Source organism: uncultured Fibrobacter sp. (assembly GCF_947166265.1).
In the GTDB taxonomy this organism is placed as follows: Bacteria; Fibrobacterota; Fibrobacteria; order Fibrobacterales; family Fibrobacteraceae; genus Fibrobacter.
In genome coordinates this window covers 1-168,418 of the sequence record NZ_CAMVDO010000004.1, presented here as the reverse complement: position 1 = coordinate 168,418, position 168,418 = coordinate 1, and the positions used below count along the sequence as shown (strand labels likewise).

General features: G+C 50.1%; 123 protein-coding genes, 2 tRNA genes and 2 pseudogenes. 84 read left to right on the top strand and 43 right to left on the bottom strand.

The genetic code is table 11. The features are described from left to right. Positions 1–193 precede the first annotated feature (193 nt). Positions 194–634 (bottom strand): hypothetical protein, encoded by a 441-nt coding sequence (locus tag Q0W37_RS03925; protein WP_072976950.1) that lies wholly within the window; start codon positions 632–634, stop codon positions 194–196. Between the two features lie 211 nt (positions 635–845). On the opposite strand from Q0W37_RS03925, the gene Q0W37_RS03920 reads away from it, so the two are divergent. Beyond that, the gene (locus tag Q0W37_RS03920; protein ID WP_297698966.1) at positions 846–1,691 is read left to right on the top strand and encodes a hypothetical protein; all 846 of its coding nucleotides are present in this window, start codon (positions 846–848) and stop codon (positions 1,689–1,691) included. On the opposite strand, the gene Q0W37_RS03915 is transcribed toward Q0W37_RS03920, so the two are convergent. Then, entirely contained in the window at positions 1,611–2,282 is a 672-nt protein-coding gene (locus tag Q0W37_RS03915) for a hypothetical protein (RefSeq protein ID WP_297698964.1), read from the bottom strand. The genes Q0W37_RS03920 and Q0W37_RS03915 overlap by 81 nt on opposite strands. 197 nt (positions 2,283–2,479) lie before the next feature. Between Q0W37_RS03915 and Q0W37_RS03910 the strand changes: the two genes are divergently transcribed. Further along, positions 2,480–4,840 (top strand): FISUMP domain-containing protein, encoded by a 2,361-nt coding sequence (locus Q0W37_RS03910; RefSeq protein WP_297698962.1) that lies wholly within the window; start codon positions 2,480–2,482, stop codon positions 4,838–4,840. A 530-nt stretch (positions 4,841–5,370) separates the two neighbouring features. Continuing rightward, entirely contained in the window at positions 5,371–8,421 is a 3,051-nt protein-coding gene (locus Q0W37_RS03905) for an FISUMP domain-containing protein (protein ID WP_297698961.1), read from the top strand. 372 nt (positions 8,422–8,793) lie between these two features. Here Q0W37_RS03905 and Q0W37_RS03900 read toward each other — a convergent pair whose 3' ends face one another. Next, positions 8,794–9,708: a PD-(D/E)XK nuclease family transposase gene (locus Q0W37_RS03900; RefSeq protein WP_297698959.1), complete on the bottom strand. Its 915-nt coding sequence runs from the start codon at positions 9,706–9,708 to the stop codon at positions 8,794–8,796. Between the two features lie 172 nt (positions 9,709–9,880). Here Q0W37_RS03900 and Q0W37_RS03895 point away from each other — a divergent pair, with 172 nt between their 5' ends. From Q0W37_RS03895 to Q0W37_RS03860, 8 genes are all read left to right on the top strand, one after another. Next, complete coding sequence (locus Q0W37_RS03895) at positions 9,881–12,487, top strand: fibrobacter succinogenes major paralogous domain-containing protein (protein WP_297698958.1); 2,607 nt, start codon at positions 9,881–9,883, stop codon at positions 12,485–12,487. Between the two features lie 57 nt (positions 12,488–12,544). Then, positions 12,545–14,062: a hypothetical protein gene (locus tag Q0W37_RS03890; RefSeq protein WP_297698956.1), complete on the top strand. Its 1,518-nt coding sequence runs from the start codon at positions 12,545–12,547 to the stop codon at positions 14,060–14,062. Positions 14,063–14,072: 10 nt separating this feature from the next. After that, positions 14,073–15,053 (top strand): FISUMP domain-containing protein, encoded by a 981-nt coding sequence (locus tag Q0W37_RS03885; RefSeq protein WP_297698954.1) that lies wholly within the window; start codon positions 14,073–14,075, stop codon positions 15,051–15,053. Positions 15,054–15,099: 46 nt separating this feature from the next. After that, the gene (locus tag Q0W37_RS03880) at positions 15,100–17,742 is read left to right on the top strand and encodes an FISUMP domain-containing protein (protein ID WP_297698952.1); all 2,643 of its coding nucleotides are present in this window, start codon (positions 15,100–15,102) and stop codon (positions 17,740–17,742) included. A 9-nt stretch (positions 17,743–17,751) separates the two neighbouring features. Beyond that, entirely contained in the window at positions 17,752–19,275 is a 1,524-nt protein-coding gene (locus tag Q0W37_RS03875; RefSeq protein ID WP_297698950.1) for a FecR family protein, read from the top strand. 36 nt (positions 19,276–19,311) lie between these two features. Continuing rightward, on the top strand, positions 19,312–20,277 hold the full coding sequence (locus tag Q0W37_RS03870) for a DUF6175 family protein (protein WP_297698948.1): 966 nt from the start codon (positions 19,312–19,314) through the stop codon (positions 20,275–20,277). A gap of 71 nt (positions 20,278–20,348) precedes the next feature. Then, complete coding sequence (locus Q0W37_RS03865) at positions 20,349–21,515, top strand: hypothetical protein (RefSeq protein WP_297698946.1); 1,167 nt, start codon at positions 20,349–20,351, stop codon at positions 21,513–21,515. A 49-nt stretch (positions 21,516–21,564) separates the two neighbouring features. Continuing rightward, positions 21,565–24,333, top strand: coding sequence for an FISUMP domain-containing protein (locus Q0W37_RS03860; protein WP_297698945.1), 2,769 nt, complete (start codon positions 21,565–21,567; stop codon positions 24,331–24,333). A gap of 210 nt (positions 24,334–24,543) precedes the next feature. Here Q0W37_RS03860 and recA read toward each other — a convergent pair whose 3' ends face one another. Then, the gene (gene recA / locus Q0W37_RS03855; RefSeq protein WP_297698943.1) at positions 24,544–25,641 is read right to left on the bottom strand and encodes a recombinase RecA; all 1,098 of its coding nucleotides are present in this window, start codon (positions 25,639–25,641) and stop codon (positions 24,544–24,546) included. A 40-nt stretch (positions 25,642–25,681) separates the two neighbouring features. Then, positions 25,682–26,266, bottom strand: coding sequence for a CinA family protein (locus Q0W37_RS03850; RefSeq protein ID WP_297698941.1), 585 nt, complete (start codon positions 26,264–26,266; stop codon positions 25,682–25,684). Between the two features lie 244 nt (positions 26,267–26,510). Between Q0W37_RS03850 and coaD the strand changes: the two genes are divergently transcribed. The 6 genes from coaD to Q0W37_RS03820 all read left to right on the top strand — a co-directional run bounded on the left by coaD (position 26,511) and on the right by Q0W37_RS03820 (position 32,107). After that, positions 26,511–27,017, top strand: coding sequence for a pantetheine-phosphate adenylyltransferase (gene coaD, locus Q0W37_RS03845; protein WP_297698939.1), 507 nt, complete (start codon positions 26,511–26,513; stop codon positions 27,015–27,017). Positions 27,018–27,173: 156 nt separating this feature from the next. After that, positions 27,174–28,073, top strand: coding sequence for a rhomboid family intramembrane serine protease (locus tag Q0W37_RS03840; protein ID WP_297698937.1), 900 nt, complete (start codon positions 27,174–27,176; stop codon positions 28,071–28,073). Continuing rightward, positions 28,073–29,035: an adenosine kinase gene (locus Q0W37_RS03835; protein WP_297698935.1), complete on the top strand. Its 963-nt coding sequence runs from the start codon at positions 28,073–28,075 to the stop codon at positions 29,033–29,035. The genes Q0W37_RS03840 and Q0W37_RS03835 overlap by 1 nt, the downstream gene beginning before the upstream one ends. Positions 29,036–29,054: 19 nt before the next feature. Beyond that, positions 29,055–29,996 carry a hypothetical protein gene (locus tag Q0W37_RS03830; protein ID WP_297698933.1) on the top strand — a complete coding sequence of 314 codons (942 nt, stop codon included), beginning with the start codon at positions 29,055–29,057 and terminating at the stop codon, positions 29,994–29,996. 121 nt (positions 29,997–30,117) lie between these two features. After that, positions 30,118–30,537, top strand: coding sequence for a hypothetical protein (locus Q0W37_RS03825; RefSeq protein ID WP_297698931.1), 420 nt, complete (start codon positions 30,118–30,120; stop codon positions 30,535–30,537). 19 nt (positions 30,538–30,556) lie between these two features. Continuing rightward, positions 30,557–32,107 (top strand): choice-of-anchor I family protein, encoded by a 1,551-nt coding sequence (locus tag Q0W37_RS03820; RefSeq protein ID WP_297698929.1) that lies wholly within the window; start codon positions 30,557–30,559, stop codon positions 32,105–32,107. Positions 32,108–32,210: 103 nt separating this feature from the next. Here the strand turns inward: Q0W37_RS03820 and Q0W37_RS03815 are convergent, their stop codons facing one another. The 4 genes from Q0W37_RS03815 to greA all read right to left on the bottom strand — a co-directional run bounded on the left by Q0W37_RS03815 (position 32,211) and on the right by greA (position 37,104). After that, positions 32,211–34,991 (bottom strand): ATP-dependent helicase C-terminal domain-containing protein, encoded by a 2,781-nt coding sequence (locus tag Q0W37_RS03815; RefSeq protein ID WP_297698928.1) that lies wholly within the window; start codon positions 34,989–34,991, stop codon positions 32,211–32,213. Positions 34,992–35,153: 162 nt separating this feature from the next. Next, positions 35,154–35,618 (bottom strand): hypothetical protein, encoded by a 465-nt coding sequence (locus tag Q0W37_RS03810; protein ID WP_297698926.1) that lies wholly within the window; start codon positions 35,616–35,618, stop codon positions 35,154–35,156. A 42-nt stretch (positions 35,619–35,660) separates the two neighbouring features. Continuing rightward, positions 35,661–36,464: a TatD family hydrolase gene (locus Q0W37_RS03805; protein ID WP_297698924.1), complete on the bottom strand. Its 804-nt coding sequence runs from the start codon at positions 36,462–36,464 to the stop codon at positions 35,661–35,663. A gap of 172 nt (positions 36,465–36,636) precedes the next feature. Further along, the gene (gene greA / locus Q0W37_RS03800; RefSeq protein ID WP_297698922.1) at positions 36,637–37,104 is read right to left on the bottom strand and encodes a transcription elongation factor GreA; all 468 of its coding nucleotides are present in this window, start codon (positions 37,102–37,104) and stop codon (positions 36,637–36,639) included. Between the two features lie 46 nt (positions 37,105–37,150). Between greA and Q0W37_RS03795 the strand changes: the two genes are divergently transcribed. From Q0W37_RS03795 to Q0W37_RS03790, 3 genes and pseudogenes are all read left to right on the top strand, one after another. Continuing rightward, on the top strand, positions 37,151–39,820 hold the full coding sequence (locus Q0W37_RS03795; protein WP_297698920.1) for an FISUMP domain-containing protein: 2,670 nt from the start codon (positions 37,151–37,153) through the stop codon (positions 39,818–39,820). A gap of 59 nt (positions 39,821–39,879) precedes the next feature. Continuing rightward, positions 39,880–40,380, top strand: a pseudogene (locus tag Q0W37_RS15385) (DUF2062 domain-containing protein); the annotation flags it as partial. Positions 40,381–40,476: 96 nt separating this feature from the next. Next, entirely contained in the window at positions 40,477–41,721 is a 1,245-nt protein-coding gene (locus Q0W37_RS03790; RefSeq protein ID WP_367186234.1) for a DUF1015 domain-containing protein, read from the top strand. A gap of 332 nt (positions 41,722–42,053) precedes the next feature. On the opposite strand, the gene Q0W37_RS03785 is transcribed toward Q0W37_RS03790, so the two are convergent. Together Q0W37_RS03785 and lepA are read right to left on the bottom strand one after the other, a co-directional pair. Further along, positions 42,054–43,124 (bottom strand): S26 family signal peptidase, encoded by a 1,071-nt coding sequence (locus Q0W37_RS03785; RefSeq protein ID WP_297698916.1) that lies wholly within the window; start codon positions 43,122–43,124, stop codon positions 42,054–42,056. 80 nt (positions 43,125–43,204) lie between these two features. Next, entirely contained in the window at positions 43,205–45,025 is a 1,821-nt protein-coding gene (lepA, locus tag Q0W37_RS03780) for a translation elongation factor 4 (protein WP_297698914.1), read from the bottom strand. A 249-nt stretch (positions 45,026–45,274) separates the two neighbouring features. On the opposite strand from lepA, the gene Q0W37_RS03775 reads away from it, so the two are divergent. Both Q0W37_RS03775 and Q0W37_RS03770 read left to right on the top strand, forming a co-directional pair. Further along, on the top strand, positions 45,275–45,709 hold the full coding sequence (locus tag Q0W37_RS03775) for a peptidylprolyl isomerase (protein ID WP_367186233.1): 435 nt from the start codon (positions 45,275–45,277) through the stop codon (positions 45,707–45,709). A gap of 3 nt (positions 45,710–45,712) precedes the next feature. After that, the gene (locus Q0W37_RS03770) at positions 45,713–46,798 is read left to right on the top strand and encodes a hypothetical protein (protein WP_297698910.1); all 1,086 of its coding nucleotides are present in this window, start codon (positions 45,713–45,715) and stop codon (positions 46,796–46,798) included. A 156-nt stretch (positions 46,799–46,954) separates the two neighbouring features. Here Q0W37_RS03770 and lexA read toward each other — a convergent pair whose 3' ends face one another. Then, a complete protein-coding gene (gene lexA, locus Q0W37_RS03765) occupies positions 46,955–47,635 on the bottom strand; it encodes a transcriptional repressor LexA (RefSeq protein WP_297698908.1) in 681 nt (226 codons plus the stop codon). A gap of 103 nt (positions 47,636–47,738) precedes the next feature. On the opposite strand from lexA, the gene mfd reads away from it, so the two are divergent. Both mfd and Q0W37_RS03755 read left to right on the top strand, forming a co-directional pair. Continuing rightward, positions 47,739–51,110 (top strand): transcription-repair coupling factor, encoded by a 3,372-nt coding sequence (mfd, locus tag Q0W37_RS03760; RefSeq protein WP_297698906.1) that lies wholly within the window; start codon positions 47,739–47,741, stop codon positions 51,108–51,110. Positions 51,111–51,251: 141 nt separating this feature from the next. After that, positions 51,252–53,618 (top strand): FISUMP domain-containing protein, encoded by a 2,367-nt coding sequence (locus Q0W37_RS03755; protein WP_297698904.1) that lies wholly within the window; start codon positions 51,252–51,254, stop codon positions 53,616–53,618. A gap of 79 nt (positions 53,619–53,697) precedes the next feature. Here Q0W37_RS03755 and Q0W37_RS03750 read toward each other — a convergent pair whose 3' ends face one another. Continuing rightward, positions 53,698–54,450, bottom strand: a complete 753-nt coding sequence (locus tag Q0W37_RS03750; protein ID WP_297698903.1) for a TatD family hydrolase — start codon at positions 54,448–54,450, stop codon at positions 53,698–53,700. A 123-nt stretch (positions 54,451–54,573) separates the two neighbouring features. Here Q0W37_RS03750 and Q0W37_RS03745 point away from each other — a divergent pair, with 123 nt between their 5' ends. Next, on the top strand, positions 54,574–54,771 hold the full coding sequence (locus Q0W37_RS03745; protein ID WP_297698900.1) for a hypothetical protein: 198 nt from the start codon (positions 54,574–54,576) through the stop codon (positions 54,769–54,771). A gap of 112 nt (positions 54,772–54,883) precedes the next feature. Here the strand turns inward: Q0W37_RS03745 and Q0W37_RS03740 are convergent, their stop codons facing one another. Continuing rightward, on the bottom strand, positions 54,884–56,302 hold the full coding sequence (locus Q0W37_RS03740) for a hypothetical protein (RefSeq protein WP_297698899.1): 1,419 nt from the start codon (positions 56,300–56,302) through the stop codon (positions 54,884–54,886). A 119-nt stretch (positions 56,303–56,421) separates the two neighbouring features. Between Q0W37_RS03740 and Q0W37_RS03735 the strand changes: the two genes are divergently transcribed. Together Q0W37_RS03735 and Q0W37_RS03730 are read left to right on the top strand one after the other, a co-directional pair. Further along, positions 56,422–57,504, top strand: coding sequence for a hypothetical protein (locus Q0W37_RS03735; protein WP_297698897.1), 1,083 nt, complete (start codon positions 56,422–56,424; stop codon positions 57,502–57,504). Continuing rightward, positions 57,497–57,937, top strand: a complete 441-nt coding sequence (locus Q0W37_RS03730) for a type II toxin-antitoxin system VapC family toxin (protein WP_297698895.1) — start codon at positions 57,497–57,499, stop codon at positions 57,935–57,937. The genes Q0W37_RS03735 and Q0W37_RS03730 overlap by 8 nt, the downstream gene beginning before the upstream one ends. Before the next feature lie 100 nt (positions 57,938–58,037). Here the strand turns inward: Q0W37_RS03730 and Q0W37_RS03725 are convergent, their stop codons facing one another. From Q0W37_RS03725 to Q0W37_RS03705, 5 genes are read right to left on the bottom strand one after another with little or no spacing between them, the layout of a single operon-like run. After that, the gene (locus Q0W37_RS03725; RefSeq protein WP_297698893.1) at positions 58,038–58,439 is read right to left on the bottom strand and encodes a YraN family protein; all 402 of its coding nucleotides are present in this window, start codon (positions 58,437–58,439) and stop codon (positions 58,038–58,040) included. Positions 58,440–58,449: 10 nt separating this feature from the next. Next, a complete protein-coding gene (locus Q0W37_RS03720; RefSeq protein WP_297698891.1) occupies positions 58,450–59,955 on the bottom strand; it encodes a serine/threonine-protein kinase in 1,506 nt (501 codons plus the stop codon). A 5-nt stretch (positions 59,956–59,960) separates the two neighbouring features. Beyond that, on the bottom strand, positions 59,961–62,105 hold the full coding sequence (locus Q0W37_RS03715; RefSeq protein ID WP_297698889.1) for an ATP-binding cassette domain-containing protein: 2,145 nt from the start codon (positions 62,103–62,105) through the stop codon (positions 59,961–59,963). After that, positions 62,105–63,298 (bottom strand): pyridoxal phosphate-dependent aminotransferase, encoded by a 1,194-nt coding sequence (locus Q0W37_RS03710; RefSeq protein ID WP_297698887.1) that lies wholly within the window; start codon positions 63,296–63,298, stop codon positions 62,105–62,107. Before Q0W37_RS03710 ends, Q0W37_RS03715 begins: the two co-directional genes overlap by 1 nt. Further along, entirely contained in the window at positions 63,279–65,705 is a 2,427-nt protein-coding gene (locus tag Q0W37_RS03705) for an MMPL family transporter (RefSeq protein WP_297698885.1), read from the bottom strand. The genes Q0W37_RS03710 and Q0W37_RS03705 overlap by 20 nt, the downstream gene beginning before the upstream one ends. 28 nt (positions 65,706–65,733) lie before the next feature. Here Q0W37_RS03705 and Q0W37_RS03700 point away from each other — a divergent pair, with 28 nt between their 5' ends. The 4 genes from Q0W37_RS03700 (at position 65,734) to Q0W37_RS03685 (ending at position 71,083) form a co-directional block, all read left to right on the top strand. Further along, entirely contained in the window at positions 65,734–67,224 is a 1,491-nt protein-coding gene (locus Q0W37_RS03700; RefSeq protein ID WP_297698883.1) for a BamA/TamA family outer membrane protein, read from the top strand. Positions 67,225–67,389: 165 nt separating this feature from the next. Continuing rightward, on the top strand, positions 67,390–68,832 hold the full coding sequence (gene purB, locus Q0W37_RS03695; RefSeq protein WP_073321971.1) for an adenylosuccinate lyase: 1,443 nt from the start codon (positions 67,390–67,392) through the stop codon (positions 68,830–68,832). Positions 68,833–69,206: 374 nt separating this feature from the next. After that, positions 69,207–69,956: a hypothetical protein gene (locus Q0W37_RS03690; RefSeq protein WP_297698881.1), complete on the top strand. Its 750-nt coding sequence runs from the start codon at positions 69,207–69,209 to the stop codon at positions 69,954–69,956. Then, on the top strand, positions 69,956–71,083 hold the full coding sequence (locus Q0W37_RS03685; RefSeq protein WP_297698879.1) for a radical SAM protein: 1,128 nt from the start codon (positions 69,956–69,958) through the stop codon (positions 71,081–71,083). Before Q0W37_RS03690 ends, Q0W37_RS03685 begins: the two co-directional genes overlap by 1 nt. Before the next feature lie 22 nt (positions 71,084–71,105). Here Q0W37_RS03685 and Q0W37_RS03680 read toward each other — a convergent pair whose 3' ends face one another. From Q0W37_RS03680 to guaA, 5 genes are all read right to left on the bottom strand, one after another. After that, positions 71,106–71,702 carry a phosphatidylglycerophosphatase A gene (locus tag Q0W37_RS03680; protein ID WP_297698878.1) on the bottom strand — a complete coding sequence of 199 codons (597 nt, stop codon included), beginning with the start codon at positions 71,700–71,702 and terminating at the stop codon, positions 71,106–71,108. 59 nt (positions 71,703–71,761) lie between these two features. Beyond that, positions 71,762–71,968 carry a hypothetical protein gene (locus Q0W37_RS03675; protein ID WP_297698876.1) on the bottom strand — a complete coding sequence of 69 codons (207 nt, stop codon included), beginning with the start codon at positions 71,966–71,968 and terminating at the stop codon, positions 71,762–71,764. A 186-nt stretch (positions 71,969–72,154) separates the two neighbouring features. Further along, the gene (locus Q0W37_RS03670) at positions 72,155–73,951 is read right to left on the bottom strand and encodes an EAL domain-containing protein (RefSeq protein ID WP_297698874.1); all 1,797 of its coding nucleotides are present in this window, start codon (positions 73,949–73,951) and stop codon (positions 72,155–72,157) included. A 149-nt stretch (positions 73,952–74,100) separates the two neighbouring features. Then, positions 74,101–74,637, bottom strand: coding sequence for a TIGR01440 family protein (locus Q0W37_RS03665; RefSeq protein ID WP_367186232.1), 537 nt, complete (start codon positions 74,635–74,637; stop codon positions 74,101–74,103). 162 nt (positions 74,638–74,799) lie between these two features. After that, positions 74,800–76,635 carry a glutamine-hydrolyzing GMP synthase gene (gene guaA / locus Q0W37_RS03660; protein ID WP_297698870.1) on the bottom strand — a complete coding sequence of 612 codons (1,836 nt, stop codon included), beginning with the start codon at positions 76,633–76,635 and terminating at the stop codon, positions 74,800–74,802. A gap of 334 nt (positions 76,636–76,969) precedes the next feature. Between guaA and Q0W37_RS03655 the strand changes: the two genes are divergently transcribed. Continuing rightward, positions 76,970–77,638 (top strand): hypothetical protein, encoded by a 669-nt coding sequence (locus Q0W37_RS03655; RefSeq protein ID WP_297698868.1) that lies wholly within the window; start codon positions 76,970–76,972, stop codon positions 77,636–77,638. Positions 77,639–77,644: 6 nt separating this feature from the next. Continuing rightward, a complete protein-coding gene (locus Q0W37_RS03650) occupies positions 77,645–78,415 on the top strand; it encodes a hypothetical protein (protein ID WP_297698866.1) in 771 nt (256 codons plus the stop codon). A gap of 99 nt (positions 78,416–78,514) precedes the next feature. Here Q0W37_RS03650 and Q0W37_RS03645 read toward each other — a convergent pair whose 3' ends face one another. Beyond that, positions 78,515–79,987, bottom strand: a complete 1,473-nt coding sequence (locus Q0W37_RS03645; RefSeq protein WP_297698864.1) for a M17 family metallopeptidase — start codon at positions 79,985–79,987, stop codon at positions 78,515–78,517. A gap of 265 nt (positions 79,988–80,252) precedes the next feature. On the opposite strand from Q0W37_RS03645, the gene Q0W37_RS03640 reads away from it, so the two are divergent. Then, complete coding sequence (locus tag Q0W37_RS03640) at positions 80,253–81,329, top strand: porin family protein (RefSeq protein WP_297698862.1); 1,077 nt, start codon at positions 80,253–80,255, stop codon at positions 81,327–81,329. A gap of 3 nt (positions 81,330–81,332) precedes the next feature. Beyond that, positions 81,333–82,331, top strand: coding sequence for a calcium/sodium antiporter (locus Q0W37_RS03635; RefSeq protein WP_297698860.1), 999 nt, complete (start codon positions 81,333–81,335; stop codon positions 82,329–82,331). A 1-nt stretch (position 82,332) separates the two neighbouring features. Here the strand turns inward: Q0W37_RS03635 and Q0W37_RS03630 are convergent, their stop codons facing one another. The 7 genes from Q0W37_RS03630 to hisC all read right to left on the bottom strand — a co-directional run bounded on the left by Q0W37_RS03630 (position 82,333) and on the right by hisC (position 89,450). Further along, complete coding sequence (locus Q0W37_RS03630; protein WP_297698858.1) at positions 82,333–83,157, bottom strand: pseudouridine synthase; 825 nt, start codon at positions 83,155–83,157, stop codon at positions 82,333–82,335. Next, positions 83,144–84,013 carry an arginase family protein gene (locus Q0W37_RS03625; protein WP_297698856.1) on the bottom strand — a complete coding sequence of 290 codons (870 nt, stop codon included), beginning with the start codon at positions 84,011–84,013 and terminating at the stop codon, positions 83,144–83,146. Before Q0W37_RS03625 ends, Q0W37_RS03630 begins: the two co-directional genes overlap by 14 nt. Further along, positions 84,000–85,067, bottom strand: coding sequence for an FISUMP domain-containing protein (locus Q0W37_RS03620; RefSeq protein WP_297698854.1), 1,068 nt, complete (start codon positions 85,065–85,067; stop codon positions 84,000–84,002). The genes Q0W37_RS03625 and Q0W37_RS03620 overlap by 14 nt, the downstream gene beginning before the upstream one ends. A 90-nt stretch (positions 85,068–85,157) precedes the next feature. Then, positions 85,158–86,114 (bottom strand): radical SAM/SPASM domain-containing protein, encoded by a 957-nt coding sequence (locus tag Q0W37_RS03615; RefSeq protein ID WP_297698852.1) that lies wholly within the window; start codon positions 86,112–86,114, stop codon positions 85,158–85,160. 27 nt (positions 86,115–86,141) lie between these two features. After that, positions 86,142–87,503 (bottom strand): chloride channel protein, encoded by a 1,362-nt coding sequence (locus Q0W37_RS03610; RefSeq protein WP_297698850.1) that lies wholly within the window; start codon positions 87,501–87,503, stop codon positions 86,142–86,144. Positions 87,504–87,525: 22 nt separating this feature from the next. Further along, complete coding sequence (gene hisN, locus Q0W37_RS03605) at positions 87,526–88,344, bottom strand: histidinol-phosphatase (RefSeq protein WP_297698848.1); 819 nt, start codon at positions 88,342–88,344, stop codon at positions 87,526–87,528. A gap of 14 nt (positions 88,345–88,358) precedes the next feature. Further along, positions 88,359–89,450 carry a histidinol-phosphate transaminase gene (gene hisC / locus Q0W37_RS03600; protein WP_297698846.1) on the bottom strand — a complete coding sequence of 364 codons (1,092 nt, stop codon included), beginning with the start codon at positions 89,448–89,450 and terminating at the stop codon, positions 88,359–88,361. Between the two features lie 126 nt (positions 89,451–89,576). Here hisC and Q0W37_RS03595 point away from each other — a divergent pair, with 126 nt between their 5' ends. Then, entirely contained in the window at positions 89,577–90,203 is a 627-nt protein-coding gene (locus Q0W37_RS03595) for a hypothetical protein (RefSeq protein WP_297698844.1), read from the top strand. Positions 90,204–90,302: 99 nt separating this feature from the next. On the opposite strand, the gene Q0W37_RS03590 is transcribed toward Q0W37_RS03595, so the two are convergent. Beyond that, entirely contained in the window at positions 90,303–92,648 is a 2,346-nt protein-coding gene (locus tag Q0W37_RS03590; RefSeq protein ID WP_297698843.1) for a DNA internalization-related competence protein ComEC/Rec2, read from the bottom strand. A 144-nt stretch (positions 92,649–92,792) separates the two neighbouring features. Between Q0W37_RS03590 and Q0W37_RS03585 the strand changes: the two genes are divergently transcribed. The 4 genes from Q0W37_RS03585 to Q0W37_RS03570 all read left to right on the top strand — a co-directional run bounded on the left by Q0W37_RS03585 (position 92,793) and on the right by Q0W37_RS03570 (position 96,628). Beyond that, positions 92,793–94,010, top strand: a complete 1,218-nt coding sequence (locus Q0W37_RS03585) for a hypothetical protein (RefSeq protein ID WP_297698841.1) — start codon at positions 92,793–92,795, stop codon at positions 94,008–94,010. Between the two features lie 18 nt (positions 94,011–94,028). Beyond that, entirely contained in the window at positions 94,029–94,559 is a 531-nt protein-coding gene (locus tag Q0W37_RS03580; protein ID WP_297698839.1) for a DUF4416 family protein, read from the top strand. Positions 94,560–94,629: 70 nt separating this feature from the next. Beyond that, complete coding sequence (locus Q0W37_RS03575) at positions 94,630–95,616, top strand: hypothetical protein (protein WP_297698837.1); 987 nt, start codon at positions 94,630–94,632, stop codon at positions 95,614–95,616. 61 nt (positions 95,617–95,677) lie between these two features. Further along, positions 95,678–96,628: an asparaginase gene (locus Q0W37_RS03570; RefSeq protein WP_297698835.1), complete on the top strand. Its 951-nt coding sequence runs from the start codon at positions 95,678–95,680 to the stop codon at positions 96,626–96,628. Between the two features lie 3 nt (positions 96,629–96,631). On the opposite strand, the gene Q0W37_RS03565 is transcribed toward Q0W37_RS03570, so the two are convergent. Then, complete coding sequence (locus tag Q0W37_RS03565; protein ID WP_297698833.1) at positions 96,632–97,492, bottom strand: geranylgeranylglycerol-phosphate geranylgeranyltransferase; 861 nt, start codon at positions 97,490–97,492, stop codon at positions 96,632–96,634. A 284-nt stretch (positions 97,493–97,776) separates the two neighbouring features. Here Q0W37_RS03565 and Q0W37_RS03560 point away from each other — a divergent pair, with 284 nt between their 5' ends. From Q0W37_RS03560 to Q0W37_RS03510, 11 genes are all read left to right on the top strand, one after another. Beyond that, positions 97,777–100,068, top strand: coding sequence for a fibrobacter succinogenes major paralogous domain-containing protein (locus tag Q0W37_RS03560; RefSeq protein WP_297698831.1), 2,292 nt, complete (start codon positions 97,777–97,779; stop codon positions 100,066–100,068). Positions 100,069–100,166: 98 nt separating this feature from the next. Continuing rightward, complete coding sequence (locus tag Q0W37_RS03555) at positions 100,167–102,875, top strand: FISUMP domain-containing protein (RefSeq protein ID WP_297698829.1); 2,709 nt, start codon at positions 100,167–100,169, stop codon at positions 102,873–102,875. Positions 102,876–102,878: 3 nt separating this feature from the next. After that, positions 102,879–103,172 (top strand): hypothetical protein, encoded by a 294-nt coding sequence (locus Q0W37_RS03550; RefSeq protein ID WP_297698827.1) that lies wholly within the window; start codon positions 102,879–102,881, stop codon positions 103,170–103,172. Further along, entirely contained in the window at positions 103,165–104,400 is a 1,236-nt protein-coding gene (gene rsgA / locus Q0W37_RS03545) for a ribosome small subunit-dependent GTPase A (protein WP_297698826.1), read from the top strand. The genes Q0W37_RS03550 and rsgA overlap by 8 nt, the downstream gene beginning before the upstream one ends. Positions 104,401–104,411: 11 nt before the next feature. Further along, a complete protein-coding gene (locus Q0W37_RS03540; RefSeq protein ID WP_297698824.1) occupies positions 104,412–104,819 on the top strand; it encodes a hypothetical protein in 408 nt (135 codons plus the stop codon). A gap of 7 nt (positions 104,820–104,826) precedes the next feature. After that, on the top strand, positions 104,827–105,393 hold the full coding sequence (locus tag Q0W37_RS03535; RefSeq protein WP_297698822.1) for a hypothetical protein: 567 nt from the start codon (positions 104,827–104,829) through the stop codon (positions 105,391–105,393). A 15-nt stretch (positions 105,394–105,408) separates the two neighbouring features. Then, positions 105,409–106,044: a nicotinate-nicotinamide nucleotide adenylyltransferase gene (locus tag Q0W37_RS03530; RefSeq protein WP_297698820.1), complete on the top strand. Its 636-nt coding sequence runs from the start codon at positions 105,409–105,411 to the stop codon at positions 106,042–106,044. Beyond that, positions 106,044–107,129: a pseudouridine synthase gene (locus Q0W37_RS03525; RefSeq protein WP_297698818.1), complete on the top strand. Its 1,086-nt coding sequence runs from the start codon at positions 106,044–106,046 to the stop codon at positions 107,127–107,129. The genes Q0W37_RS03530 and Q0W37_RS03525 overlap by 1 nt, the downstream gene beginning before the upstream one ends. Before the next feature lie 128 nt (positions 107,130–107,257). After that, positions 107,258–107,330, top strand: a tRNA-Asn gene (locus tag Q0W37_RS03520). Positions 107,331–107,419: 89 nt separating this feature from the next. Next, positions 107,420–107,818, top strand: coding sequence for a hypothetical protein (locus tag Q0W37_RS03515; RefSeq protein ID WP_297698817.1), 399 nt, complete (start codon positions 107,420–107,422; stop codon positions 107,816–107,818). A gap of 145 nt (positions 107,819–107,963) precedes the next feature. Continuing rightward, entirely contained in the window at positions 107,964–109,382 is a 1,419-nt protein-coding gene (locus tag Q0W37_RS03510) for an MBOAT family O-acyltransferase (protein WP_297698815.1), read from the top strand. A gap of 103 nt (positions 109,383–109,485) precedes the next feature. On the opposite strand, the gene metK is transcribed toward Q0W37_RS03510, so the two are convergent. Then, entirely contained in the window at positions 109,486–110,676 is a 1,191-nt protein-coding gene (metK, locus tag Q0W37_RS03505; protein WP_297698813.1) for a methionine adenosyltransferase, read from the bottom strand. 244 nt (positions 110,677–110,920) lie between these two features. On the opposite strand from metK, the gene Q0W37_RS03500 reads away from it, so the two are divergent. The 4 genes from Q0W37_RS03500 to Q0W37_RS03485 all read left to right on the top strand — a co-directional run bounded on the left by Q0W37_RS03500 (position 110,921) and on the right by Q0W37_RS03485 (position 119,318). Beyond that, a complete protein-coding gene (locus Q0W37_RS03500; RefSeq protein WP_297698811.1) occupies positions 110,921–113,212 on the top strand; it encodes a hypothetical protein in 2,292 nt (763 codons plus the stop codon). 69 nt (positions 113,213–113,281) lie between these two features. Then, positions 113,282–114,070 (top strand): inositol monophosphatase family protein, encoded by a 789-nt coding sequence (locus Q0W37_RS03495; protein ID WP_297698809.1) that lies wholly within the window; start codon positions 113,282–113,284, stop codon positions 114,068–114,070. A 409-nt stretch (positions 114,071–114,479) separates the two neighbouring features. Beyond that, positions 114,480–115,829: an NADP-specific glutamate dehydrogenase gene (gene gdhA, locus Q0W37_RS03490; RefSeq protein WP_297698807.1), complete on the top strand. Its 1,350-nt coding sequence runs from the start codon at positions 114,480–114,482 to the stop codon at positions 115,827–115,829. Positions 115,830–116,177: 348 nt separating this feature from the next. After that, positions 116,178–119,318 carry an FISUMP domain-containing protein gene (locus Q0W37_RS03485; protein WP_297698805.1) on the top strand — a complete coding sequence of 1,047 codons (3,141 nt, stop codon included), beginning with the start codon at positions 116,178–116,180 and terminating at the stop codon, positions 119,316–119,318. 106 nt (positions 119,319–119,424) lie between these two features. Here the strand turns inward: Q0W37_RS03485 and Q0W37_RS03480 are convergent, their stop codons facing one another. Genes Q0W37_RS03480 through rho form a run of 3 tightly spaced genes read right to left on the bottom strand, consistent with a single transcriptional unit; the run spans position 119,425 to position 123,577 of the window. Continuing rightward, the gene (locus tag Q0W37_RS03480; RefSeq protein WP_297698804.1) at positions 119,425–120,753 is read right to left on the bottom strand and encodes a sigma-54-dependent Fis family transcriptional regulator; all 1,329 of its coding nucleotides are present in this window, start codon (positions 120,751–120,753) and stop codon (positions 119,425–119,427) included. Between the two features lie 8 nt (positions 120,754–120,761). Next, complete coding sequence (gene proC, locus Q0W37_RS03475; RefSeq protein ID WP_297698802.1) at positions 120,762–121,568, bottom strand: pyrroline-5-carboxylate reductase; 807 nt, start codon at positions 121,566–121,568, stop codon at positions 120,762–120,764. Positions 121,569–121,591: 23 nt separating this feature from the next. Further along, positions 121,592–123,577: a transcription termination factor Rho gene (gene rho, locus Q0W37_RS03470; RefSeq protein WP_297698800.1), complete on the bottom strand. Its 1,986-nt coding sequence runs from the start codon at positions 123,575–123,577 to the stop codon at positions 121,592–121,594. Between the two features lie 290 nt (positions 123,578–123,867). Between rho and folK the strand changes: the two genes are divergently transcribed. From folK to panC, 3 genes are read left to right on the top strand one after another with little or no spacing between them, the layout of a single operon-like run. Beyond that, complete coding sequence (folK, locus tag Q0W37_RS03465; RefSeq protein ID WP_297698971.1) at positions 123,868–124,377, top strand: 2-amino-4-hydroxy-6-hydroxymethyldihydropteridine diphosphokinase; 510 nt, start codon at positions 123,868–123,870, stop codon at positions 124,375–124,377. A gap of 1 nt (position 124,378) precedes the next feature. Further along, positions 124,379–125,029: a deoxynucleoside kinase gene (locus Q0W37_RS03460; RefSeq protein ID WP_297698798.1), complete on the top strand. Its 651-nt coding sequence runs from the start codon at positions 124,379–124,381 to the stop codon at positions 125,027–125,029. Then, the gene (gene panC, locus Q0W37_RS03455; RefSeq protein WP_297698796.1) at positions 125,029–125,880 is read left to right on the top strand and encodes a pantoate--beta-alanine ligase; all 852 of its coding nucleotides are present in this window, start codon (positions 125,029–125,031) and stop codon (positions 125,878–125,880) included. Before Q0W37_RS03460 ends, panC begins: the two co-directional genes overlap by 1 nt. Before the next feature lie 373 nt (positions 125,881–126,253). On the opposite strand, the gene Q0W37_RS03450 is transcribed toward panC, so the two are convergent. Continuing rightward, entirely contained in the window at positions 126,254–129,337 is a 3,084-nt protein-coding gene (locus Q0W37_RS03450; RefSeq protein ID WP_297698794.1) for a CHASE2 domain-containing protein, read from the bottom strand. A 197-nt stretch (positions 129,338–129,534) separates the two neighbouring features. Here Q0W37_RS03450 and Q0W37_RS03445 point away from each other — a divergent pair, with 197 nt between their 5' ends. From Q0W37_RS03445 to Q0W37_RS03400, 11 genes are all read left to right on the top strand, one after another. After that, on the top strand, positions 129,535–132,636 hold the full coding sequence (locus Q0W37_RS03445; protein WP_297698792.1) for a DNA translocase FtsK 4TM domain-containing protein: 3,102 nt from the start codon (positions 129,535–129,537) through the stop codon (positions 132,634–132,636). A gap of 113 nt (positions 132,637–132,749) precedes the next feature. Further along, positions 132,750–133,109 (top strand): PP2C family protein-serine/threonine phosphatase, encoded by a 360-nt coding sequence (locus Q0W37_RS03440; protein WP_297698969.1) that lies wholly within the window; start codon positions 132,750–132,752, stop codon positions 133,107–133,109. 26 nt (positions 133,110–133,135) lie between these two features. Continuing rightward, positions 133,136–134,002, top strand: a complete 867-nt coding sequence (gene ispE / locus Q0W37_RS03435; protein ID WP_297698790.1) for a 4-(cytidine 5'-diphospho)-2-C-methyl-D-erythritol kinase — start codon at positions 133,136–133,138, stop codon at positions 134,000–134,002. Between the two features lie 48 nt (positions 134,003–134,050). Next, positions 134,051–134,122, top strand: a tRNA-Gln gene (locus Q0W37_RS03430). 39 nt (positions 134,123–134,161) lie between these two features. After that, positions 134,162–134,770: a 50S ribosomal protein L25 gene (locus tag Q0W37_RS03425; protein WP_297698788.1), complete on the top strand. Its 609-nt coding sequence runs from the start codon at positions 134,162–134,164 to the stop codon at positions 134,768–134,770. A 170-nt stretch (positions 134,771–134,940) separates the two neighbouring features. After that, entirely contained in the window at positions 134,941–135,072 is a 132-nt protein-coding gene (locus Q0W37_RS03420; RefSeq protein ID WP_297698786.1) for a hypothetical protein, read from the top strand. A 176-nt stretch (positions 135,073–135,248) separates the two neighbouring features. Beyond that, positions 135,249–136,946 (top strand): type II secretion system protein GspD, encoded by a 1,698-nt coding sequence (locus Q0W37_RS03415; protein WP_297698785.1) that lies wholly within the window; start codon positions 135,249–135,251, stop codon positions 136,944–136,946. Next, a complete protein-coding gene (locus Q0W37_RS03410) occupies positions 136,933–138,015 on the top strand; it encodes a hypothetical protein (protein ID WP_297698783.1) in 1,083 nt (360 codons plus the stop codon). The genes Q0W37_RS03415 and Q0W37_RS03410 overlap by 14 nt, the downstream gene beginning before the upstream one ends. Next, complete coding sequence (locus Q0W37_RS03405; protein ID WP_297698781.1) at positions 138,002–138,910, top strand: hypothetical protein; 909 nt, start codon at positions 138,002–138,004, stop codon at positions 138,908–138,910. The genes Q0W37_RS03410 and Q0W37_RS03405 overlap by 14 nt, the downstream gene beginning before the upstream one ends. Next, positions 138,907–139,248, top strand: a complete 342-nt coding sequence (locus tag Q0W37_RS15380; RefSeq protein WP_367186228.1) for a type II secretion system protein J — start codon at positions 138,907–138,909, stop codon at positions 139,246–139,248. The genes Q0W37_RS03405 and Q0W37_RS15380 overlap by 4 nt, the downstream gene beginning before the upstream one ends. Continuing rightward, a complete protein-coding gene (locus Q0W37_RS03400; protein WP_297698779.1) occupies positions 139,233–139,454 on the top strand; it encodes a PilW family protein in 222 nt (73 codons plus the stop codon). The genes Q0W37_RS15380 and Q0W37_RS03400 overlap by 16 nt, the downstream gene beginning before the upstream one ends. On the opposite strand, the gene Q0W37_RS03395 is transcribed toward Q0W37_RS03400, so the two are convergent. Next, positions 139,451–141,004, bottom strand: coding sequence for a glycosyltransferase (locus Q0W37_RS03395; protein ID WP_297698777.1), 1,554 nt, complete (start codon positions 141,002–141,004; stop codon positions 139,451–139,453). The genes Q0W37_RS03400 and Q0W37_RS03395 overlap by 4 nt on opposite strands. Positions 141,005–141,134: 130 nt before the next feature. Here Q0W37_RS03395 and Q0W37_RS03390 point away from each other — a divergent pair, with 130 nt between their 5' ends. The 3 genes from Q0W37_RS03390 to Q0W37_RS03380 are packed head-to-tail and all read left to right on the top strand — an operon-like array spanning position 141,135 to position 142,612. Beyond that, positions 141,135–141,665, top strand: a complete 531-nt coding sequence (locus Q0W37_RS03390; protein WP_297698775.1) for a sulfurtransferase TusA family protein — start codon at positions 141,135–141,137, stop codon at positions 141,663–141,665. A gap of 12 nt (positions 141,666–141,677) precedes the next feature. After that, a complete protein-coding gene (locus Q0W37_RS03385) occupies positions 141,678–142,262 on the top strand; it encodes a hypothetical protein (protein WP_297698774.1) in 585 nt (194 codons plus the stop codon). 14 nt (positions 142,263–142,276) lie between these two features. Further along, the gene (locus Q0W37_RS03380; RefSeq protein WP_297698772.1) at positions 142,277–142,612 is read left to right on the top strand and encodes a hypothetical protein; all 336 of its coding nucleotides are present in this window, start codon (positions 142,277–142,279) and stop codon (positions 142,610–142,612) included. Positions 142,613–142,722: 110 nt separating this feature from the next. Here Q0W37_RS03380 and Q0W37_RS03375 read toward each other — a convergent pair whose 3' ends face one another. Continuing rightward, the gene (locus Q0W37_RS03375; RefSeq protein ID WP_297698770.1) at positions 142,723–144,972 is read right to left on the bottom strand and encodes a carbohydrate-binding domain-containing protein; all 2,250 of its coding nucleotides are present in this window, start codon (positions 144,970–144,972) and stop codon (positions 142,723–142,725) included. Between the two features lie 243 nt (positions 144,973–145,215). Between Q0W37_RS03375 and Q0W37_RS03370 the strand changes: the two genes are divergently transcribed. The 5 genes from Q0W37_RS03370 (at position 145,216) to Q0W37_RS03350 (ending at position 151,276) form a co-directional block, all read left to right on the top strand. Further along, positions 145,216–146,787 carry a hypothetical protein gene (locus Q0W37_RS03370; protein ID WP_297698768.1) on the top strand — a complete coding sequence of 524 codons (1,572 nt, stop codon included), beginning with the start codon at positions 145,216–145,218 and terminating at the stop codon, positions 146,785–146,787. Positions 146,788–146,790: 3 nt separating this feature from the next. Next, positions 146,791–148,098 (top strand): U32 family peptidase C-terminal domain-containing protein, encoded by a 1,308-nt coding sequence (locus Q0W37_RS03365; RefSeq protein ID WP_297698766.1) that lies wholly within the window; start codon positions 146,791–146,793, stop codon positions 148,096–148,098. 30 nt (positions 148,099–148,128) lie between these two features. Further along, positions 148,129–148,563, top strand: a complete 435-nt coding sequence (locus tag Q0W37_RS03360) for a hypothetical protein (RefSeq protein WP_297698764.1) — start codon at positions 148,129–148,131, stop codon at positions 148,561–148,563. Positions 148,564–148,931: 368 nt separating this feature from the next. Continuing rightward, on the top strand, positions 148,932–150,407 hold the full coding sequence (locus tag Q0W37_RS03355; RefSeq protein ID WP_297698762.1) for a DnaA/Hda family protein: 1,476 nt from the start codon (positions 148,932–148,934) through the stop codon (positions 150,405–150,407). 2 nt (positions 150,408–150,409) lie between these two features. Beyond that, on the top strand, positions 150,410–151,276 hold the full coding sequence (locus Q0W37_RS03350; RefSeq protein ID WP_297698760.1) for an NAD-dependent epimerase/dehydratase family protein: 867 nt from the start codon (positions 150,410–150,412) through the stop codon (positions 151,274–151,276). 6 nt (positions 151,277–151,282) lie between these two features. Here Q0W37_RS03350 and Q0W37_RS03345 read toward each other — a convergent pair whose 3' ends face one another. Then, a complete protein-coding gene (locus tag Q0W37_RS03345) occupies positions 151,283–155,041 on the bottom strand; it encodes a DUF3857 domain-containing protein (protein WP_297698758.1) in 3,759 nt (1,252 codons plus the stop codon). A 235-nt stretch (positions 155,042–155,276) separates the two neighbouring features. Between Q0W37_RS03345 and Q0W37_RS03340 the strand changes: the two are divergent. Continuing rightward, a pseudogene (locus tag Q0W37_RS03340) lies at positions 155,277–156,371 on the top strand (amino acid ABC transporter ATP-binding protein). Between the two features lie 8 nt (positions 156,372–156,379). Then, positions 156,380–158,695, top strand: coding sequence for an ABC transporter permease subunit (locus Q0W37_RS03335; protein WP_297698757.1), 2,316 nt, complete (start codon positions 156,380–156,382; stop codon positions 158,693–158,695). Positions 158,696–158,796: 101 nt separating this feature from the next. Here the strand turns inward: Q0W37_RS03335 and Q0W37_RS03330 are convergent, their stop codons facing one another. Continuing rightward, positions 158,797–159,711: a PD-(D/E)XK nuclease family transposase gene (locus Q0W37_RS03330; RefSeq protein WP_297698755.1), complete on the bottom strand. Its 915-nt coding sequence runs from the start codon at positions 159,709–159,711 to the stop codon at positions 158,797–158,799. Positions 159,712–160,126: 415 nt separating this feature from the next. Here Q0W37_RS03330 and Q0W37_RS03325 point away from each other — a divergent pair, with 415 nt between their 5' ends. The 5 genes from Q0W37_RS03325 to Q0W37_RS03305 are packed head-to-tail and all read left to right on the top strand — an operon-like array spanning position 160,127 to position 168,086. Next, positions 160,127–160,966: a BspA family leucine-rich repeat surface protein gene (locus tag Q0W37_RS03325; RefSeq protein ID WP_297698753.1), complete on the top strand. Its 840-nt coding sequence runs from the start codon at positions 160,127–160,129 to the stop codon at positions 160,964–160,966. Positions 160,967–160,987: 21 nt separating this feature from the next. Further along, a complete protein-coding gene (locus Q0W37_RS03320) occupies positions 160,988–162,409 on the top strand; it encodes a BspA family leucine-rich repeat surface protein (protein WP_297698751.1) in 1,422 nt (473 codons plus the stop codon). A gap of 44 nt (positions 162,410–162,453) precedes the next feature. Then, entirely contained in the window at positions 162,454–164,502 is a 2,049-nt protein-coding gene (locus tag Q0W37_RS03315; protein ID WP_297698749.1) for a DUF2779 domain-containing protein, read from the top strand. 6 nt (positions 164,503–164,508) lie between these two features. Beyond that, the gene (locus tag Q0W37_RS03310; RefSeq protein WP_297698747.1) at positions 164,509–166,560 is read left to right on the top strand and encodes an AAA family ATPase; all 2,052 of its coding nucleotides are present in this window, start codon (positions 164,509–164,511) and stop codon (positions 166,558–166,560) included. Between the two features lie 20 nt (positions 166,561–166,580). Beyond that, entirely contained in the window at positions 166,581–168,086 is a 1,506-nt protein-coding gene (locus Q0W37_RS03305) for a hypothetical protein (RefSeq protein WP_297698745.1), read from the top strand. Positions 168,087–168,418 lie beyond the last annotated feature (332 nt).

Below are 168,418 nucleotides of genomic sequence, written 5' to 3'. Positions count from 1 at the left end.
CGCATAATTAACTCCTTGAGAGGTTTAAAATTTAACGCGCCTAAATTTAGTAAAATTCGACCTAAGGCGGTAGTCGGTCTTTGTTTTTTTGCTAAAAAAGGAGATGCCCGCTCGATGGCGGGCATGACATCTTCCTGTCATCCCCGTCCCGGACTAAATCTGGGATAAACTCCGGCGGGGATCTCTACTTATATTAGTAGTTGGAGGAATGCTTGGAGGTCGGAGCCGGGGATCCGCCGTAGCGGTCGCCTTCGATCTTTTCTAGAATCCACTCTTCTTCGTAGCCCTTCAGGCGAGCCTGGTCGGGGTGCTTCCAGATAAGGCGGGTGATGAGCTTGCCTTCGCGGGTGTAGTATTCCCAGATGCTCGTCTTGTCGTTCGTCTTTTCGTGGTCAGGAGGACCCCAAAGGAGGTTCACCATATCGTTGGTCATGCCTTCTTCGATATAGCCCTGCTTGAACACGTCTTTCAGGCGCTTGTCGATACCCATGCTTTCCTTCACGGCGAAGTATTCGCGTTCGTATTCCTTGCGGCCTTCGCCACGTTCAATCAGAATGGGGGAGGAATAGCGGCTGGCACATGCCCAGAACATCAGGGCGCTCACGCCAAGCACGCATAAGTGAGACAGCTTCATAGAGACTCCTATAATTTAATGCCTACAAAATAAGAATTTATGGCGCAATTGGGGAAATTATTTTAAATTTTATCCTGAAATGACGGATTTTAAGAAATTATTGGGCTTTCTTGTAGTTTTTTTTACTTGCACGGTCTCCTCGTTTGCAGACGGTTTCAATGAGTTTGCGAATTACGGTTTCCGTTACGGCCCGAATCTTTCGTGGAGTCTCATGGGGAACACCCCCTTTGTATGGGGCCAGTGGCTTCCGCAGGCAACGGGAATGCTCCACTATTCCTGGCTTGAACCGCTTGAGGACTTGGCCTACGGCGAACGACTCGATGTCAATCCGACCTACCTGCGTATGGATGCCGCCCTGGAAGTGTCTCCTTTTTATGGGGGCTACCTTGCCGGGTTGGGCTTGCGCCCCTTCAAGACGAATCCGCAACTGGAAGTGAACGCGGTTTACGAAAGCTACGTCTATTTCCATTCCAATCTTGAAATGGTTACCGCCGAAGTCGAAGGCGAAGGCCGCATTGCAGAAAGCTGGAATGCCGACTACATTACGGAAAACCTGTACGAAGATGACGGCGCGTTCGATTATATGCAGTTGATCGATCTTGCGGCAAGCCTCAGCTATTCCTTTCCGAGGGGTTCCATTCTCGGGATGAAGTTCCATTACGTTCTTTCGGACATTAGCACCGACTTCGAAGGCAAGAGCTACGACTATCGCAGGAATATTCCCGTGTTCAGCCGCGACTTTATTATCGTACTCGATGGTTATGGACGAATCCCGTTGAACCAAAATTTTGCCCTGCTTTTTGAATCCAGTTTTTACAAGACGGGCCTTTTGCGCGAAAAGAATACGGTTCAGAAAGAATCGCTCAGCTACGGCAAGGCGATGCTAGGTGTTCACTATTTCTGGGATGACGGCTTGCAGAATATTATTCTGGAAGTGGGTGGCTGGAGCCGTACCGAAAAACGGTTCTACAACGGATCATTCGCGCAACAGTTCCTGGTTCAGCTGGAGTATCAGGGGTATTTTTCTTTCCCCTTTCACAGGAATTTTTCTAAATAAGTCGGGAATTTCGGGCTTCGTCTTGCCCTTGACGTTGGTGACGATCGGATCGGCCTGCAACGTCTGCATGGGGTAGGCGGAACGGATCCAAAGTTCGCCACTGTATTTTTCGCTTTCAAGCTTTACAAGTGTCGGGAGCATTTCGCCCGCATAGTTACGCCATTGGCGGATAGTGAAATAACGCTTTTCCTTGCGGGCACCGTTCATGACGACCCTGGAGGGGCGCGGAAGGGAATCGGCCACGAGGCTCCACCACGCCATCGAAAACGCCGTAGAGAAAATATTCGGCTTTTGTACCGTGGAATCTTTACACAGGAACTGCCCGTTCGCCAGGAGTTCCATGTCGTCGAGCTTTAGGGGTGTCTCGCCGATGTTTTCTTTTAAGTGGTGCGTTCCCAGCTGGCGCCTGATGTTTTGCTCGGAAAATTCCATAAAGCGGTATGCCCCCGCCGTGATGAACTTGAAATGGGGGCTGTCCGGCGGACGCACAAAGAAGGTGTCCAGGGATTCAGGATGGTGCCGCCATTCCACGTCGAGGCTAGTCCGGGAGAGTTTCTGGTTTACGAAAAAGCCTTCGATGTTTACGACCATGGGGCTTTCTAACAGAAAATGGGGGCACGATGACTGGGCGTTGGCGGAACCGGCAAAGGTGGTAATCGCAAGGAAAAACGCTGCCGAGAACCTGTGGCTCAATACGTTTTTTGCCCGAATCCTTTCTTTTGTAAAACCCACCTTCATATCGCGGAATATAGAAATTTTCGACGAATTCTTTTTTTATTTTATAGAATATGAAAAAACTTACGCTTATTTCCACACTCGCTCTTTCGTCTCTACTCTTTTTCGCTGCTTGCGGTGAGCAGGGAACGACCGAAAATGTCACGAACATTAACCAGATTGGCATGGAGGTTGTGTCGTCGGTGAAGGATTTGCCGAAATGCACCAAGGACAACGAAGGTGAACAGGCGTTGGTGAAGGGCGAAACGTCAGTGCGCGTGTGCGTGGACGGCAAGTGGTTTGCGACGGTTCCGAAAAGTGACACAGTGTATGTGCAGGGTGGCGTTGATACGTTAGTTGTCGCTGGTGATACTGTTTACTTGGATGGAGGCGATTTTAGTTGCACGACCAAGGAACTCATGGACAAAAGCGGACTCAAAATTATTTGCAATGGGGATAGCATCGGTGTGGTGCTGAACGGTGCCAAGGGCGAAACTGGTGCAAAAGGCGATAAGGGGGATGCTGGCGAACAGGGAATACAGGGTAAAACCGGTGAGCAGGGTATTCAGGGTGATAAAGGTGACGATGGTGCTAGTTGCTCCATCGTTGGGCAGACCGATTCCACGGTGACTATCAAGTGCGGTGAAAAGTCCGTTGTCTTGAATTTGGGTGGCAAGGGTGGCTCCGATATCGTTGACACCTTGGAACTCGATTCTGAAAAGATTGCTGTTTCGCTGGACACATTGTCTGGTTTTTCGCAGAAGGGCCCCTTCCTCAAAGGTTCTACGGTTTACCTCTACGAGCTTTCTGACGGGCGTACTCTCAAGCAGACGAACGGCAACTTTACAAGTGAAATCACAAGCGATGACGGTCGCTACACGTTCCAGTCGAGAGACCTCGTCAGTCAATACGCCTTGATTGTGGTGGACGGAAAATATAGGAACGAGGTGACAGGCAAGCCGACTTCGACTGCTATAAAGTTGCAGGCGTACACCAATATGCTGATGCATAAGTCTGCAAACGTGAACCTGCTCACGCACCTGGAAAAGAACCGCGTGTTCTACCTGGTGACGCAGAAGAATATGACGGTCCGTGCGGCAAAGAAACAGGCGCAGGCGGAAATCTTTAGTCAGTTCCATATCGACACCACGGGCTTCAAGAGCGAATCCGAGGACCTTGACGTGTTCGGCAAGACGGATGCGGATGCCGCCCTCCTCGCAATATCTATTCTTTTGCAGGGGGATTCCAGCGAAACAGCGCTTTCTGTGTTGTTGACGGAAATTTCGAATGACATGGAAAAGGACGGCAAATGGGACGGAGAAAATGCCGCCGCGACCAAGGCGAAAATTGCCGACTGGGCGATGGTCGCGGACTCTGCAAATAAGCTGGCGACATTTAGCACCAATGTGACGAACTGGGGCCTGGGCGATGCCCCCGACTTTGCGAAGTTTGTGCGCGACTTCTGGTACAAGGAATATGGGATAGACAGTTGCACAGGTAAGCGCGATGGCGAAGTCATTGCGACGAAGAACGAAAAGAGTGACTATTACAATACGAAGTTGCGCTTTATCTGCAGGGATGGTGCATGGAAACCGGCAAACGAGTTTGAAAAGGATACCTATGGAAACAAGTGCACTGCCGACAGTGTGGGTAAGGTGATAAGTGGGGTGGTGAACAGCACCAATAAGTACTACTGCTTTGCCAGTGGCTGGGTGAGCGTGATGGGCTGGAGCTGGAGCATCCCCAAGGAAGTTCGCCTGAACCCGGAAATTGAATACGATACCTATAAAGACCCGCGCGATCAGAAGGTCTACAATATTGTGACGATTGCTCCGAAAGGTAGCGGATATTCCAGGACTTGGTTTGCCGAAAACCTGAATTATGCTGATAGTTCCAAGACCTCTAGCCTGAAGGGTAGGAGCTGGTGCTACAACAATGTTGCAAAGAACTGCGACGTGGGTGGACGCATGTACACTTGGGCGGCGGCAATAGACTCGGTAAAGCTTGCGACCGATGCGGATAACCCGCAGGATTGCGGCTACGGCAAGACCTGTGATCTCGCTTCGGCAAGCTCAGCGACCTTGGTGCAGGGAATCTGCCCCGCGGGCTGGCACTTGCCGAGCAAGTCCGAGTGGGAAGCCCTGTTTACGGCGGTGGGTGGCCAGTCGAAGGCTGGCAAGATTCTCAAGTCGCAGACGGGCTGGATCATCAACGGCAATGGTACGGATGCCTTTGGGTTTGCCGCGCTCCCCGCTGGCGGCAGGAACTACAATGGCAATTTCTTCTACGAAGGCTACGACGCGTTCTTCTGGAGTTCCGCTGAGGACGGTACCAGCCTCGCGTACGTCGTGTACCTGTACTACAACCTCGAGAATGCGCCCCTGAACGACCACAATAAGAACAACGCCTTCTCTGTTCGTTGCGTCAAGGACTAAAACAGAAGTTTGACAAACAAACTAACAAAAAGGCTGTTTCCGATTCTGGAGACAGCCTTTTTTGTTATTCGAAAGACGAACTATTGAGTCTAGCAATCACTTCACGAACTTCTCGATGACGCACTTGTGTTCCTTGGTTTGTTCGTCGTAGTTTACGCCGACAAACAAGAAATCGCTGCTGTATTTTTCATTTCGAGTGTGTTCTGAATTAGTTCTACAGTTTCTTTGAACTTGAAAAAATCTGAGAGGACTTTTATCCACTGGTTGCGCATCTTGCGGTTAGGTATGTAGCATTGTTGCTCTTTACGATCGTATGCTAGATAACTGAGATGAACCAAATAGGTGAACACGTCATCTTTGCTGTGGAAATGTCCGCATAGATGGGCGAGTTCAAGGCTTCTTCAAAATTCGCTGTATTCGGATTGACGTAGATTTCCATACTCTTAATATAACAATTTGACGGATAAAGGGGTAGTGTGTTGTCTGTTTTGAAATGTGACGGTGTAAACCTTTTTATTATATTTCGAAGTATGGAACAATTCATTAACAACGTCATTGCGAGCCACAAAGGGGCGTGGCAATCCATCGTAGCTATTCTCGCTGCAGTCCTTCTTTCTGCTTGCGGCGAAAATACCACCACCGAAAAAATTGTGGAAGTGGCAACTGGCGGCACCGAAATCGTTTCTTCGGTGAAAGACCTTCCCAAATGCACCAAGAACAACGAAGGTGAACAGGCTCTAGTGAAGGGCGAATCTTCGATTCGCGTTTGTGTAGATGGCAAGTGGTTTGCCACGAAGGAATCCTCGAAAGATACGGTGTTCATGGCGGGCGATACCGTTTACCTGGATAATAGCAATTACAGCTGCACCACCAAGGAACTTAAAGACAAGAGCGGCCTCAAGATTATCTGTAACGGTGATTCCATCGGCGTTGTGCTGAACGGTGTAAATGGAAAGGACGGCGAAAAAGGTGACCCTGGTGTTGCGGGAAAGGACGGGGAAAAGGGCGAACAGGGAATTCAGGGTGAAAAAGGGGATCCTGGTGCCGCCGGCAAAGATGGTAAAAATGGAACCGATGGCAAGAACGGAACTAACGGTACGAATGGAACCAACGGCAAAGACGGTGCTGGCTGTACAATTGTCAAGCAGACGGATACTTCTGCCACTATCAAGTGTGGTGATTCTACGATGACGCTGAATTTTAGGGGTGGGGGAGCTTCGGCGGATACGACCTCTAGTGACACATTGGAACTGGATTCTGAAAAGGTTGCAATTTCGCTGGATTCGCTCTCGGGCTATTCGCAGAAGGGACCGTTCCTGAAGGGTTCGACCGTTTATTTGTACGAACTTTCCGATGGCCGCACCTTGAAGCAGACGAATGGTAACTTTACGAGCACTATCAACAGTAACGATGGCCGCTATAAGTTCCAGTCGCGTGATTTGGTGAGCCAGTATGCATTGCTAGTGGTGGACGGCAAGTACCGAAACGAGGTGACCGGCAGGAATACGACCACGGATATCAAATTGCAAGCTTACACCAATATGCTAATGCGTAAGTCTGCGAACGTGAACTTGCTGACGCACCTTGAAAAGGACCGCGTGTTTTACCTGGTAACGAAGGAAAAAATGACGGTGAGGGCTGCTAAAAAGCAGGCTCAGGCTGAAATCTTGAAGGCATTCCATATTGACGCGAGCCAATTCAAGACGGAGTCCGAAGACCTCGATGTGTTCGGTAAAACGGACGCTGATGCCGCCCTCCTTGCTATTTCGATTCTTTTGCAACGTGATTCTAGTGAAACGGAACTCTCGGTGCTGTTGACGGATATGGCGAACGACTTGGCTGAAGATGGCTCCTGGGACGATGCCGAGAGAAAGGCTGAGATTGCCGATTGGGTTGTTTCTATAGATTCTTATGCATCTACATCGAATAGCAAACTGGCGACTTATCGAACCAATGTTATGAATTGGGGGCTCGGTGATGTTCCCGACTTCGAAAAGTTTGTTCGTAGTTTTTGGAGTGAAGAGCTTGGCCTTGGCGTATGTGGTAGCGATAGCGTTCCTGAGGGGACGGTGAAGAATGTACCGAATTCGAAATCAACAATGTACTATACCAAAAATTATAACGATATTACAAGTATTGGCGAAAAAATCCGCTTTATCTGTGATGACGCCAGCCTGTTCCGGTGGCGTGTGGCAACGGACATCGAAAAGGATACTATGGGCTGGGGCCATAAGTTCAACGAGGGCGCCGTCCGCAATGGTCGCTTGAATTCGACACTGACGTATGTCTATGAAAATAAGAACTGGCGCCATGGAACGAATGTTGATAGTTTGGTTGGAAAAGGTTGTGTGGCGTGGCGCAAGGATACGGTAGCGTTAGGTTCTGACAAAAACTGGTACAAGTGCGTGAATCAAGCTTGGCGTATTGCAACAGACATTGAGAAGGATACTGCAACTTGGGGGGCTGGCGAGTTTAATGGCGAAGTTCGCAATGGACAAATTAATACAACTACAACTTATGTCTATCAGGATGACAATTGGCGACTTGGAACTGCTTTGGATAGTTTGCTTGTAAAAGAGGCGGAAGGCACGGCTTGCCTTACGGTTGGAGACACCTCTACCGTCAAGTATAAAGATGTGTATTATGTATGTACGGCGAATACGGATGGTGCCGTGCGAGGATGGAAAGTCGCTCCCGATATCTACAACGATACCTACGAAGCGCGTGGTGAATGCAATAAAATGGGCACGTATGGTGACGGAACATTGCTGAAGGGCCGTGTGAATACGGACAAGACATACGCTTGCGACGGCGGAGAGTTCAGGGTGGCGAAACCCAAGGAAATAGAATTTGCTTTGGGTTGTACATCTTATAATCAGGGCTTCTTCAAAAAAACTGCAGAATCGGATTATGCAGAATATGGATTTGTTTGCAAGGAAAATAGTGAATGGGATTCGTATGTAACGATTCAAAGGATTGAATCGAAATTTGGAAGGCTAAACGATGAAAGGGATGGCAAGTCTTATTACACGATAAAGATTGGCGAACAGACCTGGATGGCCGAAAACCTAAACCTTGATTATAAGGTGGATGGCTCCACATACGGCACCTATACCAATACGGATAACGGCGAAACTTATGGGCGCTACTACACCTGGGCTGCCGTCATGGATTCGGCGGGCCTCTATTCCGATAACAGCAAGGGCTGCGGTTATGGCAATCCCAAGACCAAGACCTGCACGGTAGCAACTTCAGCAAGGGGCATCTGCCCCGAAGGCTGGCATATCCCGACTTGGGCAGAATGGAACACCTTGTATTCCGCAATCGGTAGTTCGCCTTACGCCATGCAGGCCAAGGGCTTTGACGGCTGGTCCAGCGCTACTGACACTTACGGGTTCTCCGCGCTTCCTGCTGGCTACTACTACAATGGCAATTTCTACTACGTCGGCTCGGACGCCTACTTCTGGAGTGCCACTGAGTACAGTGGCAATTTCGCCTGCCGCTGGTACTTGGGTGCGAGTAATGCGGACCACTGCAGCACCAAGGTCGACGGCTACTCGGTTCGTTGCCTCAAGGATTAAAACATTAACAAAAAGGATTATGACAATGAATTTGGTTACAAAAGCCACTTTAAATAGTTCGAAATTAGAACCATTCCCATTTGAAAAAGAATTGGCGATGGAAAGTTTCTTAATTGAATGAAATGGTTGGCTTGCCTATAGATAATCAACAGGTTGTAGGAATCCTTGCCGCACAGAATATTGCGATTCCAATAAAAGAAAAGATGTTAGAAAAGTTACCTATGTCAAATAGTTCTCTTATAAATACATGACTTAACGAGAATTCTGATGCCGGTTGCAGCTTTGAAAACGAAAGACAGGCTAACGATCCCTTGCAAGTTCCGCTTGCAATTTGAGGTTGTTTCCTGTCATTCCGTCAACCTCGTTAGCTCTTTATTTTTCGCTAGATTGAAGGTCTCTTTTATTAATGTGCAGAAGGAAAATTGCCTTTTCTGGAGTAAGGATGCCGGCATCAATCAAAATTTTGGCAACCTCCTTACGGTCGTCTTCTTTCCCTTGCAGGTAAGCGCCCTGTTTTTCGTAAAGCATGTCCGTCATTCCGTCAACCTCGTTCAAAAGCGTTTCGTCGGTGAACCCTTGCAAAGATACATCTTTCGCAAACTCCTTGTCAAGGAGCCGCTGCAACTTTTCGGCAGGAATCTCCTTTTCTTCGAGGACATCGCGAAAAATACGTAGCATTTCGGCACGGTCGGTCATTTCACGACTTTCTAGGGGAGTGCGGTCATCAATGGCGAAGAACTTCTCGACTTCGACAAGATAGACATCCAACTTGTCGTAGAACATGCGGCGGTTGCGCACGAGCTGTGCATGATGCAGGTAGGTATCCCGTTCCAGTGGGAACTGGTTCTCGGTGAGCAGCGAAAGTACGTAAATGTGGGGCAGGTTGTAGTCCTGCGACTTCTTGACTGTGCGCGAAACGACGCGGGAAGTGTAGTAAATAAGCCTGTCGACAAAAAGCGTGTTGAAGGTCTGCTGAACTTCGATAAGAACGGGGCTACCGCCTTGAGTAACGCCATAAATATCGAAAATGGCGGACTTGTCGTCCAGAACACCTGGGTTCTCGGGAACTCCCAGCGTAAAAGACTTGATTGCATTCCCGCCGGAGAGCATAAGCATCGCATTCAGAAACTTCACTGTGCGCTCGGGCTTGGCCTCGTTCGCCATGAGCATCTTGAAAATGCCGTCACTGAACGGGTAAATGTTCTTGTAAGTCTTGCGGTATTCGGCGAGGCGTTCGGGATGCTGGTGGACATCCTTCACCATGGCAAAAAAGTCACTTCGGTTCATAATAAGGTTCCATTTGCAGGTCTTGGGTTGTCAAATCTATCAAATAAAACAGTCGAAATCGCAATATCGCTAAATTTTGCAAACAACTGTTTGCAGCAACTAACAGCTTGTTCACGGAAAAATTTTTTACAATCGAAAAAGACTCATTTTTGGCTTTTTTATATTTGGAAACATGAAAACTCACGCCCTTATTTTTACACTCGCTCTTTCGTCTCTTTTCTTCGCCGCTTGCGGTGAGCAGGGAACGACCGAAAATGTCACGAACATTAACCAGATTGGCATGGAGGTTGTGTCGTCGGTGAAGGATTTGCCGAAATGCACCAAGGACAACGAAGGTGAACAGGCTCTTGTAAAGGGGGAATCCTCGATTCGCGTTTGTGTAGATGGCAAGTGGTTTGCCACGAAGGAATCCGCGAAAGATACGGTGTTCGTGGCGGGCGATACCGTTTACCTGGATAATGGCAATTACAGTTGCACCACGAAGGAACTCAAGGACAAGAGCGGCTTAAAGATTATCTGCAACGGCGATAGCATTGGCGTGGTATTGAACGGTGTAAATGGAAAGGACGGCGAGAAAGGTGATGTTGGTAAGGAAGGCAAAAACGGTGCTGGCTGTACGTTAGCCGCTCAGACGGATTCCTCGGTCACTATCAAGTGCGGCGATTCTACGATGACGCTGAATTTTAGGGGTGGGGCGGATACGACCTCTAGTGACACATTGGAATTGGATTCGGAAAAGGTTGCAATTTCGCTGGATTCGCTCTCGGGCTATTCGCAGAAAGGCCCGTTCTTGAAAGGATCTTCAGTTTTGTTGTATGAACTTTCGGATGGCCGAACCCTCAAGCAGATGGGTAATTCTTTTTCTAGTGTCATTACGAGTAATGATGGCCGCTACAAGTTTAGCTCACGTAATCTAGTTAGCCAATATGCCCTGATTGAAGTGGAAGGTAAGTATCGTAACGAGGTGACAGGCAATAATACGAGCTCGGCTATCAAATTGCAGGCCTACACCAATATGCTTATGCGTAGGTCTGCCAATGTGAATCTGCTGACGCACCTTGAAAAAGACCGTGTGTATCATCTGGTAACGAAGGAAAATAAAACGGTAAGGGCGGCAAAAAAGCAGGCTCAGGCTGAAATTTTTGAAGCGTTCCACATTGATGCGAGCAAATTCAAGACGGAATCTGAAGACTTAGATGTGTTTGGCAAGACGGATGCAGATGCCGCACTCCTCGCCATCTCGGTTCTGTTGCAGGGCGATGGTGATGAAACGGATCTTTCGGTGCTCTTGACGGAAATGGCTGACGATTTGGCGGAAGATGGTGCATGGGACAATCCTGCGAAGAGGACTGAACTCGCAGATTGGGCTATTACTGCTGATTCAGCTCTAAATGTTACAAGAAGTAAGTTTGTCGAGATTCGCAAGCATGTCAGTGATTGGAAACTTTCAGACTCTGTGCCGCATTTTGAGTGGTTCGCACGCCCCTTTTATGGGACTGAGCTAGGCCTAGGTGTTTGTGGAAAGGATGTCCCGATGGAAACTGTAAAGCATGTTTCGAACAGGAATTCAATGTATTATGCTGAAAGCTATGTTGATACGGCACGGAATGTTCGCTTTAAGTGTAGTTTCCAAGGCGGAAGCCCAAACGCCAGATGGGTAATGGCGAAGGATATCGAGAAGGACACCATGGGTTGGGGAAAAGACTTCTCTACAGGAAATGTAAGAAATGGCCAGGTGAATCAGTATATTACGTATGTTTTTGAAAACGGCTACTGGCGGCAGGGAACGGATCTTGATAGCATATTTGAAAAACACTATGGTGGATCGGCGTGCATTAAGGATGATACGACTTCGTTCAGGTATAATAAAAAGTTTTACGAATGCAGGAAACAGTTATACGGCGGTATTTCGCGTAAGTGGGTCCCAATTGAATCTGAAAAGTACAACGATACGCAGGATTCACTTGTAGAATGTCAAAAGGGAAAGAATGGCCGCTATGGCTATGGCGCGATTCTTAAGGGTTATTTGAAATCAACCAATAAGTATGTGTGTGATGCGGATACGTTTAGGCTTGTGACCCCTACGGAATTAGAATGGAATAGGGGATGCGTCAGCTACATTCATGGCACAAGTGTGATGTTTGATGGACAATACTCCTATTACAAATGTACCGAAGACGGTTGGAAATTCGATGTCGAAAAAAATTCGGGAACGATAAAGGATGATGCCGGAACAGAGTATAGAACGATAATGATTGAAAATCAGGTGTGGATGGCTGAAAATCTGAATTATGAAGTAGAAGGTCAGAGCTACTGCTACAACGATTCTCTCGATAGCTGCGCAAAGTATGGTAGACTCTATACTTGGGCTGCAGCGGTAGGAAAAACCGAAGAAGAATGCGGCTACGGCAAGGATTGCGAACTGACTGAACCGGTTCGAGGCGTATGCCCCGAAGGTTGGCACCTTCCCAGTGGCAGCGAATGGAAAACGCTTGATTCTGCTGTGGGTAGCATTCCCTATGCGATGCAGGCGAAAGGCTTTGTGAATTGGTCTGGCGCGACGGATACTTACGGATTATCAGTTTTCCCTGCTGGTGGCTATTGCGATGGCAGCTACAGTAATGTCGGCTCTGGGGCTATATTCTGGAGCTCGACTGAGCATATTTACAGTGGTGCCAGCGCTTACTACTGGTATGTCATGACGGACCGTTCAGGCCTCAACTACAATTACTGTAAGGTCAACGCCTATTCCGTCCGTTGCGTAAAGGATGCTCCATAGGCGTTTATGTAAAGTCTTTTTTGTAGAACAACCTAAAAAAATGTTATATTCTCGTATATGAAAAGTAATTTTGTATTGCCCTTATTCTCTTTGGCGCTCCTGATGCCCGCTGCCGTGGCTTTAGGGGAAGATGCCCCTTCGCCGCAGTCGGCCTCCATCTTTGTGCAGGACCCGGCAATTTTCCACCAGCGGCAGGCTGAACTCGAAAAGTTGAAGCAGTCGGTCGGTAACAAGAACGAGGCTCTGGATTCCCTTTTGTCTGACGCAAGCCACATTGCCAAGATGAACGACCAGTGCGCTACGGTTTCGATTAACGATGTGATGGGGGACGAATGTTGGACGTTCTATCGCGTCGAGCTCCCCGCATTCGAAGAAAAGTACATGAAGGTCACGGGCGAGGTTCGACTGGGGCACATGGAAACGGCTCGCGGACTTGAAGACCGCAAGCTGCAAATCGATGCCTGTGTCGACGCCCTTTACAGTTTTGCGCAGAGTAAGGACCAGTTCCTGAATTTGGAAGGTGGTGTGTACCTGGAACCCTTGAGCAAGGGCTTTCAGGCAAATTACGACTTTACGCTTCAGTACGAACCTAACCACCGTAAGCACGCTTTTGAAATCGCCCAGAAATGGGGCGAAACCTGCCGCGAAATGGTGGTGCGTAAAGATGGCGAAGGCTTTGCCCCGTTCTTCTTAGAAAGGCTTGCCAAATTGAACGCAGACCTTTCTGGTAACGGCTCCCTCGCGGTTTACAAGACCGATACGACAGGTTCTCCGACGCTTTACATGGATATCAGCAAGCCGGTACGCAGTGCCTACTACCTGAATGGCGTCAAGCTCTTCCATAGCCGCATCAGTGCGGGCCCCGTGAACGAAAGCCCCGTCCGTATCAAGTTCGACGGTTCTTCGGTGAAAGTTGACGGCGAACCCGTGGTCATGAAACGCGGAAAGCAGCAGAAGTTCAAGGGTTCGGTAAATTACCCGCAGAAAGAAACTTCTTTGAACGGTCGATGGGTTTGGGAAAATCAGGGCAATACCGCAGGCGTGGACTTTGGCCCCGAAGAAGACGAGGCTGTGCAGGATAGTCTTTATGCGCTCGAACAGGCGAAACTTGCCGAAGCGGCTGAAAAGCGTCGCGGCGTTCACGTTTCACCTTGGGTAGGCGTTACGGGGGCGTTTGCTCCGTTCAACGACAAGAACTACAAAGCCTTTGATCTCGATAAAGGTCAGCTGATGATTTTGCCGGATTTGACGCTGGCAGCCCGTATTAAGGTGGGCTTTGGCGACAATGCGGAATACTTTGCCGCTTTCGGTGCAGGCGTGTTTGTTGGCGCGGGCCTTGGTGGTGGATTACAGCGTGTGTACGTTGCTCCGGTGGGCCAGGTTGAACTGGGTTACAATAGCTTTGGCTTCCGCGAGACAGCCGTTATTGCCATTCCGAAAGAAGATTCCAAGGAATGGATGCAGTTCCGTTCGGGCCTGTTCTATGATTTCGGCATGGTCGGTGTCGAAGCGGGCTTTGACCTAATCACGAACCTTGGACAGGGCGGCTATTTGACGCTCTTCTTGAGCTTGTAAGGAGGGACGAATGATGAATTCGAAATTTGAAATGAAAACGATTCGTTGCGGGGCCCTTTGGGCCGTAGCAATCGCCCTGTTGCTCCTTGCAGGTTGCACCATTTATGACAACTATGACATTGACTTGATGGAAGACGCTGTGGCAGTCCTCGAAAGCAGCTCCAGCGAAGAACCGTGCAAGGATGGCGACAAGAACTGCGAAGCCGAATCTTCTAGCAGCGAAAAGGAAAAAGTTTCGAGCTCCGAAACAAAGGAGTCTTCTTCTTCGGAAAAAGAGTCCGTGCGTTCGAGCAGCTCCAAGGGAAAGGACACGACCTACGTGGTGATCGTAAACCCCAGTAGCGGAAACGAAAAGTCCAGCTCGTCGACCAAGGCGGAACCGACTTCTTCGGAAAACACGAAGCCGAAGTCTTCTTCTTCGGAAGGTGATGATGGCTGGGTTTGCGGTGATTCTACGCTTACGCATAATGGCTTTGAGTACAAGACTGTCCTTGTTAAGGACAAGTGCTGGACGAAGGAAAATATGCGTCATGCCCCGTCTGCGGGAAAGACGATCTGTTATGACTTAGATGATGCCAATTGTGAAGAGTATGGAAGAATGTATAATTATGAAGCCGCAGAACACGCATGCCCGAAAGGCTGGCGCCTTCCGACGGAAGAAGATTTTAATGCTGCCGTCTATTACGCTACGGGAGATTACAACTATGACGAAGCGGGTGAAAACTTTAAGTCTAAATCTGGCTGGAGCGTTTATAATGGCGATGACTTGCTAGGATTGTCTGTTCTTCCGTCTGGTTATTGTCAATTCGATGAATTTGATGAAGAACCTATGTGCGAAATGTTGACGGAGCAGGCTCTTTTGTGGACTTCTGACGAAGCTACCAAAAATAAGTCTCATACCGCTTGGAAGCTTTTTACGGATGATAATACAATCACAAAAGCTGCTTTAGACAATCCCGATTTTGCTGTGGTACGTTGCATCAAAAAATAAGACGGAGTCATAATTAGTCGCCAACCATCTGCTTAGAGGAAACGCCATGAAACTGAGTCCGAACCTTCTGTTTAGTCTTTGCGGTGCGCTTAGTCTTGTCGTTTTCTTTGCAGCGTGTGGCGATGACTCCTCCGAAAAAATTGCAAAGGTCGATGAAGCCTCTTCTGTAGCGTTCTCTTGCGCTGCAGAAGAACTTGCTAATAAAAGCGGTGTTAAAATCGTTTGCAACGGCGATTCCGTTGGTGTCGTCTTAAACGGAACTGCGGGTGCTGATGGCAAGGACGGCGCTGACGGTAAAGATGGAAAATCTGGAACCAATGGCAAAAACGGAACGAATGGAAAGCCGGGTGCTGGCTGCACGGTTTCTCAGACTGCTGTAGATACGGTGCTTGTCACTTGTGGTGCGGATTCCGTTGTCTTGCCGATTTATGTTCCAGAGAATAGTTCCTCAAGTCAGGACGTTCTTGATTCCGAGCAAATAGCGGTTTCTTTGGATTCGATTTCGGGCGTGACGCAGAAGGGACCGTTCCTTTCGGGCTCCAAGGTGACTCTTTACGAACTCGAAGATGGTCGCTCCTTGAACCAGACGGGGAATACCTTTAACGGAAAAATCCTGAATGACGAGGGGCTATTCCGTTTCAACTCTCGTTCGCTCCCAAGTCAATACGTAATGCTAGAGGCTAAGGGCTTTTACCGCAACGAGGTGACGGGTGAAAATTCCAACGCCGAACTGAAACTTTACGCCGTGACAAACGTGCTGCTTCGCCGTATGGCCAATATTAACTTGTTGACGCACCTGGAATATGAACGTGTCATTCATTTGGTGAAAAAAGAAAAATATACGGTACGCAGGGCTAAGATTCAGGCGCAAAAGGAAATTTTTGCTCTCTTGGATATCGATGCGTCGAACTTCAGCAGTTCCGAAGATTTGAATATCGCGGGGTCTAGCGATGAAGACGGTGCCCTGCTTGCATTCTCAGTCCTATTGCAAGGGGACCGCACCGTGGCGGAACTTTCAGAGCTTCTAACGAAAATTGCAAGTGACATGGAAAAAGACGGAAAGTGGAACGATTCCGTTACGCGAATGCAGATTGCCGATTGGGCTGCCGATGCCGATGTTCGCGGGCGACTCGATTCTGTCCGCAAGCATGTGGAAGGCTGGCACTTGTCCTTGGTTGTGCCCAGGTTTGAGCCCTATGTTAGGCATTTCTGGTACAAGATGTATGGGCTCGACTCCTGTAACGCAAATAATGTAGGCGAAATCGTCAAGGCCGCAGCCGGGGCCAATAAGGACAATGATGTCCGCTACATTTGCCGTGAAAACGGTTTGTGGGGCTTGGCGAGCGATCTTGAAAAGGATACCTACAAATGGGAGGCTGGCACAGATGGCGAAGTGAAAAAGGGAATTTTCTCGGATAGTGCTTATTATGTCTACGATGCCATGGAAAATGGCTGGCGCGTTGCAAGTGTTGATGAAAAAGCCCTGTTGTTAGGGTGCACGTCCAGGATTCGAGATACCGTTGTTGCAGGCGTTGAGAATTACTATGTCTGTGTGCGTAAAGCGGGTTTCTCGTACAGGGAGGACTGTTCCTCTAAAAAGAATTGCCCGGATGTTGGTTATACCTGGTCTAGTCCGTTTGCAAACAGAGTGTTGGAAAGTGTGTATCCAGGTTGTCTTGACGATAATCATGGAAAAATTCAGCTGCCGGAATTGCCTGACGATACGCGATGTGTGGTTAAGTATGTTTGGAATTCGGTAGTCTCCAATTATGTTGCCGAAAATACGCATAATAAGATTTGTACGGAAAAAAGAGATGCACAAATGCGGGTGGGGTTAATAGACAAGAATTCCTACTTTGTGTGCGATAGCTTTAGATGGCGTGATGCTACCACTATTGAAGAAAAATTGAAGGAAGCATGTTCTGTTTCTAGGCGGGATTCCTTGGCTAAGGATACGGCTTTGGTATGCGATGAATATGGCTGGCGAGAGGCGAGTTTCTACGATTATCCGAAGGCCTATTTCTTTGAACCTGAAGACTCCTATGATTCCCTGTTGACGGATACCCGCGATGGGCGCAAGTACAGGGTCATTACAATAGGCAACCAGCAATGGATGGCGGAAAACCTGAACTTTAATGATAGCAGTAACAATTTGATGTATAACACGCTTTGTTATGGGCATGAAACGCATACCGGTGGCGAACACGAAGAAAATTGCGAAAAGGGCGGACGCCTTTATTCCTGGACCGCTGCGATGAATATCAATGATAAGTGGTATAAAGCCTCTGCGACTGCAGCGGGTAAAATTAAATCGCCGCATCAGGGAATTTGCCCGGAAGGCTGGCATATACCGGATTCTAGGGAATGGATTGAGCTGTTCCAATGTGAAGATGGATTAAACTGTGATGCAGACTGGAATGCTTTCAAGGCGAAAAATCTCCCCGAATGGAAAGGGGGTACGAATGTTACCAAGTTCACCGCCTATCCGACTTGGACGGGGAGCATTGGTTATGGAATGGGGTCTGCGAGTGAAAAGGAAACGGCCTGTTGGTGGACTACGGATGAAGATGACGGATATGAAACTAAAGCGTATAACGCTTATATTGGAACCAACAGGGGCGGGGTAGATTCTGCCAAGGAAAAAACGGATGGATGTGCTGTCCGTTGCGTGAGAAATTTAGCTGAATAGGGTGGGTATATGAAAAATGTCTTTTCAAAAATGGTGTGCTCGGCGCTTTGGGGTGCCGTAGTGCTTTCGTCTGTTGTCGCTCTTTCGGGCTGTAAGGAAAGTGATGAGCCGAAACCCGTTCCCAAGGGAATGGCGGACGCTCCGGCAAGTGAAACAACCGAAGAAGAAGTCCCTGTCAAGTCTTCTTTGAATGCGAAGACCCGTTATGTTGCAGGAACTGTTGATTTGCAGAAAAAGCTGAAAGACTGGAAAAAGCTGCAGGTCGGCAACAAGGTGGTTGAAAACGACAAGATTCGCACGGGGCAGGAATCCGAAGCCGATTTGGGTATGCCCGATGGATCTATTCTGAAAATTTCCGAAAAGACAGAGGCGATGTTCACTGTCGAAGAACGTGACGGCAAGAAAAAGATGATATTGGTCGATATCACGAAGGGCCGCATCCACTTTGATATTCAGAAACAGAAAGATCGTGAATTCAAGTTCAAGACGGGAACTGCAACGGCTGCGATTCGCGGAACGTCTGGCTTTGTGGGTAACGTGAACGGAAAGACGGTTGCCTCGTTGAAAGAAGGTAAAATTGAGGTGACCGGGGCGAGCGGAAAAACAAGCGCTATCGCCAAGAACCAGACGGTACTTGTGGATGACAAGGGCAATGCAACGGTCTTGAAACTGGCCTCTTCTGGAACGGAGGCTCTTTCGAAGGTGGTCGATTCCGTTGCTGCGGCCGATGCTCCGGCAAAGACTCTTGAAAATACGCTCAAGACTTTCGATGCGGCCTACGCGACGGCACTTAAGGCGTTTGAATCGAAACTGCAGTTCCGCGCCACTCCGGTGGGCGATACGCTGTTTGTTCCGTCGGTGACGCTGACGGCGAGAGCGACTCCCGGCATTTGGGTGACGGTATGGGGCGAACGTGATTCTATCGGTGCAAACGGCATTTACCAACGGACGTTTACATGGGCTGATTCCGCATACGGAACCAAGCGCTTCTTGGCTAGCTGCGGCGACGGACATATTGAAATGCCTTGCTATATGTGGGTGGCCGAATATGCTGCGGTGTCTGCAAATGGTGAAGAATCTGCGGAACCCTCCGATAATGCTAGTGCTTCGGGTTCCATTGAAAAGTTGACGGTGAAGGTTTCTGGGCCTCGCAGCGAACGCGTTCACCTGGATTTGCCCGCAACGGAATGGAAATCGAACTTGAAATTTAGCTTGAACGGAATTTCGAAGGGTGACCTGCGACAGGTGGCGTCTATTTCTGTTCTTCGTAACGGAAAGCCCTTCAAGACGATTGATGCTAACGATTTGACGTCGCTCGCCTATGAGGTTCCCGTGTCGATTGCCCGCAATAAAATCGCCGATTTTGAAGTGGTGGCGACGCTTAAGAATGGTAAGAGGTATCGTGCGAAAAAGACGTTCGAGGTCTATTGCCTTGTGAGTAATCACCCCGGTGGAAAGGCTAGAAATTCCGTTGTGCCCCCCGATCAGGAGTACACTCGCCTGAAACAGAGCGGCGGCCTTTCGCACGAATAACCGGACGCGAAGAATTTTAACAGAAGGAATATGAATATGAAAAAGCTGATTTACGGTGCTATGACTGCGGCTTTCCTTGCTGCCTGCGCAAGCAGCCCGCCTGCCAATAACAATGACGAGGTTCGCGCTAGGGCAAATGATGCGTATGCAGAGGTTCCGGGCGACGATCCCGTGGCTTCCAAGTCGGCCACAGGTGCTTCTGCAGGTGCCGCTGATGCTCCTTCGATGCAACTTTCGAATGCGACTTTCCGCAGCGCCCCTACGGTTTTGGTAAGCCCGGCGCTTTCGGGTAAGATGACGGGATCTATCGATGTCATTCGTCGTAATCCGCTGGCAAAGACGGCTATGGAAGTCATTAACGCCTATTTGACTTCCCGTGGCTATACGGTGGTGGGGCTCGAAAGCCAGGCGCAGCTCGATGAGGTTGTGCAGCTGCAGTCCGATATTGCGGGTAATGATGAAGATCTTTCGTATGTGGCGGGCCTTTCTGTGGGCGCCGATATCAATATTACCTATGCGGGCAGCATTCAGGAAGGCGACATCGTGGTGGACCTGAACGCAAGCGAAGCTTCGACGGCGAATCTTTTGGCGAGCGAATCGGTCCGCATGAAAAACGAAGGCGACGAATCGCAGCGTGTACTAGTGCAACGTGCGATGGAATCGGCTATCGTGAAACTTGAAAACAAGGTCCGCGATCGCCTGGCCGCGCAACAGGAACTTGGCGTTCAGTACAAGGTGGTGGCTCACTTGACGGGCGAATTCACCGATGACCAGGCCGAAGAGATTTCGAACATCGTGTCTTTACAGATTCGCAAGAAGTTTAACAAGATGCAGGTGATTTCGATGAGCCGTAACACCTACGACTTGTTGATTTATGCGGATCCGGACAAGTTCGAAGACGCCCAGATGGTGTATGGCGAATTTGTCGAGGGCCTTGCTGGCCTTGCCAAGGTCCATAAGCAGAATATCACCAAGAAACTGATTATTCTGGAAATCAAGTAAAGTTGAATAAGGCCCCTGAGCTTGCCGAAGGGCCGAAGTAAACTTGAAGGGGGTATGCCTCAGAGGTAAATATGAAAATGTTGAAATCAATCTTTTGTGTGCTGGCTTCGGCGAGTTTTGCGCTTGCCGCAAACATCGTTACCTACACGGCGACATCCAAGGTGTCGCAGAAAGATGCTGACAAGAAAGCGCTTGAGGGCGTTGCCCTGCAGGTGGGTGCGCAGGTGAAGTCCTCGTTTGAAACTCATACGGTTGAAAACGCCGATGGTTCAATCGAATCGACTGCAGATAGCAAAAAATCCGTTTCGACCAACGTTCTTTTGAAAGGCGCGAAGGTTCAAGTCGGCCCCAAGAAGAACGGAATGTTTCAATCTACGGTTTCCGTTGATTTGGATCAGCTTGCATCCAAGATCCTCTTGGACCTGGAGCAGGCTCGGTCGCAGATGAAGTCGAAGGATTCCCTGATTCGCCTGGATATGCTTGACCGCGACTATCGCAAGATGGAAGGCGACATGATTGTCCTTGAAAAACTTGCTCGCACCTACGACGAACTGCTTGAAAATCTTTCGTATGTGCAGAAAGTTCCGAAGGAATTTCGATTGGAATCGACGCTCGGCGAGTTGACGGAATTCTTGATTTCGTCGATGCAGACGGTGAATCTTGAAGTTTCCGAGGCAGATGGAATGTTGCGTGTTACGGTTTCTGACTTTGCGGGGCCGATTGCGAATTTTCCGCTGGTGCTCTCCCAAGACAAGAAAGACGTCTTGAATGCAAAAACCGGAGCCGATGGCGTTGCTACATTCAAGCTGAAGGGAACGAAAAAGCTGAAGCCGGCGGGTGAGGTGACGGTCCATGCCGATATGAACTTTAAGTTTGTTCGCCAGTCCGCTTTGCAGAACAAGACGGTTAGCTACGGCGCTCAGAAAACGGGCAAGTCGTTCCGCCTCGTGTGTAGCGGTGCCCCGGCCGAATGTGGGGCGCTTCAGAAGTTCTTGACCGATGCAGGGCTTTCCATTGTGGACCGTGCTGGTCTTCCTGAAATTTCTGCTTCGCTGGAGTTCAGCGACAAGATGAATTCTTCCCGTAGTCTTTGCACTTCGCGTGCGACGATTAAATTAAGGTATGGCGAAAATGAGCTGGTGGAACAGCCCCAAGGTGTGGGTCGTGATGCGGAAGCGGCCCATGTAAAGGCGGTTTCAAAGCTTTCGGCTTCGCAAATAGTGGATCTTGTTAAATAAAAAATTCCCGTTCAAAGAAAAATTCCCTCCTTAGGGATAAAGGTGAATTATGAAAAGCCTCCCTTCTCTCGTCTGGATTATTCCGTCACTTATATTTTTCGCTGCTTGCGGTGAGCAGGGGACAACCGAAAAAATTGTCGAAGTAGCCTCGTCTGGTTTGGATGTGGTGTCGTCGGTGAAGGATTTGCCGAAGTGCACCAAGGACAACGAGGGCGAACAGGCGCTCGTGAAGGGTGAAACGTCGGTGCGCGTGTGCGTGGACGGCAAGTGGTTTGCGACGGTTGTCAAAGATACCTCTGACAATGAATTTTCCTGCAAGACCAAGGAACTCAAGGACAAGAGTGGTTTAAAGATTATCTGTAACGGGGATTCCATCGGCGTTGTGTACAACGGCAAGGAAGGCGCTCAAGGCATTCAAGGTGAGAAAGGCGACAAGGGCGATGCCGGCGAGCAAGGTGTTCAAGGTGAAAAGGGAGAACCGGGAATCCAGGGGGAGCAAGGGATTCCGGGCGAACAAGGAAAACAGGGAAAAACGGGTAAGCAGGGTGAACAGGGAATTCAAGGTGAAAAAGGCGACCCGGGCGAGCAGGGCGAAAAAGGTGAAACTGGAGATAAGGGTGATACCGGAACAGGCTGCTCTATTGTCGAACAGACCGATTCCACGGTGACCATCAAGTGCGGTGAAAAGTCCGTTGTTTTGAACTTGGGTACAAAGGGTGGCTCTGATATTGTTGATACCTTGGAACTCGACTCCGAAAAAATTGCGATTTCGCTGGATACTTTGACGGGCTTTTCGCAGAAGGGACCTTTCCTCAAGGGTTCTTCGGTCTATCTTTATGAACTTTCCGACGGGCATACCCTCAAACAGACGAACGGTAACTTTACGAGCGTCATCACGAGCGACAGCGGACGTTACCGGTTCCAGTCGCGTGACCTTGTGAGCCAATATGCCCTAATTGTGGTGGATGGCAAGTACAGGAACGAGGTGACGGGAAAGCCTACCGCGACAAATATCAAGTTGCAGGCCTACACCAATATGCTTATGCGTAAGTCCGCAAACGTTAACCTGCTGACACACCTTGAAAAGGACCGCGTATATAACTTGGTGACGCAGAAGAATATGACGGTCCGTGCAGCAAAGAAACAGGCTCAGGGGGAAATCTTCAAGCAGTTCCATTTCGATACGGCGGGACTCAAGGGCGAATCCGAAGATTTGGATGTGTTTGGCAAGACCGATGCCGATGCGGCGCTCCTCGCCATTTCCATCTTGCTGCAGAGGGACTCGAGCGAAACGGACCTTTCGGTGCTCTTGACAGACGTCTCGGGGGATATGGAAACGGATGGAAAATGGAATGGAAACGGTGCCGCCGCAGTCAAGGCGACGATTGCCGACTGGGTGACCACGGGGGATGATGCAGGGAAACTGGCTCTGTACCGTAGCAATGTGGAGGGCTGGGGACTTACGAAAGAGGTTCCGCACTTTGAAAAGTTTATGCGCCGGTTCGCGAGTGTCGAAAATGGTCTTGGCGTGTGCGGCTCTGATTCGACCCCGGTGGGGTATGTGAAACAGGTGACGAATGCAAAGTCCAACTACAATGCGCCTGATTATGCGGCTATTAACGGCAAGGGTGGTTCAATCCGCTTTATCTGCGTGGATGCCGACAGCGCAAAATGGCGTGTGGCTACAGATATTGAAAAAGATACGATGGGCTGGGGACACGATTTTGACGACGGCGATGTGCGTAATGGCATCATAAATACCGCGACTACGTATGTCTATCAAAATGACAATTGGCGTCTTGGGACATACCTGGATTCTGTTTTTGTGCACGAAGTGGATGGCGGGTACGCATGCCTAGAAAACGGCTACTCAACCTTTAAATATAAGGGTGATTACTACTATTGCAGGGGAAGCTGGGAAAAAGCCTCCGAACTCTATAACGACACCTTTGAATCCCGCGATTCTTGTAAGACGGGCGGCTATTATAGCAACAGTGCCCTTAAAACGGGTCGTGTTTCAGGGAAAATGTATGTTTGCGACAACGGTGCATTCAGATATGCCGACGTGGACGAGATTGATTTACATAAGGGGTGTGCTTCTTACAATGAGGGGGAATCCTATTCTCCAGAGGATCAGCTTTCTTATTATACCTGCACAACTGATGGCTGGGTGTTCGATATCGAGAAGAACTCCGGAACGCTTGTGGATGAACGAGACGGTAAGACGTACAGAATTGAAACCATAGGTAACCAAGTCGTCATGGCGGAGAATTTGAATTATGAATATCCGCATGTGGTGTATTCTGATAGCTATGCTAATGGATGTGGTTCGGATAGCTGCGAAATATATGGACGTTTTTACAAATGGTATGCCGCTGTAGACGCTGGTTTAGAATATTCAGAAGGCGTGGATTGTCTGCTGTCGAGTGGAACTGAATGCCGTGTTACGGCAAAACCGGCCCGCGGCGTTTGCCCTGAGGGGTGGCATATTCCTGATGAAAATGAATGGAAAACTCTGTATGGTTATATGGGCGATTCCCCTTATGCGATGCAGGCGAAAGGCTTTGCGGGTTCTGACAGCGCTTTGGACACGTATGGCTTTAGTGCGCTTGCTTCGGGATGGGGTACTGAACATTGTTCTTATTTTGATAAAACATGTCCATACTCTTTCCATGATCCTGATATAACTGGATTTTGGTCCACTGACCATAATGAATCTAGTGGCTATGTGATGATGTTCCTTTTGTACAGGGATAGTGCTATTATAGGAGGAAATCCCGAAGATTATATGTTCCCGGTCCGCTGTTTCAAGGATTAATAAGAAAACCCCGACCAATCCCAATGGCTAAAGGACAGGTCGGGGTTTATTTTTTCAGGAAGAAAGGTTTGGTGTGTTATCCTGAGCGAAGACACGAAGTGTCTAAGTCGAAGGATCTTAAGCTTCGCAAGTTCGCTGGTCGGAGTGTAGCACCGAGCTTGTCGAAGTGTCGGATGAGTTGCTTAAAGCCTAGTCGCTAGAGGATTCGCCTTAAGCATCTTCTTCGACGCTCACAGTCTCGCTGTCGTCAGCTTCGATGGAATCACCTTCGTTCAGCTTGAACAGTTCCACGTCCTTCATGCTTTCGCGGATCTTCTGTTCGATTTCGTTGCAGAGTTCCGTGTTGTCCTTCAGGAACAGGCGGGTGTTTTCACGACCCTGGCCGATGCGTTCGTTGTTGTAGCTGAACCAGGAACCGCTCTTCTGAATAATGTCGAGTTCGGTAGCGAGGTCGAGGATAGAAGCTTCGCGGGAAATGCCGCAACCGTAAAGGATGTCGAATTCGCACTGGGTAAACGGTGCTGCAACCTTGTTCTTGACCACCTTGACGCGGGTGCGGTTACCGATGACTTCTTCGCCGTCCTTGATGGCGGCAATGCGGCGGATGTCGATACGCTGCGTGGCGTAGAACTTCAGGGCGTTACCGCCGGTAGTCGTTTCGGGGTTGCCGAACATGACGCCGATCTTCATACGCAGCTGGTTGATGAACAGCATGCAGGTGTTGGACTTCGAGAGAATGCCGGTGAGCTTACGCAGGGCCTGGCTCATGAGGCGGGCCTGCAGACCGACGTGATTGTCGCCCATTTCGCCGTTGATTTCTGCCTGCGGAACGAGGGCTGCCACGGAGTCGATGACGATGATGTCGATGGCGCCGGAACGTACGAGGGTTTCGGCGATGTCGAGGGCCTGTTCACCGGTGTCCGGCTGGGAAACGAGCAAGGATTCGATATCGACTCCGAGCTTGCGGGCGTAGACGGCGTCAAAAGCGTGTTCTGCGTCGATAAAGGCTGCGACACCTCCGAGCTTCTGGGCTTCGGCAATGGCGTGCAGGGTAAGGGTCGTCTTACCGGAAGATTCGGGTCCGTAGATTTCGATGATACGGCCGCGGGGGAAACCTCCCACGCCGAGAGCCATGTCGAGCTGGATGCATCCGGTCGGAATCACGGGGATATCTTCGACAGGCTGCTGGCCGAGTGCCATAATGGAACCTTTACCATAATTCTTTTCAATCTGGGCGATGGCGGCTTCTACTGCCTTGGCCTTGTCTGCGGAAAGGTTGCTAGTCGGGGTTGTTGTTTTTTTAGCCATATTGGACTCCATTTTGTTTTTTCGTTTTTAAATATAACAATTAGTGTTCACTTGTGCAAGTGCTTTTTTGGTTATTCAGCAAAAAAAGTAGCTTGCTCAATACACTATACACGCTTTTTTCGCGCACTTCAGTGCGATTTCCTGCGAAAATTTTACAAAAAACTTCATTTTGCAAACTATTGGTGACAGCTATCCACACTGTACCCACAGGTTTGCCGGGTTCGGCGCCGCCGGGGCCTGCAATTCCGGAGGTGGCGATTGCCCACTCGCAACCGAACTTTTGGCGAGCACCTTCGGCCATGTTCAGGACGGTTTCGGCGGAAACGGCGCCTTTTTCTTCGAGAATGGCATGGGGAACGCCAAGAACGTGTTCCTTGATTTCGTTCTGGTAGGCGACAACGCCTCCGGCGAATACGGCGGAACTGCCTGCGATATCGACAATGTGGCTTGCCACGAGGCCGCCCGTCAAGGATTCGGCGGTGGAAAGCATCTCGCCGCGATCCAAAAGAGCCTTCTGAATGGCGATTGCCAATTCGTGGGTCTTTTCACGGATGGTTTCGATGCTTGCGCAGCGTTCGATTTCATCGAGTTCGGTTTTGGAGTTGATTGTCGTTTTGCGTACCATGTTTTTCCCTTTGACATTACCAAATATACATAAAAAATGTGTCATAAAATGACATAGAATCCAATTTGCTGAAAAAAATATAAAAAATCCTGTTCCATGAAGGTGCTTTACTCCGACCTCATACCTAATCCCTAACCACCAAACACTAACCACTTCAGCTAGAGATCCTTCGACTACACTTTGTTCCGCTCAGGATGACATACTCCTAACCACCGTCAACTTCCTCTTTTTCTATATTTATAGTATGAAAAGAATCGCCGTGTTTGCCGGGTCGTTCGATCCGTTTACCTTGGGACATCTGGATGTCGTGGAACGTGCCTGCGCGCTGTTTGACGAAGTTTATGTCCTGCTGGCGGTGAATGCATCCAAAAAATATTTGCTTTCGGAATCGGCTAAGGTCGAAATTGTAAAGAAGGCCGTTGAAAAAATTCCGAACGTAAAGGTTGAATCTTTTGGCGGGTTGACCGTAGATTTTATGAAACGTGTCGGGGCGAAATATCTGGTGCGTGGAATCCGTAATGGCGCCGATGTGGAATACGAACAGACGGTTGCCTGGAATAACAAGGTGCTTTACCCGGAATGTGAAACGGTTTTCCTGTCGAGCTCCCCTGAACACTTGATGGTGTCGAGCACCGTGGTGCGTGAACTTTTGAAAGTCGGCGTTGCGAAAAATGCGGAAGGAAAGGAAATCCTCGCTAAATACGTCCCTGCCGATGTAATCCCCTTACTAATTGCCTATGACTTTAACTAGAGATAATTTCGACTTCGTTCACGTCGGCCCTTCGGCAGGCTCAGGGACCTTACAGCTCATCCCACCCTGGATCCCGTCGGTCGCTGTGCTCCCTCCAGGACGACAGCTGAAAAAACTGATTCCTGAAACCTAACTACTAACCACTGTCTACTTCCTATGAGACCCTTCCGTTTTTTACCTAAAGTCCTTCGGGTGCTGCTGATTAGCAACGCGGTCGTTTTCGGCCTTGCGTTTATTGGTGGCAAGATTCTCGGGCTGCACCTGAATTTGCCTGGCCTCGGTTATGGCAGCATTGCCGAATACATTGCCTACTTTGGTGCCTTCTGGCCGTTTGCCCCGGAGCAGGCGTGGCGCTTTGTCACCTATATGTTCGTGCATGTGGATTTCTGGCATTTCCTCTTTAACATGCTGATGCTCTGGATGTTCGGTAGCGAAGTTGCCGATATGATGGGGCCGAAACATTTTACGGGAATGTATTTCTTCTGCGGAATTTTTGCCGCAGTGTTCAGCCTAGTCATGTTCTGGCTTGGCATGACGAATAGCCCGATTATTGGTGCGTCCGGTGCGCTCATGGGAATTTTCGTGGCGTACTACAAGTTCTTTCCGAACCGGATGCTTCTGATGTTCTTCTTTTTCCCGATGAAAATCAAGTACGCGATGTGGTTCATGGTCGCGGTCGATGTGTTCATGGCTCATTCCGGGGACGGCGTGGCGCACCTCGCTCATTTGGGCGGTGTCGTGGGCGGGTTCCTCTATATGCATTTCTATGAACGCGGCTTTGGTAACATTGGCAAGGCTTTCGAAAAATTCCGCGGCCCCAAGTTTACGGTGCATCCGGGTGGAAAGTCTGCCGATGAAACTCGCGAACGTTCGGCGGAATCGAATTCCGATACGAATGCTATCGAAGGTGAAGTTTTTTATGTGGATGAAAACAAGCGGATGGATGAAATCCTGAAAAAAGTCAACCGCGATGGAATCAATTCGCTGAACGAGTCCGAACGTCAATTTCTATTACAGGCGAGCGAAAAGTTGCGCCGCCGCAGAGGAGGCTTCTAATGAAGAAAGTTTTAGGTATGGGCGCAGCCCTTGTTGATATTTTGGCTAACGTAGATGATGCCTGGATTGCAGCTCAGGGCGTGCAGAAGGGTGGCATGAACATGGTGGACTGGCCGCAGATGGAAAAGTTCCTGGGGGCGCTCGATAAGCCCCTTCGCGTGCCGGGTGGTTCTACCTGCAATACCATGGTGGGCCTTTCTCGCCTCGGTGGCAAGGCCGCCTTTATTTCGAAGATTGGCGATGACGAACTCGGTAAGCTTTTCCAGGAACACCTGAAGAATAACGGCGTGGAATCGAAGCTCGGTCTTTCGGATGCCGCTACGGGTTGTGTTTTTTCTGCCGTGACTCCCGATGCACAGCGTTCCATGTGGACCTACCTCGGTGCTTCTGATTTCCTTTCGAGCGAAGACTTTGTGCCGGCCCTTTACGATGGCGTGGGTCTGTTGTATGCTGAAGGCTACCGTGCCTTCAACGCCGATTGCTTCAAGAAGTCGTTCACCTTGGCCCGTAGCCTCGGTGTAGAAACCGCTCTCGATTTTAGCAGCTTTGGCGTGGTTGATGCTTGCCGCAAGACTTTCGACGAACTCTTTGAGGGCAAGATGATCGACATCATTATCGCAAACGAAGACGAAGCTTTTGCCTATGCCGGTGTCAAGGAAGATGCCGCTCTCGATGTGCTTGCGAAGAAGGCGAAGGTCGCTGTTGTGAAAATCGGCAAGCGCGGTGCCCTGATTGCAAAGGATGGCAAGGTGGTGCATGTGCAGGCGGGCCCTGCCAAGGCAATCGATACGACGGGTGCTGGTGACCTGTGGGCATCGGGTTTCCTGTATGGCTATATGAATGGCTGGGATATGGAACGTTCGGGTAACCTCGGTAGTGCTGTCTCGAACGAGGTGGTGCAGGTGATGGGTGCCCAGATTCCTGAAGACGGCTGGAAGCGCATTCTTGCCGTAAGAGGATAAAATAAAAAGGAGAATCAAAATGTTCAAAAAAATCTCTTTAGTCGTTTTGGCTGCAATGGCTTTTTCCTTTGCAGACGAAACGTACATCCGCAATATCTGCGATTCTTTGCCGACATCGAAAACACCGCAGGTGAATCTGAAGCTTGCCTATATTGAAGAAACGCTTTGGTATGGTTCGAAGGATTTCAAGGAGGCGGATTCGGTAAAGACGGTTCGCCATAAGGATTTCAATTCGGTAAAGCCCCTGTTTGCGGGCGCGAATCTGAAAATTCAGGATTCCATTACGGCAACCTGCAGCGCTTTGAGCGGTCTTGATTATCGTTTTGGCGAATGGAGTTCTTCTAAAAAAGCCTGGGGCTCGGTTTTGGAAACGGGTTACAGTTCGCTGATTATGGATGTGAACATCAACCAGCTTCCCGGTCTTGATCCGTCTAATTCGTACAACGTCTTGGCGATCAGGAAGGGTGAATTCCCGGATGAACTTTCGTTCTCGTCGAAAGAGCTGATGGTGTCCAGAACGTTCGAATTCAATTTTGAAACCTGGAACGCTCTTGCCTTGTATAAGGAGAACGTGCCCGACGGAGATAACGTTATCATCAACACTTACACGGCGATGTCTAATCGCCTTGATTCCGCTGAAGTGGTTGCGGCGGTGATCAAGGCTTTGGGTATTCCTGATACGGTGTCCAAGGTGCAGGTTCAGGTTCTCCGTAGCGTCTTGATGGATGTCAATAAGATTGAAATTGAATCGAGTTCTTCGGAAGCCGAAGAAAGCAGCAGTTCTGAGGAATCTACGGCTATCGGCAGGGTAGAAATGGCTCCGCGTATTTTTGGGGAGTCTCGCGAGATTCGCAGACTTGACGGTTCCAGGGTGAAAGCCGGTGAACCCCTTGTGCCCGGAGTTTACTACGTGAAGGGGCTAGATGGCCGCTGGAAAAAGCAGGTCGAATTACCGAGGTAAATTAAAAGTTCGGAATTCGGATTTCGAAATTCGAAAATAACAATTAAGAATGAATAATGTTTTTAACGGCATTATTCATTTTTTATTTTTCATTATTCATTGTGTTTTGTATATTTGAATTATGATGCGTTTGTTTAGGATTCTTGTACTTTCTCTTGCATTCTGTGGTTCGGTCGCTTTGGCCGAAGATGTTGTAGAGCCTTCTCAGACTTCGACTGCGGAAACGGAGTTGAAACAGGAAATCGCCCTACGCGATAGTGTAATGCAGGTGCAAAATGACGCCTGTACTCTTGAAAAGGATTCCTTGCGCGCCGTTATTGATTCCGAAAAGGCGAAAAGCGAAAACTGGGAAAAAAGCTACAATACGGTCAAGAAAGATAACGAAATGTGCGCTCAGGCCCTGAGTGTCTCGATTGGCGTAAACGAAAAGAAAAAAGAAAATGACGATAAAGACCGCAGGGCCGCTGCGATGATGACGTCGTCTTCTTTTTTGGGGGGCATTGGAATCGGCCTCCTGATTATGTGGCTTATCATGAAGTAACCGACACGTTGAGGTGTAGATGAATAAATTTGCGCTGTGTGGAAGCCTGCTTTTGTTTGCGGGCTTTTGTTTTGCTAAAAATGCCGTGCAGGCAGGGCCTTTCCAGTGGGGGAGTGTGCTTGCGCCCCTTTCGAGTATCTCTATAAAAACGGCTGAAATTTCGGCGTTCATGCCCGAAAAAAATATGCTGTTTGTGGTCGGAGATGAAAAAGTTGTAGAAATTATAGACTTGAAAAACCCGGGCCTCCCGAAAAAAATTGCAGAAAAGGCGATTCCGGGGAACGCCTCTAGCGTGACGGTTTACGGTGATTTGGTAGCGGTCTCGATGCTCGAAGATGAGGAATGGAAGGATGGGCAGGTGCAGGTGATGCGCTATGCCGATAGCCTTGAGGTTCTTGGGCTCTACAAGGTGTGTAGCCAGCCGGATATGATTAAGTTTACGCCTGACGGAAAAAATTTGCTGGTGGCCTGCGAAGGGTCGCCGAGTAAGGACTTTTCCGAAGATCCCGAAGGCGGTGTCGCGATTTTGTCGGTGCCTAAAACGGATGCCGAATTGTGGAAAAACGCCGAACTCACGGTCGCTCGATTCAATCATCTTGATTCTGCAAAATTGATGGCCGCTGGAGTTCGCGCTCCTGGAACGCAGGGCTTTGTGAAGTCGCTGGAACCGGAATACATCACGGTATCCGACGATTCTAAATTGGCGTGGGTGAGCTTGCAAGAAAACAACGCCATTGCGGTATTGGATGTTGCCGCAAAGAAAGTGACGAAGGTGTTCCCGCTCGGATTTGTGGACCACTCCAGGGCCGGTTTTGCGATTGACGCGGTGAGCGATGGAAAGATTGATATCAAGAATTATTACCCGTTGCGAGGCTTAAGGCAGCCCGATGGTATAGCGTCGTTTACGGCGGGGGATAGGCATTTCGTGTTGACGGCAAATGAAGGTGCCCCTGTGAATGATTACGAGGGTTGGACTGACGCTGTGGCGTTGCCGGAACTCGTGAAACAGGGCCGTTTAGACGAAGCCGTTTTTACGGAATCGATGACGGCTCAGTTGAAGGATCTTACGGTTAGCTCGCTGGAACGTTGCGATGTAGGAAAGTACAGAACCCATAATGGCAAATGCCCTTATGCCTATACGTTCGGCACCCGTTCGATAAGCGTTTTCGATGGCGAAACGGGTAAACTCCTCTGGGATTCCGGTGAAATGTTTGAACGTGCCTTGGCAAAAATTGCCCCGGATTATTTCAATTGGAATTCCAAGAAAGGCAAAGTCAAGATGGACAAGCGCAGTTCCGATAAAGGGTGCGAACCGGAAAATGTGACGGTGGGTGAAGTGGGCGCGCGTCGCTATGCGTTTGCGGGCCTCGAACGTTCGAGCGGTGTCGCCGTTTTCGATATTACGGAACCTAAAGCACCTAAGTTAATTGATTTCTATTTGGATCCGCTAGATAGGGGCCCCGAAGGAATCCTGTTTATTCCGGCCGATAAAAGCCCGCTTGCCGACCAGGCGCTCCTTGTTGTTGGCTACGAGTACAGCAAAACCCTGACGATCTATACGGTAAAGTGACGTCATCCTGAACCCTCGAAGAGGGGGCTGGTATAAGGTCCCTGAGCCTGCCGAAGGGCTGAAACAAAGGGGTGAGGTGAACGGAGTCGATGGATCTCTAGGCTCAAATAACTTGCTCTGGCCACGGATGTTTCGGATAGCGGCCTCGGAGTTCCTTTCGCACTTCGGCGTAGGTATTCTGCCAGAATCCCGTTAAATCCCATGTCTTTTGAATGGTGCGGAAGTTCGGTGCCAGAATATCGTAGCGCACCTTGAGCTTGCCGTCTGCAATCTTGTGTTCGCCGCGGAGCTGCATCAAGTCTTCGATGCGGGCAGAAATTTCGACGAGAACACCTTCGATGCTTTGTACGGATTTTCCGTCGTCGGTTACGGCAACTTCTTGGTAGCTGTAACGGGCGCGTTTGCCGTTCGGGAGCATGTAATGGTCGGGGAATGTTTTCCCGAGCCACTGCAGCATGGACTTGCCAAAGTAATCTTCGACGATGTTTCTGTAACGGTCTTCGTTAATGTCGCGGAGCAGGAATTTTCCGCTAGCGAATTCGTCGAAGATGAGTTCCATATCTTCTTCGTTGAATTCGGGGAGCCCGTATTCGGGGTAGAGCTTGGCGGCAAGGCGCATCTTGATAAGCTGCGTCTGTACCGATTCGGTCAGAAATTTTCCGCTCCAGTTTTCTTTCTCGATTTTTTCGCGCCAGGCATCGACGGTGAGTTTCTTGAGTTCTTCGAGAATCTTTGGGGATGCTTCTTGCGTGAGGATTTCTTTGCGAGAAAGTTCCGTGGTGGTACCATCGGCGTTTTCGGATTCGTTGATTTCTACACCGATGAATCGTTCTTGTCCACTGCGCCACAGGAGCTCGTAGCGGGTCTTGGCTTCTTCATCGCCGAGCATCTCTTGTGAAATGGGGGCGTAAAGGTTGACCTTGAGTTCCGACTTGGTGGTGCCGGTGCGTAGCATGCTGAGGGCAAGAATGGCGTAAGGCTGCTCCGTAACCTGCAGGCGAATCACATTTTGGTTTGCGAGCTTGTATGCGTTGCCGCTCGGTGTGGCGAGCCTGTCGGGGAATGCCTTGAGCAACTGTTTGCAGGTGAATGATTGCGCTCCCTGCGCGTCGCTTGTCGCTCCCGTGCCTGCGGATAGCGCGTCCCTGTAATCACGCAGCTGCCTTAGCGTGAAAGAGACTTCTCTAGGTGCATTTACGGCTTTCGATAACGTGTCGCTTGCTAACGTCAGAATGTCGTAGGCGACTTTTGACTTTTGCAGGAATTCGGTGCCGGAGTGAATCCAGGCGAGTGCGGCAAGGAGCATGTCGGGGAGGTCAGTCTTGCTTTGGGCCGATGCGAGGAGCAGCGCGAGGGGAATGTTCGAAATCGGTGTGCGGATAGCCTTGAGTCCGAGTGTGGTGATGGAACCATCTTGGAGCATTCCGAATTTTTCGAGGAGAGCTGTCGCCGTCTTTTCGCGTACTTCCGGAATCGCCGTGGGGAGTGTTATTCGATCCCTCGACTTCGGTCCCTTCGTCCCTTCGGCAGGCTCAGGGACCTTGCACGGTTGGTGAGCTTGTCGAACCACAGTGCTGGCAGGGATAGGGTCCATGGATTCTAGCGCCGCTTTTTGCAGCAACAGTTCCGACGGTTCTATCTGCAGTACCTCGGGTACGATTCCCGTAGGCATGCGTTTTTCGCTTTCTTCGCTCCATAGGCGAATGGCACAGCCATTCTGCGTACGTCCGCTACGTCCGCTGCGCTGAATGGCGTTCTGCATCGAAATCGGGAGTGTGCGCAGTACATTCACCTTTTCGCTGTCGTCATACAAACTCACGCGTTCTATGCCGCTGTCTACGACGCCTGTCACGTTCGGCACGGTGATGGAGGTCTCGGCGATGTTCGTGGTGAAAATGACGCGGGGGCGTTCGGTAACTTCGAAGATGCGGTCTTGTGTTTCGCGGTCTTGCCCGCCGTAGAGTTCCAGGAATTCGGCACAGTTGTTGCCTAAGGCTTCGGCGGCGGCGGTGTGGCAACGTGCGATTTCTGCTTTGCCCGGTAGGAACACCAGCGTCGTCTGCCAGATGTTGTTGCGGTACAGTGTGCGGAGCGCCCGCACCACTTCGACATCAAGTCCGACGCCCGAAACAAGCGATGTTCCCGTGGCCGGAGTCTGGTTGATAATCTGGACGGGGTAGAGCGGGTGGCCGAGGCTTAAACATTTGACGCCGAGAACCGTTTCGAGTTCTTCGCGGTTCAGCGCCGCTGACATCACTGCGATACGTGGCCGTTCGGCTCTATTGTTACTAAAGCAATGTGATGTCGCCTCACTCTCGCCTCCACGACCAGCTTCCGCTTGGTCGCTCTGGCTCACACGTGGGCTTTGATACCCAGATCCTTCGCCTTTCGGCCCTTCGGCAGGCTCAGGGACCTTACTCGGTTGGTGAGCTTGTCTCTCGTCTGTAGCGAGCTTGCGAGCGTCCTCTCGTCTAAAGAACGCAAACAGCAGGTCCATGTCGGCCTTGCGTTCGTGGTATTCGTCGAACACAATCCAGTCGGCATCAAGCTTGCCATGCAGCAGTTCTTGCAGAAAGTTTCCGTAGGTTTGGAAAAGAATTCGCGTGTCTGCGCTTTTGCAACTGTCTTGCCTAAACTGGTAGCCGACGGTCTTGCCACAGCTTTCTCCGTGGAGCTTTGCCGAAAATTGCGCAAGCGCGAGTGCCGCAATGCGGCGGGGCTGCAGTACGACGACGCGGCCCTTGCTGTGCTTGCTTAAAAAGTAGGGGATAAATAGCGACTTGCCCGAGCCGGTCGGTGCTTCTATCAATAAATTGCGAGAAGCCGCGATTGCGGCTTCCAGTTTACCTTCTTCTTCTGCGAGGGCTAAATCTTTGTAATTCATATTGAGGCGTGAGGTCGCTCCCCTAATGGGTCGCTTTGAGGTGTGAGTCCGGTTTCTTGAAAGAAACCTTTGGGTTTAATAATTGCACCTTCGGTGCTTTTGCTCAGAGCGAATGAAATGAGCGGCCTCATAGCTCAGAGGCGCTTTGCGCCGTGCTCGCTACTACCTTGGGAATTTCAGCTTTTCGCCGGTGGCAATGTCGTTGTAGGGTTTCTTGCCTTCGTGGAACTTCTGGTTGATGACCAGGTTGTCGATACGGCGGCGGAGTCCCTGTTCGGTCTTGCAGAAGAAATAGGCGACCTTGTTGGTGCCGGGCACCAGGAACATGGCAAGCTTGTACTTCTGAGAAACGGCGCGGCGGAAGAACTTGAGGTCTTCTTTTTTCGGAACCACGAGGTGCGAACCTTCCTTGACTTCGCAAATCATGTCGGCATCGGCCAAAAGGGCACGGGACTTTTGCTTGAGGGCGGCAAAGTTGGGTTCGGTGTTTTTCTTGATGGTTTCAAGGCTGAATGCACCACCGCCTTCCTTGAGTGCTTTGCGGACGCCGCGGAATGCGAATACGCCGAGCACGATCAGGACAAGGGCTACAATGAAAGGCCAATAGTTGGCGAGAAAATCTAACATAAATACCTCGGGGTGTTTTAGACGGTCGCAAATATAGAAAAATTAGATTCCGTAGCAGCGATTCGTGTTTGCGCGGCAGACCTTGTAAAGTTCCTCAACGGAGGTTTGCTTTGTTTGGGCGAGTGCTTTTACAATATATGGAATGTAGCCGGAATGGCAGGGCTTTCCGCGGTAAGGAATCGGGGACATGTAGGGGGAGTCTGTTTCAAGCAGAATCTGGTCTAGGGGTACCAGGGCGGCTGCATCGCGAACATTCTGGGCGTTCTTGAAGGTTATGATTCCCGTAAAACCTACAAAAATGTTTGCCCCGCGGTTCCCGAGTTCGAGAATTTGTTCGCAAAATTCAGGTGAACCCGTAAAGCAGTGGACATGGACGTTTTTCCTGTTCAGGTCTGCGTTGCGAAGGACGGCGAGGGCGTCTTCGTCGGCTTCGCGCAGGTGCAAGACCAAAGGCTTGTTGGATTCGATTCCGATTTTGAGGTGACGCTCGAATAAGACAAGTTGCTGCTCCCGGTGCTCCCTGTCGTAGTGGTAGTCCAGCCCGAATTCCCCACAGGCGATACATTTGGGGTGCTTGAGGTATTCGACAAGGCGCGCCTCGTCTTCAGCGGTTTCTGTAAGGACGTATTCTGGGTGGATTCCGTAAGCGGTGTAGACGTTTGGGTATTTTTCGGAAAGTTCCTTGCCGCGTTCAAAATCAGCCGGGTCGCATGCCACGTGAATAAAGGCCTCGGGCAATGTAACGTTTTCGTCGGGGTCGTGGGCAAGGCGGGCTAAAAGCGAATCAAAAGATTCGTTCGCGTGATGCTCGTAGGAATCAATATGGCAATGAGTATCGATGAACATGGGGTCTTGAGGTCGTGCCTACGGCACTTTGGGGTATGAGCATGGCTCTTCGAGCCTTTGAGGTGCATGGCATTGTATAAAAAATAACAAGCTTTTCATGATTAGTTATTCTCAAAGCGAGTGGAACGAACGACCTCATTCCTCAAAGCGACCGTAGGGAGCGCGCTCATACCTAGTACTTGACTTCTACAATTTCGTAAGTGATCAACCCTTTCGGAGCCTGTACTTGCACCTGGTCGCCGGTCTTTTTTCCCATCAGGGCTTCCCCGACGGGGGATTTCATGCTGATGCGTCCTTGCAACGGGTCGATTTCTTTTTCACCGACGATACTGTAGGTGCGTTCGCGCTTGGTCTTTACATCTTTCATTTTGATGGTGGCGCCGAAGCGGATGGTGCCATCGTCGCTTGCCTGCGATTCCACGACCTGCGCTCCGTCAAGGATGCGGTCTAGTTCACGGAGCCTTCGGTCAATTTCGCGGACGCGCATGCGCCCGTAGGTGTATGCGGCGTTTTCGCTGCGGTCACCTTCGGCGGCAGCGGCTTGCACTTGGTTAATCATGGCGGGGCGTTCCACGTATTTAAGGTGTTCCCATTCCGCCTTGAATTTTTCGAAGCCTTCTTTGGAAATCAGATGTTTCATGGAATTAAATTTAGAAAAAATAGTGTTTTTTGCTAAATTTTTTATTATGAAAATATCTAAGACATCCTTTGCCGTAAAGTCTTTGGGCTTTGCTTCCGTCCTTGTTGGAATCCTCCTTGCCGCTTGCGGTGAGCAGGGGACAACTGAAAACATTACCCAGATTAACCAGATAGGTATGGAGGTGGTTTCCTCGGTGAAGGATTTGCCGAAGTGCACCAAGGACAACGAAGGTGAACTAGCGCTGGTGAAGGGTGAAACGTCGGTTCGCGTGTGCGTTGATGGCAAGTGGTTTGCGACGGTTGCGAAGGATTCCTCCGACAACGAATTCTCCTGCACGACCAAGGAACTCAAGGACAAGAGCGGCTTAAAGATCATCTGCAACGGCGATTCTATCGGTGTGGTCCTGAACGGAGCCAAGGGTGATAAGGGCGATGCTGGTGAACAAGGTGTTCAAGGCGAGCGGGGCATTCAAGGCGAACAGGGTGTCCAAGGTGAAAAAGGAGACAAGGGCGATGCTGGCGAGCAGGGGCTACAGGGCGAAAAGGGAGAACAAGGTATTCAGGGTAAAACCGGTAAGCAAGGTGAAAAAGGGGATACTGGTGATAAAGGAGAACCTGGGGATAAGGGTGATTCTGGTAAGGATGGCGCCAGCTGTTCTATTGCAGGGCAGACTGATTCCACAGTGACTATCAAGTGCGGTGAAAAGTCCGTTGTTTTGAATTTGGGCGGTAAGGGTAGTTCTGGTATTGTTGATACATTGGAACTTGATTCCGAAAAGATTGCGATTTCTCTCGACACATTGACTGGTTTCTCGCAGAAGGGACCTTTCCTCAAGGGGTCTTCGGTTTACCTTTATGAACTTTCCGACGGTCGTACGCTTAAGCAGACGAACGGCAACTTTACGAGTGTCATTACAAGCGATGATGGCCGCTACACGTTCCAGTCGCGCGATCTCGTCAGCCAATATGCTTTAATTGTGGTAGATGGTAAGTACAGGAACGAGGTGACGGGAAAACCGACCTCGACGAATATCAAGTTGCAGGCGTACACGAATATGCTAATGCACAAGTCCGCAAACGTGAACCTGCTTACGCATCTGGAAAAGGACCGCGTGTTCTACCTGGTGACAAAGAAGGGGATGACTGTCCGTGCGGCAAAGAAACAGGCGCAGGCGGAAATCTTCAAGCAGTTCCATATCGACGCGTCGGGCTTCAAGAGTGAATCCGAGGACTTGGACGTGTTCGGCAAGACCGATGCGGATGCCGCGCTACTTGCGATATCGATTCTTTTGCAGGGGGCTGACGACGAGACCGCGCTTTCAGTGCTATTGACGGAAATTTCGAGCGACATGGAGAAGGATGGCCTGTGGAATGAAGACTCTGCTGCTGCAACCAAGGCGGCAATTGCCGACTGGAATATTTCGGCGGATGGAATGCTGGCGCGAATCCGTAGCTATGTGACCGGTTGGGGACTTGGCGGTGGCAATGTCCCTGCTTTTGAAAAGTATGTTAGACAATTCTATGGCATTGAATTGGGGCTCGGTGTGTGTGGCAGCGACAGTGTCCCCGTTGGAATGGTCAAGCATGTGACGAATGCAAATTCGAGATATTACGCAAAGAGTTATACCGATACGACACGTGTTGGTGGTAAAAGTGTTGATGGTAAAATCCGTTTTATCTGCGTGGATGCCGACAGTGCCAGGTGGCGTTTTGCAACTAATATTGAAAAAGATAGATACGGCTGGAAACCGAAAAATACAAAGGATGGTTCTTTGTTGAACGGACCTGTTACGGGAGAGAAAATGGTCTGGGACGCTGATACTTTAAGGTATGCAAATAGTACTGAAATTGAATTTGGTTTGGGATGTACGTCATACAACAAGGGGAAGTTTGTAACAAAAGTGGCTGAGTCGGAGTTTGGGGAATATGGGTACCTGTGTGAATCTGAAGGCGTGATTTCGCCGGAAGTTTCTATTCAAAGAGATGAATCAAAATTTGGGACTTTGACCGATGACCGCGATGGGAAAAAGTATTATACCATCAAAATTGGGACCCAAACCTGGATGGCCGAAAACTTGAATTTTGATTATAAGGTGGATGGTGTTTCTTATGGTAATGTTTGTAATTTTGAAAAAGATGATGATATAGCTGATTTAAGAACATATAGTCTTCAAAATAACGAAGATTGCTCGAGGTACGGTCGTTTTTACCAATGGGGTGCGGCAATGGATAGCGCCGGCATATATTCAACAAATGGAGAAGGATGTGGAAATGGTAAAACTTGCACACCGGTTTACCCTGTTCGTGGGGTTTGTCCGAAGGGTTGGCATTTGCCGGATTCGCTGGAATGGCAGGCATTGTACGATGCTGTAGGCGGTTCTGCCATATCCCTAGAGCTAAAGGGCAACCTCCACTGGACTGGTTCAACGGATGATTACGGCTTTTCTGCGATTCCTAATAATGTCGAAGAATATTTGAAGAATCATCCTGCTTATAATCAAGGAGAAAATCAATTTTTTTCTATTGTTTTTTGGGCTGCTTCGGAATTGACAAAAAAATATTCTGATTTTGATTATAGTTCTAGTTTCGATTTCACATGCTCACCGGAATACTACGCTAGCTATGTGATAATGGATACAGACTGGTTTGGAATTAATCCGTATGCTGTTTATAAAACAAATAATAATTCCGTCCGATGCGTCAAGGACTCTGATTGACCGTTTTTATCTCGTCACCCATCATTTGCTTTGTAAACTTTGCTACATTTGGGCGCGAAATGATTCGATTCAAACATAAACCTATTGACCGCTCGGAGTCTAAGTACAAGAGACTCAGTCGTATATATTATAACCGCATGTTCCCCAAGCGTCAGGATGCGCTCAAGGTGGCATGGTCCGTGGCGGCGGGCGTGTTTATTGGCATTTGGCCGACTATTGGTGTAGCTATTATTCTGACGGTTGCGTTCTGCGCCTTGTTCAGACTCCCGAAGGTGCCGGGGATTGTGGCCTCTTTCGTGGCGAACCCGCTCACTCAGTTCGGTTTCTTTTACCCGTCAGGATATGCCATCGGTTGCTGGCTGTTGAATCCCGAAAAAATCAATTTTGATTTTCTTGAGGAATTTGAGGGGCTTTCTTTTAAGAACTGCTTCTCCTTGGTTTCGCACTTGTGGCACGATGCCGCTGGGCACTTGGCGGCTTTTATGGTGGGAATTACGATTGTGGCTGCCATTGGCGGTGCAATCTTTTTTTTCCTGGCCTATTTTATTGTAAATTATCGCAAGAAAAAGTGGATGGAGGCGAAAACCGGCTACATCCAGAGCTTGATTGCTGAAGACGAAGCTTTAATTAAAGAAGCACACAAAGGAAAACACCCTATGATGCACATCTATCCGTTCAAGGCCTTGCGCCCGGTGAACCCGGCCGAAGCCGAAACGATTTCTGCCCTCCCGTACGACGTGATGAACCGCGCCGAAGCTAAGGCCATGGCCGAAGGGCTTCCTCATTCCTATCTGCGCGTGACCCGCGCCGAGCTGGAATTGCCCGATGAACTCGATGCATACGACCCGAAGGTGTACGCTCATGCCCGCGAAAACCTCGACAAGATGATTGCCGACGGCGTGATCGCTTACGACAAGAAGCCTTGCCTCTACGTTTATCGCCAGACCATGAACGGTCGCGAACAGTACGGTCTCGTTTGCTGCGTGCCCGCTGCCGACTACTTCAACGGCATTATCAAGAAGCACGAACTGACCCGCGCCGACAAGGAAGAAGACAGACTCCGCCATGTGCTTGCCACCAACGCTAACACCGGTCCGGTGTTCCTGACCTACCGCGATCAGGGTCAGTTTGACGTGTTTGGTGCCGTTACCAAGCGTAAGCCCGTCTATGACTTTGTAAGCAAGGGCGACGGCTTTGGCCACACGGTTTGGGTGATTGACGATGACGCTGAAATCGAAGCCATCCGCAAGTCTTTCGAAGCCGTTCCGGTGAGCTACATCGCCGACGGTCACCACCGCAGTGCTGCCGGTGCTCGCGCCGCAAGCTTCCGCGCTGAACAGAACCCGAACAACACCGGTGACGAAGAATACAACCGTTACCTCGCCATCCTTTTCCCGAGCACCCAGCTCAAGATTCTTGACTACAACCGCGTACTCAAGGACCTGAATGGCCGTACTCCGGAACAGCTCATGGACGAAATGAAGAAGGTGTTCGACATCGTGGCTCTCGACAAGATGCAGAGCCCCGCTAAGCAGAACCAGGTGAATTTCTACATGGGCGGCAAGTGGTACGCTTGCACGTTCAAGGCAGAATATCTCCAGAACTTGGGCCCGGTGGATAGCCTCGATGTGGCTCTCCTCCAGAAGCTTATCTTGAAGCCGCTCTTCGACATCGACGACCCGCGTACTTCCAAGCGTATCGACTTCGTCGGTGGCATTCGCGGTCTCGGCGAACTCGTGAAGCGCGTTGACAGCGGTGAATGCGCCTGCGCCTTTGCCATGTACCCGACGACTCTCGATCAGCTGATGAACATCGCCGATGCTGGCGAAATCATGCCGCCGAAGAGCACCTGGTTTGAACCCAAGCTCCGCGACGGTCTGCTGGTTCACTCGCTGGACTAAGTTCCTGGTATCAGATTATAGGTATATAATCACGGCTTCGCCGCCGATTTGTGCGACGAGGCCTGTACAAAAAAAGAGCTGTAAGATGAAACTTACAGCTCTTTTTTTACTAGAGTCGTCCTCGACCGAAGGGAGGTCGGACAGCACTTGGCAAGTGGACGCCTTTGGCGTCCGCAATTTCGGCTCAACCATGCCAGAATGTAAACATTCTGTCGCGGCGTTCGCCTTATATGCTTTTGTTGCCTTAGTGCGCATGATCCCCGAATGGGGAAGATCCATTATAGAATGCCCTTCTGGATCCCGTCGCTGTGCTCCAGGAGACAGCCTCATTTTTAATTAGCTTCAGGGCTTTCTTCTTCCGTTGCAAGGAGCGAAAGGGCGAAGTCGACGGCCTTGTCGAGGAATTTCTTTGCGGGAACTACAACCTTGTCCTTAATGCGGTCCGGCCATTCCAAGTAACGCCCGATGAAATCGTCCTGCGTAAAGTATCCGAATTCGCGGGAATCGGGGCAGTTCGAACCCTTGAGGCAGATAACGTAGAAACAGTCCTTGTCAATCACAATCTTGTTGAGCGGTTCTTCGAGGAATTTTTCGGGTTTCGGTTCGGTAACCTTTTTGGCTACGTTTGCTGCTGTATCCTTGGCGGCAACAGTATCCTTGACGGTTGAGTCTTTAGGGACTTTAACAGTTTTGGCAGGCGCTTTAGTTGCAGAATCGGAGGCCGCCGTTTCTGCCTCGTTTGTATCTAAGGGTGGCGGCGGAGTAAGCTCGATTTGATCGGGCTTAAGGCGGAACAGTTCCCTTTTGATTGTGATGGGGGCGTTGCCGGGTTCGCTTTGACGAATCTGCAGTTCAATCAGGTAGCGGTCCTGCCACGGCAAAAAGTCGACTTCCTTGAGGCTTACCTGACGGTTAGCGATCTTGGTGGCACCCACGCGGTCGATGTTGATTTCGCGGTCCCCTTGCCACAGGCTCGACTTTACTGCAATCTTGTGACCGTGCGTATGCAGGTAGGCGATAGCGTAATCTTGTTCGATGTCATTTAATTTGTCAAAATAAAGGGTGTCTCCCGCTTTGGGAATGTAGATTTTTTTGCTTTGGATAAAGGCGTCCTCGTCTTTCCACTTGAAATTGCGGTAGGGGGTACGGACGATTCCCTTGTCCGAAATTTCGATAGAATCGCCCGGCATGGCGAGTACCTTGCGGACCATGGTTTCGCCGCTTTTGAGCGTGAGCCAGACGATTTCTTGTTCCTTGATTCCAGATTGGCACTGGGGCAGTTTGCACATCCAGTGAATAGAATGTTCCTTGAACTTTGGCGTCATGGAAGCATCCATAATCTTCACCGGAGCGATGGCGTACAGGCGAGTGGCGAGCGCAATGCCTGCCGCAAACAGAAGCATCAGGGACAACAGAAAGATATGGCTCTGCGAATTTTTCCGCTGAAGCCTTTTTACCTTTCTTGAAAGTCCTGACATTCGCCTTAGTCTCCGTTGCTCGTGGAATTGTCCGAAAGCGAAAGCACGGCGAGGAACGCCTTCTGCGGCACTTCCACGGAGCCGATGCTCTTCATGCGCTTCTTACCTTCTTTCTGCTTTTCAAGGAGCTTGCGCTTACGGGTAATATCGCCGCCGTAGCACTTGGCAAGCACATCCTTACGCACGGCCTTCACCGTAGAACGGCTGATAATCTTTCCGCCAATGGCACCCTGGATAGCCACGTCGAACTGCTGGCGCGGAATCAGATCCTTGAGCTTTACGCAGATGGCGTTCGCGTAGGTGTGCGCCTTGTCCTTGTGGATAATCACCGAGAAGGCGTCCACCGGGTCGCCGTTCAGTAGGATGTCGAGCTTCACCAAGTTGTTGCGCCTGTATTCGCTCGGGGCGTAGTCGAGGCCAGCGTAGCCGCGGCTGACCGACTTCAGACGGTCGTAGAAGTCGAACATGATTTCGGCGAGCGGCAGGTTGTACTTGAGAATCACCTTTTCTTCGTCGAGGTATTCCATGGTCTCGAATTCGCCGCGCTTTTCTTCGCAGAGCGTCATGAGCGCACCCACGTATTCCTTGGGCGTAAAGATCTGCGCCTTCACGTAAGGTTCTTCGATGTGGTCGTAACGGCTTGCGTCCGGGAGCTTCGAGGGGCTTTCGATTTTCACCATCGTGCCGTCGCTCATGTACACGTGGTATTCCACGTTCGGTACGGTTGTGATGATGTCGACGTTGAATTCGCGGTCGAGGCGTTCCTGCACGATTTCCATGTGCAAGAGTCCGAGGAACCCTGTGCGGAATCCAAAGCCGAGCGCTTCGGAGGTTTCCGGTTCCCAGCTCAAGGCGGAATCGTTCAGGCGGAGCTTTTCCAAGGCCTCGCGCAAGTCCTTGTAGTCTTCCGGGTTGATGGGGTAGATGCCGGAATAGATCATCGGCAAAATATCCTTGTAGCCCGGGAGCGGCTCGGTGGCGGGGTTCGCTGAATCGGTGAGTGTATCGCCGATTTTCACGTCGCTAATCGTCTTCACGTTTGCAAGTACATAGCCCACCATGCCTTCGGTGAGTTCGTTGCGCGGGTCGCGGCGCATGCTGAAGGTGCCGACTTCGGTCACCATGTATTCGGCGCCGGTCTTCATCATCTTGATTTTCATGCCGGCGCGGATAGAGCCTTCTACTACGCGGATATAGTTGATCACGCCGCGGTAGGAATCGTACACGGAGTCAAAAATCAACGCCTTGAGCGGATTTCCGCTGTCGCCCTTGGGGGCGGGGATTTCGTCGACAATCTTGTCGAGCACCTGGTCTACGTTCAGGCCGGTCTTTGCCGAAATGCGCGGAATCTTTTCCGGGTCGTAACCGAGCAGGTCGCCTACGAGCTGTGCCACATGGTCGGGCTGTGCACCCGGCAGGTCCACCTTGTTGAGCACCGGAATAATTTCCAAGTCGTTTTCGAGCGCGAGGTAGAGGTTCGAAAGCGTCTGGGCTTCGATGCCCTGGCTGGCATCCACCACCAGAATCGCGCCTTCGCAAGCGGCCAATGAACGGCTGACTTCGTAGGTGAAGTCCACGTGCCCCGGCGTGTCGATCATATTCAGGATATATTCCTTGCCGTCCTTTTCGTAAACCATGCGGATGGCGTGCGCCTTGATGGTGATACCGCGTTCGCGTTCAAGGTCCATGTCGTCCAGGAGCTGGTTTGTCATTTCGTTCTTGGCGACGGTTTTGGTCAGTTCAATCATGCGGTCGGCAAGAGTCGATTTACCGTGGTCAATGTGGGCGATAATGCTGAAATTTCTGATATTGTCGTTTTGCGGCATAGGTGCGATAGAATTATCGGGTGAATACTGCTATTTTTCGGGCTAAATATAGAAAATGCGCGAATAGGCTTTGACAAAAAAAGCTATATTAACGATATAAAACAAAGATGTGCACCATCAGTTATGGTTGTTATGAAAAATTTCCGTTTTCGTCCATTGTTCTTTATTGCCATTGTTGTCGCTCTCGCATCCGGTTTCTTCTGCTTCGGTTTTGCCGAGGGCAAGGTCTTCGAAAAGGACTATTCCGAAATCAAGGAAATCCAGGCTATCATCGAAACGCACGAAGGTAAAATCGTCGTTGACCTGGATTTCAAGGCCGCACCCAATACGGTCGCCAATTTTGTGGACCTTGCAAATAAGGGCTTCTATAATGGCCTTTTGTTCCATCGCGTGATTCCTGGTTTCATGATCCAGGGCGGCGATCCCGAAGGGACTGGCAGGGGCGGGCCCGGCTACACGATTGACGACGAAATTTCGAAACTTACGCATGAGGCCGGTGTGATTTCGATGGCCAACCGTGGCCCGAATACGAACGGTTCGCAGTTCTTTATTACGCAGACGCCCCAGCATCACCTGGACGGCAAGCATACTGTGTTCGGTAAAGTTATCGAAGGGCAAGACGTTGTGTGCCGTGTTGAACCGAACGATCCTATTATCAACATCTCTATTGTGGAAAAGAAGTAACCTATGAGTTCTAAGAAAGTCGCATCTAAGGAAACGAAGTCTACCGCCAAAAAGACGGCTGCAAAACCGGCAGAGGCTAAGGCTTCGGCCAAGAAAACCGCAGCAACCGCTGCGGCTGCAAAGGCTTCCTCCCCCAAAACGGCAGCAAAGCCTACTGCATCCAAGACAACCAAGTCTGCTGCAAAGCCTGCTGCAGAAACTAAGGCTGCTTCTAAATCTACGAAGGATTCAAAGTCCGTTAAGGAAACGAAGGCCGTAAAGTCCGAACCGAAGTCGAACAAGACTGAAACGAAGGTTTCTGCAAAGCCGACGACGGGAAAGGGCGAAACGAAGTCCGCCAAGAACGACACGAAAAAGCCGACCGTGGACAAGGCCTCTTCGGATACGAAAAAGGTGACGAAGGATGATCCGAAAAAGACTTCGGTAAAGAACACGACGAAGTCTCCGGTGAAAGAAGACAAGGAAGAAAAGAAGCCGGTAAAGGAACCTGTTAAGGAACCGGTGAAGCAGGAACCTGTAAAGGCTGCTCCGGAACCGCAGCCGGAACCTCCTGTCGAAAAGCCTAGTCCCGAAAAGAGGGGCAAGGGCGCAGACTACGATTATGCCGTATTGCTCCAGGGCGTGAAGAGGCTTTCGAAAACCATCATGTTCACCAAGGTGGACGAAGCCGAAGACCGTTCCAACAAGAAGAAAATGTCGAGCGACGTCAAGGTTGATGTCAAGCCGACGTCTTCTATTCGCCACAAGGCTTCCTTGGCCGAAGAAACGCAGGAAGAATTGACCGAGCGTATCCTTAAGGAACTCGAAGAACAGAACCGCATTTTCGAACGCGAAGCTGCAACGCAGATGTGCACCCGCTGCAACCGCAATCTGGTCTCTCCGGAATTCTGGGTCGATAAGCACCTTGGTTTCTGCGAAGAATGTGCCACGATCCTGAAGCTCGGCCAGTCCAAGGAAGCTCGTAAGGTGGAATACCAGCTGGGTTCCATGGACGGTGACTCCCTGGACGAAGAAGATGAAGACTTTATCGGACCGGACGCCGACGACCTGAAGGAAGCCGAAGAAGATCTCGCCGAAATGGGCGAATAAATCTCGGCAAGAAATTGCCGCGTCGCACGTAAATAGCTCGACTGCGCGTACAAGGCGTGAATCGCGGAAAAAATTAAAAATCCGCTCCAGGCTCAAAACCTGGGGCGGTTTTCTTTTTAAGATCGATGTCCCGCGCAGAGCTGGGAACGAGTGAACTTAGTTCACCTTGCGCATCACGCCGATGAGCTTTCCGGCAATGGTGAAGTCCTTGTCTTTCTTGACGATAATCGGACGGTAGCGCGGGTTTGCCGGACGCAGTTCTACGTGGTCGGCAAGCGGATGGTAATACTTGACGGTTGCCTCGTTGTCGACCTGGGCCACGATGATTTCTCCGCGTTCGGCGGTCTTTTGCTGGCGTGCGAAGATGAGGTCGCCGTCGAAAATGCCGGCGTTAATCATGGAGTCGCCCTTGACGCGGAGCGCAAATACGTCGGAGCGGCAGGCGAGGAAATCGCGGTCGATGGTGACCGTACCTTCGAGGTTCTGGACAGCGAGGATCGGGGTACCTGCAGCGACGCGGCCAACGATGGGCACTTCAATGGTGTTGCTCGGTTGTTCGGCCTGGTTGTCTTCTTGACCGTTGCTGATGACTTCGATACCGCGGCTAAGTCTCGGGGAACGGTTGATGTAGCCTTTCTTGATGAGGGCGGCGAGAATCGAACGGACTCCGTTGGTCGAAGAAATCTCGAAATGGTTGCCGATTTCGCGAACGGTGGGCGGCATACGGTTTTCCTTGGAATACTTCTTGATGTATTCCAGGATTTCTTCTTGGCGTGTGGTGAGTTCCTTGCGCTTGATGTTGTTGTCCATAATGAACCTCGCTTTTGTAAATTCCATATACAAATATAATGCTCAATTGGGCAATTGTCAATAGGTTCACTGCACAAAAATTCATTATTTTACAAAAACACTCTATTTTTTTTCTATCTTTTACTTAGAGATGGAATCCCTATCAGAATTTATCACTTTTGCCCGTAGCGAAACGCTCAACCTCTTCAGCAAGGCCGAGGGGGGCGCGATTCATGTAAACGGGGCGACGGTTCCGGCGGCTGCCATGATGGTGGCCTCCCGATTCCTTAAAAAGCCGAATCCGATTCTGGTGGTGGCTAAGGATTACAAGAGCGCTGAGAACTGGGTCGAAAATCTGGAAGGATTCCTGGGCGAAGAGTTTGTCCGCTTTTTCCCGTCGATTGGCTTGAAACCTTACGAAAAGAAGGTGCCTTTCGAAGGCGTTGTCGAAGAGCGCCTCAAGTTTTTCCGCGATATAGAGAGTGAAAGTCCTTTTGTAACGGTTTGTCCGCTCGATTCTTTCTTGATGCGGCTTCCGGCTCCGCATACGGTGATGAAGGATTGCCTTGAACTCAAGGTGGGCGGCGTTGCGGAACCGTCTTCGTTACGCCCCTGGTTTTTGGATCACGGATTCGTAGAACAGCCCGTGGTTTCGGGCGTGGGGGAGTTTTCCATTCGCGGTTGCATCGTAGATGTGAACTGCCTGCTGTATCCGCATCCGATTCGTATCGAATTCTTTGGCGATGAGATTGAATCGATCCGTAGCTTCGACATTTTCTCGCAGCGTTCCGTAGAGACCATGAAGTCGGTGAAGCTTTTCCCGATGGGCGAGTTTACGGTCAAGGAACACGAGGCTGCATGTTACAACGGTGACCTTTCGGGGCTCTGGTGGCATCGTGGGCATTACCAGTCGCTGAATTCTAGCCTGCTCGATTACTTGCCGAATGCCTCGCTGGTGTTTGAGGAACTTTCGCTGTTGTCGGAGAATGCGGCGAAGTATTATTTGAACTGTGAAAATACCTTCAGGGAAGTTCGCGAAGTCGATACCGAGGCGGTGGACCCGGCGCATACCTGGTTCAAGATGGGCGAACTTTCGCGCCAGTTTGTAGGCCGCACCTCGATGGATGTTTCCCGTGTGCAGCTCAATGACGGCAACAGTCACGAGCTGAATTGCAAACCGCAGGATTTCTCGTCGAATGGGACCGAAGCTGTCGCCAAGGAAATCGAGGAATTTGCAGCCCGAGGCGGAACCGTTTACGTGGTGGCGCCTACGGCTGGTGCGCTGGGGCGTATCAAGCAGATGCTCGAAGGTCTCCCGGTCGAAGATTACATAGTCGGCAACATGTCCGAAGGTTTTTGGCTCGAAGACGACGGAATCGCCTTCCTGACCGAGACCCGAATTTTCAATCGCCATTCGAACAAGACTCGCAAACGCAAAATCGCTGGCTCCGTTTCGAGCGCCCTGATGATTGAATCGCTGAACCGCGGCGATTTTGTTTCGCACGAAGACCACGGCGTGGGCCGGTATCTGGGGCTTGTGCGCGTGAACGTGAACGGGGGCATGGTGGACTGTGCCCTGCTCGAATATGCGGGCGGTGACAAGCTCAAGTTCCCCGTGGCGGACTTGCAGAAGATTGAACGCCTCGATACGCAGGAGAATCCTCCGAAGCTCGATCGCCTGGGCGGCAAGGCCTGGGAAAATCTCAAGGAGCGCGTCAAGAAAAAGGTCATCCAGATTGCGCGTGAACTGGTGGAACTTTACGCCAAGCGCGAACTGGTGGAAGGCTATGCTTTCTCGCCCGATGGTAAGTTACAGAAAGACTTTGAGGAAGCCTTTGAATATGATCCGACGCCCGACCAGGTGAAGGCTACCGAAGATATCAAGCGCGACATGGAATCGCGTCGCCCCATGGATCGCCTGATTTGTGGCGATGTGGGCTTTGGCAAGACGGAAGTCGCTATGCGTGCGGCGTTCAAGTGCGTGGTGGACAAAAAGCAGGTGGTTCTCTTGGTGCCGACGACGATTTTGGCGGCGCAGCATTACGAAAACTTCATGGACCGCTTTGCGGGCTTTGGCGCAAACATCGCTCTCGTGAACCGCTACAAGAGTGCGAAGGAAAAGAAGGAAATTTTCAAGCAGGTAAGCGAAGGCAAGATTGACATTCTTGTCGGTACGCACAGCCTGCTTTCCGAGAAAAATCAGTTCAAGGACTTGGGTCTTTTAATCATTGACGAAGAGCAGAAATTCGGCGTGAAACAGAAGGAAAAGTTGCGAGAAATGCGCCTTGCGGTCGATACGCTGAGTATGAGCGCGACTCCGATTCCGCGTTCGCTCCATTTGAGCATGACGGGTGTCCGTGATATTTCACTGATTAACACGCCGCCTATGAACCGCTTGCCGGTCGAAACCAAGCTCATGAAGCGCGATGACATGGTGATTAAGCAGGCGATTGAAGACGAACTCGCCCGTGGCGGTCAGGTGTTTGTTGTGAATGACCGTGTTCAAAGTATATACGAGTTGGCCGATGATATTGAACGGCTCGTTCCTGAAGCGCATATCGGTATTGCTCACGGACAGATGAATGATCGCGAACTCGAAAATGCGATGGAGACCTTTATTTCCCGCAAGTTCGATATTCTCGTAAGTACGAGTATTATTGAATCGGGGCTTGACGTGCCGAACGCGAATACGATTATTATCATGAATGCGCATCACTTTGGTATTAGTCAACTTTACCAGATGCGTGGTCGCGTGGGCCGCAGTAGCGTGCTTGCGAAGGCCTTGTTGGTAATACCTTCGCAGCATGATATTTCGGCAGAATCGATGCGACGCTTGAAGGCGCTGGAACAGTTCACTGACCTCGGTAGCGGTTATCAGCTTGCGATGCGCGACCTGGAAATCCGCGGGGCGGGCAACTTGCTCGGCCAAGAACAGCACGGCTTTATCGCGGAAGTCGGCTTTGAAACTTATGTGCGCCTGGTGCGCGAAGCGGTGGAGCAGCTGCGCGGTGGAACCGCCGAAAAGCCGATTCAGCCCCGTGTGGAACTCGGCGTAGACGCTTACCTCCCCGAAGACTACATTCAGGACGGTCTCACTCGAATTTCGATGTACCAGCGGATTGCTCGTGCCACCCATATCGACGAGATGACGGGGCTTGCGCAGGAACTCGCGGATCGATTCGGGCCTGTGCCCGATGCCGCCAAGATGTTGCTCTTGGTGACCGAAATCGGGCTCTTGGCGGGGCGGCTCCGTATTCAGGGCCTGGTGCAGCGTAAGGGAATGCTCGCGGCCACCTTCGTGGAATTCCCGCCGCCCGATCCGCGAATCATCAGCGAAATGTACGCCAATACGCAGTTCCCCATGCGAATCATGGGCGGCTCGCCGCTGCAAGTCGTCATTGAGCTTGGAAAGGGGAATGCCGTGGAACTCGCCGAAAAGGCGCTTAAGGAATTCCGCGCCTTCGCGGTGATTAAGGCTGATTCAACCGTCGCGACGGTCCCCACTCAGAAAGCCTCATCCTGAGCGAAGGGCTAAGCCCGGAGTCGAAGGATCTCTAGCTGATTTTTTTCGGATTGTCATGCCCGCGTAGGCGGGCATCTCCCTTTCTTGTTGAATTTTTTTGTCGTTATAATCTAAATTGTAGTTGAAAAAAGGTGCCTTCTTATGAAAAAAAGTTTATTCCCCACCATGTCATCCTGGAACTATAGGTCCCTGAACCTGCCGAAGGGCCGTTGCGTCGAAGGATCTCTAGCAGCATTTCTCGTTGCCATCTTCCTCACGGCTTGCGGCGAAAACACCACTACCGAAAAAATCGTAGAGGAGGCAACCGGCGGCACAGAAATCGTTTCCTCGGTTAAAGACCTCCCCAAATGCACTAAGGACACTCAGGGCGAACGCGTCTGGGTCAAAGACGAATCCGCCGACCGAGTCTGCGTAGACGGCAAGTGGTTTGCCACGAAGGAATCCGCGAAGGATACTGTGTTTGTGGCGGGCGATACGGTTTACTTGAATGGAGGCGATTTCAGTTGCACCACCAAGGAACTCAATGATAAGAGCGGCCTCAAGATTATCTGTAACGGCGACAGCATCGGCGTGGTGCTGAACGGTGCCGCTGGTAAGGACGGAGCAAAGGGCGACCAAGGCGATACTGGTGCAGACGGAAAGAATGGTAAGGATGGTGTCGGTTGCTCGATAGTCAATCAGACGGACTCTTCTGCCATCATCAAATGTGGCAATTCTACGATGACGCTGAATTTTAAGGTCGGGGGAGCTTCGGTCGATACGACAGCAGGAGACTCTCTTGAACTTGACTCCGAAAAGATTGCGATTTCGCTGGATTCACTTTCCGGTTATTCGCAGAAGGGGCCTTTCCTGAAGGGCTCCTCGGTTCTGTTGTATGAACTTTCCGATGGCCGCACCCTCAAGCAGATGGGAAACTCTTTTACCAGTCGCATAGAGAAGGACGATGGACGCTACAAGTTTAGTTCGCGTAATCTGGTAAGCCAATATGCCCTGATCGAAGTGGAAGGTAACTACCGTAACGAGGTGACTGGCAATAATACGAATTCGAATATCAAGTTGCAGGCCTACACCAATATGCTTATGCGTAAGTCCGCAAACGTTAACCTGCTGACACACCTTGAAAAGGACCGCGTGTATTACTTGGTGACGAAGGAAAAGAAAACGGTACGGGCTGCTAAGAGACAGGCTCAGGCTGAGATTCTTTCGGCGTTCCACATCGATGCAAGCAACTTCAAGACGGAATCCGAAGACCTCAACGTGTTTGGTAAGTCGGACGCCGATGCGGCACTCCTTGCCATTTCGATTCTGTTGCAACGTTCTTTTAACGAAACGGCGCTTTCGGTGCTGTTGACGGAAATGTCTATCGATTTGGAAGAGGATGGCTCTTGGGATGATGCCTCGAAAAAGGCTGAAATCTCTGACTGGGCCGCAACGGTGGATGACGCTGGTGAATTGGCTGAGATCCGTAGTCATGTCGAAAAATGGAAACTCGGTGACGTTCCTGACTTTGAAAAATTTGTTCATCGGTTCTGGAGCGAGGAACTTGGCCTTGGCGTGTGTGGCAGTGATAGCGCTCCCGAGGGAACTGTAAAACGGGTTACGAATTCAAGGTCGAGCTATTATGCACAGTCTTATAAAGATACTTCGAGTGCAGGCAGAAAAGTTCGCTTTATCTGTGTGGATGCCGAAAGTGCTAGGTGGCGTAAGGCGACTGATTTGGAAAAGGATCGGTTTGGTTGGAGTCCGAAGAATACAAAGAAGGGTGCGCTTCTTGATGGTCCGGTTACAAGACGAAAAATGGTTTGGGATGCGGATACGCTTCGGTATGCGGATAGTTTAGAAATTTATTTGAATAAAGGGTGCGTGAGTTATTTGTCGAGTCCGTCTGACACTTTGGGCTTACACTCATCATATACTTGCACATCTGATGGATGGGAGTTTGATTCTGTGAACGTGATTACGGACCCGCGTGACAATCAAGTTTACAACACCATTAAGATTGGCGGTCAGTATTGGATGGCGGAAAACCTGAACTACGAAGTTGAAAACAGTTTCTGCTACAAAAATGAACCGGATAGCTGTGCCAAGTATGGTAGACTTTATACTTGGGCCGCCGCTCATGGTAAGTCCGAGGAAGAGTGTGGCTATGGTAAGAATTGCTACAATGTTATTTTGAGTAGTGGAGTTTGTCCTGAAGGCTGGCATTTGCCCAGTGGTGAAGAATGGAAAACGCTTTATTCTGTTATGGGTGAAAGTCCTTCAGCGATGCAGGCGAGAGGTTTCGAAAGTTGGACTGATGCTACGGACGATTATGGATTTTCAGCCCTTCCCGGTGGTCGTTTTTACTCTAGCACATATAATCTTGTGGGACAATATGCTCAATTCTGGTGCTTCGGTCAGCAATCTGAAACTTATGGCGGCTACTGGCAATTAAGGGCGAACAGTGCTGGAATTCAGGGACTATACAGTAAGAGCAATGGAAACTCCGTTCGTTGCCTTAAGGACTAACCCTTAACAAACGTCAAATTAAAAAGAGGCGGTCAAGACCGTCTCTTTTGCTGTAAAAAGGCTTGTGCTGAACTTGTGCCTAACCGCCTAATTTCATTGTTTCTTCAAGTTGTTCCTTGAGAGCCTGGGCGATTCTATCGGAAGATTCGTTCTTGAGCAGGTTTGTCGCGATGAATGTTTCGTCTGCGTCGGTTTCGAAACGAATCTGTTCCGCTGGAATTTGGGGAATCGCGTCGAGGGTCGCTTTCTTGCGGAAGGAATCCTGATGCAAAGAGAAAATGGGACTCATCGGCTGGGAGCTTTGCACGACAGAAATATCTCCGCCGAAACGGTGGAAAATCACGTGGATTTTCGGGGCGCGTTTCCGTGTCTTGATAACGGACTTTTTGCCGGGATAGCCACATTCTTCCAAAATTTTCACGATGCGCGAGTAGTCTCCGACGCAGTGAATGTGCAAATCGCGGTGCTTGTCGCGGGCAAGTTCCACCTGCCGCCGGAAAGCTTGTTCCTGAAGCCCCGGTTTTCCGTTGTCGTCGGAGTAACCTTCGTAGCGTTTGTCCAGGCCGCATTCGCCGACGCATGCTTCGGGATAGTTGTCCAATAGCGATTCGAGGCGTTCCCAGTCCGCTTCTGTAACGTCGCTAGCGACCATCGGGTGAATTCCGTAGCTACGGGTGGATCCTTCGAATAGGTTGCCATCCATTTTCTGCAAAACTTCCCACTCCCAGGGTTCGCAGGCAATCGCGTTGAAATGCAAACCCTGGTCCTGCAGGGTTATTGCCAGTTTTTTCGGCTGGGGGAGTCGCGCCAAATGAAGGTGAAAGTCGTACATACCCTTAATATAATCCCGAAAAACGAGATTTTACCAAATAAAAGAAAAAAAGTTCTTGTTTTTTTCTCAAAAAAAGCCTAATTTAGATGTATAAGTTACTTTTGCATTAAAAAGGAGTTTTTTATGCGTGATCTTTTGGAAAAAGCCTTGAACAAGGGTCTCGGTGTTTCTTTTACAATCGAAGGCGGTTTTGCTGTTATTCGTATCACCAAGGGGGCAGAAGTCGTTGCGTCCTGTAGCCTTGGTTCGGCCGATTTCCGTACGAGCGTCGAAGACTCCCTGCAGTCGCTTTTGCTGGATTTGGAACGCAAGGGCGTATAGCAAGTCGCCTCTGGCCGCAATTTTAAATGAAAAAGTCCCGCGGATAAAATCCGCGGGACTTTTCTAATTCCCTAGAAATTTTAACTAGTACCTAGTAACTAAGAACTAGGAACTAATTAATACGGCCAACCAGGTTACCCGAGATCATGAAGTCCTTGGTGCAGCCGTAGCTGTGGAAACCGGCGGACAGGCTGAAGCGGTCGGTGAAAGCCTTTTCCAGGTAGAGGGCGCCCAGAACGTTCTTCACGTGCTTCGGCTTGTTTTCCATACCCCAGAAGTCGCTGTGGTTTTCACGGTCGTCAACGTATTCCGCTTCGAGGATGATGCGGTCAACCACCGGAGTGTAGAAGGCGAAACCACCCGTAACCGGAATCACCATGTCGTCGGCCATGTCCATAAGGGCGGCTTCGGCAAAAACATCCACGGTGTTGTTGACGAGCGGCAGGTTAGCCTTCAAAGATGCGTTGTGCTTGATGTCGGCATCGCTGTCGTAAACGGCGTCGAACAGGTTGCTGCGGTAGGCGAGCTGAACCTTGAGCCTGGAAATGCCTTCGAGACCGTGGAAGTTGAAGGCGGCGCGCAGGTCACCCTTATCCAGGTTTTCGGACTTGCTGATAAAGGAAATGTAGGCTTCCATGTTGTCGCTCGGAGTGAAGCCGAATTGCAACTGGTTTTCGGAAGGCTGGGTGGAAAGGAATCCGCTCAGGTAGCCATCGATGTAGCCACCGAAGTAGTCACCACTCTTGTCGGTGTTGTCCCAGCGACCGACCTTGAAGGTGAACAGGTCGGTACCCTGCATTGCCCATGCTTCGTCCAGGGAGAAGTAATCGCCACCGTGGTTGTGAGAACCTTCACGGAGCTGTTCCTTCTTCACCTTCTTGTCGATATTGTCGTCGTCGGACTTGAGGTCGCCCGGGTAGAAGGCTACGCCGATCTTACCCTTGAAGTTTTCGGTTTCGGCGAGAACGGCAAAGTTGGCTTCGCCATTCCAGACTTCGAGGTTGTCGCCCATCTTGTCGTCTTCGCTGGTCCAGAGAACCTTGCCTGCTTCGAGTTCGAAATCCGCGTTGATGTCGAAATCAATCTGGTTCACAGACATGACAGCCTGTTCGATCATCTTTTTCTTTTTGCGCTTTTTCTTCTTGGCGGGCTTCTTTTCGGGGTCTGCAACGGCTTCTTCAGCTGCGGGAGCAGCTTCTGCGGCTGCGACTTCGGTCTTAGCCGGTTCTTCTGCTACGGCAGCTTCTGTTGCGGCCGGGGCTTCGGCTGCGGGGGCTTCTGCAGGCTGAGCTTCGGCGGGTTGTGCTTCTGCCGTCTGTTCGGCAGGAGCTTCTGCCTTGGCTTCTTCAGCGGGGGCGGCTTCAGCTGCGGGAGCTGCTTCAGGGGCTGCTGCTTGTGCGGCAGGTTCTGCGGTGGGAGCTTGTGCTTCGGTGGCGGGTGCTGCTGCGGGCTGGTCCTGAGCCGGAGCTGCTTCAGGAGCTGCAAATACGGCTGCAGCCATGATGCAGGAGGCGATAAACATTTTCTTCATATAAGGAACTCCTTTATATATTCCACGCTATAAATTGTAGCAAAAAATGTTTCATAAGTCATTTTTCCTAGAATTATTTTTAGCTAAAAAGCTAACTTTGTTTGAACGAGAGGTTTATTTTGAAAAAAAGAGTTCTATTCACGTTTTTGTTCTTAATGGCGGCTTGCTTTGCTTTTGCGCAGGAATCGCTGAACGTCTATAAAAAGGTTGGTGGGCAAATCGACGAATCTTCGCCGGCGGGGGCCCTTCTCTTTTCGGACTGGATCCGTGAACTTCCCATTCCGATGGATTCCGTAAAAAGAGTCCAGGTAGTCAAGGAAAAGGTTGTTATTAAAGACAAAAAGGGCAACGTCAAGAAAGACAAGAAAGGCAACCCCAAGACAAAGATGCAGAAAAGACGTGTCGTGACCTGGGAAAAGGTTGAACCGAAGGAACCGCCCCGGTTTGTCCCGATCCAGTGCAAACTCGGCGAAGGCTGGGTGAAGCGTGCCGACCTTGCCCGTTTCCAGCAGGCCGCGATGGACTTGAGCGGTGAGTATGCGTCTGCCACCGGTAGTGTTGTCTTGAAAAAGTCGCCGACCAATCCGCGCTATTTTTCGTTCACTATCCAGAACGGCCCTGTAACTGGCCGTGCCGAACTTGAAGCCAGTAACGTCGAACTTCGCGAATCGAACGGACATGCCCGTTTGACCTATACCGAAGACGGCTGTACGGTTGATATTTCGGTGGTGAACAGGCAAGTCAAGGTGGCTCAGCGCGGATGTAGCGAATACAATGTCGGTGACTACAAGCTCGAAGGCGAGTATCCTACATATAAAGGAAACCGCCGCGTCGTAGAGACCTTCAATATGCCCGAGCAGAGCTTCAAGTACAAGAAGTACCTGTGGTGCGGCAGCGGATTTGACAGTTGCGAAAAGGTCAAGGACGACAACGGGGTAGTGACTATTACCTGGAGTAAGGACGGAAACGGATTTATCGAACGCGAAGCCGGTGGCGACGTGCATACGTATCGTCCGTTCGAACACGTGATTCCGCACAAGCGTGATTTCTTTAACGGTGAAAAACCCATAGCCATCAAGACCAAGCGTACCGATATGGCGGGCGAATGGATGATCTGGTATTTCTACCCGCAGGCAAACCGTTTCAAGATGGTTCGTGCCGGTATGCGCGAAGATATCGCCTACATGGAAATCTATGAATAGGGCGCTCGAAAAGTCCCGAGTTCTTTTTATGGATACGGGGGCGATCGTTCGCCTGTTACAGATGCATCCGGACTATTATCCGGTTGTGTCTTCGGTGTTCGACCATGCCTACGAAAATAACGTCACGTTACTGGTGTCGAACGTGACTTTGTTCGAACTTTCGCGCAAGGCTTACGCTTCGGGCGAAGGTGTTCTTGCACGGCAGTACCGCGAATTCTTTGAACATTCCCGTAATGTGAAGTCTTGCGAGGTGTCCGGGGAAATTGCAGTGAAGGCCGCTGAATTTGCCGGTAAAAATAACCTTGGCGTTGAAGAATCCTTACGCCTTGCGACGGCTTATGTTTGCGGTGCCGACTGCATATTGACCGACTGCGCCTCTATGCGCGACTTGACGGATATTCCCGTCGTGCTCCTCGACGAAGTGGAAGTGTAGTTAATAGTTCTGAGTTACTAAAAAAAGTCATCCCTCCCTTCGGTCGAAAATGACTTGGGAACCGAGTAAGGTCCCTGAGCCTGCCGAAGGGCCTACTAACTTAAGCTTGCGGGATAACTTGCGTGCCTTCGAAGGCGTTCCTGATGTGTGTAAACTGGAGGGGTTTCTGGTACACTCGGGCAGAAAGTACGTCGAAACGGCAAGGCGTGTCAAAGCCCTGGGGCGCGCTTTCTTTTTGGGTATGTAGGAAGTGGCAGGCCGTTTTCCAGATTTTCTTCTGCTTGATTCCGTTGACACGGGCGGCAGGGTTTCCCTGCTGGTTGTTCCACACAGATTTTACTTCGACGAAAACGACCGTCTTTCCGTCACGGGCGACAATGTCGAGTTCGCCTCCTTGGTAGGCGTAGTTGCGGGCGAGAATTTCGTATCCTTCGCGGCAAAGGTAGGCGGCAGCCTGCGTCTCGATAAAGTTACCCTTCGGCCTGTTGTTCGATTTGTTCACTTCAACTTCTTTACGGCAATTCCATGCCGAGCAAGCGGATTTCTGAAACAGCGAAGTCCTCGTTTTCACCATCGAATACATCGTCCAGGTAAATCTTGAGTTCAGTCGTTTCGATGGCCTGAATGTTCGGGTACTGCATTCCGCGGATGTTTTCGAGCTTTACGCGTTGCTTGAACCCGTCCTTGGTTTCGAGCGTGATGGTGCGCGGCTTCTTGAAAATGCGGAAACGATCCCCGAAGGCATCGTCGACAGATTTCTGGTAGCCAATTGCGATTCCGAAATGCGTCACGATGGCGTTTCCGTCAAAGTACAGGGTGAGTACCGGATTCTGCGGCTTTTGCGGCATCGTGTAGAGCCATGCCGTGGTGAGGTTTCCGTCGCTCAAGTTAGAAAGCGGGTATCCGTTCGATTCGTCGACTTCAAGCGCCTTGGTCTCGTAGTTTCCGAGGGCTTCGCTCCATTCCAGTTCGCGGAGCGTGCTTTCGGGCTTATGCGTGAGCATCAGGAGAATGAGGAGCATGATGATGAGCGGGAAAATGAATATCGCAAGCGCCGTGAGCTTTTTCTGGAGCATACGAGCGCGCGGTGAAATCTTGCTTGCCATCTCGGTGATAGAGGCCGTGTGGCGGCGAAGCGGCGTGTGGCCCATGGTGGGGCGCTGGCCCCGTGCTCCGTCGGCAGGGAAAACCTGGTCGCAGGCATCCAAAAATTCCTGCATGTCGTGGAAACGTTCGTTCAGCTTTTTCTTGAGGCATTTGAGAATCAGCTGAGAAAGGCCCGCAGGCATATCCTTGCGGAAAAGTTCAGGGGCGGGGGGCTGTTCCTGGACGTGCTTGAGTGCGATTTCTACAGGGCGGTTCCCTTCGAAGGGGAGGCGTCCACAGGTCATTTCGAACAGAATGACGCCCATGCTGTAAATGTCGGACTGAATCGTCACGTTGTCGCCGTGACACTGTTCCGGGGACATGTATTCGGGTGTTCCCATAGTCATGCCCGTGCGCGTGAGGCGGTCCTTTTCCATTTCCTGGATGTAGGAAATGCCGAAATCCATGATGTACACGCGGTTGTCGCGGGTGAGCATGATGTTCGAGGGCTTTACGTCGCGGTGGACAATTCCTTTTCCATGGGCGTAAAGAAGTCCGCGTGCAATTTGGCGGATAATGACTTCGATCGCTTCGAACGAAAGCTGTTCCTTGTTGTGCAGAATGTCGGCGAGGTTTGTTCCCTCGACGTAGGTCATGGCGATAAAGAGCTGGTTGTTCTGCTGACCAAAGTCAAACACGTGAACGATATTCTGGTGGTCCAGTTCCTTCATTGCCTGCGCTTCCATGTAGAAACGCTTGATCGCTTCTTCATCGGATGAGGCGTCCAGAATCTTGAATGCCACCTCGCGCTTTAGTCGTTTGTCCAAAGCCTTGTAAACGTTGCCCATTCCTCCTTTGCCGAGGGTTCCCAGCAGGTCGTAGTTTTCGTTGAATGGGCGTGGAAAAGTTTCGTGTTTTTGAGGTGCAATCATTGGAACTATTTAGCTTTCTTGGAACAGTTTAGTTTTATCGCAATCACAATATAAAAACATAATGTGATGCCGAGAGCCGAAACGATGTTGATGATGGGGTCGTTTCTCTCTAAAAGAAGATTCAGAAGGTTTGTTTGGTTGTAACGGGACCAAATAACGTAAGAAATGGCGCGTCCAACAGGGAGCATCTGGTCCAAGGGGACCAAGGCCCCGGCGAGGGCGACCTGCGGAATAATGATCAGCGGAAGCATCGCGTTTGCCTGCCCCTGGTTCTTGGCGAAGGTGCTTGCGGTAAGTCCTACGGCAATGGGGGGAATCACCATGGCGGCAATCGAGGCAAGGAGTAGCGGAAGCGGTATATGGGCCCCTATCCTGAACTGGATAAACGCATAGACAACGAGGGTTTGCAAAAAGGCAATCAGGGTAGGAAATATCGCTTTAGCGGCAAGGGTCGAAAGAACGGGGATTCCTTTGCGGAATTCCGTTTTTAGGATTTCTTTTTCCTGCACAATTTCACGGACGGAAAGCGAGAGGGCGAGCCAGTTGGCGCATAGGATGAGAGCAAAGGAAACTATCCAGAGGGACGAAAGCTCCGAAAAAATCTGCGAAAAAAGAAAACCGATAACGATGGGCTGCAAAAGGAGCGTGAGGAATTTTCCCTTGTCGCGGAACCATTGCTTGGCGGTAAGCGTCATCTTGTAGAACAAGACGGGCGGAAGGTCCGTTTTTGGAAAATAGCAGGGCGCCTGCTCGGAGACGGCCGGGATTTTGCTTGTCGAGAGCGTACGCTTTTCCAGAAGCCTTTTCCACTGCGTTGCCGTATCGTCGTTCAGGTTCGAAAGAATCTTTTCGGGGTCTTTGCTTTCAAAGTAGCGGAAACTATCTTCGGGGGTTCCGTAGAAAGCCTGTTGCCCCTGGTGCAGAACGAGAACCTTGTCCGCAACTTCGAGTGCTTCGTAGCTGTGGGTGGTAAGGATAACTGTATGGCCGAGAAACGCGAGCTGCTTGAGGTGCGTACAGAGAATCTTCGAATTGTAGGGGTCAAGTCCCGAAAGCGGTTCGTCGAGGACGATAAGCCCTGGATTCCCCATGAGTTCGCGGGCGAGGGCGGCTCGGCGGCATTCGCCGCCGCTGAGCGTCTTTATCGGGCTTTCCATACGTTCGCTCAGCCCGAAAAGTTCTCCGAACTTTTCGAGCCGCCGTTCAACGATCGATGCGGCGACCGGAGTCGAATCCTCCGATGCAGCGCTCTTTCGCTTGAAATCTTTCTTGCTAATGCAGCTTCTTGCACCGTCCAGAAGCGTTTCTCTTACGGTGAGGTCGCTCCTCAGTTCCGGTTCCTGTTCCAGAAACGCGATATGTTTGCGAATTTCCGCGTTTCGGTAGTCGAGCGAACCGATGCGGACTTCGGAATTTTCACCGCTGCGGTGGATTCCCTGCAACAATCGGAGAAGCGTAGACTTACCCTGTCCGGAGCGTCCGATAATGGCGAGAATTTCGCCTGCCGGAAGCGAAAAGTTGACTTCGTTCAGAAGTTTCTTTTTACCGGCGAAAACATCGAGATTTCTGACTTGCACATCGAATCCGAGGGGGAGATTCTTGCAGGTGAGTTCCCCGTTTTCGAACTTGAGCATGCATCCGGGCAATCGGATGGATTTCCCGTTTTCGATTTCCAGGATCTTTGCGGATTTCCGGTGCGTATCGACTACTTTGTCGCGGAACCTGATTTGTGCAATTTCCTTGCCGATTTTCTCTACTCGACGTGCAACCGTTTCGTCGGGCAGGTCCATGTGTAGGTCATCAAGGCTAAGCCATTTGTTTTCCAGGGGAATCGTCTGGACGATATCGCGTTCCACCGATTCCATCAACAGCAACTGCAACCTGGAACCTTTTAAAGTCGCCCGTAGCTGAAGCGGGCCAATCAAGATGACGTCGCCATCTTCGATTGCCTGAAAATCGATGTCGTTTCCGTTGATTTGGGTGACGCTATTCTGGGTAAGATTCTTTAGGAACCACCTTCCGTCGATGTTCTCGAGAACCGCATGCTCGCGAGAAACCATCAGGTTGTCAAGCACCAGACTGTTACCTGGCTTGCGACCGATTGTAAAACGTTCGCCTGCTTGCGGAGTGATGATTCTGAAAGACTGCATTATTTCAGTTCGCCAAGTCCTTTGATGAACCTGTCGCATGCTTTCTGCAGGGTTTCGTCGCTTGCGGCGTAGGAAAAACGAACGCAGCTGTCGTCACCGAAGGCGGCTCCCGGCACAATGGCAAGTCCCTGGGACTGCAACAGGTATTCGCAGAGTTCGATGGAGCCTCCGATGGTTTTTCCTTCGGGGGTCTTCTTGCCGTAAAAACTCTTGACCGGGGCGAACAGGTAGAACGCTCCTTCGGGGGCGTGGCACGGTTCCGGCAAAATTTCTGCGGTACGCTTCAGCATGTAGTCGCGGCGCTTGCGGAAAGCGGCCTGCATCGCGTGAACATTGCTCTTGTCCATCTGCAAGGCTCCGAGGGCGGCATATTGCGCCACGTTGCTCGGGTGGTGCGTGGCCTGTCCCTGAATTTTACCGATAATCTTTGCGATTTCTGCCGGGGCGGCGTCGTAGCCGATGCGCCAGCCGGTCATGCAGTGCGATTTCGAAAATCCGTTAATCACGATGGTGCGTTCTGCCATGCCGGGGAGTGCTGCTGCGGAGCAGAATTCCGTGTCGTAGGTGAAGTATTCGTACACTTCGTCCGAAATGCAGTAGATGTCGCTTTCGACAATCACCTTCGAAAGGGCTTCGAGTTCTGCCTTGCTGTAGACGGCACCCGTCGGGTTGCAGGGGTTGTTCAGAAGAATCGCCTTGGTGTTGGCGGTAATTGCCGCTTTCAATGCTTCGGGCTTGATCTTGAATCCGTCTTCAATCTTGGTGTTCACAATCACCGGCTTTCCGCCGAGCCATTTCACCAGTTCCGGGTAAGTCACCCAGTAAGGGACCGGAATAATCACTTCGTCACCTTCGTTCACGAGTGCTGCAAGTGAGTTGAATACGGCGTGCTTGGCGCCACTTGTCATAATGATCTGTTCGGGCTTGTAATCGAGTCCGTTTTCCACCTTCAATTTTTCGGCAACGGCCTTGCGCACCTCAAGAATTCCTACGGGAGCGGTGTAGCGCGTCTTGCCTTCGCGAATCGCCTTCACTGCAGCATCTTGAATCGGCACGGGTGTCGGAAAATCAGGTTCGCCTGCACCGAGGCTTACAACGTCTTTGCCATCGGCAATCATCTGTTTTGCCAAGGTGTCGATAGCGACTGTCAAAGATGCTGCAATATTCAGGGTTCTAGTGGATAAATTTTTCATGTCTTTCTTTAGCCTTTTTCAAAATTCGGTAAGCATCCAAGGTCGATGCGGTCAAGGGGTAAATGATAAACTGCGAAACGAATATGCACAGAAGCCCGATAAAGGCAATCTGGCCCATGCTCTTGATTCCCGGGTGCGGTGAAAGCAACATGGCGATGGCTCCGATAAACGATGCCCCCTGCGCAATAAGGACGGATATCAGTTTCGACTGGAGTACGGTCCAGGCGTTTCCATTCTGCTTTTCGTAGTACGAAGACCACAGCTGAATAGATCCGTCTACGCTTGCGCCAATCAAAAGGACAAACGCGATGGAACTGTATGCCGAAATATGGATGTCGAGCAGGTGGACCAGAATGGTGACCCAGCTCATGGCAAACAGCGACGGAAGCATCGTGAAAAATGCCCGGCTTAACTTGTTGTAGAACATCAAGAGGATAAGCCACAGCAGGATGGTTCCAAGGATAATCGACTTGTCGATGTTCTGGAGAATGGCGTCAAGGAGCGATGCACGTAGAATCGGGGTGCCGCAAATCTTGAAGGTCTTGTTATGGATGCCGTCGATTTGTTTTAGCTGTTCGGCAATGTGACGGCAGGTAAGTCCATTGTTCGGATCGGATTTGGGAATGATAAAGGCGAAAACCCCCGTATTTCCGTTCTTGTCGCTGAATTTTCGACGGATGTTTTCGGTGAGCTCGAATTCCTTGACGTCATTTTCGTAGTTGTCCAGCATCTCGACAATGGAGGCACTGTCTGCGGGGGAGACCTTTGCAAGGACATCATCTGACATCAGTTTTTTCAGGGTCTCGATTTGGTGCTTCTTGGTGATGCTCGTCTTCGGCTGGAACTGGTACTGGGTGTAAATCTTGTCGATGTCGTTTAGGCGACCCTTCTTTTTAAGGTGCTCGAAATTTTCCACAAGTTCTTCGTTGTACGAAGAGTCGGGAAGCATCACGATAATGGGGTCGTAAGTGGAAAAGCCTGTTTCTGCAATGAGTGCATTGGCTTCGCGTTCGTCCAGCTGTAATTCGGTTTGCTTGAAATCGTAAAGAAAACGCAAGTTGATTCCGCTGTACAGCCAGGCAAGGGCGCTTACGACACTGATGGAAATAATGATAAGCCAGTTGGTCTTGAACGTAAAGAACCTTTTGCGGCGCCAGAGCGTCCTTTCGGCAAATTGGATGTTGAAGGGTTTCTTGCGCTGTAGAATGAGCAAAAGCGATGTCGTCAAGAGCGGGCAGATGACTAGGTTCAGCAAGCTTCCGATAGCGCCGAGGATTCCGAATTCCCGAAGCCCGGGGAGCGGTACTAGGATGATAGCGATAAAAAGACTTGCCATGATGAGCGACGATGCCGCAACTACCGGGCCAATCCCGAGTAGGGCGCTTTCGATGCAAAGGGCGGGACTCAGCTTTCTTTCGCGTTCATGAAAATAGCGCGTGTAGACGTGCGTAATCACCTGGCAGGCATGCCCCGGCAGCAAAAGTCCAAGCGAGAGCGTGAACAGGTTGATTCGGCCAAACAGCAGATAGGCGCAGGCGAGGGTGAAAATCGTCGGAAGGGCCAGGGGAACCGCCGAAACCAGAATCAGCTGCGGCTGCCTGTAGAAATTGATGATCATGAGGACAAGGATAATGAGGGCGGCAATTGCGCCCGCCTCTTTCGCTTCGGGTAAAAGCGCTTTTCCTGCCTTGATGGAGTCGTAAACCTTGCCGGTGTAGTAGACGTTTAAGTCGTTCCCGTGTTCCTCGACAAAGCGTTCCACTTTGTTGAGAAGCTGCCTATTGGCCTTGAGGTCCGAAAGCGATGTCGCAGGGTAGATATCTACGATGCGGATGGAACCTTGCGCGTTCGAAAATTCCTGCTGCAGGTTATGAAAATACTTGGATTCGATTTGCTCGATGATTTCGATCGGCTTGTCGGTCTCGTTTTCGCTTACGACGGCTGGTTGCAGTTCGTTTTCGCCGAGTTCCACGAAAAGCGGGTTGTTTTTCTTGATGTGCAGGTCCTTGACGCTGTCGAGAGTCATGATGACCTGGTCGAGGTCGCTTTCGCTTGCGTACAGAAGCCTGTTTTTCCTGAAAAAGTCGAGATCCGTGGTGTATTCGGCGTAATGAACCAGCGGGTCCTTTTCGATGCTATGGGCGAGCGCCTGGGCGAATTTGAAATTCTGGAGGCTGTCTTTGGACTGGATGACGACCGTCAGGCTCCCCAGTCCGCCAAAAGCGTTTTCGATGGCCTGATCGTCCGCTTCGACTTCGTGGACTTTGATGGTGTCCTGAAGTTGGATTTCCCAGCGTAGATTTTCGATAGGATAGATGCTCAGGAGGGCTAGAACCGAAAAAAAGACGATCATCGCCTTAGGATAATGGGCGATTTTCTGAATTATTTTGGCGAACACCGAAAACATACCCATAATATAATTATATTGGGGGCGTATGTTGAAAAGGAATTCCGCATTCCTGTTGTTTTGGATGCTTGCAACCCTGTTGATGATAGGGGTGGACGTCTCGTATGCGGAGCCTTCCGAAGGTGGAGAATCGGCTGATAAGGCGGCTGCTTCTGGAAGTGAGGAAAGTGGACGTTCGTCGGCTCTACTTTGGCCTTTTGAACATTTGATTCAGCCGGTGCTGAACGGGCTCATTTACCCGATAGCAATGCCTATTGACTATGCCGTGAAAAACGGAATTGTCGAAAAGGCGGTGGAGCTTATCTCGATTGGCGAAGACTATAAGATTTTGATCTATCCGAGTTTCAATTTTAAGCCTGGTGCCGAAACGATGGTCGGTGCCAATTATCGTCACCGTGGCATTGCCTTTGACAAGGATTATCTTGTGGTGCAAGGGGAGTACTACGTGAACGGGGATATGGGCTTTACCGCTCGTTATACCAAGAATGCGCTTTTTGGTACCCGTTTCTTTGGCGGAATCCGCTACGATATCGACTTTGACCGCAATTTTTCCGTGGTGGTTCCAGAAACTCAAAAAAGCTATGTCCAGCCCGATTCGTCGTTTTCGATCACGGGAAGGCTCGGGGCGCCCCTGTTCAATTCGGAATACCTGAGTGCTGAAATTTGGACGTCTTACGATGCGATTCGGTCCAGTTTCCCTGACATGGACGATTCCATTTTGGTCGGTCAGGATTTCCCGATTTACGATCGCGGTGTTTACCAGCATCACTGGGAATGGCCGGTGGGGGTGTACATTGTTTTCGACAACCTGGATTATGCCTATGCGCCGTCTCGGGGAAATCGTCTGGTGCTGAAAGGTTCGTATGCAAAAGTCGGTAAATATGATGGTCTCACCTTCGAAGAAATGGGGCTTGATACGCTCGGTTTATACGGCATGGCCATCGAGGACGGTGGCAAGAACCATGACTATTTCAGGACGGAGATTATCTTTCAGCATTATTTCTACCTAGGGAAATCGGGAGATTATATTTTGTCTGTAAAGGAAGCCCGTCAAAACCGTCGCTTCTATACCGATTTCTCTTGGGACGAGGTGGTTCGTGTCTGGCGACCGGAGCAGGTGTACAATACCTTGTTCGAACGCAGGGTGATTGCCTTGCAGTACCGATTGGTGGACCTTTGGGAAGTGGAAGAGGGGGGCGCACCTTACAACGCCTTTACGACCGTGAATGCAAGAACCCCGCTGCGTGGTTATAGTGGCAAGTGGGAAACGCATCACCTGATGGCCTTGAGTACGGAATACCGTTGGCCGGTGGACCGCTTTGTCGATGGCGTCCTTTTCAACGAATACGCCCTGTTTGCGCCCGAGTTTGACAAATGGAGTTTCGAGCATTTTTACAACTCCTGGGGCTTTGGCGTTCGTGTCCGTATGCCCAATATGTACCTGTTCCGCTTGCAGTTCGGTTTCCATGGGCTGCATGGCGTGAACATGCTTCTGACAATCGCACCTGAATTTAAATAGGTGTCAGGTATCAGGTGTCAGGAGAGTGTCATCCTGAGCGTAGTTCACGAAGGTCCCTGAGCCAGCCGAAGGGCCGAAGTGAACGAAGTCGAAGGATCTCTACCTGGAGTAGTATTCCATTTTTTTCTAAATTTCTTCGTGTAAAATTTCAACAAGGATAGAAATATGCGCGATCAGTTCGAAAGCCCGCTTATCAAGCGTTACGCCAGCAAGGAAATGAGTTTCATCTTCAGCCCGCAGTACAAGTTCCAGACTTGGCGGAGGCTCTGGATTTACCTCGCCGAATCCGAAATGGAACTCGGCCTCCCGATTACGCAGGAGCAGGTGGACGAACTGAAGGCCCACGAGAAGGACATCAACTTCGAAGTCGCCGAAGAAGAAGAAAAGCGCCGCCGTCACGACGTGATGAGCCACGTCTACGCTTACGGCGTGCAGTGCCCGAAGGCCAAGGGCATCATCCACCTCGGTGCAACGTCTGCATTCGTGGGCGACAACACCGACCTCATCCAGATGCAGCAGGCCATGATTCTCGTGCGCAAGCGTCTTTGCCGCGTGATGGACAAGCTTTCCAAGTTTGCGATGGAATACAAGGACATGGCCCAGCTCGGTGCCACGCACTTCCAGGCCGCCCAGCTCACGACTGTGGGTAAGCGCGCTTGCCTCTGGCTCCAGGACATGCTCATCGACCTCGAAGAATTGAACTTCCTCATCGAAGTGCTTCCGTTCCGCGGCGTGAAGGGCACGACCGGTACGCAGGCCAGCTTCATGGACCTGTTCAACGGCGACGAAGAAAAGATTATGGAACTCGACCGCCGCGTGACTGCCAAGGCGGGCTTCAAGCGCGTGCTCACCATCACCGGTCAGACTTACACCCGTAAGTGGGACAACCGCGTGAACCAGGTGCTCAGCTCCATCGCTCAGAGTTTGCACAAGTTCGCCACCGACATGCGCCTCATGCAGGGCGTGAAGGAAGTGGAAGAACCGTTCGAAAAGACTCAGATCGGCTCCAGCGCCATGGCTTACAAGCGTAACCCGATGCGCAGCGAACGCATTTGCTCCCTCGCTCGTTTCGTGATGGCCCAGGTGAACAGCACCGCCTTCACGCAGGCAACGCAGTGGTTCGAACGTACTCTCGACGATAGCGCCAACAAGCGCCTCGCCATTCCGGAAGCGTTCCTCGCCATGGATGCCATGCTCATCATCGCCGAAAACGTCACCAACGGCCTCGTGGTTTACCCGAAGGTTATCGAAAAGCGCATCATGGCGGAACTCCCGTTCATGGCTACCGAAAACATCATCATGGAAGGCGTGAAGAATGGCGGCGACCGTCAGGAACTCCACGAAGAAATCCGCGTGATGTCCATGGAAGCTGGCAAGGTCGTGAAGGAGCAGGGCAAGGACAACGACTTGCTCGAACGCGTGCTGAAGAACGAAAAGTTCCAAAAGCTCGGCATCACCGAAGCGAAGCTCAAGGAAATCCTTGATCTCCGCAAGTTCGTGGGTCGCGCTCCGGGACAGGTCGTGAAGTTTGTTACCGAAGAAGTCCGCCCGGCTATTGAAGCGATCCCTGCGTGGGATTCCATCGACGCCGGCGAACTCAAGGTTTAATTTGCCTTATTGCCGTCGCGATACGGCATCACCGCGACTCTCGACGTACGATTTGTACGCCTTCGGTCGCGGTTTTTTGTTACTGAGACTCCGCGCTTTTAGCGCGGGAAATGGGCTTTGCCCATTGTTCGTCGAAGGATGTCGTAATCATATCTTGTCGGAAACTTGTTTCCGTTTCAAGATATAGATTAGGACCTCGCTAGGCACTAAGACAAATTACTCGTTGGCTTTTAATCGCTATTTTTAAAAATGCTTTAGACATGTTCTAAAGCAATTTTTTAATGCATTAAATCACGGAATTTTGTCTATTTGCGTGTTGCAATTATTTTGGGGATCTTTTTATCTATATTTTGAATGTAAGACGGAGGACGAAGATGAATATCCAGAAAAAGAAGGTTGAAAGGAACCGCGAATGGTCGGTTTCCACACAAAAGAAGCTCGCCTCGATGCTAGGTGTTTCTGCATTCCTTTCGGGGGCTGTACTTTCGGCGTGTGATCTTGGCACGAATACGACAAGTGGCGCAGTCCTTCCTCCCGAAACTGGGGCGTCTTCCGAACGGGAAACATTAAGTTCGTCTTCCGAACAGGCGACTTTGAATTCGTCGTCTTCGTCGGAAAGATCGTCTTCATCCCTGGAACCGATCATGACGCCAGGGGTTGTTCCTCCTGATATTGACAATTCCTCGTCGAGTGCGTATCAGCCGAATTCTAGCAGCGCCCCTGTCAGCGGCGTTTCTTCTAGCAGCTACAGTATCGACACTTTGGAAATCACCTCGGGCGAAATTGCCCCGCCGGATACCTTGGAACCGGAATCGGGATCTCCTTTCGACCAGTCCCATGATTTAAGTTCCAGCTCCTCGATTCCGCCGTTTCCTCCGCAAGCCGGAGTCGTTGAACTGGATCCTGAAAGTAGTTCCTCGTCGGTAGATGTTTTGCCGTCCTCATCGGCAAATGAGGTCGAAATCGATTCGACACTTACCGCAGGCTTGCCCGTTTTAGAAGAAAGCTCTTCTTCTGCGGAACCGGAGCCCTTCCCTGGCGACCCGATTGAAATTGAACCGGAGCCGTTGTCGGGTGTTGTTGCTGAACCCGAAGTCATCTATATAGACGATCCGAAAGACTGATGAATCTCGTTCTTTCTTTAACGGAACGCTGTAACCTTCGCTGCACCTACTGCTATTACAAGGTGAGCCACGAAGCGCGCAGTCTGGTGATGTCGAATGACATTATGGAGGCGGCCATCCGTTTGGCTTTTGAGCGAACGCTTTCGTTAAAGCAGCGGTTCTTGAACATTACGTTCTTCGGAGGAGAGCCGCTGCTTTGTCTCGATTCCATTTACAGGGGAGTAGAGTTTGCGAAAGGTCTTGTTAGAGAACGCTTTGGCGAAGATGCCTTGCTTGGGCAGACGACTGTGAATTCGCCAGCGCCGAAGTTCCGCCTGCGTTTTGCGGTGAATACGAACGCAACGCTCTTGGATGCGGAAATCATCGAATACCTGAAACATGAAAATTTCCGCATCTACCTTTCGCTTGACGGCCCGGAATCGCATCATAATATCTGCCGCAAGCAGGTGGGCGGGGAGGGCTCCTTCAAACTGATTGAGCCGCACATTCCCGTTCTCACAAAGCTCGATACCGTAGTCCTTTCGGTGGTGACCCGCGACAATATGCGTTCGCTTTCGGAGGCTGTCCGTTGGATTCAGACGCAAGGGTTCAGGAATATGACTGCCGCCGTGGATTTTGACGGCAAGTGGACGGACGATGAATTCGATGTCCTTGCTGCGCAATATGAAAAACTTGCCGAATTCTGGGTCGAACTCAAACGCAAGAAGGTTCCCTTTTACCTGGGGACGATTCAGGACAAGTTGAAATTTCGCCTGACGGGGCAGCGCCACCGTCAATCGAGCTGCCATGTGGCCGAGGGCATTGTCGCCTGTGCTGCAAACGGGAACCTTTTCCCCTGCACGCGATTTATCAGTAGCAAGAAAGATGCTCCCTACATTTTGGGGAGCGTATTCGATGAATCGGTACAGATTTGGGATGGACCAGTCGCCCGTGATATCTTGGATTTCTTTAATCGCGACAAGGATGACTGTAAGGGCTGTGCCTTGCGGTTCCGTTGCCATGCGCACGAATGTGCCTGCACGTCGTTCTATTCCACGGGCAATATCCACGAGGTTTCGCCCGAAGTCTGTACGCACGAACGGATGCTCGCCACAATTTGTGATTCCGCTATATGTGATGATTTGTAAAAAAAGACCCCTTAGGGTCCTTTTATTCTCCGGCAGCTATCCACGCAGCGCAAAATGTCGCAATAGTCGCTACAAAGCTGATGGGAATCATCAAAACTCCCGCATAGATTCCGCCGAGGAGGTCGTCGGCCATGACGCCCCAGGCTCCGGGGAATTTCTCGAAACGGTGAATGCCGAGCGGCTTTAAAATATCGAAAAAACGGAAGAGCCCGAACCCTAAGGGGAGTATGACGTAGGGGATTGTGGTGATGAAGCTTGGGCTTATAAATGCGAAAGTCATGAATATTCCGCAGACTTCGTCAATCACGATCCAGCCGGGGTCTTCGGTGCCCGTGTCTTTCATCGCCTTGTTCACGAAGGGAATAGCCCCGAAAAAGACGATGATGGCGGCGATTAAAAATAAGGGATTGAATCGAATGTCACCAAAAAGCTTTACCGCTAAAATCGCCATGGGGTAGGCGACTACCGTGGCGGCAAGGCTTCCCATGGTGCCGGGGGCTTTCGGCGACATTCCCGAACCGAAAAATGTCGTTACGAGCGTAGACAACAAATCGGTGCCCCGCCATTCACGGGGCACGCGTTTCTTGCCGTATTTCTCTTTAAGTTCCTCGCGGTTCACGACTCACTTGTCATCCCCGCGAAGGCGGGGATCTCCTTTTTGATAGGTCTTGGAGGCTTTTAGTTGTCTTCGTATTCGGAGCTGCCCCAACCGTCAAGGTCGCCTGCTGCGCGGCCAAGCGTTGCGCCACCCAGAATTTCGTCGATACCCTTGTCTTCGGAGTCGTCCTCTTCTTCTTCAAAGATAGAGGATTCCTCGAGTTCGAGGTCATCATTCGGAATAATTGGATCGTCATCCAAAGCGTTCTTACTCTTCTTTCCTGCCATATTTTCTCCTTGATAAAGGCTGTTTCGTATTCTTTATCGCTATATTATAAAATTTTTTCTAAAAAAGGAGATTTTTTTTGTAAAAAGTCAAAAAAAAAGCATTTTTTTGATAGTTTGTGTGTTCTTTGGCATATAAAACGAAAAAACCGCCCCCTGATGGAGGCGTTTTTAGTGAAAATTTGGTTCTCAAACCACTTGGTTTGCCATTACCCTGACGACAAAAGCGTAGGCGGCCTTGTTTCCGTTTCGGCTCAGGAATCTGGCCTTGCTTATGATTTTCAGGTTTTCGACTCGTTCGACAAACTCGACCGTTTCTTGATTCTGTTCCGAATAAAGAAGTTTCTCAAAGCGTTTCGTGGCGTCTTCCTTGTTTCCGTAGGCGCCAATACGTGCGATAACTTCTTCGGTTGTTTGAGCCCCGAACGATTGGATCGTCTTTTTGAACGCATTATTGATAAAGATGAACTTGTATTTTCGATCTTCTCGTTCAATGATTGCAATCGGAATATCGCTGGCGACATCCAGCCGTTGTTTACGCAGCGGAGTATTGTCCAGGAAATTGATGCGACCAATATCGTCGAAATAGTGCTTTTCTTCGGGGGTTTCGTTTGTTGCGAAACTGCAGAGCTCCGCTCGCCTGGTATGGTATTCTTCAAGCGGAATGGGCTTGCTGAAATAGTACCCTTGAATCAGTTCGCAACCGATGCGCTTTAGGAATTCGTATTGTTCCTCGGTTTCGACACCTTCGGCCAAGGTGTGTATGCCGAGTCTTTTCGCCATGTCCACGATGGATGCGATAATGACCTTGGACTTCGGGGTCTTGTCGAAGTTCCGAAGGAAGTTCATGTCGATCTTCAGGAAGTCGAAATCGTAGGTCTGCAGGTTGTTAAAGGAGCTGTACCCGGAACCGAAGTCGTCGAGCCAGACCTCGTAGCCGTCGGCCCTAAAGCTGTTGATAATTTCGCCCAGGTTTGTAAGGTCCGAGGAAAAGGCACTTTCGGTTACTTCTAGTACCAGATATTCCTTGGGGACGTTGTACTTGGCTACGGCATTATCTACGATTTTCTTGATATCGCTCAGCTCAAAGTCAAGTCTCGAAAGGTTTACCGAGATGGGTTCGTAGGCGTATCCGCTGTCGATGTCGTCACGAAGGTCCTTGCATGCCTGTTCGATAATGTAGGCGTCAAGCTTGTGAATCAGGTGCACCTTTTCAAGTACGTCGATAAAGATGAACGGCGGAATGATTCCCTTGACTGGATCGATCCAGCGGGCGAGGGCCTCGTAGCCGCAGACCTTTCCCGTTAGGGCGCGCACGACGGGTTGATAATAAACGTGGAAATACCCTTTTTCAAAGGCTTCATCAAAATGGTCTAGCACGTACTGTTTCTGTTCGTACTTATTCTTGAGTGCGTCGTCGTAGACGCAGTAGTCCTTGTTGAAAATTCCGTGAACTTCTCGGCAGGCAAGCGATGCCCTGTCCATCATAATGATGGGTTTCTGTGGGGTCCCGTCGGCAATGTAAATTCCCGCCTTGATTTGATTCCGAAGCCCCCCTTCGTAACTGCCCATCACCTTATTAAGCATGGCCACACGCATGGCGATTTCTTCGGGCGAAAGGTTCAGGCTGATGACGACTAGGTGGTCCGCACCAGCTCGCAATACGGTTTCGCCTTCAAAAAGATGCTTGAGTTCGTCCCTAAATTTGCATAGATATGCATTTCCGCCCTGGTACGAGAAACGCTGGTTGATTGTCTTGAAATTCATCACGTTAAAGAACGTGATGGTCGATTTATGGAGCGGATAGAAACTGTGGTCCTTTTGAGTTTGTGCAAAGAACCATGCTACAAGGTCGAGACCGGTAATGGGGTCTACTTTTTCGGGTCTTGGAAATGCGGAACCACCAGGACCTGGGCCACCTGCATATTGTGCGCCCTGGGGACCTTTCGGATGTTCCGTATGGGGTTCACCATTCATCACTACCATTTTCTCCTATTCTTAGTGTCAATTTAACTAAACAAAACAGAAAACGGATAGTGGTGATGCAAAAAAGACCTTATTTATTACTTTTTTCTTATTCCAAGTTGGAATATTACAGATTGCACCGTCATCCCCGCTAAGGCGGGGATCTCCATTTAGAATTTCGGATAGCCGTCCTTGAGGCTTTCGTCGTAATGTGCACGTTCGCCGCCGATAAACTTCGGGCGGGTGCGTGCGGCAATCAGGATTGCCTTGCCGATATGCGTCTGCTGCATATGGACCGGAACCGCAACTTCTTTCAGATGCATGCCGATAAGAGTACTGCCGATGTCGAGGCCGGCGTCCGCCTTGATATGCTCGATGGCGACTGCATGTTCAAAGGCTCCGTAGCAGGCCGTTGCGAAAGAGCCACCAGCCTTGGGCTGCGGAACCACGTTCACGAGTTCGGCGTTTGGGACTGCGGCATGTTCAACGATAATCGCACGGTTCAGGTGTTCGCAGCATTGCGCTGCAATGTAGATGCCCAGCGGCTTGAAAACCGACTGTAAACCTTCGAAAATGGCCTTGCCGACTTCGGGCACGGAGTGGCTTCCGATGTCGTTTCCGAGCGTGGAACTCGTGCTGCAACCAATCACTACGATGTTGCCCGCCGAGAGGTGTGCCTTTTCTACAAGTTCCTTGGCGGCGTTCATCGCGTCGTTCTTAATTTGTTCAACAATGTTCTTGTCTTCGACTTCGTATGTAATGCCTGCCATAATTTCGTCCCTTAAAGAATCACTGCACTTCCACTACAGACTTCAAACAATTCTCTCGTCTCTCGTCTGTAGCCGCGTAGCGGCGTTCTTTCGTCTAATTTATTCCCACTCAATGGTTCCGGGAGGCTTGTGCGTCACGTCGTACCACAGGCTGCCTGCACCTTCGGCTTCGAACTTGCGCCAGAGACCGGCGAGCATTCCCTGGTCGATTTCGGCGAAGTTTGCCGTCATGGCTTCGGTGGAGTTCACCGGGCGCATCACGATGCAGGGCTTGCCCGCCGTGCGGAGCGGAACGAGCACGACCGGCATCTGCCAGATCTTTTCGTACAAGTCGTTTGCCTGCAAGAATTCGGTGCAGATGTTGTCGAACTTGCGGAGCGTATCAAAGTTTTCGCGGGTGGCGTATTGTTCGACAAGCTTCGGATCTTCATCAGCGACGCTGCCAATCTGGTAAATCACGCGGTTGATTGCCTTGAAGCGGTTGGCAAGTTCGGTAGAGAACTTTTCGCAATCCTTCCAGCTGAGGCCCGGAGTCGTGATGAGGAACGGCTGTGCGTAAGTACGGCCGTCGCCCTGGACGCCAACGCTCTTGATCGGGAGTATGCGACCTGCGATGTTGTTTGCCTTGAGGTAATCGGCGAGGGACTGACCTGCGGTGTCCTTCACGTCTTCGAATTTCACCATATCGTCGGTGAGCTTGCCTTCGCTGCAGAGCAGGCGAACGCCGAGGCCCGGACCCGGGAACGGGTGACGCCACACGAGGTTGTGCGGAATGCCGAGTTCTTCGCCGAGGGCGCGGACTTCGTCCTTGTACAGGTCGGCGAGAGGTTCCAGCACGAGGCCCTTTTCCATAAGGTCCAAGACTTCCTGCACGCGGTTGTGGTGCGTCTTGATCTTGTCGGCGTTCTTGGTGCCGCCGCTTTCGATGGTGTCGGGGTAGATGGTGCCTTGAGCCATCATCCACTGGTTCGGATCGAGGTTGAGCTTCGCCATTTCCTCGTCCTTTACCGTCAGGAATTCCTTACCGATGATGCCGCGCTTGGTTTCCGGTGCAGTCACGCCCTTGAGCTTTGCGAGGAAGTGTTCGCTAGCGTCGCGGACCTTGAGGTTGTTCATGCCTTCCTTCGTGAGGAAGTCCATAATTTTCTGGGATTCGCCGAGGCGCATCATGCCGTTATCCACATGCAAGCCGAGAACCTTTTCCGGTCCGAGTACGCGGTTCAAGAGCACGAATGCCACTGTAGAGTCCACACCGCCAGACACGAGCAAGAAGACCTTGCGGTCCTTGACCTGTTCCTTGATGCGCTCCGTGATGAGCGGCAAGTAGCTCTTCATGTTCCAGGTCTTCTTTGCACCCGTAAAGTCGACGAAGTTTTCGAGAAGCTTCATGCCGAACTTACTGTGCGTGACTTCGGGGTGGAACTGGATGCCGAAAATCTGGCGTTCGGGCTTGTCGCTGTCGAATGCAACAGCGGCGATTTCGCAGTCCTTGGTGCTGGCCACAATCTTGTAGCCTTCGGGGAGCTTTGTCACCTGGTCGCCGTGGCTCATCCACATCGGGGATGCCTTCGGGAGACCCTTCAAAAGCGGGCACTTTTCGTCGCCCACAATCAGGTCGGCGATGCCGTATTCCTTGACCTTGCCCGGTTCAACGTGACCGCCCAACTGCTGGGCGATGAGCTGGTGACCGTAGCAGATGCCGAGCTTCGGCACCGGGAGGTTCAAAATTTCAGGATTGTATTCCGGAGCGTCAGCCGCATAAACGCTAGACGGACCACCACTGTAAATGATGCCCTTCACGCCTTCGAGTTCAGAAACCGGGGCGGCAGGGGAGTGGATTTCGGTAAACACGCCAAGACGGCGTACACGGTTGGCAATCAAGTGAGCGTACTGCCCACCAAAGTCCAAAACTGCAATCGTATCAACGTTTTTCATATTCTTTCTGTCATTCCCGCGAATGCGGGGATCTTTTTTACAAAAATAGAAATTTTGAGAGGGATGGTGGATTCGGTTGAAAATTCCTAGCGTGATTTCTGTATCGCTTATCACGGATTTTTGCAGGCGGATTTTGTTTCTTATGGGTGTATTCCTTTTTTTACAACGATTTATGTCTACAAAAGGAATCGTTTATTATATTTAGTTTATGCGAATTTTTAAATACATAGTCTTATCCTTGGCGGTTGCGGCCTATGCTGGAATGTATGACTCTCAAAATGCATATCAGCAGAACCCGCCTGTACAGTCCCCGGTTCCTCCGCAGGGGCAACCTATGCCTGTCACGCAATCTCCTCAGCAACAGGTGCAGCGTCATAATGGTTTCTTCTTTGCAGCAGAAATCGGCGCCCGCTATATGAAGGTTGCGTACAAGGAATACGAAGACTATTGGGATGAAAAATCACAGATGTGGATTGTCGGCGATGACGGTAATTCGGTCAGCCGCCGGTTCCGTGGTTACGGTCCCGATTTGGGATTGAAAATCGGTGGCATTATTTCTAGCCGAGTCGCCCTATTCTGTAATCTTGAATTTTCGGCACTCGACGGAAATTTCAAGGGTTCGCGTACGTATAACGGAAAGAAACAGTCCAAGGCGGACTTTGATACCGATGCGATTCGCTTTGCGTTCGGCGGTGGAGCGCTGGTGTTCCTGAATTCGGATTCGATGAGCTTTTTGAATGGCGTCTTTGTGGGGGCGACCGCAAGCATTACAGCCGAAGAGGCCGGCCTTTCTTCGGGCTACTACAACCACGAAGAACTTGAAATATCGGAAAGCGGACTGGCTTTTGGCTTGCAGTTTGGAAAAGTTTGGTCCATTAGCGATTCCTGGAATGTAGGCTTTGCGGCCAAGGGTTCCCTGGAAAATGGAATCCGCGATGGCAGCAGTGGAAATGCTTCGGATTCCTATGCAATTGCCGTTGATTTGATTGTCTTGCGCAAGTAATTGAGTATGAAATTGTTGTCCAAATTTTGGTCTTTCGTTTTGCTGGTTGCAGCCCTCTGCTATGCGGGAACTTATGATTCTCGTCCGTCCAATGACGTGGGGCGAGTCTCGTATATTCACAATGCGTTTTACTTTGAAGCCTCGCTGGGCATGCAGTACCTAAACATGCATTATGAAAATAGCGAAACGGATTACTATACGTATTATGGACCAGGTGGGGGTGTCGACGAAACTGAATTTAGCGGATTTGGTCCGGATTTTACTGCAAGATTCGGTGGCGTTTTTGGAAGTCGCGTTGCTGTCTTCAGTTTCTTGGAAATAGCCTCTTTGAAATGGGGGGATTATACCTATTCCGAAAAAAGGAAGAATGAGAAAACGGTTTCGGTCGATTTTTCGTCGGATGCTTTTAGGTTTCTGCTTGGCGGTGGCCTGAATTTTTATTTCTTTAGAAACCCTGAACACGATTTATACGGTCTGTATGCGGGAGCCGCTTTTGGCTTTCTCTATATTCATGCAGGTGACGAAGGTTCCGACAAGTTTGACGGCCTAGAATATAAAGACATTGATTCTGACAATCTTAAGTTTAACGAGGTTGGCTATTCTGTTTCGTTTGAAATCGGTAAGTTGTGGTATTTGTCCGATTTGTTGAATTTTGGTGTAGCCTTGCAGGCATCGTACGATGAACTCGCGCAGGACAGTGATGACAATTACGATCGTGATATCGAGGAATCGGGCATCTTTACGATAACTTTGAAGGTGAACTTTGTCAGAAAATAGTTTCCTCTGAAATTGAAATTCCAAATCCACCCCCAAAAAAATCCCGCACGGTCCGTGCGGGATTTTTATATACGTTTTTAGGGGACTATTTTGTTTGCGTTAGTCCGCTTTCGTCTGCGCAAACTCTCTAGTGAGTTCAATGAGCGTCTGTACGCCGAAACCGGTTGCACCGTATTCGGTGTACTTCCACGGCTTGGTCACGAAGGCGGTCCCTGCGATATCCCAGTGCGTCCAGGCGGTGTTCTCGGGAACGAATTCCTGGAGGAAAAGCGCTGCGGAAATGGCGCCAGCGTCGCTGCCGGTATTCTTGAGGTCGGCAAACTTGTCCTTGAGGGCGTCGGCGTATTCTTCTTCGAGCGGCATGCTCCAGAACTTTTCACAGCAGGCTTCGCCGCAGTTGATTACCTTGAGTCCGAGGTCATCATCGTTGCTGAAGAATCCGGTGATGGCGTATCCGAGGGCGCGGACCATGGCGCCCGTGAGGGTGGCGAGGTCCACGATATGCGTTGCACCGATTTCGCCCGCTTCGGCAAGGCCGTCGGAGAGGACCAGGCGGCCTTCGGCATCGGTATTGTCGACCATGACGGTCTTTCCGTTCTTGGCCTTAAAGATATCGCCCGGCAGCACCGACTTGTTGCCGATGGCGTTTTCGGCGAGGCAGCAGACGGCACTCACGTGTACCGGGAGCTTGAGCGAAGCAATCGCCTGGATGGCGGCGAGAGCTGTTGCGGCACCGCTCATGTCGCTAATCATTTCGGGCATCGATTTAGGCGGTTTCAGGCAGAGACCGCCGGTGTCGAAGGTGAGGCCCTTGCCGATAATCACCAAGTGGTCCTTGGAGGTGCGCTTTGCGGGCTTGTAATCGAGCGTAATCATGTACGGTTCGTGCGAGCTGCCCTTGCCGACGGTCACGTGGCCCATGAAGCCTTCCTTTTCAAGTTGCTTCATGTTGCGAACCTTGATGCTTAAGCCTTCGGTATACTTGGCGATTGTTTTTGCACGTTCCACGAATTCGGCGGGGTAGAGGTCCGAGGCACAGGTGTTGATCAAGTTTTTCGCAAGCGTAATCGCCTTCTGTTCTACGGCGACTTCTTCGGCAATCTTCTTGAAGGCGGCGGTGTGTTCGCCGGCGACGATTTCGTAGGTCACCTGGAAGTTCGGCTTTTGCTTGCTCTTGTAGGCGTCGAATTTGTAGTCGGCATAATGCAAACCGTGTAAAATGGCCTTGAACTGTTCATCGGCGGCATCGGCAAGGAAAAGGCTCACGCAGGCCACCTGCTTTTTCATGGCTCGCTTTGCGAGGCGGTAGGCCGCCATTCGCAGGTGATCGAGAGCGGAAAGTCCGCGTTCCTTGGCGGCGTCTACAAAGAAGGTGTTGCTGCCGTCGATTTCAAGAAATTCTAGGTCTTCAAACGGGCCGTCCTTCATGCCCTTCAGAATGGTTTCGACCTGTTCTTCGCCTTCGGGGGAGAGAACGGTGGAAAATTGAATGGACTGCTTGACAAAAAAGAGGGCGTAAGCCTTGTTGTCGACGTTTTTAAGATTTTCAGAGGTAACAATATTCAAATTCATGCGATAAATGTAGCAAATAGTAGACAGTTGGCAGCGGTTAGGGGCAAGGTCCCTGAGCCTAAGCCTGTGCTGAGCTTGTCGAAGCAAAGGGCCGAAGTCGAAGGATCTGGAAAGATGACAGGTTTCAGGGGGCTGGTCATTAGCGGCCTGGAGCGCAGCGACGGGATCCAGAGAGGAATGTCATAAACAAGGAGTGAGAAACTGAAAAAACTTGTTTTTTCTCTTAAAAAATGCTATAATAACAATGTAAACAGTGGAGGTTCTTATGAATCGCAAAATCACAGGTATTCTTTCTGTTCTAGCCCTGTCGGCATTTACGTTTGCCCAGGCTCCTGCTGCTGCGGAAACTGCAGCCCCTGAAGCGGCTGTTCCGGCGGTGGCGTCTGAAACTGCTCCTGCTGCAGCTCCAGTCGAAGAATCGGTTAGTCCGGAAAACGCTGTAGAAGAACCTGCCGAAGCGGCTGCTCCGGTTGCCGTTCGCGGTGAAGATGCTGCGGGCGCGGCTCCCTCTCAGGTTGAAACGGCTGCCCCGGCTTCTCAAGTGGCCGAAGAACCTGCCGTAATGGTTGCTCCGAAAGCGGTTCGCGGTGCCGACAATAAGGCCAGCTATACTTCGCTGGGTGCAGAACGTCCGCGTACCAATACCGTTTATTACGAAACCGTCTATACGGGTGACGATGGCGTTCCCGTGCGTACGGTCTATGTGGCTCAGCGAAACGAGCGCGATACCGTGACTATGGAAAAGCTCATGGGGCTTATTCCGATGAACTTTAAAATCGGTGTTCACGGTTCTATCGGTTCCTACTACATGTCCTCGAACAAGTGGGATGGCGACAGCTACGATGGCATGAACTGGCGCGCCGGTGTGATGTCCATTATTCCGTTGAACGAATACACGATGGGTATCAAGCTTGGTGTCCTCTATGAACAGAGCGAAGCAAGCCAGTCCTACTACATTAACGGAATTCCCTATAGCTTCAAGTTCAGGCAGAAAAAGCTGGACATCCCCCTGATGTTTACCTTCAAGGCTCCTTCGTCTAGGATTTACTTTGACTTGGGTACGCAGGTGTCCGTTCCGCTCGCCGATAAGCTTCGTTATTCCTATACCACGAAAGATGGCAAAAAGACTAAGGCCAAAATCGACATGATGGACGAAAATTTCCGCAACGGCGTGGATTGGTCGTTCCTGTTTGGTTTCTCGGTCATGGCTCACAAGTTCGTCTCGATTGATCTCGGGGCAGACATCGGTGTCTCGGACATGTACGACGGCCACATCCGCTACATGGACCTGGATCTCAGCGCCTCTTCGTTTAATATCGGTTTGACTCTTTACCCGTTCTAGTCTATGATTCTTGCCGCAGTCGCAGTGTTGGTTGGTCTTGTTGTACTCGTCTGGAGTGCGGACAAGTTTGTCGATGGCGCTGTGGGCATTGCTGAATTTTGCGGAATGTCCACTCTGCTTATCGGAATGGTTATTGTGGGTTTTGGGACATCTGCTCCGGAACTCACGGTTTCCGCGATTTCTGCGGCTCAGGGAAATCCGGAGCTTGCTCTGGGAAACGCCTACGGCAGTAACATCGCAAACATTGCGCTGATTCTTGGCGCGACGGCACTGATTTCTCCGATTCTGATGCAACGTTCCGTTATCCGGGGCGATTTGCCGATTCTGTTGCTCGTGTCGCTGCTTTCGATCTTTTTGGTGTGCGACGGAAGTGTTTCTCGTGTAAACGGCATTGTTTTGTTAATTGTCTTTGCTGCGGCCATGGGGTACAGCATTTGGCGCGAAATGAAAAAGGCGAAGGCAGAAAAAGCGGATGATTCGCAAAATTCGTCAGACACGTCATTGCAAGCCGAAGGTGAAACGACTCAAAAGAGTTCGCTTGGCAAATCGATTCTGTGGCTGGTGCTTGGTTTTGCCCTGCTGGTTGCCAGTTCGCGCTCGCTGGTGTGGGGGGCGGTTGAAATCGCACGTGCACTAGGCGTGAGCGACTTGCTGATTGGCCTTACCATTGTGGCGATTGGAACTTCGTTGCCGGAGCTTGCAAGCTCTATTGCCGCTGCACGTAAGGGCGAAAATGACCTCGCTCTTGGAAACATTATCGGTTCGAACCTGTTCAACACGCTTGCCGTGGTTGGCTTTGCCGCGACAATTACCCCGATGGGCGATGTGGAGGCGGCCGTTGTCTCCCGTGATATGCCGCTCATGACAATCCTCACGGTGTCCTTGATGGTTCTTGGCTTTAGGCGTGGCGGCGGTGATGGCCGTCTGAACCGTATTGCCGGTGTCATTCTTCTGCTTGTATATGTGGGTTATCTGGGACTGCTTGTAGCGCAGGCTCTTTAACTCAGAGCTTTACCGGAAGTATTTTGCGAATCTGGCCGGGCTTTAAGTCGTTGAGGGTGAATTTGTCGAATTGAATGCGAACCAGGCGCATCACTTCGTAGCCGAGGTGTGAAAGCATTCGGCGAATTTCGCGATTCTTTCCTTCGGACAATGTAATTTCTAGCCAGCAGTTCTTTTCTCCGTCGCTATGGAGCGTTGCACGCTCGGCATGCATAAATTCGTCTTTTTCTCCGAAGACACGGGGAGGAACGTTGAAGCCGGATTCCATTTGTGAAAGTTCGGCGGCGGAAGGTTTCCCCTTGACTTGTACGCGGTAGATTTTAAGATGAGGCGCTTTATGGATTCTATCGCCTTTGGCTCCAGAATGATAGAAAGTAGGTGAGCTTGCCGAACCGCCGCTTAGAATGTCGTCAGCCCACTTTGTGTCGTTGGTAAAAAGCAATAGTCCTTCGCTTGCGGCATCGAGGCGGCCAACGGGCGCGATGTGCGGCATGGGCTTGCCGGGGTACAATTTGGCGAATTCTTCGCGGAACAAGTCCATCACGGTTTTGCGGCCCTTTTCGTCTTTGGCGGTGGAGACGATTCCGCGAGGCTTGTTCATGGCGAAGTAGACAAATTCATTTGCGGTGACAGGGGTGCCGTCTATGAGAATTTCGTCGTTCTCGTAGGTGGGGGCTTCGGGATCGCGTACGGGCTTGCTTCGGAGAATCACATGACCTTCGCGGACAAGTCTTTCCGCCTCACTGCGGCTGCAATACCCGCGCTTGGAAATGACGCGGGCGACTCCGTGGGCTTTGGCTTTGTTGTTACGATTATTGAATGCCATGGAGCCCCGTGAGCAAGTGAAAAAGTTTCTTGTTTAGAGCATTGTTCAGCGCGTCTGCCGCGGCGGTGTCTTCGAATCCCATGTCGCGGGAGCGTTCTCCACAGATGTCTACGCCTAGAATTTTGCGGTTGCGGGCGAGTGCCTGGAGTGCTTCGGCCAACTGTTCAAATGTCAGCGAACCCTGATCCCAGTTGGTGGCGGCCTCCTGCGTGTTGAGTGCGTCCTTGTCAATGGAAATATAGAGGTTAGACGAGAGAACGCTCGCATGCTCGCTACAGACGAAAGACGAAAGATTGTCTTGAAGGTTCTTCAGCTCACTTTCGCGGATAAAGGTGACGCGGTTCAAAATTTCGGCGGCGTTTGCCTGGGATAGGTCTTGTTGGATTTCTTCAATAAGGTGGTCGGCTACTCCGATGACGACAACATTTTGTACGAATCTGTTGTGTTCCAGGACTTCCTTGATCCATCCTCCGCAGCTTAGGATTCCTTCGAATCTTGGCGGCTGCATATCGGGGTGGTGGTCAAAAACCACAAGGTCAAACGGCTCGCGGATTGAATCCGTCCAGAGTTTGCTCATGTAGTGGTAATTGCCGTTGTCAAAAAAATGAATGCCCGGCGTACTTATTGAACTAGGTCCCTGAGCCTGTCGAAGGGCCGGTGTTTTGTAGAATTCAATTTGCTCTCGGAGAATTGCCTGCGCTTCGTCATCGCAGTAGCAGTCGGTACCGTCAATTCGGGTACAGTCAAACCAGCGGATTTCGCCGTCAGTTGAGGCAGCTTTTCGCAGCCCCTGCATAAAGGGCTGCTCTGCGTAAACGCCTGTAAAATCCTGAATGGTAATTCTAGTACTCTTCACATTCAAACAATTCAGGATGAAGGATGCAGAATCTTGTCCTGCAATATGCGATTTCATCTTCGGTGATAGACTCGATGGTTTCACATTCCGATAAGTTCGTTAATTTGGCAATTTGGGTGTTGAGACGTTCTATTCTTATCGCTTCTTCGAGTTCTTTTTGAACTGAATCGGGGAGCGGTGTTGGAACGGTGATGAATTCATCTTCGGATGAAGAACTTTTGGGTTCTACATAACCCTTGATGCAGCGGATATTCCCGTTTTCTGATGCGCTCCAGTGATCGACTTTTGCCCATTCGGTATTATATTGTATCAATAGGTAACTGGATTCCATTCCCGTTTCGACTTCCTTGTTCCAAAAATTATCCCATTTTTTCCCCATAAAGGAAGTAGAAGTCCAAAAATAGGTTTGCTCACCAACTCTGGTTACTTTGTTAGGGGCAATACCCACTCCGGCAGGCTTTGCTCCGAAACAATATGAGTCTGTACCGTTGCCGTCATTATTGTCATAATCATCCCAGTTCCAACCAGATGTCGTCTTTAATTTTGTTCCGGAACTGTCCTTGTAAACGTCGGTATCACCTACGTAACGAAGTAATTCGCCAAATTCATTGCTGGAAGGCAGATGCCAACCATCGGGGCAAACCGTGTTTATTTCTTCGAAGGTATAGAATCTACCGTAGATGGCACCGTCCTTGTCGAGGCTGTCGTTTGTCCAGCTATTAGGACTTGCATAATTCATGTTTTCGGCCATCCAAATTTGGTCGCCGATTTTTACGGTCTTGTAAATTTTTCCGTCGCGAGAATCGATTAAATCGTCCGAGGCGTTGGAACATTTCCCGGTAGATTTTGTGGTGCTCGAATTGGATTCCTGCGTCTTTGAATCCGAAGAAATAGATGTGTTTGAGCTCGAACTTGTCTCCTTTGTATCGTACGAATTCGTCACCTTAGTGTCGGGTGATTGTGGTATATCAGTTGAATTTGCCGACGTGGAACTGTCATCGCAGGCCGCAAGCAAAAGGGCTCCGGCGATAATGGTAAAGAACATTTTTCTCATTTGTATAAACTCCTCTTTGAAAAGAAATATAGCAAAGTCTTTGTAAATCAAAAAGGAAAGAGGCCGCTTGATAAAGAACTTGGCTTTCTATTATTTTCCGAAACGCTTGCAGAAGGAGCAACTCTGGCAAAACGGGTGGCGCAATTCGTGTTTTTCGAATCCTTCGCGGAGATTCCTGGCGGTGGGCGTGTCGAGTATTTCTAAAAGGCTTTGCTCCTGAATATGACCAAGCGTGATTTTCCCGCTATAGTCCAGGCAACAGGCGACTACGCGTCCGTCGTGAAGAATGGCTACGTGCGTATCGAGTGCGCGGCAGGTTCCCGCTACGGTTTTTGGATCCCCTCCCTCCTCTATCCCCTTATAGGGGCCAGAGTTGGTCGAGGATGACGCTGCGGAAGATTCGTCCGGCCATTCAAAGCGGCTGTCCTGATGAAGGTAGATTCGTCCAGCGACGGGAAAGCTCTTGTGGCGGCTGCAGAAATTTTCGAGAGAAATGGTTTCTAGTGAATTGTGGAATGTTTCGCCGACTTTATAGATGAGATATTTGTTCCAAGCAACGCTTTGAGGGTTTCCTACGTTCCAGAGCCTCAAATTGATATAGAGGTCGGGGCGCTCGGCGCAGGCGTATTCGCAAAAATCCTGTACGTCTTGAAGGTTTTGCTTAGCTTCTTCTGCAGAAAGTTCCGCATAGGCGTGTGTCGAAAAATTCACCTGCCGTACGGCTTGTGAGGAAAGTATCAGCTTGCCTGTACGTGCAATCGTGGTGCCGTTTGTTGTCAGGTTTAGCTTGAGGGGCGTCGTTTCCAGTTTCTTGAGGAATAGTCCGAATCCCGGATGCAGCGTGGGTTCGCCTAGCACGTGAAAATAGACATTTTCGGCGACTGTCGCCGCTTCGGTAATGCAACGTTCGAAAAGTTCTGAACTCATGAATTCACGAGGGCGTTTTTCGCCTGCATGGTCTGCGTCGTTTGTATTCGCTTTTCCGCTAGGGCAAAAGCTGCAATTCAAGTTGCAAACGTTCGTGATTTCAATGTAGACTGAGTTCATATTAATTCGGAGTGTACCAACCACTTCCTACTTAATCCTCAGTTTTTTTTGCGCATAGATGCTTTGGCCGCCGTTGCATACGAAGGCGATAACGCATACGATGAAAAAGGCGGGGAGTGTGTCGAATCCAAAAATCTCGGCGCCGATGAAAATGGGGGCAAATAGCGTGTTGGTGGCACCTCCGAAAACAGCCGCATAACCGAGGGCGGCTGCAAGCGGAAGGGGTATCCCCACCGTGGCGGCGATACATGCTCCAAAGGTTGCTCCGATGGCAAACAGCGGCGTGACTTCGCCTCCCTTGAAACCGACCGCAATCGTTGCAATCGTGAGGGCGAATTTCAGAATCCAGTCGTAGGCAAAAATACCTGCTCCGTTCACAAAGCAAAGGTCTATCAAGTTTGTTCCAAGGCCCGCGTAACGGCCCTGCCAGAACAAAAGCAGAAGAACGCTGATGCCGATTCCGACAAAGGCGATGCGCTTGTATGGATTTGTGAGCTTGTTTGCGATAAACTTCTTGGCAAGCGAATGCAGCTTGGCGAATCCTCCGCCCACGATTCCAAAAAGTACGCCGAGCAAAGCCAGCCTTAATACGAAATGAATGTCGAGCCCGCTTTCGTTCCACAAAAACGAGGCAACGTTGCTGTCAGGGAAAAGCGAATTCAGGTCTACGGAGAACTTTTCTAGTCCGAGCGTTTCGGAGACTTTGTATGCGGTGAATGCTGCAACCGTTGCGGGGAGCAATGCCGCCAGTTCCAGGTGCCCGACCAGCAAGACTTCGAGGGCGAGGGCTATCGCTGCAAGCGGAGTCTGGAAAAGTCCAGCAAAGCCTGCCGCCATTCCCGCGATGAGTAAAATTTTGCCCGCATTTTCGACATGAATTTTCTTGCTGATATTGTGGCCTAAGGTGGCTCCAATCTGAATGGCGACCCCTTCGCGGCCGGCGCTGCCACCGAACAGGTGCGTGAGCCAGGTGCTTACGGCGACCATTGGAATCATGCGTAAGGGAATCTCGTTTTCTTTGCCGTGGGCGACTCCGAATACCATATCCATGCCGCGCTCCGTGCCCTTGCCGAATTTACGATAGCCGAGGACAATGGCTACGCCAATGAGTGCAAGTCCCGGAATCCAGTAGACGGGGTGGGCGTCACGCAACGCGGAAACGGCTAGCAAAACCTGACCGAAAAACGCCGTGAGGGCTCCGACAAGGGCGCCAAGAAAAACGGCCGTTAACGTCAAAATCGGGAGTGACAACCATTTCTGAACAAATGCATTGATTCGCATTTTCATTTGCTCTTTCGCCATTTTCATCATCTGCTCCTTCATTTCGGGAGACATGCCGGCGAACTGTTCCTTGAACTGGTTGTATTTGCCAAAATCCTTAAAATTCATAGATAGGGTATAGGTGCAAAAATTATTTAGACGAATTCATGATTTTTGCGACTTCGTCGTGAATCAGCCCGTTCGATGCCATGCTGGTGTAGCCCTCGTAAATCGGGGCGACAGGTTTTCCGGTGGCGTCAAAAAGTTCCGTGATTCCGTCGATGGTGCTGAACTTGCCGCCGGCTTCCTTGAACAGGAGCGGATACGGGGCAATGTCCCACAGCGAAACGACGGGATCAATCATGAGTTCGGCACGGCCCGCAGCTACCAGGTAGTAGCCGTAGCAGTCGCCCCAACCGCGGTGCAGTTTGGCTGCCCGACGCACCGCAGCATACTTTTCGCCGTAACCTGCGGTCTCCATCGTATTCACGGTGCCCGAAAGTACGAGCGATTCCGAAAGCGTCGTTATTTTCGAACAGCTGATTTCACGGCCGTCCAAGAAAGCTCCTCCATCCTTTACCGCCCAGACAGCCGTGTTCATCGCCGGGATGCGAATCAGGCTTGCAATTGGAGTTCCTTTCTTATACAGGGCAATCAGCGTCCCGAACAACGGCACACCGTGAATGAATGCCTTGGTGCCGTCAATCGGGTCGATCACCCACTGGTATTCGGCGTCGGGATTCTCGATTCCGAATTCTTCGCCAATCACGCCGAAACCCGGAGTTTCCTTTTCCCAGAACTTGCGTGCGATTTCTTCGGTGCTCTTGTCGGCGATGGTTACAGGCGTGTTGTCCTTTTTCCATTCGACGCCCACGCTCCCCTGGAAATACTTCATGATATTTTCCTGGGCAAGCTCTGCGGCCTTGAGCGCAATCTTCAATAGTTCTTGATTTTCAGCTGTCGCTGCCATGACACCTCCGGCGATTAGGCTTGCGCCTTCCATTTTTTGACGAGGCTTACCAGAAGCTCGTTTTCTTCGCGCTTGCCGAGCGTGACGCGGATGTGTTCGGGGAGCCCAAAGCTCGTGAGTCCACGCACGATCATGCCGTTCTTTTCAAGGAAGAGTACCAGGTCCTTAGCCTTGGGGCCGATGTGTACGCAGATAAAGTTTCCTTGAGTGGGGAGTACCTTGAATCCAAGGGATTCAAATTCCGGCTTGAGATAGGCGATGCCTGCAGCGTTGAGTTCGAGAGTCTTCTGGACGTGTTCCTTGTCAGAAAGCGCTGCGATTGCCGCGACTTGGGCGGCCTGGTTTACGTCGAACGGCGGCTTGATTTTCCACAGGGAGGCAATGACTTCTTCGCTACCGAAGGCGTAGCCGATGCGAAGCCCTGCAAGTCCGTAAATTTTGCTGAAGGTGCGGTTGATGAACAGGTTCCTGTACTTGTCGAGCATGTCGATCATAAACGGATAATCGGCAGCTGTTGCAAATTCGGAATAGGCTTGGTCCAGGAACACAAGCACGTTGCTCGGAACCTTATCCAGGAATTCGATCAATTCCTGCTTGTTGTAGTAAACGCCGGTCGGATTATTCGGGCTGCAGATGAAAACCACGCGGGTCTTTTCGTTGACGGCCTTCAGAAGGTCCGAAAGCGGAGTCTTTTGATCCCCGATCCCGACTCCGATAAAGTCTGCACCGTTAGAAAGCGTGGTGAACTTGTAGACCGAGAAGGTGGGCGTAATGCCCACGCAGTTGTCGCCTTGGCGGATGAACGCCTTTCCCACCATGTCGATGATTTCATCGGAACCGTTGCCGATTACGATCTGTTTTGTCTTTACGCCGTAAAACGAGGCGATGGCATCGATCAATTTGGGAGCGTCTCCACGCGGGTAGAGGTGGAGGGCGTCTGCGATTTTGTGGTAGGCTTCGACAGCCTTCGGGGAGGCTCCGAGCGGGTTTTCGTTCGATGCCAGTTTGACAACTTCAGTGAGCCCGTATTTCGCACGGATTTCTTCCATGGATTTGCCGGGAACGTAATCGGAAAGTTTAGAAAGCTCTGGACGCGGATCTATCATGATATCCTCTTTTTTTGCGGCTAAAATTTAGCTATTTTTGACGCCATGAAACTCTCCCGTCTCCTTATTTTTGGCATAGTTTGCCTCTGCTTTCAGAATGTTTTTGCATTAGACCGTATCTGGAATATGCGCTATACTTTTGGCCCCGATGCTCGCCCTGCGCCCAAGTTTGGTGCCGGGGTTGGACTTCGCTCCGATTTTGGAAGCAACGTCCTTTTCCCTGTCAATATGTACGGGTCCCTTAGCAAGGAGTGGGAATTAGGTGCCAAGGTGGATATGTACACCTACAATCAACTCGATGACATTGAAGCGTCTGTTGATTTCGGTGGCCGCTATCGTATGGGGGCAGGGCGTTATGTTGAACTCGATGGATATTTTGGACTGAACCGTAATAACGGTAGTGCCCTTGTGCTTACCTACGGAAAGGATGTGTACCTTGCCAAGAGCTTTTCGAATTCATACGAGGCTAGAGCGGGCTTTCTGGATGGTGTTACGGGGGAAGACGGCTATGTGAAATTTGCCGTGGGAACGACTCCGACGCTTCACTTTGGCAACCGTTTCCTTTGCATGATCGAAATTACTTCGAGTGGTAGTGTCGGGCATGTGAAAGACGACTTTATGGTGGATATCATTCCTAAGATGGAACTGTCTTTTGGGGCAACCCGTGTCCGTCTGGAATTCGATATCGGAATCATGAAGGAAGAAAACAACGATCAGAAAAGCATCGCCCTGTACGTGATGACAGCACTCTAATTCGGATTTCGAAATTTAGAACTTAGAATTAGGTCCCTGAGCTCGGTTGGTGAGCCTGCCGAACCATGCCGAAGGGCCAACTACGTTTTATCAAATTTTTCATTTCCACATCGTATTTACGGTCATGGTGTCTGTTGAAAAATGAATTTCAATGGTTCCTTTTTCGGCTGTGTTCAAGTAGGGAATTTGCATCGAATCGAGCCTTTGGATGACTTGTTTGCTCGGATGTCTGAATCGGTTGCGGCGTCCGCTTGAAATAATGGCGAGTCTTGGATTTACCTTGTCTAAAAATGGAACGCTGCTTGACGTTTTTGAACCGTGGTGCCCTAGCTTAAGAACATCGCTTTTGAGGTAGACGTCTGTTTTTAGGATTTCGGCTTCGCCTTGTGCGGTTAAGTCTCCGGTCAGTAGTACCGAATGCCCCAAACCCTTTACCCGTAGCGTGATACTTTGTGTGTTTTCGTCGATGCAGCGTCTGGTTTCGGGGTGAACCGTCTTTATTTCAAAGAAATTTTCCCTGTAAACAAGGCCTCTGCTTAGGTCCCGTATCGGAACGCCTCGCCTGTAGGCTTCGCCTATGATTTGTTGCCAGTTCTCTTTGGGTGAAATTCTTGCGCACTCCGTTATCCACAATTCCTTGACGGGAAAGGTCTTGAGAATGGAACCTGCGCCTCCGAAATGGTCCTGGTCGGCATGCGTGATAATGAGAATGTCCAGTTTAGAAACTCCGATATGGTGCAGGTACGGAACGATTATGTCTTTCCCGGAATCTTGTCGCTTGATATCGCCTGCATCGACTAGAATATGGGAACCCGCCGGCGTTGTAATCAAGTGACTGTCGCCTTGGCCCACGTCTAGGGTGGTAAGTTTCCAGGTGGGGCAACTGATGGCGCGGTATCCGTCGTAGGTATATATTGCAGAAAAGAGCAACAGACAGCATAGTGAAAGGTATCTTGCGATGCGGTTCTTGAAAAATAGGGGTAATGCTAGGACCGAAAATCCGCATAACAGTAAAATTGCTGGGCCGAAGGGACCTACGGTAACCGAAGCCTGTACCGAATCGGACATGAGCCTTGTGAGTAGGGAGGCGAGCCGCAGAAAGAATCTGGCCGCATAGCAGAAATGCTCGCGAAAGAGGTCTATTGGCGAAAGGAGTGCGAATAGGCCCGCCTGCATTCCCATTGAAATGGCGGGAACGACAACAATGTTTCCAAGCCATGCAAACGGGGACAGTGTCTTGAAATGGTGAATGAGGAACGGTGCGGTAGAAAGTGTTGCGCACAGGGTGACGTATGTCGGTTCGAAAATGAAACTCTGCAAGAAATTCCAAATTTTTTTCCTGTGCCATTCCTCGGGAATTCTTTTGAATGGATTGTAGAATCCACCGATGAGAATTCCCATCGTAGCGGCAACGGAAAGCTGGAATCCGGGATTCCAGATGACGGAAGGCTCTGGAAGCATAATAAACAAAAGGGCTACACCGAGACTGTTGAGTGTATTCGCCTTCCTTTGAAAAAGTGCGCCGACCTGCGGTACGGCGAACATGAGGACCGCCCGCCTTACGGCGGGCGAGCCGCCTGTCACGGGAACGTACAGGAACAAAAGGCAAATGGCAATGATTCTAACCATTCGGTGCGGAAGCCCCGTCGCCTTCAGGAATATCATGAGGATTCCGGCGAGAAGGACAACGTGAAACCCGCTGATGGCAAGAACGTGGACTAGTCCCGAACGCTGAAAGTCGCTGCGGAGGGCGTCCGGAATCTGCGACCTGTCACCGGCGAGTAGCCCTAGCAAAAGCCCTGTTTCGGCCGGGTCTAGGAATTCGGAAAATCGTGACCGAATCCATTGGCGGAATCTGTAGAATTCCCGCTCAGGAACCCAGGTACTTTTGTAGACCGTCCAGTGGATAAATTTCCCGTAGGCGTCTAGCTTTTGTGACTTTAGCCACCCGTGAGTGTCGAATGTTCCGGGAACCGTCGGTGGCGTGACGGGGTAGAAGGATGCCTCGTAGCAGAGCGAGTCTCCTGGAAGCGGATAATGTGGCAAGTCGCGCTTTTCGGTGAGGCGGATGCGAAAGTCATCGGTGCTAGTTTTGGTATGGATTATAACGGCCATGCCGTTTGCCCTGGGCTGAGTTGTCTCGATGATTCCGCAGCCGTTTGGGGCGGGAGTCTTTTCTGGGGTAACCTGTTGGAATGTGATTTCGTGACTGATGCAGGCTGCGGCAAGGGAAAGGAATATGACCCATTGAATTTTTCTCGAAAGAACATGAGCCGCAAAAATGATAGGTAAAAGGAATGCGGGGGCATACGCGTGGCAGTCCAGGCTTCCGTAAGTGGCGATAACGATTACGGAACTGAATAGGGCGGGCTTTCCGAGAAGCGGGGTACACAATTGAATAAATTCTGCGGAGAGCTTGCTTTTTCGATTCGTTTTGAAATCCATTTCTTTTCAAATCCTTTAAAAAGATGTATCTTCTATATACACGTATTTTTTGAACCGCCACGAACCATTTTTATGCAAAATTTTTGTAAAAAATTTCCTAGCCCCCTTCTTATTGCGATTTCTCTCTTGGTGGGATGCCTTTGTGTGGGGTGTACCGACGACGAGTCGTCTGAAATTGTTCTAAATCCGGGGGACATCACGTATGGGCTGTTTCCGAACGATGCTGCTAAAAATGACTCGGTTTCGGCACACCTGGCTCGTGGAATCTCCCTGATTGTCCATCCGAAAGCGACTTATGAGTTGTCTTTTGATGTGGATCCTGCCTATGACGCTCCGACGATGCAGCTGTTCCGTCTTATTTTTGACGAGGGCGGATCGCGTTTCAGATCGAAAAAGGTTCGAACCCTAGAACCGCAAGTAAAGGCTGGCCGCTATGTCTATTCGTTTACCTGCGAAGAAAATGCGATAGCGGAGTGGGCTGCGACCCTTTCCTTGGAAGACGACTATTTTCCTGGAAAAACGCGTAACGTGCGCTTTACCGGTGAAGGCGCCTATTCGGATCACTTGTCGATCAACTTGATTGTTGTCGGAAACGTGGACAGTGAATTGGACGGCTTTACCTTGAAAGACCTGGCTTCACAAATGCAGAAGGCTTTCAGACGGGACTATTCTTCGATAACGGTGGATACCCTGTATGTTTCGTATGCGCATGAACATCCGACTTTAGGGGCGAAGTTCCCTGCGGATGAACCCTGGATTGCGGGATACTCTTCTGAGGATATGATGCTTTCGGAATTGGGCGGGTGGCCCGGTAGGGAAAATGCCTTGGACATTGTTCTTGTCCACAGTATCGATGCCACTCAGGTTTTAGGCTATTCTGATCTCTTTAGCGGAAAGCTTGGGGGCGGCAAGGGGAGTACGGTTGTGTTGGGGGCTTATGCAAGGTCTCCTTACGACGAGGAAGTTTCTTTGTCGATGGATGAAATCGTGGAAACGGCATTGCACGAATCGGGACATTTTTTGGGACTCCGTCATACAACGACGACTAAGGCCGATATCCAGCATATTGTTGGTGATTACGATCTCGGAGACTACTCCAATGTCGAAGATGGACTGGATGACACCCCGTATTGTGAAAAGTTGCAGCGGAGTGGCTTGATGCAGAAGATGAAAAAGGACGTGAATGATCGTCACCTGTTCTACCGTACTGCATTAGTTGAAAGGGCGGCCTCGTTCAGGTTGACGGATTGCCCTGATGCGACCAATTATATGTTCCCGTCGATTGTAAATGGCGTAAGCCTGAGTTTCTCGAAAAAACAGTTGGCAGTCTTGCGTGCGAACCTGATGATCATTCCGCACTAATTATTTTGATGGAAAAATATGAAAGCTTCGCAATTTTCTGAAAATGCTCAGTTGATCGCTTTTGTATTGCAGCGGGGGGCCGAATGGAACCCTGAAGTGATCGATGCTCTCGAACGGACCTGGGGAAAAATACTCCACAAGGGAAAACTTTTTGCTTTCGACAAGACTCCCTACTATGCTCCAGAAATGGGGGAGGGGTTGTATCGCGGAGTTGTTTCTTTTGTAAAGGTGATTCCGCCCGAAACGATTGCGGAAGAGAAAGAACGAAGCAACGCGCTTGAATTTTCGATGGCAAGTGCGGATAATCCCGATATGCGGACGGTAAACATCGATATCGGCTATATGGACTTGGACAAGGTGGTGCTCCCGAGCTATAAGCGAGGGCCGTTCAAGCTTTACGCCGGGAAAGGCGTGTGGCTAGATATGCTTTTGACTTATGCCAAGGGCGTTTTCCACCCGACCGCGTGGGCTTTCGAGGACTTTAAGCGAAACCCGTATCAGCATGACTTGCAACTGATCCGCGAAAAATTTAAGAAAAGTCGACAGTAGGAAACGGCACAACGAGTCATCCTGAGCGAAACGAAGTGAAGTCGAAGGATCTCAAGTTGAATTATAATTGATGAAGAATATTGTTTACATAGTCGTGTTAATCATCGCTCTCCTCGCGGGGATTCGCTGGTATATGCAGCAGTCTGCCGAAAAAGAGGCGTTTGAACGTCATGAAGCGTTGATTAAGGAAACGAACGAGTGCCTTGAAATGGCGGAGTGGAACTGCGCCGAAAAGAACGTGCGTACGCTACTTAAGGAATCTCCTGACGACAAAAATTTGCAACTGCACTTGGCGGGAATCCTTTATGAACAGGAACGCTACGAGGAATGCATCGCCTATATCCAGTCGCGCAATTTTTCGAATGATGACCTCGAATTCTTGAAGCAGAAGTCCGAGTCATTGATTCGCGAAATGGAAGAACTGAAAATCGAACGCTCGATGCACTTTAGGGTGGAATTTGAAGGTCGCCCCGCCCGAAGCGACGTGATGGAAGCCTTGGCCGTTCTGGAAGTGGCGTACGATTCGCTGTGCCACTTGTTCGATTTCCGTCCAGAGAACAAGATGCATCTTGTTCTTTACGAATCATCGATGTATCAGGGGATTGGACCGCGTCCGGAATGGGTAGGGGCCGTATTTGACGGAAAACTGAGAATCCCTGTAAATGTAATGCGGTACCGTGAAATTTACCGTCCGATGTTTTTTCACGAACTGACGCACGCTTTTGTACGGGCGATGACGCGAACAAGGGTTCCCTTGTGGGTGAACGAGGGAATTGCGCAGGTGATCGACGCATCCCGTACGGGAATGCCTAGGCCCGAAGGTTATGTTCCGAGTGTAAGTGCCCTTACGACTCCGTTTGTGAATGAAAATAATACGGCGGAGGCCGTTAAACTCTATTGGTATTCGCAGGCGATGGTTGAACGGCTCCTAGCGCGCAATGCAAGCTTTGTTCATTTCAGGGATTTTATCCAGAGCCTGCGCCAAATGGATGCCGACGAGGCCTTGCAGAAATTTTACGGGGTTTCTACGCGAAAGCTCCTCGACGAAGTGCGTTAAATGAAGTTTTTTTTGTCATTCTGGGGCGAAGCGGTAGAATCTAAAGAATGGGACTTTTAATATGGCAAGTCGTAAAAAACATATCGTGATTTTGGCTACGGGTGGCACCATTGCCGGTGTCGGTGAACCTGGAAAAAATACAGGCTATGTGTCGGGGCAAATTTCGGCCGAGGACCTGGTTGCCTCGGTGCCAGAACTCGAAGAATACGCTGAAATTTCTGCGGAGCAAATCTGCAACGTAAATTCCGACGACATGACGGACAAATTGTGGATCAAGCTTTCGAACCGCATTACGGAATTGCAAGGGGATGATTCTGTCGATGGAATCGTCGTGACTCACGGTACCGATACGATGGATGAAACTGCCTATTTCATAAGCCTTACGGTCAAGTGCGAAAAGTCCGTGATTGTGACGGGCTCCATGAAACCTGCGACGGCGAAAAATCCGGATGGCCCTGCGAATTTACTCGGGGCGGTGCGTGCGGCTGCTGGCTTTGCTGTCGACGACGACCCTCCTGCGAATTTGGTGTGGGTTTATTTTGCGGGGGAACTTTTCGATGCCCGCAACGTGCAAAAATGTAGTGCATCTGCCATCAACGCCATGGGGGTGAACGCTCCCGGCGAAGGTTCCAACTGGAATGCTCTCAAGGAGCAGAATTTTTTCGATGTTTCCAAGCTTGACCGCTTGCCTCGTGTGAACGTCGTCTACTTTACGATCGATGCCAATCCGAAAGTTCTGGAATATGCCGCCTGCGTTTCAGACGGTCTTGTGATTGCGGGTGCGGGTTCGGGTGAATTTAGCCTAGCTTGGGCGAAGGTCCTCGAAAAAATTGACATTCCCATCGTGATTGCAAGTCGAACTCACCATGGGCTTGTCACCTTGAATGAATCGCTTGCTCCGGGGCGAATTTGTGCGGGAAGGCTTGCTCCGCAGAAAGCTGCGGTACTTCTCAAGCTGGTTCTGACTCAAACGAGTCGCACCGATGATATTAAGCGCGTCTTTGCCCTGTAAGTTCTAACAACACACGAGTAACGCCACGAGTCCTGCGAACATGGCGACTTTCACCAATTTCTGGGCGCGTCGGTAGTTACGTTTGTGGGCGTAAATGAGAATGGCGAGAATCGTGGGCGTAAAAATGGCGCCTGTAATCATCAAAAACAAGGTCGGATAGTAGCCTTGCAGCACCGGGAGCGGTAAAATGGCCCAGCAGAAAATGCAGATGAATCCGGCGAGCCTCCTTGCGGTTTTTGCTCCTGCAATCAGCGGGAAAGTCATAATTCCTGCCTTGAGGTCTCCTGTTTCGTCTTCCAGGTCCTTGTATATCTCGCGGGCGGTTGTGAGTAAAAATGCGAATAACATTGCGGGGTAGAGGTACCCGATTTTGTCGGCAGGGTCCATCGTATAGGTCTCGGTTTCGCTTATGCCGGCGGGGTAGAAATAGCAGAGAAGTAGGGGCGTCGCACACATCAGGGCGACGGTCATATTTTTTAGCAGCGGAATATGCTTGAGCCATTTGTTGTAAGCAATCAGCAGTAAGCTCAGCAGAACAAAGAAAATACTTGCGGTCCAGTTTGTCTTGGTGAGAATGCTGTCGGCAAGTCCTGCCGCAAGGGTGAGCACCAGTAAAATAATCCACGCCTTTTGTGCAACGGCTATCGAAACTTTTCCGGTTACGAGCGGACGTTCCGGGCGGTTCAGGCGGTCCGATTCAAGATCCCAGATATCATTCTGGATGTTTGCAAAGCTGATGGCGAATGCAAATCCAAGTGTCTGCAAAATAAGCGAAATCCATTCGATTCCACCCTCATTCGTGGGCATTGCCGAAAGAAGGTAGTAGCCAATGGCAAGAGTTACCATGGCAATGACGATATTCACCGGTCGAGACATCTTAAAAAGGTGTAAAAGCATATCGAAAATATAGCTTTTTGAAAGAGCTTTCCCCTGCCTTGTCATCCTGAGCGAAGGGCGATACCTTAACGGAATCCTCGCTGTTAAGGTCCCTGAGCTCGGTTGGTGAGCCTGTCGAACCATGCCGAAGGGCGAAGGGTCTCTAGTTGACAGTTTCTCGCATTGTCATGCCCGCGGAGGCGGGCATCTCCCTTTCTTGTAGAAACCTTATTGCTGTAATAATTTAAATTGTAGGTGAAAAGGTGCTTTTTATGAAAAAAATCTCCATACCTCTCATCTCTATTATTTCGTCTCTTGTCCTGTTTTCAGCTTGCGGCGAATCCACCACCACCGAAAAAATCGTGGAAGTGGCGGTCGGCGGCACGGAAATTGTCGAGTCTGTCAAGGATCTCCCCAAATGCACCAAGGACAATCAGGGCGAACGCGTTTGGGTCAAAGATGAATCTGCAGACCGAGTCTGCGTAGACGGCAATTGGTTTGCAACGGTCGCGAAGGATTCATCCGCCGATTTCAGCTGCACGACCAAGGAACTCAAGGACAAGAGCGGCCTCAAGATTGTCTGCAACGGTGATTCCATCGGTGTGGTGCTGAACGGTTCCGCCGGTAAGGACGGCGAAAAAGGTGACAACGGCGTAGGTTGCTCGATTGCCGCTCAGACGGATTCCTTGGTTATGATCAAGTGTGGCGACAAGTCGATGACTTTGAATCTTCGTGCGAACGGAGTGACTGTCGATACGACCTCTGTCGACACGTTGGACCTGGATTCTGAAAAGGTGGCGATTTCGCTAGATTCGCTCTCGGGCTATTCGCAGAAGGGCCCGTTCCTGAAAGGCTCTACGGTTTATCTTTACGAGCTTTCTGATGGCCGTACGCTCAAGCAGACGAATGGTAACTTTACGAGTGAAATCAAGGACGACGATGGTCGTTACAAGTTTACCTCGCGTAATCTGGTGAGCCAGTACGCGTTGCTGGTTGCCGATGGCAAGTACCACAACGAGGTGACGGGGAAGCCGACGAACACGGCAATTAAGTTGCAAGCCTATACTAATATGCTTTCGCGCAGGTCTGCAAACGTGAATTTGCTGACGCACCTTGAAAAGGACCGTGTATTTTACTTAGTGACGCAAGAAAAGAAAACAGTGCGGGCTGCTAAAAAGCAGGCTCAGGCTGAAATTCTAGCGGCCTTCCACATCGATGCGAGTTCGATGAAGGCTGAATCCGAATACTTAGACGTGTTCGGCAAGACAGATGCCGATGCCGCTCTTCTCGCAATTTCGGTTCTATTGCAGGGTAAGGGCGATGAAACGGATCTTTCGGTGCTTTTGACGGAAATGGCTGACGATTTGGCTGAAGATGGCGATTGGGGTAATGCAGCGAAAAGGGCTGAAATTGCCGATTGGGCCGCCTCTGTGGATTCTACGGTAATGGATACGGCAAGCAAACTTGTAAAAATTCGCAAGAATGTTCAGGGCTGGGGCCTCGGTGGCGGTAATGTTCCCGACTTCGAAAAATTTATCCGCAAATTCTGGAGTAAAGAACTTGGCCTTGGCGTTTGTGGCGAGGGCGAAAATAAGGTGGGAACGGTGAAGAATGTATCGAATACCAATTCCCAGAAATTCTATGCCGAAAAATACTTCAATGAAAATGGTGCTGGCAATAAAGTCCGCTTTATTTGTGATGATGCTAGCCTGTACCGGTGGCGTGCCGCGACGGATTTAGAAAAAGATCGGTTCAATTGGAACCCGAAGAATACAAAAATGGGGGAACTTCTTGATGGACCGTTTACAGGAAAAAAAATGGTGTTTGATAAAGATACGCTTCGGTATGCGAATAGTACGGAGATTGGTTGGAATCGGGGCTGCGTTAATTACTTGAATGATAGTAGCATTGTTCTTGACGGTCAGTTGTCGCATTATAAGTGCACCGCAGGAAAATGGAAGTTTGACATTAAGGGCAGTTCGGGTTCAATGAAGGATAAGGCTGGAGTTGAATACAGAACAATAACGATCGGAAATCAGGTTTGGATGGCGGAAAACTTGAACTATGAAGTTGAGGGGCAAAGTGTCTGCTTCGATAACCTAGCGGATAATTGTGCGAAGTACGGAAGGCTCTATACCTGGGCTGCGGCGGTAGGCAAGACCGAAGGCGAATGTGGCTACGGTAAGACTTGCGAATTGCCTGACACGGTTCGCGGTGTATGTCCCGAAGGTTGGCATTTGCCGAGTAAAGCGGAATGGGAAACTTTGTTCGATGCCGTCGGTGAACGATTGATTGCTGGTGATCTTCTTAAGTCGCAGACAGGCTGGTATGGGGATATTAACGGCAAGGATGAATTTGGCTTTACCGCACTCCCTGTGGGTTATATGACCGGCAAGGATTCGTTTGGTGAAAAAGAAAATGCGCGTTTCTGGAGTGCTTCGAGGGGTAATGGTTCTGACGGTTGGTATGGTGTTGGTGTGGACTTGTACTACTCAAATGAGACGCCTTTCCTGAATGACTATAACAAGAATTTTAGGTATTCAGTTCGTTGCCTTCAGGACTAAATTCCGTATTGTCATGCCCGCGGAGGCGGGCATCTCCCTTTCTTGTAGAAACCTTATTGCTGTAATAATTTAAATTGTAGGTGAAAAAGGTGCTTTTTATGAAAAATTTTTCATCCCCCGTTTCGTCATCCTGGAGCCGTAAGGCGATGGAATCCATACAATTAAGGTCCCTGAGCCTGTCGAAGGGCCGATGTGCGTTGAAGGAATTTTTACAGATGTGTCATCCTGAGCGAAGTGCGATGCACGTAGTCGAAGGATCTCTAGCAGCAATCCTTATTGCCATCCTCCTTACGGCTTGCGGCGAAAATACCACCACCGAAAAAATCGTAGAGGTGGCGACTGGCGGTACCGAAATCGTTTCCTCGGTAAAGGATCTCCCCAAATGCACCAAGGAAAATGCCGGGGAGCAGGTGTGGGTGAAAGATGAAAGCGCAACTCGTATTTGCGTAGATGGCAAGTGGTTTGCAACCATCGCGAAGGATACTTCTTCTGCTGATTTCAGCTGCACTACTAAGGAACTCAAGGACAAGAGCGGCCTCAAGATTATCTGCAATGGAGATTCCATTGGCGTGGTGCTGAACGGTGCCGCTGGTAAGGACGGCGAAAATGGTGCTGCCGGTAAAGACGGCAAGGACGGAACCGACGGAAAACAAGGCGAAAAAGGTGACAACGGCGTAGGTTGTTCGATTGCCGCTCAGACAGATTCCTTGGTTACCATCAAGTGTGGCGACAAATCGATGACCTTGAACCTGCGAACGGGTGGTGCGTCGGTCGATACGGCCACTGTCGATACGACCTCTATCGACACGTTGGAGCTTGATTCTGAAAAGGTGGCGATTTCGCTGGATTCCTTAGCGGGCTATTCGCAGAAGGGCCCGTTCCTGAAAGGCTCTACGGTTTATCTTTACGAGCTTTCTGATGGCCGCACCTTGAAGCAGACAAACGGCAACTTTACGAGTGAAATCAAGGACGACGATGGTCGCTATAAGTTTTCTTCGCGTAATCTGGTGAGTCAGTACGCGTTGCTGGTGGCTGACGGTAAATACCGCAACGAGGTGACCGGCAAGAAAACGACGACGGCGATCAAGTTGCAGGCCTATACCAATATGCTTATGCGTAGGTCTGCCAACGTGAACCTGCTGACGCACCTTGAAAAAGACCGCGTCTATTATTTGGTAACGAAGGAGAAAAAAACGGTAAGGGCGGCGAAAAAGCAGGCCCAGGCTGAAATTCTCGATGCATTCTATATCGATGCGAGTTCGATGAAGGCTGAATCTGAAGACCTGGACGTATTCGGCAAGACGGATGCCGATGCCGCTCTTCTCGCGATTTCGGTTCTGTTGCAGGGCGATGGCGATGAAACGGATCTTTCGGTGCTCTTGACGGAAATGGCCGACGATTTTGCGGAAGATGGCACTTGGGGCGATGCGGCGAAGAGGGCCGAAATCGCCGACTGGGCCGCCACTGTGGATTCTACGGTAATGGATACGGCGAGTAAACTTGCAAAAATCCGCAAGAATGTTCAGGGCTGGGGTCTTGGTGGCGGAAACGTTCCCGACTTCGAAAAATTTGTCCGCAGGTTCTGGAGTAAGGAACTTGGCTTAGGTATTTGTGGTGAGGGCAAAAATAAGGTGGGAACGGTGAAAAACGTATCGAATAAGAATTCCAAGAGGTACTATGCCAAGAACTATGCAGATGTGAACAGTGTGGGCGATAAAGTCCGCTTTATCTGTGATGACGCAAGCCTGTACCGTTGGCGTGCTGCGACTGGTATTGAAAAAGATACCGCGACCTGGGGCGCAGGCGAGTTTGATGGCGAAGTCCGCAAGGGACAAGTGAATACGACCACCTATTATATTTACGAAAAGAGTAAGAAAGCTTGGCGTGAAGCGACTTTAATCGAAAAAGATACCTACCAGAAGGAATGTACAAAGGATGGGGCTCCGTTCAGTGGTATTGTAACGGGTTGGAGTTATGTCTGTGATGCCGATACGTTCAGAGCGGTTACATCTGACGAAATTCGACATGGCTGGGGCTGTACGTCTTACAATAGGGGCATGTTGGTAAAAAAAGTGGATGAATCTGAATATGGAGAATATGGATACCTATGCGAGAACGATGGATCGATAAGTCCAGATATCTTAATTAAAAGAGATACCTCTAAGTTTGGAGTTTTGAAAGATAAACGTGATGGAAAGTCTTATTATACCATAAAAATTGGAACCCAAGTCTGGATGGCGGAAAACCTGAATTTCGATTATAAAGTGGATGACAAATCTTATGGTAATGTTTGTAATTTTGATTTTTCCGAAACAGAAAGGTATGGTCGTGTTTGTAAGGATAATTCGGAAGACTGTTCGCGATATGGTCGTTATTACACTTGGGCTGCCGCTATGGATAGCGCGGGAATTTATTCGGCGGGAGGTAAAGGTTGTGGCACTGATAAGACCTGCTCGCTACAGTATCCTGTAAGAGGCGTTTGCCCCGAGGGTTGGCATTTGCCGGATTCTTCGGAATGGCAGGAATTGTTTGAATCTGTTGGTAAATCGGTTGGCGCAATGAAGATTAAGGGGACTGCCTATTGGACTGATGCGACAGATGCTTACGGATTCTCTGTTTTGCCTAGTATTGTTTATTATGTGAATGGTGAGGAAATTCGTGGTGCTGGTCTTCAATTCTTGACTTCTTCTCAACGTGAAACGGATATACTCAAGGTTTGCTTTTGGTGTATGGATTGCTATGAGGGCCCTGGTGTATACAATACCACAACAACAGATTATAACAGTATTCGTTGCGTAAAGGATTAGCCTATGCCGTTTTTTACTAAGAGCAATTTAGTGGACTTACGGGCGGAAGCCGAGCAACTTTCAATTTGCGTGGAACATTTTCTGTATGCGTCCGAGCGCGTGGTCGAAGGCGACTACAAGACAAAGGGCTTTTACGATAATTGCATCGAAAAATGCAACGGTCGCCTAAAGGCAATCCATTTCCTGATGGAATCCATTCGTCAGGATAGGCCCGTTTCGGAAGAAGAACTCGAAGAAACTTTGCCGGATTTTCTAAATTACAAGAAAAACGATAAAGAAAAAAAGCGTAATGCTTGATAACGATTTCGAAGACGAACGCGAACCTAGACGCATAAGGCCGACCCGCCGCGATCACCGCAGCAGGCGTATCGACGTGATGCGCGAAATGGAATCCGGCGTTGTCGATGAACGCCCCATCAAGGAACGCTTCAGCCGCGAATTCAAGAATCCGCGCCTCAAGAAAATCAAGGACCCGCTCGAAAAAATCCGCGAAGAGGACTGTGTAGAAGGCCTGGTGGTCGAAGTGCATCGCCGCACCTGCGAAGTTCGACTTGATAACCTTCCTGATTCTCAAACCCCAAAGGGCGAAGCCCGACCTCAAAGCGAAGCAACCTCACTTCCTACTTCCGACTGTCTACCGTCTACTGTCACTGCCATGTATCGCGCGACGACTTCTAAGGCGTTGGGAGAATTCCCGGCGGTGGGTGACCGCGTACTCTTAGGGCAGGTGAACGAGGACGAAGATAGCGGCGAAGGCGTTGGCTCTCAGAAATATTGCGTGGTGCGCGTGCTTCCGCGAAAGAGCGAACTCAAGCGTCCGGGGCCCCGCGACAGTTTTAGGCGCAAGCTGACCTTGGCTGCAAATATCGACCAGGTGGTGATTGTGGCGAGCGTGACGCAGCCCGAGTTCAATTACGGGTTCATGGACCGTTTCTTGCTCGCGGCGAACCTGAATAATTTGCCTTTCGTGCTGGTGCTTACCAAGATGGACCTATTGCCGAATGGCGAGGCAGATTTAAGCGAAGATATCCGCGACTTCATGAGTATCGTGGACAAGGTGATTCCTGTCAGCGTTAAAAACGGCGTTGGACTTGACACGCTTCGCGAAGAATTGATCGGCAAGTCCTCGGTGTTCAGTGGACAGAGCGGTGTCGGCAAGTCGACTCTGGTGAATGCCTTGGTGCCGGGGGCGGAACTCGAAACCGGCGAGGTGCGCGAACGCGACGGTAAGGGGCGGCATACGACGACTTCTTCGAGCCTGTTCGATTTCCCGGGCGGTGGTTATGTCATCGATACGCCGGGCATCCGTAGCATCGGCCTTTCGAATGGCGAAGACGACATGGACGGCGAAACGCTCGCCAAGATTTTCCCGGGATTTTTCGAGGGCGACCTGTTCACCTGCAAGTACAGCAACTGCAAGCACCTCAAAGAACCGGGTTGCTCGGTCCGCGAGGCGGTTGAGTCTGGAAAACTTTCGCGTGCGCGTTATGCAAGCTATTTGAGAATTTTGAATTCTAGAAACTAGGTCTTAGAAAAATGGATATTGCTATAAAGATTACCTTGGTCGCATCCATTGTGCTGGTGGGCTATAACCTGCATCAGCTGGTGACAAGCTACGAGGCCATTTGTGAAAAGGTCAAGGAATTCAAGGCGATGGCGCTCGAAAATGATTCGGATGAACAGTCCGTTCGTCGTTCCAATTTTTTGCTGACGGGAACGCTTTCTCTCCTGTTTATTGCGCTGACCTATCTTTCGGGGCTCGCCTATTGGGTGGTGGGAGCCGTGTTTGTAAAGCTTGCTGTTTCGATGTTCCTGTCTCATTTGGAAATTTCCCAGATTTTCAAGGAAAATTCGATTCGTCCGAGTTTCTTCAAGATGACCAAGGTGGATGCCGCGGTGAATGTCTTGATGGGACTTGGAATTGCGATCATTGCCGTGTCGTGAGGAGCCTATGAAAAAGATTGTCGCCATACTCGTGTTTGCCCTGTTTGCCTGCGTTCCCGCCTGGTCGCAGGGAGGGGCTGGGGCCGCTCTGAGTGGCATTCGTACTCCGTTAATTGTTGGAAGTGCGCTTGGGTTCGGCTCGGGGACGGGCGTGGGTTCGGACCGTGGCATTGGACTTCGACAGATTGAACCGATCGTTGGTCTCTGGTATCCGGGAATGGGCTTTTTCCGTATCGGGTATGGAATGTTCGGTTACGAAGAAGATGCCGACAGTGGTGATGATTACGATGTCGATCACTCCGAATTGGATTTTGAACTTGGCGTTCACTTGTTTGGCGAACTTTACCTGATGGGCAAGTATTCGCGTGTCAAGGAACTTTCCGATATTGGTGACGTCGCCTGGAACGAATGGGGGGCCGGATTCGGCTCTATCCTGTATATTTTCTCGAAGACGATGCTTTTTGCCGATGTGGAATACCGCTGGGTGCTTTCGCACTACGATCCGTTCAAGAATAAGAAAGTTCGTGGTGGTCGCATTCAGATGAACCTGGGCTTCTCGGTGTTCGCGTTCTAGATTTGAGGATTTACGTTGTCTGAGTTTAAGAAGAATGTTGCGGTTTTAGGGGGTGCTTTCGATCCGGTTCACCTGGATCATATCCGTGTGGCGAAAACCTGTCTGGAAAGAAATTTCTGTGACGAAGTTTGGTTTATGCCGAGCCCGGACCGTTGGGACAAGAAACTGAATGCAAGTCCCGAGGACCGTTTTGCCATGCTGGAACTTGCCATGGAAGGCGACCCACGTCTGATTCTTTCGGACTTGGAAATTGAGCAGGGCGATTTTCGTGGCTCGTACGTATTTTTGTGTGGACTCAAGGAAAAGTTCCCCGACATCAACTTTCGACTGCTGACCGGTGCCGACACCTACGATGGCATTCCGCATTGGCGTGATCCGATGAATTTTTTCGGCACCAACTACAACGGCCACCTGTTGCTGCGAGACATCGAACTGATTGTATTTGCCCGTAACGGGTACCCGAAACCGGATATGGTGGCGCACAAGGCGAAGGGCTATGCAAATCTGTTGTGGCTTGGCCCCGAAGAAGGCTTTGAAGGCGTCTATTCGAGTACCGCCATTCGCAAGGCGCTCCTGTGTGGCGAAGAACCCAAGGGACTTCACCCGAAAGTGTACGAATACATAAAGCAGCGTGGACTGTACAGGGAATAATGTCGCGCGCACCTTCTGATATGTATTTCGAGAGCGTGGTGCAGCCTGAACACGAGGGCTGGCTTCTGCTCGATTCCTTATGTAAGCGTTTTACCTACCATAGCCGTGAATTGTGGAGCGAAAAGCTTTCGGGTGGATTCGTGAAAGTGAACGGTGAAACGGCGAACCTTGAAACGGTTGCGCACCGGGGCGACAAGGTGGTGTACCACGTGGCGAACTACACCGAACCCGAAGTGCCGACGGATTTTAAGATCGTTTTCGAAGACGACGAATTCATGCTGGTGGCAAAGCCTGCGGGGGTGCCGGTACACCATACGGGGCATATTTTCTACAATACTTTCACCTCGATTGTTCGCCGTGGAACCGATTACGAAACGGCTACGCCGATGCATCGCTTGGACCGCGATACCGGCGGACTTATGCTGTTTGCGAAGTATGCAGAATCGGCGGCGAGGTTCCAGAAGAATTTGGATCGAATCCTGCTGAAAAAATTCTATATGGCGGTTGTCCGTGGCGAATTTCCGATGGTAGAATCAGAGGCTTCGACGTTCGATTTTCTGGATTCTCAGGTTTTCCTTGAGGGTAACGCCTGCGTCGTAGACTGCGAAATGCCTTTGCGCGAAGACCCCGAGGACCGTCTGCGGCTACGGATGCACCGTTTTTCAGATGGCAAACCCTGCCATACGCGATTCAGGTGCCTAGGCAGGGGAAAACTTCTGCATCCTGTTGCGGGGGAGTCTAATTATTCTGTAGTGGAAGCGGAACTTTTGACGGGCCGCAAGCACCAGATTCGCGCTCACCTCGCTGAACTCGGGTTCCCGATTCTGGGGGATCGCCTGTACAGCTTCGACGGGATCTACTACGAAAAAATGTCGCGTTCCTGGTCTAGGGATTCCTCTGTAGACAATTCCGAGGCGGGGCTTAGCGCCGAAGACCTGGAGGCCCTCGGTGGAAAGTCTCAGATGCTCTATGCTTACAAGGTCGAAATTCAGTTGCCCTATTGGAAAGAACCGCGTGTTTTTGAGTGTACGGACTGTCCCGAAGAGATGTCGGAGCTGCTCAAGGGCATACAAAGGAACGTTTAGAAGGGCTCCGTGCATACAAAAATGTTTTTTTTCAAAAAAAACAAAAAAAATTGCCCTTTACCCTTGACAAATAATCTGTATTATCTATATTTGGTGCCGTCGATGAGGGAAACCTCGAAAGACAAAATTGCTTCATAGCTCAGTTGGTAGAGCCCGCGACTGTTAATCGCGTTGTCCTTGGTTCGAGTCCAAGTGAAGCAGTGAAAAAGGTTCCGATGAAAGTCGGAACCTTTTTCTGTTATAGGGTTGCTTTTTTATATATTTGAGAAGAATCTTTTTATGGGGGCTTTATGCTCAGAAAATTATGGATTGCCTTGTTTGCCTTTGCTGTTTTTGCCGTGGCGGATCCTATTGCGATTGAAGGCCGCTTGACCGAAATTCCGGGCAAGATGCCTAGCAATGACCTTTACAGCTATGTGTATATGTTCAAGTACAAGGTCCTGAAGGTGGAATCGGGAACGCTTGATGCCAAGGAGGTGCTGGTGGGGGTATATAATCCCCTGATTGCCCGCGGCAAGGTGAAAGACAAGATGGCCGATAAGTCCAAGGGGAATGTGGGCGAATTCAAGGCAAAGGCCAAGCATAAGCTCAAGCTTGTTCCGCTCGAAGGCAACTGGGATGGCGCTGTCGAAGATGAATACTTTGATGACGAATCTCCGCGTTACCTGGCTATTGAGGTTAATGAGTGATGAGGTCGCTCGTTTCACTCGCTTTGTGCGGTGAGGTTGGTCGCCTGCGGCTCCCTTTGAGGGAATTTGTTGTTGATATTGACTTCTTCATCACGACCCCATACCTCAAAGGGGCTTTAGCCCCGCGCTCATAGCTCAATCCTCTATGGTTTTCTCTTCCCAGATTTTTCTGTTCTATTTTTTGCCGACTTTCCTGGTCGGGTACTTCGTGTTGTACAGGTTACACGCGAAGCATTCGACGTTGAACTTTTTCATTACCGTCTTCAGCTACATCTTTTACGGCTGGCTTGAACCGTGGCTTGTCTTTTTGATGTTCGGCTGCACCCTGGTGGTGTATGTGGCTGGCCGCTTTATTTCGGCTCCGGGAGCTTCTCCGCTGCAGCGGAACTTGGCGCTTGGTGCGGCGGTCGCGGTAAACCTGGGGGCGCTAGGATTTTTCAAGTACTACATGTTCGGCATGGGCATCATTAACGATGTAGCGACTCGGCTGGGGTGCGAGCCGTTCTCGGTGATGACGGTGCTTTTGCCGGTCGGAATTTCGTTCTATTCGTTCCAGTCCATGAGTTACGCGATAGACGTGTGGCGCGGTACGGCGCCTCCGGTCAAGAACTTTGCGACTTTTGCGTGCTATGTGGCCCTTTTTCCGCAGTTGGTGGCGGGCCCGATCGTGCGTTACAATACGGTGGCCGAAGAATTGGAAACCCGTACGCATACTCTTGAAAACTTTGTGCGCGGCATGGTGTTTTTCTGTTTCGGTTTTGCCGAGAAAATTTTCCTTGCGAACCAGGTGGGCATTATCGCCGACCGCGTTTTTGCGGCCGATGCCCCCGGCGTACTCAACAGCTGGTGGGGTTCGTTGGCGTACATGTTCCAGATATATTTTGATTTTTCGGCGTATTCGAACATGGCGATAGGCCTTGGGCTGATGCTCGGGTTCCATTTTCCGCGAAACTTCAATGGACCTTACCGTTCCAAGAGCATTACCGAATTCTGGAAACGCTGGCATATTTCACTTACGAGCTGGTTCCGCGATTATCTGTACATTCCGATGGGCGGTAACCGCGTCGGAACGGCGCGTTTGTATTTCAACTTGTTCCTGGTGATGTTCGTGAGCGGCGTTTGGCACGGGGCTAACTGGACTTTTGTGTGCTGGGGCCTTTACCATGCGTTCTTTATGATTGTGGAACGCGCTAATAACAAGCAGGCGTTTTACTATAAGGCTCCGCAGTTGGTTCAGCTTGCAATTACCCAGGTAATTGTGCTGTTCGGCTGGGTGCTGTTCCGCGCCGATTCTATAGGCGATGCCGTTCGCATGTGGAAGAATATGCTTGGACTCGGGGCGACTGCCGTTTCGGATGCCTTGCTCTCTGCAGAAATCTTCACTCCGAGCTGCGTCGTGTTTATGGCGCTTGCCACGGTGCTTTCTTTCTGGCGATTCCGCAGCTACGACTGGTGCATGAACTTTACGCCTGCCCGTGTGGCTTTGGTGCTTGGAATCTTTGTCGTAGCGATTCTTGCGCTCTTTACGCAGAGCTACAACCCCTTCCTGTATTTTCAGTTTTAAACCATTCCCCATAAAAAAGCTCCCGAAAAAAATTTTCGGGAGCCTTGCAATATCCAGAGGTGTTTGGATAATTGAATTTTTTTGTGCTTTCGCGAGCGGTCGCTTACACCTTTGCGAGTTTCTTCAGGGTAGCGGCTTTATCCGTTTTCTCCCAGGTGAAGCGAGCGCCGGTGCGGCCAAAGTGACCGAGGGCGGCGGTAGCCTGGTAACCCGGCTTCTTCAGGTCGAGCATCTTGACGATGCCGGCCGGAGAGAGGTCGAAGGTCTTCTTCACGATTTCTTCGATCTTGTGGTCGTCAATCTTGCCCGTGCCGAAGGTGTTCACGAGAACGGACACCGGCTTGGAGTAACCGATGGCGTAGGCGAGCTGCACTTCGCAACGGTAGGCGAGGTCTGCAGCCACGATGTTCTTTGCCACGTAACGAGCGGCGTAGGCGGCACTACGGTCCACCTTGGACGGATCCTTGCCGCTGAATGCGCCACCACCGTGACGACCCATGCCACCGTAGGTGTCCACGATAATCTTACGACCGGTAAGGCCACAGTCACCGTGCGGGCCACCGACCACGAACTTGCCGGTCGGGTTCACGAGGTAACGGGTCTTCTTGTCCAAAAGCTTTGCCGGAATCACCTTCTTGATGAGCTTTTCGATGATTTCCTTTTCGATCGTGGCGTGCTTGAGTTCCTTGCCGCTCACGAATTCGTCGTGCTGGGTAGAAATCACCACAGTGTCCACGCGGACCGGCTTGTCGTTTTCGTCATATTCAACAGTCACCTGGGACTTGGCGTCCGGGCGGAGCCACTTGATCTTGCCCTTTTCGCGGAGGTTCTGGATTTCTTCCATGAGCTTGTGGGCGAGGCTGATCGGGAGCGGCATCAGTTCCTTGGTTTCCTTGACGGCGTAACCGAACATCATGCCCTGGTCACCGGCACCCTGCTTGTCATCTTCCTTACCGTCGGCGGCCTTGGCGTCCACGCCCTGGGCAATGTCGGGGGACTGCTTGTCCATAGCGACGAGCACGGAGCAGCCCTTGTAGTCAAAAGCGAGTTCCGGATTCACGTAGCCGATGCCCTTGATGGTCTTGCGGGCGATCTGCTGGTAGTCGATGACTGCCTTGGTGGTGATTTCGCCGGAAACCACGACGAGGCCCGTGTTCACGAGCGTTTCGCAGGCCACGCGGCTGTTCGGGTCTTGGGCGAGGCAGGCGTCGAGGATAGCGTCGGAAATCTGGTCGCAGACTTTGTCCGGATGTCCCTTGGACACCGATTCAGAAGTAAAGAGATAATGTGCCATTTTGGCTCCTAGGTGTTTCCAGCACCGAAAAGAATGTCGCATTTTTGAGCAATCCCAAGCGCTGAAAAAACGGGGTTATATGTTTTCTATGCATAAATCTACAAAAATGCATAGACTTTGACAACTCCGAATAGGCGAATTTATATAAAAATGGTGATGTGGTGGATCATTTTTTGCTATTTTGTAGCCGATGCATAAGTTTTCTCCATTTCGTCTGGTTTTCCTAGCGTTGACGGCTTTTGTCTTGGCTGTCTTTTCCGCCTGTTCCGACGATGATAGTGATGTCGAGTATGCTTTCGGTCGTGAAATTTCGGATATCTCGATCATTCGGCAGTGTGCAGATGATGCCGATAGCGGTGCCGTCTGCTACATGGTGCGTTTCCGCTTTCCCTATGACACCCTGGACCTAAAGCAAATTTATTTGTGGGTGGGCGATTCCGTCGTGACGGACTCCACTTCGTCTGTCGATGACGAGGATCTTGAAAAGGCGACGGCGGTCTTCAAGTTCTCTTCGGAATTAGAAGCACAATTCGACACGATTGACCTGACTCCCTACATTCAGGAGCATGTCGAGGCGAACCGAGACAGCCTGTTGATTTCGCTCTACTGCGACTATGCGAGTGGACACGAAGGCTCGGTCAGACGGACTTATTTGCGCTTGCGTGATGACATCGCTCCGTCGGAATTGAACATGGACGATTCCACCTGGACGACGGGTGCCCTTATTACGTGGACGCGCCCTACGGACCAGACCGATTTTTACAAGCCGAGCGAACTTTCTGGCCCCATTGTGGGGTACAACATTATTGTTTATACGAAAGAATCTTCCGAAGATTTGCGAAAGTTGAAAATTCGGGTTGAAACCCCGGAGGGAATCGATTCGACTGGCGAAACGCTTTACGAGCGCAATGCGCGAATTTACGCCATTGAAGATTCCCTGTGGGTGGGCTCTGAATCCCATATCGCAAAAAATGAGCTTCGTTTCGTAATCTTGGACGGCAAGGGTTATAACGAGGATCCGGATTCCAACTTTTTCCGCCTGACCATCGAAGGGCTTAAGCCGGAAAGTGAATACCGGATTGGTTATTCGTCTTGGGATTCTAGCGGAAACGATTCGGGCACCGAACGCTATGACCGTGAAAAGGGCTGGCTGACCTTTAATACGACCGATTCGATCGCTCCCTTGATGCCCACCAAGATTTTTACGCTTGAAGATACCTTGTTCCCGGGAACGGCTAGGCTCGATAGTAATAACCGCCTGCGCTTTTTCTGGAGCCAGAGCGTAGACCCCTACCAGGTAGACCATGGAATCAAGGTGGATTCCGTGCTGAGTATCCCCGATACCTGTCTTTCCAGGGTGTGCTACGGCAAGGTCAGTCGCTATAAAATTGAATACCTGGACCGCAACACCAAGGAATGGGTCGTATACCGTCAACCGGATTCTCTGGACCGCTATACCAAGTTGTACAAAATTTCAAAAGACACAATGAAGGTCGCGTCGAAGGGAACCTTTGTGACCGATACCATCCGTTGGGTGGCTCCGGGAGATACGCTGATACTACGAATCCGCTCGATTGACGAATCGGGTTACTATTCGGTGGCGCTAGTCGATACCATTGCCGTGTCGCCGGGTGCGCTTGCAAAAGAAATCGAATGTCCGGAAGGCTTTGTGCCGGTAAAGGCGTCTGACTCGAATGTTTTCTGTATGGAACGCCTGGAACACCAGGATGATTCGGGTGCCTTTGTGACGAATGTGCGGCATTCCGAGGCGGAGGCGATTTGCGAAGGCATTTCGGCAGACGGTTTCAAGGTGGGGCTCTGCAACGAGCGTGATTGGGAACTGGTCTGCCTTTCCGGTGGAACGCTTACCTATGGCGTGATTCAAGAAGATGTTTCGGATTCGCCCGATTACCTGTCGGATTTCTTGATAAAGGATTGTAACGTTGCGACAAACGATTCCCTGACAGCAAGTGATGTGGTTAAGCGAAATTCCCGCTGCATGAACCCGATGGGCGTACGCGACATGCCGGGGCAGTTCCAGGAGTGGGTGAATGGCCGCTCCGAAGATACGATTGCGGTTGTCAAGGGCGGAAGCTACAAGACGATGGGTGGCATTGACCGTGAAACCCAGGCTCGTTGCACAAACCGCAGTTTCCCCATTTTTACGCGCCTCGCTTATACGACAGATTCTGTTTACCTGTACCGCGAAGGAACGAAGGTTGATACCGTATTTAAGGCGGATACGTCGAAGACGCTTTTCATGGTGCTGACGAAAAAGGATTTCAAGGATTCGCTGCAGTTCTTTGATGTGCAGGATTCGAACGGTAATTCCGTCGGGACGGACTATGCGCTCTATTCTGAATACAAGAAGGGCGGCGAAAAGTGGCTAGAAGAATTGGCGAACGGCATGAAATATGTGCCGGACCATGTCGAAGTTGTTTTCCTGACGGGCGAAAGGGTTTCGTACCGGGGGGCGGCGAACTTCTACAGGTCTCCGATAATCGGCTTCCGCTGCTGCGCGTATAAGAATGAATAATTAAATGACACGCTGTGTCATCCTGAACGAAATCACGAAGTGATGAAGTGAAGGATCTCTAGTAACATTATGTCTACTACTCAAGATTTTCTCTCTGTGGCTGAAACTCTCGCGAAAGAAGCGGGGGCTCTTTGTCTTGAAATCCAACAGAATTTGGGCGATGTCAAGTACAAGTCCAAGAAAGACGTGGTGACTCGCGCAGACTATGCGAGTGAAAAGCTGATTGTAGAGGGGCTTCGCAAGGCTTTCCCCGAACACTCCATCCGCACCGAAGAGGCTGGCGTTATCGAAGGCTCGGATCCGCGATACCGCTGGATTATTGACCCGGTGGACGGTACGGTGAATTTCAGCCGCGGAATTCCCTTGTGGGGCATTTCGATTGCGCTTTTTTTTGAAGGCAAGCCGCTTGTGGCGGTTGTGAATTTGCCGAAACTCGGCGAACTCTTTACCGCGGTGAAGGGCGGGGGAGCGTTCATGAACGGTAAGCCCATTCACGTGAGCGATGAATCGGACCCGGTGCATGCCATTGTAAGCAACGGTGACTTTAACGTGGGTGTCGCTGAAAAGATCAATGTGCAGAACTCGAAGAACTTTGCCCGCGAGGCGGAAACCTTTGAACGCGTGAAGTGCCTTGGTTCGGCGGTCATCGAGGGCTGCTTTACGGCCTGCGGCCGCATCGACTGTTTTGTGATGACAATGAGCTACCCTTGGGATATTGCGGCGATTTCGCTTTTGGTCGAAGAGGCTGGCGGAAAGTCGACGCATATTGACGGAACTCCGATGCAGTTCGTGGACGCTGAACAGGTGATTTTCTCGAACGGGATTCTCCACGAGACGCTCATCAAGACAGTGGAATAACCACCCGAACCATCCCCTTTTCATCCTTACGTTCACGCCCCTGTCGTTCCAGGGGTATTTTTGTCAAATCCGTTTATCCCTTTTCTCGTCCTTGATACACCTCCTTGTTATCCCCACGATCCTCTTTTGTCATCCCCGGCTTGACCGGGGATCTTTAGTTAAATGGTAAAAAGAATTTTACTTTTTGTGGTAATTTCCTGAAACTTACAAAAATGTAGGTTTTTGCTGCGCTTAGCCCCTAAATTTATCGAAAAAAGGCAATTTTAAAAACTTTTAAAATACTAACTTACAAAAATGTAGGTTTTTGAAGTTTTTTACCCCTTTTTCACTTTTTTTCTAAACCCTTTGCTATCTTTACAGACGTTGAAAAAAACATTAACAATCAAAACTCTCAACGGAGATATAAAAAATGGCAATCAAGAATGCTTACCTTCAGAAGGTTTATGAAAAGGTCGTCGCCCGTGATCCGGACCAGGCCCTCTTCCACCAGGCTGTCCGCGAATTCCTCGAATCCCTCGACCCCGTCCTCGAACAGGACAAGTCCTGGGAAACCAACGGCGTGATCGACCGCCTCGTCGAACCGGAACGCGTGATCACTTTCCGCGTACCTTGGCTCGATGACAAGGGTAACGTTCAGGTGAACCGTGGCTACCGCGTGCAGTTCAACTCCGCTATCGGCCCGTACAAGGGCGGTATCCGTCTCCGTAACGAAGTGACGCTTTCCATGCTGAAGTTCCTCGGCTTCGAACAGATCTTCAAGAACAGCTTGACCACGCTCCCCATGGGCGGCGGCAAGGGTGGTTCCGACTTCGACCCCAAGGGCAAGAGCGACAACGAAGTGATGCGTTTCTGCCAGTCCTTCATGACTGAACTCTGCAAGCACGTCGGTGCCGACACGGACGTTCCGGCTGGTGACCAGGGTACTGGCGCTCGCGAAATCGGTTACATGTTCGGTCAGTACAAGCGCATCCGCAACGAATTTGTGGGCGTTCTCACCGGTAAGGGCCTCTCCTACGGTGGTTCTCTCGCTCGTACCGAAGCTACCGGTTACGGCCTCTGCTACTTCACTCGCGAAATGCTCAAGGACCTCGCTAACGACTCCTTCGAGGGCAAGACCGTCGTGATTTCCGGTTCCGGTAACGTTGCTCAGTTCGCTTGCCAGAAGGCAACTCAGCTCGGTGGCAAGGTTGTTACCATGTCCGACTCCAACGGCTACATCTACGACCCGAACGGCATCAACCTCGACATCGTTCTCGACCTCAAGAACAACAAGCGCGCTCGTATCAGCGAATACGCCAAGCTCGTTCCGGGTTCTGAATACCACGAAGGTTCTAAGGGCGTTTGGACGGTCAAGTGCGACATCGCTCTTCCGTGCGCAACTCAGAACGAACTCGACCTCGAAGGTGCCAAGGCCCTTATCGCTAACGGCGTGAAGGCCGTTGCCGAAGGTGCTAACATGCCGTCTACTCCGGAAGCTATCGAAGCCTTCCAGAAGGCTGGCGTTCTCTTTGGACCTGCCAAGGCTGCTAACGCTGGTGGCGTTGCTACCTCCGGTCTCGAAATGTCTCAGAACTCCGAACGTCTCTCCTGGACCTTCGAAGAAGTGGACAAGAAGCTCGAAGGCATCATGAAGAGCATCTACGCCGCTGCTTCCTCTGCCGCTGTCAAGTACGGCCAGAAGGGCAACCTCGTCATGGGTGCAAACATCGCCGGCTTCCTCAAGGTTGCCGATGCCATGAAGTGGCAGGGCGCTGTTTAATTGCTCGGGCTTACTTAACGTAAGTCCTCGCTTTTAGACTAGGGAAGGCTTCGCCCTCCGAAATGTACGACCGAATCCGCTAGAATCTGGATGAAATGCGCAGGCTGGCGGATTCTCTCGCGAACACGCCTGGTTAATACCAGGCGTTTTTCGCTCACAGACCCTCCTTTTCCAAATGCTACTAAAAAACACTCGCAAAAGTGTCATCCCCGCGAAGGCGGGAATCTAAAAAGTCTCCGGTCATAAGCCGGAGGCTTTTTTCATAAGAGGATGACTGGGAATCTCCCTTTCTTGCTGAATATCTTTTGCTGTAATAATTTAAATTGTAGGTGAAAAAAGGTGTTTCCTATGAAAAAGAGTTTATTCTCCACCAAGTCATCCTGGAGCCGCAAGGCGATCGGATCCATACAATTAAGGTCCCTGAGCCTGCCGAAGGGCCGTTTTGCCATGATGAAATCCACACAAAAATGTCATCCTGAGTGGTACACTGGGCCTGCCGAAGTGCAAGCGAAGCGCGTCGAAGGATCTCTAGCCACGTCATCCTGGAAGGGCAAAGCCCTGACGGGATCCAGTGCATTTCTTGTTGCTTTGTCTCTCGTCTTGTTCACGGCTTGCGGCGAAAATACCACCACCGAAAAAATCGTGGAAGTGGCGACCGGCGGCACTGAAATTGTCGAGTCTGTCAAGGACCTCCCTAAATGCACCAAGAACAACCAGGGTGAACAGGCTTATGTGAAGGGGGAGCCGTCCGCAAGAATCTGCGTAGACGGCAAGTGGTTTGCCACGAAGGAATCCGCGAAAGATACAGTGTTCATGGCTGGCGATACGGTTTACTTGGATGGAGGAAACTTCAGTTGTACCACCAAGGAACTCAAGGATAAGAGCGGACTCAAGATTATTTGTAACGGCGATAGCGTCGGAGTGGTGCTGAATGGCGCTAAGGGTGAACAGGGTGTTGCCGGTAAAGATGGTGCCGATGGTGAACAAGGAATTCAAGGTGAAAAAGGTGATACCGGCGAAAAGGGCGACCCTGGTGCAGCCGGCAGAGATGGTAAGAACGGAACTAACGGAACGAATGGAACCAATGGAAAAGATGGTACTGGCTGTACTTTAGCCCAGAAGGGTACAAAGGTTACGATTACCTGCGGTGATAAATCGACAACAATAGATATCGGCTCGGGGAGCGGTGGAGTCGTTGACACCGTTGAACTTGACTCTGAAAAGGTTTCTGTTTCGCTTGATTCCATTTCAGGTGTGTCGCAGAAGGGACCTTTCCTTTCGGGTTCCAAGGTGCAGGTGAAGGAGCTTGAAAGCGGCCGTACCCTGGCACAGACCGGTAATAACTTCGATGGAAAAATTCTAAACGACAAGGGTGAATTCAGGATTCCCTCGCGTATGATGGTGAGTCAGTACATGATGCTGGAGGCCACGGGTTACTACCGCAACGAAGTGACCGGCGAAGAATCGAAATCTCCACTGACCTTGTTCGGCGTGACGAACGTGCTGCTCGGCAATGTCGTGAACATCAATCTGCTCACACATCTGGAATACGAACGTGTTATCTACCTGGTGGTTCACGAAAAAATGACTGTTAGGCAAGCGAAGGAACAGGCGCAGAAGGAAATTTTCGGTTTGTTGGACATCGATGCGACGGGCTTCAGTAATTCCGAACGACTGAGCATTGCGGGCTCTAGCGATGAAGATGGCGCTTTGCTTGCGTTCTCGATTATGTTCCAGGGCGACCGCTCCGTGGCTCAACTTACGGAACTGCTGACGAAGATTTCGACGGACATGGAAAAGGACGGTACGTGGGACGATGCGAAGACGCGTATGGATATTGCGGACTGGAGTGCCGATGCGGATTCTTCGGGCAGCCTTGCAACGATACGCCACAACGTAGCCGCTTGGGGCCTTTCTGCGATGGTTCCGAATTTTGAACAATACATACGTCATTTCTGGACAACCGAATATGGCCTCGATAGCTGCAATGCAAAAATGGCGGGAACGGTCAAGGCTGCGACGGCTGGCAAACGCAAAGGCTCTAAGACGCGTTACATCTGCAAGGCTGTCGATGGCCTGGGCGATATGCGCTGGGTGATTGCAAACGATTTTGAAAAGGATACGTACCAGTGGAAAGCGGGGAAAGATGGTGCTGTGAAGGTCGGCTCCGTAACGGAAACGAAGTACTACTTGTACGACGCTGTTTCCAAGGAATGGCGTGACGCCTCCGTTGTAGAACAGAAATTGGGAGGCTGCATTGAGAGTGTGGCCGCGAATAAAAACAAGAATACGGGCTTCGTGAATGGCTACTGGTACAAGTGCGAAGACCGCGAATGGGTTCGCACCACAGCTTATATCGTGGATACACAGGGCTGGGTGCCTGGCAGCGACGGCGATGTCCAGAAAGGTGATAGCACCGATGCCTACTATGTGTTTGACCTTGCCGAGAACCAGTGGCGAGATGCCAGCGACAATGATGTGAAACTCAAACTGATGGGCTGCACCACGAACCGCACCGGCGAAATGGGACAGTCGAGTTACGACAAACGTTATTACAGTTGCGCATCGAACCACGTTTGGACATTGATGGTCGACAAGGTTGCCTATAACACCGTGGGTTACGACTGCGATAAGGAAGGCAAGATGATGACTGGCATTGTCGATACTAAGACGTACTTTGTGTGTGATGCCGGTGTGTGGCGTGAGGCGACCACAAATGAAGAACAGGAAGGTATGGCCTGTACTGTAGCGATGAATGGAACCTTTAACGATGATTCGACCCGTATTTGTGAAAATAATGGTTTTAGAAATGTAAATGTTTACGACTTTGATGTAGGTGTCAGAAATTATTTCAATCCCAAAGTCGATTACGGAACGCTAAAAGATAAACGTGATGGACGCATTTACAAGACTGTGACGATTAACGGTATGACCGTGATGGCAGAAAACTTGAACTATGCCGATGAAGGGGCGCATAGTTACCTGATAGGCAACAACTGGTGCTATAATAATGATACCACAAACTGTCTGAAGGGTGGCCGCTACTACACCTGGACTGCAGCTATGGATATAGACTCCAAGTGGCAGAAGGCCTCAGTGCCTACAGGGTCAATCAAGACTCCTCACCAGGGAATCTGTCCTGATGGTTGGCATATCCCGATGGGCAGTGAATGGGACAATCTGTTCTCCGATGTTGACTATGCTGCGCAGCAGGCGCTTGGCAATGTAGAATGGATGAATGCGACGAATGAAAGCGGCTTCTCTGCACTCCCTGTTGGCCGTGACGATAACTACGGATCTATGCATGTTGGCTTTTATGTCCTTTTCTGGAGTGCAACGGAGAAAGATGGCGAATTCGCTTATAGCTGGTATTTGGATGCTAACTATGCAAAATTAGACAATTGGTATAAATATGACCTTTCTTGGGAGATGTATAAGAGCATAGGCTTCTCCGTTCGTTGCTTTCAAGACGACCCCGTAGCACCCTAGTCATTATCCTGCAAAAGGGCGACTCCCATTAGGTAAAAACGCCTTTAAATAAAAATCAGCCTTGTCCACACGGACAAGGCTTTAAACGTTTTGCAAAGGGCGCCCCTTAAATCTCCTTGATGTTCACGCCGAGGTGGTTTAGGCGGTTGTATAGGGCGGTGCGTAACATTCCGAGTTCTTCGGCGGCATGGCGTACAGATCCGTTGCATTTGCGGATTTTTTCGACAAGAAAGTCGCGTTCCTGCTCTAATTGCTTGTGGCGGAAACTTTCATAATCGTCGTGAATTGCAGAGGGGGCGGCGTGGGCGGCGCTTGTGTTAGGGGAGGGGGCGATTCCGCTGATTTGAATGTCTTCGGGCTGAAGGATTCCGGCGCTTGTAAAGCAGAGGGCCCGCTGAATGACGTTTTCGAGTTCGCGAATGTTGCCGGGCCAGTCGTATTCCTGTAGCTTACGGAGCGCGTCCTTAGAAAGCGTATAGTGTTCGCCGGTTCCCTGGTAGGTGTGAATAAAATAATTCGCTAGGTCTTCGATGTCTTCTTTACGGTCACGGAGGGGCGAAAGCTGCATCGGAATCACGTTGAGGCGGTAATAGAGGTCTTCTCGGAACCGTTTTTCGGCGATTTCCTGCAGCAGATCCCTGTTGGTGGCCGCGATAATGCGTACATCGATATGCTTAGTCTTGTTGGAACCGATTGGGCGGATTTCCTTGTTCTGCAGGACTCTCAGCAGTTTGACCTGGGCGTGTAGCGGCATATCTCCAATTTCGTCGAGGAAAATGGCTCCGCCGTCGGCTGCCTCAAAAAGACCGATGCGTTCATTTTGAGCCCCCGTGAATGCTCCACGGGTGTGTCCAAAAAGTTCGCTTTCGAACAGGTTTTCGGGAATGGCGCTACAGTTTACGGTGATGAACTTTTCGTACATGCAGCCGACTGCTCGGGCGATCAGTTCCTTGCCGACGCCGGTTTCCCCTTGAATAAGTACGGGGCCGGTATGCACAATGGCCCGCTGGACTGTTTTTCGGAGCTGTTGCATGGCAGGGCTTTTCCCGACCAGGTGGCTCATGCGCTCGTTAAAAATTTGACGCGCCGTGCGGATTTCTTTCAGCTTTGCAATTTGCGACATCAGGTGGAGCTTTAAAGATTCCACCGAAAGAAAACTGTCGTAAAGCTTGTTCGAAATTCCACTGAGCTGTTCGGGACTTTCCGCGTATGCAAGAATCAGGGTATCCGGAGACTTTTCCCGAAAAAGCCGAAGCATCTGTAGGCTTTGCTTGGGGAATGAATCCAGATCCCAAATAACAAGAGGCACTTGCGGAATAGCGTCTGCCGAGGGAATGTCGCGGAAAATATCGACCTGGTAATCCACCGACGAAAGAACGTCCTGTATAAAAGAGGACGTTGCATTATCTTTCGCGAATAGATTGAAGGTCGCCATTTAGGGGCTTACTTTCCCAGTTCCTTGCTGCGATCGGTGCCGGCAACGACTGCCTTGATGAGCGTGCTGCGGAAGGCGCCTTCTTCGAGGGCGTTGATGCCCGCGATGGTGGTGCCTGCAGGCGAGCAGACCATGGCGCAGAGGTCGCTGGGGCTCTTGCCGGACTGCTTCACGAGTTCGACGCTACCTTCGATGGTGCCAAGGGCGAGCTTGAGAGCGACATCGCGGGTAAGGCCAGCCTTCACGCCACCGCGGGTAAGGCCTTCGATGAATTCGAAAACGTAGGCGGGAGCGCTGCCCGAAAGTCCGGTGACCGCATCCATCAGCGATTCGGCCACGCGGCAGGTGACGCCGATGTTTCCGAAAATACGTTCGGCAATGGCGAGGGTTTCTTCGGTGACGCCGTCAGTGGCAAGTCCCACGGAACCCTTGCCGACTGTAAGCGGCAAGTTCGGCATTACGCGGAGAATCTGGTTCTTTTCGCCCAGGACTTCGATAAGGGCCTTGCGAGTCACGCCTGCCATAATGCTCACGAAAGTCTTCGTGGACTTTTCGGCGGCTGCAGCGGCTTTCCATTCGGCGCTCACCAGCTTGAAAATCTGCGGCTTCACGCAAAGGAAGGTGACGTCTGCCTTGTTGATGCCTTCTGCAAAGCTACCTACGCGTACGCAACCGAGAGCGGAAACTTCGGCGGCGGCCTTGTCGGAGGGGTCAAAGAAGAAAATGGTGGATGCGTCGGTTCCGGCCTTCAAAAGACCGCGGAGAATTGCTCCTCCCATGTTGCCGGTGCCTGCGAAAAAGATTTTTTCTGACATGTTCAATACCTTCTGTTAAAAACTTATCGATTAACGCTGTCCCTGGCCTTTGCCATAAATTCAATCAAATCGGCATTGGTCTTGTTCTGTTTCATGAACTTGATGAGTTTGTCCATGACTCCGTTTTCAGTGTCGTTCTGCGTTCCCTGGCGGAAATTCCAGATGACATTGCGTTCGTGCATCGTAAGGAGGCGTTCTTCTTTACGGGTGCCGGACTTGAAGATGTCAATGGCGGGCCAGGTGCGTCTTTCGGCGAGACGGCGGTCAAGGACCAGTTCCATGTTGCCGGTACCCTTGAATTCTTCGAAAATCACTTCGTCCATGCGGCTACCCGTTTCAATCAGGGCCGTGCCGATAATGGTGAGAGAGCCGTTTTTCTGGATAATTTCGCGTACGGGTTCTGTCGGATTTTCGGGGTCGCCCGTATTGGCGAGGACGATTTGACCGTTGGAGTCTCTCATGAAGTCGCCAAGTTTGTCTGCAATCTTACGGGCTGCACCGAAGAATTTCTTGGGGAACTGCATGGCGTTTGCGTCCACGCCGCCCGAAAGAATCTTGCCGGAGTGCGGAATGACAACGTTGTTTGCGCGGGCGAATCGGGTGATGGAATCGAGGAGCACCACGACGTCCTTTTGCTGTTCGACCAGGCGCTTTGCCTTTTCAAGGACCATGGTGGCCACGCGGGCGTGATGGTCAGGCGGTTCGTCGAAGGTCGAGGCGACTACTTCGGCACGCAGGTTCGGGTTGTTTTCGACGAGCTTTCCGACGATTTCGCGCATTTCGGTCACTTCTTCGGGGCGTTCGTCAATCAAAAGAACCATGATGATAATTTCGGGATGGTTCTTCGCGATCGCACGCACCATGTTCTGCAAGAGAATGGTCTTACCGGTACGCGGAGGGGCTAGAATAATACTGCGCTGGCCTTTTCCGATGGGCGAGAACAGATCCATGACGCGGGTGCTGAATTCTTCAGAGTTCCATTCCAGCTTAATCTTTTCGTTCGGGTGAATCGGGGTCAGGTATTCGAATGCCACGCGGCGCTTGATTTTTTCGGGGTCTTCGAAATTAACCTTGTCTACACGGCGAAGGGCGTAGTACTTGTCTTGCTGATCGCGCGGGGGGCGGGCAAGACCTGCAACGGTGTCGCCGACTTTCAGGCCGAGCTTGCGAATCAGGTTCTGGCTCACGTAGACGTCGTCCGGGCCCTGCTGGTAGTTGAATTCCGTATTGCGAAGGAATCCGTGACCTTGCGGAGTGATTTCAAGAAGGCCTTCCGCATAGACGATATTGTTCTCGTTTTCGAGACTCTGCAATAAAAGGCCAAGAGACTGCTTGCGGTAACGCCTAAAGTCCAGATTTTCCTTTTGGGAGGCGAGTTCCTGCAAGTCGCTCATGGTCATCTTGCGGTACTTGCTCCAACATTCGCGTGCCTTGTTCCATGCTTCGGAGTCCGGTTCCGGGAGCGGAGTCGGGTCTTCTTCTTCGGGCTGGAAATTCCTGTTCTGGCGATTGTTCTTGTCGAAACGGCGGTTGTTCTTGCCGAACTTGTCGAAACGACGGTTTTGCTGGTTCTGGAATTTCTGCTGACCGCCATCGTTCTGAGCATTTTCGCCCTGAGCGTTTTCTGCATTTTCAGTCGACGGGTTTTCGCTTGCGGTTTCTGCGCTTGCATTTACCTGCTCGGCCCCTTCGACGGAAACAGGATTTTCTGCGGGAATCGGACTTACGGGCTTGAATTCTTCGGGTTGAGCCTGAAACTCAGGTTCTGCAACGTTGCTGTTTTCTTGTGCGACAGAGTTTTCTTGTTCGGGTGCGGATTCGTTTTCGGTGTGCTTTGCGGAGCTTTTCTTGTCCGATTTTGCCTTAGCAGGCCTTCCGCGTTTGGGCTTTGCCGCTTTTTCTTCTGTATCGTTATCGAATTTAAGATCGAGTTCTGCAGGAATTTCCATGCCTGTAGATTCCTGGTCAGCCAAGTGAGTAACTTTGGAATTCTTTTTTATTGGAGCCACGATGGTATCCTATATAATTTAAACAGCAATGTTGGTGATATATAAATGTTAATGTAAAGATGAATAATGCCCAATGGCAGGTATTTTTTGATGAACTGGAATGGGCCAGCCGTACACTTTTCGTACGACGGACAATAAAATAACTAAAATATGTGGATTTGTCATAGAAAATAGAGTTTTTTTGATTGAAAAAACATTTTTTCTTTTGATGTTCCCTGTTTGGGCGTCAAGAGTCCTCTAATTCACGTTTTTGACATAAAAAGACGGCCTTGAATATCTATATTTGCAACGTGGATTCATTAGAACGAGTTTTTGTCGCGTTGGGATCGAACCTCCCCAGTCGCTCTAAGCATTTGAGCGAGGGTCGCGAAATGCTCCGCAAAATTTCGGCGGGCGGATGGTTGGAAAGCCCCATCTATGAAACTCCTCCGGTCGGACCGGCGGGTCAGGGGCCCTATTTCAACCAGGTCGTGAGTTTCTGGTATTCGGGAACGTCTACTCGCTTGCTCCATTATCTGAAAGGTGCCGAGTTTGTACTGGGCAGAAAACCCCGCGGACATTGGAATTCTCGTGAAATAGACCTCGATCTCCTTTATTTTGGAAAGGAAGTCCACCAGGGGAGGCCGAATCTTCCGCATCCGCAAATTGTAAACCGCCAGTTTGTTCTGGTGCCCTTGAACGATATTGCTCCGGAATGGGACGATCCGCAGGTGGGAGTCAAGGTCAAACAATTGCTTTCGGACCTCTTGCAGAAAGAAGAAAAAATCCCGTTCCGCGTCATTACTTCGGAGGAACCCTGAAATGCTGAAAGAAAAAGGCGTCCATTTCTTAGCGATAGAAGGGGCTATCGGAGTCGGCAAGACTTCGCTTGCACGGATTATCTCCGAACGTTGGAAAGCGATGTTTATCGAAGAAAATTTTATCGAGAACCCGTTTCTTGAAAAATTTTACCAGAACAAAGAGGCTTACGCGTTCCAGACTCAGCTGTTTTTCTTGCTGGACCGCCTCAAGCAGTTGCAGAATTCCGCCCTTCAAAGCGACCTTTTCCGCGACCTGCTGGTAAGCGATTACACCTTTGACAAAGACCAGATTTTTGCAGCGCAGAACTTGTCTGAAAGCGAATACGCCATGTACGAACAGGTAGCGCGCGCCCTGAATCACGATGTTCCGCGACCGGACCTTGTTGTTTACCTGCAAGCGTCGGTGCCGACACTTCTAAAACGCATTCACGGCCGTGGGCGTGCCATGGAAAAGACCATCGAAGGTTCTTACCTGAGCGGACTCATGGAACGCTTCGACCAACATTTTTGGAATTACCCTTATGCGCCCGTGCTGATTATCAATACGGACAATATTGATTTTGTTCATAACGAGGCCCATTTACAGCTGGTGCTGGATGCCATTGCCTCGTGCCCGAAACAGACGACTTATTTTGTTCCAGAAGGTAAATAATGCAAATCGTAACTACTGTTGAATCTCTCCGTAAAATTCTCAAACCGCTTTCCAAGGAAGGCAAGGTGATTGGGCTTGTACCGACCATGGGAGCCCTTCACGATGGGCACGGAGCGCTTATTAAGGAGTCCGTCAAGGACTGCGACATTACGGTGGTTAGTGTGTTTTTGAACCCGATCCAGTTCGGGAAAAACGAGGATTTGGACAAGTACCCGAAACGTCTTGAAGCCGATGCCAATTTCGCGGCGTCCCTTGGGGCCGATTATGTGTTTGCACCGAGTGTGCAGGAAATGTACCCCGATGGAGATCCGCTCACGCTTGTGCGCGACGAAACTCTCGAATGCATGTATTGCGGCGCCTACCGTCCGGGGCATTTCCGTGGAGTTCTCACGGTGGTGTCCAAGCTGTTCCTGATTTCGGGTTGCAACCATGCCTATTTTGGTGAAAAGGACTACCAGCAGGTATTCCTTATCGAACGCATGGTGAAGGACTTGAACTTTGACTTGACGATTCATCGCGTCAAGCTGGTGCGCGAAGAGACCGGTCTTGCCCTTTCGAGCCGCAACGAATACCTGAGCGAAGACGAACGCAGCCGTGCTCTGGGCATTTATGACGGCTTGACGCAGGCGAAGGCCGCCTATGAGGCGGGCGAACGCAGCGTCTCCAAGATTCGCGACATTGTGCTGAAGTCTATCCTTGCCGCTCGCGGCATCGTGCAGTTCGTGGAAGTCGTCAACCAGAAGGACTTGCAGAAGTTCTCCGGAATGCTCGCTCCCGAAGATAAGGTTGTCATCTTGGTGGCCGCCTTCTTCGGAAAGACAAGACTCATCGACAATATCGAGTTGAATTGACACGAAGTGTCTTCCTGAGCAGTCATCCTGGAGCGTAGCGACGGGATTCAGCACTGGATTCTCCCCTTCGAGGACCATGTGCACTAAGGCAACAAAAGCATATAAGGCGAACGCCGCGACAGAATGTTTACATTCTGGCATGGTTGAGCCGAAATTGCGGACGCCAAAGGCGTCCACTTGCCAAGTGCTGTCCGCCCTCCCTTCGGTCGAGAATGACTTGGGAGCCGAGAGCAGCGAAAGACCATTTTATGGGCTTGCATTGCCGAGGCGAACCTGTCAAGCCACGAAGTGGAATGACAGTGTCGAAGGATCTCTAATTGTTTTTAAATTCTTTGACTTCGAACCTACGGTTCTTCGCTCAGAATGACATATACTATTTTTCTGTAGCGGTGAATACGCCGTCCCATTCCTCGCCAGGTGCCACTGGCGGGTTTATTTTATACGCTTCGCAGCGCTTGATGTAAATGTGCGACGGGGTTGTCTTGCTGCCGGGGTCGCGGTCGGGGTGATGCGGCTCGATTTCTAGGCACTGCTCGAACAGGGCCTTGGCGTTGTCCCATTCCATATTCAGGTAGCAGGAGCGGGCCTTTTCCCAAATGCCGACGAGTTCGGTGAGGGTAGCCTCGTTTTCGCAACCGGTCTTTTCCAGCAATTCGAATGTCTTGACCGGCTGGCTCTTGCCTATCACGCGGATGGTGTCGAGCGAACGGTAGATGAAACGGCCTTCGTCCAGGTGCTTCTGGGTGTCCTCGCTAATTTGAATATAGGCACCGTACTGCTTGGCGGCACTTTCTAGGCGTGCAGCGAGGTTCACGGCATCACCCATCATGGTGTAGTTCTTTCGCATGGTAGAACCCATGTTTCCCGTCACGATGTCGCCGGAGTTGATACCGATTCGCATGTGCATGTCGTGGACGACTTTGGGCCACTTGTTCCCTTCGCTTGCCCATTTCTTGCGGAGCTGCAAAAGTTTGTTCTGCATGTCGATTGCGGAGTCGCAGGCACTTTGGGCGTGGTTTTCCAAAGGCATCGGCGCTCCGAAGAAGGCGATAATGGCATCACCTTCGTACTTGTCGAGCGTACCCTTGTTGCTGAGTAGCGTGTCGGTCATGGCGGTAAGGTATTCGTTCAAAAGTTCGACGAGCTTACTCGGGTCACCGATTTTTTCGGAGAACGTAGAGAAACTGGCGATGTCGGTAAAGTAGGCCGTGATGTTCGATTTTTCGCCACCCAGGGTCGGCATGATTTCCTGGTCCACCATGGCGTCGATCAGTTCCGGAGAAATGTATTGCTTGAACGCGTTGTTGATAAAGCTCTTTTCCTTGTTTTCGAAATAGAACTGGACCACCAGAGCCGAAATGTTGGTGAGGAGCATGGCAAGCAACTGCTTGGATACGCCGATGTAGAGTCCGCTTTCGAAATACTTGTACGCGACCACGATGTAGATGCCCATCAAGATAAGGGAAAGGGCGACGGACAGGTAACTCTTGAAGTAAAGGCCCAAAAGCAAGCAGACCAGTGCGAGAATGATGACGATGACGCGCTGGTATTTTTCGGCCAGGGTCACAATGTAGTCGTCTTCGAGAATGTTCTTGATGATGGTGGCGTGAATGAGAACGGCGGGGTAGTTTTCTTCACTCGGGACTGGAACGAAGTCGAATAGAGCCGCAGCAGCGGAACCCAGGATGAAAATTTTTCCCTGGTAGACACCGGCATCGACATTACCTGTGGAAACATCCTTATAGGAAAGGTGCTGGAAAGTTCGCTTGGATTCGACGACGTTGTAACGCCCCTTGAAGTTGACCTGGTAGCGTCCGTAGCTGTCTATAGGAATGCGCTTGACGGGGCCGAATCGGAGTTCTTCACCGGGTTTTAGGTTGTTGATTCTGTCGTCGCTGGTATTCTGAATGTCGCGTATGACAGCATCGGATAGAATCACCTGGCTAGAATGCCAACGCTTGTGTTCCTTGTCGTAATGAATGTCCATATCCATGGACAGGTGCACCGACTTTCCTGCAGGAATTTTCTTGATGGAGTCCGCAAAGAACTGGAGCGTCCTGATGATGTTTCTTGAAACAGGAATGCCTTCCTCTTCGTCTTCATCGGAGCCGGTTCCGTTAATTACGAAATGGTTTCCGTCATCTTCGTCTTCGTCGAGTTCGAGGGTGATGTTCTTTCCGATTTTAAGCGGAGAGCCTTCTTCTACGGAATCGAGTGTCGCCTCCGTGATGCGCATCATTGTCTTGACGATTTTTCCTTCAAGAATGTCGTCTTGACCGGTAATGTCGAAGGAAACTTTTCCAAGGGTGTCCTTGATGGCGATAATCTTGTTGGTGACGTCGACAAAGTTCTTGCTTGCCGTTTTTTCGATTTTCTTTTCCTTCAGCTTTTCGCGGAGAGCCACGAACATGGGGTAGCTGAAATTGGGGTAGGTGGTGTGGTAAAATCCGCTGGAGTCCCTGTAAATTCCGAAGGGCTTTCCGATGTCGATGTATTCGCCCATCTTGATGGTGATGTCCTTGGGATCCCTGTGGAACAGGTGCAAGACAGTCATGAGCGACATCGTGGAGTAGATGTGGCTGGAGTCGATTCTGCTGACTTCTGCAAGCGAAGAGTCGGTTGTTGCAGGAAGGTCCATGTTGGGGAATCGGTAGAACATCGTGATGCGGCGAACCACACCGTCGTTGTCCGGGTATGCGTTTACGGTACCGACACCAGCTCCTGCCTGAGCCAGTTCGGGGAAGATATTGTCCAGAAGGTCCTTGGGCTCGATGTTTTCGATATGGTCGACCTGGTTACTGTTGATGGTCGAACCAAAGCCGATTTCCCTTGCGCGCGCCTCGCCGCTCAATTTTCTCCATTGAGATTCATGCTTATAGGCCTTGGCTTCGCCAAACATGTCGCAGACGATGGTGTTGTTGCTTTCGTGAATGGCGGACACGAGCATGGAGTCGTAGTTGAAACTGGCGAGAATATTCGGATAGGTGGAATCCCAGGGGGTTTCGGGAGCGATGTTGCCCAAAACCTGTAGCACCTGTTCTGCTTTTTTCTTTCCAAAATCGGCAGTCTTGAAAATGATATCGAAGCCGATACCCGATGCGCCACCGGCACTCAGGTTCTTAACGACGTTTGCGTGAATGTCGCGGTCCCATTCGTTAAAGGGACCCAATTTTTCTAGCGAAGGTTCATCGATATCTACAATCAGGATGCTTGGGTCGTAACCGTCGGCAATGGTAATCTTGTCGCTCAGTCCGATGTCGTGGTCGTCTACAAAGGAGCGGCCCTTAAAAAACAGGTCGTAAAAAATGTTTTCGAGCGATTCCGCACTTTCGCGGGAAGTCCCGGTCATGTCGTTTTGTGTACTTCCAAAAATAAGGATCGCAATGACAACGATAGTCGATGCGGTAAAGCCCGCAAGAATCTTCTTTAATCGCTTGGGTAACTTGGTGTTCTTCATACAAAGAAAGATAATAAATAGTCGTAAACCTTAAGTGAATCGTGGACGCACAATTTGTGCGAACGCTGAATGTAAAAAGTCCGGTTTTGGTAGCCTAAGTCTTTGACAGTCAATAGGTTATGTGCTTAGGAATAAAAAAGTGGACAAGACAAAAAAAGCAACAATAATTATATTTAGGGGGTACTTGCGGAGGCATTTTGGCTACTCAAAAGAAATCTTCTAAGAAAGCGGGAAAATCTTCTAAATCTTCTAAAAAAGACGTTTTTTCTCCGTCGGAACAGGGTTTTGTATCCATTTTAGGGGGATGGGCCCTGGTGGGGCTTGGCCTTATCTTGATGCTTGGGTGCATTTGTTCGGCCTATAGCGGGGAACGTGAAAACGTCCTGGGGCCTTATTTGGGCCAGTTGGTTCCCGATGTGCTGGCGTTCGTATTTGGAAGAGTCGCTTCCCTGATTGTGTCTTCTGCTTTGGTCATGTGGGGGGCAACCCTTGTGTCCGTTTCGAGGCGTGGTCGCTTTATGCGCTATGCGGTTGGACTTTCGCTTTTGTCGATCGTATTTTCGTTCTTATTCTCGCTGCGTAATTACGGTGATACTAAAGTGGCGAAGGAGGCTCTGATTCAGGGGGGCGGAACCCTGGGGCAGTTCTTTAGTCAAAACATCGCCCAGGTCTTTTTCCCGAGTTCGATCCTTGTACCGCTGATTTCGCTTCTGACCGTTTTGGCTCTTGTTTTGGTGCTTGCGTTTGGACTTCGGCCGAGGCATTTCAAGTTTGTGGTGCAGACGACTTCTTGGTTTAAGTCGGTGTTCAAGAAAAAGGAACCGACCGAGGACGATGGCTATGAACCTGTAGATATGCGCCGTATGCCTAAAGTGCAGACGAACATGGATTTGCCTGGTGCGGCTCTTCCGCGTGGCGTTTACATGGACGACAATACGGTGAATATCAAGCCGGATGGTTTCAAGATTCGCCGTAAGAACAAGGTGACGCCTTTCAGCGGACGGAGCAATTGGCTGGACGATGAATTTTCGTTGAACGGAATCGATGATATTCCTGAAGTTCCGGACGAGGCTCCTGAAAATGAAACGGTTGCTGCTAAGGGAAAATCTGTGGATGCACCGCAGGAAGCGACTTATCGTGTTGAACCCACGAAAAATGTGGCGGGCGAGTATAATCTGGATGACGACCCGGAAATCCGCAGGCTCGAAGAATACTTGCGCCTAAACGGTGGCAAGATGAATGCCCTTGAAATCGTGGAAGTCAAGGAAAAGATTGCGGCACTCAAGCGAGCCCGCGACCTGATTGCCTGGGAAAAGGACCACCGTGGTCGTATGCAGGTGAAGGGTGATGTTCGCCGCGAAGGTTCTCCGATGACGGGGGCTATGTCGGCACGTACGGTATCTGCCAATGCGATGCCGACGGGAACGGTGCCTGCCGCAAAGGGCGTAACCCAGCGGACGATGGCGCCGCTTCCGGCGCAGAATGCCGATGAACGTACAGTGATGGCTGGCGAACCGACTATCTCTGCTAATGATTTTTCTCGAACGGAACAGGTCCCTGCCGGTACGGTGGTTCGGCAAGCTCACCAACCTGGTAAGGTCCCTGAGCCTGTCGAAGGGCTGGAAAGTGATGGCGCGGCTGACGAAGAAACGTTTGTACCCGAGGTTTACGGTGCCGATGACGTGGGCGATGTTCCCGAAATGCCGGAAGAAACTTTGGGTGCCTCGATTGGAACTGTGACTCCTGGATCCTCGACTTCGGGAATGAAGGCGGCATCCATTCCGCAGCGTGACCCGACGACGGCTTACGACGAATACAAGGTGCCTGCCATTAGCGATATTCTAGAAGAACACGAACCGCAGATGGCCGACTACTCCGAAGATGAACTGAACGCAATCGGCAAGATGCTCGAAGAAAAGCTCGAAAACTTCAAGGTGAAAGGTCGTGTGATCGGCTGCGAAACGGGCCCGATGATTACCCGTTTTGAAGTGGAACCGGGCCCGGGCATGAAGGTGAGTCGATTCTCCGCGTTGCAAGAAGACTTGGCGCTTCCGCTCCGCGTTTCGTCGGTGCGTATTCTGGCGCCGATTCCGGGGAAGGCGGCCGTCGGTATCGAAATTCCGAATCGCAAGTTCCAGACGGTGTATAGCCTTGATGTATTCCAGAGCGATAAGTTTAAGCCCTCGCCCGAAAAGATTCTGGTGGCGCTCGGTAAGGACATTACCGGCGAAGCGTTCACGATGGACTTGGCGAAGGCTCCGCACCTTTTGATTGCCGGTCAGACTGGTTCCGGTAAGTCGGTCTGCATCAACGCCCTCATGGCTTCGATGCTTTTCAGTAAGACTCCTGATGAACTCCGCATGATCCTGGTGGACCCGAAGGCGGTGGAACTCAAGATGTACGAAAATATTCCGCATCTGCTGGCTCCGGTGATTACCAAGCCCGAAATTGCGATTCAGGCGCTCCAGTGGCTCTGCTATGAAATGGACCGCAGAACCGAAGTCCTGGCGTCTGCGAAGGTGCGTAATATTGGCGGCTTTAACGCGAAATTCGAAGCGGGCGAATTGCCTGACGAAGTCCCCGAAGAAGACCGCAGCCACCGCATGGCGTTCATTGTGGTGATTATCGATGAAATGGCTGACCTTATGATGGTCGCCGGAAAGGAAATCGAAAAGAACGTGGCGCGTCTTGCCGCAAAGGCCCGTGCCGTGGGCATTCACTTGGTGCTTGCCACGCAGCGCCCGTCGGTAAAGGTGATTACCGGTATCATCAAGGCGAACTTGCCGACGCGTATCAGCTTCAAGGTGGCATCGCAGATTGACGCCCGCACGGTCATGGACCATGCCGGCGCCGAAAAGCTCCTGGGCCGCGGTGACATGCTTTACAAGGCGGTGAACGACCCCGAACCGGTGCGTGTTCATGGCGCATTCCTCAGCGACGAAGAAGCCGAAAAGCTTGCCGACGCCTGCTCCGACCAGAATGTGTTCTACCCGCAGGTGGAATCCTTCGATGTCAGCGACGGTGAAGGCGACGAAGACGGTGAAGGTGGCGGAAAGGACCTGGGCAAGCTTGACAAGCTGCTTTACGATGTGGCTGTCTGGGCGGTGGAATGCCGCGGGCTTTCGACATCTGCAGTGCAGCGCCACTTTAGCGTGGGATTCAGCCGAGCCGGTAAAATTGTGGACCAACTTTACAGCCTCGGCGTGTGTGGCCCTGCCAAGGGCAACAGCAAACCCCGCGCCATGCTCCTTGGAATCGAAGAAATCCAGAGTATGCAACGCTCCGGAAAATTCGGGTAAGCTTCCTTAAATATCGTTTTTTGCTTCTCAAGGCTTACCCGTGAAAACGGTGTCGAGAAATTTTGTTGTTATTTTTGTTATGAGAAAGAGAGAAAATATATGATTTCGTATAACTGAAGTGTACCAATGCGGGGCACAATGCCGTATGCTTTGCCAAAAAAGACGGCAACTTCGAGTTCTTGAAACAACGTCATGGAACATTTCTTGCTGGGTTCGACTTTACGCAATATAAAGAAACTGAAATTCAGTTTGAAAGTGGGGATTGCCTGTTCCTCTATACCGATGGCCTTCCTGAAGCTCACAATGCTTTTGCTGAGCTTTATGGTGAAAAAAGGCTGTTGGATAAATTGAATTCTATCGAACCTCGTGGAGGTGAAAAATTCCTGAGGAAAATCACGGATGACGTGAAAGCCTTTTCAATAGGAACAGATCCCTTTGATGACCTTACAATGATGGTTATCAAGGTGAACTAGAACATTTTTTTGCTAAGTTTGGGACCATGAAAGAATACGCTCCTGCTAAGGTTAATTTATTCTTAGATGTCATCCGCAAGCGTGAAGACGGATATCATGACTTGGGCACGCTGTTTCAGACTATCGATGCCGGCGACACGGTAAGCGCCGAAATTCGTGAAGACGGTCGCATCACTCTTTGCTACAATGAACCGCAGAACTACCCGCTGGAGTCCGACCTGGTTTACAAGGCAGCAAAGCTGTTGCAACAGGAATCGGGGACAACTCATGGGGCCGATATCTACCTTAAAAAGATAATGCCGCTGGGTGCCGGTCTTGGCGGCGGTTCTGCCGATGCGGCTGCGACGCTGCGCTTGCTGAACCAGCTGTGGAAGCTCAAGTTCAAGTTTGAAAAGCTCGAAGAAATCGGGGCCCGCCTCGGTGCCGATGTGCCGTTCCTGGTACGGGGCGGTACGGCCATGGCCGAAGGCATTGGCGAAAAGCTCACTTTTGTAAAGCCTTTGCAGTTGAGTGGCGAACAGTATCTGCTGGTGGCGACTCCGCTTGATTCTGTTCCGACGAAGGATGCCTACGCTGGCGTTCCTAAATCTGGTCCGGACCGTTGGGAAACTTACAAGGCGAAGTGCATGCGCACGGGCAAGGCCGCATCGATCGACTTTGCTCTTGCCAATACTTTCAATGCGTTTGAAGAATCGGTTTTCCCGAAGCACCCGCTTGTCGAAGAGATGAAAAACGAGTTCAAGCGCCTGGGGGCGAAGTCCGTCCTGATGTCGGGGTCGGGAGCATCTGTTTTTGGCGTCTTCGAAACACGCGCGCAGGCGAAAGAGGCTGCCGAAGAACTGAAACCTATCTCCAGGTATCAGGTGGTAACCCGCTTTTTCGAGGGTTTTTAGCCCAAACCCTTTGAATTTTGCATAAATTTGCTATATTTGGGCCACCATTGGGGTATCGTCAAGTGGTAAGACAACGGATTTTGATTCCGTTATTCGTAGGTTCGAATCCTGCTACCCCAATGAATTTTTTTTAACCATTTACTTAATTGGAGTAAAATTATGGAACTCACAAAACTCGCAGCAACCTCGAGAGTGTTAGGCAAGAGCCGCGATTGCGCTCGTCTCCGCAAGGAAGGCAAGATTCCGGCCGTCTATTATGGTAAGGGTCAGGAGTCTGTGAATATCAGCGTTAGCGCTATCGATGTTCGCAAGGTCCTCGCCCCGGGTAAGCGTTACACGCTTCTCGACCTGGAAATTGATGGCAAGGCCGGCAACGCTGCCGTAATTTACAACTACCAGAAGAACCCCCTGACCCAGGAAATCGAACACATCGACTTTCTCAAGATCGAAGAATCTTCCAAGGTCAAGGTTCGCGTTCCGGTCAAGCTCTCCGGTCTTCCGGTTGGCGTTAAGACTCAGGGCGGTACCTTTGCTCAGCAGAACCGCTACATCCAGCTCGCCGCTGAACCGGCCAAGATTCCGGCTGTCCTCGAAATGGACATCTCCGACTTCCCGGCTCCGACGACCTTCTATGCCAAGGACCTCAAGCTCGCCGACGGTATCGAACTTGCTTGCCAGCCGCGCACCGTGATCTTCACGATCACTGCCAAGAGCGGTAAGAAGGCTGACGATTCCGCTGCCGCTGATGCAGCTGCCGAAGCCAAGTAATTTTTAGCAAATTCCGTAGCGCATACGTGCGCAACGAAAATTGAGAAAAATTTGCCTGTTTGCAATATTGCAAACAGGTCTTTTTTATGAATATGCGAAATTTAAGGAATAATTCTTGACATCGACTTTTTTTTCGTATATATTTAGGGAAAAATAGAAGGAGTTTCCTTATGAGTTTTACCAAAGTAGTCATGTCCCTGTTTGCTGTTCTGATGTTGGTTGCCTGTGCAGGTACCCCCGAGAATAACAATGACGAGACGCGCGCCAATGCCAAGGAAGCGTACCAGGAACTGGACGAATAATTTTTTTTCGTAAAATCCTTATCTCCGAGCATTTTTTTGTTATATTCTAGCCTGTCTGCCAGATAGGCAGTCTTTGATATATCCCGGGCAGGGTTATTGCCATTCCCGAGGGACGTTTGTCGCATAGACCGTCTTTTTCTTTAGGGACCATTCTTTTTTTCTTTATTCTCGGCTGTATGCCCTTGCGGGCGGCCGTTCTCGATTTTGTAGACACGCCTATTGCCGAGGTGATGCGTACGGTTTCGCTAGCCTATGGAACGCCCATTCTGGTAGACGATTCGCTTGATTCCAAGGTGACGTTTCATCTGGAAGGAGTGGGGCTGATGGAAGGGCTTACGGCGCTTTGTTCGGCGCATGGGCTTGAAATCGTTGAGGATGGCTCCGTGTATCATGTGCGGCGCGCCGTTTCCCATGGCGAACATGAATTCAGGGTGCAGGATTCCTTGATTTCTTTGTCGGTCAAGGAAAAAGACGTCTATGAATTTGTTCGAGAATTTTCGCTGAATTCCGGATTGAACATCCTTGCTGATCCTGGGCTTATGGGAAAAGTGAGTGGAAACCTGCATTCCCTGTCGGCAGAGGCCGCTTTTCGCGCGATCATGGGGGCGCATGGCTTTCGCGTATGGCGCGAGGGGGAATGTCTTCGCGTGGGCGAGGCGCGTAAACGGCTTATTTCAAGCGAGGACCGTCCCGAAGAACCCGCTGCCGATATTCACCTGGAACGTGATGGGGAACTTTATTCGGCCGAAATTAGCGACGGAAACCTGTTGCAAGTGTTGAACGAACTCGCGGAATTGTCGCACTTGAATTTGGCCGTCTATGGCGACATTCATGATAACGTAAGGCTCCGCTTGACGCGCGTTTCGCTGGAATCCTTGGTGGAGTCGCTTTTTAGGGACAAGCGCTACAGCTACGCCCTGCAGGATTCGACGCTTTTCGTGTCGGAAGGGGGCGCTCGAAACGCTCTTTCGATGGCTCGCCTTTACCCGTTGCGTCATATCCATTCCGAAAAAGCCTTGGCCTATTTGGGGAAGATTTCTTCTGGTTCCAATTTTGGAGTGACCGAAATCAAGGAACAGAATGCTCTCCTTTTGGTGGGCTCTAGGTCGGAAATACAGTCGGCAGAGGATCTGTTGAAACTGATCGATATTCCGGCGCTGCAGGTGACGCTTTCTTGCATTGTGGTGGAATTCAAGAAGGGGCACGGTTTTGAAATCGGACTGCATAGCGGTTCTTCGCGAAAAACGCAGGAGCGCGATATCGGAGCTCGAGGCTATCTCGATTTTATGGACAAGGATTTTTCTGTGGCGGGGGCGTTCGGAAAAATTGGGCTTTTGCCGGACCGCTTTGAAATGGAACTTGCCTCTATGGAAGAAAACAACTACGCAGAAATTTTGGCGCGTCCGAGGCTTACGACGCTCAATGGAAACAAGTCGGAACTCAATGTGACGAATACGGTCTATTACCTGGTGAGCCAAGTTTCGGCCGATGGGTATCCGATTACGGATTACCGCTCGTTTAATGACGGAATTTCGCTGGAACTGACTCCGTCGGTAACGCAGGAGGGGCGCATTACGCTAGAGGTTTCGCCCGAAATCAAGACGGCGGGGCGTAGCTCCGGCGATGGCCCGCGCGATATCAGCACTAGGAATCTGAAAACGGTGGTGGTCCTGGAAAACGGGGAAACCCTCTGCCTAGGAGGGCTTATCCGCAAGAGTAAATCCGAGGTGCGTTCGGCGGTTCCATTTTTAGGGAGCATCCCTTTATTGGGGAGGCTTTTCTGCTATACATCCGAAGAGGAAGAAGAAAACGAACTGGCCATCTTTATTACGCCCCATATCGAGCGTGGTGGAGTTTCCGATGAGCGTCCGTAAGGTAATTGATTCTTGCTTGGGATTGTTTGAACGCGGCTTTCCTCACGAAGTGAGCTTGTTTATGTGGGAGCAGACGGCGACTTTTGACAAGATCATTTCGCGGGATGAACTTGAATGTGCTTTTGAATACGAATTTCCGAAATTGCGTTCTAGAATCCGTGAAAATGGCGGCTACTTTCGAATGATTCCTTTGGTTTCGTTCAACGCACCCGAAGGTCGGTTTTTACGCTATCTGGTGGTGGTGTCTTTTTCGGCGTTCCGTAAGGCTTGGGGCACGCGGAGGGTTTTGCCAAGACAGATTTGGCTCTATGCGGCTGCAGATGCGGCAATGCGTAATGCATCTAAGGACAATAGCGGGAATTTTTTCTTTTATGCAACCGTTGACGGTTCGCTTTTTATTCTGGTATTTTTCGAAGGGCGCCTTTGTCATTGGTCCGAAGAAAGCGGCTTTGGTGACGGTCTCGAATTGCTAGAAATTCGGCTTGAACGTTTCCGGAGGTTTTTAAGGACGGATCCGCTTTTTTCTCGAGCCGATTCTTTTGAGGAGTTTCGCTTGAAAGGTGTATTTGAACGCCGTCTTTTTAATGATGCGGCGCATGATCCCTTTTGGCGACGTATCGACTTGAAAAAAAGGACTGTAACGCAAATTACAGGGGCGCCTAGAGGCTTGTGTTGGCTTGCGCTAGTCCTTTGTTTAACGGTCTCACTACTTTGTCGGTGGCATTTGCAGAATGATTCTTATGATTGCGTGGGATGTATCGACCCTCCTGCAGAAGAACTTTTGCCTCCCAAGGAATTTCATGAAGTCGTTTTTGAGGATGTTGTCGATGAAGTGCCCTATGCAAGGCCTGTTTTTGAAAAATGCGAACTGCCTTCGTTTCATTTGATGGGGGTGGTGGAGCACAAGGTCGCTGTTGTGATGTTCGATTCCTTGCTAGGGGAGTCGAGCCCCCTGAAGGAGGGTATGCGCGTTGGAAGGTTTGCGTTGAATTCGATTGAACGCGACCGCATTCAACTCGGATGCGGCGATTCGACGGCTATCGTGGAGGTGGGCGGTGAGGCGATGTGATAAGCTCGGGGCTGTTTTGCCGTTTGTTCTTGGAATATTGCTTGCGGTAACGGTCTTGCTGACCTCGCTTTTGCAGATGCCCGGAAGTGGGCGACAGCTGGCGATGCGTTATTTGCTGCAACAGCAGCGGATTTACGATGCGGAGTCTGCGTTGTTGGCCTATTTAGAGGGCCTTCCCGAAGGTTTCTTTGAGCAAATTCCAGAGAATGTTGGGCGTGAAGTCGTTCATCTTCCCAGGGTTTCTAAGGAGCGTATGGGGCCTTGGGCTGATTTGCGTGCCGAGGTCGATTCTTGCAGGAGTGTGCATGTGCTTGCTGGTGTGGCGTGCGATAGCGGCTGTAACATGTTGCGGTCTTATTCTTTGCGGCATGACATTTACGATGCGTTTAGACTTCAGCTGAACCGTGAAATCATGATGGTGAAGCCTCCGCTAGAATTGGTGTCTAAGACGGGAAATCGTCGGATGTTTGGGCAAATTCCTTCGATGGCGCTTAGGGTTATGGATGGGGACTTGTCGCTAGACCTCGAAGGGCGCGTTTCTTCGGGGAGGTTCATGGTGGACGGCGCTATGGAGGTACGGGGAAGTGCCGTGTTTGACACGTTGCGCGTTTATGCACGGGGGCCTCTTGTGTTTCGCGGACAGACGAAGGTCCATTGGCTAGAGGCCTTCAGTGAGGATCGCGTTGAAATATCAAGGGGATTGGAGTTCTCGGGCGTTGTCGTCGCTTTGCATGAGGTGGCTTTCCCAAACGGGACTGCGAAAGTCCAAATGCGATATCCGTCGTTTGTGATGTCTCTCGAATCGTCCGAAGCCTTGCAAGTAGATTCGATGCTTGTACCGGATTTTGTGGAAGGATCGCTGAAACCCTTTGAATGGAAGCTGAATATTGAATGAAAAATGATGAAAAAAAAGGTTTCACCTTGATGGAAGTATGTGTGTCGCTCGCCATACTTGCCGTAGGTGTGACTGCTTTGGGGCGGTTCCTGGACGGGTTCAATCTGCTGCGGAGTGTTGAACGCAATCAGGTCCGAACGCTACAAGCCGTGGCTCAGTCGGTGGAATCGCTCGTTGCGGAACCTCCTGAATGCCGGGATACTTCTTTTGTCTTAAATGGAACGGATGTTGCCCTAAGAGCTGTTCCTGGGATTAAACCGCTAGCCTGGGTTTTAGTTTCCGCCGAGGCTGTCCACACGGTCCAACTAAGGAGGCTTGTCCGGTGTCGAAAGAACTGAAACAGGGTGCTGGCTTTACGCTGATTGAACTTTTGGTCGCTGTCGTTGCCGCGTCTATGGTTTCCTTGGCGGCCCTTCAGCTCTATGGTGCCTACCACAGGCTCTATTTGCATCTTTACGGTGATTACCAAAAAGAAACCGCCGCAAGCCTCGAGGCGCTGCGGCGGATAAATCCTTATGTTTCAGGAACTCGTCGAGAGCGTTAGTCCTGCTTTTCGACGGCCTTTTCTGCGGCGCGGGCCTTGTGCATTTCGATGAGGTTGCCGATGTAGTGCATAAAGCTCAGCACGCTCACCGAGAGGAAGCCAACGGAATAGAGGGCGAGGAACGGTCCGATAATGAACTTCTGCGCACCGATGTATTCCAGAAGACCGAAGATGCAGTAGACGCCGACACCCAGTTCGACAACAGCCTGCCACGGGAACTTCTGGGCGTAGTGGCTCTTGGCCTTCTTCTTGGATCCGCCGCTCTTCGGGGTGCGGACAAAGCTGCCCTTGGCACCGATCACGGCAGAGAACACGGCGCGGGAGTTGCTCACTGCAATGCCTACACCCAAAGCCATGAGGATGGGGAGGGACAGCAGGCGGATCTTCCAACCGGTGTAGCCGGAGCAGCGCTGTGCCACAAAGTAAAGAACAGAAGGTGCGATCGCGGCGAGGAAGATAAAGCTGAAACCGACGGTGTAGGCCCAGGTCGGCAGGTGTGCGACCGGTTCAAAGAAGGCGAGCAGCGGCCAAGCACAGAGGGCGGTAAACAACATGCAAGGGTGGATCGAGTAGTGCGTCGTGTGGAGGATGGCGCCGATCTTTACACGGAGAGGAACCTTGGCCTTGAGTACGCGCGGCAAAATCTTGATGGCGGTCTGGATGGAACCCTTTGCCCAGCGGAACTGCTGTGCCTTGAAGGCGTTGATGTCGTTGGGGAGCTCGGCCGGAACGATCACGTCGAACACGAACTTCATCTTCCAACCGGCGAGTTGGCTACGGTAAGAAAGGTCCATGTCTTCGGTCAGGGTGTCGCCTTCCCAGCCGCCACCACCATAGATGGCCTGCTTGCGCCACACGCCTGCAGTACCGTTGAAGTTCATGAAGAGCTTGCCCCAGCTACGGGCGGACTGTTCCACCACGAAGTGTCCATCGATACCGATGGACTGGGCGAGTGTCAAACCGGACTCGGTGCGGTTCAGGTGGCCCCAGCGGCCCTGGACCAGGCCAATCTTTTCGTCCATTACCAGGTAGGGGATGGTCTTGAGGAGGAAGTCCTTCTCGGGGACGAAGTCGGCATCGAAAATGGCGAGGAATTCACCCTTGGCGACCTGCATGGCTTCCTTAAGGGCGCCGGCCTTGAATTCGGAACGGTTCGTGCGGTGAATAAGCTTGATGTCGTAACCCTTGGCGGCAAGTTCGGCGACCTTTTTCTTCGCAACTTCGTAACATTCGTCGGTGGAGTCGTCCAGAACCTGAATTTCGTGCTTGTTCTTGGGGTAGTCGATGGCGCAAACAGCTTCGAGCAGGCGTTCGACACAGTTCGCTTCGTTAAAGACGGGGAGTTGGGTGGTCACCTGCGGCAGGTCGTCCATCGAGTGTTCGCGGTAGAACTGCAGGATGTGCTTGCGGTCGGAAAGCCGCGTGGTGCGGCTATTCTTTAAGAATAAGTAGATGCTATAGTAACAGCTGAAACCGTAGATGACAAGTCCGATGCCCGCGATGACGTAGACGACGAACATGATGTCGAGTAGGATTGTACTGATTGCCATAAAACCGTATAACCTATTTATAAAACTTTTTGTTCCTTTTTCGGAACTTGGCGCCAAATATAGAAACCCTGTAGAAAGTTTGCTACATTATAATCGCTATTTCACAAAAAATTATCATTTATATTCGATTATGTTGGCAGAAAATTCCAAAACTCCGTTGGAAAAGTGGATGGAGGCCCAAAAGGGGAGCTCTGGTTTCGAGGATGCTCTCAGACGGCTAATCTCTTTTGCCTGTTCGGAGTGGTTCCGTCGTGAAACAGCTCAGGTGATTTCGCCCGAAGAGGCCCTTGCTCGGGTTCTCGCGATAAATTTGCCGGAGTATCCTGTTGGGACTTGGTTGGACTCGCCTACGAGGTTCGCTCCCGAAATTGCCGTTTTTTGCGAAAAAACGAAGGTTTCCCCTTTGCCGGAGGCTTTGAAGGGAACATTTCCGGAACACTTGGACCTGCGTGGAGTGGTATGCCCCAACAATGCCATGCGCAGTCGTCTTGTGATGTCTGGACTTCCCGAAGGTTCTGAACTCGAGATTTACCTGGACGATGGATCGCCCATCGAAAATGTTCCGGGGGCGCTGGTTGCCGATGGCCATATTGTCAAAAAAAGGCAAAAAAAAGAGAATTTTTGGATCCTTTCTGTGGTCAAACGGCGTTCAAGAGTGTAGATTATAGGAGTAATGGAAAATAGGATACTGATTATAGGCGATGAACTTTTCGGAGAACAGGGCGAAGCAGCCAACCGCTTTGCCGAAATTCTCCTTTGCCGTGAGGCGAATCGTCCGGTTCAGTTTTCTATCAATGCGCCTGCCCCCCAGAGCCTGCGGCAGTTGTACGACCGCGCATCGGCCGACATTATCGGCAAGAAGGCGGGGCGAATGATTATCGGACTTGGCCTTAAGGAACTCAAGCGGGGTGGTAACGACTACGCTAAAGTGTTTGACGTTTACGAAGCTCTCGCCGATGAAGTCTTGAGCAAGACCTTGGCTCCGCTTCATTTCTTGACTATTCCCGAAGATATGTTTCCTGTGGCGCCGTCGCAGTTGAGTGCGCTGAATGAACTTATCCGTGGGCTGGAAAAGAAGGATGACCAGCGCGTAAAGATTATGGATTTTGCGGCCTACGTGGCCGCGTTCAAGGAAAAACAGTTGGAACGGGGAAAGTTTGGCCGGAGCCTTTACACCGACGAAGGGCATCCGACTTCGATTTGCAATACGTTCCTAGCGCTTTTCCTGAATGACTTTATAAAGAAAGAGTTAAAATAAAAAAGGAAGGTACCATGAGCCTGACAGACGATCATTTCGCACGCAAGATTGCAGCCCAGAGTAAAGCCTGGGAAGAAACCAGTGACGCCCCGAAAAAGGAACGTCATCACGAAGCTTCGGCCCCCAAGATGGGAATTTGCGACAAGTGCCATAAGGAGGCCTTGCTGCGTTCTTACCGTTTCAAGGAAACGACTGTCTCGAACGGCGCCGCAAGCTTTGGAACCGTAACCAAGCACCTTTGCGAAGATTGCGCCCCGAAGTCCCGCGCCCAAAAGGATGCGGAAGTCCCTAAGCTGGACAACAAGCAGCTTAGGAGCCTGATGCGTTCTGCAAAGAGGGGACTCCTTTAGTCGCATCAATGCTTAAGGCAATTTATAAGGCGGTTTAAATTGTAATGCAAAGGTCCTCCGCGAAGCGGAGGACCTTTCTGTAGACGCTCTATTATAATTAGGAGTCTCTTTTACTCGTTGTAGTAGACGGTGCTACCCGACGGGAAGGTAACGCTCTTGCTGTAGCTCGAAACGTTGCTCACCTGCGAGGGCTGACCCGTGGTGGTCACCATGTATCTACCGGAAATGGTGGGCTTGAAGGCTACATTGGAGGTGCCGTAGTAGCTGCTAGTGCTGAAGGAGACACTGTAGTTGGAACCCTTTTCCGAAGAGCCGCTGCTGAAGCCAAGGACGGTCTTGCTCGTAAGGTTTGCATTTCCGTCGGAATCGAAGGAGCCGCCCATGCCGCCGCTGATCTGGCATTCAACGATGACAACGCCACCAGAAATCGTGAGTTCGCCGTTGCTGTCGATACCGTCGGTGTCACCGGAGCCGGTCTTTGCGTGGTGAACGCCGCCTGTAATCGTGAGGAAGCCGCTGCTGCTACCCATGCCGCCACCACCGGGGCCCATGCCACCGCCACCCGGGAATCCCCAGTTGGACTGGCCGCCCTGACTGGTGTTGCCCGAGCCGTCGTTGCCGCCCGCCGCATTCCAGGCGTCATTGGTTCCGTAGACATCGGTGATGCCGCCGTTTGCCTTGATGTACCAGGCTTCGAGGCCTTCGTAGGAATTGGTGACGTAGATGGTTCCGTCGTTGATTGTCAGCGTGGAATCGGCGTGTACGCCGTCGTTCTTGGGGGCGGCGATGGTCGTGTAGCCGCCGTTGAAATAGACGTTCATGTTGGAGTGAACGCCGTCATCGCCCGAAGAAATGTCGATCTTGCCGGCGTTGATGTAGACCCTGTTTTCCGAGACGATTCCCTTGCCGGTGGAGGTCACGTTGATGGTCGGGGCAGAAACCGAGTCGCGGATAAAGACATAGTTGTATGCCTGAATTCCGTCGTCGCCCGCCTTGGTGATGGTGATTTTGCCACCCTTGATATCGACGATACCCTTGCCTTCGGTGATGGTGGTATCGGTGCCGCTTACGTTACATTCATCGCTCTTGATGCCGTCGCCGTTTGTTGCCGAAATAGTGATGTCGCCACCTTCGATATCCACAAGGCCCTTGCCCTTTAGGCCGTTGTTCTTGGCGGTCACGTTGATGGTCGGGTTGCCGCGGACGCGCAGGTCGTTGCTGGAATGAATGCCGTTGTTGTAGTTGCCGGTCACCTTGAGAGTTCCTTCACCCTTGATGGTGAGGTCATCCTTGGCGTAGATGGCCGCTCCCGTGGTATCCTTGGTGCCGTCGGCCTTGATGTAGTCGGTTGTTCTTGTGGATGCGTCAGAGAACGTGTTGGTGGTGCCGCTTTCGAGGTTTACGACCACCTTGTCGGCATTGTGGACATAGAGGGGGGCGTCGCTTGAATGGGAAAGCGTTAAGTTGTTCAAATAGAGCTCCACCTTGTCGGTGCTAGCCGCGTTCACCTGGATTTGTCCGTCTCCGTTACCGCTGAAGTTGTAGTCGCCTGCACAGGTGATGGTGACGGTGCCTCCGTCGATATTGACGCAGCCGTTATCGTTTTCGATGGTCGCTGCGGCACCTGCGTACTTGATGGTGGGCGAGTTGCCGTTGGATGTAGAGGCGTTGCTTGTTGCCGTAGACGCAGAGGAATTATTCTCTGCCGGAGTGGTAGAGGCGCTGCTTTGGGGTGTTTGAATGTCGCCACTGTTTTCGACCGGTGTAACGGAAGAACTGCTTACGGTCGGCTGACTGTCGTTACTGCTTTCGACGGACGGTTTGGCAGAGCTGCTGGAAACGGCGCTTTCTACCTTGACCTGGTTGCAGGCTCCGTCGTAGTAGTAGATGTAACCCTGGGCGCTCTGGTAGTAAGAAACTCCGTTGATGGTATAGAGCGCTTTGCTGTCGGCACAGCTTGCGGGTGTTTCTGTAGAGCCTGTTGCAGAGGCGCTCGATTCGATATTTTCTGTAGAGGTGCTGTCGGAGGAAGCTGCACCGGATTCGCTTGCAGACGAATTGGAGTCCGGAGTTCCAGCTTCTTGAGAGGATTCCGGATAGCCGAAACTTCCGTCCGGATTGATCCAGAAGGAGAGATTTCCTGCCGAATCCATGCAAAGGATTTCGCCCGTGGCGCCCTGCATGGCGGAGTAGCCGTCGTTTAGACAGACGTTGTTGTTTTCGGTAGCACCTTCGATGTCACCTTCGATACTCGATTTGAGGTCGTCGACAGCGGAGGTAGAAGAAGAGTCGCTTGAACATCCCGCAAGGAGGGCCAGTAGCCCAAGCGAGATATGCGAAGAAATACCCAAACATTTCATATTATCCTCTTTTTGAAGGGGTGTTTTGATTGTCCCTCACAAAAGATATTATGGAAAATTGCCCTATATATGTTAAAAAAAACGGTTGTTTGAAAAAGTTGAACGCAAAAACGGAACGATTTGTCTCGTTCGGAACAAATGGCTCCAAAATAGCGGAAAATCCTTTAATTTGTGTCCATAAAAAACTATCTTTGCAAAAATGTTCTCCAAACGCCATTAAGATTCTTGAAAAATCGAGACGTTATGAAAAAGAAAATATCCAAGTCGCTCGCTCTTGTTGCGGTGTCGTTGCTATCAGTGTCTGCCTTTGCAGCCTCTCCGGTGAATGGCCCTGAAAATGTCCGCAATTTGCGCCTCCTCGAAAACTCCCCGATGCTTTACGAACTGCACCGAGTCACGACTGGTGATGGGCCTCAGTTCTTTGCTTATCCGCGCCGCGATACGACTTTCCGCAAGAACTTTGTCGAAACCGAAAAGAATGCCTTGCTCTATTACGACGCAAATCATGGCCCTGCGATTTCGGGATACGGAGATTTTGACTGTAAGAAAGAAGATTCCGTATGCGTGAAGCGGAATGCCGAAATTCCTCGAATAGCGATTGCCGTGTCTATGGTGGGTGGCTTGGACTACCGCGGTGGAGAGGCTCTCGGTGATACGATCTGGCCGGGAATCGATGGTGGCATTTACCTGCGCGGCTATGCGGATTCGGTTGACTTTGTTCTCGACGCCCGCATTTATGACGAGGGGCATTCCGCAGACAAGCCCAGGTCCTTTGATGGCGAGTTCCTGGAAAATCAGAAGTCGGAAAACAATTCGGGAATCGAATATACGAGCTATGCACGTTATCGCGCCCATATTGCCTTGAACTACGACTGGGCGCGCATCGACTTTGGCCGCGACGTGATGCACTGGGGCCCGGGCTACTACAACAACTTGAGCTTGAACCAGTTCGCGCTTCCGTACAACATGCTTTCGCTCGACATGCAGTTCGGACCGCTTCGCGTCTATTCCTTTTATGGGGACTTGCGCATTTATCCTGGCATGGGGATGAACAACAAGGATGAAACCCGCAACATTTTCGGTCATCGCTATGAATTGGCTGCGGGGAATGCGACGATTGGTATCAGCGAACTCCAGATTCAGTACGATAACCTGAAACCTTGGCTGTTCGTGCCGGTGGTTCCCCTATTCATGGAAAAGGGAAACTATTCCGAAGACAGCAACAACGGGTCTCTCGCCTTTGACTTGAACTACCGTTTGTTCCGGTCTCTCCGTATTTATACGGAATATTATCTAGACGATATGGAAAGTCCGGTGAGCCTTGCAAAAAACGACAATATCGAGGCGAAATGGGCTTGGATGGCTGGTATGCAGGGCGCACACGACTTCAATATCAAATCGCATTTGCTGGAGTCGGGCTTTATTGCCGAATACGCCCGTATTGAACCTTATGTGTATTCTCACTTTCATGCGAATACGGCCCAGATGGCTCACCTAGGTCGTCCGCTCGGAAACCAGAATGGTCCGAACAGTCAGGTGGTCGATTTTACGGTGTATGGACGCTATGACCATCATATCGCGGCCTCTCTCCGCAACACCTGGTTCTGGAAGGGAACCGATTACGGCAGTGCGGTAAACGACACGACTCCAAGACGCAATCACATGAAAATCCATAAGCGTTTCCTGAAGGGGGCGAAGATGGAGTACTCCCTTACGCCGTCTATCAGCTACGAAGGGCAGTACGTCTTTTTCCTCGGCGAAATCACCCTGTTCAACGACGAAAAAGTGTACCTGAGAACAGGATTCAAGTGGTAATTTATGAAACTTCCTGAATTACTAGCTCCTGCCGGTGACCTGAACCGAATGAAATACGCCTTTGCTTACGGTGCCGATGCCGTGTATGCGGGGCAGCCCGCCTTTTCGCTCCGGGCTCGTGAAAATGGTTTCAAGAACCTGGACGACCTTGCTGAAGGGATCAAGTACGCCCATGCCCTGGGTAAAAAGTTTTACCTCACGAGTAACGTGATTCCGCGAAATGTCAAGGTGGAATCCTTCCAGAAAGCGCTTCTTTCGGCGATAGACCTTGGGCCCGATGCCTTGATTGTGGCAGACCCCGGCTTTGTGGGGTGGCTTCGTCAGGTGCGTCCCGAGGTTGAAATTCATTTGTCGGTCCAGGCGAATACGACGAATTACCTAACGGCCAAGTTCTGGCATGACCTTGGGGTGCGTCGCGTCATATTGAGTCGCGAACTTCGCTTGTCCGAGATCACGGAAATCAAGGCGCACAATCCGAATCTGGAGCTGGAAGTTTTTGTGCACGGAGCGGTTTGCATGTCGATGTCCGGTCGCTGCATGCTTAGCAACTGGGTGACTCGCCGCGATGCAAACCAGGGCGCCTGCGACAACAGCTGCCGCATGCCGTACCGTCTGTACGCCAATCCGGAGCCGCAGTGCGAAAATTACCATGAACACGAAGGTGAATTTAGCTTGCAACGCACGGACCGCCCCGAATTAGATCCGATTGCCCTCGACGAGGATACTTGGGGAACGTATTTCATGAGCAGTCGCGACATTTGCGCGATCGACGTGATTCCCGACCTGATGGCGGCGGGGCTTGATTCGTTCAAGATCGAGGGGCGAACCAAGTCGGTTTACTACTTGAGCCAGGTGGTGCGTTCCTACCGTATGGCGATTGATTCCTGTGCCGCGCAGATGGAACAGGGGGTGGAAACCGTAAAGATCCCCGATGAAGTCCACCGTGCGATTTCGTTTGTGGACGGTCGCGGCTTTATGCCCGGTTTTTTGCGTGGACCCTTGCCGCAGAACTACGAGTCTACCCACGAAGATGCTCCGGGCGGATGTGTTGCCGCCCAGGTGGTGGCTTATGATTCAGAGGCTCATGCCTGTCGCGTGAATGTCAAAAATCCGTTTTCGCTGGACGATCCCCTCGATTTGATGACTCCGTCGGGGCAGTTCCCGTGTGAAATCCTTTCGATGAAAAATTTCAAGGGAACCGATGTGGATTGCCTGCATCCGGGAACCGAAGGTTGGGTTTTCCTTCCAGAAAATGTAAATGTGCCCACAGAAAATGCTAATTTTTTCTTTTTTGTGAAGCGTAAAGCCTAGTAAAATACATTTTTTTTGTAAATTTGAAATATGGCTGTTGACGAAGCGACCAAAAAACAGGATGAACTGGAACTTTATCAGATCGACGATAAGGCCATCATCCCTTTTTTTGAAAGCCACGTCGAAGAACTGCGCAAGTTTATTCACGACAGGGAATGGCAGCATCTTTCGTTGCTGGAATACCTAAAGCAGTTTATCCGCACCTACAAGCTTCCGTTCAATATGCAGCGCTATATGTCGGTCCAGACGACTTACATTAAGCAGATGCTGCAGGAACGCGTTCAGGATCGCCAGATTGCCGTAAGTCATTGGATTCAGGAACATGCAGGACGTCATCGTAACCGCATGATTCAGCTGCAATGCCTTTATCTGGACCGCATCAAGGACCGTCTTCTTCCCGAAATCCAGAAAATCCTGGAAAAACGGATTGAAAACCTCCAGTCCAAGATGGACGAAAATCACTAGCTTGCTAAGTTATTGATAATCAAGAATTTCTATCAAAAATTGCCGTTTTTTGTCAAAAAAAGCGGTTATTTTTTTGTAACTTCTTTGAAAGTGGTGCCTTTTTGAGCAAAAATTCCTTTAGTTTTTTGTCAAGATGTAGTAAAAAAAATATCTGTTGATAAGTTGTGCTAAACATAGGGTGAGAAATTTGATTGGGGAGTGACTAAATACGTGATTTATTTGCAAAGAGAGGTGAAAAATGGGGAATATAAATAAAAATGCCCCAAATTGCTCAAAAAAGCCACCCTGTGATTTTTTTTTAAGAAACTGCATTTTTGGTGAAAACCTTTATTTAATTTTCAGCTTGATTTTTAGATGATTGGTAAAACGTGACAAACTCTGTTTCTTTGATTGAATTGAATGCTGATTCCGCAGAAAGCGTCTGGCAGCGCGTTCAAGACCGCCTGCGGGAAGAATGTAATGATTATTTTGGCCTTACCATCTTGGATGCGGTGGTCTACGAAGGCTTTTTTGATGGCCATGTCCAGCTGACGGTCCCCGATGAATTGCGTGAAAATTGGATCAAGTCGCACTATGGGGATATTCTGAACAAGGCCTTTGCCGAGGTTCTGGGCTCTGATTATATAGATTATTCTATCCGTATTGCGGAAAACGAGAAGCCTGTGCTGCAGAAAAGGGTGGCGCCGGTGGCCCCCTTGATTCCGCGCGTGGCTGTGTCGCGCCCTAAAAAGGTTATTCCCCGTAGAAAGCTATCCCTTTATGCCGGCTATACCTTCGAAAACTTTGTCGAGGGCGAATGTAACTTTACGGCATGTGAAGCCTGCAAGTCCGTTGCCGAAAATCCGGGGGATCCCGCTCTGAATCCGCTGTTTGTCTACGGAAAGTCGGGGCTCGGGAAAACGCACTTGCTGCAGGCCGTGGCGGCCCAGATGCAAAAGGCGAAGGCGGGTACGCGAATCGTTTATTGCCATGCCTACGATTTTCTGCGCGATGCGACAGCCATGAGCAAGGCCCTGAAGTTTAAGATCGGAAATGTCCGCGAACTTGCGGTCGCTTTCCAGGAAAAGTACGAAAACTGCGACATTCTGTTGCTGGATGACGTTCAGCTGCTGGAACGTGGTGTCGAAACTCAGATGCGCCTCGCTATATTGATCAAGCATCTGCGTGCGGCCGGTAAGCAGGTGGTGCTTTCTTGCGATAGGCACCCGTCTCAGTTCAACCGCCTTGCCGATGGCGAAAAGCCGGCCGGACATTCTGCGATTCCTAGTCTTTCGGCAAAGCTGTTGGCTCCGCTGGAATCCTGTGTGGCGGTGGGTATCGATGAACCGGACCTTTCGACCCGCATGAAGCTTATCCAGAAAAAATCGATGAACATTCCGTTTGTCGACAAGGATCGCGAAGAAATCTGTAGGTTCCTCTCGATTCCGCGTCGCGAAAATGTGCGAGTGATCGAGGGTATGCTGAACGGGCTTTCGGCCATGAACCAGTTCTGCCAGGAAAATCTGGACCTTGGGGCTGTCAAGCGCTTGGTGGCTCCTCCGGGATCGACGGGCATGCAGGAACTGACCACCAAGGGAATCTCCGAAGTGGTCGCCCTCGAGTTCGGTACCGATATGGTTGCCCTTGCAAGCCGTCGTCAGGATGCGGGGGTCTCGTTGCCGCGCAAGGTGGCGATGTACCTCTGCCGCGAACTGACTCCGGAATCGCACGAAAAAATCGGCAAGCTTTTCAATCGAGACTATTCTTCTGTTATCGCCGCCGTCCTGTCGTTGCAAAAGCAGATGGAAAAAGATGAATCCCTCGCTCGCAGGGTTCAGGATATCCGTTATTTGCTGGAAGCCTAGCGATGATTGCTTTGGTGACGGGGGGCGCGGGCGTCGTAGGGAAGGCGCTTTGTCGGGAACTCATGCAACGCGGTGTGTGTGTGCGCGTGTTGACGCTCCCGGGCGATACCCAGGCTGGGTTACTACCCGAGGGGGTGGAGGTCTTTTACGGGGACGTGACGGATGCTGAGTCCATCCGGGCGGCCTTTGATGGGGTTCAGGTTGTCTATCATTTGGCGGCAATTCTTCTTTCTTGCAAGAAAGGGGAATTTAACCGCATCAATGCCGGTGGCACGCGTAACGTCGTGCGTGCGGCCCGCGAAGCGGGCGTAGAGCGGCTTGTTTATGTGTCTAGTATTTCGGTGACTTATCCGGTGCTTACCGAATACGGCAAGAGTAAACTTGCGGGGGAGCGTTTCGTCAAGGAAAGCGGACTTCCCTGGACAATCGTGCGTCCGACGCTTGTGATTGGCGACGGAGGCGGAATCGAGTTCAATATGTTTGCCGATTATGTCCGTCGCTTTCCGGTCTACCTGTTGCCCGGTGGCGGAAAATGCATCAAGCGTCCCGTGAAAAGTACGGACCTGGTGCAGGGAATCGTAGCGGCGGGGCTTGCGGAAAATGCTGTCGGAAAGACTTATGCGCTTGCCGGTGCCGATATGATGAGCATGGCGCAAATGGCTAAGCATATTTTGGATGTTGCCGGGATGAATCATAGGATGATTCCGTTGCCATGGCATATCGCAAGGCTGCTTGCCGTGCTTAAGAATTGGATTGGCGGAAGGCGAGTCACTGCGGAACAGGCCTTGGCGGGGTTCCTGTACGATGCCGCTCCCGATATTAACGATGCCGTCCGGGATTTGAATTATAACCCCGGCTCTCCGCTTTAAAAAGTTTTATTTCACCTCGATCATCGGGCTGGTTTCGCTGAGCAAGTAGGTCCATTCCTCGCGAATCTTGTTGTATTCGGCGGGGTCGGCGTAAAGCGCGAAGGTGGTCCACTTGATGCTGTTCTTGCCGTCGTAATTCTTCTCGAAGCTCACATAATCCGGTTCACGGGGGAGCTTCTTGGGGCCGGTGATTTTGACCGTCTTGCCGCTTGCTGCTGTAACGCTTAATTTGTATGCAAACTGCGTTTCGTGGGGCATGCGAATCGGATGGTGGCGCTTGGAAACCTTCGGAAGCTTGAACAGGCTGCGTTCCCACACATTCGGGAATCGGCCCTTGAGTTCGGAGCCGCCCTGGCCGAAGTAACCCTTCGAGGCGTATGTTACAACTAGGGCGAGCGGCTTGTTGAATTCAGTAAGGTTCTCGATGCGGATGTTTCCGATGCTCACGTCGGGGATACCCGAGGCCAAGAAGTCTTCCATCAGCTTTTCCTGTTCCTTGGCGTCGCGGCCAAAGAATCGGTTACGCATCACGCTTGCGAACTTGCCCTGCAACGAAATCGAGTCGCGGAATTCGCAGGCGCCGTCGTTACCGATAAACAGGCGGTGTTCAATACCAATCTGGTGCTCCTGATTGTCTTCCAAAATCGGCGTGGTGACCACGTGGCTGCTGTCGTCGTTGATTACGAGTGCGACTTTGCCTTCCATGTCGAGCGGCACAGGGCGATCGTTGCCGGTCTTGTCGGTGGCATCGACCCAGCGTTCGGTGACTTGACCCTGCGCCGGAATGTAGAGAATCATGTGGTTAAACTGCTGAATCGTCGGGAGGCCGGCAAAGCCTTCTTCGGTCAGGTGGATGGCCGTGAGGTAGCTCTTGACGCCGATGGATTCAAGCATTTCCTTAAGCAGGAGCGCCATGTCCTTGCAGTCGCCCTGGTGTTTTTTCAGCGTGACTTCGGCTGTTTGCGGAATCAGGCTGTGTCCACCGAATCGAATGTCGCGGTAGCGAATATCGTGGCGCACAAAGTTCACGATGGCCTTGACGGCGTTGTCGTTTGCCTTGCTACCGCGGACTTCACGGGCTTTTTCTCGTACGCTCACGGCCTGCTTGAACTGGTGCTTGATTAGGTTCTGGTAATCTTCGCCCACGTTCTTCCATTCCTGCTTGCCGGTAAGCATCAGGCCTGCGCCAAAGTCGCGGTACACGGGCATGTAGAGTTCCTTGCGAATAATGACCGGGTTTTCGATTTTCCATTCGATGCCGCCCTTGATGGCCTTCTTTTCGAGCGGGCCGTATTCTTCGGTCACAAAACGGGCGGTGTCGGCGTAAATGCGGAAGCTGGACTGGCCTACGGGAACGTCCTTGCTGCTCACGAAGTCGGTGTAGGGGATCATGCCCTTGTTTTCGATGTTGGTGCGGCTGAACTGCAGGTAAATAAAGTCACCCGGTTCAAGCTCTTGCAGCGGGAAATGCGCCGTCTGCGATTCGTTCTGGCCGCCGATTTCGGTAGCGTAAGTAATGTAGGCGCCGTTCAGGTTCGCCTTCTGCTTCAGGTTCCAGTTGCTGTCGTAGACTTCGAGGGCATTCAGGTAAATGCGGTCGAATCCCGGCAAGAAGTCGAAAGTGAATTCGCGATAAATGGCGGCGCCGCGAATGTCCAAGATTTCCATGAGCATTTCGTCGGTGCGGACCCAGTTCGCGCCCTTTTCGGCTTTCAAGGTCTGCTTGTTGTAATGCACCACAGCAGGGAAATCGCCTTCGGTGCCTTGCTTTTTGGCAGTTTCGCTGAGGAGACCCTTCAGGTTCTTGGTGCGTTCTTCCACCGGCGTAATTGGCTTTTGCAGCGTGCGGTTGTCTGCCTTGCCGAGGAATGCCTTTGTTGCGCTGAGGAAACTCTTGGCGTCTTCGTTATCGGGCTTTAAGGCGAGTGCCTTGGTGAGCGACTTTTCGGCGTCGCGGTAATTGCGGCTGTAGAATAGAATCTTGCCCTGCGTGGTCCAAATCTTGTAGTCGTTCTTGTCCTTGGCGAGCGTTTCTTCGCTGATAGCGCGGGCTTCTTCGTAGCGGCCAAGGAACATGAGGGCATCCATCAAGGTGCTTCCGAGTTCCACGCTCATGCCAAAGCGGCGGCGCACCTGGTAAAGAATGTCGACGGCTTCAGCGTACTGGTCGAGACCCATGTAGGTCTTGGCGAGGTAAACTCCCAGGCGGCTGCTCGGTTGCGTGTCGTAAAGGCGTTGCACGACCACGAGCGACTGGTTGCGCTGACCGAGTCCCCAGAGGGCGTCGCTCAAGTTGATCACGTATTCCGGATTGTTCGGTGTGTAACGGAGGGCGGCTTCGGCGCATTCGCGGGCGCGGCCGTAGTCGAACAAGGCTTCGTACATTTCGCCCAAAATCGAGAGCAGTTTGCCGTTCTTTTGCACCAGTTCGCGCTGGCTTTCAAAGTGGCTGATGCCCGGGCCGTAAAGTTCCTTCATCTGGTAGACGAATCCGCAGTTGATCAGGTACAGCGGCTCTTCGGGATCCATGCGGTTCGCGCGTTCAAAGTAGCTGAGGGCCACTAGCGGCTGGTTTTCGAGCAGACGCAGAATGCCCACTTGGCTCATGATGGCGGCGTTGAACTTGGCCTGCTTCTTGGCGGATTCGGCGTCACTTGCGGTGGCGGGCTTTTCGCCCACGGTCAGGCCTTCGATACCGTGCTGCATGACCTTGGCGTATTTTTTCTTGTTCACGCCCTGGGTCCAGCTCACGATCAAGATTCCGCGGCCGTCGTCATAGAAGTAGCGGCCTGTATAATAGAAGTCGAACTTGTTGACCACGTGAGTCAGGGTAAAGTCCTGCGCGTAGCGGTCGCCGACCTTTTGGCGGTGCATTTCGAGCGTCGGATTGTTGGGGTCGACACCCAGGCGCACGAGCAGCACCTTGAACAAATCCTGCGAATTGACGGCGTCGCTTTCAACGGTTGCCCCGTAAACGAACAGCGAAACGTCTTCGGCCTTATTGCTGAGCACCAGGTCCGGGTCGTCGTTCTGGCGGGCGATTCCTGTCCAGTGATGCCAGAGGGTGTCCTTGACGGCCCAGGTGTAGCCGAGCGTGGGGGAGTCAAAGCTTTGCACGCTGTTCGGCGAAAGTTCCGGGCCTTCGCTTGCAGCAGTTTCGCGCATGCTGAAGTTCGCGAAGAATTCCTTCCATTCGTTCTTGAGTTCGCCCGGCTGGAGCGGCGTGTCGGTGGCCGAAAGCGTGAGCGTGTACACGCGGCTCCCGGCGCCTGTCACAAAGCCCACGGCTTCGTAGGGGCTGTCGTAGCGCTTGCCTGCGACGTCAAAGAAAACGCCGGTGCCGCCGAAATTTTCTTCGGGGTAGGTCTCGGCGAGAGTCGCCTTTTTGCCGCTTGATTCAAATGCCTGCATTTCCATCTGGGCGCGGTCCATGAGTCGCATGGGTTCGCCCTTGGGGAGTTCAATTTCGACCAGGACCGCGCGGCGTCCCGTGCTGGCGTTGTAAAATTCGTAGGGGACGCCGCTCTCGTGGGCGCCGCTTTCGTCGCCCACAAGCGCCCAGTCGCCTGCGCCGCCCTGCGGCAGAATGAAGCTGAATCCGTCGGAGCTGAAAGCTCTTGCGGAATTAGGTCCCTGAGCTTGCCGAAGGGCCTTGTTACTTGATCCGCTTGCATTCTGCGAGGAGCCGTCGTCAAAATAGTTGTCGGTGTAGCTGGATCCGCCGTCGCTCTCGTCTGCGGCTTGTTGCGGTTCTGTATCTGTCAACGGTTGGCCGTTTCCAGCGCAAGAAATCAAAGATGCGACAAAAAACAGCCCGAACAAGGGGGCGCAAAAACTGGGGATACGGCCAAATTTTTCGTACAAAGAATTGCTCATGGTGACAAAAATAAAAAAACGAAAAGCTCTAGCCCAGTAGTTAAATGTTCCAAATTGGAATATGGATTCCTCAATGTAAAAATATGGCAATCTTTTTGCTATAATTGAAAGTATCTAAGAAGGAATGTTTGCGATTATGATTTCGATTCGGCATTTGAAAAAAGTGTATCCCAACGTAACTCCGCTTGTAGATGTGAATGCAGAAATTCACCGAGGCGAGGTTATTTCCATTATAGGCCCTTCAGGAACTGGTAAATCGACACTTCTTCGCTGCATCAATAGGCTGGAAAACCCGACTTCGTGAGAAATCTTAATCGACGGAAAATCCATTACGGCACCGGGGGCGAATGTCCCGATGCTTCGCCGAAAAATGGGAATGGTTTTCCAGTCCTTCAACTTGTTCAATCACTTGTCCGTCATCGAAAACATCATGGTGGCGCAAGTGGATTTGCTGCACCGGACAAAAAAGGAAGCCTACGAAAAGGGAATGGCTTTGCTCCGCACGGTGGGACTTGCCGACAAGGCGAATAACTTGCCCGAGGAACTTTCCGGTGGTCAAAAACAGCGCGTGGCGATTGCGCGAACCCTTGCCATGGATCCAGAAATTGTCCTGTTCGATGAACCGACGAGCGCCCTTGACCCGACAATGGTGGGGGAGGTTCTTTCGGTGATTCGCAACTTGGCAAAGCAGGGCTTGACCATGCTCATTGTCACGCACGAAATGAAATTTGCGAAGGATATATCGACTCGCGTCTTCTATATGGACGAGGGCGTTATTTACGAAGAAGGCTCTCCAGAACAGGTTTTCGTTCATCCGCAAAAAGATAAGACTCGACAGTTTATCAAACGCCTGAAGGTGTTTGATGTTCGCCTGCAAAATGGATTGACTGATTTTACGAATGTGGTGCAAAAATTCTTTGAATTTGTAGAGAAAAATCAAATTGACAAGCGGACTGCCCGAAATGTCAATTTTGTATTTGACGAGCTCGTCGCGCAGAATTTGCTGATGAAATTGCCCCCAGAATCTAGCATCCATTTGGTGGCTGAATATTCCGATGAATCCTGCCGTGTGGAAATCAAGATTGACTTTGTAGGGGAAAATATAAATCCGCTTGAAACTTGTGATGAAATTTCTCGAAGGTTGGTGGATGTTGCCGTTGAAAACTATAGACAATGTGTCGTTGATGGCGTGAATCAAATTTATTTCCAGGTGAAGTAGGCGAGAATATGAAAACGACTTTGAAATTTTGGATAGTTCTGCTTTTCGTAATGCATTTCGCAAGCGGTGTCCTGGCTGCCACAGAAGACTCTTCTTTGAAGGATGTTCCGCTGCAATTCAGGGACAAACATCTCAAGTACAATTCCATTGCCGATATGAACAAGAATAAGAACTTGCGACTCGGTATGCAGACGGGTTTTGTGTTTGTGGATAAAGAGACTCGCCGGCTTCTCCCCAAGGCAAAAATCGACTATTACAAGTCTACGCCCGACATGGCTTACCTAGTGGCGAACGGTAAGCTGGATGGCTTTGTCAACGACGAACCGATTATTCGTTATGCTGCTCTTCAAAATCCGAATCTCGGCTATATCCACGCCGGCTTTGAACCGATGGACATCGTGGCTGTGTTCCCGAAGAATGAAAAGGGGCGCAAGCTCCGCGACGAGATGAACGTCTTTATCGAAAAGTATCGTGCAGCGGGTCTTTTGGACTCGATCGACCAACTTTGGCTGGGTAACGATGAAACCCGAAAAGTGGTGAATTTCCCGAAGGCAAAAGAGGGAATGCCCACACTCAAGATGGCGACAAATGCCACGACTGCGCCCTTTGAATACATCAAGGATGGAAAAATCGTTGGTTACGAGATGGATCTGATGGCCCGCTTTGCCACGGAAATGGGGTATGGCCTTGAAGTCCATAATGTGGAATTTGAATCGGTGATTCTCGGCATTGAAACTGGAATATACGATTTTGCGGCGGCAACGTTAAGCGCAACTCCCGCGTTTAAAGAAAAAAACTACCTCTCTAATGCCTTCTATGTTTCAGAATGCGTGATGGCGGTTCAGATTCTCGATGGTAAAAAAACGCAACAGGTCGCGAAAAGTCCAGAAGAAATTATAGAGGGATTGAATCGTGATGGCGTAAAGATTGGTCTTGGGACAGGATGTGCCTTCAATAAGGTGCTGGATACCTTCTTCCCGAAAGCAAAAAGCCTGTTTTTCAATACCTATGCCGATATGGCCAAATCGATTGAAGCCGGAAAGCTGGACGCCATGCTTGTTGATGAGCCTACTGCAAGGCTCGTGGTTGCAAGTTATAAAGGAATTGAAATTGTAAATAAGCTTTTGGAAGAGGCCGACTACGCTTTTGCGTTCCCCAAGAATGAAAAAGGCGAAAAGTTGCGCGCACAGATGACGGAATTTATCCAGAAGTCCAACAAACAGGGATTGAAGACGGATTTGGAGGCTGTCTGGTTTGGCTCCGATGAATCTGTCAAGAAAATTGATCTGTCGAAATTGAAAGCGACAAATGGAACACTTCACTTGGCCACGAATACGGAGGTTGCCCCGTTTGTTTATATCAAGGACAATGCCATTGTCGGTTACGATATTGACTGGGTAGTCCGTTTTTGCGAGGCCTATGGTTATGGACTCGAAATTGTGAATATGAATTTTGAATCCATTTTGCCTTCGCTTGTGTCGGGTGCAAGTGATTTGGCTGTGGGCGAGATCACCATTACCGAGGAAAGAAAGCAAAGCATTGATTTCTCGGTCCCTGTTTATGATGGCGGAGTCGTTGCCATTGTGAAACGGGCTGCAGAAGGGGAGACTGTTGCCTCCGACGAAGAAACCTTGTGGGTTTCGTTGAAGTCCAGCTTCGAGAGAACCTTCATTCGTGAAGATCGCTGGAAACTCGTTGTAGACGGTATTGGCGTTACGGTGTTTATCTCGATTATGTCTGCAATTTTTGGAACTGTTCTTGGATTCCTGATTTGCCTGATGAGACTTTCGAAGAATAAAATTGCCGATGCCATTGCCATCACCTACATCCGTATATTGCAGGGGACGCCATCGGTTGTTCTGTTGATGATTCTTTTCTACGTTGTTTTCGCCCGCACGGGGCTCGATGGGGTATGGGTCGCCATTATCGGATTTGGCATGAACTTCGGGGCGTATGTGTCTGAAATGATGCGCACAGGAATCGAGGCTGTGGATAGGGGACAGATGGAAGCCGCCCTTTCGCTCGGTTATACCAAAGTGAGGGCGTTTTTCAGGATTGTATTCCCGCAGGCGGCAAGGCATTTCCTGCCCGTTTACCAGGGTGAATTCATCAGCATGGTCGAGATGACCTCGGTGGTGGGCTATATCGCCATCCTTGACCTGACCAAGGCCTCCGATATTATCCGTAGCCGCACCTACGAGGCGTTTTTCCCGCTGGTGACGACCGCAATCATCTATTTCTTGATTGCCTGGCTTTTGACCCGTGTGCTTACCGCAATCCAGAAGCGAATCGACCCTAGGAACAGGAAGAAGGTCTCGTTTTAATAAGATCTCTGTTTTACCCTTCAGCAATGTTTGGGGAAATCAGCTCGTTATACAGCAAAAAGGCGGCCATTTGACCGCCAAGCATAGCATTTTTAGAGCAATTAGAGCTCGCGAATTTCTTTTTCGGAAAGATTAGTCGTTTCCTTTATAATGGAAATATCGACTCCCTTATCGCGCATTTTCTTCGCAATTTCGCGAGCTTTTTTAAGGCCACCACTGTATTCCCAGCTAGCCTTCTCAACATCTCTCATCATCGTGCTAATCATATACCTAGCACTAAAATTACACAATTTTACCTCGTTTTGCAAGACCTTGAACACGGAATCCGCAGCAAACTCGCTGAAATCGGCTTCACGGTTGAGCGTATCGATGGCACGGAGCCACTGTGCAATGCGGCTATTGTCGCCTTCGAACTTTTCCTTCTGCTTGAGGAACTTGTTCACTTCGATAAGCGTCACCGTCTGCCGTTCGAAATATACACGCTGCTCCTGATTGCGGAGCTGTACCTTATGGCGATAGTTCGGGGACTCCTTGAACGCATCGAAAAACTGGAAACTGACCACATGCAGATTTTCCAGCCGCGTAAACTTTCCAACCTTTTCCATGCTGCTCGTAAGGCGAGCCACATAAAGAACCAAACGGTCGTTGAACAGAGAATCGTTGTTTTCATGCTGAACGTCAATGGAGATGCGGTCACGCGGAATATTTTCGCCACGGTCGTTCGTCAGCAGCAAATCGGGTTCAACACTGCGGTATCCCAATTCTCCAGGAATATAGGGGTTCACGAGCTTCGGGTTCTCAATGCGGTCTGAACCGACAAGGTTCAGCGCTGCGTTCAGCAAGTCCGTCGTGAGCATCAAGTTCTTCTCGCTTGCGAGAATTTTCTTGATGCACCCATCATTGTAGAAATAGACATTCCGATGTTCGTATTCCTTGACGATTGCGTCAAGGTCAAGTCCGTTATCATCCGCATTTTTCAGTTTATGCTGAAAAACGGCAAATTCTTCTCTAGTCATTATTGCCTTTTATAGTTTCTACACGGAGGATTCCGTGTAGCGACAGAGAAAAGGGTCCCTATCTATACTATACACGTAATTTTTGAACGTTCAATGCCTTTTTTTCGGAAAATTTATTTCTTTTTACGAAATCAGTCGGAAATACGGCTGGAATTTCAAAAAATCACGCTATTTTACATCCCTTTGTTAATTTTTGATGTATATTTGAATTGTATGAATATGTTGGGTGACGTTGTTGTGTTTGGAACGGATCAGAAAGGTGATTCGCTAAAATCCGTTACCCCCCCCCCCTATGTAAAATCTGTTTTACAAGTTTGTTGCGTCAGTGGCAAAGACGATTTCCGCAATGGAAACCGTCCTTTTGACGTATGCTCTCTATTTTGAAAAAAAAATCTAAAGCAAAAGGCTGGTAAATATGACTGAACAAACAAAAGCAAAGACAACTACAGCTAAAAAGGCTACGGTTGCTAAGAAGGCTGTGGCGTCTCCAAAGGCAACAGCAACCAAGAAGACTACAGCATCTCCAAAGAAAGCAGCTGCACCAAAGACCGCGGGTCAAAAAACAGTTGTCGCTAAAGACAAGAATGATTTGATTAAATTGATAGAAACCGCCATTAAAAAGAATGGTACAAATTGTGATTTGAATTTCATTGACGTATCAAATGTTACGGATATGAGCAATTTATTTATGCAATCGCAATTCAATGGCGATATTAGTCAGTGGGATGTGTCTAAAGTTCAGGACATGACATTTATGTTCAGTCAGTCTCAGTTTAATGGCGATATTAGCCAGTGGAACGTATCTAAGGTAAAGAATATGCAAGATATGTTCAGTGAATCTCAATTTAATGGTGATATCAGCAAGTGGAATGTTTCAAATGTTACAGATATGTCTGGAATGTTCTACGGTTCTCAATTTAATGGTGATATCAGTCAATGGAATGTATCTAAAGTAAAGAAAATGCTCATGATGTTCCAAGAATCGAAATTCACTGGCGATATCAGTAAGTGGAACGTGTCTAAAGTTACAAATATGTCCTTGATGTTTGATGGTTCTCAATTTAATGGCAATATCAGCGATTGGAATGTATCAAATGTTACCAATATGTTCAGCATGTTCTCTAATTCTCGTTTTAATGGCGATATTAGCAAATGGGATATATCTAAAGTGAAAATTATAGGGATGATGTTTGATGATTCTCCATTGAAAAAGAAACCTCCTAAGTGGTACAAGGAAAGCTCTTTGGAAAAATAAAGAACTAAAAGGCTGGTAAATATGAAAGAACAAACAAAAGAAACTAAACAAGTGAAAAAGACTACTGCCACTAAAAAGACAACTACTGCCAAGAAAACTGTAGAAACTAAGAAAACTACAGCTGCCAAAAAGACCGCTGAACAAAAGACGGTTGTTGCTAAAGACAAAAATGATTTAACTAAATTGATAAAAGCCGCTATTAAAAAGAATGGCAAAAATTGCGATTTGAATTTCATTGACGTATCTAAAGTTACGGATATGAGCGATTTGTTTGCGAATAGCGAATTTAATGGTGATATCAGCAAATGGGATGTGTCAAATGTTGTAAATATGAAAGCCATGTTTGCATGGTCTGCTTTTAACGGTGATGTTTGCCAATGGAATGTTTCCAAGGTAAAGGATATGATGGGAATGTTCTTGAGTACGCCTTTCAATGGAGACATCAGCGAATGGGATGTTTCAAATGTCTCTAATATGCAACAGATGTTTGAAGAATCTTCGTTTAATGGTGATATTAGTAAATGGAATGTGTCGAATGTCTCTATAATGAGTTGCCTGTTTCAATATTCGAGTTTTAATGGCGATATCAGCAAATGGAATGTTTCAAATGTGACTGATATGTCTAGCATGTTCTGTAACTCTCAATTTGATGGCGATGTTAGTAAATGGGATGTTTCAAATGTGACTGATATGTCCAACATGTTCAGTGAAACGCAATTTAATGGCGACCTCAGTAAATGGGATGTATCAAAAGTTGCTGATATGACCGGCATGTTCGATGGCTCAGAATTTAATGGAGATGTTAGCAAATGGAATGTGTCGAATGTTACGGATATGCGCTATATGTTTGCAAATTCCAAATTTCAGGGGAACATTGATAAATGGAATGTTTCTTTAGAATGTAATGTATCGGAATTGTTTTATGGATCTGATAATGAAGAATATGTTCCAAAATGGAAAATCTTTGACGTCTCTGCAAAAAATGTCGTTGCTCAAAGCAGAAATCATTTGGACGCTTTGATTCGTGCGGCTATTACGAAAAATGGTGATAAGTGTGACTTGAATTTTATCGATGTGTCTAAAATTACCGATATGGAAAGCTTGTTCTGTTATAAGGATTTTAATGGCGATATCAGTAAATGGGATGTGTCAAACGTTACAGATATGAGTCATATGTTTCGAGAATCGCAATTCAATGGTGATATCAGTAAATGGAATGTGTCGAATGTTACAAACATGGAGCATATGTTTAAAAATTCCATTTTTAATGGTGATATCAGCGGATGGGATGTGTCAAACGTTGAGACAATGAGTGAAATGTTCGCATCTTCTAAATTTCAAGGAAATCTTGATAAATGGAACGTGTCGAAAAATGTTGATATGTCCGATATGTTTGCGGATTCTCCCCTGAAAAAGAAGACTCCCAAGTGGTACAAGGAATAATTTTTAACTATTTTTCTTGACTGAATAATTAAAACGAAGGTATTATGCTCGACAACAAGTATCACGAGAAAAAGTTCACCAAGTCGGCGTTCAACCAGGCGGTAGAATGTGCGATGTATGCGTATTACTACCGCAATTCCAAAGACTACGCCTACCACTTTGATGGAGTCGATGGCATTGCCGAAGTGGGCGACCAGTTTGGTGCACTTGCCCGCGTTTACGAGGGCGTTCCCGACGAGAACATCATCCGCAGGGATCCGACGCTTTCGCCGGTTCCTGCCCAGATGAAAACCCTTGTAGACACGATGCGCTTTCTCCGTATGGAAAATGCCGATGTGGCTGAAGCCGCCTTTGGCACGAACAACTTCTTGGTCTATGTCGATATCTTGCACAAGCGGGGTGATACCCTTGAAATTATTGAAGTCAAGTCGAAGGGGATTGGTGCCGATGAACCGCTGTATTCTTTTGACGGTCGCGGCGGCAAGTTCAAATCGGATTACCTAGATAAGATTTTGGATGTTACATTCCAGAAATACGTGGTGCAGCAGTTTACCAAGTTCTTTGAAAGTTATTCGCACCTCAAGGTTCGTGCCAAGCTGATGCTTGTAAACACCGATGCCATAAGCGATGTTGATTCTTTGAGCTCGCTGTTACAGATTAAGTTCAAGGATGGTCATCGCGAAGTAGAATGTGCTTCGGACATTCGTGAAAAATTGCAGGGCAAAAATAGCATCGCCCGCGTTATCGATGTGGATGAACTCTGCGACAAGATTATCAATGATGAAATTCCTGAAATTGCTAATGAAAAATTTAATGGTTGTTTTGTGGATTTTGTCGAAAAAGTTGCGGACATGTATGTCAACAACCGCAAGGACTATAGCCTCTGTAAAGTTGATGTGAAAAAATTTAATTGTCCGTTCTACGCCACAGACGAGGAACGCAAAGCTGGCAAGAAAGATGGTCGTGCAGAGTTCTTCAAGGATATGCTTGGAGTTGATATTGCTGGGAAACCTTGCATTGTAGATGTCAAGGGTGGTTCAAAGGGACTGCCGCCAAGTCTCAAGGGCAATGGCTGGCTTGAACAGAAAAAGCTTCTCCTGACCGATATCAACGAATACGAATATGTTCCTGCTGAAGAAGCGACTCCTGAAGCGTTCCAAAAACGCACGAAACTTTCGGATAATGACCTGCGTTTCTTGCATGTTCACAGCGTAAAGACCGGTGAAGTGGCACCGACATTCTTGAAGGCTGCCGCGAAAGCTGAAATGGCGAAGTGGACCTATCCGCTGCATTTTATCGATTTTGAAACTTATCAAGGTGCTGTCCCGCTGTTCAAGGGCTCGCGCCCGAACGAAGAAGTTGCCTACCAGTTCTCTCACCATGTCTGTTATGAGGATGGACATTATGAACACAAAGAAGGGCGTGGGGGAGAGTTCATTTCGCTAGAGGCTGGCAAGAATCCGAATTTCAAATTTGTCCGTGAACTGAAAAAACAATTGGACAATGATGACGGAACGATCTTCCGTTATGCAGAACATGAAAATATTATTCTCAACGCTATTAGAGTTCAGTTGATTGAATCAGACGAATCCGACAAGGACGAGTTGGTTCGCTTTATTGAAAAAATTACGCATCCGACGGGAAGTTGTAAGTATCCGTTTACTGCAGGACCCCGTGATATGTTGGATTTGAAGGCTGTCGCTCAAAAATACTTCTACCATCCGATGATGGGGAGTTCTAATTCCATCAAGCAGGTGTTTCCTGCCATTTTGGCTAGCGATGAGGCTTATTTCCGCGATCATTACGGCGACAATATGGATCCCTACCATAATTTGCCGATGTTAAAAGAGTTTGCCGCGAATGTTGATGCAAACAAGTTCCCTGCCGATTTCGACGATTCCGACATCTGGAACGATGAAAAGCAAATCAACTGCGGTGGCATCAGCAAGCTCGATTACGTGATGCTGCAAGCCGGTCGCTTCAACAAGCTGCATACCGAAGCAATCCGCCAGGCATCCCTCAAATACTGCGAAGTCGACACCCTCGCAATGGTCCGCATCTGGGAATACTTCAGGAAAAACTGTCAGGAGTAAGAGACTGTGGAATATAATGAGGAAAATAAAAAAATAGTTGAAGGCAAAGGCGATAAGATAAAGCAGTTGCTTGAAGCAAAAGGTTTTCAAATAGTAAACGATTGGTTTGAAAAAAAAGATGATGAAATAACAAGCAAAAAAGATAAAAAACTCAGTGGTGAAAAAATATTTTTTTGTAGAAAGAATTCTAATGCGTGGCCTCAAAAAGGTGATGCTAAAGGTAGAACTGGGTATTGCTTGACTTTAAGAAGTACTGATTATTTTTGGTTTGAATTAAGATGTGGAAATAGTCAACGAGGCTATGAGGAAGTGCCTGTTGAATTATTTCCTGATGTGATGACGCAACTTAATAATGTATGTAAAGCGAAAGGCTGGAAAATTGATGAAGCTTTAACAAATTCCTCTAAAAAAGGAAAAGGGCAGTCGCATGAGGGAATGCATGTGATTATTTCTTCAAAGGACTTGTTAAGTGAGTCGTTTGATGATTTTGTTGAAGAATTGGATCAATGGGACAAAAGTAATATAGCGTTGTTTAATAAATACAAGGAATTGGTAAAGACCAAAACTGCTGAGGAAATTATCATGGAAGAAAAATTAAGTGAAATCAAAGACTTCCTTCTCAATAATCATAACATTATTCTTCATGGTGCTCCGGGAACAGGTAAAACGTATCTTGCAAAGGATATTGCTACGAAGATGCTGAGTTGTTCCAAAGATGAAATTGGTTTTGTTCAGTTCCATCAATCCTATGATTACACTGATTTCGTAGAAGGCTTACGTCCTGTGAATCAAGGTCAAGAAAAAATAGGCTTTGAATTGAAGGAAGGTGTTTTTAAGGCTTTTTGTAGAAAAGCCTTGAAAAATTTATTAGATAGCCGAAAGTCAGGGGCTGATTTAGGAAAAGAAATTTTTTGGAGAGAAAAATGCAAAGAGTTTTTCTCTAGAATTGAAGACGGTGAGACTGAAATTGAAGATGAATCTGTTGAAGCAAAATTGCCAAATTCTTTTGAAACAAAACAAACGAAAAATAAGTTTTCTATTGAGTTTGCAAATGATGATTCTATCATTGTAAATATTCCGAATAATCCCAAAAAGAATGTTGTTGAATTTGAACTAGATGAATTGGTTGGTGTTTTAGTACAAGGAAAGCCCCAAAAGGTAAAGGACGTTCGCGATGCGTTGGGTAGAAATCGTCATAGACAAAAGGATTCGTATATTTTTGTAATTGCGCAAAAAATTTATGATGAAGCTGGTAAAATTGAATTTGACGATACTAAGAAAACGGAACGAAAAAACTTCGTCTTTATAATTGATGAGATTAATCGTGGTGAAATGTCCAAAATTTTGGGAGAACTTTTCTATTCTATTGATCCTGGTTATCGTGTAAAACAAGATGATCTTGGAGATGAAAATAAAACTACAACAATTCGTACGCAGTATGCCAATCTCCAAAAAAAGCCGAATAAGTTTGATGAGGCTTTAGGTATAAAGGATGACGGTGAAAATGAAAACTACGGTCATTTCTTCGTTCCTGAAAATGTCTATATCATTGGCACGATGAACGATATCGACCGCAGTGTTGATAGTATTGATTTTGCTATGCGTCGTAGATTTGCCTTTAAGGAAATTACGGCTAAACAAAGCCAGGAATCGATGTTTGGAAATGTTGAAAAATGGAAGAAAAGTACGGAAAAAGATATCACTCCTGAACTTCTAGAAAGATTGAAAAATCGAATGGATGATCTCAATAAGAAAATTCTCGATCCTAAATATCATCTCGGTCAGGCATATCAAATCGGTGGTGCTTATTTCTTGAAGTTTGCCAAATATTACGATTCGTCCAAGAAAAATGAATCAGATGCTTTTAAAGCTCTTTGGGAAAATCACATTGAGGGCGTCGTTCGCGAATACTTACGAGGATTGGATAAAGATGACAAGTTCCTTATAGAGTTGAAAAATGCTTACTATGGTGATAAGGAACCGAAGAAACCTGGAGTAAATGGTGAAAATCCTACTGAAGGAACTGATAAAGAACTAGGCGAAAGCGGTAATGATTAATCTTTTCCGTTGCAAAGAATATGCCCATTTATCTAAAAGATAATCAGTATACGTTTGCTCCGTGGAATGAGACGTGGGGACCCTGGCATGGAAAATTTCGGAGCAATTTAGAAGCGATTAACGGAAAGTCGCTGAAAGAATTGTGCTCTGACAAATGGAAAGAGAAAAATGGTGAATTTCTCGTATTCTCATTCAATAATGCAGAAGCCGATCTTGGTAGAGATGATAATTTTGTCTATAAGCTAGATTGGGTCAAAGAACAAGAAACTGTTCTTGAAAAACCGAGTTTTCAGACCGGCAATGTTATGGGCTTTATCGGTCTTGGTGATGATTTGCAAATGCAAATCACATCTCGGTTTGACCAGTCTAATCAGAACTATTTTTTGCATTATATGTTGCAGAAAGTCTGTAATGTCGCCTTTGCTCCACAGACGGGTTCTGCAGAAGACAAACTTCTTGATTTCTTATATTACCTTTTTCCCAGTTATCTGAAAGCGGCGTGCGCACAAGGAATTTTCCGTGCGTATGTGACTCGTGAATATAACGATGCCAATGTCCGCGGACCTATTGATGTCGCGCGGCACATTCGCTATAATATGCCATTCAATGGAAAGGTTGCTTACCACACCCGTGAATATACAACCGACAATAAGATAACCCAACTGGTTCGCCATACTATAGAATATATCCGTAGCCTTAGTTTTGGTGGCTCCATTCTTGATTCGGACACTGATACCCGCGATGACGTGAATTCCATTGTAGCGGCCACGCCGACATACTCGAAAAATTCAAGGATGCAGGTGATTGCCCAAAATCTGCACCCTGTGACGCATCCATATTATACCGCATACGAAAATCTACGCAAACTTTGCTTGGCTATTTTGCGTCATGAAAAATTGAGCTATGGCAAAAGTGATAAGCCTATTAGGGGAATCTTGTTTGACGGAGCCTCGCTATGGGAAGAGTATTTGGCGAAGGTGTTTGAAGATAGTCATGTTGACTTGATTCATTCCAACAACAGAACGGGAGAAAATGGAATACAGCTTTTGGTTGGTGGTCGAAAAAATCACTATCCCGACTTTTATAGAAAAAGAGATGGGGCGAATAACAAAAAGTCTGTTGTTTTAGACGCCAAATACAAGAAATTGTGCGTGAATAAGAACGACAATGATATTGATAAAAACGATTCCGAATTTGAAGAAGATAATTATATACCAAAAAATGGAAATGGCGAGTACCGCGTTTTTATCAAAGGTCGCGATGTGATGCAAATGCTTGCCTATATGTATACTCTAGAGGCAACGAAAACCATTTTGATTTCTCCATACTCATTTAGCGAATCTCGTAAAATACAGGAAAATGACATCCGTATCAGGGATTGGGAAACCGTAGGCTATAAGGGAGAGATATCTGTGTTTGCAGTCCCTATTCCAGCTTGTGCAACCCAATGGGACGACTTCGTTGCTAAAATGCAGAATGTCGAAAAAGAATTAGTGGAAAAAATTAAAGCGCAAATAGAAACGTAGCTTCCAAAACTCCTGTAAAATACTTTTGCTGTATCAAAATTGCCCCCCAAAAAAAATGACTCTGCGGGGGCTGTTTTTGTATACCCATAATTGATCATTAAAAAGGTGCCAAAATTCCCATTTTTTCTGAATGTTGCGTGTTAATAGATTGGGGTAATTCTATTTCACCCTGAAAACCAAACGTATATTGACAAACTGTACATACATATTGTATATTTATTATGAACATAACAAAGCATGCTTTAGAACGAATGGCTGAACGCGGTTTTACTCCGGATGATTATTCCGGCGTACTTTGAGCCACGAGTCCGGCGCTAGAGAGCCACCCCACA

Coding starts and splice junctions, on each gene's coding strand:
- Q0W37_RS03925 (WP_072976950.1), bottom strand. CDS start 634: ATGAAGCTGTCTCACTTATGCGTGCTTGGCGTGAGCGCCCTGATGTTC.
- Q0W37_RS03920 (WP_297698966.1), top strand. CDS start 846: ATGGGGAACACCCCCTTTGTATGGGGCCAGTGGCTTCCGCAGGCAACG.
- Q0W37_RS03915 (WP_297698964.1), bottom strand. CDS start 2,282: ATGGTCGTAAACATCGAAGGCTTTTTCGTAAACCAGAAACTCTCCCGG.
- Q0W37_RS03910 (WP_297698962.1), top strand. CDS start 2,480: ATGAAAAAACTTACGCTTATTTCCACACTCGCTCTTTCGTCTCTACTC.
- Q0W37_RS03905 (WP_297698961.1), top strand. CDS start 5,371: ATGGAACAATTCATTAACAACGTCATTGCGAGCCACAAAGGGGCGTGG.
- Q0W37_RS03900 (WP_297698959.1), bottom strand. CDS start 9,708: ATGAACCGAAGTGACTTTTTTGCCATGGTGAAGGATGTCCACCAGCAT.
- Q0W37_RS03895 (WP_297698958.1), top strand. CDS start 9,881: ATGAAAACTCACGCCCTTATTTTTACACTCGCTCTTTCGTCTCTTTTC.
- Q0W37_RS03890 (WP_297698956.1), top strand. CDS start 12,545: ATGAAAAGTAATTTTGTATTGCCCTTATTCTCTTTGGCGCTCCTGATG.
- Q0W37_RS03885 (WP_297698954.1), top strand. CDS start 14,073: ATGATGAATTCGAAATTTGAAATGAAAACGATTCGTTGCGGGGCCCTT.
- Q0W37_RS03880 (WP_297698952.1), top strand. CDS start 15,100: ATGAAACTGAGTCCGAACCTTCTGTTTAGTCTTTGCGGTGCGCTTAGT.
- Q0W37_RS03875 (WP_297698950.1), top strand. CDS start 17,752: ATGAAAAATGTCTTTTCAAAAATGGTGTGCTCGGCGCTTTGGGGTGCC.
- Q0W37_RS03870 (WP_297698948.1), top strand. CDS start 19,312: ATGAAAAAGCTGATTTACGGTGCTATGACTGCGGCTTTCCTTGCTGCC.
- Q0W37_RS03865 (WP_297698946.1), top strand. CDS start 20,349: ATGAAAATGTTGAAATCAATCTTTTGTGTGCTGGCTTCGGCGAGTTTT.
- Q0W37_RS03860 (WP_297698945.1), top strand. CDS start 21,565: ATGAAAAGCCTCCCTTCTCTCGTCTGGATTATTCCGTCACTTATATTT.
- recA (WP_297698943.1), bottom strand. CDS start 25,641: ATGGCTAAAAAAACAACAACCCCGACTAGCAACCTTTCCGCAGACAAG.
- Q0W37_RS03850 (WP_297698941.1), bottom strand. CDS start 26,266: ATGGTACGCAAAACGACAATCAACTCCAAAACCGAACTCGATGAAATC.
- coaD (WP_297698939.1), top strand. CDS start 26,511: ATGAAAAGAATCGCCGTGTTTGCCGGGTCGTTCGATCCGTTTACCTTG.
- Q0W37_RS03840 (WP_297698937.1), top strand. CDS start 27,174: ATGAGACCCTTCCGTTTTTTACCTAAAGTCCTTCGGGTGCTGCTGATT.
- Q0W37_RS03835 (WP_297698935.1), top strand. CDS start 28,073: ATGAAGAAAGTTTTAGGTATGGGCGCAGCCCTTGTTGATATTTTGGCT.
- Q0W37_RS03830 (WP_297698933.1), top strand. CDS start 29,055: ATGTTCAAAAAAATCTCTTTAGTCGTTTTGGCTGCAATGGCTTTTTCC.
- Q0W37_RS03825 (WP_297698931.1), top strand. CDS start 30,118: ATGATGCGTTTGTTTAGGATTCTTGTACTTTCTCTTGCATTCTGTGGT.
- Q0W37_RS03820 (WP_297698929.1), top strand. CDS start 30,557: ATGAATAAATTTGCGCTGTGTGGAAGCCTGCTTTTGTTTGCGGGCTTT.
- Q0W37_RS03815 (WP_297698928.1), bottom strand. CDS start 34,991: ATGAATTACAAAGATTTAGCCCTCGCAGAAGAAGAAGGTAAACTGGAA.
- Q0W37_RS03810 (WP_297698926.1), bottom strand. CDS start 35,618: ATGTTAGATTTTCTCGCCAACTATTGGCCTTTCATTGTAGCCCTTGTC.
- Q0W37_RS03805 (WP_297698924.1), bottom strand. CDS start 36,464: ATGTTCATCGATACTCATTGCCATATTGATTCCTACGAGCATCACGCG.
- greA (WP_297698922.1), bottom strand. CDS start 37,104: ATGAAACATCTGATTTCCAAAGAAGGCTTCGAAAAATTCAAGGCGGAA.
- Q0W37_RS03795 (WP_297698920.1), top strand. CDS start 37,151: ATGAAAATATCTAAGACATCCTTTGCCGTAAAGTCTTTGGGCTTTGCT.
- Q0W37_RS03790 (WP_367186234.1), top strand. CDS start 40,477: ATGATGCACATCTATCCGTTCAAGGCCTTGCGCCCGGTGAACCCGGCC.
- Q0W37_RS03785 (WP_297698916.1), bottom strand. CDS start 43,124: ATGCTTCTGTTTGCGGCAGGCATTGCGCTCGCCACTCGCCTGTACGCC.
- lepA (WP_297698914.1), bottom strand. CDS start 45,025: ATGCCGCAAAACGACAATATCAGAAATTTCAGCATTATCGCCCACATT.
- Q0W37_RS03770 (WP_297698910.1), top strand. CDS start 45,713: ATGAGTTCTAAGAAAGTCGCATCTAAGGAAACGAAGTCTACCGCCAAA.
- lexA (WP_297698908.1), bottom strand. CDS start 47,635: ATGGAATTTACAAAAGCGAGGTTCATTATGGACAACAACATCAAGCGC.
- mfd (WP_297698906.1), top strand. CDS start 47,739: ATGGAATCCCTATCAGAATTTATCACTTTTGCCCGTAGCGAAACGCTC.
- Q0W37_RS03755 (WP_297698904.1), top strand. CDS start 51,252: ATGAAAAAAAGTTTATTCCCCACCATGTCATCCTGGAACTATAGGTCC.
- Q0W37_RS03750 (WP_297698903.1), bottom strand. CDS start 54,450: ATGTACGACTTTCACCTTCATTTGGCGCGACTCCCCCAGCCGAAAAAA.
- Q0W37_RS03745 (WP_297698900.1), top strand. CDS start 54,574: ATGCGTGATCTTTTGGAAAAAGCCTTGAACAAGGGTCTCGGTGTTTCT.
- Q0W37_RS03740 (WP_297698899.1), bottom strand. CDS start 56,302: ATGAAGAAAATGTTTATCGCCTCCTGCATCATGGCTGCAGCCGTATTT.
- Q0W37_RS03730 (WP_297698895.1), top strand. CDS start 57,497: ATGAATAGGGCGCTCGAAAAGTCCCGAGTTCTTTTTATGGATACGGGG.
- Q0W37_RS03720 (WP_297698891.1), bottom strand. CDS start 59,955: ATGATTGCACCTCAAAAACACGAAACTTTTCCACGCCCATTCAACGAA.
- Q0W37_RS03715 (WP_297698889.1), bottom strand. CDS start 62,105: ATGCAGTCTTTCAGAATCATCACTCCGCAAGCAGGCGAACGTTTTACA.
- Q0W37_RS03710 (WP_297698887.1), bottom strand. CDS start 63,298: ATGAAAAATTTATCCACTAGAACCCTGAATATTGCAGCATCTTTGACA.
- Q0W37_RS03705 (WP_297698885.1), bottom strand. CDS start 65,705: ATGTTTTCGGTGTTCGCCAAAATAATTCAGAAAATCGCCCATTATCCT.
- Q0W37_RS03700 (WP_297698883.1), top strand. CDS start 65,734: ATGTTGAAAAGGAATTCCGCATTCCTGTTGTTTTGGATGCTTGCAACC.
- purB (WP_073321971.1), top strand. CDS start 67,390: ATGCGCGATCAGTTCGAAAGCCCGCTTATCAAGCGTTACGCCAGCAAG.
- Q0W37_RS03690 (WP_297698881.1), top strand. CDS start 69,207: ATGAATATCCAGAAAAAGAAGGTTGAAAGGAACCGCGAATGGTCGGTT.
- Q0W37_RS03685 (WP_297698879.1), top strand. CDS start 69,956: ATGAATCTCGTTCTTTCTTTAACGGAACGCTGTAACCTTCGCTGCACC.
- Q0W37_RS03675 (WP_297698876.1), bottom strand. CDS start 71,968: ATGGCAGGAAAGAAGAGTAAGAACGCTTTGGATGACGATCCAATTATT.
- Q0W37_RS03670 (WP_297698874.1), bottom strand. CDS start 73,951: ATGGTAGTGATGAATGGTGAACCCCATACGGAACATCCGAAAGGTCCC.
- Q0W37_RS03665 (WP_367186232.1), bottom strand. CDS start 74,637: ATGAACGCCGCCAAGGAACTTGTAGAAAAGGCACACCTCTCGGCGGGC.
- guaA (WP_297698870.1), bottom strand. CDS start 76,635: ATGAAAAACGTTGATACGATTGCAGTTTTGGACTTTGGTGGGCAGTAC.
- Q0W37_RS03655 (WP_297698868.1), top strand. CDS start 76,970: ATGCCTGTCACGCAATCTCCTCAGCAACAGGTGCAGCGTCATAATGGT.
- Q0W37_RS03650 (WP_297698866.1), top strand. CDS start 77,645: ATGAAATTGTTGTCCAAATTTTGGTCTTTCGTTTTGCTGGTTGCAGCC.
- Q0W37_RS03645 (WP_297698864.1), bottom strand. CDS start 79,987: ATGAATTTGAATATTGTTACCTCTGAAAATCTTAAAAACGTCGACAAC.
- Q0W37_RS03640 (WP_297698862.1), top strand. CDS start 80,253: ATGAATCGCAAAATCACAGGTATTCTTTCTGTTCTAGCCCTGTCGGCA.
- Q0W37_RS03635 (WP_297698860.1), top strand. CDS start 81,333: ATGATTCTTGCCGCAGTCGCAGTGTTGGTTGGTCTTGTTGTACTCGTC.
- Q0W37_RS03630 (WP_297698858.1), bottom strand. CDS start 83,157: ATGGCATTCAATAATCGTAACAACAAAGCCAAAGCCCACGGAGTCGCC.
- Q0W37_RS03620 (WP_297698854.1), bottom strand. CDS start 85,067: ATGAGAAAAATGTTCTTTACCATTATCGCCGGAGCCCTTTTGCTTGCG.
- Q0W37_RS03615 (WP_297698852.1), bottom strand. CDS start 86,114: ATGAACTCAGTCTACATTGAAATCACGAACGTTTGCAACTTGAATTGC.
- Q0W37_RS03610 (WP_297698850.1), bottom strand. CDS start 87,503: ATGAATTTTAAGGATTTTGGCAAATACAACCAGTTCAAGGAACAGTTC.
- hisN (WP_297698848.1), bottom strand. CDS start 88,344: ATGGCAGCGACAGCTGAAAATCAAGAACTATTGAAGATTGCGCTCAAG.
- hisC (WP_297698846.1), bottom strand. CDS start 89,450: ATGATAGATCCGCGTCCAGAGCTTTCTAAACTTTCCGATTACGTTCCC.
- Q0W37_RS03595 (WP_297698844.1), top strand. CDS start 89,577: ATGCGCTATACTTTTGGCCCCGATGCTCGCCCTGCGCCCAAGTTTGGT.
- Q0W37_RS03590 (WP_297698843.1), bottom strand. CDS start 92,648: ATGGATTTCAAAACGAATCGAAAAAGCAAGCTCTCCGCAGAATTTATT.
- Q0W37_RS03580 (WP_297698839.1), top strand. CDS start 94,029: ATGAAAGCTTCGCAATTTTCTGAAAATGCTCAGTTGATCGCTTTTGTA.
- Q0W37_RS03575 (WP_297698837.1), top strand. CDS start 94,630: ATGAAGAATATTGTTTACATAGTCGTGTTAATCATCGCTCTCCTCGCG.
- Q0W37_RS03570 (WP_297698835.1), top strand. CDS start 95,678: ATGGCAAGTCGTAAAAAACATATCGTGATTTTGGCTACGGGTGGCACC.
- Q0W37_RS03560 (WP_297698831.1), top strand. CDS start 97,777: ATGAAAAAAATCTCCATACCTCTCATCTCTATTATTTCGTCTCTTGTC.
- Q0W37_RS03555 (WP_297698829.1), top strand. CDS start 100,167: ATGAAAAATTTTTCATCCCCCGTTTCGTCATCCTGGAGCCGTAAGGCG.
- Q0W37_RS03550 (WP_297698827.1), top strand. CDS start 102,879: ATGCCGTTTTTTACTAAGAGCAATTTAGTGGACTTACGGGCGGAAGCC.
- rsgA (WP_297698826.1), top strand. CDS start 103,165: ATGCTTGATAACGATTTCGAAGACGAACGCGAACCTAGACGCATAAGG.
- Q0W37_RS03540 (WP_297698824.1), top strand. CDS start 104,412: ATGGATATTGCTATAAAGATTACCTTGGTCGCATCCATTGTGCTGGTG.
- Q0W37_RS03535 (WP_297698822.1), top strand. CDS start 104,827: ATGAAAAAGATTGTCGCCATACTCGTGTTTGCCCTGTTTGCCTGCGTT.
- Q0W37_RS03525 (WP_297698818.1), top strand. CDS start 106,044: ATGTCGCGCGCACCTTCTGATATGTATTTCGAGAGCGTGGTGCAGCCT.
- Q0W37_RS03515 (WP_297698817.1), top strand. CDS start 107,420: ATGCTCAGAAAATTATGGATTGCCTTGTTTGCCTTTGCTGTTTTTGCC.
- Q0W37_RS03510 (WP_297698815.1), top strand. CDS start 107,964: ATGGTTTTCTCTTCCCAGATTTTTCTGTTCTATTTTTTGCCGACTTTC.
- metK (WP_297698813.1), bottom strand. CDS start 110,676: ATGGCACATTATCTCTTTACTTCTGAATCGGTGTCCAAGGGACATCCG.
- Q0W37_RS03495 (WP_297698809.1), top strand. CDS start 113,282: ATGTCTACTACTCAAGATTTTCTCTCTGTGGCTGAAACTCTCGCGAAA.
- gdhA (WP_297698807.1), top strand. CDS start 114,480: ATGGCAATCAAGAATGCTTACCTTCAGAAGGTTTATGAAAAGGTCGTC.
- Q0W37_RS03485 (WP_297698805.1), top strand. CDS start 116,178: ATGAAAAAGAGTTTATTCTCCACCAAGTCATCCTGGAGCCGCAAGGCG.
- Q0W37_RS03480 (WP_297698804.1), bottom strand. CDS start 120,753: ATGGCGACCTTCAATCTATTCGCGAAAGATAATGCAACGTCCTCTTTT.
- proC (WP_297698802.1), bottom strand. CDS start 121,568: ATGTCAGAAAAAATCTTTTTCGCAGGCACCGGCAACATGGGAGGAGCA.
- Q0W37_RS03460 (WP_297698798.1), top strand. CDS start 124,379: ATGCTGAAAGAAAAAGGCGTCCATTTCTTAGCGATAGAAGGGGCTATC.
- panC (WP_297698796.1), top strand. CDS start 125,029: ATGCAAATCGTAACTACTGTTGAATCTCTCCGTAAAATTCTCAAACCG.
- Q0W37_RS03450 (WP_297698794.1), bottom strand. CDS start 129,337: ATGAAGAACACCAAGTTACCCAAGCGATTAAAGAAGATTCTTGCGGGC.
- ispE (WP_297698790.1), top strand. CDS start 133,136: ATGAAAGAATACGCTCCTGCTAAGGTTAATTTATTCTTAGATGTCATC.
- Q0W37_RS03425 (WP_297698788.1), top strand. CDS start 134,162: ATGGAACTCACAAAACTCGCAGCAACCTCGAGAGTGTTAGGCAAGAGC.
- Q0W37_RS03420 (WP_297698786.1), top strand. CDS start 134,941: ATGAGTTTTACCAAAGTAGTCATGTCCCTGTTTGCTGTTCTGATGTTG.
- Q0W37_RS03415 (WP_297698785.1), top strand. CDS start 135,249: ATGCCCTTGCGGGCGGCCGTTCTCGATTTTGTAGACACGCCTATTGCC.
- Q0W37_RS03410 (WP_297698783.1), top strand. CDS start 136,933: ATGAGCGTCCGTAAGGTAATTGATTCTTGCTTGGGATTGTTTGAACGC.
- Q0W37_RS15380 (WP_367186228.1), top strand. CDS start 138,907: ATGAAAAATGATGAAAAAAAAGGTTTCACCTTGATGGAAGTATGTGTG.
- Q0W37_RS03395 (WP_297698777.1), bottom strand. CDS start 141,004: ATGGCAATCAGTACAATCCTACTCGACATCATGTTCGTCGTCTACGTC.
- Q0W37_RS03390 (WP_297698775.1), top strand. CDS start 141,135: ATGTTGGCAGAAAATTCCAAAACTCCGTTGGAAAAGTGGATGGAGGCC.
- Q0W37_RS03385 (WP_297698774.1), top strand. CDS start 141,678: ATGGAAAATAGGATACTGATTATAGGCGATGAACTTTTCGGAGAACAG.
- Q0W37_RS03380 (WP_297698772.1), top strand. CDS start 142,277: ATGAGCCTGACAGACGATCATTTCGCACGCAAGATTGCAGCCCAGAGT.
- Q0W37_RS03375 (WP_297698770.1), bottom strand. CDS start 144,972: ATGAAATGTTTGGGTATTTCTTCGCATATCTCGCTTGGGCTACTGGCC.
- Q0W37_RS03370 (WP_297698768.1), top strand. CDS start 145,216: ATGAAAAAGAAAATATCCAAGTCGCTCGCTCTTGTTGCGGTGTCGTTG.
- Q0W37_RS03365 (WP_297698766.1), top strand. CDS start 146,791: ATGAAACTTCCTGAATTACTAGCTCCTGCCGGTGACCTGAACCGAATG.
- Q0W37_RS03360 (WP_297698764.1), top strand. CDS start 148,129: ATGGCTGTTGACGAAGCGACCAAAAAACAGGATGAACTGGAACTTTAT.
- Q0W37_RS03350 (WP_297698760.1), top strand. CDS start 150,410: ATGATTGCTTTGGTGACGGGGGGCGCGGGCGTCGTAGGGAAGGCGCTT.
- Q0W37_RS03335 (WP_297698757.1), top strand. CDS start 156,380: ATGAAAACGACTTTGAAATTTTGGATAGTTCTGCTTTTCGTAATGCAT.
- Q0W37_RS03330 (WP_297698755.1), bottom strand. CDS start 159,711: ATGACTAGAGAAGAATTTGCCGTTTTTCAGCATAAACTGAAAAATGCG.
- Q0W37_RS03325 (WP_297698753.1), top strand. CDS start 160,127: ATGACTGAACAAACAAAAGCAAAGACAACTACAGCTAAAAAGGCTACG.
- Q0W37_RS03320 (WP_297698751.1), top strand. CDS start 160,988: ATGAAAGAACAAACAAAAGAAACTAAACAAGTGAAAAAGACTACTGCC.
- Q0W37_RS03315 (WP_297698749.1), top strand. CDS start 162,454: ATGCTCGACAACAAGTATCACGAGAAAAAGTTCACCAAGTCGGCGTTC.
- Q0W37_RS03305 (WP_297698745.1), top strand. CDS start 166,581: ATGCCCATTTATCTAAAAGATAATCAGTATACGTTTGCTCCGTGGAAT.